Raw genomic sequence first — 230686 nt, 5'->3', positions numbered from 1 at the left:
GGTTCAACGCCCGGGTATCCTGGCGTCCTTCCACGGTGGGGAAGCGCTCTGCCAGGGCGTCGCGGATCACCCCCTGATAATTACCGTAGTTCAGTTCATCCTCGTCGCGGGGGTCGCTGACATCCAGCACCTCGGCGTCAAAGGTGATCGGCAGCTGGACTTCATACTCGAAGAACGCGCTGTGACCCTTGCCAATAATGTCGGTGAACAGCAGCACCAGGGCCATCAAGCCAATGCCGATGGAGCCGATGCCAAATGCCTTGAAGCGCTTCTCGGCCCGGTAGCGCCGGGCCAGCGTCTTGCGAACTTTTTCCGTGGTTTCGCTCATGGTCTCTCTCCGGCTCCTAGTCGTACTGCTCGCGGTATTTCTTCACGATATGCAGCGCGAAGATATTCATGACCAGGGTGGTGATGAACAACATCAGGCCCAGGGCGAAGGCCGCCAGGGTCTTGGCGCTGTCGAATTCCTGGTCGCCGGTCAGCAAAGTCACAATCTGTACGGTGATGGTGGTCACCGCTTCCAGCGGATTGGCGGTCAGATTGGCCGCCAGGCCAGCGGCCATCACCACGATCATGGTTTCGCCAATGGCCCGGGAGGCGGCCAGCAGGATGCCGCCCATGATGCCCGGCAGGGCCGCCGGGAAAATCACCTTCTTGATGGTTTCGCTCTTGGTGGCGCCCAGCCCGAGGGAGCCATCACGCATGGCCTGGGGCACGGCAGTAATCACATCGTCCGCCAGGGAAGACACGAAGGGGATAATCATGATGCCCATCACCAGGCCGGCAGCCAGAGCGGATTCCGACGCCACATCCAGGCCGATGGATTCGCCCATGCCACGAATGAAAGGCGCCACCGTCAGGGCGGCAAAGAAGCCGTACACCACAGTGGGCACCCCGGCCAGTACTTCCAGTGCCGGCTTGGCCACGGTACGAACCCGGTTGCTGGCGTATTCCGCCAGGTAGATGGCGGACATCAGTCCCACCGGCACCGCCACCAGCAATGCAATGGCGGAAATCAGCATGGTGCCCATGAACAATGGCACGGCACCGAAGGCACCGCCGGACGCTACCTGATCGGCGCGCAGGGCAGTCTGTGGGCTCCACTGCAACCCGAACAGGAAATCGGTGACCGGCACCTTGCCGAAGAAGCGGATGGATTCGAACAGGACCGACAGCACAATGCCCACGGTGGTCAGGATCGCCACCGTGGCACACAGCATGAAGAGGGTCTGCAGTACCCGCTCCACCTGCTGGCGAGCGCGCAACTGCGGTGACACTTTCAGCCAGGCCCAGGCGCCGCCGAACATGCACAGCACGATAATCACCACGGTCAGGGCCATGGCGCTGGTCTGGCGCAGGGCCTGCAGGTTCTCTGCCGCGGCAGCAATGGGCGCTTCGACGAAATTAGCAGGCAGCGCACCGCTGGCCACGTTCTGGATCTTGCTGAGCGTCAGGTTATAGCTGGACGCATCCGTCGGCTGCAGCTCCGCCGGCAAGCCGGCAAGCACCTGCTGGCGGATAATGCTGTCATCAAACGCCAGCCACAGGCCCAGCACCACCAGAGCAGGAATGGCACACCACATGGCCGAACGCATGGCAAAGTAAAACGGCAGCGAGTGCAGGTGGCGAATCCCCCCCAGGGGACGGGCCAGCGCGTAGGAGCGGCGAAGCCCCACAAAGTAGGCGCCAGCCACCATCACCACCAGCAGTAACAGCAGGTTTCCGGTTTGCATGTAGTACTCCGATCGGATTTGCTCAAACAAAATCACCGCAATGATCTTGGTGGAACAAATACAGGTTTTTCAGGGGCGAAAAAGCCCGGTGGCAAACACCACCGGGCCGAAAGCATCCATGCTTTTTGTTATTCCCTTACAACTCTTCGCCAGTCATGGACTTCAGGCTGCGGGCCTGCTTGGCCATGCTCTTGCGCAGGTCATCACCCAGCGGGATCAGGCCTTTCTCGCCCAGGTAACCCTGGTCGCCCCAGGCTTTCTCGCTGGTGAACTCTTTCACGTAGCCTTCGATACCGGGTACCACACCCACGTGGGCTTTCTTCACGTAGAAGAACAGGGAGCGGGATACCGGGTAGTCGCCGGAGCCGATGGCTTCGAAGGTCGGCTCAACACCATCCACGTTGGCAGCCTGTACCACACCGCGGTTCTGATCCAGGAAGGAGTAACCGAACACACCGTAGGCGGCCGGGTTCTTTTCCAGTTTCTGCACGATCAGGTTGTCGTTTTCACCGGCTTCCACATAAACACCGTCTTCACGAACGCTGCGGCAGATGGCCTTGTACTTGGACTTGTCTTCGCTCTTGATGGCCTTCAGCCAGGGGAAGGTCTTGCAACCACCCTCGATGGCCAGCTCGTTGAAGGCATCACGGGTACCGGAAGTCGGCGGCGGACCGAGTACTTCGATTTCGGTGTTGGGCAGCGCCGGGTTCACGTCTTTCCAGGTCTTGTAAGGGTTGGCAACCAGCTCTTCGCTGCCATCCGGGTTCGGTACATCCTTGGCCAGGGCCAGGAAGATGTCACGCAGGGACAGATCGATGTGCTCGCCCTTCACGGAGTTGGCGATAACGATGCCATCGTAGCCGACCTTCACTTCGGTGATGTCTTTCACGCCATTGCTCTGGCACAGCTCGAACTCGGACTTCTTCATGCGACGTGACGCATTGGTGATGTCCGGGTGCTGGGTACCAACGCCCTGGCAGAACAGCTTCATGCCGCCGCCGGAACCGGTGGATTCGATTTTCGGGGTGGCGTTGCCGGTACGACCGAAACGCTCGGCCACCACGGTGGCGAACGGATATACCGTGGAGGAACCCACGATGGAGATAGTGTCACGCGCCATGGCAGTACCCGGTACGCTGGCCATGGCCAGTGCAGCGGCGGCACCTGCCAGAGTTGCTTTCATCTTGAAGTTCACGGTTAAGCCTCCTAGTTACATGGCACCGGCGCTTGTCAGGTTTGACCCCACCCCGGTTTTGTTCTTGCAATCTTTGCAAACCAGTTCATGTTTCAGCACAGCGCATGCTAGAGAGGGTTTATGACAGCAACATTACAGGATCATTGCGCCCCTGTGATCTGTCAGTTTTACCGGCAATCCCGCCCGATACTCTGGTTCTAGCCGGCAGCCCCCGTATAATGCGGGTTTTCGCGGGATGCATCCGTATCACAGATGGCACCGGAGCCAGTCTCCCGGGGCACAGGTTTTTATGACACAACAACTATTACGCTGGCAGCAACGTCTGGCCGGTTTTACCACCCTGGTGGGCCGCAGCAGCGCCTGGCTGGCCCTGCTGCTGGTACTGGGCACGGTGCTGGTGGTGGTGCTGCGTTATGGCTTCGGCATCGGCAATATCGCCCTTCAGGAATCGCTCACCTATCTGCACGGCAGCCTCTTTATGCTGGCAATTGCCTATACCCTGGCCGAGGACGAGCATGTGCGCGTGGATGTGCTCTACCAGCGCTTCAGCCCCCGGGGCCGGGCCTGGGTCAATCTGCTGGGCACCCTGTTCCTGCTGTTGCCGGTGTGTGCGGCCATTTTCTGGCTGTCGCTGGACTATGTGATCAGTAGCTGGCGTGAGCAGGAAACCTCCGCCAATGGCGGCCTGCCTTTTGTCTATTTGCTGAAAACCCTGCTGCTGATCCTGCCCGCCCTGCTCACCGTGCAGGCTCTGGCGGAGCTGTTGCGCCACAGCCTGACTCTGCTGGGGGCAGTACCGCCAGCGCCCCAGGACCATCCCGGGGAGGGCCTGTGATGGAATGGGTTCCCCTGCTCATGTTTGTGGTGGTCTGCCTGGTGCTGCTCAGCGGCTACCCGGTGGCCTTTGTACTGGGCGGCACCGCCCTGTTGTTCGCCGCCGCCGGCATGGTGACCGGCACGTTCAGCCCGGCGGACCTGACCTTTGTGCCCAACCGGCTGTTCGGCATCATCGACAACACCACCCTGATGGCGGTGCCACTGTTCGTGTTCATGGGGGTGATGCTGGAGAAATCCCGGGTGGCGGAAAAGCTGCTGGCCAGCATGGGCCAGCTGTTCGGCGGCCTGCCCGGCGGCATGGGCGTGGCCATCATTCTGGTAGGGGCGCTACTGGCCGCCAGCACCGGCATCGTCGGCGCCACCGTGGTGACCATGGGGCTACTGTCGCTGCCCACCATGCTGCGTCAGGGCTACCAGCCGCAGCTGTCCACCGGGCTGATCTGTGCCACCGGCACCCTGGGGCAGATCATCCCCCCTTCCATTGCGCTGGTGCTGCTTGGCGATGTGTTGGCCAACGCCTATCAGGAAGCCCAGCTCAAGCAGGGGCTGTGGTCCCTGGACACGGTGTCCGTGGGCGATCTGTTTGTCGGGGCGCTGATTCCCGGCCTGATTCTGGTGGGCCTGTATCTCTTGTATGTGGTAGCCATCAGCCTGCTGAAACCGCAGTGGGCACCCGCGTTTCAGACCAATGATGGCGAGCCGCGCGGCTGGCGCCCCCTGCTGGGCGGCCTGATTCCGCCGCTGCTGCTGATTGCGGCGGTGCTGGGCTCCATTCTCACCGGCAAGGCCACCCCCACCGAAGCCGCCGGCGTGGGCGCGTTTGGTTCGCTGTTGCTGGCGGCCGGCAACCGGCACCTGAACGGACAGATTCTCGGCCAGGTGGTGCGCGCCACCAGCCGGGTCACCGCCATGGTGTTCATGATCCTGATCGGCGCCAGCCTGTTTTCCCTGGTGTTTCGCGGTTTCGGTGGCGAGGAAGCGGTCCATGCCCTGTTCGAGAGCCTGCCCGGTGGGGTGATCGGCGCCACCCTGCTGGTGATGCTGCTGATCTTTCTGCTCGGCTTTATCCTCGACTTTATCGAGATTACCTTTGTGGTGGTGCCCATTGTCGGCCCGGTACTGCTGGCCATGGGTCTGGACCCGATCTGGCTGGGGGTAATGATCGCCCTGAACTTGCAAACCAGTTTTCTGACCCCACCCTTCGGGTTTGCCCTGTTTTACCTGCGCGGCGTAGCGCCGCCAGAGGTAAAAACCGCGCAGATTTACCAGGGCGTGATACCTTTTATCATTATCCAGCTGCTGATGCTGGGTATACTGGCGCTGTTCCCGGAACTGGCCACCTGGCTTCCTGATCAACTGTACGGGTAAATGAATTTCGGCGCGGCTGTGTATAGACTCCAAACCGGCTCAAAATATTACGGATAACAAACATGACCGATAACACCGACGACATGCCCCAGCCCATCGGCACCCTGGCCATTCAGACCATCGCCATGCCGCAGAGCGCCAACTGGAATGGCGATATCTTTGGTGGCTGGCTGGTATCGCAGATGGACCTGGCCGGTGCTGTCACCGCCCGCAAGAAAGCCCGTGGCCGGGTGGCCACCGTGGCGATTGATTCCATGGCCTTCCTGCGCCCGGTGCCGGTGGGCGCTGTAGTCAGCTGCTACACCCAGTTGCAGGATGTGGGCCGCAGCTCCATGCAGATTCTGGTGGAAGTGTGGATCCGCGAAGACACCGGCACCCTGTCGAAAGTGACCGAAGGGCATTTCACCTTTGTCGCGATTGATGACACCGGGCGGACCCGGGCGGTGCCAAGGGATTGACCAAGGCCTGCCGCCGTAGGAGCGTCGCTGGCGGCGCGATAGCCCAAAACCTGAAAAGCGGTATTTACCACAGAGGGCACAGAGATCACTGAGGAAAAGAAAGGTTTTTCTCTGTGTGCTCTGTGCCCTCTGTGGTGAAATGGCTTTTGATCCTGGTCTTTTATCGCGCCGCCAGCGACGCTCCTACGGCTGGGGTTCGGTTTTCTCTAGAGCAGTCTCCGCTCAACCCTTGGCTAACTCACTCCGCACGTTCATATACGACTGCTCGGCCACCGCCATGTATTCCACGGATTCGTCGCGGAACCTGCGGTAGGACTCGTACACCTTGCGCGCTTCGCTGTTGTCGGCCACAAGCGCTTCGATCACCTCGTCGCTGGCCTCCTTCAGTGCCTTGAGGACATCATCGGGCAACCGGCGCAGTTTCACCCCGTGCTTGTTGACCAGCTCCTGGAGGGCCGCGTTGTTCTGGGCGGTGTACTCGTCGAGCATGTCCTGGTTTTCCGACTGGGCGGCGTAACGGATGATCGCCTGCAGGTCCGCCGGCAAGCTGTCCCATACCGTCTTGTTGATGGTCAGTTCCAGAGTCGGGCCCGGCTCCTGCCAACCCGGGTAATAGTAGTACTCGGCGACCCGGTGCAGGCCAAAGGTCAGATCGTTGTAGGGGCCGACCCAGTCCGCCGCATCAATGGCACCGGTCTGCATGGAGGTGAACACCTCGGCACCCGGCAACTGCACTGGCGTGGCACCCACCTTGCCCAGCACCTCTCCGGCGAGGCCCGGCATACGCATCTTCAGACCCTTCAGGTCCTCCACGCTGTTGATTTCCTTGTTGAACCAACCCGCCATCTGGGTGCCGGTGTTGCCACAGGCAAACGGCTTGAGATTGAACTGAGCGTAGAGATCGTCCCACAGTTTCTGACCGCCACCATGGTGCAACCAGCCATTCATTTCCTGGGCCGTAAGCCCGAAGGGGACGGCGGTAAAGAACGGCGTGGCCGGGTGCTTGCCTTTCCAGTAGTAGGCGGCCCCATGACCCATCTCGGCGCTGCCCTGGCGCACCGCATCGAACACTTCAAAGGCCGGCACCAGTTCCTTGGCGCCATAGACCTTGATCTTGATACGCCCGGCAGACATCTCTTCCACCCGCTTGGCAAAGCGGTTGGCGCCAGCCCCCAGGCCGGGATAGTTCTTCGGCCAAGTGGTGACCATTTTCCATTCGTAGGTCTGCTGTTCGGGCTTTTTCTTTTCCGGCTGCGTGCCGGCGGCAGCCTGACCGTCCACGGGCGGGCAATCTTTCTGTTCGCAGCCGGCCAGCGCCAGGCCACCCAACCCCAGACCCAGGGCGGAAACAAATTTACGACGATCCAAGGTAGTTCCTCCGATAAAGGGCGGCAGCACACTGCCGCTTTCGGGTTATTTTTCTCGCCGGATGCCTGAGGCAGGACGCTGGTGTAGCGTCCTGCCTCAGGCATTCGGCGTTATATCACTTCCAGCCGGGCGTACTGGCTGACCAGCCACTTGGTGCCGGCGCCGTCAAAATTGATCTGCAGCCGGGCGTTGGGGCCCTGGCCTTCGAAGTGCAATACGGTGCCTTCGCCGAATTTCGGGTGCAATACCCGCGCGCCCAGGTTGATGCCATTGGACTCGGTTTCCCGAATCGGCCGCGACGCGCCGCCCACCGGCCGGCTGAAGCCGGCCCGGGCGCGGATTTCTTCCAGAAACTCGGCGGGGATCTCGCGCAGGAAGCGACTGGGCGGATTGTGGTTTTCATTGCCGTACAGACGACGGCTTTCCGCATGGGTCAGGTACAACTCGCGCATGGCGCGGGTCAGGCCCACGTAGCAAAGACGCCGCTCTTCGGCCATGCGGCCCGGCTCCTGGCTGGACATCTGGTGGGGGAACAGACCTTCCTCCATGCCACAGATGAACACCGCCGGGAACTCCAGGCCCTTGGCGGAGTGCAGGGTCATCATCTGCACCGCGTCCTCGTGGGCGTCGGCCTGGCCCTCGCCGGATTCCAGAGCGGCGTGGTCCAGAAAGGCGGTGAGGCTGTCCAGTTCGGAGTCTTCATCCTCGTCACCGAATTCCCGGGTGGCAGAGACCAGTTCGCGCAGGTTTTCCAGACGCTGCTGGCCCTTTTCGCCTTTTTCCTTGCCATGGAAATCCACCAGGCCGCTGGCTTCGATCACGTGTTCGGTGGTTTCCGCCAGCGACAGGCCGTCGCACTGCTGCTCCAGCTGCACCACCAGGTTCAGGAACACCGCCAGGGCATTGGTGGCACGAGCGGTAAGTAACTGCTCACTGATCAGCGCCTGGGCCGCCGCCCACAGGGACACGCCACGCTGACGCGCCAGCTCGCGCAGGCTTTCCAGGGTCTTGTTGCCGATGCCCCGGGTGGGCGTATTCACCACCCGTTCGAAGGCCGCGTCCGCATCGCGATGGCTGAGCAGACGCAGGTAGGCCAGGGCATTCTTGATCTCGGCACGCTCGAAGAAGCGCTGACCACCGTAAATGCGGTAGGGAATGCCGGCCTGCAAAAAGGCTTCTTCCAGTACCCGGGACTGGGCGTTGGAGCGGTACAGCACCGCCATTTCCCGCCGTGCGGTGCCTTCCTGAAACAGCTTCTCCACCCGCCCGGCAATAAAGCGGGCTTCGTCCACTTCATTGAAACCGGCATAGAGGCGAATCGGGTCGCCGTCGCTGCCCTCGGTCCACAGTTCCTTGCCGAGCCGGTCGGCATTGTTACCGATCACGGCGTTGGCGGCTTTCAGGATGGTGCCGGTGGAGCGGTAGTTCTGCTCCAGGCGAATGGTGCGGGTATCCGGGAAATCGCGGCTGAACTTGTGGATGTTCTCGATCTTGGCACCGCGCCAGCCGTAGATGGACTGATCATCATCACCGACGATGGTCACGGCGTTATCGTCGTTGGCCAGCAACCGCAGCCAGGCGTACTGGATGCTGTTGGTATCCTGGAACTCGTCCACCAGAATGTGCCGGAAGCGGCGCTGATAATGGCCACGCAGGCCATCGTTATCGCGGAACAGCTCCAGCACCCGCAGCAGCATTTCGTTGAAATCCACCAGGCCACTGCGCTCGCAGGCTTCTTCGTAGCCGAAGTAGATCTTCTGCATGGTCTGCACGAACAGGTCGCCATTGGCGTCCATGTGCTTGGCACGCAGGCCTTCATCCTTCTGACCGTTGATAAACCAGGTGGCCTGACGGGCCGGCCAGCGCTGCTCGTCCAGCCCCAGTTCCTTGATCACCCGCTTGATCAGACGAATCTGGTCATCCGCATCGATGATCTGGAACCCCTGGGGCAGGCCCGCTTCCTGCCAGTGGGCGCGCAGCAGGCGATGGGCAATGCCGTGGAAGGTGCCCACCCACATGCCGTCGGCGGACATGTCCAGCAGCTGCTCGATACGCCCGCGCATTTCGGCAGCGGCCTTGTTGGTAAAGGTCACCGCCAGAATACCGAACGGCGAGGCCTGCTCGGTGGCGATCTGCCAGGCGATGCGGTGCACCAGCACCCGGGTCTTGCCCGAGCCGGCACCGGCCAGCACCAATAAATGTCGGTCATCGGCAGCCACCGCATCGCGCTGGGCCGGGTTCAGGCCATCAATAAGGGAAGTTACGTCATCCATGGCGCGGGAGTTTAGCAGAATGTCCGCTGGCGCGATGCCTGCATACTGAACCCGGCCAGAGGAATCCCTGTGACATGGCAATACGCCACTATCGATAGTGAGATGGCGGTTTCCCTTGGCATCGCCGATAGGTAAACTGACAAAGAAAAACACTCGGCTAAAAGCCAGAGGATAATAATCAAGGTGTCTTCGCAGTCTCCGCAAACCCGAACCGCTCCGCCGTTCAATGGCGTGGTCACTGAACAGTGCCAACTGTTACTCAGTGGCATTGCGGTACTGATGCTGCTGGAAATCGCCAGTGCCGTCACACTGGTATGGGCCTACTGGAGCACACCCATTCCCCGCCAGCACCTGCTGATCTGGCTGGGCCTGGTGGCTGCCGTTCAGGTCGGCAAGATGATCGCCCTGCCCCTCTGCCATCGGCGTCTGCGCGACGACCTGGCCACCCCCCATTGCCGTCGCATTCTTTCTGCCATCGCCCTGAGCACCCCGCTAATCCTGGGCGCGGCCGGTTACCTGTTCAATCCACTGGATACCCTGTTTGCCAGCGACATGCTGGCCGCCCAGCTAACCATTGCCTGCCTGGGACTGGGCCTGAGCACCATGGCCCTGGCCGCCTATAGCAGTCACTTCCCCACCGTTTTTCTATATCTGCTGATGCTGCTCGGTCCCGGCATGCTGCGGCTCTCGGAAACCCAGGCCCATGGCCAGCTGTCGCTGATGCTGCTGATGTTCCTGTTGGCGCTGTTCTTCCTGTTCGCCGCCCGACGCATCAATCAGACCGGCCACCAGGCCATGATGCTGCAGGCCAGCAACCGCTCGCTGATCGACTATCTGAACCGGGCTCGCAGCGACGCGGAAGCACTCAACGAGAAGCTGGCCCAGGAAATCTACGAACGCAAGGAAGCCCGCCAGCGCCTGCAGGAAACCAACGAGCGACTGGAATCCATGGTGCAGGAGCGCACCCGGGCCCTGGGCGAAACCAACCAGGCCCTGGCGGCCACCGGTGAACGGCTGGAACTGGCGCTGGAAGCCAGCAATATCGGCCTGTGGGACTGGATGCTGGATACCGGTCGCAACTACCACACCAACTTCGACCGCCTGCTGGGCTACGACGGCGCCTACTTCAAGAACTTCTTTGGCGATCTGGAAACCCTGGTTCACCCGGAAGACCTGACCCGCATCCGCCGCGCCATGGTGTCCCACTTCAAAGGCCAGGATGACCGTTACCATGCGGTGTATCGGCTGCGCCATGCGGATGGCAGCTGGCGCTGGATCGAGGACGAGGGCCGGGTGGTGACATGGTCTGATCAGGGCCGCGCCCTGCGCATGATCGGCACCCGCCGGGATATCACTGAAGACCGCCAGAGCCAGGAGCAGCTCAGGCTGGCCGCCACCGTCTTCGACAACGCCCCGGAAGGCATCTTCATCCTCGACCACAAGTTCCGTTTCCTGGCGGTGAATGCGCGCTTCGAACAGATTACCGGTTACAGCGAATCCATGGTGCTGGGCAAGCAGGTGCTGGATCATCAGGAAACCGCCGCCAACCGCGACACCTACAAGATGATTACCGCCGCCCTGAAAGAGAACGGTTTTTGGGAAGGGGAAATCAACGAGACCCGCCGGAATGGCGAGCCCTTCCCGGAATGGCTTCAGGTCAGTGCGGTTCGCGACGAACACAAAAAGGTGATCCGCTTTGTCGGCATGATGTCCGACCTGACAACCCGCAAGGAAACGGAACAGCAGCTACAGTTCCTTTCCAATTACGATCGCCTCACCGGCCTGGCCAACCGCACCCAGTTCCGCGAACACCTGCACAAGTCCCTGACCCTGGCACGACTGAACCGGGAAAAGGTGGCGCTGCTGATGATCGACCTGGACCGCTTCAAACCAATCAACGAATCCCTGGGCCATGAAATCGGTGACCGTCTGCTCAAGGCCGCCGCCGAGCGCATGGGCCAGCACGCCGGTGGCGAAGAAAATCTCGCCCGGGTGGGCGGTGACGAATTCACCTTGCTGCTGGAAAACCACGGCGGCGAAGGGGCCATCAGCCAGCATTGCCAGAAGCTGATCAATGCCATGAAGAAGCCCTTCATGATTGATGGCCACGAACTGCTGCTAGGCGCCAGCGTTGGCATCAGTGTGTTCCCGGACACCGCCAAGGAAGCCCAGAGCATGATCAATCAGGCAGACATGGCGGTGTACCAGGCCAAGCGCAGCGGCGGTAACAACTTCCAGTTCTACCGCAGCAACATGCGCGTGGCCTCGGTGGAACAGCTGGCCCTGGAAACCAGCCTGCGCAAGGCCATCTTCAAGAACGAATTCGTCGTCTATTACCAGCCGAAGATGGATCTGGCCAGCAACCGCATTACCTCAGTAGAAGCGCTGGTACGCTGGCAGCACCCGACTATGGGCCTGCTGCCGCCGGCGGATTTCATACCCCTGGCCGAGGAAACCGGGCTGATCTCCGCCATTGGCGAGCTGGTGCTGGAACGTTCATGCCGCCAGGCCCATCAGTGGTACAAACAGGGGCTGGGCAATATCTGTGTATCGGTGAACCTGTCGGCGCACCAGTTCCGCAAGGGCAATGTGGCCGAGATCGTCGACCGGGTACTGGAAAGCACAGAGTTGCCCGCCCACCTGCTGGAACTGGAGCTCACCGAAAGCCTGATCATGGAAGACATGGAGCAGAACATCGAACTGCTTCAGCAGCTGCGTACCCGTGGCATCGAGCTGGCCCTGGACGACTTCGGCACCGGCTATTCCTCACTGAGTTACCTGAAGCGTTTCCCGGTGGATACCCTGAAGATCGACCGTTCCTTCATCATGGATCTGGACAAGAGCCCGGACGACGCTGCCATCACCCGCGCCATCATCGACATGGCCCACAGCCTGCAGATGAACGTAGTCGCCGAAGGGGTGGAAACCGAAGCCCACCTGAGCATCCTGCGCGACATGCACTGCGACAGCATCCAGGGCTTTTTGATCAGCCGCCCGGTGCCGGAGAAAGAGCTGGTGGAGTTGCTGCATACGCAGGCGTATAGGAAGGCGTTGGATAGTTAACAGTTAATAGTGAACAGTTAACAGCGCGCGGCGATCTCGCCGTGGGGTCTGAAACACAAGAGGCCGCGCCCATATTCTGGGCGCGGCCTCTTGCGTTTCAGATACAGCCCAACGCTGATCGCGTGGCTGTTAACTATTCACTGTTAACTATTCACTGTTAACTGTTCACTAAAGAAGTTCGAGCGTCTCCGGCCGCTGAAAATACCCCTCCAGATGTCTGCGCAGCCACGCCTCAAGCAGACCTTCGGCGCGCAGTTTTTCCATAACCGGGGGCAGGAAGCGGCGGGCGTCGTCGAGCATCAGTTCGCGGGTGACGCCCAATTCGTCCAGCAGGTCCATCAGGGTGGTGTCGCCGTACTTGTCGAAGAAGGCGTTGACCCCGGACTCCAGCATGGCGATGAAGTAGTCGGTATGACGCAGATCGCGCCAGTACTCGAAACCGATCACGAACAATTCCTGGATATCCTCGCTGCTGATCAGTTCGCGCAGCTCGGCAACCGGGCGCAGTGAGAATTCCTGCCAGGCCACCAGCACCAGCTCACGCAACTCGTCCAGGTTTTCATCCCGGTACAGCCAGGGGTCACTGAGCAGTTGTTCAGTGCGCTTGATCAACCACTCCTGCAAACGCACTTCCAGGCTGCCCAGCCAGCGGGCCGGCAGGCGCTTGCGCAGCTGCTCGTGCAGCGCTGGCGGCAAACCCTGGTGCAGCAGGGTTTTCAGCCCCAGCTGGGCGCCACCGGCCAGCAACGCCAGCAGCACCGGGTTACGACCCAACCAGGCCATGCTCTGACGGGACAGGGGAATCTCCAGCACCTTGTCGAGCAGGGCCATGACCACATCCTCGTCCACCACATCACCGATGAGGCGGTCACTCTGGATACCGTGGTCGTAGAACTGCTCCACCATGTCACCGACCAGCTCGGGGATGGCCCCACTGATGTCCATTTCCGCCGCATATTTCTGGGCGGTAATGCGGATCTGCTCGGCGCTGACCCAGTCGTTCAGGGTGTAGCGGGTGGCCACATCCAACGCGTAATCCAGCTCCTGCTCGATCAGCCCGTCCAGCTGCCCCGGCGACAGTGTGGCCAGCAGGTGGTCAATCAGGCCATCCAGTAAACGATTGGCAACTTCCTGTTTATCATGAGCCATTTTTTTCATTTCCCGGTGGAAAAAACTTGCTGTGTGACACAGCAATTGTATCATCGAATGATGTAACAGTTACGGAGGTACGCACCATGGCGATCTCGATTCTTCCCATCCGCCGCAATCTGAAATTCAACCTGAACCCGGCCAAGGCCCTGACCTGGCACCGGGACGGTCTGAATGTCAGCCAGTTCATGAACACCATGAGCCTGTTTTTCCCGGTGGGGGAACGCTTTTTCATCGACAGCGTACGCAATTACCGTGACCAGATCACGGATCCCGAGCTGAAAAAGGCCGTGACTGCCTTTATCGGCCAGGAAGCCATGCACGGTCGTGAGCACGAAGAGTACAACGATTTCGTGGCCCAGGCAGGTATTCCCCTGTACGCCCAGGAAGCCTTCGTGGCCCGCCTGCTGAAAGCCGTGCAGGACTATTCCCCGCAATCCTTCCAGTTGGCCGCCACGGTGGCGCTGGAACACCTGACCGCCATCCTCGGTGGCGGCCTGCTGGATCTGCCGGAAATCCTGGAAGGGGCCGACGACGGCTACAAGGCCATCTGGAACTGGCATGCCCTGGAAGAAACGGAACACAAGGCAGTGGCCTTCGACGTGTACCAGGTAGCCATCGGCGACGACAGCAACCTGGGCGCCTATGCCCTGCGCAGCGGCACCCTGGTGGCCGCCACCGGCATCTTCTTTGCCCTGATGATTCCCTTCTACGTGCACAACGTGCGTATCAAGGGTGGCCTGACCGACCTGAAAGGCTGGCGCGCAGTGGCGAAGCATACCTGGGGCAAGAAGGGTATTTTCCGCAATATCACCAAACCCTGGTTCGACTGGTTTAAGCCCGGTTTCCACCCCTGGGATCACGACAACAGCGAACAATTGAAGAACTTTGACGCCTTGCTGGGCGACCTCCTCAAGGAGGAGGCCGCCTGACGCTTTCCATCACCGAGCTCTCCCTTTTCCGGTGACTCCAGGGTCGGCATTTATGCCGGCCCTTTTTTTTGGCCGCAAACGCCCCGCAACATTGCAAACGCCGGATTGGTGCAGTTCGCCTTAAGCTCAGTGCACCCTACGCAATCAATGGCAACGTTCCGGGATTCAAAGGCAGCATCATCAAAAAGGGCGCAGAGCACAGAGGAAAGGTTTTCCTCCGTGCTCTGCGCCCTCTGTGGTGAAAAAATGATGTTCAACAACGCCTGCCGTGGCAGGCGCCTGTCTTACCCCTCGTTGCCATCCTGAGTAGACACCACCCGCTCGTCGGCCAGGCGGATGTTGCCCGCCGGTGCCTTGCCGTCCCGGTCTTCGCCGAAGTACAGGGTGGTATGGGGGAACGGGATCTCGATGCCGGCCTTGTCGAAGTACATCTTCACCAGACGATTGAAGGCACGACCCACGGCCCACTGGTTCCCCGGCGTGGTCTTGATCACCACACGGATATTCACCGAGCTGTCTGCCAGGGCAGTAACCCCGGCAACCGTCATCGGCGCCAGGATATTGTCCTTGTGGGCCCCTTCCTTGAGTTCTTCGAATGCGGCTTCCAACTGAACGATGGCATCATCGATGCTCTCTCTGTAGGCGATGCCGTATTCGCCCACATGGTTACCAAATTCACGGGTGAAGTTGGACACCGCATCCACCGAGGAGAACGGCACGATGTGGTAGGTGCCGTACAGATCCCGCAGGGCCACCGAGCGGATCCCCACCCGGTCCACGGTACCGGAATTGCCACCCACGCTGACGAAATCGCCGGTGTTCATGGCATTCTCCAGTTGAATGAAGATCCCGGTGATCACGTCCTGAACCAGCTTCTGGGCACCAAAACCAATGGCCAGACCCAGCACACCGGCGCCGGCAATCAACGGACCGATCTCGATACCGATCTCGGACAGCACGATCATCGTCGTCATGATGATGATGGTAATGGCCATGGTGGTATGGAACAGCCCCAGCAGTGTCTCGCCGCGGGCTGCCTCGGCAGGAGTGCTGTCCTCGCGTGGGCTGAACTTGTGCTCCACCAGGCTCGCCAGCAGCACCCACACCAGGGCCGCCAGCGCCAGGATAATCAGGATATCGATCAGTGCGGAAACCGTCTGCGCACCCGCCGTAGTGGCATACCAGGCGGCCAGGTCATAGAACTCCCAGGCATCCAGCGACAGTACCACCACCAGGATCAGGATCAGTGCGCGGATCACTTTCAAGCCGGTGGGCACATAGGTGTTCACCCGGGCCTGCAGCCGCGGCATGCTGGCATTGAGACGGTCGGATAGCTGGATTTCCTTGCCGATCAGCTGTCCCAGCGCCACCGACACCAGCAGCCCGACACCCACATAAATCAGGGTCTCCAGTGTCGCCAGTGCCACATAGGGCAACGCCGTTTCCGGGTGCAGCACGGTGACCGCAAACACCAGCAGCGCATAGGCCAGAGCCAACCAGTGCCAGATGCGCGCCAGCAACAGCAGCGACAGACGCAGGGGGCCGTAACTGGCATTGGCACGCTCAGTCAGAGCCTCACGCAGCACCTGCCGCTTGCGGACAATCACGATGGCGGCATAGGCCAGCGCCACCAGCATGATCAGGGTACCAGCCCCACTGCCAACGGCCGGAGACAGGTTGAAGTTGAGCACCGGTACCAACACCAGCATGCCGTAGCCGATCAATCCCGCTTCCCGGGCCAGAAACCGGTTGCAGTAGCGCGCCTGCTCCGCCGCCACCGGCAGCATCCGCAGACCCTCGTACTGGGAGGAAAAGAACATGCGCAGACCGGCCTTGGCCAGCTCCACGATCAGGAAGGCATTCAGGAACAGGGCCAGCCGGGTGGCATCCGCCCCCAGCTGCTCGGTCAGCACCGGCGCCACGAAGGTACCGCCCAGGTAGGCCAGCGCCACCACGATGATATCCAGCAGCGCGGCGACCGCCACGGCCACCGTGGTGCGCAGAATGGCCAGCTTTTCCGAACCGCCCCGGGCCCAGTTGCTGAGCCGGCCAGAGGCGGAACCCGCCAGCATTCGTAGCACCCAGAACACGGCAAAGGTGATCACCACCAGAATGGCCAGATTCAACAACGCAGCGGTGACCGCTTTCATGTCCACCGAAGTGGTGGCAGCCGCTTCTACGGCACTGTCATCACTGACGAACCAGCCGCCAACCAGACCACTCAATGCCGTGAACTGGCGCCCCATGTCACCGGCCAGATTGCCGGTGGCCGCCGCCATGCGGCGGGCCAGGGATACCTGTTCGGCGGTTTGCCCGCTGGGAGACTGGGCAGCAATGTCGCTGACCGGAACCTCACTCTCCAGCCCCAGTGGGGCAGGGTTGGCTGCAGCCTGCAGACCGCGCAGCTGATCGATCAGCTGCTGGCGAGTGGCATCATTCTCCAGCAGCGTCGCCAGCTCTGCATAATCCTGGCCCGAAGAAGGCGCCTCCTGGGCGGGCAATGCTGTCGTCAGCATCACTAACAACAGGGAAAGCAGGGCTGTCAGGCCCCGCAACGACTGGGCTTGATGGCGCACACTCATCTCCTTAGTGCCGGCCTTTGCCGGGTCAACCGCTATGTGTGAAGCATATTCAGACGCACACCTTAACAAGGGAGGCCCGGGAAATTGTGAAGATCACGCGAACGCTCTGTACCGCAATTGTCACGCCGCATTGACCCTGGGGAGGTATTACCGGCAAGGGAATGCCAATCGCACCGGTTGACCGTGACATTGTCCACTGTAATTATCGGACTCCATTCCATAACAACATGGCGGAGGCGTTAATGAGCGCATTCTGGACCCCGGCTTCCCAGGCTCTGGCCCCTTATCTCCACAACCGGGAGCAGGCCGACAAATGCCTGCAGATTATCGCCGCATCCCTGCAACCGGGCATGAGCGAACAGGATTGTGAGCTGCTTATCCGCGACTGGCTGCGCGCCCATCAACTGTTTGATCCGGCCCGCCCGCCCAGGGTGCGTTTTGCCGGCCAGCCAACACGCCGTCGCTTTGGCCTGAACAGACCGGGAAAGCGCCGCTACCGGATCGGTATGAGCTATATACTGCGTTGCGATGCGGTGCAGAACGGCTATGTCGCCAAAGCCAGCCTCAGCGGCCCGGCCTCCGTGCTGGCACCGTTGCACGCGCGGCTGCGTGACATCCGCGAGCAACTGCCGCGCACTCTCCATCAGGGTGAAACCCCGCAGCAGTTGGCCAGCCAGTTCCCCGGCCTGCGCCAGCATTACCGGCTGGTGCCACTTACCGGCACCCTGCCAGAGGGCAACCGCATCGACGAAGCCCCGCTGATAGCGGGTCTATGGCAGTGGCAACTGACCCTGAGCGATGGCCAACACAGTGTCGCCAGCAGTGAATTTCTGCTCATGGACGACCAGGGCCCGCGCTGGCTGACCGCCACCCCGGCCCACCTGCTCGACAACAGCAATAACGACAAACAAGAGGAAGCAGCCTGATGGTGCAGTGGCGCGATACAACGGTAAGCCGTGATGGCGTGGATCTGGCCGTACGCACCTGGAGTGCGGACAAGAGCCCCACGGTGATCCTGGTGCACGGCTACCCGGACGCCAATCACGTCTGGGAAAAGGTGGCCGAGAGACTGAGCCGGGATTTCAAAGTGGTCGCCTATGACGTACGCGGCGCCGGTAATTCTTCCGTGCCGCAAGGTCGTGCCGCCTACAAGTTGCGTGAACTGCGCGACGATCTGCATGCCGTCATGGACGCCGTCAGCCCGAACGACAAGGTACACCTGGTGGGCCACGACTGGGGCTCCATCCAGACCTGGGAATCGGTGACCGACCCGGATGCCGAAAACCGTATCGCCTCCTACACCACCCTGTCCGGCCCCTGCCTGGACCACGTGGGCCAGTGGATGAAGGCCCGGCTACGTGAACAGAAAATCGGCGTTGTGCTGAACCAGCTGTCCCACTCCTGGTACATCGGCGCGTTTCAATTACCGGTACTGGCCCCGGCCCTGTGGAAAGCCGGCCTGGCCAAGGCCTGGCCGAAAGTGCTGCGCCGCACCGAAAACCTGGACAGTGAACCCAGTGCCACCCAGCTCCAGGACGGCACCCACGGCATCGAATTGTACCGGGCCAACATGCTGCCCTGCCTGCTCAAGCCCCGCGAGCGACACACCAAAGTGCCGGTACAACTGATTGTCGCCCGCCAGGACAACTATGTGCGCCCGGCCATGCTGGAAGACCTGGCGCAGTGGACCGACCGGTTGTGGCGTCGGGAGCTGGATTGCGGCCATTGGGGCCCCCTGCTGCAACACCCGGACGTAACCGCCGACTGGATTCGTGAATTTATTCAGCACATCGACGGCACCCCCGCCTCCGGCCCGCTGCAACGCAGTGAAGTCAGCGCCAACCAGATAAAAGGCCCGGACAGCGGCAAGCGGGTGGTGATTACCGGCGCCGGCTCCGGCATTGGCCGGGAAACCGCCCTGGCCTTCGCCCGTCGCGGCGCCCTGGTGGTATGCACCGATATCAACACCGAGGCCGCTGCTGCCACCGCCCGCACCATCACCGCCGAAGGCGGTGATGCGCTCAGCCGCAAGTGCGACGTGAGCAGCACCCGCTCCATGGAAGCCCTGGCGACCTGGGTGGAAAAGGAACTGGGCGCACCGGATATCGTCGTCAACAACGCCGGCATCGGCCTGTCCGGCTCGCTGCTGGATACCAGCGTGAAGGATTGGCAGCAGGTGCTGGGCGTGAACCTGTGGGGCGTCATTCATGGCTGCCGCCTGTTCGCCCGCCAGATGATCGACCAGGGCCGTGCCGGGCATATCGTCAACGTGGCCTCCGCCGCCGCCTTTATGCCCTCGCGCATGTTGCCTGCCTATGCCACCAGCAAGAGTGCGGTGCTGATGTTCAGCGAATGCCTGCGCGCCGAACTGGGCGACCACGGCATCGGCGTCAGCGCCATCTGCCCGGGCATCATCGATACCCCCATCACCCGCAATACCCGTTTTGTGGGCGTGGACAACGAGGAACAGGAACGGCGCCGCCAGCACGCGCACACCTTCTATCAACGCCGCGCCTTTACTCCGGACCGGGTGGCCCAGGCCATCGTCGAGGCGGTGGAGAAAAACCGCGCGGTGGTGCCGGTAAGCCCGGAGGCGCGGGGCATGCAATGGCTGGGACGCTTCACCCCGTCCCTGGCCCGCAATCTGGCTCTGGTGGACATTACCCCCTGAGCCCGATTGTTTTTATGGGAAGCGATGCCAGACATCGCTTCCCTTGCCCCTGCTCTTGCATTGCAGCCTCTGCGCAAGTGACCACCGTCACGTTTATGTCTTAAATCACCAACCTGCAACGACTGTGGGCTGTGGCGCCTGTGCAAAAAGCGGGCTATCATCGCGGGCATGAAAACCAGTGACCGCAATCCCGCCGCAATCCTTCGCAGCCTGAAGAAATACACCCAGCCTGTGACAGGCGCGCTTCAGGCCGAAGCCGGCAACCACAAGGAATTTACCATCGACGAACTGGCCCGCGAGGCCGGCTCCACGGTGCGTAATGTGCGTGCCTACCAGGACCGCGGCATTCTGCCGCCACCGGAAAAACGCGGCCGCACCGGTATCTATACCGATGTGCATCTGGCGCGCCTGAAAATCATCGGCGCTCTGCTGGAGCGCGGCTACACCCTGAATAATATCCGCGACCTGCTCAGCGCCTGGGAACAGGGCCGCGAGCTCAACGATATTCTCGGCCTGGAAGTGGCGGTCACCTCCTGGCAGACCCCCAGCGTACCGTCCTACCTGGACTATCAGGAACTGCTGGATGACTTCGGCGAAGACATCACACCGGAAGTGATGACCAAGGCCGTGAAGCTGGGCTACATCATTCCCGAGGGCATGCGCCTGCGCATTCCCTACCCGCGCATCTACAACGCCGGCAAGGAACTCAGCGAAGCGGGCGTGCCCCTGGACGCGGTGCTCACCCACGTGACCCTGGTCCGCGAGGAAGTGGACAAGCTGGCCGAGCGTTTCATCGGCATGATCATCCACCACCTGGTGGACGAGAAGTACGGTGACGAAGCCCTGCCGGAAGGCGAAGACGTGCCCAAGTTGGCCGACTTCATCACCCGCATCCGTCCACTGGCCGACGCAGTAGTCAGCGACGAGCTGGGCCGGGTACTGGAAAAGAGCATCAACAAGATTCTGGTCGACCGCCTGGCCAACGTGCTGGCGCACATCGAAAAGAATATCTGACCCCCCTCTCCGTAGGAGCGTCGCTCGCGGCGCGATAGCCGAACCCAAGATCAAAAGCCTTTTCACCACAGAGGGCACAGAGCACACAGAGAAAACCCTGTTTTTCCTCAGTGATCTCTGTGCCCTCTGTGGTAAATACAGATCTTCAGGTTTTGGGTTTATGCACTGCGTTCCGGTTCGCGCCGCCAGCGACACTCCTACAGCAATGCCCCTCCCTCCTTTACACACCGATACATGATTAGTCGCCGGTAGGCTTTTCTTGCTGTTTTGTTGCCGGGGCTCCTTTCATACTCGCGGGAATGCCAATCTTGGGACGTTAGTGCGAACAGTGTTCGCCGACCAAAACAATAATGTCCCGAGGAGAGCATCATGAAACCCGGCCTGTTACTCAGTGCCTTGCTGAGCACCAGCCTGCTTGCCGCCTGCGGCGGCGGAGGCTCCAGCAACCCGGCACCTGTCAGCAACACCCCCACACCCAGCAATCCGCCAACACCGGAAGTGCCGACAGGCCCGGAACCGCGCCCCTCCAATGTCACCGCTCCCTTTGCGGATTACGGCACGGTACTCAACATCCTGCCCCCGGGTCAGGATGACATCGGCGGCGTTGCCAATCTGAGCGCAGACATTCCCGGTCTCGGGGATCTGCTCAGCACCCTGTTCGACGACCTGGTGGCGGAAACCGGGCTGGTGCCGGCCCTCAGCAAGGAGCCTCACTTCGACGATCAGCTGGGTCTCTACGATGCCCTGGTGCGCAGCGAACCCGGGCTGACCGATGACCAGCTCGGCGACTATTTCAAAGCGGCCCCACTACTGGCTCCGCAAGCGGGCAACTGGGAAAGCGAACAGACACTGGATGCCGCCGGCTATCAGGTGGATATCAAACGCGACAACTTCGGGGTGCCGCACATTTTCGGTGAGTCCCGCCGCGATGCCCTGTTCGGTGTCGGTTATGTGACCGCCGCCGACCGCCTGTTCCTGCTGGATGTGTTGCGTCGCGCCGGGCGTGGCGAGCTGTCCCGTTTTCTGGGACCGGCGGACTTCTCCTTCGATGAGGATATCGCCGTCAATGCGCCCTACCGGGAAGAGGACCGCACCACCATGATCGCCAACACCATCGCCCGTTTCGGTGATGACGGCGCCCAGGTCTTCGACGACGCCACCAACTATGTGGCCGGCCTCAACCAGTACGTGGCCGACGCCCGCAGCGGGCTGCTGCAAGTGCCGGTGGAATATGTGGCCCTGGGGGTACAACTGGAACCTTTCGTGATTGAAGACGTGGTCGCCATCGCCACCCTGATCCAGGGTATCTTCGCCGGCGGCGGCGGCAACGAGCACAACAATGTGTTGCTGTTGCAGGCCCTGGAAGCCCAGACCGGCAGCAAGGAGATCGCCTGCGACCTGTGGAAGGACCTGCGCCACGGCACCGATCCGGAATCCTCCGTGACCACCACCACATCCTTCGCCACCCAGTCACCCCCCACCCTGCCGGAGATCTGCCCGCTCAGCGGCGAGCTGGCCGGCCAGTTCCCCGGCGCGGTGTTGTTCGATGCCGGCTCCTTCCAGACCTTTGACCCGCTCAGCCATGAACCCTGCGGCCGCCCCGGCCAGCCCGAGTGTCCCGAAGCGCTGGGCAATGTACCGGCCCTGCCCGGCACCGGTGTGGTCGGCGGCCTGGTGGATACCGTGGGCGATCTGCTCGGCGGCATCCTGTCCCTGTCCTTCCTGGACGATGGCGGCCAGGCCCTGTCACAGCAGTGGGCCAACCTGACCCGCCAGCTGCCCGCACTCTGGACTCGTCACGAGACGCTCTCCGAGCAACAGCAACAACAGGCCATGCAGCGCATCGCCGCCATCGAAACCGGTATCCAGGGGCTGCGCGACGGCTTCCCCAGCGTCATGTCCAATGCCCTGCTGCTGAATGCGGAGCATTCCGCCAGCGGCCAACCACTGGCCGTGTTCGGCCCGCAGACCAGCTACTTTGTACCCCAGCTGCTGCTGGAAATGGCCGTCCATGGTGGCGATATCAACACCCGCGGCATGACCTTCACCGGCCTGCCCTATGTGGTCATCGGGCGCGGCCCGGACTTCGCCTGGAGCGCCACCTCCGGCAGCTCCGACCTCACCGACGTACGGGTAGTGCAGCGCTGTGAACCGGCCGAGCCCCCGGCCCACGGTGAAGGCGGCTACCAGGTCAACGGCCAGTGTCAGCCCTTCGATGTGATCGACGAGCAATGGGTGGCCCGCTGGAACCTGGCCTCTTCCACCGACCCGCAAGCGGTGGGTCAGAACGAAGCGGTCACCCGCCGGGTAATCCGCACCGAGGAATACGGCCCGGTGATCGGCTTTGCCACCGTGTCCGGCCTGCCCGTGGCGGTGACCCGCCAGCGCAGCACCTACTTTGCCGAGCTGGATACCGCCCTGCCGTTCCTGCAGGCCAGCCGCAATGACGTGCACGACGTAGACAGCTTCTACGATGTGTTCCACAACACCACCGGCAGCTTCAACTGGTTCTATATCGATGACCGGGACATCGCCTTTTTCCACTCCGGTGATTACCCGCAACGGGCCAACGGTATCCACCCGGAACTGCCCAGCTGGGGTAACGGCCAGTACGACTGGAACGGCTTTATTCCGCAACAGGCCCACCCCCAGGAGAGCAACCCGCCGCGTGGCTACCTGGCCAGCTGGAATAACCGTCCGGCGCGGGACTGGTGGGCCGCCGACGCCCATGCCCCCTATGGCTCCGCCCACCGCAACGACATCCTCGACGTGCGCCTGCAGCAACTGGTGCAGGAAGGCAGCGTGACCCGCGCGCGCATGGTGGAAGCCATGGGCGATGCCGCCACCGTGGACCTGCGCGGCCAGGAAATCGTCCCCGCCGCCCTGGCGTTGCTGGCAAGCGCACCGGTCACCGGCGATCAGGACAGCGCCATCCGCCTGATGCAGGACTGGGTAACCAATGGTGCCCTGCGCCGGGACCGGGACGGTGACGGCAACTACGACGAGGAAGCCGCCGTGGCCCTGATGGATGCCTGGTACCCGCTGATGATCGACACCCTGCTGCCACAGATCACCGCGGTGGAAGACGTGGATGGCCGCAACCTGTCCCTGATGGGCCGGGACAACAAACCCGGTGCCGGCGGCTCCGCCTACAACAATGGCTACTACGGCTATCTGGAACGGGTGCTGGAACAGGCTGCGGGCAACAGCGCCAGCCCCTACCGGGCCCTGCGCTGCGCCGACAGCGATGCCCTGGCCACCTGCCGCAGCGCGCTGGCCGACAGCCTCAACCAGGCCATCGAGCAACTGGGCGGCATCGCCAGCATGGACAGCTGGAACGTGGACGAAAGCCAGGACCAGATCCAGCACCGCGCCATCGGCCTGGCCACGGTCCCCGCCATCCACTGGCAAAACCGCCCCACCTTCCAGCAGGTGGTGGAGTTCACCGGACATCGGTAAAGGGAGCCGCAAGCCACAAGCTTCAAGGCGCGGGACAGGGTTCAGGGTTTTGAACCTCTGTGCCCTCGCCTTACCGCCAAGCGCGGGCACAGCATTGGAAACACTCACGACTTCAACCGCGTTGTAGCTTGAGGCTTGAAGCTTGTAGCTCATTACCGCTATTTATCCTCCCCCATCCACCCCATGCATTTGTCTAATCCCCCCAACGACGTTAGCGTCTCCTACACATAAAAAACTGATTTCCGGGAGAGCACCACATGCGCGCGATTTTGTGCAAGGAACTGGGGCCGGCGAATACGCTGGTCATCGACGACATCCCTTCCCCCGAGCCGGGCAAAGGCCAGGTAAAGGTACGGGTAAAGGCCGCCGGGCTGAATTTCCCCGACACCCTGATCATTGAAGGCAAGTACCAGATCAAGCCGGAGCTGCCGTTTTCACCAGGCGGCGAAATGGCCGGTGAAGTGCTGGCTGTTGGCGAAGGCGTTCAGCGTTTCAAAGCCGGCCAGCGGGTCATGGGCCTGACCGGCTACGGCGCCTTCGCGGAGGAAATCCTGGTGCCGGAAAATCAGCTGATCCCGGTGCCGGACGGCATGAATGACCACACCGCCGCCGCCTTCTCCATGGTCTACGGCACCAGCTACCACGCCCTCAAACAGCGCGCCAACATCCAGCCCGGGGAAACCCTGCTGGTGCTGGGTGCCAGCGGCGGCGTGGGCCTGGCGGCCGTGGAGCTGGGCAAGGCCATGGGCGCCACCGTGATCGCCGCCGCCAGCAGCGCCGAGAAACTGGCAGTGGCCAAAGAGGCCGGCGCCGATGACCTGATCAACTACGCCGAAGAAGACCTGAAAGAGGCGCTCAAGCAGCGCTACCCGAAAGGCGTGGATGTGATCTACGACCCGGTGGGCGACAAGTTCACCGAAGCGGCCATCCGCAACATGGCCTGGAACGGCCGCCTGCTGATCGTCGGCTTCGCCGCTGGCGATATCCCCAAGATCCCCGCCAACCTGGCGCTGCTGAAAGGCTGCTCCATCATCGGCGTGTTCTGGGGCGCCTTCACCCAGAAGGAACCACAGACCAACATCCAGAACATCATGGAACTGATGCAGCTGTTCAATCAGGGCAAGATCAACCCGCGCATCAGCCAGGTGTTCCCGTTCGAGGAATACGAGCAGGCCCTGGCCGCGCTCACCTCACGCACCGCCAAAGGCAAAGTGGTACTGGATATTGCCGGCACCTGACCCTGTGGGAACGGAGCGAAGCGGAGTAACGCCCGGAGGGCGGCCCGAAGGGTGAGCGTAGCGAATAATCGATGCTTGCATCGCGAAGATGTTGGCAACACAGCCTTCATTCGCGATACAAGCATCGATTATTCCCCGCTCTCGCCCCTCAGCTTCACCCTGCATACACTAACGCCACCAACCCGGTGATACAGCTCCGCCTTACCTTGTATATAGTGGAAGCTCGCTATGGCAAGGAGGCAGGAATGAGCACACCGCTGGTACTGGTAATCAACTGTGGCAGCTCGTCCATCAAGTTCGCCCTGGTGGACGAAGACAGCAGCGAGTTTCCCCTGGAAGGGCTGGCAGAAAGACTGAACAGCCCAGAGGCAGTACTGCGCTGGGAGCAGGATGGCGAGCAACAGGAAGAGCCCCTGGCCGACGCGGATCACCGCCAGGCACTGGAGGCCCTGTTGCCCCGGGTGCAGGCCTACGCCGGGGATCGGCTGGCCGCCATCGGCCACCGGGTGGTCCACGGCGGCGAACAGTTCACCGCCGCCGGCCTACTGAATGACGACGCCCTGGCGGCGATCCGCGCCGCCAGCCCGCTGGCGCCCCTGCATAACCCTGCCAACCTGCTGGGCATCGACGCCGCCCGGGCCTTGTTTGCCGACCTGCCCCAGGTGGCGGTGTTCGATACCGCCTTTCACCAGAGCTTGCCCGAACACGCCTACCGCTACGCGCTACCCATCGAGCTGTATCAGCAACAGCGCATTCGCCGTTATGGCTTCCATGGCACCAGCCATTGCTATGTCACCCGTCGGGCTGCGAGCCTCACCGGGTTACCGGTGGACACCAGTGGCTGGCTGTCTGCCCACCTGGGCAACGGCTGCTCCAGTTGCGCCGTGCAGGATGGCCACAGCCGCGACACCAGCATGGGCTTCACGCCCCTGGAAGGGCTGGTGATGGGCACCCGCAGCGGCGATGTGGACCCCAGCCTGCACGCTTTTCTGGAACGGGAACGGGGCTGGTCGGCCCAACACACCGACCAGGTATTGAGCCGGGAAAGCGGCCTGCTGGGCCTGTCCGGGCTATCCAACGACATGCGCACCCTGGAACAGGCCAGCAACGAAGGCCACGAGGGCGCCACCCTGGCCATCGAGGTGTTCTGCTATCGGCTGGCCAAATCCCTGGCCGGTCAGGCCTGCGCCCTGACCCGGCTGGACGGCCTGATCTTCACCGGCGGCATTGGCGAGAACTCGCCGCTGGTACGGGCCAAGACCGTGGCCCATCTGGGGCTCATGGGGCTTGCCATCAACGACGATGCCAACCGTCGCTGCGTGGGCGGCACCAGCGGCGAAATCCAGGCCGACAACAGCCCCCGCATTCTGGTGGTGCCCACCAACGAGGAACGCCAGATCGCCCAGGAAACCCTGGCCGCCATCGGCGCCAATAAGGAGACATAATGCAGATCTACTTTATTGCCCCCACCGGCTTCGGCGTGGGCCTCACCTCCACCAGCCTGGGGCTACTGCGCGCCCTGGAACAGGGCGGCCTGAAGATCGGCTTCTGCAAGCCCATCGCCCAGCACCACCCCGGCGACACCGGCCCGGAACAATCCAGTGAACTGATCACCCGCACCTTCTCCATCGAACCGCCCGCGCCCATGCCCCTGGAGCAGACGGAAAAGTACCTTGGTGACGGGCAGCTCGACGACCTGCTGGAGCAGATCGTGCAGCGCTTTCATCAGGCCGCCGAAGGCAAGGACGTGATGGTGGTGGAAGGCATGGTGCCCACGCGCACGGTGAGCTATGCCGCTCGTCTTAACGCGGCACTGGCCAGCAGCCTGGGGGCGGACGTGATTCTGGTGGCGGCACCGGAAGACGGTAACGTGTCCACCCTGGCCGACAGCCTGGAAATCCACTGCCGCCAGTTTGGCGGCAGCCGTAATGACAAGGTGCTGGGGGTGGTGCTCAACAAGGTCCATGACGACAACCTGCCGGAGCAACTCAAGCAGCAATTTCCCGCCCTGGAAAAAGGCGACCTGCGCCTGCTCGGCTGCGTGCCCTGGCAGGAGGAACTGAACGCTCCGCGCACCCGCGACGTGGCCAAGCTGCTCGGCGCCACCGTGCTGCATGCCGGCGATGACGAGCACCGGCGCATGGAAAAGATCGTGCTTTGCGCCCGCGCCCTGCCCAATACCGTGGAGCTGTTCCAGCCACGGGTGCTGGTGGTGACCCCCGGCGACCGGGACGACATCATCGTTGCCGCCAGCCTGGCCGCCAGCAACGGCGTGCCCCTGGCCGGGCTGCTGCTGTGCACCGGCTTCCAGCCGGACCCACGGGTAATGCGCCTGTGCCAGAGCGCCCTGGATGCGGGCTTGCCGGTGATGACGGTGGACACCGGCTCCTACGAAACCGCCACCAACCTGAATCGCATGAACCGGGAAATCCCGGTGGACGACAGCGAGCGGGTGGAGAAAGTGACCAACTTTGTGGCCCGCCATCTGGACCATGAATGGCTGCGCGAACGCTGCGGCAGCCCCCGCGAGCTGACCCTGTCACCGCCGGCATTTCGCTACCGCATGGTGCAGCGTGCCCGCGAAGCCAACAAACGCATTGTCTTGCCGGAAGGCAGCGAACCGCGCACCGTACAGGCGGCGGCCATCTGCCAGGAGCGCGGCATTGCCCGCTGCGTGCTGCTGGCCAAACGGGACGCGGTGGAATCCGTGGCCCGCACCCAGGGCATCACCCTGCCGGAAGGCCTGGAAATTCTCGACCCGGACAGCATTCGCGAACAGTACGTGGAACCCATGGTAGAGCTGCGCCGCAACAAGGGCCTGAACGCCCCCATGGCCCGCGCCCAGCTGGAAGATACCGTGGTGCTGGGCACCATGATGCTGGCGCTGGACGAAGTGGATGGCCTGGTATCCGGCGCCATCAACACCACCGCCAACACCATCCGCCCAGCCCTGCAGCTGATCAAGACCGCCCCGGAATACAACCTGGTGTCGTCGATCTTCTTCATGCTGCTGCCCGAGCAGGTGCTGGTCTACGGGGACTGTGCGGTCAACCCGGACCCGGACGCCGAGCAGCTGGCGGAGATCGCCCGGCAGAGCGCCGCCTCGGCAAAAGCCTTCGGCATCACCCCGCGGGTGGCCATGCTCAGCTACTCCACCGGCGATTCCGGCACCGGCAACGATGTGGTCAAGGTCCGCGATGCCACCCGCCTGGCCCGCGAGGCCAACCCGGATCTGTTGCTGGATGGCCCGCTGCAGTACGACGCCGCCGCCATCGACAGCGTCGGCAAGGCCAAGGCCCCGGACAGCCCGGTGGCCGGCCGCGCCACCGTGTTCATCTTCCCGGACCTGAACACCGGCAACACCACCTACAAGGCGGTGCAGCGCAGCGCCAACTGCATCAGCGTGGGGCCCATGCTGCAGGGCCTGCGCAAACCGGTGAACGACCTGTCCCGCGGCGCCCTGGTGGACGACATCGTCTACACCATCGCCCTCACCGCCATTCAGGCGGCGGACCTGTAACGCAACAAAATGGCGTAGGGTGGATTAGCCTAAGGCGTAATCCACCTTTTTCAGGGTGGTGATGATTCGCAGAGGACAGCATGGTGGATTACGCCTGCGGCTAATCCACCCTACGTCACGATCACCGCGCCTACCGCTGAGGCATCATCAGCCACGGCCACTCTGATCAATCACCACACCCGGTGCCCCGACCTGAAACAATTCGCGCAGGTCGCCCGGCACCGGTGTCTTTTCAAAGGGTTCGTTGGTCATCATCACGTACACCGCTTGCGAAGACGCAATGGCGCGGTCATCGTCCGCGTGGCGGATTTCCACTTCCAGGGTGAAAGAGGTATTGCCCAGTTGCTTCACTGACACGAACGCGTTCAGCACATCGTCGAAACGCGCCGAGGATTGCCATTCCAGGGTCAGCTTCACGGCCTGATTATCCAGCCCTCGCGCCTGCAACTGACTGTATTCGCACCCCAGTGCGCGCATGAATTCCTTGATGGCGAGGTCCACGTAATCCGCGTAACGGGCATTGAAAACCACTTGCTGGCCATCACATTCTTGATAGCGAACCCGAAAGCGGAAACAAAACGGCTGGGGCATAACACTCTCCAAAACTTTTAATAAAGGGCTGCCCGAAGATCACTCTACGAAGCGATTGCTGGAACAGAACGTAGCGCAGTCGGGACCCGAAGAGTGAGCGCACCGAAGACTATGCTTGCATAACGAAGGGTAGCTTGTGGCGCACTACCAGGAGACCGGACGACAGTCACGGCCATCAGCGGCCCAGTTCAATTTTTCCTGCTCTTTATCGACCACTCTGATCAATCACCACACCCGGCGCTCCGGCCTGCAGCAACTCGCGAAAATCGTCGGGCACCGGGGTTTTTGCGAAGGGTTCCGTGGTCATCATTACGTACACCGCCTCCGCGCGGGCAATGGCTCGCCCTTCGTCCGCGTGGCGGATATCCGCTTCCAGGGTGAAGGAGGTATTACCCAGATGCTGGAGTGACACGAACACGTCCAGCACATCGTCAAAGCGCGCCGAGGATTGCCATTCGGTGGTCAGCTTCACCACCTGATTATCCAGCCCCTGCGCCAGCAACTGGTTGTAGTCACAGCCCATGGCGCGCATGAATTCGGTCATGGCCAGATCCACATAGTCCCCGTAACGGGCATTGAACACCACTTGCTGGGCATCGCATTCGTTGTAACGAACCCGAAAGCGGAAACAGAACGGCTGGGACATGACACTCTCCAAAAATTTTTAATGCAGGGCCGCCAGAAGATCCCTCTACGAAGCGACTGTAGGAGCCATGCTTGCATGGCGAATGGTGCATTGTTCGCCATGCAAGCATGGCTCCTACAGTGGCAATAAGATGGTCATTGGCGTTGCTCGAGCTTGCCGGCCTTACAGCATTCGCTCAATGGGCAATAGCGACAGTAACCATGCCAGCATGCGCCGCCACACCGTCACGTCGGGTTCGTTGTGACGCACTAGCGGACGACCGTCAGGGCCATCCCCCGCCCAGGTCAGTGTGCCCTGTTCGTTGTCGACCCGATAACTGTTTTCCGGCGCCAGCCCCTCTTCGATAAAGGCCGCTACCTGCTGGCCCAGCTCTTCAGACACCACGTAGTAGCCCATCTCGGTATTGAGATGGACCGATCGTGGATCGATATTGAATGAGCCCACGAAGACCTCGCGCCGGTCCAGCACCATGGCCTTGGTATGCAGGCTGGCCCGGGAGCGCCCCTTGAACAACCGCACCTGCCGATGCAGGGCACGGGCGTTGGGCGTCAGCTCATGCAGCTCCACCCCGGCTTTCAACAGACCATCGCGATAACGGGCATAGGCACCGTGGGCCGCAATCACATCATTGGTGGCCAGGCTATTGGTGAGCACCGCCGCGCGACCACCGCGCTGTTTCATCTCCGCCAGTTCCGCCACAAAGGCATCGCCGGGAATGAAATAGCTGGCCTCCATCAGCAGTTCCTGATGATCGTCCCGGGCCAGCAGGTGGGCGAGCTGATCCCCCATCAGGGTCTGCTTTACTCCAGCCGCCTTGTCGGGGCTATCGAACAGCAACACCGCATGGGCCTGCACACACTGGCGATCCTGCCCTGCCAGGTAATCGGTGAAGAAGGATTCGTACTGGGGAAACAGGTAGGGGTAGTTTTTCAGGGAGCGGCGCCATTGTCGCAGCCACTGCCAGACACGCTCCGCCGCCGACTCCCGGTAACGACGCAGGGTCTTCATGGGCATGGCCAGCGGGCTGTCCCAGTAGCAGTCAAACGCCGCCTGGGTATCAGCGACGATGGGGCCACAGGCGTACAGGTCCAGATCGCGAAAGTTGGTGGACGCATTCACGCCGAAATAGTGATCGGCAATATTGCGGCCACCCACCAGCGCCCGTTCGCCATCCACGATCCAGGCCTTGTTGTGCATGCGGTGATTCAGCAACGGCATGTGATGAAGCCATTGCAGGAAATGCTTGTAGCGCCCCCGGAAAGCGTTGAACAGGCGCACCTCGATATTGGGGTGCGCATCCAGCGCCGCCCACTTCACATCCCGGCCCAGCTGGTTGGCGTGGTCCAGCAACATGCGCACTTTCACCCCCCGGCGTGCCGCCTCCAGCACCCGGTAGATCAGCAGCTTGCCGGTGGTGTCGTCATCCCAGATGTAGTACTGCACATCCAGCGTCCGCCGGGCCAGGCGGGCCAGGGTGATGCGCAGGGTAAAGGCCTGATCGCTGTCAGCCACTAGCGACAGGGAGGAAAGCATCATCGGGCTGGTCACCGCACTCACGCTGTTATCTCCCTGTTCACCCGCACCTCTCTATCGACTGTCTCCATGACCCGACCATGACCGGCCCATGACGATTTTCCTGTTTTTGATCGTAGTGCCTACCCTGCCATAAAACGAACAGTGTTCACCGAAAATTCACAGGTTTTTTACCGCCGGGACTTGTCGCACCGCCACCCTCTGGGCACTCCATTTACTGCTCAGGGATGAACACTCATGAAGCGAATTCTCTTCGCCGGCCTGCTGGCCACCTCACTGGGATCGGCCCAAGCCTACCAGTGGAACTACCCCGCCCCCATCAAGACACCCGGCTCCAACGACAACGGCAAGGTGGTGCTGTTCGATGTATCCCACGGTGGCACCGAGGGCAACGCGGACTGGGTGATCGACGGCGCCTTTTCCGACTTCGCCGATGCGCTGGTGGCCGAAGGCTATACGGTGCAGGAATACCGGGGCGTGGACAAGAACAGCGACGGCGTTATCCAGTTCGTGGATGACTACACCACCCCCACCACCGCCAACAGCAATGCCAATGAAGCAGTGATCACTTATACCGCTATCAGCCACGCGGATGTGCTGGTACTGGCGGAAAGCAACCGCCCTTTTACCCAATCAGAATTGCAGGCTCTGGAAAATTTTGTGGCCGCCGGCAAGGGCATCTTCTTTGTGGCTGACCACTACAACGCCGACCGTAACCTGAACACTTGGGACAGCACCGAAGTGTTCAACGGCTATAACCGCTCCACCCTGTCCCAGTTCAATGTGGGCGGCAGCTACGGCGACCTGCGCAATCCCGGTACCGCCAGCGGTTGGCTGGCCCAGGAGTTCGGCATTCGCTTTCGCTTCAATGCCATCGACTGGCACAGCGGCGCCAGCGGCATCGAGCCGGCCAGCCAGGTAGAGGGACTGACCACCGGTGTGGGCCCGGTACTGATGGCCGGTGGCGCCACCCTGGCGATCACCGACCCGAACCGGGCCAAGGGCCTGGTGTATTTCTCCACCAGCGACAGCCCCAGCCGCTGGACCCACGCGGTGGATTCCGGGCTCTATTTCGGCGGCACCGCCGAAGGCCCCTATGTGGCCATTGCCAAATCCGGCCCCGGCAAGGCCGCCTTTATCGGTGACTCCAGCCCCATCGAAGATGCCTCGCCCAAGTACAAGCGCCAGGACAACGGCAACACCAAGAGCACCTACCCGGGTTGGACCGATGCCGGCAACGCCGCCCAGCTCAGCATTAACCTGATCGACTGGCTGGCCACCCCGGAAAGCTACACCCAGTTCAACAGCAGCGCCCACCCGGCCGGCACCGCCACACCCACCCCCATGGCCAGCGAAGAGCTGGACGACCCGGACAACGGCCAGCCCTGGAACACCCCCTCCGGTGGCTATAACCCCTGGGATGCCAGCACCTTTGACTACGGCGCCTACGGTGCTCCGGATGGCCCCGGTGGCAGCACTGGCGGCGGCGGTGAGGTGCTGTCCGTGAGCGAGGCACTGGCCGAACCCACCGGCATCACCGTCACCGTGTCAGGGGTGATCACCCAGGCCATCAACGGCGAGTACGCTCTGGAAATCGAGGACAGTGCCGGCAGCGCCACCCTTTACGTGAAACTGGACAGCCAGTACCGCAATGACTTCAGTCCCCAGAACAACCCGTCGGTGATCGGTGAAACCCTGCAGGTGAGCGGCGAGCGTGACGTCTACATGGGCGAGCCCAGCATCGAGTACGTCACCGACATGCAACTGGTAGATGGCAGCAGCGGGGGCGGCAGTTGTGGCAGCAGCGGCGCGGTGTCGGTAAGCGATGCCTACGCCAGCAGCCAGGGCACCCCCCTCACCGTGGTGGGCGAAGTGATCGGCGGGGTTAACGACCCCTACGCCCTGGAGCTGGGCGACCTGAACAGCAGCACCAGCGTCTACGTGAAGCTGGAATCCGACCAACGCGCCGAGTACAGCCCCGCCAACAACCCGGCCATGGTCGGCCAGACCCTGGAAGTGGACGGCGTGCGCGACCTCTACATGAGCTACCCCAGCCTGGAATCGGTGAGCTCACTCACCGTGATCAGCAACTGCCCCTGATTCGTTTTAAAAAATTCTCGGCGGCGTTCGCGCCGCCCTTCCTTGAACCCAAACACAGGAAACACCATGAAGGCTTCACTGCGATCCCTGCTGGCCCTGTCTCTGGCCGGCGGCGCCCTGCTCAGCGGCTGCGGCGGCGATAACGACAACACCCCCGCCCAACAGGACACCACCCCACGGGTGGATCTGCGTCTGATGGAAACCACCGACATCCACGCCAACGTGATGGATTACAACTACTACAGCGACAGCGTAGATAACGGCCATGGCCTGGTGCGTACCGCCATGCTGGTCAAGCAGGCCCGTGCCGAAATCACCCACCCGGAAAACTCTGCGTTAGTGGATAACGGCGACCTGATCCAGGGCAGCCCCATGGGCGACTGGCGCCAGGCGCAAGGGCTCACCAGCGGCGAAGTGCACCCGGTCTACAAGGTGATGAATGAAATGGCCTACGACGTGGGCAACTACGGCAACCACGAATTCAACTACGGCCTGGATTTCCTCGCCGAAAGCGTGGATGACGCCGCCTTCCCCTACATCAGCGCCAATGTGTTCAGCGCCGACGGCAGCACCCCCTACTTCGACCAATACAAGCTGATCACCAAGACGGTCTACGACCGGGACGGCAACCCCCACGATATAACCCTGGGCTTTATCGGCTTCCTGCCGCCGCAAATCATGCAGTGGGACAAGAAGAACCTGGAGGGCAAGGTCACCGCCAAAGACATCAAGGCCACCGCGGAGTTACTGGTGCCACAGATGAAGGCGGAAGGGGCGGACATCATCGTCGCCATTCCCCATTCCGGCATCAACACCACCGCCTACTCGGAAGAGGCCAAGGCAGAAAACAGCAGCTGGTACCTGGCGGACGTGGACGGCATCGACGCCATCATGTTCGGCCACAGCCACCTGACCTTCCCCTCGGACAGCTTTGCCGGCACCGCCAACGTGGACCTGGAAAAAGGCACCATCAAGGGCGTGCCCTCAGTGATGCCCGGCTACTGGGGCAGCCACCTGGGTATCATCGACCTGAGCCTGGCACTCAATGAAGACGGCGAAAGCTGGACCGTAGTGGACAGCAAAGTGGAGGCCCGGGCCCTGGACCCGGAGGGTGAGGCCGATGCGGCCCTGACTGCCCTGGTTAAACCCGACCACGACGCCACCCTGGACTACATGGGCCAGGTGATCGGCGAATCTACCGATGACATCTTCAGCTTCCTGGCGGTGGTGAAAGATGATCCTTCCATCCAGATCGTCAGCGATGCCCAGAAGGCCTATGTGGAAGACGCTATTGTCGGCACCGAGCTGGATGGTCTGCCGGTGCTATCCGCTGCGGCCCCGTTCAAGGCCTGTGACCGTGACGGGGTCTGCGCCGAGGAAAGCAGCTTCACCGTGGTGCCGGCCGGCGAACTGCAAGTGAAGAACATTGCCGACCTGTACCTCTACCCCAACACCCTGATGGCGGTAAAAGTCACCGGTGCCGAACTGGAACAGTGGCTGGAATGTTCCGCCTCCCAGTTCTTCCAGATCACCGATACCGCCGACCGCCAGGAGCTGGTGGACTTCAGTGGCTTCCCCACCTACAACTTCGATGTCATCGACGGCGTCACCTACCAGATCGATGTGACCGAACCGGCCCGTTACGATCGTGACTGCGCCAAGATCAGCGAAGGCACCCGCATCGTTGACCTGCAGTTCGACGGCGCCGCCATCGATCCGACCCAGGAATTCCTCATCGCCAGCAACAACTACCGTGCCACCGGCGGCCACTTTGCCGGCACCGGTGGCGACCATGTGGTGATCGAATCTCCGGACGAAAACCGCCAGGTGGTTGGCAACTATATCCAGGCCAACAGCCCGGTGACCCCCACCGCCGACAACAATTGGTCGTTTGCACCGATCCTGGGTTACAGCAGTGATCTGCAAATCGTCTTCCGGGTACCCAACACCGACCGCGCCAAAAACTTCGTGGCCGACGCAGTGGCCGGGGCCGGCGGCAGCTTCATGGCCAGCCTACTGGATGACAGTGGCAACGAAGCCATCTACGAACTGAACCTGCAGCCCTGATCAATCGGACTGCGACACCCGACGAGCCGGCGCCGCCGGCTCGTCGTTTCTTACCCGCAGAAAGCTGGCAAAGCGCGGCAACCCGGTAGCCGTCAGGCCGTAATATTTATAGGTCACGGTACTGCCCAGCGGCGGCGGGTCCGCCCGCTCGTGATCGCTGAGGCCGCTGCCCAGCTTGAAACGGCGACCATCCCCGGTCTTCACCACCAGCGCCCCTACCTGGCCCTGGTATTTGCCTTTCCCCTCGCTGTAATCCACCACCGTTGCTTCCGCATCCTGAAAGGTTTTCACCTTGAGCAGCGCCGCCGTGCGGCCGGCTTTGTAGAAGCTGTCACCGTGATGCAGCATCAAGCCCTCTCCGCCGACCGCCAGTACCCGATCCAGGCGTGCCAGCAGGGCACCGTGGTCCGTGGCCCGTCGCTGTTCGACCATGGTCAGGTGATAGGAGGAGGTTTTCTCCACCAGCCCACGCATCTTTTCCACCCGTTCGCTGAATGGCACGCCACTGGCCGGCAGATCGAACACCATAAAGCGGATCTGCCGCCATTCTTGCGCCTTCGGCTGTAGCCGGCGGATCGCTGCCGACACCTGGGCAAAGCGGCCGCGCCCCATCCACAGCTCGCCATCCAAAGGCTGCGCGGGAAAACCGCGCAGGAACCAGTCCGGCGCGGCGATAATATTGCCGCCCCGGGACAGCAACTGCTGCCCATCCCAGTAGGCCCGCACCCCGTCCAGCTTTTCGCTGACCCAGTAGCCCTGCAGATCCATCCCGGCCTGGTACACTTTGGCCAGCTGCAAAGGCGGCTCGCTGGCCCGGGCCACGGTCACCAGCAGGCAGATGAGCATCATCAGGCCAACCCGCAGACATCCTTGTCTTGCCGGTATTTTCACGGTCTTCTCCCTTTATTCTCGCTCGCGGCCCCAGACTGTGCCTGAAGGACAGGCCCGGCTCTGTGCGCAATCGCAGCGCCAGTGCGTAAGAGATCACCGGTTTTGCAACAAATCCGTTTGTCGGGCATCCAAGCTTCAGGAGGTAACAACCATGCGCACACTATTATTTCTTGCCGCTCTCACCTTGAGCGCCCCTGTACTGGCCGCCGAGGCCTATTTTGCCGGAGGCTGCTTCTGGTGCACCGAATCGGATTTTGAAGAGCTCGATAGCGTCAGCGAGGCCATCAGCGGCTTTGCCGGCGGCGACGAGAAGAACCCCAGCTATGAGGACGTGGCCCATGGCCGCACCGGCCATACGGAAGTCGTGAAGGTGATCTATGACCCGGCGGTGGTGAGCTACGACAACCTGCTCACCTGGTTCTGGCAGCACGTGGACCCCACTGACCCCAATGGCCAGTTCGTGGATCGCGGCCAGCAATACCGCAGCGCGATTTTCTATCAGACCGAGGCGGAGAAAACCGCTGCCCTGGCCTCGCGTAAGGCCCTGGAGGAAAGCGGTCGCTTCGACAAACCGGTGATCACCGAGATTACCGAGCTGGACGCCTTCTACCCGGCGGAGGATTACCATCAGGATTACTACAAGACCCACAGCCTGAAGTACAAGTACTACCGCTATCGCTCCGGTCGCGACCAGTTTCTGCAGGAACACTGGGACGACCCGAAGCATCGCCCCTGGCTCACCGACCAGGTCACTCAGCGCTGGCAGGGGGCGGATCAGTTCCAGCGCCCCAGCGATGAGGTACTGAAAAAATCACTGCCCAAGCTGGTCTACCAGGTGACCCGGGAAGACGCCACCGAACGGGCCTTCCAGAATGAATACTTCGACCATAAAGGCGAGGGTATCTATGTGGATGTGATCAGCGGCGAGCCGTTGTTTTCTTCCACGGATAAATACAAATCCGGCACCGGCTGGCCCAGCTTTACCAAGCCTATCGACAAGGCATTCGTGACGCTGGAGGAAGACAACAAGCTATGGGCCACCCGCACGGAAGTACGCAGCCGCTACGCGGATTCCCACCTCGGCCATGTGTTCAGCGACGGCCCCGAGCCCACTGGCCAGCGCTGGTGCATGAATTCAGCCGCGCTGCGTTTTGTGCCCAAGGCCGAGATGGAAAAACAGGGTTACGGGGAGTATTTATCCCTGTTTGAGTGAGGGAAGCTGTGGCCGGTTGATGACAATGGCGATCACCCCGGCCACCGCCAGTGCCCAGCAGTAATGGATGGCGCCGATCAGCTCCAGCGGTGACAGCCCGGCAATGGAACAGGCCAGCAACACCTGGGCGCCATAGGGAATCAGCCCCTGCACCACGCAGGAAAAGATATCCAGCACACTGGCCGAGCGACGCAGATCCACGCCATGGTCTTCGGCGATGTCTCTGGCCATCTCCCCGGTAAGTACGATGGCCACGGTGTTGTTGGCCACGAACACATTGGCCACCACCACCAGCAGGGCAATGCCCACTTCCCCGGCCCGTTGCAGCGGCAGTTTCAGCCAGCGGGTCAGGCCGTGGATACGTTCGATCAACCAGCGGGTGCCGCCCTGATCGGTCATCAGTTGTGACAGCCCGCCGATCAGCATGGACAGCAGCATGATCTCGAACATGCTTTCGAAACCGCTGTAGACCGCCCCGTTCACCTGGGCCAGCCCATAGTCCGCCCCCTGCACCATGCCGGTGACCCCGGCCACGGCGATGCCGATGATCAGCACCGCCAACACATTCAGCCCGCTCAGGGCCAGGGCAAAGACCAGCAGATACGGCAACACCAGCCAGGGCTGTAAAGGCTCCGCCTGCACCTGATGGTCACCGCCGCCCAGCAGCACCAGCACCGCCACGGTCACCAGCGCCGCCGGCAGGGCAATCCAGATATTCACCCGGAACTTGTCCTTCAACGAGACGCCCTGGCTGCGGGTGGCAGCAATGGTGGTATCGGAAATCATCGACAGGTTGTCACCGAACATGGCGCCACCCACCACGGCCCCCACCGCCAGCGGCATGGGCAGCCCGGTGGCCTGGGCAAACCCGGCGGCAATGGGCGCGGTGGCGGCGACGGTCCCCATGGAGGTGCCCATGGCCGTGGCAATAAAACCGGCAATCAGAAACAGGGCGGGCAACACCCAGTCGGAAGGAATAATGCGCAGACCAAACTGCACGGTGGCATCCACACTGCCGATGCTGTCGCTGACACTGGCAAAGGCCCCGGCCAGCAGGAACACCAAACACATGAGGATAATATTGGGATGGCCGATCCCTGCCAGCAGGCGCTCCACACTGCGGCTCAATGCCTGGCGCGCCAGCACACAGCCCAGCACGATCGCCGCCATGGCCACCACCGGCGCCTTGATCTGGTAAAAGGCGAACTCGGTGCCCTGCAGGCTGTAATAGATCCCGCTACCGAAAAACACCGCCATAAAAAACAGCAGCGGCAACAAAGGCCAGGCGCGGGCAGGGGCTTGAGTCATGGATCAGTCCGGATCAGCGGTAATTTCCGAACAGTGTAGAGATTCCCGGCCGGGGGCGGTACCTGCGCTACCTGTAGGAGCTTGCCTGCAAGCGAAAGACGGAGGATATCCCGGTGTCATCTACGAAGCCGCTGTAGGAACGGAGCGCAGCGGAGTAACGCACGTAGTTCCGTGCGGCCCGAAGGGTGAGCAAAGCGAATAACGCCTCTTGAGGCGCGAACCGCGTGCGAACGCGGAATCGGCCGCAGGGCGATCAGGGACGGCAGAGCTCGACAGGTTTCAAAATGATTGCTGCCGATCGAATCTCTGTCGCCTCGCTACGCTCGGTTCGTCCCCTGGAAGGGAACTCCTACAGCGGCTTCGTAGCCATGTTTTCGCAACTCGAAACTCGTACCTCGCTGCTGGCCTTTTCAAAACGTATCCACAAACGGCCGACCACCCTTCCCTCCCCGATGCCCGGACGCATTCAGCCCGCGCAGCAACCACTGGCGGCTCTCCACGGGATCGATCACCGCATCGATCTCCAGGAAGCTGGCCATGTTCAGGGCCTTGCCCTGCTGGTAGGCCTTGGCCACCAGCTTGTCGAACAGGCGTTGCTGTTTCTCCGCTGTGGGCTGGGCGGCCAGTTCCTTGGCGAAGCCGAGTCGCACCGCCCCTTCCAGGCCCATGGCGCCGAACTCGGCGCTGGGCCAGGCGGCGGTGAACAACGGCGAATGGAAACTGCCCGCCGCCATGGCCTGGGCGCCCAGACCGTAGCCCTTGCGCAGCACCAGGGTGAAGAACGGCACCGTCAGGCTGGCGGCGGTGACAAACATCCGTGACACATGGCGCACCGTGGCCTGCTGCTCCGCCTCCGGCCCCACCATGAAACCGGGGGTATCGCACAGGGACACCATGGGCAGGCCAAAGGCCTCGCACAGCTGCATAAAGCGCGCGGCCTTGTCGCCGCCCACCGCATCGATGGCGCCGCCCAGGTGGCCCGGGTTATTGGCGATCAGCCCAAAGGGGCGCCCTTCAATGCGTACCAGCGCGGTGATCATCCCCGGGGCGAACTCACGGCGCAGTTCCAGTACCGAGCCACGGTCCGCCAGGGTGTCGATGACCTGGCGGATGTCGTAGACCCGGGTGCGTTTTTCCGGGATACGATGACGCAGCTCGCGCTGGTCGGCGGCCTGCCAGTCGCTCACCCGGCCCTGAAAATAGGACAGGTACTGTTTGGCCACTGCCACCGCAGCCTTCTCGTCCTCCACGACCACATCCACCACCCCATTGGGGGCCTGCACCGTCACCGGCCCCACCTGCTCCGGGGTGAACCGGCCCAGGCCGCCGCCTTCGATCATGGCCGGGCCGGCCATGCCGATGCTGGCGTCTTTGGTGGCGATGATCACATCGCAGCAACCCAGCAAGGCCGCGTTGCCGGCAAAGCACCGGCCGGAGCCGATGCCCACCAGCGGCACCTGCCCGGACAAGCGGGCCATGGCGGCAAAGGTATGGCAGTCCAGCCCGGCCACACCGACAAAGTCGGTATCGCCGGGACGCCCGCCACCACCTTCGGCAAACAGCACCAGCGGCATCTTCCACTGGCCGGCCAGCTGCAGCAGGCGGTCAGTCTTCTTGTGGTTCATCATCCCCTGGGTGCCGGCGAACACGGTGTAGTCGTAGCTCATGGCCAGCACCCGGGCGGCCTCGTCGCCGAACTGGTCGGCATTGACGGTGCCGGTGCCACCGATCAGGCCATCCGCCGGGCTCATGGCCTGCAACTCTTCGGCACTGCGACGACGTCGCTGGGCCGCCAGAGCCATGGCGCCGTATTCCTGGAAGCTGTCCGCATCAAGCAGATCGTCGAGATTTTCCCGGGCGGTGCGCTTGCCTTTGCTGTGGCGTTTTTCCACCGCCTGGGGGCGGCCCGCATCGCTGATGGCCTGATGGCGATCCAGCACCTCCGCCAGATCCTGGCGGATATGATCCAGGTCCACGCTTTCTTCCGTGGCGATGGCGTCCCCTGCCACCTCACCGGGTTCCACAAACAACAACGGCGACGCCTCATTCAGGGCATCACCTTCCTGGGCGGCCAGGCTGTGCACCTGGCCGGCGATGGCGGCGCGTACCTCGAATTCCATCTTCATGGCTTCCAGCACCGCCACTACCTGGCCCACCTGCACCGTGTCGCCCTGCTGCACCAGCAGGGACACCAGTACGCCGGTGGTGGGGCTGGTCAGCGCCTCGCAACCCGCCGGGGTGGCAAGGGTGCCGGTCTGTGGTGATGGGTCGGCAGACGGCAAGTCCGGGGTCACGTCAGTGGGCAGCGCCCGCAACAGCTCTGGCAGGTGGGTTTCCACATAGCGGGTGGTCACCGCGTTGGCCTGCACCGCATCGCTGGCCAGCAAGGCCTGCAGCAGCGGCAGATTGCTTTGCACGCCCTCAATGCGGGTCTGCTTCAGGGCCCGGCGGGCCCGTTGCAGCACCGTGGGATAGTCCGCGCCGGTGACGATCAACTTGGCCAGCAGGGAATCGTAGGCCGGGCTGACCGGGTAACCGGCATAGCCGTACCCATCCACCCGAATCCCCGGCCCGCTGGCGGGCTCATAGGCGGTGAGGGTGCCCGCCGAAGGCGCGGTGCTGCCATCGGCCTTGAGGGTTTCCAGGTTGAGACGCAGCTGTACCGCCATGCCATCACAGGCCGGTGGGGTAAGCAGATTCAGGTCAGCCAGACTGGCCCCCGCCGCCAGCCGAATCTGGCTCTGCACCAAATCCACCCCGGTGACCTGCTCGGTGACCGTGTGCTCCACCTGCACCCGGGGGTTGGCTTCCATGAAATAGAAACGGTTCTGCGCCGGCTCCACCAGAAACTCGAAGGTGCCGATGCCCTGATAGTTCACCGCTCTAGCCAATGTCAGCGCGCTATCGATGATGCGGTCGCGCAGGCCAGCATCGAGACCCGGCGCCGGGGCGAACTCCACCAGCTTCTGGTGACGGCGCTGCAAGGTGCAGTCGCGCTCCCACAGATGGCTCACCGCCCCGCTGCCATCGCCCAGCACCTGCACTTCGATATGGCGGGCGGCGGGTACCAACTGCTCCACATAGACCGCCTCGTTGCCAAACGCGGCCTTCGCCTCCGACTGACAACGCTGAAAGGCCGCCTCCAGCCCTACCAAGTCAGTAACCGCTCGCATACCGCGCCCGCCCCCACCGCTCAGGGCCTTGATCATCACACCACTGCCTTCCAGCGACGCCATAAATGCTTGGGCTTCCTCCAGCGTCACCGCCTGCTCCGTGCCCTGCACCAACGGCACCCGGCAACGGGCCGCCAACGCCCGGGCGGACGCCTTGTCGCCAAACAACCGCAGAGTCTCCGCCCCCGGCCCGATCAGCGTCAGCTCGGCCCGGGCACACTGCTCGGCAAACTCCGCATTCTCGGCCAGAAAGCCGTAGCCGGGGTGAATCGCCTCACAACCCTGCTCCCTGGCAACCGCGATCAACTGCGCCCCATCCAGATAGGCCGGCACACCCCGGCCCAGCAACGCTACCGCCTCATCCACCTGGCGAGTGTGCAGAGAGTGCTGATCATCCTCCGCAAACACCCCCACGGAACGAATTCCCAGATCCGCACAGGCATTGGCAATACGAATGGCAATCTCGCCACGGTTGGCAATCAGGATGGCAGCAAACGGGACGGGCACGGCGGACTCCAGTCTTAGATTCGACGGCAAAGACCACAGTGTAGCCAGTTGGGGTTATCGATGGCATTGATCGGGGTGCATGGAGATGTATGCATTGGGTTAATGCTGATTCGCTGGCTCAAAAGGCCATCAAGTCAGCATTGAGTCCGTATACCGAAGTCTAGCGAGGCGGCAAGTCAGGGTTTAGCTTGGTTAAATTGGTGCGTGTCCCTTGTTTCTATCGCCCTTACCGAACAGCGGACTTTCACCGCTTGATTTATCGCCAGCTTTGCCCGGCGCTCGGCGTGTCCCCGATTATTCGTTATCAGAGATTCATTTCTAAGCCTTGATGTAGTGGTGTGCAAGGAGGGTTAAACAGCTAATTGTTTGGTGTTTCACTATTTGGATGATAGGGCTGGGAATAAGCGGCTCTGTTGCTGGGCACAAGAAAAGCACAAGAGGCAGGACTACTTGAACCAGAATCTACGGCTCCACGAGCCCCTAACTAGAACCATGATGGGAAATGGGAGACTTGACCCTCAAGGTTCCTCGCTCGGGAAGAGTTGAACCGAGAGCGGTCAAACGACGGCCAAAGCCTACACCACTACTGACGCGGCCCAGACATGAAGCACAAGCCGATATACGCAAGAACGGCCATCCTCCAAAGCAACGGGAATGGAACCGGTCAGCAGCATGAAAGGCTTGGACTTAAGTAAGTGCCATTCAGACCTGAACTCGAGTCGAGCACGAGCGGGGCTTATCAATCGGCAGAAATATTCGGGTGGATGGGAACGGTTAGCTATGTTTAGGTCAGAAAAGAGCGCATGAGGTAAAGCCCCCCTCATACGCTTGTGTCGTCATTGCCGCTCACCGCAGCGAAAACTTCCTTCCGCTTCGCACATCCAGAACGTTGTTCCCATACGGTTATTGCTATAGCAATTTTTAGCCTTTCCCCGAACAAGTCCACCGGCATTGAATTGTTCATCGAACAGACTAACACTACTACCAAATCCCATCGATTTGCATTGCTTGATTGCCTTGTCCTGCAACCGATTCAGAGCATCACTGCGCGCACGCTGCTCACTACTTGCTTCATAAAAGAAGGCACCGGCACTCATATCCGCCTTTTGCCAAGCCAGCAGACGCTCATCAGAAAATTTGTAACAATGATAGCGTTTGGGAATTCGCTTCATTGGAATGCGTACTCCCTGCTGGTTAATCGGCTCACAATCAGCGCCTACGGTGGCACCAGCCGCATCGCCGCCTCGTTTTGACGAGGATTGAGACATACCAGACGAAGACAAGGCAACATTATTTCCGCCACCACTCCCTCTTACTTTAACATCTGGCATTGTACGGCTACCCGTCAACTCTCCATTTGCCGTGCGCTCGATACTTTCCGACACATAAGCGTTACCGCCAACAGTACCACGCCAGCAGATACCCTCTTCTGCAAACAAGACGCCACCGTTACTTTCACAAGCCGCACGCCGCTCGGCAAGTGATCGCTGCAACAGACAGTGTCGTTTGTCTGCAACCCATTGGGCGCCTCGAGCCAGACATTTTTGTTTCGCCGTATCCACCTGCGCTGCACTGTTAGCTTGGGCCACGATAATTTTGCCATTGTTCGTCACGTTTGCCTGTTGCTGACGCTGCAATGCCGTTCGCCGTTGCAGATCCTCTAACGATTCATTACGGGCCTCGTGAACCATGGCCTGGATTTCCACAGCCTGCCGCTGGAACGTACGATCTCTCGCAGCCATATCCCGATTGGCCTGCTGCAAGCCATTATTAATTGCCCCTGCCACAGCCGGGTCTCCGATCACTTCCAGAATACTCATACCTGCATCGCCAGCGGTGCTTACGCCAACCGTAATCCCGGAAAACGCCCGCGCGATACCATCAGTAACATGGATCGGCTTGTCCATTTTTCTGTTAAGTCCAGCAAGTGACATAGATACATCCTGATCACGAAAATCCCTTAACGCGATTTCCATCCGGGCAGGAAGCAACTTGATCAATTGGTACTGGGGGTGTGCAGTACCGGTTGGTCCTCCACGTTTGATGTGGTGATAGCGGTATTCAGTCGTCAGAAGGTTCGCCCAAAGCGGAAATGAGGCTACAGCGAGTGACTCCTGGTCGGGACGAAAACGTGACATCTCCATGGTCACCCGCCATTTTGCTTTCACAAGTCCTATCGTTCCTTTTTTGGGTGATATTCCAACCAGATCGTCAGAGCGGACCTTGAAATCTATTCGGTAAACTACTTCACCTTTACCTGAAAACATCGGCTTCAATCGTTTACGTACGGCATTGCGTAGCTGCGGCTTGACCTCCTTTTTTACACCACTCATTTCGTACTTAATCGGGCCGAGCTTTCCCTCGTATAATACTTGCGCCTGTAAATGCTGAGCGGCCAACAATATTATCCCCATCGATAGCAATCTAATAAAGAACATAGTTCACCTGGATGCTCTTGATCGATTTCTCAATCAGGTTGGCATAAATTTCCTCTAACTCATCCTCCGACTCTTTACTCGGAAAAAATCCATGGGCCCATGGATTAAGACAGTTACGCGTAACATGTACGTTCTGTTCTGCATCGAGTGCATTACCCAGTTCACCGGCACGATACAGGCTGTGTTGAAGTGTGAAAGCAAAGTCGTCGCATAGAGGAGGGAGAAGGCCCAGCGTATAAGCGGTAACAAACACTGCCGCAACACCTACCCCACTACCATAGGTCGGTGTCTTGCGAAAACCCAGATCACTATAGACCAGAAAATAGTCCGCCTGATCTGGTGTTACCACTTTGTAGCCGTTTTTTCGAAGGGTTTTGCTGGCTTGCTCGACAAAAAAATCATCACCAAGATAACTATAAATATCAGGAATGCTTCCCCTGTCTTCTTCAGGTCGATTTGTTCCTTCGTAATAGCGAAAGCGACGCTTAAATCCAGGCGGCACATCACCATCAAACTGGTGTAGCGCAAACAGGTTATACTGAGCAGACGACACTACGGCAATGCCTGCATCAATACCTGCATGACCTATATCAACGGGTTCAACCTTTGGCGATATTGAGCAACCGGACATCAGCAGCAGTGTCGCGCACATGGCAATTATATTTTTTTTCATGAATATCCAACGCATCAGTAAAACATCCCTTGCTGCATGAGCTGATAAACCCGTGAAACATAACCATTAACCACCTGATTATCGAGGTAGGTATTGGCTTCAAGAAGATCCTTTTTGAAGATATAGTTGATAGGGGTATGTACCACGATAGCTAGCGGTGTGACATGTAGCGCAATATCAGTGCGAATTGGCTTTTCACCCTTTTGCGCTCCCTCCCAGGAGTCAAAAGCAATAACAACCTCATTTCTGCCTGACCGCCTGTCAATCAACTGACCTGAAGCCATGCATGCATCGCCCTTCGTTAACGGGTACAACATAAAAAGAGACAAGATCGTTGGTGCATTTTCAATAACAACATCAATGTCCTTGTGTTCTAGTTTCATGGTAAGAACAAAGTCTGCTTCAGCTTCACTATTGACAAGATCCATACCGAGAGAATCCAGCTGGCTACGAATCATGGTTTCCAGTTTGTCACCCTGAAGCCTGTAACCGATCGGGTAAGTGCGTCCGGCCAGCATTGAAAATGGAACCTCTATACCTTCCGCGTGGTGACCACTTCCAACGGCACACCACTTGGTTTTACCTTTTAGGTAAACCTTGCTCTTAGATACTGGCATTCCCTGTAAATCAGCCGTCGAATAATTATCAAGTGCTTCGCTATTCTTGAACGTCTTACTGCTAGCAGTCATTCGTGTATCCGAAAGCGCACACCCCCCGAATAAGATCAAAACAAACAAGAAAGGCATGAATTTATGCATTATATTTCCCCAATTTCCAGACACCGGCAATCAGCAGCCGTATTTTTAGCATGCGGCTGCAGTGATCTTTTAGACGAAGAAGATCCCCCAAGCGAAATTATGCTGTGACACACTATTTCACTTCATGAATTCAATTTTACAGTGCGACAGGTTGTATACGCATCCCCAATTTGGGGGATGCGTTGGGCCAGAACCCCGGTTACAGCCCGGAGTCTCTCCTCACTCTCTCCTGCGACCGCGCCGCCAGCGACGCTTCTACAGCAAGCTGATTCTTGTCAGCCTGTCCCCCACAAAAAAGCCCGGCATCGCCGGGCTTTCGTTATCAACTATCCATTCTCAATTATCAATTATTACTCCACCGTCACCGACTTCGCCAAATTCCGCGGCTGATCCACATCCGTCCCCCGCAGCACGGCCACATGGTAGCTAAGCAACTGCAACGGCACGGTATAGACGATCGGGGCAATGGTTTCCGGCACCGCCGGCATGTTCAGCACGTGGATGCCCTCGCCTTCTTTCACGTGGGCATTCTTGTCGGCGAACACGTACAGCTCACCGCCGCGGGCGCGGACTTCCTGCAGGTTGGATTTGAGTTTTTCCAGCAGTTCGTCGTTGGGCGCCACGGAGACCACTGGCATGTCGCTGTCTACCAGGGCCAGGGGGCCGTGCTTGAGCTCGCCGGCCGGGTAGGCTTCGGCGTGGATGTAGGAAATTTCCTTGAGCTTGAGGGCACCTTCCAGGGCCACCGGGAATTGCACGCCACGGCCCAGGAACAGGGTGTGGTGTTTTTCCACGAAGGCTTCGGAAAGCTTCTCGATGGGCTTGTCCAGCGCAACGGTCTGTTCGATCAGGTTGGGCAGCTGGCGCAGTTCGTCGAGGATGCCTTCGATGCGGGCATCATCCAGGCCTTTCTGGCGGCCCAGGGCCAGCACCAGCATGAGCAGGCCGGTGAGCTGGGTGGTGAATGCCTTGGTGGAGGCCACGCCGATTTCCGGGCCGGCCTTGGTGAGGAATACCAGTTCGGATTCGCGCACCAGGGAGGAGCTGTCCACGTTGCAGATGGCCAGGCGACCCACGTAGTTGGGTGACTGGGTATCACGCAGGGCCGCCAGGGTGTCGGCGGTTTCACCGCTCTGGGAGATGGTGACGAATAAGGTGCCTTCCGGTACCACGTGGTTGCGGTAGCGGAACTCGCTGGCCACTTCCACCTGGCAGGGAATGCCGGCGATGTCTTCCAGCCAGTAACGCGCCACCATGCCGGCGTGGTAGCTGGTGCCACAGGCAACAATCTGCACGGTTTTCACCCGGTCGAAGATGGCCGGGGCTTTTTCGCCGAAGGCGTCGATCAGGCTCGCCGGGCTGTCGATGCGGCCTTCCAGGGTTTTCTGGATGGCCGCCGGCTGCTCGAAGATTTCCTTCTGCATGTAGTGGCGATATTCGCCTTTTTCCGCGTCTTCGTGGGTGCCGTCGAATTCGTGGGTATCGCGATTGGCCGGGTTACCCTGTGCGTCGACGATACGAATACTGTCGGTGCTGATTTCCGCCTGGTCGCCTTCTTCCAGGAAGATGAAGCGGTTGGTCACCGGCAGCAGGGCCAGCTGGTCGGAGGCGATGTAGTTTTCGTCGATGCCCAGGCCGATCACCAGCGGGCTGCCGGAGCGCACGGCGACCAGTTTATGGGGCTCGTCCTTGTGGATCACGCCCAGGGCGTAGGCGCCATCCAGTTTCTTCACCACTTGCTGGACGGCGGTGAACAGATCCACGCCGGTGGCCAGTATCTGGTGGAGCAGGTGCACGATGACTTCGGTGTCGGTCTGGGACTGGAAGTCATAACCGGCGGCTTCCAGTTCGTCTTTCAGTTCCTGGAAGTTTTCGATGATGCCGTTGTGCACCAGGGCCAGATCGCTGCCGGACATGTGCGGGTGGGCGTTGTCTTCAGAGGGCTTGCCGTGGGTCGCCCAGCGGGTGTGCGCAATACCGGTGAAACCGGTGGTTTGCTCGTCCACGGTGGCGCTTTCCAGGCCAGCTACCTTGCCCTGGCGTCGCACCCGGGTAATGCCGGAATCATTGAGCAGCGCCACACCGGCGCTGTCGTAGCCCCGGTATTCCAGGCGCTTGAGGCCAGTGATCAGGATGTTGGTCACATTACGCTGGGCAATGGCCCCGACGATTCCACACATGTTGCGTTAGTCCTTTGTTTGAAGTCGAGCCCTCTCCCCCAGCCCCTCTCCCGCAAGCGGGAGAGGGGAGCTAAACACCCGCCGTTCTGGAGGGCTCCCTCCCAACTTGCCGGGGAGGGACAGGGAGAGGACCTGGTATTAACCTTTTTGCGGGCGTTTCCAGTCGCTGACGTTGCGCTGCTGGCCACGGGCGACGGCCAGGCCGTTGTCGTCCACATCCTTGGTGATGGTGCTGCCTGCGCCCACGGTGGCATTTTCGCCGATGGTGACCGGTGCCACCAGTGAAGAATTGGAGCCGATAAAGGCGCCGTCTTTCATCACTGTCTGGAATTTGTTGGCGCCATCGTAATTGCAGGTGATGGTGCCGGCGCCCACATTGACGCCCTTGCCGATCTGGCTGTCGCCGATGTAGGTCAGATGATTCACCTTGGAACCCTCGCCCACATAGGACTTCTTGGTTTCCACAAAGTTGCCGATCTTGGCGTTGTCGGCCAGTTCGGTGCCGGGGCGCAGGCGGGCGTAGGGGCCGATGGTGCATTGCTCGCCGACGATGGCGCCATCTACCAGGCTGTTGGCTTCGATGACGGTGCCGGCACCGATGTTGGTATCGCGGATAATGCAGTTGGGGCCGATGACCACGCCTTCCTCGATGGTGACATCGCCTTCCAGCACCACGTTCACATCGATGATCACATCCGTGGCGATCTGCACGCTGCCGCGTACATCAAGGCGGTTCGGGTCGCGCAGGGTGACGCCGTCGCGCATCAGGGATTCGGCCTGGGCCAGCTGGTAGATGCGCTCCAGACGGGACAGCTGCACCCGGTCGTTAATACCGTCCACTTCCCAAGCGAATTCCGGCTGCAGGGTTTCCACGGTCAGACCAGACTGCACCGCCATGGCGATCACGTCGGTGAGGTAGTATTCGCCCTGGGCGTTGTTGCTGGACAGTTTTGGCAGGCAGTCATCCAGGAAGCCACGGGTGCAGGCCAGGATGCCGGTATTGATTTCCGGGATACCCAGTTCCGCTTCGCTGGCGTCTTTCTGCTCGACGATGCGTTGCACATTGTTCTGGCCATCGCGAACGATGCGGCCATAGCCACTGGGGTCGTCCAGGGTCAGGGTCATCAGCGCCAGGGTCTTGTCATCCACGGAGGCGACAAAATCCCGCAGGGTTTCCGGGCGGATCAGGGGGACGTCGCCGTACAGCACCAGTACGATATCTTCCTTGACCAGGGGCATGGCCTGGGCCACGGCATGGCCGGTGCCCAGCTGCTCGGCCTGCTCGGCCCACTGCAGGTGATCGCCGTTGACGATCTCTTTCACCTGATCCCCACCGTGGCCGTAGACGATGATGGTGTTGTCGGCAGCCAGGCTGGTGGCGGCATCCACCACATGCTGGACCATGGCTTTGCCGGCCACTTCATGCAGCACCTTGGGCAACGCACTTTTCATGCGGGTGCCTTTGCCGGCGGCGAGAATGACGACTGCAATAGACCCTGAACTCATACCCTGTCCTTATGTTTTACCCTTGTCGCGATCTGCCCTGCGGCTTTATAGCATGACATCGTGACATTTCTGTCTCTTGACCTGAATCCATGGTTTCAGCGTGGATGCATGGCGTAAGAATTTGTTGTCACAGGGAATTTTCTGAAGAAGCGTCGCATCTGGGAATGCGATCGACTGAAGAAAATTTTCTGTGGCGGCAAAGGCTTACGTCAGACGCCGCGATGAAGTCATGGACTCAGGTCTATGACAGAAACAAAAAAGGGTAGCACTTGGCTACCCCCCTCTGTGTTGAAGAATTGCAAAAGGTGCTTACCGCCCTTTCTTCTTCAACTGCTGAATTGCGCGCAACTGGGCCACGGACTCGGCCAGGGTAGCGGCGGCACGGGAATAATCCATTTCGGAGTTCTTCCCTTCCAGTGCTTCCTTGGCGCGCTGTTTTGCCTGTTCGGCAGCAGCTTCATCCATGTTGTCGGCACGTTCTGCGGTATCGGCCAGCACAGTTACCAGCTTCGGCTGCACTTCCAGGAAGCCGCCGGATACATAGAACACTTCTTCTTCACCATTCTGCTTCTTCACCCGTACCGGACCCGGCTTGAGCCGGGTCAGCAGCGGGGCGTGGCCCGGCATGATACCGAGATCGCCTTCCACACCGGAGGCCACCACGATTTCAACCAGACCGGAGAACAGCTGGCGTTCTGCACTAACAATGTCGCAATGCACGGTCATCGCCATTTGCTTGTCTCCCGGTGCAGGTTACTTGCTACGTTTGTTGTAGGCTTCTACCACTTCGTCGATAGAACCCTTCATGTAGAAATCCTGCTCCGGGATGTGATCGTAATCACCGTCAAGGATGCCCCGGAAACCGGTAAGGGTGTCCTTCAGGGAAACATACTTGCCCGGAGAGCCAGTAAATACTTCGGCCACGAAGAACGGCTGTGACAGGTAACGTTCGATCTTACGAGCACGGGCAACGATGGTCTTGTCTTCTTCAGACAGTTCGTCCATGCCCAGGATCGCGATGATGTCCTTCAGTTCCTTGAAGCGCTGCAGTACAGACTGCACGCCACGGGCCACGTCGTAGTGTTCCTGACCAATCACCAGCGGATCCAGCTGACGAGAGGTGGAATCCAGCGGATCGATCGCCGGGTAGATACCCTTGGAGGCGATGTCACGGCTCAGTACCACGGTCGCATCAAGGTGAGCAAAGGTGGTTGCCGGAGACGGGTCAGTCAAGTCATCCGCAGGTACGTATACGGCCTGAACGGAGGTAATGGAACCGGTCTTGGTGGAAGTAATACGTTCCTGCAGAACGCCCATCTCTTCCGCCAGGGTCGGCTGGTAACCTACCGCTGAAGGCATACGGCCCAGCAGTGCAGATACTTCGGTACCGGCCAGGGTGTAACGGTAGATGTTATCCACGAAGAACAGTACGTCACGGCCTTCGTCACGGAACTTCTCGGCCATGGTCAGACCGGTCAGCGCTACACGCAGACGGTTACCTGGCGGCTCGTTCATCTGACCGTAAACCAGCGATACTTTATCGAGTACGTTGGAGTCCTTCATTTCGTGGTAGAAGTCGTTACCCTCACGAGTACGCTCACCCACACCGGCAAACACGGAGAAACCGGAGTGCTCGATCGCGATGTTCCGGATCAGCTCCATCATGTTTACGGTTTTACCTACACCCGCACCACCGAACAGGCCAACCTTACCGCCTTTGGCGAAAGGACAAACCAGGTCGATTACCTTGATGCCGGTTTCCAGCAGTTCGTTGGTGGCTGCCTGGTCCGCATAGGTAGGAGCAGCACGGTGAATCGGCATGCGCTCTTCTTCACCGATCGGGCCGGCTTCGTCGATGGGTCGACCCAGCACGTCCATGATACGGCCCAGGGTCTTGGTGCCTACCGGAACCTGAATCGGCTCACCGGAGTCGATCACGTCAAGACCACGCTTCAGACCTTCGGTGGAGCCCATGGCAATGGTACGGACAACGCCGTCGCCCAGCTGTTGCTGAACTTCCAGCGTGGTTTCAGTACCGTCCACGGTGAGGGCGTCATATACCTTCGGTACGCCGTCGCGCGGGAATTCCACGTCGATCACAGCACCGATGATCTGAACAATACGACCGCTACTCATGCTTGCATCCTCTTAACTTGCGTTTTTGCCGCGTTCTTTCTACCAGTCTGCTGACAAATCAGACCGCAGCAGCACCACCAACGATTTCGGAGATTTCCTGCGTAATAGCAGCCTGGCGTGCTTTGTTGTACACCAGCTGCAGATCACGAATGATGTCGCCGGCGTTATCACTGGCCGCTTTCATCGCTACCATTCGCGCTGCCTGCTCACAGGCATTGTTTTCTACCACACCCTGATACACCTGGGACTCGATGAACCGCACCAGCAACTCGTCGAGCAGTGCTTTCGGGGCCGGCTCGTAAATATAGTCCCAGTGGCGCTTGAACTCTTCATCATCTGCTGCTTCCAGCGGCAGCATCTGAATGTTCTTGGGCGCCTGGGTCATGGTGTTCACGAACTCGTTGTACACGATGTACAAGCGGTCGATCTCACCATTATCGTAGGCATCCAGCATCGCTTTGATGGAACCGATCAGGTCGTTCAGGTGAGGGGCATCCCCCAAACCGGAAACTGTCGCTTCCACATTGCCGCCAACACTTTTGAAGAAAGAAACACCCTTGGAGCCCACTACGCAGTACTGGGCCTTGGCGCCTTTTTCTTCCCACTCTCGCGAGCTTTTGACGACATTCTTGAGCAGGTTTACGTTGAGGCCACCGCAGAGACCCCGATCGGAGGTCACTACGATGTAGCCAACGTTCTTCACTTCCCGCTCTTGCAGGTAGCTGTGCCGGTATTCCAGATCGGCATTGGCCAGATGTGCAACCACCTGACGCATACGAGTCGCGTAGGGCTTGCTTGCCGCCATACGCTCCTGCGCTTTACGCATCTTGGAGGCTGCCACCATTTCCATTGCACGAGTAATTTTCTTCGTGCTCTGGACGCTGGCAATTTTGCCTTTGATCTCTTTACCGCTGGCCATAGGAAGTACCCTTTTTCAGCGAATTACCAGGTCTGGGTGGCTTTGAACTGATCGAGAGATTCTTTGATCTCGGCTTCGATCTCGCCGTTGTAGTCACCCTTCTCGTTGATTTTGTCCATCAACGCTTTCTTTTCGCTGTTCATGTAGTCCAGCAGAGCCGCTTCGAAGGCGCCGATTTTCTCGACTTCCATCCCTTTCAGGTAGCCTTCGTTCGCTGCGTACAGAACAACACCCATTTCGGCAACGCTCATGGGGCTGTACTGCTTCTGTTTCATCAGCTCGGTAACCGCCTGACCATGCTCCAGCTGTTCGCGGGTGGAGTCATCCAGGTCGGATGCGAACTGGGCGAATGCCGCCAGTTCACGGTACTGAGCCAGAGCCAGACGAATACCACCGCCGAGCTTCTTGACGATCTTGGTCTGCGCGGAACCACCTACACGGGATACGGATACACCCGCGTTCATCGCCGGACGAATACCGGAGTTGAACAGGTCGGTTTCCAGGAAGATCTGACCATCGGTAATGGAAATTACGTTGGTCGGTACGAAAGCGGAAACGTCACCACCCTGGGTTTCGATGATCGGCAGTGCGGTCAGAGAACCGGTTTTGCCTTTCACTTCACCGTTGGTGAACTGCTCTACGTAATCTTCGTTTACCTTGGCGGCGCGTTCCAGCAGACGGGAGTGCAGGTAGAACACGTCACCAGGATAAGCTTCACGACCCGGAGGACGACGCAGCAGCAGGGAAATCTGACGATAGGCCCACGCTTGCTTGGTCAGATCATCATAAACGATCAGTGCATCTTCACCGCGATCACGGAAGTACTCGCCCATGGTGCAGCCGGCAAACGGTGCCAGGAACTGCATGGAAGCGGGATCGGAAGCGGAGGCCGCAACGATGATGGTGTTGTCCATCGCGCCGTGCTCTTCCAGCTTGCGCACCACGTTGGCAATGGTGGACTGCTTCTGACCGATGGCGACGTAGACACACTTAATGCCGGAGTCTTTCTGGTTGATGATCGCATCAACCGCTACCGCGGTCTTACCAATCTGACGGTCACCAATGATCAGCTCACGCTGACCACGGCCGATCGGCACCATGGCATCAATGGACTTGTAACCGGTCTGGACAGGCTCGTTAACCTCACGACGCCAGATAACGCCAGGCGCTACCTTTTCCACTGCGTCGGTCTGCTTGGCATCGATCGGGCCTTTGCCGTCGATCGGGTTACCCAGGGAGTCCACCACACGGCCCAGCAGTTCGGGGCCAGTCGGGACTTCCAGGATGCGGCCGGTACAACGTACCTTCTGACCTTCGGCCAGACCCAGGTAATCACCCAGGACCACGGCACCCACAGAGTCTTGCTCCAGGTTAAGGGCCATGCCGAAGATGCCGCCCTCAAACTCGATCATCTCGCCGAACATCACGTCGGCCAGACCATGAATACGCACGATACCATCGGATACGGATACAACCGTACCCTCGTTGCGTGCTTCGGTGGAGGTATCAAGTTTCGCAATGCGCGATTTGATAATCTCGCTGATTTCGGACGGGTTGAGTTGCTGCATCTCTAATCCCTCAAACTCAAGAGTTCAGTTGCTCTGCCAGACGATTCAGTCGGCCGCGCACACTGCCATCAATTACGGTATCGCCGGCTCGCACCAGCACGCCTCCAATCAGGGATTGGTCCACGGACGTGGTGACATTCACGTCCGTGCCAAGGCGTTTCTTCAGCGCTGTTACCAGCTTCTCGGTTGCAGCGTCGTCCAGATCGAATGCGGAGATAAGCTCCACATCGGTGAACCGCTGCTCCTGGGCCAGAAGCTCGTGGAACAGTTGCAGGATGATCGGCAAAAGCGGCAGACGCTTGTTTTGCGCCAGCTGGGCAACAAAGTTGCTGCCACTTTCGTCGAGTTCATCGCCACAGACTTCTGCAAAAGCAGAAACCTTGGCAGCGTCATCCAGTTCCGGCTGGTCAAGGTAGGCACGCATGGTGGCATCACCTGCCACTGCCGCTGCCAAGCCCAGCATCTTTTCCCACTTGCCCAGGTCGCCTTGTTCCTTTGCAAAAACAAAGGCGGCCTTGGCGTAGGGGCGTGCGATGGTGGTCAGTTCAGCCATGGGTTACCCGTAGTCTCAGAGTTCAGCCGCCAGCTGCTCAAGCATCTGCTTGTGCGCGTCCTGGTTTACTTCGCCAGCCAGTACCTTCTCGGCACCGCTCAGCGCCAGGGCCGCCACTTCTTTACGCAGCTGCTCACGAGCCTGATTAACCTCTTGGTCAATCTCAGAGTGGGCTTTGGCTACCAGACGCTCACCTTCGGTGCGCGCTGCATCTTTAGCCTCTTCCACAATCTGATTAGCCCGACGATTGGCCTGATCAATAATTTCGGCCGCCTTCTCTTTCGCTTCTTTGAGATTGGCGGTCGCCTTTTCCTGCGCCAGTTCCAGATCACGCTCTGCCCGATCCGCGGCACTCAGGCCCTCGGCAATCTTCTGCTTACGTTCCTCGAGCGCCCGAGAAATCGGAGGCCAAACGAACTTCATGCAGAAGAACACAAACAGGGCAAACCAAATGGCCTGGCCAATTAGTGTCGCATTAATATTCATGCCAACACCTCAATCCGCGTTGCTTAGATTTCCCAAAATCGGGGCTTAAAAAGTAAAGCGCGATTTACTGGAAAATCAGCAGGAACGCGATGGCGATACAGATAATCGGCACAGCATCCAGCAGACCGGCGATGATGAACATGCGAGTTTGCAGCATCGGAGCCAGTTCAGGCTGACGAGCCACAGACTCCAGGAAACGACCACCCATCATGCCGAAGCCCAGACCTGCGCCGATGGCCGCCAGGCCAGCTACGATAGCAGCAGCAAGAAATTGAATGCCTTCCATCTTTACACTCCCGTTAAGTGCTTGGTTGGTTTAATTAAAAACCGGTTTAAAAAAACTTAGTGCTCTTCGACCGCCATGCTCAGATACACGATGGTCAGAACCATGAAGATAAATGCCTGCAGGGTGATTACCAGAATATGGAATACCGCCCAGGGCCAGGCACCTACGAACTGCCAGGTGCCCATCATGGCTGCCAGCAGAATAAACACAAACTCACCCGCGTACATGTTACCGAACAGTCGCAGGCCCAGAGATACCGGCTTGGCCAGCAGAGCAATGGTTTCCAGCAGCAGGTTCACCGGGATCAGAAGTGCTTTGACCACCGGGTTGCCGGATTCAAAAGGATGCAGTGCCAGAGTTCCGACAAATCCGCCCACACCTTTGGTTTTGATGGTGAGGAAGATGATCAGGAACATTACGCTAAATGACATGCCAAGAGTAATGTTCGGATCCGTGGTCGGAACAATCTTGAAGTAGGCTTCGTGAGCGCTCCAGCCGAAGAAGCTCACCATTACCCACTCAAATGTCTTCGGGATAAAGTCCACAGGGACCAGATCCATCAGGTTCATCAGGAAGACCCAGCAGAAGATCACCAGTGACAGCGGGGCGATCAGCTTGCTCTTGCCATGGAAAGAGTCGCGAACCTGGGTATCAATAAACTCGATAATGATTTCCACGAAATTAAGGAAACCGGAAGGAATGCCGGCGGTCGCCTTGCGAGCGCCCAGCCAGAACAACAGGCACATGATAATGCCGAGGCCGCCAGACCACACCAGAGAGTCCACGTGAAAGGCGGCGAAGCCCATGTCTTTGGCTTCGTTACCGTTACAGGCGAAGGTCCAGGTAGTCTCGGTCAGCGTCTCCGCGTGACCATGGCATTCACGGACATACCCTTCGGGCAGTTTGCCATAGGTCAGATTACCCAGATGGTGCTTGATATACTCGCCGGCGGAGTTCGCTGCCATGTCAAACCTCTGTTAGAGAGCCGATGCCTACAGTCTCAGTCGTCTTGACTGTCTTGTTCTGCCGCTGTTTGCCCGTCCAGGCGTGCCACCTGAACCCAGCCCACGATCTGGGTCAGCATGAAGCCCAGCAGCAGAACCATTGCAATCTTCATTTCCCGCGCTTCAGGGACCTTGGAGAAAGTGAGCCAGAACAGCAACAACATAATTGCGATCTTGCCCATCTCTGCCCGAATCGCCGCTGTCGCCATGCGTTTCGGTGCGCGGTTACCGGGGTGCATCCATAATTGAAAGCCGCCCCAGGCGTATGCGATCAGGCTGATAGTGCCTCCCCAGGCCGCTACCAGACCGGCCAGCGTACCGGCCAGGGAAGTTACCAGCAGCGCGAATATCACCAGCGTTGCAAGCTGGGCGCGCATTAAGCCCCAGAACAAGGTTCTGTTGGGCTGAAATTCGTTGCTGGTCACCGTAAAGCCTCTGGGCCGATGCAAGTCGATGCCGCACCAGGCGCAAGGTCATGGCACCCCTGATCTTTAGCGCGGCGAAGTATATGGAGTTGGCAGGCCACTGGCAACCGTGCAGGGCGGATTGTTAGTCAATGTCAGAGCAATTGCGGAAGGGAAAAGTGGTGAGAACGGGGCCACGCCCAATATGAACCTGATTCACGCATTTTGGTAAACATTAAAATTCTTTTGTTTACCGGTCCGCAAAAGCCATCCGCTATGGCCTGGCAGGCAAAATCGACGCCAGGGCGGCAAGCTGATCCCGGTCGCCATGGACCGCCAGCACCGGCCAGATGGCTTCTACCATGGCCGTCGCTTCATCGGTCTGCCGCAGCCGCAGCAGGACACGCGCCGCATCTCCGGCGACCATGGCCAGGGTGCACCACACCGCTGGGTTGCCGGCCAGCGCTTCCAGCCGGTCAAGGGCCTCGCGCAGGTGTGAAGCCGCTGGCTCATAGCGCCCCTGGCGCAATGCCACAATCCCTTCCACCCAGGGCACAAAGGCATCGCCATATTCCGGCAGTAACGCCGGGTCTACCTCGAGCAGCAGGCAGTGGGCGCGGGCTGCGGAGCCGTAGCGGGCTTCCATCAGGGCATAGTCCAGGGTCTGGCTGGGATCCTGCTGCGAGGCCGCCACGGCCTCGCGATGGCAGCATAGCTGCGCCTCATGCTCACCCGCCGCCAGGTAGACCCGCGCCTGCTGGGCGGCATACATGCCCGGCATCAACATATCCATGACCGGCTGCCAGGGGGCGAGGGTACCGAGTGCCTCGTCGGTATCACCGACCCTCGCCTGCACACAGGCGCGCTGCACGGTCAATTCCATGGCCACGGACTCATCGCGGATACGGCGACTCAGGCGGTCACCCAGAGAGGTAGCTTTCTGCCAGTGGCCCAGGGCGATGGCGGACAGCATGGCATCAAAATCCCGGGCGTCGCGGTATTTCCACAGGGAGATGGCCGCCGCTGTCAGGGGCAGAAGCAACAACAGACCGGCCCAGAATCGATAGTCGGCCAGCCACAGGAGCACCGCTCCGGGCACGGCCAACAGCCAGAGCAGCCAGGTTTGCTTGAGCAGCATCAACAGGAAGGGGAGCAGCCCGTGACGGGCCTGGAAATAGTGGCGTAGTTCGGCGTAGTTCCGATCCCCCAGTCCGCGGGTATCCAGGGGCATGGCGGCGCTCATGGCATCGTTCTGCAGACGCACGGACTGCAGACCCTGCTCCTTGAGCAAGGTCAGCGCCTCAGCGGCGCTAGCCGCATCCTGAATACCGGAAACCGGTTTGCCGTCGGCCTCGGCCCGGTAAAGAAACCGCCCCACTATACCCTCCCTGGATTATACGCCGGACGTGTTACTTGATATGGGCCAGGATGCCGTCCAGTTCATCCAGGTTGTTATAACTGATCACCAGCTTGCCCTTGTTGCCCTGGCCCTGCTGGATCTGCACCGGCGCTCCCAGACGATCGGACAAGTCGCCGATCAGTGCTTTCACGTTGGGATCTTCCTTGGGCGGTGCCGGTTTGGCGGGTTTGGCTTTTTCGAAATCACGGACCAGCTCTTCGGTCTGACGCACGGACAACCCTTTGGCCACCACGGTGCGCGCCGCTTCCACCTGTTTGTTGCCGGTCAGCGCCAGCAGCGCTCGGGCATGGCCCATTTCCAGGTCGCCGTGCTCGAGCAGCTTCTTGACGTCGGATTCCAGGCTCATCAGGCGCAGCAGGTTGGTGACCATGGCGCGGGATTTGCCCACCGCGTCGGCCACCTGCTGGTGGGTCAGCCCGAATTCCTCCTTCAGGCGCCCCAGGGCGATGGCCTCTTCCATGGGATTGAGGTTTTCCCGCTGGATGTTCTCGATCAGCGCCATGGCGATGGCGGCTTCGTCGGGCACCTCGCGGATTACCGCGGGAATGGTGTCCAGCTCGGCCATCTTGGCGGCACGCCAGCGGCGTTCACCGGCAATGATCTCGTAGCGCTTTTCGCCGAGAGGACGCACCACAATGGGCTGCATGACCCCCTGGGCGCGAATGGACTCGGCCAGCTCTTCCAGGGCATCCGGGGACATGTCACGGCGCGGCTGGTAACGACCGCGCTCCATGCAATCTACCGGCAGGTGCCGCAGCTCGCCGTCACGGGGGGGATATTCCACACCGCTGACTCGGTCTTCCTCCTCCTGCTTGATGCGCACTTCGTCCTGGTGCTGCTGGTAGGATTCGCTGCTGCTGAGCAGGGCATCCAGGCCCTTGCTGAGACCGCGTTTACGCTTTGCCGCCATGATGTTTCGTTCCTTATGAAGCTGCTGCAGGCTGGGCCTTGAGGGCCTGCTCACGACGCAGGATCTCACCGGCCAATGCCAGATAGCTGACCGCACCGCGGGATTTCGGATCGTAGGTGATCACCGGCGCACCGTGGCTGGGCGCTTCCGCCAGCCGCACGTTGCGCGGAATGATGGTGCGATACACCTTGTCGCCGAAGTGGCTGATCAACTGGTTGGACACATCGTTGGACAGGCTGTTGCGCGGGTCGTACATGGTGCGCAGCAGGCCGCCGATGTGCAGCTTGGGATTGAGGACCGAGCGGATCTTTTCGATGGTGTTCATCAGCGCGGTCAGACCTTCCAGGGCGTAGTACTCGCACTGGATCGGCACGATCACCGAATCCGCCGCCGTCAACGCATTGACGGTGAGCATGTTCAGGGACGGCGGGCAATCGATGAGGATGTAATCGTAGTCGTCACGGATCCGCGCCAGCGCATTACGCAGGCGGAATTCCTTGGACTTCAGGTCCAGCATCTGGACTTCGGCGGCAGTCAGGTCGCCGTTGGCGGCGATCAGGGCAAAGCCGGACTCTTCCGGCGTACCGGTAACCGCCTGCTCGATGGGCACGTCATCGCAGAGCACATCGTAGATAGTGTAATCCGTCTCGAACTTGTCTACCCCGGAGCCGGTGGTGGCATTGCCCTGCGGGTCGATATCCACCAGCAACACTTTCTTGCGGGTGGCTGCCAGCGACGCCGCCAGGTTCACACTGCTGGTGGTCTTCCCCACGCCGCCTTTCTGGTTCGCTACGGCAAATACGGTGGTCACTGCTGTCTCCTTATGGAGGCCACCCCGGTGGCCTTCAATCGCTGCGCTGTTGTACCACCACCAGTGTCCTGGGCTCATCGAGCCCGGGAATGTTCAGACTATGGTGGTTGCCTTGCCAGTGCGGCGGCATGGTCGCCAATTCCCGCTCTGTGCTGGCCGCTTTCATGGCCAGTACCCGGGTATTATCGGTAATTATCGGCGCCATGAGTGCCAGCATGTCCGACAAGGAGGCAAAGGCACGGCAAATTATCTGTGATGGGCTCTTACCGTACTGTTCCACGCGGGCGTGCACAACCTCCACGTTGTCCAGCCCCAGCTCGCGACGGGCCTGGCGCACGAAGCGGGTTTTCTTGCCGTTGGAATCCAGCAGGGTAAAGGCCTGATCCGGCCGCGATACGGCGAGAATAATCCCTGGAATGCCGGCACCGGTGCCCACGTCCAGGGTGTCGGTGTCGGCCACGTAAGGCAGCACCGCCAGGGAATCGAGCAGATGACGGGTGACCATCTCCGCCGGATCGCGAATGGCGGTGAGGTTGTAGGCCTGGTTCCACTTCACCAACAGGTCCACATACGCCAGCAGCAGGCGCTGCTGGTCATCACTGAGGGACAGGCCCAGGGCGTCAACGCCCCGAGCCAGAGTATCGGATAAGGTTGTGGAAAGGCTCATGCCTGCTGGGCCGCCTTCTGCTGGTGCTGGTGTTTTTTCAGATAGATCATCAGCAGGGAAATCGCCGCCGGGGTCACCCCGGGAATCCGGCCCGCCTGACCCAGGGTCTCGGGGCGGATATCGCCGAGCTTCTGCTTCACCTCGTTGGACAAGCCTTTCACCTGACCATAATCGAAGTCGTCCGGCAGCCGGGTGGTTTCCGCCGCCCGCAGCTTCTCGATTTCGTCGCTCTGACGGTCGATATAGCCGGCATACTTGGCGAGGATTTCCATCTGCTCGATCACTGCCGCGTCCGGGCGGTCGTCCAGCGCCACCGCGTCCGCCAGGGTGGCATAGCTCAACTCCGGGCGCTTGAGCAGATCCAGCAGGCTGTATTCGTGGGTCAGCGGCTTCTCGATCAGGGTATTCACCGCCTCGGCCTGGGGCGTTTTCGGCTGCACCCAGGTGCTTTTCAGGCGCTGCTCCTCTTTCACCATGCCCTCGCGCTTGGCGTTGAAGGCGGCCCAGCGCTCGTCGTCCACCAGGCCCAGCTCACGGCCTTTTTCGGTGAGGCGCAGGTCGGCATTGTCCTCACGCAGCAGCAAGCGGTATTCCGCCCGGCTGGTGAACATGCGGTAGGGCTCCTGGGTGCCCATGGTGATCAGGTCATCCACCAGCACGCCGATGTAGGCCTCATCGCGACGGGGCGTCCAGGCATCTTTCTCCTGACTTAACCGCGCCGCGTTCAGGCCCGCCAGCAACCCCTGGGCACCGGCTTCTTCGTAGCCGGTGGTGCCATTGATCTGACCGGCAAAGAACAGGCCCGGCATGTGCTTGGTCTCAAGGCTGTGCTTGAGATCCTGGGGATTGAAGTAGTCGTATTCGATGGCGTAGCCCGGCCGGGTGATATGGGCGTTCTCGAAACCACGGATGGAACGCACCGCCTGCAGCTGCACATCGAAGGGCAGGCTGGTGGAGATGCCGTTGGGATACAGCTCGTGGGTATCCAGCCCTTCCGGCTCCACAAAGATCTGGTGGCTGTCCTTGTCCGGGTAGCGGTTCACCTTGTCCTCGATGGACGGGCAATAGCGTGGCCCGACCCCGTCGATCACACCGGTGAACATGGGGCTGCGATCAAAGCCGCTGCGGATGATATCGTGGGTCTGGGCATTGGTGTGGGTGATGTAGCAGCACACCTGCTGCGGGTGCTCTTCCACCTTGCCCAGGTAGCTCATCACCGGCAGCGGGCTGTCGCCCCACTGCTCCTGCATCACGGAAAAATCCACCGTCTTGCCGTCGATGCGCGGCGGCGTGCCGGTTTTCAGGCGGTCGACCCGGAACGGCAGTTCGCGCAGGCGACGGGCCAGGGCATTGGAGGGCTGATCGCCGGCGCGGCCGCCCTGGTGGTTATCCAGGCCGATATGAATGACGCCGCCCAGGAAGGTGCCGGCGGTGAGCACTACCGCATCGGCCACAAAGCGCAGGCCCATATTGGTGACCACGCCGACGCAGCGGCCGTTTTCCACAATCAGGTCGTCCACCGCCTGCTGGAACAGGGTCAGGTTGGGCTGGTTTTCCAGGGTGGCGCGGATGGCGGCCTTGTAACGGACCCGATCCGCCTGGGCGCGGGTGGCCCGCACCGCCGGGCCCTTGCGAGCGTTGAGCACGCGGAACTGGATGCCCCCTTTATCGGTGGCACGGGCCATGGCGCCGCCCAGGGCGTCGATTTCCCGCACCAGGTGGCTCTTGCCGATGCCGCCGATGGCCGGGTTGCAGCTCATCTGACCCAGGGTTTCGATATTGTGAGTCAGCAGCAGGGTGGAGACGCCCATGCGCGCGGACGCCAACGCCGCCTCGGTGCCGGCATGGCCGCCGCCGATCACAATCACACCAAATCGCTGGGAAAAATCCATCTCAACACTCGCCTTGCAGGGGTCTGCTGTTCAAAATATAGCCAGAAGGGCGCGCTAGTATAATGGCAATGCTTCACGCTGCAAGCATCGCGCAACCCACCTTGCCGTAGGCGCGGTCGCTGGCGGCGCGATTGAAGAAGTCGCGAGTAACGAGGTACGAGTTACGAAAGGCATAAACCCGGTATTCGGGAAGGTCCGGTTTTCGCTTCTCGCAACTCGTACCTCGCAACTGAGGTGATCGCGCCGCCAGCAGCGTTATTCGCTCTGCGCCTACCGAAACATACCCGGCGCGACTCAACCTCTGCCATGTAGCGTGCAGCGCGTTGCGTGTAAGCTATTCTACTATAGAACCCTGATTCTCTTGGCATGGATTCCGCTTGGACTCTCTGAACCTGTTTCTTCTTATCGGCACCGGCCTGATGTTTACCGGCCTGCTGCTGGGCTCGCTGAGTGCCCGGTTCGGGGTGCCGTCGCTGCTGATTTTCCTGGTGGTGGGCATGCTCGCCGGCGAGGACGGCATCGGCGGTATCCAGTTCGATGATTTCTCCACCGCCTATGTGATCGGCAATATTGCCTTGGCAGTCATCCTGCTCGACGGCGGCCTGCGCACCCGGCTCAGCACTTTCAGGCTGGGCCTGAAGCCGGCTCTCAGCCTGGCCACCTTTGGCGTCGCCATTTCCGCCGCCCTGGTGGGGGCCTTTGCCACCTGGATGATGGGCGTGGACTGGCGGGTGGGGCTGCTGCTGGGCGGCATTATTGGCTCCACCGATGCGGCGGCGGTGTTCAGCGTGATCAAGGGCGCCGGGGTGACGCTGAATGAACGGGTGGCCAGCACCCTGGAAATCGAATCCGGGCTTAACGACCCCATGGCCATCTTTATCACCCTGATGCTGGTGGGGCTGCTGGTGGACCCCGCGGCCGACTGGGGTGTGGGCATGCTGTGGACCCTGCTGCAACAGTTCGGCCTGGGCGCCCTGCTCGGCTTGTTGCTGGGTGCGGTGATCAGTGAGCTGCTGCTCAGGGTACGCAGCAATGAAGGCCTGCATGCCCTGCTGCTGTGCAGTGGCGGCGCCATGGTGTTCGCGCTCACCAACCTGGTGGGCGGCTCCGGCTTTCTGGCCATCTATCTCACCGGCCTGGTGGCGGGAAACCGCCGCGGTGGCACCGGCGACAATGTGCTCAAGGCCATGGATTCCATGGCATGGCTGGCCCAGTCGGGCATGTTCCTGATTCTCGGTCTGCTGGTGACGCCGTCCCGGCTGACCGAAAACCTGCCCTGGGCCCTGGCGGTAGCGGCCTTCCTGATGCTGCTGGCGCGCCCCATCGCCGTGTGGGTAAGCCTGCTGCCGTTCCGCTTCACCTGGCGGGAGGAAACCTTTATCGCCTGGACCGGCCTGCGCGGGGCGGTGCCCATTGTCCTGGCGGTGTTCCCGTTGCTGGCCGGGGTGGAACAGACCTACCTGCTGTTCGATATCACCCTGGTGGTGGTGCTGATTTCCCTGCTCGGCCAGGGCGCCAGCCTGCGCTATGTGGCGCGCAAACTGAAAGTGTCGGTGCCGCCCACCACCGAACCGAAACAGATGGTGCCACTGGCCGCGCCGCGGGATCGCTATCTGATGCAATTCGAGGTGGAAGCCGGTGCCCGGGCCGTGGGCAAACCCCTGGCGGAACTCAGCGAAGACAAACGCACCCCGCTGATCCTCTACCGCAATCAACACGTGCTCAGCCTTAGCGACAACCCGGATATCGAAGCCGGCGACCTGATCGCCTGGCTGGCGCCCCTGTCCCATAAGTCCGGCCTGTCCGACCTGTGCCACAAGATGAGCAACGACGAGAAACGCTATTACGGCGATTTCACCGTGCTCGGCAAGACACCGGTGGCCCAGTTGATCGCCATCTACGGCGTAGACCCCCCGCCGCCGCTCTGGCAAGGGCTCACCGTGGCGGAGCTGTTTACCAAACAGGTAGGCAAGCAGACCGTGGTCGGTGATACGGTTCGTGTCAGCGGCCTGCGCTTGCGGGCCCGCTCGGTGGAAGATGGCAAGGTGGTGCTGGTCGGCTTGAAGCTGCCGGGATAAAGAGTTGCAAGTTACAAGTTGAAAGTTTCAAAGCGCGAGCCGGGATATTCTTGGCTCGTAGCATCGTGCCCGCGCACCTGCATTTCATCGCGGGCACAGCACAACAGAACACTTCAACCGGTATCGCGTTGCAACTTTAGACTTGAAACTTGTAACTCAAAACAAGGATGACCCATGGCCCGTTTCGAAAAGCATCGCATTCTGATCACTGGCGCCGGTGCCGGCATTGGCGCCTTGATGGCCGAGGAATTTGCCAAACAGGGCGCAGAAGTCATCGTTACCGCCCGGCGCATCAGCGCGGCTCGTGAAGTCACCGATCGCATCCAGGCCGCCGGCGGCAAGGCGCATCCCTATGTACTGGATGTGAGCAAGATTGCCTCCATCGCCAAATTCCGCGACAAGCTGCACCATGAAGTGGGCCCCATCACCAGCCTGATCAATAACGCCGGGGTGGTGTTCGGTGGCGAGTTCGAGACCGTCGAACTGGAACAGCACCTGAACACCTTCCGGGTGAACAGCGAAGGCCTGATGGCCACTACCCATGCGTTCCTGGAAGACCTGATTCAGGCCAGCGAGGCTTTCCTGGTCAACATCGCCAGTGCCTCTGCCTTTATCGGCCTGCCCTACGGCAGCACCTATGCGGCCAGCAAATGGGCGGTGGTGGGCTTCTCGGAATCCCTTCGGCTGGAACTGGCGGTACGCAAGATCAAGCATGTGCACGTCACCAGCGTTTGCCCCAGCTATATCTCCACCGGCATGTTCGACGGCGTGAAGACGCCGCTGTTCTCTCCCATGCTGACCCCGAAAAAGGTGGTGAAAAGCATCATGCGGGGCATGCAGAAGAAAGACGCCTTTGTCATCGAACCGCCCATGGCCAAGTCCGTGGAACTGATGAAAGCCCTGCTCCCCCAGGGCATCTGGGACGAAGTGGCGCGACGGACCGGGGTGTCCACGTCTATGTATAGCTGGAAAGGAAAGAAATAACGTCCAACTATAAAAACCCCCTGACTACGTAGCCGCTGTAGGAGCTATGCTTGCATGGCGAACCGCACGCAGTGCGGAATCGGCCGAAGGGCGATCTTGGTGTTGGCGTTGCGGGAACGGTTTTCTGAGAGCAAGGCGAGGAACGGCAACGATTTCCTCGCTGTGGCTCGGTTCGCACCTCAAGCGGTGCTCCTACAGCGGCTTCGTAGAAAGGGTTGTGGTTACTTGAAGCTCAACATCCCGTGAACGCCCATTCACCCTAACGCCCGCCCGCGCCCGCCTTGACAGTCAATGTGTTTGCGCTTGAATTGCCGAACAATGCCCGCCCTGTTGCGCTGTCCGTTACTGACAGTTGAATCGATTTCTGCCTGACGAGGGTAACTGTTATGCCGACTTACAAGGCTCCCGTGCGCGATATGCGCTTTTTGATGAACGAAGTGCTCGATTTCGAAGGCCACTACAAGACTTTCCCGGAAGGCGAAGAAGCCACCCCGGATATGGTCGAAGCCATTATTGGCGAAATGGCCAAGCTGTGTGAAAACACCCTCGCGCCCCTGTACCAGAGCGGCGACGAAGAAGGCTGCAAGTTTGAAGATGGCGTGGTTACCACCCCGAAAGGCTACAAGGAAGCCTACGACGAGTTCGTGGCCGGCGGCTGGCAGGGTCTCAGCCACCCGGTGGAATTCGGCGGCCAGGGCCTGCCCGCGTCCCTGGGTCTGATCAAATCCGAAATGATGGCCACCGCCAACTGGTCCTTCACCATGTACCCGGGCCTGTCCATGGGTGCCATGAACACCATCCAGATGCACGGTTCCGAGCAGCAGCTCCAGGACTACATGGTCCCCATGACCGAAGGTATCTGGGGCGGCACCATGTGTCTGACCGAGCCGCAGTGCGGTACCGACCTGGGCCAGGTGAAAACCAAGGCCGAGCCGCAGAAAGATGGCTCCTACAAAATTTCCGGTACCAAGATCTTCATCTCTTCCGGTGAGCACGATCTGACCGAGAACATTGTCCACATCGTTCTCGCCCGCCTGCCCGATGCGCCGAAAGGCACCCGCGGCATCTCCCTGTTCATCGTGCCCAAGTACCTGCCGGGCAAGATCGGTGAAGATAACGGTGTGCACTGTGGTTCCCTGGAAAAGAAAATGGGCATCAAGGCATCCGCCACCTGCGTGATGAACTTCGACGAAGCCACCGGCTTTTTGATCGGCCCGGAAAACAAGGGCCTTGAGTGCATGTTCACCTTCATGAACACCGCGCGTATCGGTACCTCCATCCAGGGTCTGGCCCACGCCGAGCTGTCCTACCAGGGCGCCCTGACCTACGCCAAGGAGCGTAAGTCCATGCGCGCTCTGTCTGGCAAGAAAGAGCCGGATGCCATCGCCGACAGCCTGATCCACCACGGTGACGTGCGCCGCATGCTGCTCAAGCAGAAGGCCATCGCCGAGGGCGGTCGCGCCATGATCTACTTCGCCGCCCAGTACGCGGACAAGATGATCAGCGCAGCCCAGGCTGACAACGACGAAGAGTACCAGAAGTGGGATGACGAGCTGGGCTTCCTGACGCCGATCCTGAAAGGCTTCCTCACCGAGAAAGGTCTGGAAGTGGCCAACGACGGCATGCAGGTTTTCGGCGGCCACGGCTATATCAAAGAGCACGGCATGGAACAGATCGTCCGTGACGCGCGCATCTCCACCCTGTACGAAGGCACCACCGGCATCCAGGCACTGGATCTGCTGGGTCGTAAGGTCCTGCTGCTGACCAAGGGCAAGTGTGTTCGTGACTTCAGCAAGAAGCTGGTGGATTTCGGCACCAAGAACCTGCGTGATCCCAAGCTGCGTCCGTTCGCCTGGAAGCTGCTGAAGATCGCCGCCGAGTGGAACTACCTGACTACCCGCATCATGCTGGTGGCCTCCAAGGACCGCGATATCGTTTCCACCGCCAGCTACGACTTCCTGATGTACAGCGGCTACGCCATGATGGCCTACTTCTGGGCCCTGCAAGCCGGTGTTGCCCAGGACAAGCTGGAAAATGGCGGCGCAGAGCCGGCGGAGTTCTACCAGGCCAAGCTGGCCACCGCCGAGTTCTACTTCGATCGCATGCTGCCCTCTGCCAAGGCCCACGCGGATGCCGCGCTGAAGCCGACCAAGAGCACCATGCAGCTGAAGCCGGAACACTTCTCCTTCGATTACGAGTAAGGAGACGGTCGGACGTCGCTATACGCACGTCAGACACAGAAAAGGGCGGCCTTCGGGCCGCCCTTTTTTGTGGCCAACGCTGATACGCGAACACCTCCAGGTCATGGGAAAGCCCTCGTAGGAGCGCCGCTTGAGGCGCGAACCGAGCGCAGCGAGGCGACAAACCCTTCCCAACGCGGACGAGCATTTCTGGAGAAGAGCTGGCGTGCCTGATCCCCTATCCCCTGTGGGGATTTCCTTGCTTCGCGCCTCAAGCGGCGCTCCTGCGGCGGGTTTGGAAAGGAGACGGGTTTTTCAGGCACAAAAAAACGGCCCCCTTTCGGGGGCCGCCTTTTAAGACTTACCAGAATCTATCGAGACTTAGGTGTTCTCGAACTGACCCATGGTGTTGTCTTTACCGCCAGCTTTCAGTGCTGCTTCGCCGGAGAAGTACTCTTTGTGGTCATCACCGATGTTGGAACCGGCCATGTCCTGGTGCTTCACGGTAGCGATGCCCTGACGGATTTCCTTACGCTGAACGCCTGCAACGTAGGCCAGCATGCCTTCGTCACCGAAGTAGCCTTTAGCCAGGTTGTCAGTGGACAGAGCAACAGTGTGGTAGGTCGGCAGAGTGATCAGGTGGTGGAAGATACCTGCTTCACGGGACGCATCACGCTGGAAGTTCTTGGTCCACTCGTCAGCCAGCTCGGCCAGCTCAGTGCTGTCGTAGTCGGCGCTCATCAGACGATCGCGATCGTAGGCGGATACGTCTTTGCCTTCCTTCTCCCAGGCATCGAATACCTGCTGACGGAAGTTCAGGGTCCAGTTGAAGGACGGGCTGTTGTTGTAAACCAGCTTGGCGTCCGGCACCACTTCGCGGATACGGTTAACCATCTCTGCGATCTGGCCAACGTGCGGCTTCTCGGTTTCGATCCACAGCAGGTCAGCGCCGTTCTGCAGGCTGGTGATACAGTCCAGAACCACACGGTCAACACCGGTGCCGGCTTTGAACTGGAACAGGCCGGAAGCCAGACGCTTCGGCTTGAGCAGCTTGCCGTTGGACTTGATTACAACGTCACCGTTGTTGATGTCGCTAGCAGATTCAACCACGTCACCATCGAGGAACGCGTTGTACTGGTCGCCCAGGTCGCCCGGCTCGTTGGTTACAGCGATCTGCTTGGTCAGGCCAGCACCCAGGGAGTCGGTACGGGCAACGATTACGCCGTCGTCGATACCCAGCTCCAGGAACGCGTAACGCACAGCATTGATCTTGGACAGGAAGTCGGCGTGAGGAACGGTTACTTTACCGTCCTGGTGACCACACTGCTTCTCGTCGGAAACCTGGTTTTCGATCTGGATACAGCACGCGCCAGCTTCGATCAGCTGCTTGGCCATCAGGTAGGTGGCTTCCGGGTTACCGAAACCAGCATCGATGTCAGCGATGATCGGAACAACGTGAGTTTCGAAGTTGTCGATTTTGCTGATGATGTCTTTCTGCTTGGCTTCGTCGCCAGCTTCTTTGGCATCGTCCAGAGCGCGGAACAGGTGGTTCAGTTCCCAGGCGTCAGCCTGCTTCAGGAAGGTGTACAGCTCACGGATCAGGTCAGCAACAACGGTCTTCTCGTGCATGGACTGGTCAGGCAGCGGACCGAACTCGGAGCGCAGCGCAGCAACCATCCAGCCGGACAGGTACAGGTAACGGCCTTTGGTGGTACCGAAGTGCTTCTTGATGGAGATCAGCTTCTGCTGACCTACGAAGCCGTGCCAGCAACCCAGGGACTGGGTGTACTTGCTGGTGTCCTTGTCATAGGCCGCCATGTCTTCACGCATGATCTTGGCGTTGTACTTGGCGATGTCCAGATGCGTGTTGAAACGGTTTTGCAGACGCATGCGAACAGCAGATTCCGGGTTGATATCTTTCCAGGTGCTGTTGGCACCAACCACAGAACTCAGTGCTTCGATGTCTTTGGTGTATGACATGGTGAACCTCTGATTAACAAATTGGTTTATCGATACCGGGAGGGGCAACCCTGCTCATGCCAGACGGACACATGCCGGTCTACCGATGCGGCGCATTCTAGAGGCAGTAGACCCATAAACATAATCAATATGATCTATGTTCGGTATTTTCCTGGTGAATGTAAGGCGTATTTCGTAGCCTGCGCCGGTCATTTTGCTTGCCGCAACGACCTTGCCGACGGCGCCATCGCCCACCCGGCTTGCCAATCGACAACCCGGTCTTCAGGGTGGAGGTGTCTGTCCATTTTCCCGGACACACTGCCATTGATCAATGTTCCATCCGGCGGCATTTACCGCATCGCCCGCCGATTTACACCTTGCACACAGTGACCCGAATGCGGCTTTGCTACTATGATCTTCCCTTGGCATAGAGAGTGCATTGCCGTTATCAGGTAATTGTTGTGGTTGTGTTCAGGGATATAAAAATGACGAAGGGGACTCTATGAAAGCGCTTAGCCCGGTGGATCAACTTTTCCTGTGGCTGGAAAAACGCCAGCAGCCCATGCATGTAGCCGGTCTGCAGCTGTTTTCCTTCCCGGAAGATGCAGGCCCGAAATATGTCAGCGAGCTCGCCCGGCACATGCGCGACTACTGCTCCCCGGTGGCGCCGTTTAATCAGCGACTGACCCGGCGCCTGGGCCAGTATTACTGGACCGAGGACAAGCACTTCGACATCGACCATCACTTCCGCCACGAGGCCCTCCCCAAGCCGGGACGCATCCGTGAGCTGCTGTCGCTGGTTTCCGCCGAGCATTCCAACCTGCTGGACCGTGAGCGGCCGTTGTGGGAAGCCCATCTGATCGAAGGTATCCGCGGTCGTCAGTTCGCCCTCTATACCAAGATTCACCATTCCGTGGTGGATGGCATCTCTGCCATGCGCATGGGCATGCGCGCCCTGTCCACCGATCCGGATGAACGGGAACTGCCGCCGGTGTGGGCCTATGAGCCGAAAAAACGCAGCCGCTCACTGCCCAGCAACCCGGTGGATGTGGCCTCCAGCCTGGCGCGCCTCGGCGCAGGCCTGAGCAAACAGGCGGCCACCGTGCCGGGCCTCGCCCGCGAGATCTACAAGGTGAGCCAAAAAGCCAAAAAGGATGAGAACTATGTGTCCATCTTTCAGGCCCCGGACACCGTGTTCAACCAGACCGTTACCGGGTCACGCCGTTTTGCCGCGCAGAGCTATTCCCTGTCACGGCTGAAAGTCATCGCCAAGGCGTTCGGCTGTACCGTCAATACGGTGGTGCTGGCCATGTGCGGCCATGCCCTGCGTGAGTACATGATCAGCCAGAACGCCCTGCCCGACGAGCCGCTGATTGCCATGGTGCCCATGAGCCTGCGTCAGGATGACAGCGCTGGGGGCAACCAGATCGGCATGATCCTGGCCAACCTGGGCACCCACATCTGCGACCCGGCCAACCGGTTGCGGGTGGTACACGACTCGGTACAGGAAGCGAAAGAGCGCTTCTCGCAGATGAGCCCGGAGGAAATCCTCAACTTCACCGCCCTGACCATGGCCCCCACCGGTCTCAACCTGCTCACCGGGCTGGCACCGAAATGGCGAGCCTTTAATGTGGTGATCTCCAACGTGCCCGGACCGAAGGAGCCGCTGTACTGGAATGGGGCCAAGCTGAAAGGCATGTATCCGGTGTCCATCGTGCTGGATCGCATCGCCCTCAACATCACCCTGACCAGCTATCAGGATCAGCTGGAATTCGGCCTGATTGCCTGCCGTCGCACCCTGCCTTCCATGCAGCGACTGCTGGACTATCTGGAGCAGTCCATCCGTGAGCTGGAGATTGCGGCGGGGATTAAATAACCCCGCCCCCAGAGCCACGTGGTTGGTGGCGCAGACAGAGCAACACTCCTGCATTTTCCCGGAGAAGGCATGACCGCATCCGTTACACAGATTATCCGCGGCGACCTGCCCTGCTGGGAAATTCGCCACCGTCACCAGACCCTGGTGATTGCCGAACAGGGCGCCCAGGTGCTGTCGTATCAACGGGACGGTGAGCATCCGCTGATCTGGCTCAGTGAGAAGGCCGCCTATCAGCGGGGTCAGGGTGTTCGCGGTGGGGTGCCGGTGTGCTGGCCCTGGTTCGGTGGCCTGGATTTCAACCCGGAAGAGATCCGCCAGCAATATGCACTGGCAGAGCCTCCCGCCCACGGCTTGGTCCGTCAGCAGCCCTGGACTCTGCAACACACCCGGGAAGATAGCGACGGCATCACTCTGCACTTCGGCCTGTCGAATCAGGCCGACCGGCAATCCCTGCCCGCCGTGGAGCCCACTCTGACCGTACGCCTGGACGATGGCCTGAGCCTGGCACTGAATAACCATAACCATGGCAACACGCCGGTATGGATCAGCCAGGCTCTGCACAGTTACTTTGCGGTATCAGACTCGCGGCAGGTGACGGTACATGGCCTGGAGACTTGCCCCTACGTGGACGCTCTGGATGACTGGCAATCCCATCGACAGGAAAGCCCGCTGACTTTTGTCGCCGAGACCGACCGACTGTATCTACAACTGCCCGACACTGTGCATATTGATGATCCCGGCTGGCAGCGTCGGCTGACCCTGTCGGCCTCCGGCAGTCGGTCGGCGGTGGTATGGAATCCCTGGATCGACAAAAGTCGGCGCCTGACGCAGTTTGCTGATGATGCCTGGCAGAGAATGCTCTGTATTGAAACCGCCCGTGTCCTCGACAACGCCCTGTTGCTGGGCCCTGACGAGCAACACAGCATGGTGGTTCGCTTTGTGACAACGGCGTTATAACTACCCGTTTAACCGGCCATAAAAAGGGGTGGTGCTCGCCAAAAAAGGAGGGTAAAGTCGGAAATGGCTGCGAATTATGGCCGTGGATTAGTTTGGTAATTGTCTTCCCTGCGTGAAGCTGAAGTTGTCTCCGAACACCGCCCAACATGGTTTGCAAGCAACACTCAAAGTAATAGTTTCGAGGTATAGATTCACATGGCTACAGGTACTGTGAAGTGGTTTAACGAGTCCAAGGGTTTTGGTTTCATTTCTCAGGACGATGGTGGTGCGGACGTATTCGTTCATTTCAGCGCAATTACCGGCTCAGGCTTCAAAACCCTGGCTGAGGGTCAGAAGGTTTCCTTCGAGATCCAGCAGGGCCCAAAAGGTCCGCAGGCTGCTAACGTAGTTGCTGAATAAGCGATTGCATTAGCAAGAAAAAGCCCGCTTCGGCGGGCTTTTTTTATGTCTGGCCCCCCTGCCGTCTTATTGCCGTAGGAGCGGCGGTTGAGCCGCGAACCTGCTTGGGAAAGCCGTCCCTCGCTACGCTCGGTTCGCGGCTCAAGCGCCGCTCCTACAAAAACTTCAGCCATGGCTGATTGCTGGGGGTAACGGCGACGCCCAATCTTTTGCCATGAACTATAAATGTCATGGGCAGAACCTGAGAAAAGGTCGGCACTCCCAGGTCAATAACATCTACCACATCACTACCGTGACCCACGGTCGGCATGACTGGTTTTCAGATCATCTCCATGCCCGTGAGCTTTGCCGCAGCATTCACCGCTCGGATCAACTCCTCGCCAGTTCAACCCTTTGCTTTGTTGTGATGCCAGATCATCTGCATTGGTTATTTATGCTTGGGGAGCGCTACTCGCTATCTCATACCATCAACATGCTCAAATCCTCTTCGGCACGGCGTTGCGGAATGCCCATCTGGCAGAAGGGATATCATGACCACGCGCTCCGTCAGGAAGAGTCCATCAAGGATGTTGCGCGCTATATTGTGGCTAACCCCCTACGGGCGAAACTTGTTAGCCGATTGGCCGATTACCCCTACTGGAATGCAACCTGGCTGTAGGCGCGCCGCTTGAGCCGCGAACCGTACTTGGGAAAGCCTTCGCAAGCAGGTTCGCGGCTCAAGCGCCGCTCCTACGGCGGCATCCATCATCAGGGTTGGAAAAACGGCTGGTCGAGGAGTTGTTTATGCTGGCGCCAGTCGGGCATGCGGGCGTCCATGAGGGCGTGGAAACCGGGGCCGTGATCCATGTGTTGCAGGTGACACAACTCATGCATGACCACGTAATCCAGCGCCGCTGGCGGATACTGCAGCAGCGCCATGTTCAGGTTGATGTAGCCCTTGGCCGACAATGATCCCCAGCGAGTACGCATTTTCTTCACTCGCAATGCCGGCCGTGAATAGCCCTGGCTGGCGAACCAGGGAAACTGGCGGGTGATGCTGTCTTCAAACAGGGAGCGGGCCTGTTTGCGCAACCAGCCTTCCAGCGTCTGTTGCACCGCCGCCTCGCTGTCCGGGTCAGCTACCCGAATCTGCAGGTAGCCACCGGATACGGCCACCGCGCTCCGCCCGGCAGAGACATCCATGGTCAGCGGCTGGCCCCGGAACGGGAAGGACGCGCCATCCTGCCAACGCTGACGAGGCCGGCTGGCCTGGCGCTGCTGCTGACTGCGAATCCACTGGCGGCGACTGTCCACAAACGCCTGCACCATGCGCAACGGCGCCCGCTGCGGCGCCCGCACCTGCACCCGGCCATCTTCCAGCACGCGCAGCTCCAGGCTGCGGCGTTTGCTGCGGATCAGTTCGTAGTCGGTCATGAATAAAGCTGCAAGCTACAAGCTTCGAGCTGCAACGCGAAACGGTCGCGTAGCCAGCCTGAAGAGAATGGATTCCGCGCTTCAAGCTGTGCGGTCGCGGGCACGGCGTGTAATGCCGCTACCCCCTTTCTCGCGCCTTGTAGCTTGAAGCTTGTAGCTTGCAACTCCGTCCCCCTCTAGTAGCACGCCATCTGGATCACGCCGCCAACGACGCTCCTACTCCTGCGGTTGGCCCATCTCTTTATCCAGCTGCTGTTTCACCGCATCCGCCGGAGAGGCGAACGGGGCCAGCCACTGGTACAACACCGGGATAATAAAGAGTGTCAGCACGGTGGCAAAGAGCAGCCCGCCGAGAATCACCACGCCGATGGTGAAGCGGCTTTCCGCGCCAGCGCCGGTGGCCAGCACCAGCGGAATGGCACCGAATATGGTGGAGATGCCGGTCATCAGTACCGGGCGGAAGCGCACGATGGCGCCCTGGTAAACCGCCTCTTTCACCGCCAGCCCCTGGTCGCGCAACTGGTTGGCGAATTCCACGATGAGGATGCCGTTCTTGGCCATCAGCCCCAGCAACATGATCATGCCGATCTGGCTGTAGATGTTGAGACTGTCGCCGGTGACCCAGATCGCCAGCACCGCCCCGGCCAGGGCCAGGGGGACGGTGAGCATGATGATCAGCGGGTGTATCCAGCTTTCAAACTGGGCGGCCAGCACCAGGAATACAATCACCAACGCCAGCGCAAAGGTGACCAGGATGGCGGCGGCGGATTCCTGCAGTTCTTCGGCCATGCCCTTGTAACCGATACGTGCATCCAGGGGCAGGCGCTCTCGAGCCTGATCTTCCACATAGGTCATCGCCGTGGCCAGGTCGTAGCCGTCCGCGAGGTTGGCGGACAGGGTGATGGCCGGTAGCCGATCCACCCGGCGCAATTCCGGCGCATCCCCGGTGGTGGTCAGTTCTACCACGCTGGAGAACGGCACCAGCTCACCGTTGGCGGCGCGCAGATAAATCGGCAACACATCGTCGGGACCCTGGCTGTTGCGTTTTTCTGCTTCCAGCAGCACATCGTATTCACGGCCCCGGTCCACGTAGGTGGACGCGGTAAGGGTAGCGAACATGGCTTGCAGGGTCTGACCCACATCGGTCGCGGTGATGCCCAGATCCGCGGCCCGCTCCCGATCCAGCGTTACGTCCAGCTGTGGCTGGGTCTGTTCAAAATCCGTATCAATACTGGTCAGCCCCGGGTTTTCCGCCATGGCCTCCATCAGTGTTTCGCTCCAGGCCAACACCTGGTCATAGTCCGGCCCGGCCACCACCACTTCCAGGGCCTGGTTAAACGCACTCTGACCCAGCCCCGGCGGGTTCACCGCAAAGGCACGCAGACCTGCCACCTGGGACAGCTTGCCTCGCACTTCGTTGACGATCTCCTGCTGGGAGCGGTCACGCTCGCCCCAGTCCTTGAGCCGCACAATACTGAAGGCTCGCTCGGTAACGCCCCGGAAACCGACGATGGACAAGGCCCGTTCCGCCTCGCCGCTTTCTACCAGCGGCGCCATGATGTTTTCCACTTCCTTCACATGATGCAGGCTGTATTCGGCGGTGGCCCCCTGTGGCGCCGAGGCCGGGATAATAAAGACGCCCCGGTCTTCGGTGGGAGCCAGCTCCTGGGGCAACCCACGGAACACCAGCAGCGCCACCACGCACAGGGCGACACAGCCCACTACCAGCGGCCAGGGTTTGCCCAGGGCCGCCGCCAGACTGCGGGCATAACCGCTGTTGAGTTTTTGCAGGGCACGCTCAAACGCATTGCCCTCGCCTTGCAGCTCCTTGACGCTGTGCCGGTGCAACCAGCGGGAACAGAGCATGGGCGCGAGACTCAAGGCGACGATGCTGGAGATGATAACCGCGGAGGCCAGGGTAAAGCCGAACTCGCCAAACAGCCGGCCCACATCGCCGCCCATGAAGGAGATCGGCACGAACACCGCCACCAGAGTCAGGGTGGTAGCCACCACCGCAAAGGCCACCTGGCGGGCACCGAGATAGGCGGCAACCAGACGACTCTCGCCTTCGTCGATACGCCGCTGGATGTTTTCCAGCATGACGATGGCATCGTCCACCACCAGGCCGATGGCCAGGATCAGCGCCAGCAAGGTGAGCACGTTGATGGAGAAATCCATGATGCCCAGGCCGATAAAGGCGCCGATGATCGATACCGGAATGGTCACCGCCGGAATCAGGGTAGCGCGCAGATTGCCCAGAAAGGCGAAGATCACCGCGATCACCAGCACCACGGAAATGCCAAGGGTGACCAGCACCTCCTTGATGGAGGCGCGGATAAACAGGGATTCGTCGTAGTTCACATCCAGGCTGATATCCGCCGGCAAGCTGCTGCTCACCGCCTCGATTTCCGCCCGCACGTTATCGGACACCGCCACGGTATTGGCCTTGGACTGGCGGATGATACCCAGGCCGATGGCGGTTTCCCCATTGGCGCGCAACACGGTGTCATCGCTTTCCACACCCAGCTCCACCCGGGCCACATCGCCCACCCGCAGCAGGTAATTGCCCTGGCGGCGCACTACCAGATCCTCAAACTCGTTCACCGAGGACAGGCGATTGTCCGCCCGCACCGTAAAGGCGCGGGACTGGGATTCCAGCTTCCCGGCGGGCAGCTCCACATTGTTGCTGCGCAGGGCCTGTTCAATATCGGTGACGGTGACCTGGTTGGCAGCCATGCTCTGGCGGTCCAGCCAGACGCGCATGGCGTAGCGGCGTTCGCCGCCGATGAAGACTTCCGACACACCATCCAGCACCGCGAAACGATCCACCAAGGAACGCTCGGCAAAGTCGGTGAGCTCCTGGGGGGCCAGGGTGCTGCTGGTCAGGGTTACCCAGATGATGGGCCGGGCATCCGCGTCGGATTTGGCGATCACCGGGGTGTCCGCTTCTTCCGGCAGCCGGTTTAACACCCGCGACACCGCATCACGCAGGTCGTTGGCGGCCACGTCCACATCCCGGTCCAGATTGAATTCCACACTGGTACGGGCGGAGCCGAGCCGGCTGCGCGATTCGATCTTGCGCACCCCTTCCACCCCGGCCACGGCCCCTTCGATCACCTGGATAATCTGGGTATCGATGACTTCCGGCGCAGCGCCGGCATAGTCCACCGAGATGGAGACTTCCGGCGGATCAATGTCCGGGTACTCGCGCACCGACAGTTTCATCAGTGCGCTGATGCCGAACACCACAATCAACAAACTGATGACGGTGGCGAAGACCGGTCGCTTGATGGAGATATCGGAAAGAATCATGCAGCGGCCTCGCTGTCCGCCTTATCGGCGTCCGGCGAGGCGGGTTCCAGCAGGGCCCGCTGCCCCGGCAGCAAGGCCTCAGGGTTATCCAGCACCTGCACCGCCTGACCGCTACCCAGCCGTGAGTGGCCATTGACCACCACATCCGGCTTGCCGGTCAGGCCACTGGTGATTTCCACCCAGCCATCACGACGACCACCCAGGGTCACCGGGTGACGCTCGGCGGTGTTATCGGCGGTGACAGTGAACACATAGCTCTGCGCCCCCTGGGTGATGATCGACTGCTCGGGCACCAGCAGGGCATCGCGCTCGGCCAGCTGTACGGACACGCGCAGGAACTGCCCCGGACGAATCCTGTCCTGGGGATTTTCCAGTCGGGCGCGGGCCGTCAGGCTGCGGCTCGCCGTGCTCACTCGGGAATCCAGATCGGTGATGTTGCCTTCGAACACCTGATCCGCAAAGGCCTCGTTGCGAGCCTGTACCGGCAGGCCGGAAACCAGCCGGGCCAGGTAGCGTTCCGGCACCTGAAAATCCACTTCGATATACCCCAGGTTATCCAGGGTGGTAATGGCATCGCCGGTTTGCAGGTACCCCCCCGCATCCACCTGCCGCAACCCCACCACGCCGGCAAAGGGGGCGCGAATGGTGTGATCGTTGAAATTGGCCCGGGCGGCATCGCGGCTGGCCTTGGCGCCATCCAGGGTGGTGCGGAAGCTATCCACTTCCGACTGGGAAATAGCGCGGCTCTTGACCAGTTTCTGACCGCGCTGGAAATCATTCAACGCACGCTGGTATTCCGCTTCGCTGCGCGCCAGCTCAGCGCTGGCATTGCGATCATCCAGAGTGACCAGCACCTTACCCTCTTCCACCTTCTGGCCCTGGCGGAAATGGATCTTCGCCACCCGGCCAGGCACTTCGGTAAGGATGGTCACTGCCTGGGCGGCCCGCGCCGTACCCACCGCTTCCACCCGATCAAACAGGGAACGCTCAATACTCGGCGCCAGGTTAACCACCGTGGGCGGACGCTGCCCCATGGGTGCCGGCGCGGGTGCCAGGGCCCACCAGAGGCCAGCACCTACCAGCACCACCAATATCAGGGCGGCGATAATCCGCTTCATGAACGTCTCCAAAGTGTTAGTCGCAACAAGCCGAAAGGGAAGTCTAACGGCCAATTATGCAAGCAATTTGTAGAGGGAGCGTAAAACCTGGATCCGTGACTTAATCGCGGCGCCTGACGGAAGCCTTTGCCGCCACAGAACATTTTCTTCAGTCGATCGTATTCCCTGATACGACGCTTCTTCAGAAAACTCCCTGTGACAACAAAATCTTACGCCATTCATCCACGCTGAAATCACGGGTCCAGGTTAAAGTGACAGGCAATTATGAAGTAAATTCAGTTTACGCGCAGATTCTTGCCGTAGGGGCAGAAAACCAACGGCGCTTTCACCACAGAGGCCACAGAGGCCACAGAGCACACCGAGAAAACCCAGTTCTTTTGCTTATCGCAAATTTGCTCGCCTGGCGGATGACAGCAGCTGCAATCTGAATCCCTGCCCACCACCACAGATTGCTTAGGGTGCACTGAGCTCAAGGCGAACTGCACCACAACCACCATCGCCAGCAAGTTGGCACAGCAGCCATTTTTCACTCTACTCCACGATAAACCTTCTTTGCCTCGGTGTGCTCTGTGCCCTCTGTGGTGAAAAGGCTTTTGATTCAGCGTCTGCTTGGTTCACCAATAAAAAGCCCGCCGGGTGGCGGGCTTCTCGGTAATGTGACGCCGTGGAGGCATTACACCATTTCGGCGCGCATCTTCTTCTTGTCCAGCTTGCCCACGGAGGTGCGCGGCAGCTCATCCACGAAGATAACGCGATCGGGGATGCCGTAGCGGCTAATGATGCCCTTGTCGGCATAGTCGGCCATCAGGGCCTTGATGCCCTCTTCGTCCGCCTCGCCATTCTTGACCACCAGGGCCACCGGGCGCTCGCCCCACTTTTCGTCGGGCACACCGACCACGGCACACTCACCCACACCCGCGTGCTGCAGGATCATGCCTTCCAGGTCGATGGAAGACACCCATTCGCCGCCGGTCTTGATCACGTCCTTGATGCGGTCGACGATCTTCAGCCAACCGTCTTCGCTCATCACCGCCACGTCACCGGTGTGCAGCCAGCCGCCTGCCCACAGCTCTTCGGATTTTTCCTTGTCGTGGAGATAGCCCTGAGTTAGCCAGGGGGCACGGACTACCACTTCGCCCTGGCTCTTGCCGTCGTGGGGCACGTCGTTCATTTCCGCATCGACGATACGCAGCTGCACCATGGCCACCGGGCGACCGGTGCGGGTGCGGTAGTCCGCCTGGGTTTCCAGGTCGGCCTTTTCCAGCTCCGGGGTCAGTTGCGCCAGGGTCAGCAGCGGGCAGGTTTCGCTCATGCCGTAGCCGGTGTAGATGTCGATGCCGCGCTCCAGGGCGCCCATGGCCAGGGCCTTGGGCAAAGCGGAACCACCAATGATCACTTTCCAGCCGCTCAGGTCGATGCTCTTGGCCGCTTCCGCCTGCAACAACATCTGGATGATGGTGGGCACGCAGTGAGAGAAGGTGACCTTCTTGGTGACCAGCAATTTGAGCAGGGAGGCCGGCTCGTAGCGACCCGGGTACACCTGCTGCACGCCCATCAGGGTGGCCATGTAGGGAATACCCCAGGCATGCACGTGGAACATGGGGGTGATCGGCATGTAGACGTCGTCTTCGTTGAAACGTCCCTGACCCACACCAGCCATGGAGGACCGGCCGGCAAAGGTGTGCAGCACCAGCTGACGGTGAGAGAAGTACACGCCCTTGGGCAGGCCGGTGGTGCCGGTGGTGTAGAAGGTGGTGGCACGGGTGTTTTCGTCCAGCTCCGGGAACTCGAAGCGGGCCGGCGCCTTGGCCAGCAGCTCTTCGTATTCACCAGCCAGCGGCAGCGCATCGCTGCTTTTTACGCCGTCGTCGTCAAGCAGGATGTAGGTCTTCACCGGCTCGATGCGATCCTTGATGGCTTCCAGGATCGGCAGGAATTCGCTGTTCACCAGGATGGCATCATCCTCGGCGTGGTTGATGGTGTAGAGCACCTGTTCCGGGCTCAGGCGCACGTTCACGGTGTGCAACACCGCGCCCATCATGGGGATGGCGAAGAAGGCTTCCAGGTAACGGTTGGTGTCCCAGTCCATCACTGCCACGGTGTCGCCGGGCTTGATGCCCTGGGCGGCCAGAGCACCGGCCAGACGGTGTACCCGCTCTTCAAATTCCCGGTAGGTAAAATCCCGGTCACCGTAGGTGATGGTCTGTGCCGGCGCCTTTTGCACGCCCGCTTCGAGAATACGGTTGATCACCAGCGGCGGCTCCACGGCGGAAGGGCTGCGCTGGATGGTGAGGTTACTGCTCATAGTGGCTCCGTTACCTTGTTATTCTGGCGATATGGGCGGGGCAAGGCGCCCATACCTGTGAGTATGTAAGGCGTTCAAGACTGACACAGTCCCCCGCACGGGTCATCCGTTCAGCTGCGCCTGAGGTAACAAAATACTACCCGGTGTAGACGCTGTGTCTAGCGCGAGTTGCGAGAAGCGAGTCACGAGGAGCGAAAAGCTGTGCGTAGGGTGCACTAAGCCTAAGGCGAACTGCACCAGCAGTGGTCAAGGTGCAGTTCGCCTTAGGCTCAGTGCACCCTACGGATTCAGGGGTGCGTCAGGGTTTTCGGGTCCAATAGTTTTTCCAGCTCGGCCCGGGACAGGTCTGATTGCTCTTCGGCCACGTCGATCACCGGCCGGCCGCTGGCGAAGGCCTCCTTCGCAATCTTCGCCGCCTTCTCATAGCCGATCACCGGATTCAGAGCGGTGACCAGAATCGGGTTCTTGCCCACGCCCTCGGCCAGACGGTCTTCATTGAAGGTCATGTCGGTAATCGCCCGGTCGGCCAGATTACGGCAGCTGTTGGCCAGCCAGGCGGTCATGTCCAGCAAGTTGCTGGCCACCAGCGGCAGCATCACATTGAGCTGGAAGTTGCCGCTCTGGGCCGCCACCGCATTGGCCTGGTCCAGCCCCATCACCTGGGCCGCCACCATGGTCACCGATTCGCAGATCACCGGGTTCACCTTGCCGGGCATGATCGAGGAACCGGGCTGGGTGGCCGGCAGCTGCAATTCACCCAGGCCATGAATGGGACCGGAGTTCATCCAGCGCAGGTCGTTGCTGATCTTCATCAGCACCACCGCCAGCCCGCGCAGGGCCGCGGACAGATTGAGCGGTGCATCCAGCGCACTCTGGGCCACAAAGGGGTGCGGCATGGGCCTGAAGGCCAGCCCGGTTTCGTCCGCCAGTTGCTCGGCAAAGGCGGCCGCAAAATCCGGGTGGGCATTGATACCACTGCCCACCGCCGTACCGCCCTGGGGAATGGCCAGCAGTTCGTCCCGGGCTCGGGCCAGCCGGCTGCTGGCATCCTGTAATTGCAGCACCCAGGTCTGCAGTTCCTGCTCTAAGGTCACCGGCATGGCATCCATCAGATGGGTGCGGCCGGTTTTCACCAGCTCGCGACCTTCACGGGCACGCAGCCCCAGAGTCGCGATCAGGTGCTCCAGACCGGGGAGCAATTGCTCCGTGACAGCCAGCACGGACGACACATGAATGGCGGTGGGAATGGTGTCGTTACTGCTCTGCCCCAGATTCACATCATCATTGGGATGAATCTGGGAACCGGCGTCGGCGCACAGGTGGGCAATCACCTCGTTCACGTTCATGTTGGTGCTGGTACCGGAACCGGTCTGGAAAATATCCACCGGAAACTGGTCCAGATGGTGGCCGGCCAGCAGATCATTGCAGGCTCCGACGATGGCGGCCTGCTTGTCCGCCGGCAATTGTTCCAGCTTGAGATTGGCTTCCGCTGCGCAGCGCTTGATGCGAACCACCGCCAGAATGAAACGCTCCGGTAACGGGCGGCCGCTGATGGGGAAATTATCCACTGCTCGCTGGGTCTGGGCGCCCCAGCGAGCGGCTTTGGGTACCTGCACCTCGCCCAGGGAATCGGTTTCGATACGGGTGTCGGTGTCGTGGCCGCTCATGGTTGCCTCCTGACAATGCATTTTCTTCATCATGGCACGGGAAAAATATCAGATCATCCATCTCGCCTTCACCACATCATGGCGTTTCGCCATGGACACTACCGGTATGGTCCCAGATTCCCAGCGCTCCCCGATCGATCCAACCCTGTTTGCTGACCTGCCCGCCCTCCCCGGTATTTACCGGTTTTTCGGCGAGCAGGACGAGCTGCTCTATGTGGGCAAAAGCATCAACCTGCGGCAACGGGTAAAAAGCCATTTTTCTGCCCGTCATCGGGATAAGAAGGAAGGCCGGCTGTGCTACCTGACCCGCCGTATCGAGCATCAAGTCACCGCCGGCGAACTGGGCGCCCTGCTGCTGGAAAACCGGGAGATCAAGCAACGCCAACCGATCTTCAACCGCCGCCAGCGCCGGTATCGCCAGCTGCATACCTGGCGACTGGAAACCGATGCTCGTGGTTTTCTGGTTCCGGTGTTATATCGGCCGCTGGCAAACAACGACGGCTGGCACCAGGACAGCTATGGCCTGTTTCGCAGCCCACGACAGGCAAAAGCCATGCTCGACAGCAAGGTGTGCGATGCCGGACTTTGCCCGCGGATCTGTGGCCTGGAAGGCAGCGGCAAGGGCGCCTGTTTTGCGCACCAGCTGGGCCGGTGCCGGGGAGCCTGTTGCGGCAAGGAAACAGTGGAAAGTCATGATCAGCGGTTACGGGCGACTCTGGAAGATCAGCATATCCAGGCCTGGCCCTATACAGGGGTGCTGGTGATCCGTGAGGAGAACGGGCAACAAACGGACTACCATCTGATTGATCAGTGGTGTCATCTCACCACCGTGCAGCGTCAGCCGGAAACGGCGGCGGTGATGCCGGATACGGATGCCAGTTTCGATCTGGACAGTTACCGCATGCTGATCCGGTTTCTGGATCAGGGAATCGAGCATTTTGTGTTGGCGCCAGACAACTAAGGCGGCGGTACCTTGGCAATTATTTCACTGTGCCAGGTGCCGCCGGGCAAGGCGATGCGACCATACTGCTGATCACCGAATCCCACCTGCCCGACCAGCGGGTTGCCACCGCCGCTTTGACCAAAGTCGGCACTCTGCCCCAGCAACAGTTCATTTTCGATAGTCAGGCTGGGCAAGCCGTCACTGTTCTGATCACCGGATTTCAACACCACGTTGCCGTTTCGCCAGCCGATGCTACCGCTGACATTGGATAGCCGGAACGCTGACTGGGGGCTGGATACCTCTGCCAGTGACAGATACGCATTGCCGTCCAGGTTCATATAACCATCAAACCCCAGAGTTGCCAGACCATCGGCAGTGGCCGGATAGAGTACGAAACGAAACTGGTCCGCGGACAAATTGAAATCCCACAGCGCCACCTTGGCGGTGGACCCGCCCAAGTCACTGAGATTGCCCGCCCCGAGCAGACCCCGCACCTGATAGTGCGACAGGGTATCGGTGCGCAACATGATTCCTGACGCAAGGTCCGGAAAGGCGGTATCTGTTTCTCCCAGCGTTAAATAAAGATCCCGGGCTTTCCAGAGTAGATCGTTATTCATCAAACCCACGGCCACCTCGCTGCTGGTATTGGCGAACAGGAAATGGGAGTGGGTCTGCCAGTTATTCGCCGCCGCCGCACGCACCAACGGGTCTGCGCTATTGGCCGCGTCCCAGAATCCTGGCGACTGCACCATCACGGTAGCGTCTGCCCGCAGCCCCACATTGCCGCTGGGCCCTTGCGGGTAAGCCAGGATATCGGCATCGAGCTTGCCCAGGGTGAGGACAACGCCCCACTCATAGCTATCTGACCAGCCGCTGGTGGGATTGGTGACAGTCAACTGTTCACTGTAGGCATGCAGGTGGCCATTGCGCAGCAGGACGGCAAACGCCGATTCACCGGGGGCGACCCGGGTGGGATGAAACCCGCCCCCCGCACTGGTACACAAACCACTATCCGGCTGGCCGCTGGTAAAGCCCCCCCCAAAGCACAGGCCTGCCGGGCCGGTGTTGTTCTGCACCACATCCAGAATCGCATCCACGGCGAACATGGGGCCGGGGCTATTCCCCAGTCGGCGCCAATTCACCAGCTCCATGCGGGTACGATCCCCGTCCGCATGGCCCAGGCGAAGCTGGAAATCCGTGTCGTAGTCCCACTGGCTCTGAATCATCAGGCCCTCTGAGCGTGGCGTATTGCTTCCGGCATAATCCCAGTTGCCATTCGGCGCTGTACCGTCATAGCCATAGCCGACCCCACCGGCAGACACCCGCACACGGGCGTCTTTCAGGCCACCTAGCCAGGCACCGTAAAGCAGGGGCTGACGACCCGTTCGATCAAAATTTGTCGGCGCTGCCTTGTACATCAGGTCGAATTCCAGCGCGGTATAGGTGTGATCCGCTTCCAGCAGCAAGCCATTGCTGTCGATACCGATGATGCCAGTGGCGGGCGCATGCCCCCCGGCCGGGCCGTTGGTAAAACGGTTCTGTATCATCAGATTGCCAATGCTCATCTCGGCACTGCCTGCCTCGCCCTGGCGGTATATCCAGTCACCGGTCATGGAAAAATCCAGATTGGCGTGCTGGCTATTCGCGCTGAAAAGCCCCCGGTTCACCAGCGCCAGGTTACCTTGCGAATACAAGCCGACCTGGCCCAGTGAGTGCCCCGCATAAGCGGGGTTGGTCCCGGTTTGCAATGTCATCCCGTCCAGGGTGAACAAGGAAGGCTGCCAGCCATACTGCAATGCCACTAGAGGAACAGTGCCATCACTGCCTACATCCAGCTGCAGCTTTGCACTCAGAGGATTGCCGTCGCCCTGCAGGGTAAGGCCATTCAGTTGCGTGCAGGCATGTTGGTCCGTCACACCGCCACTGCAAGATCCGACTGGGGCGTTACCACTATCGGTTATCCAGTTCAGCTGTTGGGCCTGGATGACGCCACTGTTTTCCAGGTTGACGGTGAGACCGTCCTGGCCACGGATATTGGCCAGGCCAGTGTCATCGATAGGCGTCATGGCAGTGAGCGCAGCAGAAAGAAGTAATAGTGTCAGGACCAACAGAAGACGGTTATCAGAAACCATACAAAAACGCCCTCCCGTCAAAACGCATCTGCATGTCGCCGTTGGCGCTCGCCGAATCACTCATTCTAAACGCCAGTGCACTACCAGGATTGTTGTCCAGCATGAAACCGGGCGTAGCCCCATCGTCCACTTCCACAGCCATGCGTCCGATATTCAGAAAGGTATGCATGTCCTGGTATTCGCCCGGCCCTTTCGCAAACGGATAATCCATCTGAATTGCCGGAAGGCCATCCGGGTTACAGGGGGAAAGCAGGCAGTTACCGTCAGCATCTTCAAAACGACTCAGGTCCCGGTAGCTGGAACCGCTATTACTCAGATAGGCCCCTTCCAGCCGGACATCTTCAATGGCTAGGCTGCCATAGAATTCCTTCAGCACCAGCCAGTTCCCTTCCCTGGCCACAAACTCCAACCCCAGACGACAGGGGTCCGGGGTACCGTTACAACCGATATCGGGCGTATTGTTCTCCCCAACGTTGTTTCGCAATCGCAGAGTTATCTGAATCGCATCACCCCCAGTGACAAGTTGCAGTTCATTATCGTCCAAGGGAACCATGGAATCGGTTTTCCCGATTTGCGGATAGAAAACGCTTAGCAGAAACCACAACGGTACGAACAGAACAGGAATGTATTTCGAAGGCATACCGTATCCAGACATATTTCCCTCTCTCAGCAGAACAGGGTGCTGCCGTAGCAGTTTTGTTTCGGCGCCAGATCAAACTCCGGGTGTTCCAACAACAACCCCGGCGCACCGAGCAATGCAATAGCCTCATCAATGCCGCGGTTGCCTAGATCTGCATTGGGGTTGTACACATCCAGCAGTTTCACGGAAGGGGCATTGAGCCACCAACCGGTATTGGCCGGAACCGCATAGCCGCTTGAGCAACGGGGAGTGGCATTACTGGTGGCACAGTTATCAAAGGCGCCAGGAGGTAACTCTGCCGTCGGCGTCAGTTTGCTGTAACGCGGGTAGGCAATAGGCTCTCTCTGGAAGGAAAGAAAGAAATCCGAGGTATCTTCAAAGGTCAGTTTATGAACGTTACGAAGGTCGGTATTGAGGCTTGCAAAAACCGTATCCATTACTGCTTCCGCGGCACAGGCAAGGGGGTTAAAAAAACCACAACTTCCCCCCAGGAACTCGAGATTGTTGGTTTTCAGTTCCGCAGCTTGCAAGCCAAGCGTCTGCATTCTGGTGCCGGCTATATCGACAAAAAGTGCATCAGCAAGATTATTACCGCAGTCATCATGTCCAATGCTGGTCCTTCCCGTACAACCGGTTGCTCTTATAGTAAAGATACTCAGCAATCTGGCTTCGATATCCATGGTCAGTGACAGTTCGGAGCCCAGAAAACCGCTGACGCTGTTTATCCCGGAATGGCATCCCACAACGCCAGAGCCTGTCACCGCACCGGTATTACAGGTAGTGGCAAACGCTGTGTTTTCCTGATTCACAGCATTATTCGTGTAATACCGCCGCCCTGCACTGATTGCCCCATCTGCGGATTGCGCGCCAATTTTTATCCCGGCAATCTCGCGTAATGTCGTTGAGTCATCATTCTTAACCGCGAACTCGATATAAGGCCTGTCCAGTGTAAAAGGGCTTCCTGGATCGCCGATATCGGTGCCGTTTCTTCCCATCAGGCTCAGGTAATCAATATCGATATCACAACCTGCATGACCAGAAAGGTGGTCGTTAATCCCACCACAGCCAAGCTGTAACTTTGAAACGTTAAGATTCAACTGAATCTCACCGTCCAGACCAATCCGATAGAACTCAAAGGGTGTTGAGTAGGCATTGGGATTGGATAATGCGCTGCCCGATATTTTGTCGGAAACGATTAGCCCCTGACCCGTAACAGCTCTCATCTGATCCTCATCAAGTGGACTCATCCCTCCAGCATTGAACGCGTAGCAAGATGAAAAACAGAATAATATGAGCGCAGATGATATTTTTACTGACGGAATTTTTTTTGTTTTATTTTCCATAAAAATTCCCTAGTTCCCCGCACCATAGCTGGTAAATTTCATGTAATTCACCTGTAAACCTTCCGCTCTGGCATCCCCAAGGTTTGCAGCTCCAGTACGAATAACGGGAAGAGTGTTGGTGCCGGGAACTCCCAATAGCGTTGATGGGTTCATCTTGTTCACCGTGGTGTAATCAGACCCGGCACTGATGTTGTAGCTGCCGCCGTAGCCACATTGGTAATCACTCCCGTTATTGGCGGTACAATTAACCGCCTGACGATAGTAACGATCCGCAACACTTCCGGTGCCTCCACGCGGGGCATAATCACCACAATTGCTTCCCCCCGGGCAGGAGTACTGATCCTGTCCGGGCCGAACATCCACCGCCGTGATCATGTAAGCGAACGCATCGAAGTCATCGCAGCTTTCACACTTGCGAAAGAAGATGCCGTCATCGGTATCGTTATAGGCATTGCGATTGGGAGTAACCGTTGTCGATATCGGTGGGCATCCAACCCCACGGCAGGGATACCAATCTCCCCAACGTGAATAGCCATGGGTGACGAAATACGAATCATCCACCGCATGAGAAGGCGTTGCGCCAGGCGTATTGCTCAATAACGCTGCCCGGGCAGTGATATAGCCAGCATCGGCACTGTCCGGTACTGCCAGAGAATAGAAATGATCATGAACCGCTGTATGGGTAGGAACATCGGGAAGACGGGGAATTTCCAGAATGAAATTCCCATCCTGGGACGGCACCGTATCCAGGGTCAGCGCCTGATAGTAAAGCTGTCCCAGCGGAACATAGGCATCCACATTTTTGAAATGCAGACCTTCAAGGGCATCAAACCTGACCGGTTGCCCCACCACATCGCTGGCGCCCGGACCATCATGCTGTGCCGCGGAAAACCGGAAGTCTCCCTGCAGGCGACTGTGGTAAAGGATGGCGAAGGTTTCGTTACCCGGTTGGGTAAACTGGAAAAGACGGAAGGCTGAATTAGCCGCATTACCACGAATGATGGTCTGGGTTTTCAGCAAATCCCCGGTACCCACGGCCAGGTTGTCATTATTGCCGGAGCGACCTACTTCCAGTTCTCCCCAGAAGGAAAAGGTGTAATCCGGCTGGGCACTGGGCGCCAGATATTCATAGATGGTGCTGTCCGGGTTATTGGGATCACTGTTGAGGACGTTGCCATCGTAGCTGACTCCCCTGGGTGAAAATGCGCGTAACAGGTAAGGGTTATCATGGGGTGCAAAGTCACTGATTAACCCTCCTCTGGGGCAGCCGAGGCTTGAGGCATCACAGGACGTGCCGAAATTGCCGCCAGTTTCATCCCAGTGAAATCCACCGGTACCCGCACCGGAAATGTTCACGCCATACCAGCGCAGATCCCCCCGTTGCAGCGTGGTGCTGCCTACCGGATCTGACCCCACCTGCTCGAAATAACTGGTGGGCTTGATCAGCCAGCGGAAATCCTCAAAGCCGATAGCCAGCCCGGTGCCGGTTACCTGAGACAGGCTTTCTTCATCCAGGGATTGCAGTGCAGACATCCCTGGCATCGGGGCAGCCGCGAGCACAACCAGCAAAACACGGGATAACCTGATGCAGGTTCTGTCATTGAGTCTGGTGAGCATGCTCACCTCATTGCGTTGTTATTGTTTTATGTGCAGCCATTCATTTTTGTGACTGATCGGTCATACGAAACTAACGCAACTAATATGCAACTCAATGCTTAAAATAAAACAATGTGTTTACCGTACGGGTAGGCTTTTGATTTGAAAGGGCTTCGCCGCTTTTTTATGCGATGAGCGGTTTGGTCAGAAATGGGGGATATTGGGTCAACCAGAAAGGCTGTGGGTAACTATTGTAGGCGGAGAGCACTGCGCCTGACTCCATGGCAGAGATAGCGCTCTTTTATTTACCAATACAGAAGGAGGAAAAAATACGCCCCAGCAGATCATCGGCAGTAAAGGCACCGGTGATTTCTTCCAGGGCTTTCTGGGCGGCGCGCAGGTCTTCTGCCAGCAATTCGCCAGCAGCGTGACCGTGCAATTGCTGCTCGCCCTTGTCCAGGGCGGCCAGGGCCTGCTCCAGGGCAGTGATGTGGCGGCGGCGGGCGGAGAAGCGGCTCTGCCCTTCGCCTTGGCCCATCCCTTTAAACCCCGCAGCGTCTTTCAGGTGATCGCGCAGATCAGAGAGCCCTTCAGCGGTGGTGGCAGAGATCACGAAGCTGCCGTCATCACGGGGGCCGGTGGCCATGCCGGACAAATCGGCCTTGTTGAGCACCACGGTAACCGGCAGATCCAGATTCTCCAGTTGTTGCTGACTCTGCGGCAGCAAGCTGTGGATATCTTGTGGATTAACTTCACCCTCGCGGGAATCCACCATGACCAGCAAACGGTCCGCTTTTCTCATTTCCGCGTAGGCGCGGCGAATCCCTTCCTGCTCCACCACGTCAGCGCTGTCACGCAGGCCGGCGGTGTCGATCAGGTTAAGCGGCATGCCATCGAGCTGGATAGATTCGCGCAGCACATCCCGGGTGGTGCCGGCGATATCCGTGACGATGGCAGCATCGAAACCGGCCAGGGCATTCATCAGGGAAGACTTGCCGGCGTTGGGTTTGCCGGCGATCACCAGGGTCATGCCTTCCCGGACCAGGCGGCCCTGGTTGGCCTCCTCCAGCACCCGCAGGCACTGCTCGCGCACGTCATGCAGATCGCCAGCCACCTTGCCATCGGAAAGAAAGTCGATCTCCTCCTCCGGGAAGTCGATTGCTGCTTCTACATAGATGCGCAATCCGATCAATGCCTCCACCAGACGATTCACCTGGTCAGAGAATACCCCTTGAAGGGAATGCAGAGCAGCCCGCGCAGAGGCGCTGGTGCCCGCGTCAATCAGGTCCGCAATGGCCTCGGCCTGGGTCAGATCCATCTTGTCGTTAAGGAATGCCCGCTGGGAAAACTCCCCGGCCCGGGCCTGGCGGGCGCCGGCGGCAATGCAGGCAGCCACCAGCATATCCAGGATCACCGGGCCGCCGTGGCCCTGTAGCTCCACCACATCTTCGCCGGTAAAGGAATGAGGGGCGGGAAAGGCAATCACCAGTCCTTCATCAATAACGTCGCCCTTGCCATCCCTGAATTTGGCGAAATGCGCCATTCGCGGCGTCAGTGTGCGACCACCAACAATGTTGCCTGCGATGTTTTCGGCGTTAGGCCCTGACAGACGCACCACGCCAACCCCACCCCGGCCGGGCGCAGTGGCAATCGCAACAATGGTGTCCTGGGCAGTATTCGACATGGAGTGATTCTGGAAGGCCGTAACGGGAGCATCAGCATAAAACAAAACCGGCCGGGAAATCCCGGCCGGTTTGCAAAGAACAGCGGGGCGAGCCCGTTATCCCTCGTTTTCGATCTTGCGGGTGATCACCCACTGCTGGGCAATGGAGAGAATGTTGTTGGTCAGCCAGTACAGCACCAGACCCGCCGGGAACCACAGCATGAATACGGAGAACACCACCGGCATCCACTTCATCACCTGGGCCTGCATGGGGTCGGCCGGGGTGGGATTGAGGCGGGTCTGCAGGAACATGGAGGCGCCCATCAGGATTGGCAGGACGAAGTACGGATCCATTACTGACAGATCGTTGATCCACAGGAAGAACGGTGCCTGACGCAGCTCCACGGATTCCAGCAACACATAGTAAAGAGCGATAAACACTGGCATCTGAACCAGCATGGGCAGACAACCACCCAGCGGGTTGATCTTTTCGCGCTGGAACAACTTCATGGTTTCCATTTGCGCTTTCTGCTTGTCGTTCTTGTTCTGCTCCTTGATGCGCTGCATTTCCGGCGCCACCTTGCGCATTTTCGCCATGGAGCGATAGCTGGTGGCACTGAGCTTGAAGAAGATCGCCTTGATAATGAGCGTGAGGAGGATAATGGCAACACCCCAGTTACCGACGCCCATGCCAATGTCGATATCCATGCCGAACACGGACACTTCACCACTTTGCAGGAATACCAGCAGGGCGAAGATCGGCTGGGAGATAAACCACAACCAACCGTAATCCACAGTCATATTCAGACCGGGGCTAATCGCCTCCAGCTTGTCCTGCTGCTTGGGCCCGGCATAGAACTCGGCGTAGAGCACCTTCTCTTCGCCCGGCGCCACCTTGATGGTGGGGGACACAAAGCGAAGCAGGTACTGACCGCGTTTTTCCAGGTGAACGCTGGAGTAATGGTTCTTTTGCTGGGCATCAGGCACCCAGGCTGACACGAAATAGTGCTGCGCCATGGCCAGCCAGCCGCCTTGGACGGTCAGGTCCAGCGGGTTTTCTGACATGTCTTCAAAATCGAGTTTGTTGTAAGGCTTTTCGCTGTCCCAGTAGGCGCCACCCAGATAGGTGGGCATGGGGATAAAGCCACTGTTGGACAGACCAGGATCTTCGCTGCCATCACGCTTGATCTGGCCATACAAGGCACCGGACCACTCGCTGCTGCCCTGGTTACGAATAATATGGCTGACACGTACCAGGTAGCTGCCGCGTTCGAAGGTGAAACGCTTGACCAGCTCGGCGCCATTGTCCTGACGCAAGGTCAGATCCACGTTCAGTTCCTGGGTGCCGTCATCCAGTTGGTAGCTCTGCTGGGCAGCACTCCATAGTGGACGGCCAGCGCTGGAATCTGTGCCGTTCTTGCCAATCAGGCCACTCTGAGCCACATAGGTGCGGCTGGCATCCTGCTCGAGCAGCACGAAGGGCTGGTCCGGGGTATCCACATGATGGGGGAACTCAGGCAGCGCCAGACGAACGATATCGCCGCCCTGAGGATCGATCTCCACGCGCAACACATCGGTATTGACCCGAATGCGTTCCTGGCGGGCTGTAGTTTCAGTGGATTCGGCAGAAGGGGCATCAACCCGCTCTGACTGTGCAGAGGGAATACCGTTATCCACATCATCTGCCTGGGGGGAAGGCAGGTTGAGTCCGTCGCCATTGCCTTGCGCGCTCTGCGCAACCTCCTCAACGGGGGCTGGCTGGGTCGGGTTGGCATAATCCTGTTGCCAGGCCTGAATCATCAGGTAGGAAACGATGGCAATGCCGGTGATTACAAGGGCGCGCTGGATTTCCATAACAGACTATTCTGTGGCGAGAAAAACGGGCCGCAGTTTCTCAAGCTTGCCCGCACTTAGCAAGCAGCTTGTCGAATAGCTTGCCAAGCTGGTCGGTGACTTCTGCCGGGTCAGGATGATCCACACGTCCTCGAACCAGCAAAATAATGTCCAGACCTGCCAGCTGATCCTGCCGCAATCGGAACTGTTCCCGCGCTCTGCGTTTGACGCACCCACGGTCGACGGCACGTTTGGCACGCTTGCGACCAATCACCAATCCCAACCGGGGCAGAGCCTGCTGGTTGGGACAAGCCAACAACAGAAACGCCGCATTGCCCACTTTCCATTTGGAGTGGTCGAATACGGTCTGATATTGGGGTCCGGTGAGAAGTCTGTGCTGGCGGGTAAAAGCCTGGGTTGTTGGCACTGTTACCTCAGCCAGGAGGGCAGAGTAAGACGGTTGGCTCAGGCAGCCAACCGCTTACGACCCTTGGCACGACGAGCGGCCAGGATTTTGCGACCGTTTTTGGTCGCCATGCGAGCACGGAAACCGTGGGCACGTTTGCGCTTGAGTACGCTGGGCTGAAATGTGCGTTTCATGGTGTCTTCCCCATGGAATGAGACAGCAATTGGAAGGCCGGCAAGTCTAGGGAAAGCGAAATCCCCTGTCAATCGGCTTTTCAGACAAGTTCAAGACCTGCTGGAGAGAACTGTTAATAGAACTTAAATATTTAAATGTTTTTTAGTAGTAGTAGTTATTATAGGGGAAGGCACTTTTTGTGGATAAGCGCGAAAAGGCTATTTATATCATTAGTTTGCGTCGTTGATAACTTGCGTACCATTGTGTGTAAGTACTGGGGACGAGCGGGGGACGACCTGTCATTAAATGTGGGTATAAGTTGTCCCTCCAATTGTCCACCGGGTTGTACCTGCATTCCCGCACAGGGTTATGGCCCTAGTTATCCACAGAAATAAAGCCGGAAAAATCCTGGCTGCCCTGTGGATAGTTATCGCTCGGAGGGGGTAGAATGACGGGCTCGATTCCGGTTCATTGACCGAATTTTCATTCAGTTCATAAAAGACGATTCAGGGCTCAAGAGTGCCGCTGGACTGTGATTTCTGTCGCGGTCGGGCCCTGTGTTCTTCCTCTTCCCGTCTCAGTGGAAGAGGAAAGGACGGTATCGTTCCAGGATAATAAGGCGTGTGCGTGTCTGAAGAGCTCTGGCAACGCTGCCTGACTCGACTCGAGGATGAGTTGCCGTCACAGCAGTACAATATGTGGATACGGCCATTACAGGTGGCTGCATCTGCGGATGGCGCCGAGCTGACGCTGTTTGCACCCAATCGGTTTGTGGTTGACTGGGTTCGTGACAAGTACATGGACCGTATCGGCGAGGTGCTGGGCGAGCTGCAAAGTGGCGCCCTCCCCCAGTTACGGTTGGAGGTGGGGTCCAGCCGGATGCCCACTCCGTCTGCCCAGTCGTCATCCCCTGTCCCTGCCAGCCCCGCTACGCCATCTTCTGGTCATATGCGCACACCGGAGCTGGCAGAGAGCAAACCGCAGCCTACGGAGCTGGGAGGCGCCCGCAAACATCGCAGCAACCTCAACACCGGGTTCACCTTTGCTACCTTTGTCGAAGGCAAGTCCAATCGCATGGCGGCGGCAGCGGCCCAACAGGTGGCGGAGAACCCGGCCAGTCATGGCTACAACCCCCTGCTGTTGTACGGGGGCGTGGGCCTGGGTAAGACCCACTTGATGCACGCAGTGGGCAACGAGTTGCTGCGACGCAACCCCAATGCCAAGGTGGTCTATCTGCACAGTGAGCGTTTTGTGGCGGACATGATCTCCGCCCTGCGCAACAAGACCATCAACGAGTTCAAGCGCTTCTATCGTTCGGTAGATGCGCTACTGATTGATGATATTCAATTTTTTGCAGGTAAAGAGCAGTCCCAGGAAGAGTTCTTTCATACCTTCAATGCCCTTCTGGAAAATGGTCAGCAGATCATCCTTACCTGCGACAAGTTTCCCAAGGAAGTGGATGGTCTCGAAGAGCGGCTCAAGAGTCGGTTCGGCTGGGGGTTGTCCCAGCCCATGGAACCGCCGGAGCTGGAAACCCGGGTCGCGATCCTGAAAAAGAAGGCGGAAGAAGCCAAGGTGGATCTGCCCAATGACGCGGCCTTCTTTATTGCGCAACGAATCCGTTCTAATGTACGTGAACTGGAGGGGGCGCTGCGCCGGGTGATCGCTCATGTGCGTTTCACCGGTGCCCAGATCGATATCGGCCTGATCAAGGAAGCGCTGAAGGATCTGATTGCCCTGCAGGCGCGGCAAATCAGCATCGACAATATTCAGCGTGTGGTGGCCGAGTACTACAAGATCAAGATCAATGACCTGCTCTCTCCACGTCGGACCCGTTCGGTGGCGAGACCGCGGCAGGTGGCCATGGCGTTGTCCAAGGAACTGACCAGCCACAGCCTGCCGGAGATCGGTGAAAATTTTGGTGGCCGTGATCACACCACCGTGTTGCATGCCTGTCGTAAGGTATTGCAGCTGCGGGAATCCAATCCGGAAATCGAGGAAGATTACCAGAGCCTGTTACGGACGTTGACGTCCTGACGGGGAAGCCCGGCCTGGTGGCCGGTTCTGAGCATCCATATGTAAAGGAAGGGCCCGGGAGCCTCTGGCCCAAATAACCAGAACGGGAAAGCGCGATGAAATTCTCAATCAATAGAGAACAACTGCTCAAGCCCCTGCAACAGGTGGCTGCAGTGGTGGAAAAACGGCAAACCTTGCCGGTGCTGTCCAATGTCCTGCTGGAAGTGGGAGATGGTCAGCTTTCCATGACAGGCACCGATCTGGAGCTGGAGCTGGTGGCTCGCCTGCCCCTGGAGGGGGAGCATCAGGCCGGGGAAACCACGGTGCCGGCCCGCAAGCTGGTGGACATTGCCAAGAGCCTGCCGGCGGAAGCCGACATCCGTTTCGAGGTGGATGGCGAGCGCATGCTGGTTCGTTCCGGTCGCAGCCGTTTCACCCTCTCCACCCTGCCCGCGTCCGAGTTTCCCAATCTGGAAGAAGATGCTGCCGGCTCCAGTCTGGATATCCAGCCAGGCGTGTTGCGCAGCCTGATCGATCGTACTGCGTTTTCCATGGCCCAGCAGGACGTGCGCTATTACCTCAACGGCATGTTGTTCGAGCTCAAGCCAGGCCGTCTGCGCGCCGTGGCTACCGATGGTCACCGCCTTGCCCTGTGCGATGCGGAGCTGGATGTGCCGGTGGAAGAAGCGTCGGTGATCCTGCCGCGTAAAGGGGTGATGGAGCTGTCCCGCATCCTGGGTGATGCTGGCGAAAATGCCCGCCTGACCGTGGGCCGCAATCATGTCCGTATTGTGGTGGGGGCGATTACGTTCACCTCCAAGTTGGTCGATGGCAAGTTCCCCGAGTATGACCGGGTGATTCCCAAGGAAGGCTCGCGCACCATCATCGCCGACCGGGAAACCCTGCGCCAGGCTCTGGCTCGGGTGGCGATCCTGTCCAATGAAAAATACCGGGGTGTGCGGGTGCAGCTGTCTGAAGGCAGCCTGCGTATCGTAGCCAACAACCCGGAGCAGGAGGAAGCGGAAGAAGAAGTATCCGTGGATTTCAATGGTCAGCCCCTGGAGATCGGCTTCAACGTGAGCTACCTGCTGGATGTGCTCAACACCATGGCCGGCACTCAGGCGGAGCTGGAAATGGGCGACAGCAACAGCAGTGCCCTGGTGCTGGACCCGGAGAGCAAAGCGGCTCTGTATGTGGTCATGCCCATGCGGCTGTGATCCACAGCCCTTGCTCCTCCCCCAATACCCGGCCACCGCGCCGGGTATTTTTTTGCCCGGCCTCATCTGCTGCTGTAAAAGCGTCTTACCATGGAGGGCACAGAGCACACAGAGGTGAAGATCTTTCGCCACCCTCTTGGTCGAAAATGGGTTTTTCTCAGTGAACTCTGTGCCCTCTGTGGTGGAAACAGGTTTTAGCATCATCGCCCCTGCCCTCTCCCTGAGCTACAATCGGTGCAGTCATTTCTTGCCGCTGTGGCGGCTTCCCTGGTTGGTGTGGGTGGATTCCTTTCTATGTTGAGTCGTCTCCAGCTCGGAGATTTTCGCAATTACCGTCAGCTGGATATTGCCCTCTCCCCTTCCCTTAATGTGATTCTTGGTGACAACGGCAGCGGCAAGACCAGCCTGCTGGAGGCCATCTATTTCATTGGCAGCGGGGGGCGCTCGTTTCGTGGTGGCAGACTGTCGCGGCTGGTTCGCGACGGTGCCTCCGCGGCAACCCTGTATGCCGAAGTAGAGGTGGGTGAAAAGAGCCACCGGCTGGGGGTGCGCCGTACCCCGGGGGGGATTGATGCCATCAAGCTAAATGGGGAAACCCCCAGGGCCTTGAGCGAGGTGGCTGGTCTTCTCCCTGTTCTGGCCCTGCACCCCACGTCGGTGGAGCTGGTGTTCGGGGCCTCAGCCCTGCGCCGGCGGTTTATGGACTGGGGAATGTTCCACGTGGAACATGAATTTATGCCGGTATGGCGCACCGCGTCCGCGGCCCTGAAGCAACGTAACGCCCTGCTCCGCACCGGGCGTCCGAACCCCCGTGAACTGGGGTTTTGGGACCAGCAACTGGCGCAGACTTCTGATAGAATCGAAGGGTTGCGTCGTAGCTATCTGCAAGCCCTGCAGTCAGGGCTGGATACGGTGTTGTCTCATCTGGCACCGGAGCTGAAAATCCGGGTGCAACTACAGACGGGACTACAAAAAGACGAGAGTTATGCGGATGCCCTGGCTCGCCTCCGTCCTGACGATATCCGACGTGGGTTCAGTCAGGCAGGGTATCATCGCAGCGATATTCGTATCGAAACCCGGGGAGTGGTGGCGCGAGATCGCCTTTCCCGGGGCCAGGCCAAGCTGGTTGCCTATGGTCTGGTGCTGGCTCAGTTGCCGTTGATCAGCCAGGCAGGGAAAGTCTGTACCCTGCTGGTGGATGATCTGGCTGCTGAGCTGGACGAAGAACACCGTAATCAGATGCTGGGATATCTGGCTTCCACCGGTCACCAGACCCTGATTACCGCACTGGATCAGCCCCAATGGGAGGCTGTGGTGCAGCAGAACAAAGCGTTACGGGCGATCGAGAGCAAAATGTTCCACGTGGAACATGGCCAACTTCGGCCCCTCACCGGGAGTGAATAAGGAAATACCATGGCGGAGAAAAATTACGATTCATCCAGCATCAAGGTGCTGAAAGGGTTGGACGCCGTTCGCAAGCGCCCTGGCATGTACATCGGGGACACGGATGATGGCACTGGCCTGCACCATATGGTCTTCGAGGTGGTGGATAACTCCATCGACGAGGCGTTGGCTGGCCACTGTTCCGAGATCAAGGTGGTTATCCACCCGGATGAATCCGTGTCCGTCCAGGACGATGGTCGGGGTATTCCCGTGGACATGCACGAAGAAGAAGGCATGTCCGCCGCCGAAGTGATCATGACTGTGCTCCATGCCGGGGGTAAATTCGACGACAACAGCTACAAGGTGTCCGGCGGCCTCCATGGTGTGGGGGTGTCTGTTGTGAATGCCCTTTCCGAAGAGCTGAAGCTGACGATTCGTCGTAACGGCCAGGTCCACGAGCAGGTCTACCGCCACGGTGTACCGGCTATGCCTCTGGAAGTGGTCGGTAATACCGACAGCAGCGGCACAGCCATTCATTTCCGCCCTTCTCCGGAAACGTTTACCAATATCAAGTTTCACTACGACATTCTGGCCAAGCGCTTGCGGGAACTGAGCTTCCTGAACTCTGGGGTGCGTATCCACCTGCTGGATGAGCGTAATGGTGAAGAGGATGTGTTCGAGTATGACGGCGGCCTGAGCGCCTTCGTCAGCTATCTGAACGAAAACAAGACGCCCCTGAACCAGGTATTCCACTTCCAGTTTGACCGCGAAGAAGACGGCATTGCTGTGGAAGTAGCCATGCAGTGGAATGATTCCTACCAGGAAAATCTGTTCTGCTTTACCAATAATATTCCCCAGCGGGATGGTGGTACCCACTTGGCTGGCTTCCGGGCTGCCCTCACCCGCACCCTGAACAGCTATATGGAAAAGGAAGGTCTGCTCAAGAAAGAGAAGGCTAACCCCACCGGCGATGATGCCCGTGAAGGTCTGACCGCGGTGATTTCCGTGAAGGTGCCGGATCCCAAGTTCTCCAGCCAGACCAAAGACAAGCTGGTGTCTTCCGAAGTGAAAAGTGCGGTCGAGCAGACCATGGGTGAGTTGTTCCAGGACTACCTGCTGGAAAACCCCCAGGAAGCCAAGGCCATTTCCTCGAAGATCATCGATGCGGCCCGTGCCCGGGATGCGGCGCGCAAGGCCCGGGAAATGACCCGTCGTAAAGGCGCGCTGGATATTGCCGGCCTGCCCGGCAAGCTGGCGGACTGCCAGCAGAAAGACCCTGCCCTCTCCGAACTGTATATTGTGGAGGGTGATTCTGCGGGGGGCTCTGCCAAACAGGGGCGCGACCGCAAGAATCAGGCGATCCTGCCGCTGAAGGGCAAGATCCTCAACGTGGAAAAGGCCCGCTTCGACAAGATGCTTTCTTCCCAGGAAGTAGGCACGTTGATTACCGCCCTTGGCTGTGGGATCGGCCGCGACGAATACAATATTGAAAAGCTCCGCTATCACCGCATCATCATCATGACCGATGCGGACGTGGATGGCTCTCACATCCGCACCCTGCTGCTGACGTTCTTCTTCCGCCAGATGCCCGAGCTGATTGAGCGGGGCTATATCTACATTGCCCAGCCGCCGCTCTACAAGGTGAAGAAAGGCAAGCAGGAGACCTATCTGAAGGATGATCCGGCCATGGAGGAGTACCTGACCACCCTGGCTCTGGAAAAAACCGCCCTGTATCCGGGTGATGATGCGCCGCCAATCAGTGGAGAGCCCCTGGCCAACCTGATTGCGGAATACCGCAACGTCATGAAGATTGTCGACCGTCAGTCGCGGGTTTTCCCCAAGGAAGTGCTGGAGCAGATGATTTACATGCCTTCGGTCAGCGAAGAAGGCTTGAAGGATCAGGCGGGCATGGAAGACTGGTGCCAGGTGCTTGGCAAACGGGTAGATGCGATCACCGATGCCACCCAGACCTTTACCATCACCGCCGCTCGAGACGAGGAGCGTGGCCTGTACCTGCCGCGTGTGCAAGTACTCGCTCACGGTGTACCTCGCGAATACCGCGTGACTCTGGATTTCCTGCAGTCGCCGGATTATCAGAAGATCAAGGCACTGGGGGAAACCCTGGAAGGCCTGCTGGCCGCGGATGCCTATATCCAGCGTGGCGAAACGCAGCGCCCCATCCGGCACTTCGCCGACGCCCTGGAGTGGTTGATGATTCAGGCTCGCCGTGGCACCAGCTTCCAGCGCTACAAAGGGTTGGGGGAAATGAATGCAGAGCAGCTGTGGGAAACCACCATGGACCCGGAAAGCCGGCGTATGCTGCAGGTCACCATCGAGGACGCCATCGCAGCAGACCAGATCTTTACCTGCCTGATGGGTGATGATGTGGATCCGCGTCGCAAGTTTATCGAGTCCAATGCACTTCAGGTCTCCAATCTGGACGTCTGATACAGCGTCGTTTTGCCGTAACGAAAACGAAAAAGGGGCTGTCTGGCCCCTTTTTTGTTTTTGCCCTCCTCGCTTCCCCTTCTTCCTGTCTCTCCTGCATTAGTGCTGATCGTCGTCTGCAATCGTAAAAGCTGATCTGAACAGTATTCAATTTGTAACTGTGTGAGTGTAGTTTGTAAGCATAACAAGCGCGGCATCAGCGGATGCTGGCGCTCATGAGGGTCAGTGCCCCTGGAGGCCGTAAAGAGGTCGTGACTTTTCCGGACCCTCTATGCCCGGACTGTCCGCTGTCATAGGGCGACAATGTGAGGGTCGGGAAAACTGCTCTGCAGATCAGGGATGAAAGGAGCCGCATGGTGAAAAAGGAAAAGGATTACCGTAGCGATAAGCGTCGCAGGGCAAAGCTGTTAAGCCATTTACCGCTGACGGGTCTCACTGGCCTTTTGCTATTGGCAATAGTGACGGTTTTGATTCCGGCCTGTCAGGGACTCACGGCATCGGTTGGCCAGGAAGGCACACTGCCGAATAACCGGTTACCGGCGGGGTTAAGGGGCTAGCCTGAAATAAGCAGATAAAAAAAGCGAACCCTTACGGTTCGCTTTTTTTGTCGCGTATCGGGTAAACGTTGTTGTTTACTCGACCGCGAAATCTTCCAGCTTGGCGCCCTTCTCCAGTGCGCCCTGCAGCCACAACGGACGTTTGCCGCGGCCGGTCCAGGTGTTGCTGCTATCGTTCGGATCGCGGTATTTCACCTTGGCCGGACGACGCACACCGGTTTTCTTCTTGGCGGCTTTTTTGCGGGTGGTTTTCTTTTTGCCGGCGGTATCCTTCAGCAATGCTTCCGGAGAGACGCCCAGATCCTTGGCCATTTTCTCAAGTACCGCCTGAGCATTTTTCAGCTCTGCCTTGCGCTTCTTGTCCAGTGCGGTTTCCGCTTGCTTGATCAGTTTTTCCAGTTCATCAACGGAAAGTTCATCAAGATTAATGCTCATTGAGTAGCCCTTGTTATCGATGATTAACAGCGGCACAAACTCTAGTTATTTTAGCGGGGAAAGGCAATTAAACTCGTGATAGATGGACAATAAAAAAACGATTTTAAAACTATTGAGGGTAATGCTGGTGAATCCAGTTTTCTGCTTCTTCGGTAACCTGTTTAGCCTTTTTACCGTCACTGTTAATCGGCGGGCTGATGCGTAAGGTAATCGTCCCAGGCAGGCGCATCCAGGAACGGGCGGGCCAGCAATTGCCGCTGTTATGGGTAATGGCCACAACCGGGACGCCAGCCTGACACGCCAGCATGGAACCACCATGATTGAATTTACCCAGGGTGCCCGGTGCCTGGCGTGTACCCTCCGGGTAAATCACCACGGGAATGCCAGCTTGCAGGCGTTGCTTGCCTTGCTGCAGTACAGATTTTAGTGCCGCACTGCCATTGCTGCGATTGATGGTAATCGGTTTTAGCAAGGCCAGACCCCAGCCGAAAAAAGGCAGCCACAGTAACTCGCGCTTGAGTACGGTGGCCTGTGGTCTGATCAGCAATTGCATATAAAAGGTTTCGAAACTGCTCTGGTGATTCGCCAAGACTACGAAAGCCCCTGGAGGCAGATTCTCACGCCCTTCCACCTGAATGCGCACGCCGTTAAGCCGCTGCAGCAGCCACATGGCAAAGCCGGTCCACAGATTGACGAAATTATAGCGACGGCGGTAGGGAAGGAAGGGGCCAACCAGTACGCAGAAAACACTGTGGATAATGCCGGCCAGGTTATACAGCACAAAAAACAGAATGCTGCGTATCTTGATGGGCAGCGAATAATGCGTGTGCTGGGTCATGCCTAATCCTTCAAAATATGATCTGTAAAATCCGCCAGGGAGTCGTAGATATCGACATGGCCCAGCGTAGTCGGCAAGCCCTTGTTCTGTGTCTTGGCGCCCTTTCCGGTTAATACCAGTACAGGTTGGCAACCACGGGCTACCCCGGCTTCCAGGTCCCGTAGGCTATCACCAATCAGGGGCGTGCCGGTGACATCGCCATACTCGGTAACAATCTGGTCGATCAGGCCGGGAGCGGGCTTGCGGCAGTCGCAACCATCGTCCGGGCCGTGGGGGCAATAAAACACCTTGCCGATCTCGCCGCCCGCTGCACGAACCAGATCTGCCAGCCGTTCATGCATGGCATCCAGTGTCGCCACATCAAAGTAGCCACGGGCAATACCGGACTGGTTGGTGGCCACCACCACGGTATAGCCTGCCCGGCTGAGACGGGCGATGGCGTCAATGCTGCCCGGTAATGGAATCCACTCGTTCAAGGTTTTGATATAGGCGTCGGAGTCTTCGTTAATGACACCGTCTCGGTCGAGGATGATGAGTTTGTTCATGCCTTTCTTGCCCAATACCAATCATGTTCGTAGGAGCCATGCTTGCATGGCGAGAGGGTTACAGATTACCAAGAAGCAACCGGTATCGTGCCGCCAGCGACGCGCCTACGGGATAAACAAAGGCCGCTTGGAAGCGGCCTCGTTTTTTCTCGTGTTGCGTCTAGCTGTTCGTCATTCCTGCAGCAGACTGATATCCGCCACATTCAGGAACAGGTCGCGCAGGAAGGCCAGCAGGGCCAGGCGGTTGTTGCGCACGGCCTCGTCGTCCGCCATTACCATGACGGTGTCGAAGAAGGCATCCACCGGCTTGCGCAGCTCAGCCAGCATTTCCAGCACGCCTTGATAGTCCCCTTTCTCAAGCAGCGGTTCGGACTGCTCGTAGCTGGCCACCACCAGATCGGTGAGGGTCTGCTCGGCCTCGTCTTCCAGCAGAGCCCCATCGATTTCCTCCGGCGGTGCCTGATCCAGCTTGGCGAGGATATTGGACACCCGCTTGTTGGCGGCGGCCAGGGCCTGGGCTTCTTCCCGAGGCTGGAAGGCGGCCACGGCTTTCACCCGGCGGTCGAAATCCAGCGGCTTGCGACAGGCATCGTCGATGGCCAGTACCGACAGGATCACCGGTGTAGCAATGCCCTGCTCCTGGTAGATGGCCCGGTAGCGACCCTTGATGAACTCGAAGGCTTCAGCAGCCTCGGCGCGGTTGATACGCAGCTCCAGCTGATCACCGGCTTTTTCCAGCAGATGGTGAAGGTCCACATCAAGCTGGTTTTCGATGATGATACGCAGCACACCCAGGGTAGCCCGACGCAGGGCGTAGGGGTCCTTGGTACCGCTGGGCTTCTGGCCGATGCCGAAGATGCCCACCAGGGTATCGATCTTGTCGGCCAGAGACACGGCCATACCGGTCTTGCTCTGCGGCAGCTTGTCGCCGGCGAAACGCGGCAGGTACTGCTCGTACAGGGCCTGGGCCACTTCCTCCGGCTGGCCTTCCAGGCGCGCCAGATAGAAACCCATGATGCCCTGCATGGTGTCGAACTCACCGACCATTTCGCTGTTCAGGTCCGCCTTGCTCAGCTCACCAGCCAGCTTGGCCTGTTCGGCATCGCCTCCGATTTGCTCGGCGATAATGGCGGCCAGTGCGCCAATACGTGCGCACTTGTCAGCCACGGTGCCCAGCTGTTGCTGGAATACCACATTGGCCAGCCCCTTGCCGTGCTGGGCCAGGGTCTTCTTGCAGTCGTTGTCGTAGAAGAAGGCCGCATCCGCCAGGCGCGGGCGAATCACCTTCTCGTTGCCGTGGATCACCTGCTGGGGATCCTTGGACTGGATATTGCTGATGGTGATGAAGCGCGGCATCAGCTTGCCGTTGGCATCGAGCACCGAGAAATATTTCTGGTGCTCTTCCATGGCGCTGATCAGCGCTTCCTGGGGCACACGCAGGAAGTCGTCGTCGAAGCTACCCATCAGCGCCAGTGGCCATTCCACCAGGGCGGTGACTTCATTGAGCAGATCCGGGTCGATCTGCGCGGTACCACCGGCTTCCTTGCCGGCGGCGATGGCCTGTTCTTCAATCATCGCCTTGCGGCGAGCGAAGTCGGCGATCACATGACCGTCTTTTTCCATGCGCTCGGCGTAGTCGCTGGCGGTAGCCAGCTCGATGGCGCCGGGGGCATGGAAACGGTGGCCGTAACTGGTGCGCCCGGCGTGCAGATCCAGCAGCTCGAAGGGCACCACCTCATCACCGAACAGGGCCACCAGCCAGTGCGCCGGGCGCACGAACTGGACCTTGCGTTTGCCCCAGCGCATGCGCTTGGGGATCGGCAGCTTCTGTACCGCCTGGGCAAAGAAGTCGGGAATCAATTCAGCGGCGGGTTTGCCTTTCTCGGTGATCTGCGCCACCAGGCGCTCCCCTTTGCCGGTGTCCTGACGACCCAGCTGGTCCACGGTCAGCCCCAGGGAAGACGCAAACCCTTGCGCGGCCTTGGTGGGGTTACCGTCCTTGTCGAAGGCGGCCTGCACGGCCGGACCCTGGCGTTCGATATCCCGATCGGCCTGCTTGTCATCCAGGCCACGCACCAGCACAGCCAGACGGCGCGGGGCGGCAAAGCTTTCTACCTCACCGTGGTTGAGACCGGCTTCATCCAGTTGGCGGACAAATTCTTCCGTCAGCGCCGCACTCAGAGTGGGCAGCGCCTTGGGGGGCAGTTCTTCGGTGCCCAGTTCAATCAGCAAATCCCGGGACATTATTGCTTCCCCTTCTTTTTGGCGGCCTGCTTTGCGGCCTTTTCATCCTGCTTTTTCAATTCCGCCTCCACTTCCTCGCGGATGCTGGCATCCGCCATGGGGAAGCCCAGCGAACGCCGCTTGTCGAAGTAGGCCTGGGCCACGGCCCGGGCCAGGGTGCGCACACGCAGAATAAAGCGCTGACGTTCGGTGACGGAGATGGCCTTGCGGGCATCCAGCAGGTTGAAGGTATGGGAGGCTTTCAGCACATACTCATAGGCGGGCAACGGCAGGCCGGCCTCGATCAGTTTGGTGGATTCGCCCTCGAACAGGTCGAACTGCTTGAACAGTTCATCCACGTTGGCGTGTTCGAAGTTGAACGTGGACATCTCGATTTCGTTCTGCAGGAACACGTCACCGTAGGTGACCTTGCCGAACGGGCCGTCGGACCAGACCAGGTCGTAGACCGAATCCACGCCCTGGATATACATGGCCAGACGTTCCAGACCATAAGTGATCTCGCCGGTGACCGGGTAGCAGTCGATGCCGCCAACCTGCTGGAAGTAGGTGAACTGGGTGACTTCCATACCGTTGAGCCACACTTCCCAACCCAGACCCCAGGCACCCAGAGTGGGTGATTCCCAGTTGTCTTCCACGAAGCGGATATCGTGGACCAGCGGATCAAAACCCAGCATCCGCAGGGAACCCAGATACAGCTCCTGAATATTGTCCGGGGACGGTTTCAGTACCACCTGGAACTGGTAATAGTGCTGCAGCCGATTTGGGTTTTCCCCGTAGCGGCCATCGGTGGGCCGGCGGGAAGGCTGCACATAGGCACTGTTCCAGTTTTCCGGGCCGATGGCGCGCAGGAAGGTGGAGGGGTGAAAGGTACCCGCGCCCACTTCCATATCCAGGGGTTGTACGACCACGCACCCCTGTTCGGCCCAGTACTGTTGCAGGGCCAGAATCAGGCCCTGGAAGGTCAAAATATCCGTCTGCGGTTGTTCCGCCATGCTGAATCCTGTTGTTCGAGTTCGATTGCCGCGAAAGGCGCCAAGTATACCGGGCCGACCGGGCCGGTGATACCGCTGGCCGGACGACTACTGACAGCAGGGTGTCAGGAGTGAACCGGTAGAATGACGCACCAGGCCGGCTCGGGTAATGTCGATGGCCAGAGTGGCATAACCAGTGCGATAACAGGGAAAGAGCATGCGACGCGCGGAACGCTTGTTTCAGATCGTGCAGATTATCGGTGCCAGCCAGTGGACCACCGCCCAGACATTGGCGCAGCGATTGGCGGTATCGGAACGGACTATCTATCGGGATATCGATCACCTTTCTGCCAGTAGCGTGCCCATCTATTCCCAGGCGGGTAAAGGCTATGCGTTGCTGGAGGGCTATCAGCTGCCGCCGTTAATGTTCAGCGTGGAGGAATGGCAGGCCCTGCTCACCGGTCTGGCCATGGCCCAGGGCTGGGCCGGCCGGCGCCAGGCGCAAGCCCTGGCGGCGGTACAGGAAAAGCTGGCCATGGCGGTGCCGGCCCAGTTGCGCGCCATGACGCCACCGGTGAGCGCCCCGCCGCTACCGGAGCGGCGCATGCTGGGCGCCATGCTCGATCCGTTGCAGCAGGCCATCGCCGAACGGGCGAAGGTACGCCTGCATTACCGGGATCTGCAGGATCAACATAGCCGGCGAGTGATTTGGCCTCTGGGACTATACTTCTGGGGCCACTGCTGGACCCTGGCGGGCTGGTGTGAACTGCGCGGCGGCTTCCGCCATTTTCGGGTGGATCGCATCGTTATCCTGCAGACCCTGGAAGACAGCTACCCGGTACGTGCGGGCCAGACCCTGGCCGATTACCAAGCGTCTTTTGACTGTGCAACAACGGAAGAGAAAAGAGATGAACGACCGCTGTCCCTGGTGCGGGGATGACCCGCTCTACCAGCACTACCACGACCATGAATGGGGGGTTCCCGAATACGATGATCGGGCCCTGTTCGAATGCCTGAACCTGGAAGGTGCCCAGGCCGGCCTGAGCTGGATTACCGTGCTGCGCAAGCGTGAGCACTATCGCAAGGTATTCGACGGTTTCGACGCGGAAAAGATCGTTCGCTATGACGACCGCAAGGTAGCCGCCCTGCTCCAGGATGCGGGGATTATCCGCAACCGTCTGAAAGTGGCTGCCACCATCGGCAACGCCCGGTCCTATCTGGCCCTGCGTGACGAGGGCCTGACCTTGAGCGATTTCCTCTGGGACTTTGTCGATGGTAGCCCGCAGATCAATCATTTCCACACCCTCAAGGAGGTACCCGCCGTTACCCCGGTGGCTGAAGCCATGAGCAAGGCGCTGAAAAAACGTGGCTTCAAATTTGTCGGCCCTACTATCGTCTATGCCTTCATGCAGGCCACCGGCATGGTCAACGATCACCTCACCACCTGCCCGCGGCATCGGGAGTTGAGTTGAAAGTTCAAAGTTTAAAGTTGAAAGGCGCGATAGAGGCATCCGCTAACCATTAGGCACTTTCGCCGCGCCGCAACGCGAAAAAACGACAGAACCGGGTCCTGAAAAAGGTGGCTTTTTCTATCCCTTACGGCGCGGCTCCAGTGATAATCGGCTGGCACCAGAACAGGCCCGCGCTTTGCAACTTTGAACTTTCAACTTGTTCCTCAAAAGTTGGTACAGCCCTTGCTCTGTATAAAGGAAACCAGACAAGGACAGTACGGTGGACAGGCCATGAATCAGAGCAAACCCATTGCCATCATCAAGACCGGCAGCACCTTCCCGCAGATCAGCGCCCATTACGGTGACTTCGAGGCCTGGATACACCAGGGACTGGGGTCGGTCACCGATGTCATGGTCATTGATGCGGAACAGGGGGGGCCGTTTCCTGCCCTGAGCGAGCTGGCGGGCGTGGTCATTGCCGGTTCCCACGCCATGGTCACCGATCAGGCGCCATGGATGCGGACGTTGATGCGCTGGTTATACACCCTGGTTCACGAGGCGGTGCAAGTGCCGGTCCTGGGGCTGTGTTTTGGCCACCAGCTGTTGGCTCACGCCCTGGGTGGCGAAGTGGCGGATAACCCCATGGGTCTGGAAGTGGGCACTATTGCCCTGCGGTTGACCGGTGCCGGACGACAGGATGCCCTGTTAGGCGCCATCGCCGGACATCCGTGGGCACAAGTGGTGCATCGTCAGTCAGTACTGACTCCGCCCCCCGGCGCCATGGTCCTGGCCAGCAACGGCCACGATGCCTGTCAGGCCTTCCGCTATGGAGAGCGGGTCTGGGGGGTGCAGTTTCATCCGGAATTCAGCGCCGATGTGATGCGCGCCTACCTGCAGGCCTTGCGTGGTGAGGGACTCACCCAGCAACAAGTGGATAGTCATCTGCCGGAAGTGCGCGAATGCGATGATGCCCGCACCATCCTGAATCGCTTTGCCCTGCTCACGGCAGCGCAGGTGGCGTAACCAACCTATGGCGTAGGAGCGTAGCGACGTTCCTACGGCCGCCCCCCGCTTTTTTACCCGCCCTGGCCTGAACCAAACACCGCACCGATCAGGGCACTGCCCTGCTGCATGGGGTTCTGGCGGATCAGGGATTCCTGTTCGCCGATGCGGGTGTAGAGTTCGTCCATGCTGTTGTCGATGACGTAGCTTTCCAGGTTCATACTGGGCTTGTTAGTGAGTGGTAACTTATCGTACACCGCAAGCAGGCTTTTATACTGGTCGTAGAAGCCGGTCTTTTTCAGGTTGTCTTCCACAATCGGCTGGTAGCGCTGGCGCAGGCTGCTTTCGGTCTCACCCCGAAAATAGGCGGTGGCCGCGGTATCACCGCCACGGATAATTCCCAGGGCATCATTGACGCTCATGCTGGTGATGGCCTGCTTGAACACCGGTGCCGCTTCCGCCACCGCCTGCTCCGCGCCACGGTTCATGGCCGTTTCCACCTTATCCACATAGCTGCCGAAACCGAACTGGCGCAGGGTATCGGCAACTGGCTGGGCGGCCGCGGGCAGCTTCAGATTGAATGCCCCGGTCTGGGAGAGCTGGGTGCTGGCCCGGTCGGTGCCGGTGATCAGGGCTTCCTTGATGCCGGCGGCCAGTTTCGAGTCGGTGTCGTAGCCGGCGTTCTTGGCCATCTGGTTGCCCATGTCCACCCAGGGCATGGCGGCTTCCATGGTCTTGCAGCCGCTCACCATGCTTACTATCAGTAACCCCGCCAGAACCCCAAGCTGTTTCATACCGTGTTCTCCTTATGATGTGCGGCCAATGCTACTGCATTCCGGGCTGGCTGCTAAACTCATATTGTTAATTGTAGGAGCGGCGCTTGAGCCGCGAATCTGCTTGCGAGAAGGCCTTCCCAAGTACGATTCGCGGCTCAAGCGCTGCTCCTACGCAGGGAGTGACGAGGGAATGACCGAAGACGACTACCGCGAACAACATAAAAAACGCCTGGCCTACATGCCCTGGCTGTACGGTCGCCTGAAAGCGAAGCACCGTGCCTGGGCAGAGCCCTGGCAGCGGGATATCCAGCAAAGCCTGATGGCGCTGGAAACCGTTCGTTTCGGGCAGGACTGTTTTGTGGCGCCCCAGGCGGTACTGTTGGCTGAGCCTGGTCGCGACATTATCGTGGCTGATGGCTGCCAGATCGCTGCAGATTGCGTCATTCATGGCCCGATCCGCCTGGGCGAACGGGTCAGCCTCAACCATCATGTGACCCTGGATGGCGGTGCCGCGGGCATCCAGATCGGCGACGACAGCCGCATTGCCGCTTACTGCACCCTCTATGCGTTTAACCACGGACTGGACGCGAACCGACTGGTCCGCGAGCAGCCGGTGACCTCGAAGGGGATCCGCATCGGTCGGGATGTGTGGATCGGGGCCAGGGCCGGCATCGTCGATGGGGTCACCATTGGCGATCATGCGGTGGTCGGCATGGGGGCCGTGGTGACCCGGGACGTGGAACCCTGGACCATTGTCGCCGGCAACCCGGCTCGCCCGGTAGGCCGCCGCCCGGGTGGTACCTGATTTATCGCGCTTCCCCCTATTGAACACCCCGCCACATAATCGGTAACACCCTCTTTGTTGAACGATGTTTAGCAATGTTGTTTATTAAACATCGTTAAACAAACAACAACACAAACCGAGAGGGAAACCCCATGGACGAGAGCGCGATTCAACGTCATTCCGGCGGCTGGTTGTTCTACGTGAAAGCGGCCTTCGGCATCAGCCTGGGCCTGATGGTTCTGGGTATCGTCTGGTTGCCCACGGACCTGTGGATCAAGGGCTACCTGGTGATGGGCATCATGTTCGTGGTGGGCTCCACCATCACCCTGGCCAAGACCCTGCGCGACGACCACGAAGCCCGGCGACTGATCAACCGCATCAGTGAGGCGAAGACCGAGCGCCTGCTCAAGGAATACACGGAGTGAAGAACGCCTGACGCCGGCCTGGGAAAACCCCCAAGGTTTTGTCAGGCCCCTGGATAACGACCAAACTCTGGAGAATCATCATGGCGACCGCCTGGAACAAACTGAAAACCCTGATGCGCGGCCAGGCCCGTGTCAGCATGGAACAGATCGTCAATGCCAACGACATGCTGTTGCTCGATCAGCAGCTCTATGAAACGGAACAGTCCCTGCGTGATGCCCGCCGACAGCTGGCGCGGTTGATGGCTGAGCAAAAACTTAACCGCCGCCGCAGCGACGAGTTGCTTGGTCAGATAGGCTACTACGAAGATGGTGCCCGCCAGGCTCTGGCCGCCAGCGAGGATGCGCTGGCTCTGGATATCGGCAAACGGCTGGCGGACCTGGAACAGCAGCAGGCGCGCCTGGAACAACAGGGCATTGCCCTCAACCAGCAGGAAGCGGAATACCAACGTTTCATCCAGCAAGCGGCAGACCAGTTGAAAACCCTGCGCCACGAACAGTCCCTGGCCAGAACCCAGGAAGCGCTTTTCGGGCAGAGTCAGAATCGGGATGCTCAGGGGCGCGGTCTTGCCGAACGGCTCAGCGACAGCAAGCAGACGCTGCAGCAAATCCAACAACGGCAGGAAGAATGCCGTCTGTTGTGGCACAGTGAGATTCACTGTGACTGGCAGACAGGCGATGGTCAGATCGACAGTCTGGACAGGCGCATGGCCGATGCCGGCATCGGTGACAGTCAGGCCGAGCGGGCGCGGGTGATTCTGGCCAGGTTGCAACCGTCCTGAATCAGATCATCTGTGGGATGGGTCGAGCGATCGCTCCCACAAGGTCCATGCGGAAAATGGCATCAGCAATAAGGAATACCGGTGGCACGTCGTAACCAACACAGCCGCGAGGAACTGCAGGCGCTGGCCGTTCATGCGGTGCGCGAACTGGTGGCGGAACAGGGGCTGGCGAAACTCAGTGTGCGCAAGGTGGCAGAGCGCATCCGTTATACCCCGGGTATGCTGTATCACGTTTTCGCCAATCTTGATGACCTGATTCTGCATGCCAACGCGGCCACGTTGGATGCCCTGCTGGCGGATATGGAAACCGGCAAAACCGTCTCCCCGCAGCAGGCCCTGCACCACATGGCCAGCGCTTACCTGGATCTTGCCCGGGAGCAGACCGCCCTGTGGCAGATGGTCTTCATGCATCGCATGCAGAAGGCGGCGCCGGTACCGGACTGGTATCTGCAGCGCACCGCCCGGTTGTTTGCCCAGGTGGAGCAACAAGTGGCCCGACTGGCCGACGGCCAATCCGGCCCGGCGATTCACCTGGCTGCGCGGACGCTGTGGAGCAGCGTCCACGGTATTGCCGTACTGGCGGCGGAAAACAAACTGGATGTGGCCGGGGATGTGGATGAACAGGCCATGCTGGATTCATTGCTGGAGCATTATCTGAATAGCTGGCCGGGAAAGTAACAAGCGACAATGCGAATCACAGCTACTGGTAATTGTTAACACAACAGCCGCGCCCGGATTTTCAGCGCGCAACGATCAGTCTTCAGGCGGCTTGCCGTTTCTCCTGAAATAAGAATGAAAAGGCGACAAAATGAAAAAAGGGTTGTTCTCTCTGCTGGCGTCACGCCGCTTCGGGCCTTTCTTCTTTACCCAGTTTCTCGGAGCGTTCAACGACAACGTGTTTCGCCAGGCACTGATACTGTTGATTGCCTCCGGGGCGGTCACGGCCGTCAGCGTCAACACCCTTAATAACGTCGCTCTGGCCCTGTTTATCCTGCCCTTCTTCCTGTTCTCCGCGCTAGCGGGTCAGGTGGCGGATAAATACGACAAGGCGTCGCTGGTCCGCAAGATCAAGTTCGTGGAAGTCTGCATCATGTCCGCCGCCGCGGTGGGCTTCTTTTTCGACGCGGTGTATTTCCTGCTTGGCGTCCTGTTTTGTATGGGCCTGCAGTCCACCTTCTTCGGGCCCATCAAATACTCCATCATTCCCCAGCAGCTGGATGACAAGGAACTGGTATCCGGTAATGCGCTGGTGGAAATGGGCACCTTCCTGGCCATTCTGCTGGGTTCGATTTCCGGGGTGTTGTTGAAGATGGATGGCGTGGGTGATGGTGTGGTGGCGATCACGGTGGTGGGGCTGGCCCTGCTTGGCTACCTGGCCGCACGTGGCATTCCCTCGGCACCGGCGGCGGACTATGGCCTGAAAATAAACTGGAACCTGTGGAAGGAAACCTGGCATATCGTTGGCTATGCCCGGGAAGTGAAATCTGTCTGGATGTGCGTGCTGGGGATCTCCTGGTTCTGGTTTCTCGGCGCCGCCTATACCACCCAGCTCAAGGTCTACGTGGACGACTACCTGCTGGGTACCGACGGTCTCTACGCCGTGCTGCTTGGCACCTTTTCCATCGGCATCGGGCTGGGCTCTTTTCTCTGTGAAAAGCTGTCCGGCAAACGGGTAGAGCTGGGGCTGGTGCCGCTGGGTTCCATCGGCCTGAGCGTGTTCGGGGTGGATCTGTTCTTTTCCTATGCCGGGCTGCAAGGCAATGGCCAGGTAGATATCGCCGGCTTTCTGCAACAGGCCGGTGGCTACCGGGTACTGATGGACTTGCTTGGCATCGGTGTGTTTGGCGGCTTTTATATTGTGCCGCTGTTCGCCTTTATCCAGCACCGCAGCAATCCCAAGCACCTGTCGCGAATCATCGCCGCCAACAACATTCTCAATGCCCTGTTGATGGTGGGGTCGGCAGTGGCCGGCATCGTGCTGGTGGGTGTGCTGGAACTGACCGTGCCGCAGTTCTTCCTGGCGCTGGCGTTGGCCAATGTGCTGGTGGCCAGCTACATCTATACGGTGGTGCCGGAATTTCTCATTCGCCTGCTGGTGTGGATGCTGACCCACACCATGTACCGGGTGAAACACCATGGCATGGAGCATATTCCCGACGAAGGGCCCTGCATGCTGGTGTGCAACCATGTGAGCTATGTGGATGCCCTGCTTTTGGCCGGGGCCATCCGTCGTCCGGTGCGCTTTGTCATGTTCAAGCCCATCTATGACATGCCACTGCTCAACTATATTTTCCGTACCGGCAAGACCATCCCCATCGATTCCAAAATCCGCAATCCGGCGATTTATGAGCGTGCGTTCGTGCGCATCCGTGAGGAGCTGGAGGCAGGCGAAGTGGTGTGCATCTTCCCGGAAGGCAAGCTCACCGACGACGGCGAGGTGGCCGAATTTCGCGCCGGGATTGAAAAGATTGTCGCCGATTATCCAGTGCCGGTGATTCCCATGGCCCTGTCCGGTCTGTGGGGCAGTTTTTTCAGCCACAAGGGGGGCAAGGCCCTCACCCGGCTGCCGCGCCGCTTCTGGTCGCGGATCAAACTGGCGGTGGGGGACGCGGTGGCACCGGAACAGGTACGTGCGGATGACCTGCGCGAACGCGTCATGACTTTACGCGAACGGCCGTGAATCCATGGCGTTGCGTAAAACATACGGACAGTAACTTGCACTAAAATGAAAACCGAGCACACTCAATAATAAAGCGGTCTTTGTTTATTTCCGGCGATATCGGGAAACATCGGTAAGCCAGCAAGACCCGAAACCACAATAAGAACAGGAAACAACCGTGTCTGATTCCCCACTCTCGCCCGCCGCCCTGCGGGCGCGAATACAGCATTTGTTGTATCAGTTACCACCGGTGCAGCGTGCCGATGAACGCCTCCATCAGGTGGAACAGGATGTCCTGCAGGGGCTGAAACATCGCCTGGAAGGGTTGGAACCGCCCGGCAGTCTGGGGGGCGCGGCCGACAGTTTTCAGCAGTTGCTGGAAGTGTCCATGGAACAGAGCCAGGAGCAGGCTCGCGCCATGCTGATCAGCCAGGTTCTGGCCGGCACCACGGCCGACGAAGCCCGCTTGCTGGCCGCCCTGTCCGATGGCAGTGGGTTTCCCATGTTGACGCTGTTCACCGGTGGTCGCCTGTCCCGCGGGGAAGTGTTGCACCGACATTCCAACATTGGGCGGGCTGCCGGTATCCAATGTACGGATTTCATCGCCTTTTACCTTAGCCGTCTGTTTGCCCGTGGCCTGGTGGTGGCATCCGGGTTCAGTGAGGAGCGGCGCACGGATTACGAACTGCTGGAAGGCGACAGTGATTATCGCAAGGCGGAAGCGGCGCTGAAGGCGCACTCCCCGAAATTGAAAGTACGCCGTGAAACTCTCCACATCAGCCCGGTGGGCAGCAAGGTGTGGGCGTTGTTGAGCGAAGCCGCAGTGAGTGAGGAGTAGCCTGTGATTACCGATCCCAATCTGATTCTGGCGGACCTTCAGGCCAACTGGCTGCTCTATCTGGCCATGCCGTTTGTGGCCGCTGCCATTGGTTATTACACCAAGGTGGTGGCCATCAAAATGATGTTCAAACCACTGAAGTTTGTGGGCTGGCGACCCTTTCTGGGCTGGCAGGGTATCGTACCGCGCAAGGCCGCCACCATGGCGAGCGTGGCCTGCGATCTGATGATGGAGCGCTTACTCAAACCTGAAGATGTGTTCGATAAGTTGGACCCCCAGCGGGTGGCTGCCGAGATTCGCGATCCGCTGATTCGCGCGGTGGAAGACATTACCCGCGAGGTCGCTGCCGAGTACCAGCCAGGGCTATGGGAGTCCGCCCCGGAATCCGTGAAGAACCTGCTGATCCAGCGTATCCAGAATGAAGCGCCGCACATGGTCGAGCAGATCATGACGGATATCAAAAGCAACATTACCCGGGTGTTCGATCTCAAGGATCTGGTCACCAGCGCGCTGGTGCGCGACAAGGAACTGCTTAACCGGGTGTTTCTGGAAGCCGGTCATGTGGAATTCAAGTTCATTCGTAACTCCGGCATCTATTTCGGTTTTGCCATCGGTATTGTTCAGGCCATCGTCTGGGCGTTTACCCATAACATCTGGGTGATTCCGTTGTTTGGTCTGTTCACCGGCTGGTTTACCGACTGGCTGGCGTTGAAGATGATCTTCAACCCGAAACAGCCGGTGCGTTATCTGGGGCTGTTCGAATGGCAGGGCCTGTTCCTGCGCCGCCGCAAACAGGTGGCAGCGCGTTATGGGGAACTGGTGGCCACGGAGATCGTTACTCCGGCGGCGGTGATCGGCGCCATCCTGACTGGCCCCATGTCCGACCGGTTGTTCGGCCTGGTCCAGAAACAGGTGCAGCGCACCATGGATGAACAGGCCGGCCTGGCCAAGCCGCTGGTGGTGTTCGCCGTGGGCAGCACCCGGTATCAGGAAATGAAGCGCTCCGTGTCCGAGAAGGTGATGCAGCACCTGCCGGAAACGCTCACCCACATGGAAGCCTATGCCGAAGAAGCCATGGACCTGAAGAACCTCATGGTAGAAAAAATGCAGGAGCTTACCGAAGAGGAATTCGAGGGATTACTCAGGCCGGCCTTCCAGCAGGATGAATGGATTTTGATTACCGTGGGGGCGTTACTCGGCTTCCTTGTTGGTGAGCTGCAGGTGCATGCGATGATTCACTTTGCGGTGCCGGTGGGGTGAATCGCGAGTAACGAGGTACCAGTTGCGACAAGCCGGCACGTCAGGGTTTTCGCAACTGATCCCTCGCTCATCAGACTCTTGTTCCGCGCCCTGTCACGCTTTCCCCTTCTATCCGCAAGATCGCAAATGTAAGACATTGCCCACTATTCTTTCCCGGAATGCTCACTAAAATATTCCCCTTTCACATTGACTCTCTGGGGGAAAATCATGCTCAAGGACAAGCTCAAGGGTGTATTACCCTTGCCGGGATTGGTTGGCACGGTCATCGCTGTGCTGGTACTGGTGTTTGTGGCGAACAAATCCATCTTCTATGCCGAGCCTGGCTATGTGTATCACGTGCGCACCATCACCGGTCAGGAACAGGTGGTGTCCGATGTGGGTTACCAGTTCTTTTTCTTCGGTCGCTGGAATTCCTGGAAGCGCGCGCTGACCGTTCAGGCGGTAAAGGGCGGCACGGAAGATCTTGCCTATGTGGAAGTAGAAAGTTCTGAAACGTCAGCCGCACTGCCACCCCAGAACATCATGTTCCTTGATCAGGTTGACGCTGATGCACAGGCTACCGTGCGTTTTACCATCCCCACCGACAAGGACAGCTTCCTGCAACTGGCTCATGAATACCGCAACCCGGAAAACTTGCTGCGTACGGCACTGATTCCGGCTTTCAAGGAAACCTTGCAGGCCAATGCGTCGTTGATGAGCGCTGAAGAGTATTACTCCGGTGGTCGTACCGAGTTCAACACCGAGTTCGAAAACCAGATGATCAATGGCATCTATATTGTTCGTCGCGAAGAGATCAGCGAAAAACGGGTCAACGAAGTCAAAGGCAGCGCCAATGTCGCCTTGGGCACCCAACAGAAAGATTACGGCGACGACTCCAAAGTGGTGTTTGTGGTGCGAAAGATGCTCGATGATACCGGTATTCCGCGGCGCAAATCCCAGAGGTTTATCGATTACGGGGTTTCAGTAGTGGAAGCCCGTATCACCCAGATGGACCCGAACCAGCGTTTTGTAGAGCGTATGCAACTCAAGCAGAAAGCCTCAGCCGACCGTGCTATTGCCCGCGAGCAACGGGTGCAGGAAGAAGAGCAGCGGTTGCTGGCCATCGCCCGCGGTGAGCGGGAAGTGGCGGAGCGTCAGGCCAAGGCCAAGGTGGACCAGATCCAGCGCACCACGGAAGCGGAGACCGAGAAACAGCTGGCCATTACCGAAGCGCAGAAAAAACAGGAACAGGCGGAAATCGACAAACAGACCGCCCAGGTCAACCTGGAAAAAGCGCGCATCGAAGCGGAAACCCGTCGTACCCTGGCCGATGCAGAAGCCTACCAGAAGAAAGCGGTGCTGCAGGCGGATAACGCCCTGGCGCAGAAGCTGGATGCGGAAATCGAAATCCAGAAAATCTGGGCTGAAGCCTTCGCCCAGCGCAAGGTGCCGCAGTATGTCTTTGGCGGTGGTGACGGTAATACGCCTACCGGCTCGGATTCCGAAACCAAGGCCTTCATGCAGTTGCTGACCCTGGATGCGGCCAAGCGGCTCAACTATGACCGGGATGTGAAGAATTAAAGCAAACGCCTGCAGCAGTATCGAATACGCTGCAGGCGTTCCTCATCGGCACTCGGGTTCACACCTTGAGAGGTCGTTCATGCAGCGGCGTCACTTGCTCCTCTTTCCCCGAAGCCGCTACAGTACCCCTCATGCTGCAAATCACTCCCAACCTGTCCCTGGCGGAACAGGAAATCGACCTTCAGGCAATCCGCGCCCAGGGCAGCGGCGGCCAGAATGTGAACAAGGTCGCCTCCGCAATTCATCTGCGCTTCGATATTCGCGCCTCCTCCCTGCCGGAACGCTACAAGGAACGCCTGCTAGCCCTCAGTGATCAGCGCATCACCAGCGATGGCGTGGTGGTGATAAAAGCACAGCAGTTTCGCACTCAGGAAATGAACAAGGAAAATGCCCTGGCCCGCTTGGCCCAGTTGATCAAGAGCGTGACGGTGGAACAGAAAAGCCGTAAGGCCACCCGCCCCACCCTGGGCAGCAAGCGACGGCGCATGGACAGCAAAACCAAACGCGGCAGAACCAAATCCCTGCGCGGCAAGGTGGATCCGGGCTGAAAGCTGCGTCGCGGCTCAGCCCATTCTCATACCTGAAGTAGTTACCGGCATTGCAGCGTATGCTTGGCTTGCCGTTGTATTGACACAAACCGCCGCTCCCTTGGCGCTATCTGACCGCTCCCTTCACGCCCTCCTTTGTTAAGCTTGAATTCGCTGATTTCACCACGGAGCCGTATCCATGAAAGCGATCACCACATCAGGCTGGGGCCTGTCTGCCGAATTGGTCCTGAACACCATCTCTGCGCCCACCCGCCTGGGAGCCAATGATGTGCTGGTGCAGGTTCATGGGGCATCCGTGAACCCCAAGGACTGGAAGTTGAACTACCATGCGGCCGTGGCGTTTACCCCCCTGCTGGTTAACAAGCTGCCGCCCTTCTTCGGTGACGATCTGGCCGGCGTGATTATCGACAAGGGCAGCAAGGTGCGGGACTTCGAGATCGGCGATGCGGTTTACGGCATGGATATGCGCCCGCGCACCGCGTCTCTGGCGGAACTGACGCGCATCGACCAGAAGCGCATTGCCAAAAAGCCGCCGTCGCTAACGTTCCAGCAGGCAGCCTCCATGCCGTTGGCGGCACAGACGGCGTTACAGGGACTGCGTAAGGGCAAGGCGGAAGCCGGCAAAAGCGTATTGATCATCGGCGCTTCCGGGGGGGTCGGTACCTTTGCCGTTCAGATTGCCAAGGCAATGGGCTTGCACGTTACCGGGGTCTGTAGTGGCCGCAATGCTGACTTCGCTCGCGAACTGGGTGCCGACGAGATCATCGATTACACCCAGGGTGACTACCGGAACACCGCTGGTTCCTTCGATCTGGTCTTCGACGTGACCTCCTACGAATCCCCGCGCACCTGTGATGCCCTGATCGCTGAAGATGGCTGGTTCATCTCCACCGGCGGTGACACCCGCTCCATGCTGATCACACCGTTCTACCGGGTGTTCGGAAAGCACTGCGGCACCGTGGTGGTGGAATCCTGGACACGGGATCTGGACACCCTCTCGGAGCTGGTGGAAAGCGGCAAACTGCGCCCCATCATCGACAGCGTTTTTCCTCTGGCGCAGAGCCAGCAAGCCTATGATCGCAGCCGCACGGGTCGCTGTCGGGGCAAGGTGGTGATCGAAGTAATAGCTTGAGGATGCATCTACCGTAGGAGCTATGCTTGCATGGCGAACCCTTCCGCAAGCTTGTTCGCCATGCAAGCATAGCTCCTACAGTAATAGGTATTGGGGGCTGGTTACGCTAGCCCCGCCTTGGCCGCCCTCGCAGCGTGCAGTTTCTTGTAGCTTTCAATAAGACGCTGGTGCTTCTCCAGTCCTTCAAGCTGCATGTTGGTGGGGGTAAGGCCGTGGAAACGCACCGTGCCATTCACTGAGCCCACCACCGCTTCCATGGTGTCCTTACCAAACATACGCTGGAAGTTAACCAGATAATCATCCAGCTCCAGCTCGTCATCCAGAGTGATCTCCAGCACCGCGCGCAGGGCCTGGTAGAACAGCCCGCGCACTACCGTGTTGTCGTTGAACTGCAGGAACATATCCACCAGTTCCAGGGCTTCTTCATGGCGCTGTAGCGCCAGGTTGATCAGCAGCTTCAGCTCCAGCACGGTGAGCTGGCCCCACACGGTGTTCTCGTCGAACTCGATACCGATCAGGGTAATGATGTCGGTGTAATTGTCGATCTGGCTTTCTTCCAGGCGCTCAGTCAGCTGGCTGAGCTGGTCGTCGCTGAGGCGGTGCAGGTTGAGAATGTCTTCCCGGTAATCCAGGGCCATATTGGTGTTGTCCCAGATCAGGTCTTCCACCGGGTAGACCTCGGAAAAGTCCGGCACCAGAATCCGACAGGCCGGCGCACCCAGTTGATCGTACACCGCCACATAGGCCTCTTTTTCCAGATCGTCGAGAATGGCAAACAGTCGCGCAGCCTCTTCGTCATTGGTTCCGGAAAAATCCCACTCGCAGAAATCTTCATCCGCCGTGGCGCTGAAGAAGCGCCAGCTCACCACCCCGGTGGAATCAATAAAGTGCTCCACGAAGTTGTTGGGTTCGGTGACTTCCTGGCTGTTGAAGGTGGGCGGCGGCACATCGTTGAGGCCCTCGAAACTGCGGCCCTGCAGCAGCTCGGTGAGGCTGCGCTCCAGTGCCACTTCAAAACTCGGGTGGGCGCCGAAGGAGGCAAACACCCCGCCAGTGCGCGGGTTCATCAGCGTCACGCACATCACCGGGAACTGGCCGCCCAGGGAGGCATCCTTCACCAGCACCGGGAAGCCCTGTTCTTCCAGTGCCTGGATGCCTTCCACAATCGCCGGGTACTTGGCGAGCACGGCATCAGGAACATCAGGCAGGGTGATTTCTTCCTCGATGATGTGCTTCTTCACCGCCCGCTCGAAGATTTCCGACAGGCACTGCACCTGGGCTTCGGCCAGGGTGTTGCCCGCGCTCATGCCGTTACTGAGGAACAGGTTTTCGATCAGGTTGGAGGGGAAGTACACCGTCTCACCATCGGAGTGGCGCACAAAGGGCAGCGAGCAGATGCCCCGGTCCACCCGACCGGAGTTGGTATCAATCAGGTTGGAGCCACCCAGCTCCCCCTCCGGGTTGTAGATACCCAGGCAGTAGTCGTCCAGGATCTCTGTCGGCAGCGCATCGTTGGGGCCGGGCTTGAACCACTTCTCGTCGGGATAGTGGACGAAGTCGCTGTTGGCGATCTCCTCGCCGAAGAACTGGTCGTTGTAGAAGAAGTTGCAGTTGAGCCGCTCGATAAACTCGCCCAGCGCCGAGCACAGCGCCGCTTCCTTGGTGGCGCCCTTGCCGTTGGTAAAGCACATGGGCGAGGCCGCATCGCGGATATGCAGGGACCACACATGGGGGACGATATTGCGCCAGGAGGCGATCTCGATCTTCATCCCCAGTTCTTCGAGGATGGCGCTCATGTTGGCGATGGTCTGCTCCAGCGGCAGGTCCTTGCCCTCGATAAAGGTGCGATGCGCTTCATCCGGCGTCACCATCAGCAGCGCCTGGGCGTCCTCGTCCAGGTTGTCCACTTCCTCGATCTGGAATTCCGGCCCGGTCTGGATCACCTTCTTCACCGTGCAGCGGTCGATGGAGCGCAGAATCCCCTGGCGGTCCTTGTCGGAAATATCTTCCGGCAGTTCCACCTGAATGCGGAAAATCTGGTTATAGCGGTTCTCCGGGTCGACGATGTTGTTCTGCGACAGGCGGATATTGTCCGTAGGGATATCCCGCGCCTTGCAGTACACCTTCACGAAATAGGCCGCGCACATGGCCGACGACGCCAGGAAATAGTCAAACGGGCTGGGCGCCGAGCCATCACCCTTGTAGCGGATGGGCTGGTCGGTGATGACGGTGAAGTCGTCGAACTTGGCTTCCAGTCGAAGGTTATCGAGGAAGTTGACGTTGATTTCCATGGCGGGGCTACCGGAGTTAAGAAATGGTGAGCTAGGGGCGCCATTATCCAGCTTTTACCCCCTACCGTCTGTAGGGGCGACCTTCCAGGGTTGGAATCCGGGCCTCCCCCTACGGTGTTCAAACATTGATCTATGTCTACATCGCCTGATCTACCCCTTGCTAGCGTAACTATCCATCACAAACCGGAGACAGATCATGCGCATCGTATGGAGCCCCGACTACGAACTGGGAATATTGCTGATCGACCAGCAGCACCGTCGTATCGTCGACTACATCAATGATCTGGACCGGCTGGCCGGCCAGCCCGACGCCCAGATGGGCGTGGCCCGGGTCCTCTATGATCTGGTGGACTACACCGAATCCCATTTCAGCTTCGAGGAAGCACTCATGGAGCGGGCCGGTTATGAAGGCCTGGATGACCACCATCACCTGCATCGAAAGTTCACCTTCCACATCGAATCCCTGATGCGTCGCCATGAAGAAGGCGTCGACGTGGCAGAGCCGCTATTGCAGGTGCTGGAGAAGTGGCTGCTGCACCATATTCTTGAAGAGGATCGTGACTATACGGAACAGGTGCGGGACTTTATCGACAGTATTGGCCGTGAGCGATTGGGTGGCTGGGTGAATGATAATTTGCGCAAGCATTTCCGGGTGTCATAGTCGTCATGGCGCCTAGCGCGCTATTGGCGTGCTGATATCAGCGGCCATTGAGGCTGTGTTGTTGCGTTAAGCGGGGGGTTGCGCGGAGAATCAACCGAGGACACACACCAAGTGAGGGAGTCACGAGTGGCAGCGTCGCGCAGCGTAACCGTGTTTTATGACGAGGTAATGCTCGGCCATGATCCGCAAGTGGATTTGCCCTTTCTGCCCAGCCGGGTGGAAAAGCGGGTAAGGAATATTCTCGGTGGGCTGAATTTCAAATGGAACTACCCGGAACACCCCGGCCGGCTCTCCGCCATCATGGACCTGCTCAAGCAGGAGCCCATCCCCGGTGTACAGTTCCAGTCCGGTCCGCGCGCCACCTACGAACAACTGGGCCGTGTCCACACCACCACCTATCTGGACCACATCTTCTCCCTGGAAGGGCAGCGCGCCTGGCTGGACAGCGATACCACCGCCGTCTCGCCGGAGAGCATTCCGGCAGCCACCTCTGCGGCGGGCAATGCCATTGCTGCCGTGGAGAGCGTGGTGAGGGGCGAAACGAAAAGCGCCTTCGCCCTGGTGCGGCCCCCCGGCCATCATGCGGAACCGGTGCGGGCGCGGGGCTTCTGTCTGTTCAATAACGTGGCCGTGGCCGCCGCTCATGCCCAGGCGAAACTGGGTTGCCAGCGTATCCTGATCGTTGACTGGGACGTGCACCACGGTAACGGCACCCAGGACATCTTCTGGGCCGACCCGGATGTGCTGTTTTTCGACACCCACTGCGCCGCGCCGTTTTACCCGGGGTCCGGTAATTTGAATGAGGTGGGTGCCGGCCTGGGTGAAGGCTATACGGTCAACGTTCCTCTACCGGAATCTGCTGGCGACATCGCCATGGAAAAGGCCTTCCGCGATATTCTGATCCCCGCCGCTGACCGCTTTGAGCCCGACCTGGTGCTGGTCTCCGCCGGCACCGACCCCCACCACAACGACATGGCCTTCAATCTGAGCTACGACGGCTTCGCAGTACTCACCAGCATCGTCCAGGGCATTGCCGACAAACACTGCGATGGCCGCCTGGTACTGGTGCTGGAAGGCGGCTACAACCTGACCTCTCTCGCCCGGGGGGTGCATACCATGTTGACGGTGATGGCCGGCGGCGACGTGCCGGAACTGATGGAGTGCGGATTACGTGAGGTGCTGGAAGCGGCGGGGTTTCATCGGGATGCGTTTGAGGAGGAATAGGTGGTGTCTTCCATGCCCAAATAGAACCCGCCTCAAAGTGCGTTCAAGCAGCGACGCCACTTCAATACCCAATGGCTAAATATCATCAATGTTGACCGTATTCGCTGCGTTCCAACAGTGACATTTGTTCAGTGGGAGCGGTGGCTGCGTATCAGGCGACGGAGCCGAACACCTGAATGATATTGCCCAAACGCGCGGTAAACTTGTCGCCGCTGTTGAGCGGACCGACGCCAGCGGGGGTGCCGGTGAAGACCAGGTCGCCGGGTTCCAGGGTGAAGGTCTGGCTGATTTCGCTAAGCAGCTCGAAGGTGGGGAACAGCATCTGGCCGGTGTGACCGTGCTGGCGTACCTCGTCGTTGATTTCCAGGGTAACGTTGAGCTTCTGCTTCACGGAGATGCCGCGGGCATCGATGAAGCCGGAGACCGGGGCGGCGCCGTCGAAGGCTTTGGCTCGTTCCCAGGGGTGGCCTTTTCCCTTCAGGGTGTTCTGTACCTCACGCAGGGTCAGGTCCAGGCCGACAGCGTAACCGGCGATGCTGAAGCGGACGTTGTCCAGGTCCGCTTCTTTGTGAATGCGCTTGCCGATCAGCACCACCATTTCCACTTCGTGGTGTACCTCGCCCTGCCCTTTTGGCAGCTCGAGAGGTTCATGCAGGCTCACTAAAGCGGTGGCCGGCTTCATGAACAGGATGGGGGCGTCCGGCACGTCATTGCCCAGTTCCCTGGCATGGTCGGCGTAGTTGCGGCCCACACACACCACCTTGCCCACCGGGATGTCGATGGGAGCACCGTCGATCCAGCGATGTTGGTAGCCGTCCTGATCCACCGGGGTGTTCACTTCATCAAACATCGAACAGTTTCCCCGGGTTCATGATGTTGTTGGGATCGAAGACGTGCTTCACCGCTTTCATGCAGGCGATTTCTTCCGGGCTGCGGGAATATTCCAGGTAGGGTTTCTTGGTCATGCCCACGCCGTGTTCGGCAGAGATGGAGCCGTTGTACTTCTCGACGATCTCGAACACCCACTTGGAGACGTTGTTGCACTGGGCGAAGAAGTCTTCCTTGGCCAGGTCGGCGGGCTTGAGGATGTTCAGGTGCATGTTGCCGTCACCGATGTGGCCGAACCAGACGATCTCGAAATCCGGGTAGGCCTCCTGCACCACAGTGTCGATATCTTCCACGAAGTCAGGCACCTTGGAGACAGTGACCGAGATGTCGTTCTTGTAAGGGGTGTGCGGGGCGATGGATTCGGAGATGCGCTCACGCAGCTGCCACAGCTGATCCAGCTGCTGCAGGGACTGGCTCATGACGCCGTCCAGTACCCAGCCTTCTTCTACACACTTTTCAAAGATGGCCATGGCCTGATCGCCGGTGGCCTCTGACAGCTGTTCGAATTCCAGCAGGCAGTAGAACGGGCACTCGGTGTCGAAGGGTTTGGCAACGCCGTGTTCGAGTACATGGGCCATGGCCTTGTCGGAGAAGAACTCGAAGGCGGTCAGGTCGATGTCCTGCTGGAAGGCGTGCAGGATCTTCATCACTTCCCGGAAGCCGGGGGCGCCCAGTACCAGGGCGGTCAGGTCTTTCGGTTCGCGGGCCAGTTTTACCGTGGCTTCTACCACAAAGCCCAGGGTGCCCTCGGCGCCGATGAACAGATGACGGAAGTCGTAGCCGGTGGCGTTCTTGATCAGGCCCTTGTTCAGGTCCAGCAGTTCGCCCTTGCCGGTGACCACTTTCAGGCCGGTGATCCAGTCGCGGGTCATGCCATAGCGGATCACCTTGATGCCACCGGCATTGGTGCCGATGTTGCCGCCGATCTGGCTGGAGCCGGCAGAGGCGAAGTCCACCGGGTAGAACAGGCCCTTCTGTTCGGCGAATTCCTGCAACTGCTGGGTGATGACGCCGGGCTGCACGGTGACAGCGCGGTCGAATTCGTTGAATTCCAGGATCTTGTTCATGCGATCGAAGGCCACCACCAGCTCGCCGTTGGCGGCCACCGCCCCGGCGGACAGGCCGGTGCGGCCCCCGGAGGGCACCAGGTGCAGGCCATGGTCGTTGGCGATTTCCACGATCTGTTGCACCTCGTCGATGGTCTCCGGCAGCGCTACCGCGCTGGGGGCCGGGGCCCATACCTTGGTCCAGTCGACCCCGTAGCGCTGGGCGCTTTCCGGGTCGGTAAGGAGGCGATTGCCAAGCAAATCAGTCAGTTGCTCCAGCGCAGCATGGGCATGGGCGGTCATCAACAGGTCTCCTGCAGGGGTAAAACGCACGATGTTGAGGCGTTCTCACGGCAACTTGAGCAATCCGACGGCGCGGCTGCTCTCAATTTGAGCGGGCTATGTTAACATACGCGCCCATTTCACAGGCTACCGAGACTTCAATCATGGCCGATACTTCTCTTGAGAAGGACAAGATCCGCGTTCTCCTGCTCGAGGGCATCCACGAAAACGCCGTGGAGAACCTGAAAGCGCACGGCTATAGCAATGTGGAGCTGCTGCCCACCGCGCTGACCGGCAACGATCTGGCAGACAAGATCAAGGATGCCCATTTCGTCGGCATTCGCTCGCGCACCCAGCTCACCGAAGAGGTGTTCCAGGCGGCGGAGAAACTGATCGGTGTGGGTTGTTTCTGTATCGGTACCAACCAGGTGGATCTCAACGCCGCCCTGAAGCGTGGTATCCCGGTATTCAATGCCCCCTATTCCAACACCCGCTCGGTGGCCGAGCTGGTGATTGCCCACACCATCAACCTGATGCGTGGCATTCCCGAGAAGAACGCCTCTGCCCATCGCGGTGGCTGGCTGAAGTCTGCCAAGGACAGCTACGAGATCCGTGGCAAGACCCTGGGGATTGTGGGTTACGGCAACATTGGCGCCCAGGTGTCCGTGCTGGCCGAATCCATGGGCATGAAAGTGAAGTTCTACGACGTGATTCCCAAGTTGCCGCTGGGTAATGCCGAGCAGGTGAACAGCCTCACCGAGCTGCTGGGTCAGTCCGACGTGGTCAGCCTGCACGTGCCGGATACCGCCGCCACCCGCTGGATGATCAAGGAAGAACAGATTCGCGCCATCAAGCCCAAGGGTTACCTGATCAACTATGCCCGCGGCAAAGTGGTGGACATTGATGCCCTGGCCGGTGCCCTGCGTGATGGCCACCTGCTGGGTGCTGCCATCGACGTGTTCCCGGAAGAGCCCAAGGGTAACGACGACGAGTTCATCAGCCCGCTGCGTGAATTCGACAACGTGATCCTGACCCCGCATATCGGGGGCTCTACCCAGGAAGCCCAGGTGAACATTGGTACCGAAGTGTCCGAGAAGCTGATCCGCTACTCCGACAACGGCGCCACCCTGGGTGCGGTGAACTTCCCGGAAGTGGCCCTGCCGGCTCACCCGGACATGCACCGCCTGCTGCACATTCACAAGAACGTGCCCGGCGTGCTCACCCAGATCAACACCGTGTTCTCCGAGAACGGCATCAACATCTGCGGTCAGTACCTGCAGACCAACGAAGAGATCGGTTACGTGGTCATCGATGTGGACAAGGGCTACAGCCAGCTGGCGCTGGAGAAGCTGCGCACCATCGACGGCACCATCCGCACCCGGGTGTTGTTCTAGTCGACTCGCTGTTTCCGCAGGAGCGTTCGTTCGGGCGCTCCTGCGGAACTGTGAAACACTCGACAAAAAGCCGGTGGCGGGCTACCTTGCCTGCTCCGGCTTTTTTCGTATCTAACGTATGATAAGACGACTCAGGAAAGGATGCCTGTTGGTTGCAGGGCTGCTGGCATTGTCCGGCTGTGCCACAAACTCCCTGTTTGTGCCCTACCCCAATCAGGCCCAGCAATGGAAGGCCTCGCTGGCCACCGCTCCGGTGACCCCGGTGGCCACCCAGAAGCTGGAAAAGGCTGCCTCCGGCGGTGATGGCGTCCTGTATCTGCAGGAACTGGGTCGGGTCAGTCAGCTTACCGGCCAGCGTGAACAGAGCCGTGAGGCCTTTGCCGGTGCCATTCAGAAATACGACGAGGAAGACGCCAGCGCCCGTATCCAGGTATCGTCCCTGGCCTCCTCCACCACGTCCCTGGTCACCAACGACAATGCCCGCGGTTATGTGGCGCCGGACTACGAGCGCATCTTCACCCATGCCTATCAGGCCCTGAATTACTGGGACGCTAACGACCCCACTGGCACCGCCGTGGAATTGCGTGGCGCGGCCCTGGAGCAGCGGGTGGCCGCCGACAAGCGCGACAAGGAAATTGCCAAGGCCGAGGAAGCGGCAGAAGAAAACAACGTGGACCTGAGCCAGTTCGATGGCTATTTCCAGGGCATCAATGCGGTGGCCGGGGAGGTCAAAGCCAGCTTCCAGAATGCCTGGACCTTCTACCTGTCCGCCCTGTTCTGGGAAGCCCACGGCGAATACAACGATGCCCTGGTGGACTACAAGAAGGCCCTGGAGATCCACCCGGAGCTGGACATGCTCAAGGAAGATGTTGAGCGAGTGTCCAATGCCATGAAAGGCCGTCCTGCCGACGAGGGCATGGTGGCGGTGCTTTACGAGCAGGGCTTTGTGCAGGCCCGGGAAGAATTCAGCCTGCCCATTCCCACCGTCCACGGTATCTTTTCGGTGGCCTTCCCCACCTATTCCCTGACCAGCAAGCCGCGCCCCAACAGCCTGCGGGTGCTGGACAGTGCCAGCCAGCCACTGGGGGAAACCGTGGTGCTGGCGGATGTGGGGGCCCTGGCCGCCAAGGATCTGAAAGAGCGTTTGCCCGGCATGCTGGTTCGCCAGACCCTGCGCGCCACCGCCAAGTACAACCTGCAGAAAAAGGCCAATGACGATTTTGGCCCGCTGGGGGCCTTCGCCACCCAGCTGTACAACCTGGTCAGTGAGCAGGCGGACCGGCGCAGCTGGTTGACCCTGCCTGCCTACGCCCAGGCAACACGATTTTCACTGCCCCAGGGGGAACATACCCTTGTATTGAGCACCCCCGGGGGCAATGCTACGTTGACGGTACCGGTGGTAAACCGTGGCCTCACCGTGATTCATGTGGCGGCCGTTCCCGGCCAGCTGATTACCCGCGTGTTACCCGTTCAGGAGGGACCCTTATGACACTGTTACGCCCGATGCTGGCGCTGCTGCTGGCCGCGATGCTGGCGGCCTGTTCGGCCACCAATATGGGTCGCATGGAAGTGGATGAAGACGGCCAGACCATCACCAAGGTCTATTCCAGCAACAGCCTGCTGGCCAGCCGTATTTCCGTGCAGGATCTGAAGCAAAAGACCGTGGGCGACCTGCTCTACATACAGGCCACCCTGGAAAATGACTGGAAATTTGAACTGGATTTCCAATACAAGTTCAAATGGTTCGATAAGGATGGTTTCGAGCAGGCGCCGGAAGGCCAGCCCTGGCGGCAGGTGGTGATGGCGGGTCGTAGCCAGAACAGCGTCCAGGCCGTTGCCCCCAACCCGTCCGCGGTACGCTTTGAAATCTGGGTGCGCGAATAACGGTGCGCCTTTCTAAAGGGAACAAGGAGAAAATCATAATGCTACGCGTACTTTCCATGCTGCTGCTGGGCAGCGCCCTGGCCCTGTCCGGCTGTGCCTCCAAGGTGGATTATGGTGATGCCCAGGCCCGCGAAACCGTCAACACGGATTTCGGCTCCACCGACCTGCAGATGATCGCCGCCAAGATGGTGGATGACATGATGGTGTTTCCGCCCATCGTGCAGATGACCCAGAACCGTCGTCCGGTGGTATTCGTGGATCGCATCAAGAACAAGACCACCGAGCATGTGGACACCGAGTCCATTACCGACACTATTCAGTCCAAGCTGATCAACTCCGGCAAGTTCCGTTTTGTGGACATGTCCGTGGTCGATCGTGTGCGTCAGCAGCTGGACTACCAGAGCGATTCCGGCCTGGTGGATCCGTCCACTGCCGCCGCCATGGGCCGCCAGATCGGCGCCGAAATGATGATGTACGGTAACTTTTCCTCCATCGTCAAACGCGATGGCAGCACCAAGGACGTGTACTACAAGTTCACCCTCAAGCTGCTCAATATCCAGACCGGCATCATCGAGTGGACCAACGAAAAAGAAATCCGCAAGACTCGCAGCAAGAGCCTGTTCGGGTTGTAAGGACGCTGCACGCCACCGGTGTTCCCGGTGGCGTGCATGCTAACCAGACATGGAGGCCGTTATGACCAAGCACCTGTTCGCTCCGTTGTTTTTCATCCTGTTGCTGTGTGCGTCACTGGCCCAGGCAGCCACGGAAACCATTTCCGTGTCGGCCCGGGGTTACGGCGACAACCCGGAACAGGCCATGACCAATGCCCTGGTGGCGGCGGTGCGACAGGCTGGCGGGGTCAGCGTGGCGGTGGACCCGAACTTCCGCACCAATGTGCTGCAGTGGGTGGTTCGCCAGCAGGGTGATGTCAGCACCTGGATCGGTACCGAGACCTCGGTGCCGGAGCCGCAGCTGCCTACCCTGGGCAATATCAAGAGTTACCAGGTGCAGTCGGTGAAGCAGGTGGAAGACGGCCTGTGGCAGGCCAACGTGCAGGCGGAGGTGCTTCGTCCCAAGACCCTGGGTGCGGACCGCTCGCACCTGCCCGGTATTGCCATTACCACCTTCGACAGCCGCCAGCCCCGCTATGATCTGGGCGATCTGCAGGTGCCGGCCAGCCAGGTGCAGCGTCAGTTGCGCGATGATCTGGTTACCGCCTTTACCCAGTCCGGTCGCTTCCGGGTGCTGGACCGGGCCAACCTGGATGCCATTGATCAGGAGCAGGCGGTGGTGCAGGAAGGCAGTGTGGCGCCGGAAGAGCTGGTCCGTCTGGGACAGCGCAAGGGTGCTGATCTACTGCTGGTAGGCACCATCGAGGACTTCAGCATCGGCGACAGCCAGCGGGAATTCTACGGTGCCAAATTCTCCGGCTACGAACCGCGTATTCGCGTTCGTTATCGGCTGATCGACACCACCACCAGTGAAATTCTGTGGGCAGATCTGTTCGACTGGAACAAGTCGGAAGCCTCCATCCGTGAAGTGGCCCGTCAGCTCAATATCGACGACCGCAACCACCCGGAACGGCTGGCGGATGAGCTTTACCCGGCCATTGCCCGTGCCATGGCCGGTGCCGCCACCGACGTGCTCTACCCGGTGCAGATCATCAAGGTGCAGGGTGACACGGTCTTCCTCAGTCAGGGCCAGGGCCGGCTGGAGCAGGATGCCAGCATGCAGGTCTACCGCCCCGCCGGGGAAATGAAAGACCCGGACACCGGCCTGACCATCAAGCTGGAGGGCAACGCCCTGGCCACCCTGACGGTTACCGACGTGCGCCCGGATTATGGCGTGGCCCGTCTGGAAGGCCCGGCCAGTAGTGCTCTACAGGCGGGAGACCGGGTGCGAACCTCGCACCAGTCCAGCGCCTCGACGGCTCAACCTGCCGGGCAACCGCCCAGCCCGGGCTCGTCGGAAGCGCCGATTCAGTGGTAACGACAAGCCCCCTTCCCGGGGGCTTTTTATTGGCTCAGCCGGAGATAACGTGTCCCGCCCCGACATCTTGCTGGTCTACGACAAGGAATGCCCGGCCTGCCATGCCTACTGCCAGGTGGTGCGGATTCGCGAAAGCGTGGGCGAGCTGCGCATCGTGGATGCCCGGGAAGACAGTGAGGTGATGCGCGAGATTACCGGTGCCGGCATGGATATCGATCAGGGCATGGTGCTGAAGATGGGCGACCAGCTCTATTACGGCGCCGATGCCATCCATGCCCTGGCCCTGATCGGCAGCCGCTCTGGCGTGTTTAACCGCTTCAACTACTGGATGTTCCGTTCCCGGCGCGTGTCGACAGTGCTCTATCCGCTACTGCGTTTCTTTCGCAACCTGCTGCTGAAACTGCTGGGCAAAACGCGAATCAACAACCTCAACCAGCCCGGCCGCGATCGCTTCTGATTGGGGTGTTAGGCTCGCTCTATGATCATGGCTCCGGTTTTTACCACTGTTGGAGCTATGCTTGCATGGCGAACCGTCTTTGACCGGGTTAATCGCTATCTGGCAGGGCGCCTAAATGCTAGCCAGCATTTACGGCAGTCGCCATTTCCTGTTTACGCTTTTTGCTGGCCACCCGCGCCTTGCGCTTCTTCCACCAGATCACCACGCCGGTGATGGACAGCATGGCCACGGCAATACCCATGATCGACACGATGATGCGCCCCGGCATACCGGCGATGCGCCCGGAGTGAAGCGGGAACTGCAGCTGGTTGAAGACGTCGGCGGCGGTGCCCTGCCAGGGGACTTCATCGCCGATCAGTTTGCCGTTCTTGCCGTCGTAGTAGAGGCTTTTCACTTTCATGCCGCCGCTGTCGTGGTCTTCACCCGGATAGTAGAAGCGCACCCCGAAGACGGCGAAATTGTCGCTGTAGAAGGTGTCGCCGATGGGCTCTTGCCAATTGCGGTTGTCCGCTTCGGTGCGGGCCTTGTCAAACAGGGCCGGCCAGCTGACCCGGGGCTCCACCGGGTCATGCAGGGCGGTGGGGGTGCGGGTTTCGAAAGGCCCGGGTGTGGTCTCGGACACCATGGACATGACCGGGTAGAAGACCTCCCGGTACAGGTTCAGGGAGAAAGAGGTAAAGGCCAGAATCAGTAGCAGGCCGAACACCCACAGCCCTACTGCCGTATGCAGGTCAAAATTCAGTTTGTAGGCACCGGCGCCGCGACGAATCATCCAGGCAGGCTTCCAGCGTTGCAGCCAGCTCTTGCCGCCCGCTTTGTGCGTACGACGCTTGCGCGGCAGGGTCAGCGCCATGGCGATAAAGGTATCGAACAGCCAGACCATGGCGGCGGCGCCCATCAGCCAGATACCCCAGCGGTTGATGCCGTTCCACTCCGGCAGATGCAGGGTGAAGTGCAGCTTGTAGAGGAAGGACATCAGGTGTTCCGGGTGCAGGGAAATCTTGCCCCACTGGCGCTTGCCGACGATATCGCCGGTCACCGGGTCCACGAAGGCGTGGTCGTAATCCAGTTCATAACGGCGCCCGGTCTCCGGGTTCACCTTGGCATCTACCCAGATCTCAGCGTTGTGGCCGGGTTCGGCGCCCAGGCTGAAGAAGCTGGCGCGCACCCGGGGGTCGGCTTCTTCCACCCGACGCACCAGTTCCAGCATGGGCAGGGGTTCCCCCTGGCTCTGGCTTTCAAACAGGTGCGGGTTGAGCCACTCGTCCAGTTCGTGGTCCCAGGAAATCAATGCCCCGGTGAGGCCGGCAATAATCAGAAAGCCGGCGATAAAAAGGCCGAACCAGCGATGAAGAACCACCAGAATTGCGCGCATGATGCACCTGTCACGATCAGACTGAGCGCAGCAGTCTAACAGTAATAAAAGTAATTCTCATTACGAAAGTGACTCAGTCCTGTTGCTTGCGACTGCGCCACAGAGGATAGGGAATCCCGGCTACCCGGTTGATGATGAAGGCCTGGGCGACCAACAGGGCCACGGCGCTGATCAGTACCGGCAGTTGCTGCAGTTCGTGCATCAGGCCCAGGGAAACAATCAGTGATGTGGCTCCGGCCGGCGGATGGGCGACCCGGAACAGGATCATCAGCGCGCTGGTAAAGCCCAGTGACAGGCCGGCGGCCACCACCCGTGGCCATTCCACCCCGGTCAGGAAGGCGGCGGGGGCATCGTGCAGCCCGCATACCCACAGGGCGGCCCAACCACAGAGGGCGCCAATCACGTGGCCGCTGAGTACATTGCGCGGTGAGGCCGCTTCCGCCAGGGGCAGGTGGAATAACAAAAAAGCAGTGGCGCCCAGGGACGGAAAGATAAACGACTGCTGGGTGATCAGCGCGACGATGGCGATCAGGGCAATACTCAGCCCGCCGTTGACCAGATTGAACAGCGCCAGCACCAGGCGGGGGTTGAACCGCTGGCTCATCACATCCAGATGCAGTTGCCGCAGCAGGCCGCCGACCAGCTGCTGGCGCAGCCGGTCATTCTGTTCACTCATCTCGTGCACTAATCCGGGGCGAATAAAGAGCGCGCATGGTAAGGCTTTGGTAATGGTTGAGCAATTTTGGTGCACGGCAGGCCGATAGCGCTTTTTAACAACGGCTAATGGGCAAATCCGCTAGCATGAGCGGATCAGAAAAAGGAGATCACCGTGGAAGGCTTTTTCTCTCAGGCGCTGGTTCTGCTGGCGGCTACGCTGTTGTTATTGCCGCTGTTCCAGCGATTGGGTCTGGGCAGCATTCTTGGCTATCTCGCCGCCGGGATTGTAGTGGGGCCTCTTGGGCTGGCGCTGGTCAGCGGCGGCACCGATGTGCTGCACTTCGCCGAGCTGGGGGTGGTGCTGATGCTGTTTCTGGTGGGGCTGGAACTGGCGCCGCAACAGCTGTGGGCGCAACGCCAACGGCTGGTGGGGCTGGGTGCCAGCCAGGTTATTCTCAGTGCCCTGCTGCTGGCCGGTGCCTTCCTGCTGCTGGGTTTCGAGACCAACGTTAGCCTGGCCATCGGCTTTACCCTGGCGCTGTCATCCACGGCTTTTGTGGTGCAGATGCTGGTGGAGAACAACCAGCTGGGCACGCCCCAGGGCCGCTCGGCGTTTTCCATTCTGTTGTTCCAGGACCTGGCGGTGATCCCGATCCTGCTGCTGTTGCCCCTGCTGGCCGGAGCGCAGGCGGGGGATGACAGCCCGCAGTTGCTGGCGGGGCTGGCGGCGCTGGCGGGCATGGTGCTGGCGGGTAAATACGCGCTGAATCCGTGGCTGGGGTGGCTGGCCAAACTGCGCAACCGGGAACTGATGATCGCCAGTGCGTTGATGCTGGTGCTGGGTGCCGCAGCACTGATGGAGCACCTGGGCCTGTCCATGGGCCTGGGGGCCTTTGTGGCCGGGGTGCTGCTGGCCAACTCGCCCTACCGGGAGCAACTGGAAACCGATATCCAGCCCTTCAAGAGCTTGCTGCTGGGCCTGTTCTTCCTGGCCATCGGCATGACCATGGATCTGCGTTTGCTGGTCGACAACCCTGGCGACATTGCGCTCTATCTACTGGTACTGCTGGGCGTGAAGGCGCTGGTGCTGGCGGTGATCAGCCGGGTACGCGGGGTGGAATGGCGCAATACCGCCCTGTTCGGCATCCTGCTCTGCCAGGGTGGTGAATTTGCCTTTGTGCTGTTTACCCAGGCCCAGGCGCTGAATCTGCTCGACAGCACCCTGGTGGGTCAGCTCAATCTGGTGGTGGCCCTGTCCATGGCAGCCACCCCGCTGCTGTTAAAACTGGTGACCCTGCTGTGGCCGGAGCGCCGCACCAGCAGCTCCCGGCCGGATCTGGAAGCGGAAGATATGCCCGACCACCACCCGCGGGTGGTGATTGCCGGGCTGGGCCGTTTCGGCCAGATCACCGCGCGTATTCTGGTGGCACGCAAGATTCCCTTCACCGCGCTGGATTCCGACCCGGACGAAATTGACATGCTGCGCCGCTACGGCAACGAAGTGTACTTCGGCGATGTGACTCGCCTGGACCTGTTGCGCAACGCTGGCCTGGAACACGCCAAAGTCATGGTGCTGGCTGTGGACGACGTGGATGCGTCGCTGAAAGCGGCGGAGCTGGTACGCCACCATTTCCCTGACGTGACTATCGTGGCGCGGGCCCGGGACCGGTTCCACGCCTACAAACTTCATGCGCTGGGGGTGGAGCAGGTGATCCGCGAAACCTTCGAGTCCGCCCTGCTCAGTACCCGGCTGACGTTGATGCAACTGGGCGTGCCGGAATCCACTGCCATCGATCTGGTGCGCAGTTTCCGCGACCTGGACGAAAACCTGCTGCGTGAGCAGGTGGAACACCAGGACGATGGTGAAAAGTTGGTTGAGGCCAACCAGCGTGGGCGTGCGGAACTGCAGTCTCTACTTTCCCAGGATGACGGCAATAGTCGATAACGCTATTGAGAACGGTTATCAAAATCATTATGATCCTTCGTCAGTTTCGGCTCACGGTGTTGTGGGGGCAGCGACCTTTCTGCCTGCGGGGCCGATATGTGTTTGAACTGACTGGGGTCTTCAATGGGAAAGCGAATTCTGATCGGGGCTGTCAATGCTTCGCTGTTAATCCTCTCGCCCAGCCTTCTGGCTGATGAGGCGAATACGTCAGCCCATGAACTGGGTGAAATTTCTGTTGGTGCCTCCGCACCGGGAACGGTGTCCGATGATACCGAGAGCTATGCTCCCAAAAGAGCCGTCTCCAGTGCGACAGGGCTGTCGATGAGCCTGCGGGAAACCCCGCAGTCCGTGTCGGTCACCACGCGTACGGAGATGGATGATTTTGGTCAAAACACCATTAATGATGTGTTGGCCAACACCACCGGTATTACCGTGCAGAAATATGAAACCGACCGGGCTGAATACAATGCCCGCGGTTTTGATATTGATACGTTCAAATATGATGGTGTGGGTTCACCATCGGGCCGGCCCGGCGTGCGAGGTGAGCTGGATACCGCGCTGTTTGAACGCGTGGAAGTGATTCGTGGTGCCAATGGTCTGATGACCGGAGCGGGCGAGCCTTCCGCGGTGGTGAACTTTGTCCGCAAGCGCCCCACCCGTGATAGTCAGGCCTCTGTGGGTTTGACCGGAGGGTCCTGGGATACCTATCGCGCCGATGGCGATGTGTCTGGCAGCCTGACTGATAATGTCCGGGCTCGTGTGGTGACCGCGTACCGGGATGGCAATTCCTATCTGGACCGTTATGAAAAAGAGCGTGGCGTCCTCTATGGTGTTGTCGAAGCGGATTTGACCGAGAACACCTTGTTCACCGTTGGCTATTCTCGTCAGGAAGACAAAGCGGACCAGAATATGTGGGGCTCCTTGCCGCTGTTCTACGCAGATGGCACCCCCACTGACTTTAGCACCTCTACCAGTACCGGGGCGGATTGGGCCTTCTGGGATACGGTCAAGGAAGATGCCTTTGTCGAGCTGGCCCAGCAATTTGATAATGGCTGGGAAGGGAAAGCGGTCTACCAATACCGTAAATGGGAAGGTGACTCGAAGTTGCTTTATCTCTTCGGTAATCCCACCCGTGATCTGGATGGCATGTTTGCCTACCCCAGCAAGTTCCAGAGTTATGAACGCCAGGAAACCGTTGATCTGTCTGCCCGGGGCCCCTATGAGGTCGGTGGCCGTGTGCATGAAATGGTCATCGGCTTTAACCGTGGCAAAGTCCGGCCGAAAGAAATGTCCTTCTTTGCTGATTTCGGCGGTTCGCGCTTTACACCGATTGACTCGGAGCAAGTATTCACCGGGGACTTCCCTGAGCCAGCCTTTGACGGGGAGCAAGAAGGCAGTGACTGGGTCGATCGGTACCTGGGGGGTTATCTGGCCACCCGCCTGAATCTGGCTGATCCGCTGACAGCGGTGCTTGGTGCCCGTTATCAGGACGTGGAAAGCGAGGGCGAAGCCTACGGCGCTTCACGCACCAGCAGTGCATCCGAACTGGTTCCCTATGCCGGTGTGATCCTGGATCTTACTGAACAGCACTCTCTGTATACCAGCTATACCACTATCTTCAATCCGCAAACGGAACTGACGCCGAATGGTGACCGTCTGGATCCGGTTGAGGGTGTGAATATTGAATATGGGCTGAAGAGCGAATGGTTCCAGGGTCGACTGAACACCTCTTTGGTAGCATTTGAAACGGAACAAAAAAATGTGGCTGAGCAAATCCCCAGCAACCAACCACAAGCGGAATTCCGTGGAGAGGACTTCGACAGCGGCGGCTATGAAGCGGAAGTGTCCGGCGAGATTCTGAATGACTGGAATATCACTGCCGGCTATTCCTACCTGGATATCGAGGACGATGATAAAGGGAATGCGCTGAGAACCTACATTCCTGAAGAAACCTTTACAGTGGCTACTACGTATCGCCCGGTCGGACTGAAGAAGCTGAAAGTGGGAATGACCGTTAACTGGCAGAGCCGTGTGACCAACACTAGCGGTGGCAACGAAACGAAACAGGAGAGTTATGCATTGGTTAACCTGATGGCCGGGTATGACTTTACTGACCACTTCAATGCCAAATTGCGGGTTAACAATGTGACCGACGAAAAATATCTGAGCAGTCTGCGTTACTTTGGTCAGAGCTATTACGGCCCACCGACCAACGCAAACCTGAGCCTGAACTATACGTTCTAGCTACTTAATCACTGTAGCAACCGTTTAACGCCGACATCTGTGCAAGCAAGGGTGTCGGCGTTTTTTTATGTCTGAAAGCCCGTGTAGGAGCCATGCTAAGAGGGTTCGCCATGCGAGCATGGCTCCTACAGAGAGCTGCCTTACAGCTTCAGCTTGTTCAGGCCGCGGCTGATGGCCTGACCCAGACCGGCTTTTACCACCGGGCCAAGCAGTGGCAGTTTGCCTTCGAACTCAATTACGTAATGAAGCTGGCTGCCGCCATTGCCGTTTTCGGAAAAGCGCATGGTGCCCTTGTGGTTCTTCAGCGGGCTGCCCTTGCTGATCTTGTATTCGATCAGCTCGTTGGGGACCACCTTGGTGACCGTTTCTTCGAACGGCGGCGCGATCAGGATGCGCATACGGCGGGTGGAGCCCACGCCGTTGGGGCTGTCGATGCCGGGCTTAACCCGCTTGATCTTGGCCGGGGCGAAAATCACTTCCAGGTTCTCGTGGTCACTGAGAAAGTCGAACAGCTTGTCCACGGAAAACGGGAAGGTCTTGGTAATCTCGATACGCTGCATGAAAAGCACTCCGCTAGGGCCCGGCAACGGGCCGGGCAAATCTCACACCGGCCTGGCCGGTAAACAGGATGTCGATTCTGACCGCTGCCCCACAACCTGCAAGGTTAAATCGGGCCATAGGAGAAGCGGCCCTGCCGGGTTTTCTGTAGGAGCGATGCTTGCATGGCGAACAGGTTCTGAATTCTTCGCCATGCAAGCATAGCTCCTACGTAAAAACTAACTCCAGCCTTCGGCCAGCCACCGGGTCACTTCTACTGCCGATACATCCCGGCAAGCACTGGCAAACTGCCCTGCCCACAACGGTGAGCAGTCACCGCTGCCCTGGGCTTCCGCAGCGGCTCGCAACGGGCCAATGGCGTTGCCCGCCAGCGGGAAGGCCGGGGCTGTCTCCGGCATCGTGCCTACTGTTGCCATCAACCGGTTGATTATTCCCCGGGCCGGGCGCCCGGAAAATACCGTGGTCAGAGCCGTATGACGGGCACGGTCACTCTGCAGCCACTGCCGATGCACCCCTTTGGTGGTGGCCTGCGGGCACAGCAGATAGGCCGTGCCTACTTGAACAGCTGAGGCGCCCAACGCGCGGGCGGCCTTGACCCCTGCCGGTGTGGCAATGCCGCCGGCGGCGATCACCGGCAGGGAAATGGCATCGCGAATCTGCGGCAGCAAGCTGACGGTTCCCTGCTGCAGGCTGAGGTCGTCATTGAGGAAATGGCCACGATGGCCGCCGGCTTCCAGCCCCTGGGCAATCACCCCATCGGCGCCGTTGTCTGCCAGCCAGAGGGCTTCTTCCACCGTGGTGGCGCTGGACAACACTTTGGCACCGGTGGCCTTGACCCGGTCCAGCAAGGCGGCCTCCGGCAAGCCGTAATGGAAGCTCACCACCGCCGGGCGAAATCGCTCCAGCACTGTGGCGCAATCCTGGTCGAAGGGCTGGCGGGAAGGGCCATGGGGAATGGCGGCGGCATCCGCTGCGAACTCTTCATAGAACGGCTGCAGGGTTTCCACCCAGCGTTGCTCGCCGAGCGGATCCGGCGTGGGTGGCCTGTGGCAGAAAAAATTCACATTCCAGGGTTTGGCGGTGGCCGCGGACAGTTGCGTCAGTTGTTCTTCCAGCCCCTGGATATTGAGCATCCCCGCCGGCACTGATCCAAGACCGCCGGCCTCACACACCGCCGCAGCCAGGCGCCAGTCCTGGACGCCGGCCATGGGCGCCTGGATCAGCGGTAACGCGGTATCAAAGAGGGGCGTCATAGGGGCTCCGGTTGCCGTCACGAAAAGCACAACGCTAACCGGAAAACGGGTGCGCTGCTACCGCTGTCCGAGGGGTGGAAGTGTGCGAGGTGTTATTGCTGAGCAATACGGGATAAATACTGGCGAACGATCGGAGTGCTATGACTCGTCCACTTCTCGGCGCTCCCTTTCATAGTCTTCGTAGGATTTGCTGGCCCGCTCCATACAGGCATCGTATTCCGACAGCGGCACCTTGTCGCACTGGATGCGATTGTTGAGCTGGATATTGTCATAAACCGCCTTCTGGCTGCAGGCGGTCAGAAATATCGTGGTGATAAAGAGCAGTGTTTTTTTCACGATCGCCTTTCCAGTGATTCCTTGAAAATTCGGTTAATCTTTTCAATATCACGTTTCTGATGGTTCTTGGGGGGAGAGGTCGCTTCCAGGCGAGCAAGTTCAGACTCAATGAATTCATTGATTACCTTCACCTGCGGTCCCATGTCTTTTTCTTCGCTTTTTGCTTTTATATCCAGCAGCTTTGACACTTCATTATCAAGGTGTTGATGTTCCTTGATCATCTCCCTGAGAATATCGAACTCGATTGGGGCAGGTTCTCCTTTTCGCTCCAGCCACATAATGGAAAGCAGGGCTCTCAATACATAGAAGTACTTTTTTAAGGGAACGATATCGGCTTTAAGGTATCCCCTGTAGTTTTTCTTCGCCATGCTCTTGTAGTGATGGATGCCGTTTTCAATAGAGTAAACTTCGGTGAGAATATCTCTGGAAGCCTCGGCAAAAAAACCATCGTCAACGTAGGTGATTGGAGATTTAAGCCATTCAACAAAAGCTGGATTGGATTTCCAGAAAAGTTTCAGGGCTTTACGAATGTCCCATCCGTTTATGTCGATCTCATCGACGATTTTGTACTCAATGACATCTCTCCGGTCTTCGAGATCTACCGAGAGATACCACTCTTTAGGTCTGATATAGATAAACCTGACATCGAAGTCGCTATTGGGAGAGGCAAATCCCCAGGCGCGACTGCCGGATTCGATGGCATAAAGAACACGTACTTGATGCTCTTCTTCTGCTGCCTTGATTCTTCTTAGAACTTCTTTTCTCGTGCTTTCAGGAATCATGGTTACCCTGTGGCTTTTGGCTATCCAAACAGCAGCGTATTTAGTCCGACCCGGTTTTCTTCAATGAAGCCTGCCCACTCACCTCGGCACTGCCAATCCCGCGGGGATCGCTGGCGGCGGTGACCTCATTGCTGTCCTTGCGCCACAGGATCGCCTGCATGTTGCCATAGTCGCGGCCGGTGGAGACCACATGGTGGCCGCGCAGCATCAATTCCTTGGCCGCTTCGCTGCCGACAAACTCCGGCTCCGCCTGCACTTCATCGGGCAGGTACTGGTGGTGGAAGCGCACCCGGTTAACCCAGGCGTCCACCGGCTGGTTGTTGGCCGCTTCCAGCACGCCGAGCATGACCATGGTGATGATACGGCTGCCGCCGGGGGTGCCGAGGATGGCCACGCGGTCGTCGAATTCCACGAAGGTAGGTGTCATGGACGACAGAGGGCGCTTGCCGGGGGCAATGGCGTTGGCCTCGCTACCCACCAGACCATAGGCGTTGGGGACGCCGGGTTTGGCGGAGAAGTCGTCCATTTCGTTGTTAAGCAACACACCGGTGCCCGGGGCCACGAAGCCGCTGCCGAAGGGCAGGTTGATGCTCAGGGTAGCGGCGACCCGGTTACCGGCCTTGTCCAGTACCGACAGGTGGGTGGTGTGGAAGCCCTCTTCCACGGTTAGCGGTTCGCCCAGGGTGTGGCTGGGAGTGGCCTCGTCCGGGTTGATGGTGCTGGCGCGTTGCTCGGCATAATCGCTGCTCAACAGCTTATCCACAGGGATATCCACAAAGTCCGGATCGCCCAGGTAGCGGGCCCGATCCTGGTAGGCCCGGCGCATGGCTTCCACGATCAGGTGGGTATCCGGTTCGCCATCGAACTGACTGAGGATATTGAGGGCCTGGCCCATCACGATGCCGCCGGCGGAGGGCGGTGGTGCAGACACGATACGGGCATTTTTGAAGGTGCTCACGGTAGGTGAGCGCTCAATCACGTCGTAGTTGGCCAGGTCGTCCAGGGTCCAGATACCCCCGGCCTGCTCCACGCCCTCCACCAGTTGTTGGGCCACCTCGCCCTGATAGAAGCCGGCCTTGCCCTTCTCGGCCAGCAGGGTCAGTACCCGCGCCAGATCCGGTTGCTTGATCACATGGCCCGCGGGGGGCACCTTGCCGTTGTGCAGGAAGATGGCGGCGGCTTCGGGGAAGCGGTTGAGCACATCCTCCCGGTAACCGGCCAGTTTGCGGTAATGCGCTTCCACCTCGAAGCCGTCTTTGGCCAGCCGGACTGCAGGGGCCAGGGAGGTCTTCAGGGGCAGCTTGCCGTAGTTGTCCGCCAGGTGCACAAAGGCGGCAGCCTGGCCGGGGATGCCGGCGGCGCTGGGGCCGTTCAGTGCCCAGTCACGCACTACCTTGCCATCGCGATCCTGGTACATGGTGGGGATGGCGGCGTCCGGGGCGGTTTCCCGGGCATCCACGAAGGTCTGCAGACCGTCACTTTCCCGGTGCAGCAACCAGAAACCGCCGCCGCCCATGCCCGCCGAGTAAGGTTCCACCACGGCTAGAGCCGCCGCCACGGCGATGGCCGCATCGTAGGCATTGCCGCCTTTCTCGAGGATCTCCATGCCGGCTTCGGTGGCCAGTGGGTGAGCACTCGCTACCGCGTTCTTGCCCGGCCCGGCGGCCTGGGCGCTGACGGTGATCAGCAGTAGCAAGGAGAGCAAAATGCGCATGGGGTTCCTCCGTGGATGCGGATATTTTCTGTAGGAGCGCCGCTTGAGGCGCGAATCTGTTCGCGGAAGGTTTCCCGGGTACGCTTCGCGCCTCAAGCGGCGCTCCTACAGGGGCTGTCAGCGTTATTGTTATTGAGTGGCTATCCTGACAACGCGATCCAAGGCTACCGCTTCTGAAAAGTCGCTACCCGCGACTGGTTCCGGTTCGCGGGCTTGGCCTGGCTGTCACGCAGGGGCTGACTGGCGTTGTCGGCTGCCTTTAACCTTTCTTCCGTTCCTGGCGTTTCTGCTCCAGCGCTTTCGCGACCAGCGGCGGCACGAAGTTGCTCACATTCCCGTCCAGCAGGGCGATTTCGCGGATCAGGGAGCTGGAGATAAAGGACAGGTGCTCCGCCGGGGTCAGGAACACGGTCTCCAGCTCCGGTGCCAGTTGCCGGTTCATATTGGCGAGCTGGAATTCGTATTCGAAATCACTCACCGCCCGCAGGCCCCGCAGCAGGATGTTGCCTTCCTCTTCCTTGCAGAAGTGGGCCAGCAGTTTGGAGAAGCCGGTGACCCGGACATTGGGCAGATGGGCCAGCACCTGATTGGTCAGCTCGACCCGTTCTTCCAGGGTGAACAGGGGCCCTTTCTTTTCACTGGCGGCAATGCCGACGACCACTTCATCAAACATCTTGGCGGCCCGCTCGACCAGATCCAGATGGCCGTTGGTGATCGGATCGAAGGTGCCTGGGTAGATTACGCGGTTGGTCATGCTTGGCTCGCTTTGTCGCTGAATACCGTACCCGGCGCCGGACCGGGTACCCACAATGCCCGCAAGCATACCCCAAGCGCCAGCAAAGATGCAGGGTCAGGCCGGTTGTGGGGCCGCTGGATTGCGACGGTATTGCTGGTACCAGCGGGCGCTATGGGCAATAACCGCCTCCATGGCAGGGCGTGCCAGGCCCTGCTGGTCCAGAAAACGGTCGGTGTCGGTGGTGTCAAAACGGGTGGGCTGGATAAAGTGCAACGCCTCCGGCCAGGTGTTCATCAGCCTTGGCATCCCCGGCAGACGCAGTAATGCCGCCAGTACCGGTATCGGCAAGTGTCGCTGCGGTGCCCGCCGGCCCAGTATCTTGGCGGCGATGGCCAGCAGGCCCTGCAGATTGGGCGTGGTCGGGTCCAGGGCCAGTAGCCGCGGTGGGGCGCTGTCAGCGGTGGCGGCCACGGCAATCAGTGCCGCCAGATGATCCACGGCCACCAGCGGTAGCCAGTGATCCGGGCTGCCCGGGACCATGGCCATTCGCCCCCGAGCCAGGTTGTCGAGCAGCGCAAATAGCGGCTGGGTACTATCCAGGGCGCCGCTATGGCTGTGGCCGGCGACGGTAGCGGGTTGCACTTCGACCAGATCCAGCGCATCGGTTGCCGCCAGCGCCCGTACCCGGATTGCCGCTTCCAGTTTGCTGGCTTCATAACCGCCGGCCCGGCGGTAGACGTGCTGCCAGTCCACCTGATCCGGGGCGTCGCTGGTGATACCCAGTCGTTGCAGATGCTCCCGGTTCTCCAGCATGAAGCCACTGATAAACACCAGGCGGCTGCCATGGCGGCGGGCCAGCTCGGCCACCGCCAGGCTGCCGGCCACATTGGTGCGCTGGGCGGTCTCGCGATCCAGTTGCCAGGCGAAGCGTGCGCCCAGATGAATGATGGCCTGAGGGGCAGCGAGATCCTCCGGCAGGCCCAGGCCGGGTAAATCCAGGTCTCCTTGCACCGCCTGCAGGCGCTCGCCCTGCCCGCCCAGGGCATTGACCTGTTGGCGCAGGACGGGAAGCTGGCTGTCAGGCTGGCGCAATACCGCCAGGATATCGTGGTGTTGGGTTAACTGAGCGCAGACATGGCGGCCGATAAAGCCGGTGGCGCCGGTGATGAGCAGGGTCATGGCAGGTCTCCGTGATGAGGTATGCCACCACCCTAAAGGGTAGAGTATGCTCTAAGGTCAACAGTGAATTGAGGCGGCCATGCAGATTGCAGAACTGGAACAGCGTACCGGGGTAAACCGTCACACCCTGCGCTATTACGAAAAGGCCGGCCTGCTTCAGGAAGTGGAGCGGCGCGGTAACAATTATCGGGACTACCCGGAAAAGGCGGTGGAGCGGGTGGATATGGTGCGCCAGCTCAAGGCGCTGGGGTTTTCCCTGCGTGAGATTCGAGAGGTGCTCGATGCCTTGCGGAGCGACAGCATTGATTGCGAACAGGGCGCAGTGCTGATGGCGGAAAAGAAGGCGGCGGTGGACGACAAGATTCGCGAGCTGAAACAGGTCAGTGCCCTGCTGGGCCGGGAGCAGCAACGGCTGGAAGAGAGCGCGGCGGCATTGCGCGAAGAAGGACGTTGCAAGGGATGATTTTTACCACAGAGGGCACAGAGTTCACTGAGGAAAAGCAGGCTGAAGATGTGGATGCTGCGGGGTGTGCAGTAAACAATGTCGCGTGATTTTTCTCTTTCTGCTCTCCGTTTTTTATCAAAAGAACGTTTTGGTCAATGAATGGTGTTTTTGGCGAACACCCTTGCCTGACAATGGCGTACAAACGCTGGCGATTTCGCCGGGCTCTGCTTAGCGTATGGGTCCATTCTTCGTGCGGCTTCAGGGAGTAGATCATGGGTGCGTCACAGGCAGAACAGAACGGCGTGAAAGAAATCAGTTTTGCGACAGCACAGCAGGTCGGGAAGGTCTCCTGTGAAGATGCGCTGGCCATTTATGATGCGCTGGAGCCGATTGAGACGGATTTCATGATCGGTGCCTGGAAAGGCGAAGGCTTCGAAACCGGTCATCCGCTGGATGGGGTGCTGGAGCGTTGTCACTGGCATGGCAAGCGTTTTGACAGCGCTGAGCATGTGCACCCGCTGGTGTTTCGCAAGGCGTCCGGCGAGCTCACTACGGTGAAACCGTTGCTGGTGATGCCGGGGCTGGGCCTGCTCGACCGGTTGCCGTTCCTGAAGTCAGAACGGGTCGGCAAGTTGTTCCAGTGGATGCTGCCACTGCTGTCCGGGCGCCAGTCCGCCGCCCGCCTGCGGATGGTTAACTACCGGGGAAAAACCTCGGCCACCATGTCCTACGACAACCTGCCCATCAATGATGTGTTCCGCAAGGTGGATGACAACACCGTGCTCGGCATCATGGATCTGAAAGGCATGAAGCAGCCGTTTTTCTTTGTGCTGCGTCGCGACGATCGCTGAGTCTTTCTGCCAGAATATCCCCTGAATAATTCGTAATGCCTGTGGGAGCGGAGTCTTCCACAATGAAGATCGATTCGGGGGAGTCATCATGGCCGAGTGGGCACCGCAATACAGCAAGGCTGAACGTATCCGCCTGCTTTTGTTTCATGCCGCCTGGGCTGTGCCGCTTTTCCTACTGACCGAGTTTTTCTTTTTCCCCTGGTTCGAGCGCTACGTGGAAACGGCCCACTGTCACAACTATGGGTCTCTTAATGGCCTGGAGTGGGTGATCTATAGCCTCTTTATCGGCTTGCCGCTTGGGTTGGCATTGGTGGTGCTGGCCATTGAGGGGCGGCACAGTGTTCGTGTGTTACGACTGGGCCAGTCGCCCCTGCCCGGCGAAAAAGTGTTTCGCCCCACCCGCTATGCGTACGGCCACCGGGCGCGTATCAAGCCGCTGATCTTTTTCCTGCTGGTAGTGTTCTTGTGTGGGGTATCGGTGCAGGGATTCTTCTGGGCGGATGCCATGATCGATACGCTGTCGCCGGACGTTAGCCGGTGTCTGGGCCAGGCGCTTCAAGATGCGTAGGGTGCACTGAGCCCAAGGCGAACTGCACCATCCAAACGCTGAATTGGTGCAGTTCGCTTAGGCTCAGTGCACCCTACGTGATGGGGTCAATAACCGCTGTCCTCGGCGTCGCCGCTTAGGCGTTCGCGGCGTTCCTGTTCTTCCTCGAACGCTGCCTTGATTTCTGCCAGCACGTCTTCCACGTCGGCGATGTGGCCGTCGTCTTCCACCTGGCCGGTGAGTTCGCTGTCCGGGGTCAGCTCGCCGCTTTCATACAGGGCCCAGATTTCCTGACCATAGCGGCTACCGCGCAGTGACGGGGCATACTGGCCGTAATAGCGGGTCATGTTGTCCACGTCCCGGTAGAGCATGGCTTCGGCGCTGTTGTTGGCGGCGGCATCCACGGCCTGGGGCAGGTCGATGATCACCGGGCCGTAGTCATCCACCAGCACATTGAACTCGGACAGGTCGCCGTGGATGATCCCGGCACACAGCATGCGCACCACGTACTGCATCATCAGCGCGTGGTCTTCTTCCGCCTGCTCGGCGGACATCACCACCTCGCTGAGGCGCGGGGCCACGTCGCCTTCATCGTCGGTGACCAGTTCCATCAGCAGCACCCCTTCGAGCATGTCGTAGGGCTTGGGCACGCGCACGCCGGCCTCGGCCAGCAGACGCAGGGCGTCCACTTCGGCGCTCTGCCAGATCTTTTCCTGCTGCTCACGACCGAACTTGGAGCCTTTTTCCATGGCCCGGCTGCGGCGGCTGTTGCGGACCTTGCGGCCTTCCCGGTACTGGGCGGCTTTCTTGAAGTTTCGCTTGGCGGCTTCCTTGTAGACTTTCGCGCAGCGGATCTCCTCGCCACAGCGGACCACGAAGATATCGGCTTCCTTGCCGCTCATAAGACGGCTGATGACCTCGTCGATGAGGCCGTCATCTACCAGGGGTTGTAATCGTTGCGGGGTTTTCATGCCGCACTTATACCTTATTTGGCGTCCGGCTTCGCCTGCTTCCTGTGGTTTTCCTGTCGGAATCGGCGCTGGGGGCGATGAGGTGGGGCGGTAAAAGTAACGCCCTGCGCCGTACAGGTAACCGTCGCAGGGCGTTATTCAGAGGCGGGTCAGGCTTGCAGCTTGTCCGCCAGGGCGGTGGCGTTGCGGGCGCTCATGCCATAGATGGTGAGCTGCGGGTTCACCCCCAGGCTGGTGGGGAATACCGAACCGTCGATGATATAAAGGCCGTTCAGATACTTGTAGCTGCCGTCGCTGTTGACCACACACTGGGACTCATCCTGGCCCATGGCGCAGCCACCCATCACGTGGGCACTGCCAAGGCCGGTGATCACCGGGTCGTAGGCCAGGTTGTTGATGGCATCCCTGGCCTTTTTCCAGCTTTTGTAATAACCGGCATGGCCGTGGCTGGGGCGGATCTCTTTGGCCCCGGCGGCGAAGTGCATTTCCGCCATGGTCAGGTGGGTGCGCTTGGCGCCTTCCAGCAGATAGGGGTCAACGGGATAGTCGATGACCGGCTCGCCATTATCGCGCAGTTCCACATTGCCGCCGGGGTTGTCGGCGTGGAAGCCATCACGGATCAGGGCGATGGAGGCTGCCAGGTTGGGTAGGCGTTCGATTTCGCTGCGGGCATCGCCGCCGTAACCGCCCATCAGGGCACCAGTGAGGCCCGGGTGCATGGGCATCATTTCCAGCTTGTAGCCCGCCGGGCCGTCCACGCCATGCTTGAACACGAACTCGTCGGAATACAGGGATTGCGGCGCGCCGTAGTACGGGGCCACTTCCTGGTCGTAGATGCCAAAAGTGAAGGTAGTGGGGTGTAGAAAGGTGCGCTTGCCTACCCTGCCCTGGGGGTCCGGTGCCTCGGAACGCATCAGCAAGGCGGGAGTCTGGATGCCGCCGCCGGAAGCAATCACGGTTTTCGCCTTGACCGTGACAGTAGCGCCGGTAGGCACCTTGTCGTTGTTGAGCGGACGCACTTCCACCCCGGTGACGGTGTCGCCGTCGATCATCAGGCGATGGGCCTGGGCGCTGTGAATCAGGGTGGCGCCGTTGTTCATGGCCGTGGGCAGTGTGGTTACCAGCATGGATTGCTTGGCATTGGTCGGGCAGCCCATGCCGCAGTAACCGATATTCCAGCAGCCTTCCACGTTGCGCGGGATCACGGCCCATTCCCAGCCCAGGGCGTCGCAGCCTTTTTTCAGCACGTCGTTGTTGGCGTTGGGGGGCATGATCCACTGGCTGATCTTGAGCCGCTCTTCCATCTTCTGGAACCAGGGGTCCAGATCATCACGCAGCAGATTTTCCGCGCCGAAGGTGTCCTGCCAGTACTGCAGGGTTTCACTGGGGGTGCGGAAGGAGCTGGTCCAGTTGACCACGGTGGTGCCGCCCACAGTGCGGCCCTGCAGGATGGTGATGCCGGCATCCTTGGTGGCGCGCATGGCGCCCTCCTGATACAGATCCCGATAGGCCTGGCCTTCGTTCAGGGTAAAGTCGTCAGAGCTCATCAGCTTGCCGGCTTCGATAAGAATCACCTTGAGCCCGCGCTGGGTGAGAATTTCTGCGCTGACGCCGCCGCCGGCACCGGTGCCGATGATCACCACATCCGCTTCCAGAGTGCGGTCAGCGGAAACGGTACGGCCGTCAATGACATCCCAGCCGTTCTTGATACCGGTTTTCCACGGGTCATTGATGCCCTTGATGGGCAGGGAAGACAGGTCCTGCATGGCGTTGTCCTTTTATTTTTTGACTGGCTGGTGCAGAAGAAAGGCCGCTGTTCAGGCGACGATTTTTTGCGGCGGGCCCGGGTAACCGGTACTACGCGCCGCCTCGGGCTTCACGTACCAGGCCATGAACATGGGCTGGGTGAGGCCTTTGAATGCCATCTGCGACAGGCCGCGATCACTGGAAGACCAGTGCGCCAGGGTTTGTTGCAGCTCGTCTTCGCTCTGCTCGGCAAAGCTGGCCCAGGTGCCGGTGATAAACCAGCGGGCAGCGCCCAGCTGCATCAGATCAAGAATCTGAAACAGGGTGGCCCGGGTGCCGGGCATGGCCCCATCCAGAAGATCGTCGTAAGCCTTCATGCCGTCTTCGGCACTGGCGCCCACATCCGTGAGGGCCTTACCCAGCACGGCGCCGACCAGCGGGGTGAGCAGGTCCACGTCCTGTTGGCGAAAATGGCGATAACCTGCCGCCGGGCCGTCATTGCTGGAACAGCCGGTAAGCAGGGTGAGGCTGGAGCCGGTGGCCAGCAAGGCACTCCCGGCGGCGCCCAGCTTGAGAAAGCTGCGGCGATTGAGTCCCTGATCCATAGCGCACTCTATATTCTTGTTAGTGGTTATTTGTAGGAGCGGCGCTTGAGCCGCGAACCAATAAAATACGAGTTGCGAGAAGCGAGTTTCGAAAACCTCAAACCCGCTCTTCGTCTTTCGTAACTCGCTTCTCGTGCCTCGTTGCTGCGTGAGGCTGTTCGCGGCTCGAGCGCCGCTCCTACAGCAAGGCAACGGTGAATCTATAACCGCTGTTCCTATTTCAAAAAGTACTTGTCGATGATCTTGTGCATGCCACGGCCGTAAGGGGGCAGGATAAACTTGGTGGCGTTGAACTTGCCCTTCTTGTAGATGCCCTTGGCCTGGGAGAAGGTCAGGAAACCTTCCGGGCCGTGGTAGGCGCCCATGCCGGACTCGCCTGACCCACCGAACGGAATGTCGTCGACACCCACATGGGAGATGGTGTCGTTCAGGCAGACGCCACCGGAGTGGGTGTTCTTCAGTACCCGGTCGCAGTTGCCCTGGTTCCAGTCGAAGTAGTACAGCGCCAGCGGACGAGGGCGCTCGTTCACGTACTCGATGGCGTCATCCAGATTCTTGTAGGGCACCACGATCATCAGCGGGCCGAAGATTTCATCCTGGGCGATCTGCATGTCGTCGGTCACGTTCAGCACCAGGGTATGAGGGATCTTCTGGCTGCCGGTGAAATCTTCGTTGGCCGGGTTGATCTCGATGACATCGGCGCCCTTCTCGCTGGCATCCTTCAGGTAGCCCTGCAGCCGGCTGTGCTGGCGCGGGTTAATGATGGCAGTGAAGTCCGGGTTGTTGACCATGGTGGGGTAGGACTGGGCCACCTGGGCTTTCCAGGCGTCCACGAATTCCTGCACCCGGTTTTCCGGGCAGAGGATGTAGTCCGGGGCCACACAGGTCTGGCCGGAGTTCAGGCACTTGCCGAAGGCGATACGCTCGGCGGCATCCTTCATGGGGAAGTCCTGACCGATGATGCAGGGGCTTTTGCCTCCCAGCTCCAGGGTCACCGGGGTCAGGTTGGCAGCGGCGGCGCGCATGATGTGGCGGCCCACGGTGGTAGAGCCGGTGAACAGCAGGTGGTCAAACGGCAGGCTGGAGAACGCCTGGGCCACATCCACCTCGCCATTGATTACTGCCACCTGTTCTTCCGGGAAGGTGTCGGCAATCAGTTTCTCCAGCAAGGCACCGGTGCGCGGGGTCGCTTCACTCATCTTGACCATCACCCGGTTGCCGGCGGCCAGGGCAGTAATCAGCGGTACCACGGCCAACTGAATCGGGTAGTTCCAGGGCACGATGATGCCCACCACGCCCACTGGCTGGTATTCCACCCAGGTCTTGCCCGGCCAGCTCAGCGCGCTGACGCTACGCTTCTGGGGCTTCATCCACTTGCGCAGCTTCTTGGTGGTGTACTTGAGCCCTTCCAGGGTGAGCAGCATCTCGGCCAGCTTGGTTTCGTCGGCGGCGCGAGTGGTGAAATCGTTGTTGAGGGCCTCGATCCAGGCATCCAGGTTGTCCAGCAGCATCGGTTTGATGCGGTTGATAAGCTCAATGCGTTGTTCCGCGCTGGGGTAAGGGTGCTGGCGGTAAGCGGCTTTCTGGGCAGCGAAAATCTGCTGCATGCGTTCGATGTCGGCATTGTTGCTGTGGAGATCTTTCACTTCGGCGACCATGGTCACTTGCCTCCCGAGGCTTTTTTTATCCTGAGTCCGCGACTTCATCGCGGCGTCTGACGCAAGCCTTTGCCGCCACAGAAAATTTTCTTCAGTCGATCGCATTCCCTGATGCGACGCTTCTTCAGAAAATCCCCTGTGACAGCAAATTCTTACGCCATCCATCCACGCTGAAATCGCGGCTTCAGGATTATGTATGATGACAAGACCGGCAGTGCTGATTGCCGATCAAAAATTAACCTTGAGTCTGATTTTTAGAGTAATTACTCTAGGAGTCAACCTGCGGTAATGAAATCACAACATTTGGCCTACAATGACCAGCACCAAGGAACGCATCCTCAACACCAGCCTTACCCTCTTCAACCGCGAAGGGGAACGCAATGTGACCACCAATCACATCGCCGAGGCTCTAGGCATCAGCCCGGGGAATCTCTACTACCACTTCCGTAACAAGGGCACCATCGTGGCGGCGCTGTTCGAGCGCTACAGCCAGCACCTGCTGACCCTTCTGGAAGCCCCCCAAGGGCCGCTGACCTGGACCATCAAGACCCACTATTTCGAGGGCTTGCTGGCATCCATGTGGCAGTACCGGTTCTTCCATCGCGATCTGACCCACTTCCTGCACGCCGACGCGGAGCTGGCCGCCCGCTATCAGGCCTTTGTGGAAATCGTGCTGGAACGGGGGCGGGTGATTTACGGCGAGCTGCGCAGCAGCGGCATTCTCGACCTGGATGATGAACAGCTACAGGGGCTGATGGTGAACACCTGGGTGCTGATGTCCTCCTGGGCATCGCTGGTCCATGGCCTGCGCCCGGACGCGGCGGCGGATGAAGCCCTGGACGAATCCCTGATGCGCCATGGCATCTACCAGATCATCTGCCTGGAAGAGCCCTTCCTGCGCGGCGAGACCCGCGAGCACCTGGAAGAAATGAAGGCCCGCTACCGGGCTGCGGATGATACCTCTACCCTGCTGCTCGGCCATGTGCCCGGGCTGGACAGAACCGGCAGCGAATAGCTGCCCTTCCCTCGCAACCACTGCAAAAAATGGTTTACCACAGAGGGCACAGAGAACACTGAGGAGAATCCTCTTTTCCCAATGTGCTCTGTGCCCTCTTGGTGAAGACGCAGGGGCATTGCCCTTTTCCGGATACACCCCCACCACTCACCTTCAAACATAGGCGGTTGATAACCGATGGTTGTTTGCCTCTATGGGGCGGCCTGTACGCTCCTTGTGCATGGGCTGGATCCTATTCTCAATCACTCTGTCTTTATGATCAGTGTTATTGGGTCAGGGAAAAGAAGAGGTCAACATATTGAATCATGCGTAAACCGACCGGTTTGTAACTGACTGACTTTTCTGCTTTTATCTTTCGATATGCAAATTTGTAGTCTGTGATATGAAGCCGGCACGTTCATTGGATATTCGAGCCGGCTTCCTAATACCTGTTAGGCATACACAATGAGCCGTAGATATCTCAATCTTCAGGAAGCCGAATCGGCGCTTAAACGAGGAAAAGCAGTTGAGTGCTTCCTTGGCGGATGCGAACGGGATGGCGGTGCCGGCATAAAGTGGCTAAGCATTCGGGGGGGCGGCCCCCAAATAGATGTCTCGGTTTACGAAACAGCCGACTTGGGTGATGAGTCATTCCTTGATATTTATGAGTTTGGTCCGCTTGATCCAGACCTGGAGCTTGAAGAAGCAAATGAAGTCATATCGTTCGCTTCATTTGGACAAGCGATAGAATTTATTGAGCAGCGATTCACTGGATCATCTGAAAAGTTACTGAATGAGCTAATGATTCAAGACGAATATGCTGACTATATCTCGAGGGGCAGGGAGTAGAAATGCCTAACAATCGCAGGCACAGCGACGGCTTTTTCGTTGCGGCTTCGCCTCCACTACAAAGCCGCGCGTGCTGCGGGCGTTATGCATAGAGATTGAATGGAACGACTCAGGGATATCAGCAGGTTTCTAGGAAAGCAGTTTGATGTGATTGTCAAAGTGGCTTTTCTCGTTTGGGCGTTTGGGATCGCAGGCTGGTGTCTAGCAAGAGTCGTCGATAGATCCGAGTGGATTGTTTCAAATCAGCATCTCGTAGGCGAGAGCGTTCACCATTATGTGCTAGTGGTGTTTTGGGGCATTCCGATAGCCTGTGCCATAGCTGGAGGTATGGTTTTTTGTAAAACCAAGCCTTCTGTTGTAGCAGCATTGTTCATCTCCTCTGTCGGATTGTACTTATGGGTTGGGTAAGCATATCAAGCAGCGGAATGCCGACCTTCGGTGGCTATTCCGGGTGTTATGTGAAAACCATGATATGAAAATAGTCAATTTATTAAAGTGGATATTATGGCTTCCCGTTCTAGTAATAGGTGCTGGCATCGCGTTCTTTTCTCAGTTACTTGAAAAGAGAATAGAAAGAACTCGCGAGGAAGTTGAAGCTGTATTACGTAAGATGGAATCTGGGGTCGTAAGTGCAGATCTTTGGGATGATTTTTTAAGTGTTCCAATTTCCGATAAGCAGCTAGATAAAGTAAGGGAGCGCGTAGAAGTTCTTTGGGAATACGATGATTTTCAAACCAAGAACGCGGATGGTTTCTACGTATTAAACGAAAAGGGCCTGTCAGAAATTAGGAAGATACTTGGTGAACTTAGCAGTACATAAAAAATCTCAATCCGACCTGCACTGCGTTGCTCGTTTTGTGCTTGCCAGCTACGTTGGCACAAAAATCAACTCCGTTCCGGCGGCTTAGCTGGGCGTTGGTGCTAAATGAATCGAATACCTGAAGATTTTGATTTGAGCACGCTTACTGGAGAAGATTTATCCCAGATTCGCATCGATCAGCATCAAATTCAGCTTCACTTCGATAGTTTGTCTATCCAAGGCGGGGGGCAGGTTTTACTAGAGAAGAGCGGGGACCCCAAGAAGCTTTTCTCTGGTTCGTGGATAACCACATGTGGATTAGATACGTTGATCGGAAGCAAGGTTGTTGGCTGGCAGAGGAGAGATGATTTCCATTTCTGCTTATTGTTTTCCTGCGGGGCAACCCTGGTTTTTGTTACTCAAGAGGGGCCATATGAAGACTTCACCATTCTCATGGGAGAAGGTGAATTCTATGTTCTCTGAATCGCGCAGATCGTGCAAAGACCTCCCTCCTTCTCCCTAAAGCCATACTAGCCTCGCTGTCGCTCGGTTCGCCATGCAAGCATGGGCTCCTACAGGGATGGTTTCGCTCATGCTGTGAGGCGAACCCACCCCTGTCAACGAAACCCAAACCCCTGCACAAATGCCATCAACCGCTGCTCCAGCCAGTAGCGCTGGGGCGCGTGGTTGATGAAGCCCACGTGGCCCCCGTACTCGCTCACCTCCAGGGTCACCGCCGGGCCAAGCTCTTCCTGGCGCGGTAGTGTGTCCGGGGTCATGAAGGGGTCGTCCCGGTTCTGCAGCATCAGCGTGGGGGTGCGGATCTGCAGCAGCTTGGGGCCGGCGGAGCATTGGGCGTAGTAATGGTAGGCCCCTCGAAAACCGTACAGAGGGGCAATGATCTGGTCGTCGTAACGCCAGAAGGAGCGGATGCCGCTCATGTTCAGCCGGTGCAGACGCTTGGCTTCTGGCGGGTTTACCTTGTCCAGGTGGCGCTTCTTGTCGTCGAGCTGGCCGAGCAGCACTTTCAGTAGATGCTGGCGGTACATCTTCGACAGGCCCCGATCCAGCCGGTTGGCGCACAGGTCCAGCCGCAGGGGCGCACACACCGACGCCACCGCCGTCAGCTTGCCGTTGTCCCGATGAGCCAGCCAGTTCAGCAACCGGCTGCCACCTAGCGACACACCGATGGCAATACGATTGCCGGTGGGGTCCTGGTCAAACACATGCTCGATCACCGCATCCACATCGTCGGTTTCCCCGGCGTGGTAGCACAGCGCGGTGTCATTGGGCTGTTTCGCCCCGCGACTGTTGATCGCCACCGAGCGCACTCCCGCATCCGCCAGTGCCCGCTGGATGCCACGGATATAGTGGGAATCGCTACAGCCGGACAGGCCGTGCAGCAGGATCACGGTCAACTGCCCGGGGTGGCTTGCCGGCCCCGCCCAGTCCAGCAACAGCTGGTCACCATCCGCCAGCGGCAGCCATTCGCTGTGCCGCTCCACCTCAGGCAAGGCGCGACCGAGTGGGCCCCACAGGGTTTGCAGGTGGGGGTTGCGTAGCCACACGGGGGGCCGGAACGGGGAGGCAACGATTTCGCCCATGGAATCTCTCACTTGATAGCAGTCTCTTCGACCGGCGCTATGGTAGCCTTTTGCTTTTCCCACTGGCACCCATTGATGACGGAGATCCCTCATGGCCCGCCGCTTTTTTGACGATCAGGAATTTCAGGCAGGTGTTGCCACCCAGCTGGGCGCCAATGCCAGTCATCATATTGGCAAGGTGCTGCGCATGGCGGCGGGTGACGAGCTGGTGGTATTCAATGGTCACGGCGGCGAATGGTCCGCGCGGATCCTTGCCGTGGGCAAGAAGGCGGTGACCGTGGAGCCACTGGCGTTTGTGGCGGAAGACCGCACAGCGCCGTTGGCGGTCACGGTGGCGCTGCCCATGATCAAGGGTGAGCGCATGGATTATGCGATCCAGAAAGCCTCCGAGCTGGGCGCGGCGCAGATCGTGGTGCTGGATACCGAACGCTGCGAAGTGCGCCTCAAGGGCGAACGCCAGGAAAAGAAGCTGGGCCAGTGGCAGCAGGTGGCCATCAGCGCCTGCGAGCAATGCGGCCTTAACCGGCCGCCGCAGGTGACAGGCGTGATGTCACTCAAGGACTGGCTGACCTCAGCACTGCCAGACTTGCGCTTGATCGCCCACCCGGGGAAAAACCCGTTCTCCCCCGCTGCCCTGAATGGCATCACGGAACTGGCCCTGCTCACCGGGCCGGAGGGCGGCTTTTCCGATGACGAATTGCGCGTGGCAGAGGAAAACGGTTTTGTGGCGTTTGCCCTGGGCAATCGGGTGTTGCGCGCCGAGACGGCGCCGGTGGCGTTGCTGGCGGCGTTGTGGGCGTGGAAAGAATAAAAGATAGCTATAAGCTTCAAGCAGCAAGCTACAAGGCGCGGCCTGGTTTATCGCGGCAGCAAGTCTGTGCCCGCGCATGAGCGCGGATAAGACCCTGGCGGATACTACGGGACTATAACCGCGTTGCAGCTTGAAGCTTGTGGCTTGCAGCTAACAACAAGGACAAAACATGCTGACCACCCTGGCCATCAGTAATTACCGCTCCGCGCTGGAGCTGGTGTTGCCGCTCGGGCCGTTGAATGTGATCACCGGGGCCAACGGTAGTGGCAAGTCCAATCTGTATCGGGCCCTGCGGCTGCTGGCGGCCACCGCCCAGGATGATGTGATTGCGGCGCTGGCCGGTGAGGGTGGGTTGGAGTCTACCTTCTGGGCCGGGCCGGAGACGCTCAGTACTGCCATGCGCAAGGGATTGGTGCCGGTGGAAGGTGGGCCGCGTCAGCATAGTCGGCGGCTCAGGCTGGGTTTTGCCGACGAGGATTTTGGTTACCTGATCGAGTTGGGGCTGCCCCGGCCGGACAGCACCACCGCCTTCAACCTGGACCCGGAAATCAAGCGGGAAATCATCTGGGCCGGCGGCGCCTACCGTCCGGCGGCAGCGTTGGTGGATCGGCGCGGGCCGCTGGTGAAAGCCCGTGTCGATAACGGTTGGCTATCCCTGGCTGATCACCTCAATACCTTCGACAGTCTTTTCAGCCAGGTGGCCGATGCGCGTTCGGCGCCGGAGGTGCTGGCCCTACGCGAGCGGATTCGTGGCTGGCGTTTCTATGACCACTTCCGCACCGACCGGGAGGCCCCGGCCCGCCAAGTGCAGATCGGCACTCGTACACCGGTGCTGCACCACGATGGCCGCGATCTGGCGGCGGCCCTGCAGACCATCCGCGAAGTGGGCGACAGCCTGGCGTTGGATGCGGCCATTGAGGACGCCTTCCCCGGTGCCAGGCTGAATATCGAACCGTTGCCGGATGGTCGCCTGAAGCTGGAGTTTCATCAGTACGGCCTGCTGCGCCCGCTGTCAGCGGCGGAGCTGTCCGACGGCACCCTGCGCTACCTGTTACTGATCGCCGCCCTGCTCACCCCGCGCCCTCCTTCACTGATGGTGCTTAACGAACCGGAAAACAGCCTGCACCCGGATCTGCTGCCGGCACTGGCCCGCCTGATCGAGCAGGCCAGTCAGCACAGCCAGTTATGGGTGGTCAGCCATGCCAGCAGGCTGGTGGCGGCGTTGAACGAACATCCGGATTGCCATGGGGTGGAGCTCACCAAGGAGCTGGGTGAAACACAGATCGTCGGGCAGGGGTTGTTGAGTACGCCTAACTGGCATTGGTCGGAACACCACTGACGCAGGAAAATATGAAAAAACAATCGGGTGTACTGCAACGTTGGGATGATGAGCGTGGTTTCGGCTTTATCACCGACAAGAAAGGCCGGGACATTTTTGTTCATGTCAGTGCCTTTGGCCGTATTCGTTCGCGCCCGAAAGCCGGCGAAAAGGTGCTGTTTCGGGTGGAGCCGGATGCGGCCAAGGGCGTACGCGCCGTGGAGGTGGAACGGTGCTGGCGGCCCGCGCATCTGCTGTTGCCGGAGTTCCTTTTGCCGCTGCTTGTGGTGGCCGTTTTCTATGGCGCGTTCTGGTTATTCTTCTCGAAAAATGCGTTCTGGTTTTTCCTGATTATTTTCTTGCTGTTAATCGCCGGCCTGACGTTCCTGATGTTCGGTCTGGATAAGCGAGCAGCGCTGAACGAACGCCAGAGGGTGCCAGAAAATACCCTGCATCTTTTGTCCCTCGCCGGTGGCTGGCCCGGTGGTCTTCTGGCGCGTCCGCTGTTTCGCCACAAAACCCGCAAGCAGCCTTTTCGCACTGTTTTCTGGCTGATGGTCGTGGTAAATCTTGTGGCGGTAGGTGTCTTTCTGTTCAGTCCTCAGGCCGCGCCCTTGCGGGACTGGCTGGATGTTCAGGCGTTGAGTTGGTTGATCACACTCAAGCAATGGGGATGGATAAGCAGTCCAGTTTGAGACTGAAACGCTTATAAAAAAAGCGAATGGAATAAAACAATAACCAGGGAAGAAAAATAATATGCGGTTACCGGAAGAGGTGGAAAGCTCGCTGAAACTGTACGGAAAAAAAGCAGCGATCAGACAGTTATGCCGACAATATAAGATGAGTCGCGGGGCGGCAGCGGGATGGGTGTCAGCCTGCTGTGACAAACATCTGCAAGCAGCTGACACGTCGCTGAGCAACCGAAAAATAGCCGCCATTCTGATGGCGGCTTTTCTTGTTGGCATGCTGCTGGCGGCTCTGGAAAAACTGGTCTGAGCGCTTCAATTGATGTGGAGCACGAGGAAAAGACATGCAAGTGACAAGCCCTATTATTACCCCGGTCGTGGTACTGATGGCCTGGACCATGGTCATGTGGCTCTGGATGTATATAACGCGGTTGCCAGCCATGAAAGCCGCCAACATGAAGCCAGACCCGGTAGCGCCCCGTGGCGAGCAGATGAACACCCTGCCCGCCAGTGTGCGCTGGAAGGCGGATAACTATAACCACCTGATGGAACAGCCTACGGTGTTCTATGCCGTGGCCCTGTCGCTGGCACTGCTTGGCCAGGGTGATGGCATCAACCTGACGTTGGCCTGGGCCTATGTGGGTATCCGCGTGGTGCATTCGTTATTGCAGGCGTTGATCAACAAGATCGAGCTACGTTTTGTGTTGTTTGCCCTGTCGTCTCTGGTACTGATCGGGCTCACCGTCAATGCGTTACGCGCCGTGTTCTGATGGCCTTTGATACTGATCTGGCGTTGCGGGTGCGCGAAGGGCTGCTCACTGTCAGTGGTGCTCTGCCCGATGAAAAGCGCATGTTCGGTGGCCTCTGTTTCATGATCGCCGGCAACATGTGCTGCGGTATTCTCGGTGACCGCTTGATGGCACGAGTGGGGCCGGATGCCTATGCAGCGTTGCTCGGCGAACCTGGGGCCGGCGAGATGGATTTTACCGGCCGGCCCATGAAGGGCATGCTGATGATCGACGCCGATACCGTCGCCGATGATGCGGCCCTGCAGGACTGGTTATCTCACTGCTTTGCTTTTGTGCGTACCCTGCCACCCAAATAAATCATCAGGAATGACCATGCTGCAAATCGGGATTGTGATCTACGATGATGCCGAAGTGCTGGATTTCGCCGGCCCTTTTGAAGTGTTCTCTACTGCCGCCCGGCTCTGTGATAGTGCGCCCTGGCAGGTGTCCCTGATCAGTGAAAACCGTGAGGTGATGGCGAGAGGTGGCTTCCCGGTGAAAAGTCACTTCACCCTCGCCGACTACCCGTCTGTGGATGTATTGCTGGTCAGCGGTGGTGTGCATTGCGCTGGCATGGAAAACCCGGCCCTGCTTGAAGCCATTCGCGAGGCCGGTGATGCCGCCAGCTGGGTCACGTCTGTCTGTACTGGCGCCTTTCTGCTGGCCGAGGCCGGTTTGCTGACGGATCAACGGGTCACAACTCATTGGGAAGATAGTGCTGATTTACGACAGCGTTTCCCTGCGCTGGATGTGCAGGAAAATGTCCGCTGGGTAGAAGATGGCAATCTCCTCACGTCGGCGGGCATTTCCGCGGGCATCGACATGAGTCTGCATCTGGTGGAAAAGCTGCACAGCCGGAAACTGGCGGAAGACACTGCCCGGCAGATGGACTATGCCTGGCAAGAGTAGGTTTACCGATGCCGGCGGCTATAACGCCAGTACACCACTGCCAGTGATGCCGCCAAGATGGCAGGAAGCATCAGCGCGGTGAAATGCAGCAACCGGAACAGCCAGGTGCCGACCACGCCGCCACAGACGAAGCCACCAATCAACAACACGAACAGCAACAGTCGGCGGCCGTTGATGGGAATGCCGCGCAGCCTGTTGCCGAGCATGATGCCCAGGTCGGTGAAAATCCCGGACAGGTGAGTGGTGCGAATGATGGAGCCGCTGTAGGTGGTGACCATGGCGTTCTGCAGGCCGCAGGCCATGGAGGCCAGATAGATACCGAGATCACTGCCCTGTTGCAGTGTCAGCATGGCCATGATCAGCAACGCGGCTTCGATCAGCAGGGAGAAACCGTAATGGCGGCCCAGTTTCAGGGCGGTGCTGGTGATCAGCATGCCGCTGAGGGCGGCACCGGCGAGAAAGCTAAGCAGGGTAAACAGCAGGTGCAGGGCATTGCCCAGAGCCAGGTCCGCCAATGCCAGGCCCAGTAGCGACGAGGTGCCGGTCAGGTGAGAGACAGACTGGTGGCTAAAGCCCAGCAGCCCCACCGCATTGACACTGCCCGCCAGAAAGGCGAGCAGAAAGGCTCCAACTTCTACCCAGGGTGGAAGACGCGTCAGCAAGAAAGCCCCCATGCATAGCCGTGGTGATAGGCAAGTGTAACATGCGCGTCAGCGGGGGATTTTCGACTATTTCTTTTTCTTCTTCTTACTGCCTTTTGAGGCTTTTTTGTCGTCGCCCTTTTTACCGGACTTTTTCTTGTTGTCTTTCTTGTCACTCTTTTTGGGCTTTTTGCTGGTGCCCTTGGTGCTTTTCTTGTCCGTTTTTTTCTCGGACTTTTCATTTTTGGCTTTGACGGGTTTCAGTGCTTTGACTTTTTTGCCGCTTTTCTTTTTTTCTTTGTCGGCTTTTTGCGTCTTGCTGTCTGCCTGCGCAGAAGAAGTGGGAGCCGGGCTGTCGGTGTCGAAGATTTCCAGGCTCACGGTCCGGAACCGTCGTAAACAGTAGCGTACCTGGCCGAGGCTGAGCCCACTTTGTTCAGCGGCCTGTTGCTGGGTATTGCCCTGGTCCAACGCCAGCAATGCCTTGGCACGGGGGCCGTTCGGGGCCGGTTGGTCGGATCGAGCCTGGCAAAAGGTACGCTGTGCGCTGGTAAGAAGAGAAGACTGACTCATTATAGGTGATCCCCTGAGGTGGGCCCGGAGAGGGTGCCGGGCCTTGGACAAAAAACACGAGCCTTACACAATACGAGACAGCCAGAGAGGAAAGCAAAAAAACAAATTGCCTGTCAGAAAAGTGACATCTTTCAGCCGCTCTTCTGCTGCGTTTCCATCATGTCAGCCTGCAGGATTTCAATCCAGTATCCATCCGGATCCTTGATGAAAGCGAGACCTTTCATCTTGCCATCATCCGGTTTCTTGACGAAATCCACTCCCAGCTTTTCGAACCGTTCGGCGGCGGCGTAAACATCGGGAACGGTGATGCCGATATGACCAAACCCCTGGGGTTGGTCGTTGCCATTGTGATAGGCAAAGTCCGCATCGTCTTCGCTGCCCCAGTTGTGGGTCAGCTCCAGCATGGCTTCACGACCAAAGGTGTAGGTGAGTCGTTTGGCATCGTCCTCGGGCACCTGGCGCGCCTCCTCTTCCCCCAGATAGGCCAGGAAATAGAGGCTGAACTTCATTGCCGGAAAATCGAGTTTGCGCACCAGGCGCATGCCCAGCACCCGGGTATAGAAATCCAGGCTGACCGTGGGGTCCTTGATACGGAGCATGGTCTGGTTGAACAGGAAATCGCGAGTGGCGTCGTCCGGGGTTTCACAGAGGCCGTCGGCCTGTTCGAAATGGCGGGACATGGGGGCTCCTGAATCTTTGAGGCTTGGGGATCTTCAGGATATTGGGATGGGGCGAAAGGAATGCAAGCCTTGTTGCAGGTGCGTCGCTGGCGGCGCGATCCCCCAAATACCTGAAAAGACGGATCTACCACAGAGGGCACAGAGCACACAGAGAAAAACCCGTCTTTTCCTCAGTGATCTCTGTGCCCTCTGTGGTGGAAGTGCTTTTGATCCTGGTCTTGGGGGCGCCCTGGCAGCGTTACCTCAACGGTCGCTCCGGTTCGCACCTCAAGCGGTGCTCCTACAGAGAGGGCGGAGCTTGCGGTTGGCAAGCTCCTGGAGATGGATGGATCAGGCCGGGGTTTTTTCCACGGTCTTGAGGACTTTCTGCAGGCCGGCCACGGCGCCACCGATGTCGCTGAGGCCCTGGGGCAACAGCAGAGTGGTGGATTCCTTGGCGACTTTTTCGAAGGCGGATACGTACTGCTCGGCGATGCGCAGGCTGACGGCTTCTTCGCCGCCATCCTCTTTCACGGCACCGGCCACCTGGCGCAGACCTTCAGCGGTAGCGGTGGCGATCAGCTCGATCTGACGGGCGCGACCTTCCGCCTCGTTGATCTGCTTCATCTTCTCCCCTTCGGAGATATTGATCATCTCCTGCTTCTCACCTTCGGAGCGGTTGATGGCGGCCTGGCGATCACCCTCTGAACGGTTGATGGCGGCCTGACGCTCACCCTCGGACTCGGCAACCACGGCGCGACGTTCACGCTCGGCACGAACCTGTTTCTCCATGGCGTCCTTGATGGACACGGGCAGGTTGATGTCGGCCACTTCGTAGCGCAGTACCTTCACGCCCCAGGGCTGTGCGGCTTCATCCACCGCCTTGACCACTTCCATATTGATTTCGCCGCGTTCCTCGAAGGTCTTGTCCAGATCGATTTTACCGATCACGGAACGCAGGGTGGTCTGGGCCAATTGCTGGGCGGCCATCACGTAGTCGTCCACACCGTAACTGGCGGACTTGGGATCGATTACCTGCAGGTACATGACGCCGTCGATGGAGACTTCGATGTTGTCCTTGGTGATACAGCTCTGGCGCGGCACGTCACGGACGATTTCCTTCTGGGAGTGCTTGTAGGCAACCCGGTCGATAAAGGGCATCAGGAAGTGGAGGCCCGCCTCCAGGGATGTCTGGTACTTGCCCAGTCGCTCCACCACATACACCTGCCGCTGCGGCACGATGCGGATCACCATGAAGAGCAGAATGACAACGCCGAGGGCGATGAGAGCGGAAATAATTAAACCTGCCATGGATAGGGTTCCTTGTTATTGCTAGCGAGTTGAGATGAAAACGGGTTGGCGATAGGGGTCATTCAGCCGGTGTCTGCGGCCCTGGCGTCCAGGGTTCGACGGTGAGCCAGAGGCCGTCGTGCTGGGTAATGCGAACCATATCGCCGGGATGCAGGGGTTGGGCGCACTGTGCCTGCCAGCGGGCGCCCCGGTAGGAAACGGTGCCCACGCCGTTGCTGAAGGCGTCTGCCACGGTGGCGCGACCACCGACCAGGCCGGCACTGTCTGCCTCGCCCTCACCGCGGGGCCGCTCACTGCCCATCAGCTTGTCGTTGATCACGCGACGGACAAATACCAGCAATAACAGGCTGGTAAGAGCGAACAGGGTCAGTTCCCAGGCGGTGTCATCCAGCAGTCCGAGAAACTTGAGGCTGCCTACCAGCAAAGCAGCGATCCCGAAGAAGATCACCACCAGTCCGGAGACGGCAAATTCGGCGATCACAAAGGCAAGCCCGGCGATAATCCAGTAGCTGTATTCTGGCAGATCCATTCCTGTGCCCCTGTAGCGTGTGCATTATTTTGATCAACTAAGATAGCACGTTGGTGACAGGTTAGTCGGTAGGAAAAGGCTGAAAGTTAGAGAGCTGCAAGCCACAAGCTTCAAGCTACAACGCGGTTGCAGCTCCATGGTTTTGCAAGGCCTTGCCCGCGATTAACGGTAAAGGCTCGGGCGTAAGCGTATCAAACCGGGAAAGCTGATCCCGCGTTGTAGCTTGAAGCTTGCGGCTTGCAGCTGAATCAGTGCTGATGCCCGCCAACGCCGTGGGCGTGCTTGTGCGCTTTTTCTTCTTCGCTGGCATCACGAATATCCGTAATTTCCACTACAAAACGCAGGGATTTTCCAGCCAGGGGGTGGTTGGCGTCCACGTCCACGGTTTTCAGGCCTACCTTGAGCACGGTGAGCATGCGCGGGCCTTCGTCAGTGGAGACGGTGACGACCTTGCCAGGGGCCAGCTTGCCGGCGTGTTTCAGGTACTTGCGGGAGATGCGCTGGAACAGGGTGTTGTCGTATTCGCCATAGGCGTCTGCCGGGCTCACGGTCACGTCCACCTCGTCACCGACGGCCTTGCCGGTAAGGGCGGCTTCCAGGCCCTTGATGATGTTGTTGTAGCCGTGCAGGTACGCCATGGGCTCGCCGGTTTCCCGGGAGTTTTCAATTTCGCTGCCGTCGTCGGCGTTGAACAGGCTGTAATGCAGGGTAACGACCTTGTCGTTTTCGATGGTCATGCAGGCTCCGGTTGTCAGGCGATCGGGATGGTGGGCAATTGTGGCGCCTTCATCGCCGCCGGGCAATTATCTCAGTGGTTGTGTTTGCCGGGGAGCATGCGTTTCAGGGTGGCGTCCCTGTCGATGAAATGGTGCCACAGGGCGCCTGCCACATGGATGGCTATCAGGGTCAGCAGCGTGGTCCACAGCACCTCCTTGTGAATGAAGGCGATTTGCTTGGCCAGGTCGGTATTGATCGCCGCCAGTTGGGGCACGCTGACAATGCCAAAGATCTCTATGGTCTTGCCGGCAAACTGGCGCATGGCAAAGCCGCTGAGGGGCATGGCGAGAAGCACCCCATACAGCAGTCCATGAACAAGACGGGATAACTGATGCTGCCAGGCGGCGCCAATGGGTGTCGGGCGCGGGTAAAGGGCGCGGCCATAAAGCCGGATCAGGATGATAACCAGCGTGGTGAGCCCCAGTGAAAAATGCAGCATTTTCCACCATTCGCGCATGGGGTCACTTTTTTCGTAGAACTCATGGAGTTCCACGGCGCCCCAGACCATCACCAGCAACAAGACCACCAGCCAGTGAAGCCCTTTGTGTAATGCGTGCCAGCTTGCCGGTCTTGTAGTCATGGTGCGCTCCCGTTTATTAACCGAAGTATGCTGGATAAAGATTAACCGGGGCTTAACGGGTATTCACTGATCCTGGTCAGTGTCCGGGTGCAGGCCCAGGGTTTTACGGTCTTCGCCCTGGGCGATCCGCGCCAGCAGGTCGCGGGATTGGCGATACCAGCGCCGCCGCCCTTTGGGGCCCCATTTGAAACGTTTGTAGGTCCACTGGTACTGGGCCAGGTTGCGGTCGATGTAGCGTTGCAGGCCGGCATTCATGGCGGTGAGAATCTCGGTACAGTCGCTGGCCTGTTCGATCTCCGGGGCGGCTTCGAAGTGGAGATGGATGTCTTTCACGCCGCCCGGGCCCCGGATGCAGGACACGATGAACACATGGGGGCGGTAGCGCTGCACCAGCTTGTCGATCAGTGCCGGGGTGGGCACGTCGTAGCCAAAGAAGGGCACGCAGGGGTTGCTGCGGTTACCGGGATTGTGGTCGGAGAGAATGCCCAGGGTGCCGCCGGCTTTCATGGCCGCCAGCGCCTTTTTGACCCCCTGGCTGTTGGTGGGAATCAGTACCGAGCCAGTGCGCTCCCGAGCTGCCTTGACCATGGCATCCATCAGGGTGGCCGGATGGGGCTGGTACATGATCAGGGTCTTGTCGCGGTCGCCCTTGTCGCCCACGTAGAGGTTACTGATTTCCCAGCTACCCTGGTGCAAGGACAGCATGAGTACCGGTCGCTCGCAGGCGCAGGCATCCAGAAAGGCTTGCTCGCCGTGGATATGGGTGATCCGGGCCAGGGTTTGTTCCACCGGGCGATGCCAGACATGGCTGAATTCGGTGAGTGTGCGGCCCAGTTCGGCCATGCTCTGGCGGCCGATACGTTTGGCGTCCGCCAGGCTCATGGCCGGGTGGGTGGCCAGCAGATTGATCAGCACCACCCGGTAGGCACTGGCATAGCGCAGCGGCACCAGCGTGATCAGGGTGGCAAAAAACGCCCCGAAGGCGGTGACCAGTGGCAGTGGAAGCCAGGCAAGCAGACGGACCACCAGCCACAGGCGGCGGCCTTGATATGGTTTACTCATGATGGCAATTCAATTGTCAGGGTCTCGCCATGCTGCGGGACCCGAAATGTCTCGGAATCGATCTGTTGTTCTTGCAGCGCCTGGGCCAGAGCCCGTGGTGGCGCGTCCATGGGCTCGTCGGTGAGCACAAAGGTGCCCCAGTGCATGGCGACCGACTGGCGGGCGCCAATGTCCTGGTGAATTGTAACCGCTTCTGCCGGGTTTATGTGGACCGGGGACATAAACCAGCGGGGTTCATAGGCGCCGATGGGTAACAAGGCCAGGTCCACGGGGCCGAAAATGTCGCCAATTTCAGTAAAAAGCGGGGCATAACCGGTATCGCCGGCGAAATAGAGACTGAAATCCGGGAAGTTCAGTCGCCAGCTACACCACAGCGTCTGGTTATGGTCGCCGGGGCCACGGCCACTGAAATGCTGGGTGGGCAGGCAGAAGGCTTCCACCTGGCCGTGGTATTCGCTTTGCCACCAGCCCAGTTCAATAATGCGCTCCACGCCCAGATTACGTAGCCAGGAAGCCACGCCCGTGGGCACGAACCAGAGTATTTCACGACCAAAACGGGCCTGGAGCTGTTTTACCGACGCTCGATCCAGATGGTCGTAGTGGTTGTGGGAGACCAGCACGGCATTGATCGGCGGCAGGTCATCGACGGTAAGGGCGGGCGGTACCGCCCGTTTCGGGCCGGCAAAGGACAGTGGTGAGCAGCGCTCGGAAAATACCGGATCGGTAATCATATTCCAGCCGCGGTGCTGAAACAGGAAGGTGGCGTGGCCGATCCAGGTCAATTGCGGTTGCGGTCCCGGGTTAGCCAGGCGCTTCGGGTCCGGCTGCTGCAGCGGGAAAGGCTGATGGCGCGGAAACTGGCCACGGGTGTCCCATTGCCAGCGCAGGAAGGCACCCAGGCCATGGCGGGGGGTAGGGAAACGATTGCGATACACCCCGGCGCGGGCAGGGTGTTCTGCTGCCAGAGCGGCCAGCCGTTCCCGGTCGATCATGCGCCGTCCCGTAGTCCTGCCACGGCGCCTTCAATGGCATCCAGATCGGGAATTACCGCCAGGTCGCCACCCACCTGGATGTACATGGTTTCCGCCGGGCCGGTGTCCACCGGTTCTTCCACCGGATCGTTCTTGGCCACTTTCATCATCCGCGGGATCCCCTGCACGATCACGGCATAGAAAGTGCTTTTTCCAGCCACGGTATTGAGTACCGCGATGCGGGCATCCTGGCCAATGGTGATCTGCCCGGACTCGTTGAGCTTCTCAAAGGACAGCAGCGGGATATTCTGGTCCCGCCAGCTCAGCCAGCCCAGCAGCCATTCAGGGCCATGACCGGGTCGATCCGGTTGGCGCAGGGGGATGATTTCGGCGACCACGATGTTGGGGATCAGCCAGGGGCGCCCCTGCATGGGGATCAGCAGGCTGGAGATGTCGGATGGCAAGCTGCTCATAGTAAACCTCAAAGTGTAAGCCGGAGTATGCAGTAACCCGTGTCAGGCACCCGGCTTCTTTACTTCTGCTTTTAATTCTCTTCTTAACCGTTCCACCAGCTGTCGTGCAAGCTGTTCCGGAGAGCCGCTGTAACTGACGCAGCCCGTCTCACGGGTAGAATCGGGCTGGCTGCTGACGGCGCAGGTATCGGCGCTCTGTGCCCACACGGGGCAGCCACTGGCCGCCAGCCGGGGGGCGGCGATGGCGCCGTCATTGCCCATGCCGGAAAACAGGATAGCGCCGCAGGCGTTGCCGAAGCCCTCGCCCACATGTTGTATCACCTGATCAATGGACGGTGCATAGGGCCCTTCCCAGGGCTGGCCGGTGGACTGGATGCGACCGTCGTGGCGAAATTTCACCGCGTATTCCACCGGCGCGATGGCCAGTTCACCATGACGCAGGGCGCTGCCGTCCACACCCACCCTGCAATGAATGTTGTTGTCACGGCCCAGCACGCCGCACAGGGTGTCCAGGAAACTGTCGTCGATATGCTGTGCCAGCACAAAGGCCACCGGCAGATTGGCCGGCAGGCAGTCGAGAAACAGTTTTACCGCTGCCGGACCGCCCAGGCTGGCCCCCAGTACCCAGACCCGTTCGGGGCGGTCGCCGGGGCGAATGGTTTCGAATTCCCGCGGGGTGGGGATTTTTACCTGTGGCGGGCGCTGGGGAATCACGTCCAGCCGCTCTTCTACGGCCGGCTTGCCGATGTAATCCACCAGCTTGGTCACCAGCCGCCGTTCCCATTTCGGGTAACGGGCATCGGTACGCGCCGGGGCCTGACCATCACAGAACAAAATGGGGGCGGCGGCGTCTTCCAGCAGGTTATCCAGAAAAGCCTGCCAGCGATCCTCGCTGGACAGGTCTACCACCCACAGATCCAGAGCGCCCTCTTCCAGCCAGCGTTTTTCCAGGGCTTCCGGATCTGTGTTGACGACCACCTGGTAGCCCTGACTCTTCACTGCGCTGGACAGCAGGTGGCCCTGCAATGTGCTGTCGGCGATCACGCCGACCCGGCCCGGTGCGGTCATTCGTTACCCGTTTCCTGCAACTCGCCCAGCAGTTCACGAATGGTGGAGAGCAGTTCGTTCTCCTGGAACGGCTTGCCCATATAGCAATTCACGCCAATATCGAAGGCCCGTTCGCGGTGTTTTTCGCCGGTGCGCGAGGTAATCATGATGATCGGCACGTCTTGCAGGCGGCTGTCGTGGCGCACGTGGGTGGCGACTTCGAAGCCGTCCATACGTGGCATCTCGATATCCAGCAGCATCACATCCGGGCGGATATCCTCCAGCTTGGCGATGGCATCCATGCCGTCCTTGGCAGTGACCACTTCGTAGCCATTGCGCTCCAGCAGGCGAGTTGTCACCTTGCGCACAGTCACCGAGTCATCGGTGACCATGACCAGCGGCGTATCGCGCTTGGACTCGGCTTCTTCGTCTTCCTGCACCGGTTCCTGGGGCAGTACCGGAATGTCTGCGACACCCAGGGTCGGCACCTGCACGTGGGCAGCACGGATCAGCGAGTGGATATCGAGAATGATCACCACGGAGCCATCCCCGAGGATGGTGGCACCGCTGATGCCGGCCACCGAGGCCAGCTGCGGACCTACCGATTTCACCACTACTTCCCGGGAGCCCACCAGGTTGTCCACCACAATGGCCACGGTGTGTTCGGTGCTGCGGATCAGCAGTACCGGCATGGGAGTGGTGTGGCTTTCCAGGTGCGGGCTGCGGGTGCCATGGACGAAATTGCCCAGGTATTGCAGTTCGTAGTCCTGGCCCACATAGGTGTAGACCGGGTTGTCTTCCTCGAAATAGTGCTGCAGCTCGAAGGGGCTGATACGCACGATACCTTCGATCTGGTTGAGCGGGATGGCGTAGGTATCTTCCGCCGCCTTCACCATCAGGGCCCGGTTCATGGCCAGGGTGAACGGCAGACGGATGATGAAACGGGTGCCCTGCCCCTTGTGCGAATCGATGGTCACCGAGCCGCCCATCTGCTTGATCTCGCTGGCCACCACGTCCATGCCCACGCCACGGCCGGAAATCTGGGTGACAGCGGCGGCGGTGGAGAAGCCGGCGTGGAAGATGAACTGCTGGATTTCCTGCTCGGAGAGTTGCGCGTCCGGGGCGATCAGGCCACGTTCCACGGCTTTCGTGCGCACGGCGTCGGTGTCGATGCCCTTGCCATCGTCGGACAGGGTAATCACTACCTCGCCGCCCTCGCGGCCCAGTTCCAGGTTGATGCGGCCGGAGTCGTTCTTGCCGGCGCTCTGGCGACCTTCGCGGGTTTCGATGCCGTGATCCACGGCGTTACGCAGCATGTGCTCCAGCGGGGCGACCACCCGTTCCATCAGGGAGCGGTCCAGTTCGCCTTCCGGGTTGAGCACATCGAATTCCACCCGTTTGTCCACTTCACCGGAAATCTGCCGGACGATACGGCGCAGACGCGGTACCAGGCGGCTGAAGGGCACCATGCGGGTGCGCATCAGTTTTTCCTGTAGCTCGGTGTTGATCCGCGATTGCTGCAGCAGCAGGGTTTCCGTGTCCTTGGTGCGGTCCAGCAGGGTGTTCTTCAGATCCAGCAAATCCGAGGCGGATTCCGACAGCTGCTTGGTGATCTGATGCAGCTCGGAGTATTGATCCATTTCCAGGGGGTCGAAGTCTTCGTCGATTTCACCCCGTTCCACGCCCTGCTGATAATTGGACATGATCTGCGCTTCGGTTTCCGAATCCAGACGGCGCAGCTGTTCGTAGAGGCGCTGTACCGTGTTGCCCATTTCCTCCACGTTGAAGGTGAACTCGGAAATCCCCTGCTCTACCCGGCCGCGGTTGATGGAGGTTTCCCCGGCCAGGTTCACCAGCGCTTCCAGAACGTCGGCCCCGACCCGCACCATTTCCTGGGGTTGCGCCTGATTTTGGCGCTGGCGGCGGTCATCCTGTTTTGGCTGTTGCGGTTGTGGCTTCTCGGCCGCCGGTGCCATGGCCGTGCCGCTCTCTTGCGGGGCGGTGACGGGCTGGCGGCGGGCGCTACGGGCCACTGATTCCATGCCCCGGACAATCTGGTCGTACCAGTTGATCATGGGCTGGAAATCTTCCTGGGTGGGCGCCTCGCGGCGCCTTTCCAGCTGTAGCAGATAGGTTTCGAAGTCGTGACTGATGTCGCCCAGCGGCTTCAGGCCGGCCAGTCGTGCGCCGCCCTTGAGGGTATGCAGGGCGCGTTTGAGGTCATCGGTGAAATCGGTGCTTTCCGGGTGGTCTTTCCAGGAAGTCAGGCAGGCATCGATGATTTCCGCCAGCTCATCGGACTCTTCCAGGAAGATTTCCAGAATTTCCGGGTCGCTGTCCGATTCCCAGTCGCTGTAATCCTCGTCCGGCTGTTCGCTGGTGGCCGTCGGTTCTTCCCGGTTGGTCGGCGTCGTTGGCGAAGCTTCTGCGGGTGCTGGCGCAGCAGACGCAACAGCGGGCAGGCTGAATCCTGCCGGGTCGGCCACATAGCCGTGGATCGCCTGGATCAGGGTGTCGCCCTGGGGCAGCGGCCGGCCGGCCTTGAGTGCCTCTACCATTTCCGCCAGTTGGTCGTGGCAACGATGCAACAGATCGAACAGGGTCGGTTCAATGGCCAGACGGCTTTGCGCCAGGCCTTCATAAAGCGTTTCCAGCTCGTGGCCCAGATCGCCCAGTTCGCTGACTTCCGCCATGCGCGCGCCACCCTTGAGGGTGTGCAGGTCACGCTGCAGGGATTGCAGTTCGATCAGGTTGTCCTGCTCGCCGATCCACTGCTCCAGGCTACTGCCGGCAGATTCCAGAATCTCGTCAGCTTCTTCCAGAAAGATTTCTACCAGCTCCGGGTCACGCTCCGGTTGAGGGGGCGCCGGAGTGGCGGGCGCGTCCTCAACCGCAACGGGCGCGGGGCTGCCGGTGTCTTCGGCAAAGTCGGAAGCGGCTTCGTGAGCCTGGGGTTCACTGTCGAGGGAGGCACTGGTGTCCGGCGTGCGGTCGCCGCGCAGGAAAGCCTGGATGGCGCTGACCAGTTCCGGGGCGTCGTCCGGGGTTCTGCCGCCGCGCAGGGCGTCAATCATGTCGGCGAGCCGGTCATGACAACGGTGCAGCAGCACAAACAGGGCCGGCTCGGTTTGTTGCTGGCCGGCATTATAGGCTTCGTAGAGATTTTCCAGTTCGTGGGCCAGGTCGCCTACCGGTGCAACGGCGGCCATACGGGCGCCACCCTTGAGGGTATGAAGATCCCGCTGTAGACCATCCACGTTGCCGGCATCACCCTGTTCCCACTGGTCCAGGGTATGGCTGGCGGATTCCAGAATCTCTTCGGCCTCTTCCAGGAACAGGCTGACCAGTTCCGGATCCATGTGGGCCTGATATTCACCATTGCTGGCCCAGCTATTGGTGTCCGGGGCGCTATCCGCATCCGGGGAATCTGTGCTGCTGTCAGAGAAGGCATCGTCCCAGTGAGGTGAACTGCCGCCGGGGCCATCATCGTCTGGACCGCTGTTTTCTGCCAGTTCGTGGAGGGAATCCACCAGACCCAGTTCCGGGCGCACGGTCTGGCCGGCGGCCAGGCAGTCCATCATGTTGACCAGGGCATCCTGGCCTTCGCCGGCCAGCGACAGCATCTGCTCGCTGCAGGCCAGGCGGCCGGATTCCACCGCGCTGTAGCAGGCGGCCAGAGCCGCGGCCAGGGCGTGAATTTCGTTGAGACCGGCGGTGGTAGCGCTGCTGGAAAGCAGTTGCAGCTCGTCGCGCAGTTTCACCAACTCTTCGGTCTGTTCTGGATGCTGGGCCCACTGGTCCAGCAGTTGCTCCGCGTCCACGATCAGGTCCATGCCTTCGGAAAGGAACACGGAAAGGATGTGTGGATCCGGGCCGGCGTCATTTTGTTCGGCCAGCCCGTCGCGGTGTTGCTGTAGCGCGGCGATCAGGGCATCGGCGCCGGGCAGGTGGGGTTGAGCGAGCTGATCCAGGTTGTTGAGCACCAGGCGATGAGCCTGCCGCAGCAGCCCGGCCTGCTGTGTGGTTATCCGGCGGTTGCTGCTGATCAGGTCGCGGACCAGTTTTTCAGCCGGTTCCGCCACTTCCGCCACCGCTTCGATTTCCGCCATGCGGGCACTGCCCTTGAGGGTGTGCAGGGCGCGGTGGACGCTATCGTCCAGGGTATGTTCGGAGAGATCCGGGTCGACGGTGTCCAGCCACTCATCAATCAGTGCCAGGTTGCGACGGGCTTCGCTGGCGAAGATCTCCAGCAGCACCGGGTCGGGTCCCTCGTCGCTGTCGGCATCCGCTGTCGCGTCGTCGCCGTCGCTCATGTCGGGGATGTCAGCGAGGCTGTCGATACCGTTGTCGGCGCTCTCGTTCTCGCTGTCTGCTGACGCGGTTTCACTGGCCGGCTCGGGAGCTTCTTCATCAGGCAGACTGAATTCGATGACGCCATCATCGACATCGTCGCTGTCTTCCCAGGCAAGGTGGGCGTCGCTGTCGTCGGAGGCGTCGTTGAAGGCAGCCAGGTCTTCCACGGACAGGCTGTCGTCATTGTCAGTGCGGCTTTCCGCGAACGCGTCGCTGTCGGCGGGCAGGGTGATTTCCAGCGTGTCGTCGCTTTGTGTGTCATCGCCCGGTGCAGCAACGTCGCTGTGGTTGTCAGCGCTGCTGCTCTCGGTGCCAGTGATGGTCGGCACCTGATCAATCTGGCCGCCCGCGGCCAGGGTGTCAGCGGCGTCGGCCAGCGGTTGCACATCGAATGGATCCGGCTGTCGCAGGGTAAAGGCATCCACCAGGGCGGGAACCCGATTGCGGACTTCCTGTACCAGTGCAATCAGCACCGCGGTCGGTTCAATGCTGCGGTCAATGACCCGGTTGAGCATGTTTTCCACGGACCAGCCCAGCTCGCCCACGGTGCTGGCACCGACCATTCGACCGGAGCCTTTCAGTGTGTGGAAGGCGCGGCGGAATTCCACCAGGGATTCTTCATCGCTGGTGTTGGCGGCCCAGCGCGGGAAGTATTGATCCAGCGCGTCCAGGACTTCGCCGATTTCTTCCTGGAAGATCTCGATGATTTCGTCATCAATCAGATCGTCATCATCGTCAGAGGGACTCTCGGCGACCGGTTGTGGCTCGGCGTCGGGTTCCTGCGAAGCGGACTGTGCTTCCTGTTCAGTGGGGGCCAGGCCGGTAATTTCGAGGGTGCGATCGTCTTCGTCTGCGTTGTCCTGTGGGGCATCGGTGCTGTCGTCGAAGGCCTCTTCCAGAGAGAAATCTTCGTGCAGATCGTCGCCGTCGGTGCTGTCATCGGCATCGGGCTGGGCATGCAAAGAGTCGGGCTCGTCGACCGTGTGGCTGTCGGTCCGGGCCTCTGCGTCCAGCTCTATGCGTTCCACGTCGAACTGGTCATCGCCGAAATCACTGCCCTGATCCAGCGGGTAGCCGAGAGCGTCCACACTGGCACGGGCCAGTTGCAGGATATCGTCGGTGGTTTCCGGATCGTCGCTGAGACGTTCCAGATAATATTCCACCGAGGTGATGGCATCGGCCAGGGTATCCATGCTGCGCCAGTCCGGTTTCGGCTGGTCGGCGTCAAGCAGCTTTTCCTGAATGAAGAGCACGCACTGACGCAGAATGACGGCAGGCTTGCTGAGCTGGATGACCTCCAGGCCGCCGCGCACGGCATTGAGCCGTTCCGGGACCGGCTCCAGGTGCTCCGGGTTCCATTGCGAGGCAATGAACTCGACGATGCCGTCCTTGGCCTCTTCCAGGCCGGCACGGCATTCGCGCAGCACCGCATCCATGGCCTGGCCCACGTGGCCAGGCATGTCGCTCTGGTCGCCGGCGTAGGACTTGCTGCGGCGGTCACCGCCGCTGATACCCGCCAGGGTGGCTTCCACATAGAGCAGGGCGCCGGCGATATCCATCAGGGTATCGCGTTCGGCGGGGCGTTTGCCGGCGACAATATCTTCCACCGCGTGGAGCTGCTCTTCCACCAGGGTGCGCGGCTGCCCGAGCCCCAGTACCGCCACGGTGTCGGCCACCTGTTTCAGGGTGACCGTCTGCGGCTGCAGTTTGCTGGCGTCGTTTTCGCCATTGTGCACGAAGGCTTCCAGGGCATCCTTGACGGTAGTAATTTCCTCGGACAGGGCCTTGACCACCGAGTTCATGGCTTCGGCATCCGGGCCGCTCATGCGGGCCCGTTCTGCGTTGACCAGGTCATCGGAGGGCAGCGCATCGTCCAGGCGGAAACGGGCTTTGACATCGCGAATGCGCGGGCTGTCCACCTCGGCCTTGGCCACGTAATAAAGCAGGTTCTTGATCAGTTCGGTGGGGGCCGGCCGGTTCAGGCTGTCGGCGCCGTCGATGACCAGTTCACGCAGGTTTCGGTCAACATGACCGAGCATCAGTTTTACCGAGGTGCCCAGGGCAATGGCGTCTTCCGACAGCCCTTCCACCAGAGCGTTGCTGATGGTCCACAGCGGGGCCCGCGGGGCGTCGCCGGTGATCTGTTCCAGTTTGGTGAAGACCTTGGCCATGTAGCCCAGGTTCTCCCCCATGTTGTCGTTGCGGAGCACGCCGAGCAGGGCGATCTGGAACATCTGGCGGATCTTCTTGGCCAGCTGAATAAAGCGTGGATCGTTGAGCAGGTCGGCCGGAATTTGGCCACTGCCGGTGGCATCGGTCAGATCCGGTTTGAACAGGGCGGTTTCCGACAGCAGCGGTTCGCCACGGGCGGCGCGCAGGTCGTTGAGCAGCGGCAGCAGCACCACCGGCAGGTCGCGGCGGTTGCTGGCCACCCGGTCCAGATAGGGGGGCAGCTGCAGGATGGCCCGCATCAGGGTTTCCTGGCCGTCGGCCACATTGCCTACCCGGCCTTCCAGCAGGGCCTGGGCCAGCTTTTCCATTTCCTCGGCGAGCAGAGCAGCACCGTAGAACTCCACCATTTGCAGGGTGCCATACACCTGGTGCAGATGGGCCTGGCAAAAGCGCATGCGGGTGGCGTCGTCCGGGGTATCCACGAACGCTTCCAGTGCCTGCTGCGCCTGGTTCAGGGTTTCCTGGATCTCCCCGCGAACCCAGTCCAGAGCCAGATAGTCGTGACGGTCACTCATGACGTCTCCTGTCATACTTAAACCTGCCGTCACTGCGGGCAGGTTTTTTATTATCTACAGCGCTTATCGACAGCGCCGGAAGGCCAGCGTATCGGCGAAATGTATGCGTTCCAGATCCGGATGTTGCCAGTCGGTCACTTCCCCGGGGCCGAGCACCAGAATGCCACCGGGCGCGAGCCGTTCCGCCAGCCGGTTGACGATCTGGCGTTTCCGCCAGCGGCGGAAGTAGATCAGCATGTTCTGGCAGAAAATCAGATCCATGTCGTTCATTGGCGCGGTGCTCAGATCCAGCACGTTGAGCCGGGCAAAGCAGATGCGCTCGCGCAATACCGGCGCTACGGCCAGGGTCTGCTCATTGCCGCTGGGCTGAAAATATTTTTCCCGCAGTAGCGGGTCCACCTGCAATACCCGGCGTGCCGGGTATTCGCCTTTGCGGGCCTTGGCCAGGGTGGGCAGGCTGATGTCGGTGGCGGTGATGCCGTAGAACAGTTTGCGGTCGCCGCCGTTGAGCTGCTCATTGATCATCATGGCGAGGGAATAGGCTTCCTCGCCGGTGGAGCACCCCACGCTCCACACATCCAGGCTGGCGCCGTCGGGCTGCTCGGCCTTGAAGCGCTGTACGAATTCCTCCACCAGGGCATAGGAGCTCGGGTGGCGGAAGAAACTGGTTTCCTGCACGGTGAGCCGGTCTACCAGTACCGACCATTCCATGGCCCGGGATTCGGTGGAGCCCACCATCAGGTGTTCGTAATAGGTGTCGTAATCCTCGATGCCCAGCTCGCGCATGCGAATGCTCAAGCTGGTTTCGAGGAAGGTCTTGCGCTCGTTGGACAGGGTCATGCCGGTGCGTTCTTCCAGCAACGCCTGCCATAGCTGGAACTGCTCCGCATCCATGGCGGGCGTGCTTTTGATGGACCAGCGGTCTGTCACTGCAGCACCCATAGCATCACTCCTTTAGCCGGCGCGAGCCGGATCAGGAGTGCTCCGGCAGGCGGAAGCCGGCAACAGAGTTACGCATCTCCTGCGCCATCTCGGCCAGGTTACCAATGGACCGCGCAGTGGCGGTGGTACCGGCGGAGGTCTGCGAGGTAATTTCCTGGATCACGTTCATGGTGTTGGAGATGTGACCCGCAGACGCTGCCTGCTGGCGCGCCGCGTTGGAAATGTTCTGGATCAGGTCCGCCAGGGTTTTCGATACGTTCTCAATTTCTTCCAGTGCCACACCAGCGTCCTGCGCCAGGCGGGCCCCTTTTACCACCTCGGCGGTGGTGGCTTCCATGGAGATTACCGCTTCGTTGGTATCGGTCTGAATGGTCTTAACCAGGGTTTCAATCTGCTTGGTCGCGGCGGCGGAACGTTCCGCCAGGCGCTGTACTTCATCCGCTACCACCGCGAAGCCGCGGCCCGCTTCACCGGCCATGGACGCCTGAATGGCGGCGTTCAAGGCGAGGATGTTGGTCTGGTCGGCAATGTCGTTAATCAGGGATACGATGTCGCCAATTTCCTGGGAGGATTCACCCAGACGCTTGATCCGCTTGGAGGTTTCCTGGATCTGTTCGCGAATGGTGTCCATGCCGTGGATGGTGGCCTGTACCACTTCGGCGCCCTTGTTGGCGATGGCTACCGCCCGTTCCGCTACCGCTGCCGATTCGGCGGCGTTGGCGGATACCTGGTCAATGGACACCGCCATTTCGTTCACAGCGGCGGAAGCGCCGGCAATTTCCTGGGCCTGGTGCTCGGAGGCTTCGGCCAGATGCATCGCCGTGGACTGGGTTTCCTGGGCGGCCGAGGCCACTTGTACCGCCGAGTTGTTGATCGTCTGTACCAGGCTGCGCAGCTGGTCAATGGAGTAGTTGATGGAGTCAGCGATGGCACCGGTGAAGTCCTCGGTTACCGTCGCCTGTACGGTCAGGTCACCATCAGCCAGGTCGCCCAGTTCGTCGAGCAGACGCAGAATCGCCGCCTGGTTACGCTGGTTTTCGCTTTCCAGTTCGTCCTTCAGCGTTGCTGCCTGACGGTTACGCTGGGCCATGATCAGGAAGAACAGCAGCACCGCGATGGCAGCAGACAGGCCACCCAGGGTCACTGACGGGAAGAAGGTGTTGGTGGAGCCTTCAAACTGGTTGTTCAGGCTGCTGGATTCCTGCAGCAGATCCTGGGAACGACGGAAGATGGTGTCGGCCGCGTTACGTACCTGGAACAGTTCGGGAGCGGTTTCCAGGATTTCATCCACGGACTGGTTAACGAATTCGTCGAACAGGTCGGCAATCTCGGCCAGGTAATCGAGGGCATCCGGGTCGTTGACCTGGTCAATGCCCATGGCTTCGTCGCCTTCAATCATGCCGTTCATGACCCGGCCGAACAGGCTGGCATCACGACCAAAGGCATCCGCCGCGATCACCGCGCCGTCACCACCTTCCAGCACTTTGGAAATGGAGCTGAGGATCCGTTCGGCCAGCAGGGACTGGCGTTGGGCAAAGGCGATCTGATCCGGCTCGGCGCCGGTGGCCACCAGAATGTCCACCACGCCTTCATATTCAGCCTGCAGGGAAGGAATGGTCTGGGCCAGGGTGTCTGCCACTTCGTGCAGATCCAGAACCGTGTCTTCCCCGCGCAGGATGATGCCCGCATTGCTGTTCACTTCGGACCACAGACTATCCAGGCGTTCTTTCACCTCGGCGTTGTCGACCGGTTCATCCTTTACCTGATCCCAGGCGGACTGAAAGCCCTGCTGGGATTTGGCCAGCAATTCGAAGGCGTCGGCGTTACCGGCGGCGGCTTCCAGGGAGTTTTTGGCGATCTGCTGGGAGATAACCCGCATCTCAGAGGCCAGGGTAATATTCTCCTGGGCCTGGTTCGCCGTGGTCGCGGAGAGCAGGAAGTTCACCACCGCCAGGACGATAAAGACGGCAAGGCCGATGTACAGCGCGATATTCAGCGTGCTGCCTTCCGCGCCCCCCCGCAATTTGTCAAAGATTGCTCCCGAATTGAACTTCATAGTCTGGCTCCTGGCCTGGCGTTCGCTCTTCTTATGTACCCCAAATGCTTATATGCAGCTCAGCCGGTGCGGGCGACCTGCATAAAGCGCGGATCCTCTGCCAGCCGGGTCAGGCTGAACACGGACCAGTACTCCCCGTCCCGCCGGTAGGCGCCGCGCACAAAGGGTGTGACGCTGGCATCGCTGACCGGCAGTGATTCCACAAATTCATCAATGGGGAAATGTTGCATCCCCAGTACCTCGTCCACCGTCATGCCGGTGTAGAGGTCGTCCTGGTCCAGTACCAGCAACCGTCGGCGCTTTTCCTGGACCGGCGAACTCTTTTCCAGAAAGCCACTGAGATCCATCACGGTCATCAGCCGGCCCCGGACATTGGCCACGCCCTTCATCCAGCTGCGTGCGCCGGGAATGCGGGTGTAGGCCGGCACCGAGAGGATTTCGGAAACCTCATCCAGCGGTGCCACGTATTTCTTGCCATCCATCACAAAGCCCACACCGCTCCAGTAGCTGACCGCATCCTGCTGCATGGGCAGGTCTTTGGCCTGCTCGCGGCAGCGACGGTTGTAGTCGGCCAGTTGAATATAGGCGGCGGAAGCAGTTGCGCTCATCAGGGGCTCCGAATATCAGCCGTCGGCCAGCATGCGCTCGACGGTTTGCAGGAGCACATCCTCGTCCACCGGTTTGGTCAGGTAGTCCTTGGCGCCCTGGCGTTTGCCCCAGACACGGTCGGTTTCCTGATCCTTGGTGGTTACGATGACAATGGGAATGTGCGCGGTATCGGCGCCCTTGGTGAGCTGGCGGGTGGCCTGGAAGCCGTTAAGGCCAGGCATTACCACATCCATCAGTACCAGTTCGGGCAGCTCGGAGCGGGCCATGGCGACGCCATCGGCCCCGTTGGCGGCCTCGAGTACCTCGTGGCCGTGCTTTTCGAGAATCTCCCGCAACTTGTAGGTTTCGGTGGGAGAGTCATCCACAATCAGAATACGTGCCATCTTATCCTCTTCTGGCTCAGCGACGCTGTCGCTTAACCGTTGATATGCTGTCGAATCGCGCCGAGAAGCTCGTCCTTGGAAAACGGCTTGGTCAGATACTCGTCGGACCCCACTATCCGCCCCTTGGCCTTGTCGAAAAGGCCGTCCTTGGACGACAGCATGATCACCGGGGTGGCCTTGAAGGCACTGTTGTTCTTGATCAGGGCGCAGGTCTGATACCCGTCAAGTCGCGGCATCATGATGTCGACGAAGATGATATTGGGTTTGCTGTCGGCGATTTTGGCCAAGGCATCGAAGCCATCGGTGGCGGTGATCACTTCACAACCTGCTTTCTTCAACAAGGTTTCAGCGGTGCGACGGATGGTTTTGGAATCGTCGATCACCATTACCTTGAGGTCTTGGAAATTGTCAGTCATGGAAACTGCCTTTAACCGTGAACCGTTGTTGGCCGCAACTTATTGTAATTTTTGGCCTTTCTAGTAATTCGATGGGCGGGGTGTGTAGCGATACAAGCCCAAGCGAAGTTTTTAACACAGATTCTACAATCAATCTATAAGACCCTATGAAACTTGAGAAAATGCCCCGCGTATCCCTGCATAGCGGTGGGCTGTCAGCGCTGCTAACATTGCCCGGCCTGTTGCCGATGTCTGTGGAGACTCCATGAGCTTGCGTATTGGTGTGGTGATGGACCCCATCGCCAAAATCAAACCCTGGAAAGACAGCACCTTCGCCATGCTGCTGGAAGCGCAACGACGTGGCTGGTCATTGCTCTACATGGAGCCGGCAGATCTGTACGTGCGAGATGGTCGCACCTTTGCGGCCACCCGGACACTGTCCGTCACCGACAATAACGACGATTGGTACCGTCTGGCCGACGCCGTGAATTACGATCTGGCCGATCTGGATATTATCCTGATGCGCCAGGACCCGCCGTTCAATGCGGAGTACATCTACGCCACCTACCTGCTGGAAAAGGTGGAGCGCGAAGGCGTGTTGGTGGTGAACCGGCCCGGCAGTGTTCGCGACAGTAACGAAAAGCTGTTCGCCACCGACTTCCCGCACTGCTGTGCGCCGACCCTGGTGTCCAGCCAGTCCGGGCTGTTGCGCGATTTTGTACAGGAGTTCGGTGACACTGTGATGAAGCCGCTGGATGGCATGGGCGGCAGCAATATCTTCCGGGTGCGCAAGGACAGCCCCAATATTTCGGTGGTGATCGAGGTGCTGACCCAGCATGGCAAGACGCCGATCATGGCCCAGCGCTTCGTGCCGGAGATCACCGAGGGTGACAAGCGCATCCTGATGATCAACGGCGAGCCGGTGCCCTATGCGCTGGCACGGATCCCCAAGGAAGGCGAGCTGCGCGGCAATCTGGCCGCCGGCGGCACCGGACAGGGCCGTGAGCTGAGCGACCGCGACCGCTGGATCTGTGAGCAGGTGGGTCCCACGCTCAAGCGCAAGGGGCTGTATTTTGTGGGCCTGGACGTGATCGGTGATTATCTCACCGAGATCAACGTGACCAGCCCCACCTGCATCCGTGAGCTGGACGCGATCTTCGACATCAACATCGCCGGCCAGCTGTTCGATATGTTGCTGGAGTTGCGGCAGCCGTCATAGACGATGAGTACGGTCCGGGGCACACTCTCCGGCCGTTTTAAGGCAGTAACAAAAAGAAGAAACCATGGCAGCCAATTCACCCGTCAGCGCTTCAGATCGCCTCACCTTTACGGTCTTTCTGGCGTTGGCGTTCCACGGCATTCTTATCTTCGGGGTCAGCTTTGCCCCCGAGAAGCAGCGTGCCGCCCCGCATACTCTGGAAGTCACCCTGTCCCAGCATCGCAGCGATGATGAGCCGGATGAGGCGGATTTTATCGCCCAGAGCAACCAGCAGGGTTCCGGTGACCTGGCCGAAAAGCAGGAACTGACCACCACCGAGCAGGTGGATTTCGCCGACAACAAGCTGGACAAGGTGCAGCTCAAGGAAAAGACCACCCGTAAGCGCCGTGACCGCCAGTCCCAGTTGCTGGTTATCACCACCGCCCGTACCAGCGATCACCAAATCAAGGCGGACGAGCAGGAAAAAACCGATCCCAAGCCGCTCAAGGTCGCCAAGCAGGAGAATCTGCAGGATCTGAGCCGCGAGATCGCCAGCCTGCAGGCCCGTCTGGATGCCCAGAAACAGGCCTACGCCAAGCGCCCGCGTATCCGTCGCCTGACTTCCGTGTCCGCCAAGGCCCATTACGAAGCCCAGTACATCGACAATTTCCGTCGCGAGGTGGAGGCCATGGGTACCCGCAACTTCCCGTCCCGGGCGCTGAACAGCAATACCTTCGGTGCGGTGCGACTGGTGGTGGCGATCCAGAAGAATGGCCAGCTCAAGGAAGTACGCCTGCTGAAATCCTCCGGCCACAAGTTCCTGGACCAGGCCGCCATCCAGAGCGTGCGCCTCGCGGCGCCCTTCGATGCCTTCTCCGCTGAGATGCGCAAGAACATGGATGTGCTGGAAATCATCCGCACCTGGAAGTTCGACAAGAACCAGCGGGTGTCTTCGAAGTAATAGCTGCAAGCCTCAAGCTACAAGCGGCAAGGCGCGGATTGGGGTGTTGCCAGCTTTAAACCAGTGCCCGCGCACCATTTCCGGTGAACGCGGGCATGGCATCAACGGCAGCCATCGGCATATCTCGCGTTGCAGCTTGTAGCTTGAAGCTTGCAGCTCTCCCCCCCGCCCCGGATACTGTCCCCATGGACAACACAAGCCTCAAACACCAGTTGCTGGTGGCCATGCCGCAGATGGCTGACCCCAACTTTGAACATTCCGTCACCTATATCGTCGAGTACAGCAGCGAGGGGGCCATGGGCCTGACCCTCAATCGCCCGGTGCAGATCAGCCTGGGCGATATTCTCAGCGACATGGACATCGAGATTGAAGTCCCTCCGTCAGAGCGCCATCGGGTGGTGGCAGGTGGACCGATTCAGCAAGAGGCGGGGTTTGTCCTGCATGCGGCGTCGACTCATTGGCAATCCAGCGTGCCGCTCAGCGATGGCCTGATGCTGACCACCAGCCGCGATATCCTGGAAGCCATTGCCATCGGCGAAGGGCCGGAGCAATCGTTGATCTGCCTGGGCTATGCCGGCTGGGATGCCGGTCAACTGGAGCAGGAGCTGGTGGAAAACACCTGGCTCAGCACCCCGGCCAGCCGTGAGCTGGTTCTCGATACCCCCTTCGAACAAACCTGGCAAGCCGCCGCCGCCCGCATCGGCGTGGACATGAGTCTGATTGCGACGCAGGCGGGACACAGTTGAAACCAGTTAATAGTGAATAGTTAACAGTGAACAGTTACGCGGGTTGGGTTTTGGGTTGCTTTAATGATGTTCGCCGCGGCCATGGCTTGTGCGCGGCGGTCAGCCTTGCAGGAACAGGGGCGCAAGATCGCGTAACTGTTAACTATTCACTATTAACTGTTCACTGCCCCTCATGATTCTCGCCTTCGACTACGGCACACAGAAAATCGGCGTGGCCAGCGGCAACAGTCTGCTGGGCACTGCCACGCCCCTGAAAGCCCTGCCCTGCAAGAATACCCAGCCCAACTGGGATGATATCGCGGCCCTGCTCAAGGAATGGGAACCGGAAGCGCTGGTGGTGGGGTTGCCGTTGAACATGGATGGTAGTGAAAGCGAGTCCACGGCACGGGCGAAGAAGTTTGCGGGCCGACTGAAAGGCCGGTTTGGCATGAAGGTGTGGCTGGTGGATGAACGCTTGAGTACTCGTGAAGCGCGCGAGCGTACCGGGATTCAGAAAGCCGACTCGCGAGTGGATTCCATGGCAGCGGTGATTATTGCCGAAGGCTTTTTCGCGGGCGACGCCCAGATTTTTTAATACTAATTTCGTGGGGGAAAACGGTTTTGAGAGAAAAAACGGAAGTTGAGTCGTTGGCCCTTGTGGTTGTTCTTTCAATTCTGATTGCAAGCTGCGGTGGCGGCGGAAGCGGTGATGGTCAATCTGCTACCGGGTCCTATGCGCCGGTTCCCGATACCGTGACCTACCGGGAGGGCGGCGATGTTGTAGGTATGCAGGTTTTCGACTACAGCGTAAGCAATGTTATTCGATCCCGGTTTGTTGTGGATTCGGGTAATGATGGCCGATGGGGGACAGGCGATGATGTGCGTGCGGGAGGCCTGACCTGCCGATATCAGAAATCTGAAAACCCACTCCCTCCTGCGCTTCTGTCCGTAGTGCAAAACATGGGAACAAATGGTGATGGGAATTTCGCCCTTCAACAGCTTGATATTGAAAGTGACGGTCGACTTTCAGTGTGTCCGAGCAGGGAGGGCAAGCAGCTGGTAAAAGAGGAAGTGCTCTGCAAGGGGGATTTTTGCCCAGCCAGGTACCAACTTGGTTACAGGATGACGATAAGCCAGCAGGCGCTGGGGGACGGTGGCTGGAAGCAATCCCAGCACGTGGTTTTCTATGGAGAGAATGATCAGATAACAGTTGCACCTCCTTTTCTTTCTCACATTCAAACCACGAAGTTGTCGGGGAACTCCCAGGCCGGTTTCGAATTTGTTGTTACGGTGGATCAATCTCCCGAATATTCGGATTCTGTCAGTCTGCCGAATATTGCCGTCTATGCCGGCCATGGCTACCAGAAAAAAGTGGCAAAGTGGTTGCCCGGAGATCTGGAAAGCCGGGTAATCATTGATCGCTATGGTGACAATGACAGCTTTGTTGATACCCGTTACAGGACATTTACCTGGCTTCCCGAAATAGGTGAGTTGCATGAGAGTGATGCAAGCCGGAATCCGCCTGCTCCAAACGAATACATGAAGCTCTATGGATTTGATGAAAACGGCAAGCCCGACGGAGACGTTTTCCTGGGTGCCGGTGATGACGAAATTTGGTTTAGCATTGATGACGTGGTCGAAGGGTTTCCCGAATTTGTTTACGACGAAAACGGCCAGCTTCTGTCGATGCTTGATACACAGGGAAATCCGGAACGCGAGTTCACCTATGATGGAGGTAAAGTAAAATCCATTCATGTCCGGGATCGGAAAAGAAGGGAATACCAATATTCAAATGGAAAGCTTGCCAAGATCAGTCTTTTTTCTCGTAATGTTGAAAGGGTGGAGACTGAACAGCGAGTCTTCTTTCGTAATGATATTCCGGGTGTGACCACATTTATTCCCGATAGGCGCTTTCCGAGAGATAAGAGAGGGGACTTTCTGGACCCGCTTGTTCCTCAAGATAGAGACCAGATTATACGTCTTGGACGTCCTTTCTGAATATGCAGGAGCTCATGTAAGCATGGCTCCTGCAATTGCAGTTCTCGGCGTTTTTTCTTCAGAACCTTACTGCCTTACCCCTTCCACGGAAATAATAATGTCCACGGTTTCCGATGCCGGGCCCAGGTCATAGGTGATGCCGAAGTCCGCCAGTTTCAGGGTGGTGGAGGCTTCCAGGCCCATGCGGTAGCCGCCCCAGGGATCATCGCCGTAGCCGAGCAGTTTGGCGTCCAGGGTGACCGGCTTGGTGACGCCGTGCAGGGTAAAATCGCCGGTGATTTTTGCGGTTTTTTCGCCGGTCTTTTCAATCTTGGTGCTCTTGAAGGTGGCGGTGGGATACTCGTCTACTTCAAGGAAGTCATCACCGCGCAGGTGCTTGTCGCGCTCGGCGTGATTGCTGTCCAGGCTGGCGACCTGGATGGTGGCCTGCACGCTGCTGTTTTCCGGGTTGTCCGCGTCCACGGTGAAGCTGCCGTCGAAGTCGTTGAAGCGGCCGTACAACCAGCTGTAGCCCAGGTGGGAAATCTTGAACATGACAAACTGGTGGGCGCCCTTTTTATCAAACGCATAGGTGCCGCCGGGTTTGTCGGCAAAGGCCATACTGCTGAGCAGCAATGCCAGGGCGGGAATGGTGATCTTCTTTGCTAGCGTTAACATAAGCATCGAACTCCGTTTGGGTTAAAGGTTGTCAGGAAAGGTTGTCAGGGTCACGGGGCGCCATGCCCAGCATGCGGCGCAGGGTGTCGTCCCGATCAAGCAGGTGGTGTTTGAGCGCGGCCAGGGCATGCACGCCGGCGAGGATGATGATCGCCCAGGTGGCGATCTCGTGGATGTCCCCGGCGGTATCTTCCAGGCCCTTTTGGTCGCCGGTTATAGAGGGCACGGCAAACCAGTTGAATACATCGATGGCGGAGCCGTCGGCGCTGGTAATCAAATAGCCGCTGATCATGGCGGTGAACAGCAGCAGGTACAGGGCCCAGTGGGTCAGGTGGGCGCTGACTCTTTCCCAGGGCTGGTGAGTGGGCAGGGCTTGCGGGGGTGGAGAAACAAGCCGCCACAGCAGCCGGAAGGTCATCACCAGAAACAGCAGGATACCCACGCTGCGATGCAGGTGCGGCGCGCTGCGGTACCAGTCGTGGTAGTAGGTCAGGTCGACCATGTAAAGACCCAGCGCAAACATGCCCACCACCGTCATGGCCACCAGCCAATGCAGGGCGATGGTGATGATGCCGAACCGTTGTGAGTCGTTGCGCAGTTGCATCCTTGTACCCTATCCGATCTTCCTGATGATTGGAGTGTTCGCCACTAGCCGGGTTCCGCCCTTTACAAAACTTACCGTCGCTGGCGATGATTTTGCCATCCTCTCTTTGGCGGGATGTTACTGCCACCCCAAAAAACTGAACGGTTTGATCACCTGGCCTGAAGGTTTGTCGGGCCCTGGCCTTTATTCTTTCCCCGGCAGGCGCCATGCTTGCAGGGCGAACGTCGGATATCGCCATACACAAAGCAGGAGAGCCCCTTGAGCTGGGACGAGCAACAACTACAAACACATCTGGAAACCATGGCCAGAGCCATCACCGAACAATACGGTGAGTCGGCGCCGTTGCTGGTGGGAATCGAGTCCGGCGGCGCCTGGGTGGCCCAGGCATTGAACGAGAAGCTGGCCAGGCCGTTACCGATGGGCACCCTGAACCCGGCGTTCTACCGGGATGACTTCGATACCCGGGGGCTGAAAAGTACCGTGTCTCCCTCAAAGCTTCCCCTGGAGGTGGACGGTCAGCATATTCTGCTGGTGGACGATGTGCTGATGACCGGCCGCACCATCCGTGCCGCCATGAACGAACTATTCGATTTCGGTCGTCCGGCGTCGATTGCCCTGGTGGTGTTATTCGATATTGGCCACCGGCAATTGCCAATTCGTGCCGATATCTGTGGTGAAACTTTGGCATTGCCCCCCCATCAGCGGGTAGAATTACGCGGGCCCTCTCCGTTGGTTGCCGAGATTCGCAATCTGGTGGTTGAGGATGAAACAGAGACAAGGTCTTAAGAATGACGCCGACGCTTGCGCCATCCTCCCGCGTACAACTTACCGAAGACGGTAAGCTTCGCCATTTTCTGACTACCGAGCACCTGCCCCGCTCTCTACTGGAAGACATTCTGGATACCGCCGCCAGCTTCGTGGACGTGGGTGGCCGGTCGATCAAGAAGGTACCGCTGCTGCGTGGCAAGACAGTGGTCAATCTGTTCTTCGAATCCAGCACCCGTACCCGCAGTACCTTCGAGCTGGCTGCCCAGCGACTGAGCGCCGACGTGCTCAACCTGGATATCGCCAAATCCGCTACCAGCAAGGGTGAAACCCTGCTCGATACCCTGCGTAACCTGGAAGCCATGGCGGCGGACATGTTCGTGGTGCGTCATCAGGATTCCGGCGCCCCCTTCTTTATCGCCAACGAAGTGACCCCCAATGTGGCGGTGATCAATGCCGGTGACGGGCGCCATGCCCACCCCACCCAGGCCATGCTCGACATGTACACCATCCGCCACTACAAGGGCGGCTTCGAGGGCCTGAAAGTGGCCATCGTCGGTGACATCCTGCACTCGCGGGTGGCGCGCTCCCAGATCCATGCCCTGAATATCCTCGGTGCTGACGAAGTGCGCCTGATCGGTCCGAAGACCCTGTTGCCGGTCGATGCAGAGTCGCTGGGTGCGACGGTGTTCACCGACATGGCCCTGGGCCTGAAAGACGTGGATGTGGTGATCATGCTGCGCCTGCAGAAGGAGCGCATGGATTCCGCCCTGCTGCCCAGTGAGGGAGAGTTCTTCCGCCTCTACGGGCTCAACAACGACAAGCTGCAACTGGCCAAACCGGATGCCATTGTCATGCATCCCGGGCCCATCAACCGGGGCGTGGAAATCGCCTCGGAAGTGGCCGACGGCCCCCGTTCGGTGATTCTCAACCAGGTGACCTTCGGTATTGCGGTGCGCATGGCGGTCATGTCCATGGCCATCAGCGGCCAGGAAAGCAGCGCCCATGGCCGCACGGGAGGTGAGCGTGGCCAGTAAGAAAGCCAATATCCTGATTCGCAAGGGCCGGGTTATCGATCCGGCCAGTGGCCGTGACGAAATTGCCGACCTGTTGATCGAAAACGGTCGTCTGGTGCGCATCGGCGCCAGCCTGGATGCGCCCGGCGCAGATATCATGGAAGCAGAAGGCCACTGGGTGCTGCCCGGGCTGGTGGATGCCTGTGTGCACCTGTCTTTGCCGGGCAGCGGCCGCAGCGGCGATATCGCCAGTGAAACCCGCGCCGCCGCCGCCGGTGGCATTACCCATCTGGTGGCCCAGCCGGATTGCGGCCCGGTGGATTCCACCGCGGTGGTGCGGCTGATTCGCGAGCAGGCCGGCCAGGCCGGGTTTGCCCGCATCATGCCCATTGCCGCCATGACCCAGGGGCTGGCCGGCGATCAGCTGGCGGAAATGGCGACCCTGGCCAGGGCGGGCTGTATTGCGGTGGGTAATGCGGGCCGCAAGGTGGCCAGTGCCCTGGTGCTCAAGCGGTCCCTGGAGTATGCCTCCACCTTTGATTTACCGGTGATGTTCCGCCCCCAGGATTCGGCCCTGAGTGCGGGCGGCTGCGCCCACGAAGGCGCAGTGGCCACCCGCCTGGGGCTGCCGGGCATTCCGGCGGTGGCGGAAAGCGTGGATCTGTCCCGGGACCTGCTGCTGGTGGAAGCCACCGGCGTGCGGGCCCATTTTCAGCAGATTTCCAGCGCCGACTCCCTGCGCCTGCTGCGTGCGGCCAAGCGTCGCGGTCTGCCGGTGACGGCGGACGTGAGTATCCAGCACCTGCTGTTGGATGAGTCAGCCCTGGAAGGCTTCAACAGCCACTGTCATGTGATTCCGCCCCTGCGCAGTGCGGCGGATCGCGAGGCTCTGCTGGAGGCGGTGGCTGACGGCACCATTGATGCCATCTGCTCCCAGCACACCCCCATCGGTTCCTCCAGCAAGGCGGCGCCCTTCCCGGCCACCAGGCCGGGCATGGCCGGGGTGGATACCCTGCTCGGCCTGGTGCTGCAACTGGTGGACGACGGCAAGCTGGAACTGCCCCGCGCCCTGGATGCCATCACCGCGGCCCCGGCCCGCTGCCTGGGGCTTCAGGCCGGCCAGCTGGAAACCGGGCGTCCGGCCAGCCTCTGTGTGCTGGATGCCGACGCCGATAAAGACTACGCCGAACACTGGCTGTCCGCCGGCAACAACTCCCCCTGGCGACGTGCAGTGCTCAAGGGCAATGTGAAGTTAACCGTGTGTCAGGGCAAGGTGAGTTGGCTGACAGACTGATTCAGTTAACAGTTAACAGTGAATAGTGAACAGTTCGCGGGATGGGTTCTGTGTTCCTTAACGCAAGAGGCCGCGCCTGAACTCCGGGCGCGGCCTCTTGCGTTTCAATGCCCTGATGCCAGTGGGTGCGGGCTGTTCACTGTTAACTCTTCACTGTTCACTGTTCACTGATTTGAAACACCTCAACCCGCAACGCCTCCTCCCCAACGACCCCCGGTGCCACCCGCCAGCGTCCCTGCGTATCTTCAAACACCAGTGCCGGGGTGCCCTGCAGGCCCAGGCCGATCATCAGGGCGGTGTTGTTGTGGATCTGGCTGCGGATGGCGTCGGGGACCCGCTCCAGCGGGCGGATGCCGCCGTCGTCAAAGTGGCCTTCGTGCTCGGCCAGGGCCGCTGCCGGGTCCGCGGCGGCGAGGATGGCGCCGCCTTGGGTGAAGCTGCGCTTGGGGTGGATCATACCGACGATGATATGGCGCACCTGCAGGGTGTTATCCGGGTGATTGACCAGCGGCTGCATGTTTTCCCACAGCACGGCGCAGTAGGGGCAGGCCATGTCGGTGAACACATAGGCCACCCGTTGCGGGTCTTCTGCCCCTTCGGCCACCCAACGGCTGCTTTCCAGGCGGGCCAGCAGGCTGTCCATGTCGGCTTGTTCGCCTACGGCGGACAGCGGTAGCAGCATGGTGACCAGCAGAGTGAGCATTCTCATGGGCGAGGATCATCCAGGTGAGAGGTAAGGAAGTGATGCAGGCTGGCCCGGGACAGGGGGCCGAAGTGACGGGCCAGTTCGTTGCCCTTGCCATCAAATAGCAGGGTCAGCGGCAGCCCACCGTTGCCGGCATGGTGACCCAGTGCCATCGGTGGGTCCAGCAGCGGCAGGTCAAAATGCAGGTCGGCCTGCATCAGGTAATCCCGCACGGCCTGAGCGGTTTCCCCCTGATTAGCCAGCACGAAGCGAACGTTGGGATAGCGTGACTGGGCGTCGGCCAGCACCGGCATTTCCCGCCGGCAAGGTGGGCACCAGGTGGCCCACAGATTGATCAGAGTCGGTCCCTGTGCCACTTGCGCGAGGGGTATGGGCGTGCCCTGCAGGTTTTCCAGAGTGATGTCCGGCATGGGGACAGGCTCGGGGGTCATGGCATGCAGGGTGGCCAGGGAAATGGCTAGCGCCATGAAGGCCGCCGCGGTGCTGGAGAGCAATGCCAGGCGCAGGGCCGGTCGACGCCACAGACACAGGATTGCCACTGGCAGAGCTGCCAGGGCCCCGGGCCACCACCAGCCCCCATCGCGAATATCCAGCATGGCCAGCAGGCCGGAATACTGCTCGGGATAACGCAATACGAAGGCCGCACGGGCGCCAGCCAGGGCAGCCAGGGTGATCAGCCACAGCCACTTTTCAACGGGTTTGCCACGCCACTGCCACCAGAGACTGGCCAGTACGGCGGCGGAAAAGGTAATCAGGGCAACAACAGTGCCCGCTGGCAGCGCCAGCGGGCCGATCAGAATGGCGTCCAAAGGGGGTGGTCCTTTTACCTGCGGTATGCGTCGTCCGGTCAGCCGGGGTAGCGCTGGAACATTTCATCCACCGCCTTCTGGATGTGTTCGCTGCGCCGTTCGCTGCGCATGTCGTCGTAGAGGCGGTCGCGACTGGTGGCCTGCCAGACCACATTATTGGTGGCCGGATCGATCATCTGTACCACCAATTTGTATTCTTCAGTGATGTCGCCTTCCACCGGGGTGGTGGTGCCTATGCCCACATTGTTGCGGCTGAAGCCGAAACCGAACTGCACCACGGAGCCGTCGTAGCGTTGTTCACGCTTGAAGAAATGTTTGACGTGCACGTCGGCTTGCCCGGAGGTGCTGGCGGACAATCCCTTCTCGGATAGGGCGGTTTTCAGGGCTGTGCGGGCCCGTTGGTCGTCCAGCTCTCTGGGCTGGTCTTCGTTTTGTTCCACGAAGGCGTAACTGCGGTATTGGTCCAGTTTGGCGTCTTCCTGGCTATCGATGACCACCGGGCTGACGCAGGCGCCAAGGAAAAGACAGAGTGAAAGGAAAAACCAGCGCATGGCTCTTCTCCCGGTTGCGGTGAATGTCCCCCAGTATCACAGGGGAACGGCACGATACCGTGAAAGATCAGCCCCGGCAGAGATTTGCCGGGGCATGAGGTATGACCGTTTCGCGGGCGAAGGGTTCAGTGGTCAGGCCGGCAGGGCCTGCTCCAGTCGTGACCAGAGGCCGGTTTCGTTGGCGGCCTCGCGGAAGGCCTGCTGGTCCTGGGGGTTCTGCCGCTGATAGATGCGACCGATGTCGCGGAGCATGTCCGGTGCGTCCACCACGCTGACGGCGGTGGCGATGGTGTGCCAGCCGTCGCGGGTATCACGGGCGGCATCAAGGAACGCTTGCAGCAGGTCGCCGCCGTCGCGCAGGCTGATTTCCACCACGGTCTGCAGACCTTCACGGTGAAAGCGGCGGGCAAAGTCGAGCAGCAGGTCGGTTTTGCCAAGCTTGGCCGCGTTACGCATCAGGGCTTCTATCACAGACGTATTATGGGTGCTTGGCAGTCTTGCCAGCATGTTGCGTTCCTCGTCACCCAGGAATTGGGCCAGGTCCAGAATCAGATCCCATTGTCCGCTTTGATGGGCTGCCTGCACCACGGCTTCCGCTACCTCTTCGCCCTGGCGCAGGGCGGTATGGGCAACCACTTCCCGATAGTCCCGTTGCATGGCCTTGACCAGGGGCAGGGTCTCTTCCAGCAGATTCTTGCTGACTGCGGCATTCACCAGTTCGGTGATCACGGTGCTGTTACGCAGGGAAGGCAGGTTGACGATTTTGCGATGGTAGCGTGGGTTGATCACGGACAGCGCGCGCAGTACCGGACCCCACAATTGCTGGCGGTGGGCCACATCAACCAGGGAGTCCAGCGTGCGTTCGTCTTGCTCGGCCATGATGTTGCCCAACCGGCTTTTCAGCTCCCCTTCCACATGGTCTATCACCCAGATGGCCTTGGGCCAAAGATCCACATTTTCGGTACCGGACCGCACGATGCTGGCCAGTCGGCTGTTATCAATCATGCGGATCACATTGCTGAGCTGGGTGGTATTTTCCATGTAGAAGGCAATAGTCAGCAGCGCGCCATCATCCTTTACCGCGTTGACCACTTCGCGAATGGAGGGGGCGGAAAGCGCATCGGCAAAACGACCCAGCAGCAGGAACTGTTTTTCCTGAATCTGTTTCAGTGCCACTTCGCGGATTACTTCCGCAGGCAGGCGCCGAATGATTTCACGAATCTTGCGCGGGTCTGCCTGGGCGGCGATTTCGCCGAGAAAATCCGGGGTCAGCCGTCGGGCAACTTTTACGGCGAAGTAGGGATCCATTTCGCCGACCAGGCGGGCGGCCATTTTGGCGCCGATGGCATAAGCCAGTTTCGCCAGTTGTTTGATGGAGAGCCAGCGGGTCCAGCTTGCCAGGTGCTGGAACCCTTTGCGGTGTTGGTTGTACATCTCCTCTTCGATGTGTTCGCGCAACTCGCGCAGGTTGCCAGCACCGGCATCGACCAGGGCTTGCCAGGTGGTGTCGTCGAGGGTCAGGTACTGGGCGAGCTTTTCCAGCTCAATCTGGATTTCCAGGTTTGGTGTCAGGTCGTTCATGGCGGCGTCCTTGGTGCGGGGATTAAACGCTAGCGAAGCGCGCTGCGGGCAATACTGCGCAGCCACAGAGGCAGGGCCTGAATGCCGCTATCGATGGCTTTCTCCAGGCGACTCTTTTCGCTTTCCAGATAGTCATCCACCGCCTGATCGAGATCCCGGGTAACCGGTTCCGGTAGGTAGGAGAGAAACCCTACACGCTGATGAATACGTTCAATGGCGTCCTTGTTATTCATGATCGATCCTGTTTTGGGTGTGCCGTTATGGGGTGTACCGAAATCGTAAAATCGCAGCGGAAAAATCGAATCGGGAAAACACCGTCATTGCACTGTATCAAACGAGAGCAAACAGAAAGTACACATAACATTAAGCGACTGTGGGATTTTTGTATCGACATTCTTGCCAACATTGTTGACCCCCTCAAACAGTGATACTTAATGATCCTGTAAAAGACGGAATCGATAGCTTCGCAACGTCGAGGCTGCCACGGAGGCGATGTTGGCTGAACAAAAAATACAGAAAAGAAAGCCCGCCACAACACCCTGGGCCGGGCGTCTTGTCCGGCAAATGCGGCAGGCTGTGGCGCGTGCGCCAGGCGGTCACTATGTGCTGGATCAGGCGCGGGCTGTCGAGGATGTGCTGTTCGAGGATCTGCAGTTACGCCTGGGCGGCATGGGCAACCATCACTACCTGCCAGGGCCGGTGGAGACATCATCCGGTGAGGATGAAGGGCACGATAAATCCTTGCAGTCACGGTTTACCGCGCTGGCTGACCAGTCCCTGGAGCAGACACCGGCCAGTGCCAGGGCCAGAGTTTATGGACGTATCGTCAACCAGCTTCTCCCCGACGAAGTCAGGATCCTCACTGCCCTGTCGGACGGCTCTGATATTGCCATCAGTCATTTAGTGGCGCGCGGTGGTCGTTTCAAAAACAGCGAGCATCGGGTGATGGCGTTTCTGAGCCGGGTGGGTAATGAAAGTGGTGTGATGCTGGCGGATGCGGTACCCCATTACCTTGCGCATTTATTTTCTCTTGGGTTGCTCGATGGCGGCCCGGAAGACAATTCCCAGACAGCAAAATACGAAGCCATCGAGAATGGTTCGGAGGTGCGTTCCGCCTGTGAACAGATGCGTAAAGAATCCCGGCTTCGGCCAGTCTTTATTCGCGAAACCGCACACCTTTCAGCGTTCGGCAAGGCATTCTGGGCGGCCTGCTCCGGATAACAATCTGTACTGAAAGGTATTAAAAAGAACGAAAAGCGAGGCCACATGGAAGCGTATATCAACGAGTTTGCCGATAACATCTGGCTGTATTTATCCATGCCATTGATCAGTGCAGTGGTGGGTTACGCCACCAATGTGATTGCGATCAAGATGATGTTTTATCCGGTAGAATTTTTTGGCAAACCCCCTTTTCTGGGCTGGCAAGGCATCATTCCGCGCCGGGCTGCGAAGATGGCTGCCATCTCTGTAGACACCATCACCACCTACCTGATTACCCAGGAAGAAATTTTTGACCGTCTTGATCCGGAACGGATTGCCAGTGAGCTGGAGCCGCCCCTTAACGGCATGATCGAAGACGTGGTGGATTCCATCATGGGTCAGCATGAGCCCGGTTTGTGGGAATCCATGCCGGAAATGGTAAAGAAGCAGGTCTATAAACGGGTAAAGAAAGAAGCGCCCGGACTGATTTCCGACATCATGAAACAGATCAAGATCAACATTGCACAGATGTATGATCTCAAGGACATGGTGATCACCAACCTGACCAAGGACAAGGATCTGCTTAACCGTATTTTCCAGGAAGTAGGTGCGGCGGAATTCAAGTTTATCGGTCGCTCCGGTCTCTACTTTGGCGGCATTTTCGGTACCTTCCAGATGATCACCTGGATCTTCTACAAGGGCTCCTGGTTGCTGCCGGTTTTCGGTCTGGCGGTGGGCTATGCCACCAACTGGATTGCCCTGCAAATGATCTTCAATCCCAAGGAGCTGATGCGTCTGGGTCCGTTCAATGTGCAGGGCCTGTTCATGAAGCGGCAGGATGAAGTGGCACGCGATTATGGTCGCCTCGTCTCTTCCTATGTACTGACGCCGGCCAACATTATTGAAGGGATCCTCAAGGGGCCTTACTCCGATAAGGTGTTTGCCATGATTGGCAAGCATGTGCAGAAAGCGGTGGATGAACAGACCAGCTTTGCCAAGCCGTTTGTGACCTTTGCGGTTGGCACCCAGAACTATCGAGACATGAAGGAATCCGCCGTTTCAGAACTGGTCAGCCGATTGCCGGATACGCTCAAGCATATTGAAAACTATGCCAACGATGCGCTGGATCTGGAAAACACACTTTCCACCCGTTTGCAGAGTTTAAAACCGGAAGAGTTTGAAGGCATGTTACGCCCGGCATTCGAACAGGATGAATGGATATTGATTGCCGTAGGCGCATTCCTTGGCTTCCTGGTCGGTGTGTTCCAGTTGCTGGTGATGTTCTCTTGATGCTGTCCGGGAGTGATGCATGTCTACGCTAATGGTGGTCTGGATCCTGTTGTGTGCGCTTTGCTTCGGCGCTGGCCTGGCGTGGTCATGGCGGCGGGCGCGTCGACGTTTGCGCGTGCGTATGGAACAGGCGGTGGATGAGGAAATCCGTCAGCAAATCAAACAGGAAGTGTTGCGCCATTTGCAGGATGGTCCGATCACGGATAATAGCCAGGCGGAGCGCTGATTCATGCAGATTACCATTCGCAAATCGTTTGTGATCGGTGCTGGTGTACTGTTGATCATTGCCCTTGCTATAGGTGCCTACCTGGCCTGGTGGGTATGGAAAAATCTGGGCGCGGAATTGTTGCTGCGCGATCAGCAAGCCAGTGTCGTGGTGCCCGAACCCATGTCTGTGGGCATCGATATTCTTGATGATCTGGACATCTTGATCGACACGGTCATCGACACCACGGTGCCGATCGACCAGACCCTGACTCTACCCGTCAAGGAGACCCTGGACGTGCAGGTGGGCTTCGATAATGCGGTACCGATCAAGATGAATGTGCCGCTCAAAGACACTATCAAGCTGGACCAGATTATTCCGGTGGACGGTGAAGTCCGTGCCCGAGTGCTGGGTAAGTGGATCACTGTGCCGATCAAGGGCGAGTTACCCGTGAAAGCGGATGTGCCCATCGATGTGAATGTGCCGGTGGATCAGCTGGTCAAACTGCAATTCAACGCTCCGGCGAAAGTAGACATTCTCGAAGACCTGTCGGTACCGCTGAAGGCGAATATCAAGACATCGATTCCCCTGAAGAGCGCCATGCAGGTGCCGGTACGCTCCAGGCTCCGTGCCAGTGCCACCATTCTGGAACCGGCGGATGCGCTGATCGCGGAAATGGATTTGAAGTTGCCGCTGCGAGAAGTGGGACTGTCTTTCAGCGACAGTGATGACGCCAAGGTGAGCGACGAGGCTGAGATAACGGCAGCGGATGAGGAGCAGCCCTGATGGGGCGCTGGATTCTGTGGGGCTGGGTGGCCCTGGCTGTGATCGTGGTGGGGCTGGTGTTGGGGTTTGTGCTCTACACCCGCATTGTTATCGGTATCGGTCTGCAGGACCAGCATGCGCTGCTGCATCTGCCGGAAACCCTGATCGTGCAAACGCGCGCCGAGGAAGAGGCGGCCATCACTCTGCGAGGTCGTGTGGAGGTGGATGTCCCCTTCAAGCACGATGCCCTGCCGCTACCATTGAAAGGCACTTACAAGGCCAACCTGGCCCTGGATACCATGGTGCCCCTGCGCATGACTATTGAGTATGAGGATGTGATTCCCATCGAGACCACGGTGGCGATCCAAGGCGACACCAAACTGATTTCCAAATGGCTGCCGCGCATGCCCATAGAGGGGGAGCTGCCCCTGAAGCTGGAGGTGCCGGTGTCATTGAAAGTGCCGGTGGATACCCAGATCCGTTTTGTTTATGACGGCCCGGTGCAGGTGGGTTTCAACCAGACCATCCACCCGCCGGTGGATACCGTTCTGCGTACGGCCATCAATCTTGATAAGGAAGTCAGTGCACCGATCACCAATGTATTCGAGGCCCGGGTGGTGCCCGATAACCGGGCGCTGCCCATTATTCTTACCGACACCCGCCTGACCCTGCCATTGCAGGATTTGATGCTCAGGCCCATGGAGTCGCGGGTGCAGGAAGAATAACAACATTGCTTTACCACAGAGAACACAGAGTTCACTGAGAAAACCCCTTGTTTAAAAATCAGTGAGCTCGGTGTTCTCTGTGGTGAAAACCATCAAGACACCGTCACCCCCGGGCACGGAATTGCGGCGGCTTCGCGGATTCGCTCGCCCAAGTAGCGGGCGGCCTGGCCGGCATACTGGCCGTCCGCATAGATCAGATGCAGGTCCACCAACCGTTCAACGCCCTCCTCCAGTGGTAGCACCTTTAGCGCGCCGCTTTCCAGACCATCGCCGATCTCTGATTCCGGCACCCAGGCAAATCCCAGTCCGCGGCGAATGGCGGCAATACGTGTGGAAGGATGCGACACGGTCCAGCGTTGCTCGGCCCCCAGCCAGCCGGAATCGATGCGCCGGCTGCCGGAATCGCGAATGACAATTTGCCGATGCTGGCGCAGATCCTCATGGGTGAGGCTGTCCGCCTGATTGAGCGGATGGTCCGCCGCTGCCACGGCCACAAAACGCACCCGCATCAGCTGATCACCGAAGAACCCCGGCGGTACCCGTCCGCCGATTACCACATCCGCCTCCTTGCGCAGCAGGGCCTCATCGGAGCCGGACAGCACGGTCTCGCTGTACTCGACCCGGGTCAGCGGGCTGTGCTGGGCAAACGCATCCAGGGCCGACAGCATGCAATGCTGGGGGAACAGAGCGTCAGCGGCCACGCGTACCAGAGGTTCCCAGCCCTGGCTGAGTTGAATGGCGGCGCTCTCGATGCGGTTGGCCTCTTCCACCAGCACCTTGGCCTGACGGTAGAGCATCTGCCCGGTCTCGGTGAGCCTGGCCCGCCGGCCTTCCAAGGCAAAGGCACGTACGCCCAGTTCGGTCTCGATCTTCTGCACCGCGTAACTGATGGCGGACTGGCTCTTGTCCAGCGCCTCCGCGGCGCTGGCGTAACCGCCCTCGTCCACTACGGCAATCAGGGCTTGCCACTGGTCCAGGCTGATTTTGGCTGACATATCGAAATTCCTGAGCTAAATGTACAAGTTTGTCCCGTTTTATATCGTATTTGCTGAATCCACAATAGCCCCATCGTTAACAAATCATCGGCTCACCCAGCCGGCACGGACACAATATGGAGTTGGGGTCATGAATATTCTGGTTATCAAGAGCAGTGTTTTCGGCGACAACGGCAATTCCTCCACCCTGGTCAACGAGCAGGTGGAGCGCCTGAAAGCGCAACACCCTGGAGCTACCGTGGTTGTTCGGGATCTCTCAGCCGATCCCATTCCACATCTGGACGGCGAACGTGTCGGTGCCTTCTTTACGCCGGCAGACCAGCGCACGGATGATCAGCAGGCGGTAGAAGACTTTTCCCAGGCGTTGATCACAGAGCTGAAAGATGCGGATCAGGTGGTGCTGGGCCTGCCCATGTACAACTTCGGCATTCCCAGCCAGCTGAAGAGTTGGATCGACCACGTGGCCCGGGCCGGTATCACCTTCCGCTACACCGAGAACGGTCCCGAGGGGTTGCTGAACGACAAGCCAGTGACCGTAGTGGCCGCCCGTGGTGGACTGTATGCCGGTACCGAAAACGATACGGTAACCCCGTACATCAGGCTGTTCTTCGGTTTTGTCGGCATCACCGATGTGTCTTTCGTGTATGCGGAAGGGCTTAACATGGGTGATGAGAGCAAAGAAAAGGCCATGAGCGAAGCGCGGGCAGCGCTGCAGTGATCCAGCTTGTAGGAGCTATGCTTGCATGGCGAACCATGCCCAGGCCTGGCTCCTGCGATCAAACGCTAATTCTGCAACAGGGAGAACATCATGGGACTGCTGGTCGATGGCAAATGGCAGGACAAGTGGTACGACACCAAGAGCACCGGTGGACGTTTCAAGCGTTCCGAGAGCCAGTTCCGCAACTGGGTGACTGCCGACGGCAGCGCCGGACCCAGTGGCGACAGTGGCTTTCAGGCAGAAAGCGGTCGTTACCACCTGTATGTGTCCTACGCCTGTCCCTGGGCCCACCGCACCTTGATCGTGCGGGCATTGAAAGGTCTCCAGGACCACATTGGCGTGTCTGTGGTGCATCCGCACATGCTGGAAAACGGCTGGGAACTGCGCGATGACTTTGACGGCGCCAGCGGCGATGCGCTCTATGGTTTCAGCAAGCTCTATGAGTTGTACCTGAAGGCGGATGACAACTACACCGGCCGCGTCACCGTGCCAGTGTTGTGGGACAAGCAGCGCGAGACCATTGTCAGTAACGAGTCCGCAGAAATTATCCGCATGCTCAACACCAGCTTTGATGCGCTGGGTGCGGCGCCGGGCAATTTTTATCCGGAGGTGTTGCAGGCGGAGATTGATGCCATCAACGAGCGTGTCTACAACGACGTAAACAATGGCGTCTACAAGGCCGGTTTTGCCACCAGCCAGGACGCCTACGATGAAGCGGTGGTGACCTTGTTTGAGCAGCTGGATGCCCTCGAGCAACGTCTTGGCGAGCAGCGCTATCTGGTGGGTAACACGCTCACCGAAGCGGATCTGCGGCTGTGGACTACCCTGGTGCGCTTTGATCCGGTGTACGTCACCCACTTCAAGTGTGACCGCAAGCGGATCGTGGACTACCCGAACCTGAACGGGTTTCTGAAAGAAATTTACCAGCTGCCCGGCGTAGCGGAGACAGTGAATATGGCGCATATCCGCCACCACTATTTTCGCAGCCACCCGACGATCAATCCCCACGGGATTATTTCCATCGGGCCAGAGCTGGATTGGGATTCACCCCACGGTCGAGAACGGCTGGGGGAAAGAGAGATTACTGATTAACTCTGCAGGAGCGGCGCTTGAGCCGCGAATCGATACCGTGCTTCGCGTCTCAAGCGCCGCTCCTGCAGCACAGGGCCGCAAGGCAGGAGGTTCCCATGGAACGCACAATTCTCAACACCATTCGCGCACTGGATACATCCGACGGTGCCGGCGTTCGCCTGAAGCGCGCGCTGGGTTACAACCCCATGGTGCGCCTGGATCCTTTCCTGATGCTGGACGCGTTCTCCTCCGATAACCCGGATGATTACATCGCCGGCTTCCCGCCGCACCCACACCGGGGCTTTGAAACGGTGACCTACCTGATGGAAGGCCACATGAAGCATCGCGATCATCTGGGTAACGAAGGGGACCTGCAGCAGGGCGGTGTGCAGTGGATGACAGCCGGTCGCGGCATCATTCATGAGGAAATGCCGCAGCAACAGGATGGTTTACTGCGCGGTTTCCAGCTGTGGATCAACCTGCCGGCGGCGGAAAAAATGAAAGCCGCTGGATGCCGGGACATTACCGATACCGAGATTCCGCGCCTGGATTTGCCCACGGGAGGCCAGATCAAGGCCATTGCCGGGGAAGTCACCATCGGCAATCAGGTGATCAAGGCACCGGTAAACGGCGGCAGTACCGATCCGCTTTACCTGGACGTGAAATTGCGCGCTGGCGAAACAGTGACAGTGCCACTGACACAGGGCTATAACGCCTTCCTGTACCTGTTCGAAGGTCAGGTCAGCGTGGCCGGCGAGGGGGTAAAGAGCGACCACCTGGCCACCTTCACTGACGGTGACAAGGTCTCTCTGGTGGCCGGTGATCACGGTGCCAGGCTGTTGCTGCTGGCAGGCAAGCCCATTGGCGAGCCCATTGCCCAGTACGGCCCCTTCGTGATGAACACCCAGGACGAGATCAACCAGGCCCTGAGTGACTATCGCGACGGCACCCTGACCGCCGAGCCGTCATCCCTGTAGCGGCTCCACCCAACCCCACCCTGCCCCGGCACTTGCCGGGGCTTTTTTTTGCGAAGATGTTGGCCGCTAGCGTGACGCGATCACCCAGACCGCATGCACGATGCCGGGAATGTAACCGAGAATGGTCAGCACGATATTGATCCAGAAATGCTTGCCAATCCCTTCCTGGAGAAATACCCCCAGTGGTGGAAGCAGGATGGCGATGAGAATACGTAACAGATCCATGCGGTTCTCCTTGAGTCCGAAAATCTCACTGTAATTTTTTTATGCCATAGCGTCTGTTAAAAAAACACAAATTGCGGCACAGATTGCATTGCTGACACCGTGATTTTCCGGGAAGCTGGGCGTTGCGAGATATCAGGGAAAGGAGAGACAGCATGAAGGTTTTGGCTATAGCAGGCAGTTTGCGAGAGAAATCCTACAACCGCGGCCTGGTTCGCGCCGCCCGGGCGTTGGTGCCGTCGGGAATGGAAATCATTGAAGCGGACATCAGTGATATCCCGCTCTATAACGGTGATGACGATGGCGACGACCGCCCTGCTCCGGTGACTGCCCTGGCAGAACAGGTAAAAGCAGCGGATGCCTTCTTGTTTGCCACCCCGGAATACAACTATTCCATCCCCGGTGTACTGAAAAATGCCATCGACTGGTTATCTCGGGTCCCGGGTGGCATCTTCGCCGGCAAGGCCGCCGCCATCATGGGCGCCTCCATGGGGGGCATGGGCACCAGCCGCAGCCAGTATCACCTGCGTCAGGTGCTGGTCTTCCTGGATGTGCACCCGCTCAACAAACCGGAAGTGTTCGTCTCTGCAGCCCATGAAAAATGTGATGAGAATGGCGACCTGCAGGACCAGGCAACGAAGGACATGATCGCCAAGCAGCTGACGGCCTTGCAGGCCTGGGCCGACACCCTGAAGTAAATGATGCAGTTCGCCTTGGGCGTAGGGTGCCACTGAGCCTAGGGCGAACTGCACCTAACCCCATACCCATAATGTCTTGTCACAAGGATGTGAAAAGATGCCAATGTACCGCCGTGTCTGGAAGCCAGGCGGCTGCTATTTCTTTACCGTCAATCTGCAACAGCGAGGCGGCCACGATTTGCTTGTCCGGCATGTGGATGTACTGCGAGAGTCTGTTCGCAAAGTGAAAAGCGACCACCCTTTCCGTATTCATGGCTGGGTGGTACTGCCGGATCATCTCCACTGCGTCTTGCAGCTCCCTGACGCCGACGATGATTACATTCGGCGCTGGCGACTGATCAAGTCCGCCTTCTCCCGAAAAATACCTCGCGTGGAACGCCGGAATCCATCTCGCATAAGGCGTGATGAAAGAGCTATCTGGCAGCGCCGCTTTTGGGAACACTGCATTCGCGATGAACAGGATTATCGGGCGCATATGGACTATGTGCATATCAATCCGGTGAAGCATGGCCTGGTTTCACGGGTGCAGGATTGGCCCTATTCCACGTTTCATCATTGGGTTCGGCGTGGTGTTTATGCCGTGGATTGGGCCGGGGGATTGGAGGGGCTGGTCGGGAAGGTGCCTGACTGATGGTGTGGTTTATGGTGCAGTTCGCCCGAGGCTCAGTGGCACCCTACACAAGATTCGGACGTAGGGTGTCACTGAGCCTAAGGCGAACTGCACCATTGCAGGCCTTGCAGGAAAACTCAAAGCTGCGCTTCGCGACGAATCCATTTGGTGACATCCGGCGCCTGATAATCCGCGAAGCTGTCCAGCAGCGCGGCGGGGGTGTCGTGAACCTGCAACAGGCCTCTGTGTTCTTGTCGCAGAAAGCCCTGGCTGACGGCATGGTCGAGGAAAGTGATCAGGTGGTCGTAATAGCCGTTGATGTTCAGCAGGGCGCAGGGTTTGTGGTGAAAACCCAGTTGCGCCCAGGTCAGAATTTCAAAAATTTCTTCCAGCGTACCCATGCCGCCGGGCAAGGCGATAAAGCCGTCAGAACAATCGGCCATGGCGGCCTTGCGTTCGTGCATGGAGCGCACCACACGCAATTCGGTGAGGTGGTCGTTGCCAATTTCCTTGCGCATTAACGCATCGGGAATAATGCCAATCACCTCGCCGCCCCGCTGCATGACCGCATTGGCGATGGCGCCCATGACGCCTACGCTGGCGCCGCCATAGACCAATCCCAGGTTACGGCTGACGAGTTCCTGAGCGAGCCCTTCGGCGGCTTGAATGTAGTCGTTTCCCTCACCGGGGCTGGAGCCGCAATAGACGCAGATTCTTTTCATGGGCATCGCCGTTTGTTCGTTGTGGCTAGAGGCAGCTGTAGAAGCGCCGCTTGAGGCGCGAACCGAGCCTCGGCGAGGATATCGCCTTTGAGTTGCTGCCTCGCTACGCTCGGTTCGCGCCTCAAGCGGCGCTCCTACAGTGGTTTTTTACCCTGCCACCGCCGTGGGTTTACTCACCAACCGATCCGCCGGGAAGTGACAGGTAAAGACGCTGCCCTTGCCCAGTTCGCTTTTGATTTCCAGTTTGCCGTTGTGGCGGATCATCACGTGCTTGACGATGGCCAGGCCCAGGCCGGTGCCGCCGGTTTCGGTGACGCGGCTGTTGTCCGGGCGGTAGAAGCGTTCGGTGAGGCGCGGGATGTGGGCCGGGTCGATACCGACACCATTGTCGCTCACTGCCAGATGCGCGCCTCGCTGATCCTGCCACCAGCGAATGCGGATCTGTCCACCGGCGGGGGTGTATTTCACCGCATTGGTGATCAGGTTGCCGAAGGCGCTTTCCAGTTCTGCCGGGTTGGCGATCAGGCGGGCTTCTTCGGGCACATCCAGCTCGATGCTGTGGCCCTTGTCGGCGCTGATCGCCATGGCATTCTCGCGCATGCGCTTGAGCATGCCATGGACCGGCACCGCCTGGCTCAGGTTGTCCGCGTCGGTGCCTTCCAGCCGGGCCAGCAACAGCAGATCCGAGACCAGAGCCTCCATGCGGTTGGACTGGTTGTCCATCTGGGCGAGGGCACGGCGCAGTCGGGACTGTTCCTCCGGTACCGTGTCCAGCAGGGTTTCCAGGTAACCCTTGAGTACGGTCAGCGGGGTTTTCAGTTCGTGGCTCACGTTGGCCACGAAATCCTTGCGCATCTGCTCCAGGTGATGGAGCCGGGTCACGTCACGGGCCATCATCAGCTGTTCGCCCACACCAAACTCGGTCACGCGAAATTGCAGGATGCGGTTGTCGTCCACCGGTGAGGGAATCTCCAGGGCGTCGCGGAAATCCCCCTGGCTGAGGTATTCGGTAAATTTCGGATGGCGGACCAGGTTGGTCAGCGGCTGGCCCAGATCCTGGCGGGCGTTGAACCCCATGTAGCGTTCCGCGGCCTGGTTCCAGTATTCCAGGTAGCCGTGCTGGTCGATCAGGATGACCACGTCTTCCAGGGCATTCACCGATTGCTGGGCACGGTGAATGATGCCCTGCAGATTTTCCTGGGCGCGGCGTTCTTTCTGAAAAAGGTGTTCCAGGCGGGTGTAGAACTCCCCCCACAGGCCGATGCTGTCCGGGGGCTCGGTATGGTCATCGCGGACCAGCCAGCTGTACAGGCCAAACAGTTGCCGGGTGCTCCAGATGATATAGCCCAGCAGACCCACTATCAGCGGCCAGATGTGGCCCACCGCCAGCGCTGCCACCACGGACAGCAGGATCAGGCCGACTATGCGGTTTACTTCCTTGGCCAGACTGGCTTTCATGATCTCGCTTCCGCCGCTCCGTTGCGGCTACGTAGGTGCATTAACCGTAACCGACCCGCATTGCACCACCTCTCCGGATTGCGCGCAATGCGCTATGCAGAACGGGACGCTTCAGCCTGCTTTGGCGGATTTTACCGAAAACCGGTAGCCGGTGCCGCGTACCGTCTGGATAAAGCGGTCGTAGCCGAAGGGGGCCAGTGCCTTGCGCAGGCGGCGGATATGCACATCGATGGTGCGATCTTCCACATACACGTTGGCGCCCCACACCTGATCCAGCAACTGGGTCCGTGAGTAGGCCCGTTCCTGGTGGCTCATGAAGAACTCCAGCAGGCGATATTCCGTGGGCCCCATGTCCACCGGCTCATCGTCTGCGCTGATGCGGTGGCTCACCGGATCCAGGCACAGACCCTCCACTTCGATGGCCTTGTCCGCCGCCGTGCTGGAAGCCCGGCGTAGTACTGCCTTGATGCGGGAAATCAGCTCACGGGTGGAAAACGGCTTGGTGATGTAGTCGTCGGCGCCCACATCCAGCCCCTGGATCTTGTTGTCCTCTTCGCTCTTGGCGGTGAGCATGATGATGGGGATTTCGTTGGTGGTCTCATCACGCTTGAGGCGGCGGGCCAGCTCGATACCGGTGACAGACGGCAGCATCCAGTCCAGCAGCACCAGATCCGGGCGTTCATCGACAATAATTTCGTGGCCACGCTGGGCGTTTTCCGCCTCCAGCACATCAAAATCGGCCAGCTCCAGAGCAACGGCCACCATTTCCCGAATGGCGGGCTCGTCGTCAACAATCAAAATACGGTTACGGGACATGGCTTTCCTTCCTTGCCTGTCTGTTGTGATGCCCTATTAGATTGCTTTTTTGTGACATGTGTATGACAAGTTGGTCGGATTTTGCAGGAAAAGCAAGAAGGGGGCGAGCTACAAGCTTTAAGCGACAAGCAGCAACACGAATCCAGGGCATGTGCCGGTGGCTAGATATGGAGCTTCGCGTTGTAGCTAGCAGCTAGAAGCTCGCCGCTCAGAAGTACTGGAAATACAACCCGACAAACACACACGCCCCGGCCCAGTGGTTGTTAAGGAACGCATGGAAGCTGGGCCAGCGTTCCCGGTAGCGGATCAGGCTGTGCTGGAACAGGAAGCTCAAGGTCATGCCGCCCAGGCCCAGGTACCAGGGCCAGGAAAAGTCCAGTCGCTGCCCCACCATGATCAGAGCCAGCAGAGTCAGGCCCTGGAGGATGGCGATCATCAACCGGTCCGCATCACCGAACAGGATGGCGGTGCTCTTGATGCCCAGTTTCAGGTCGTCTTCCCGGTCGCACATGGCGTATTCGGTGTCGTAGGCCACGGTCCACACCAGGTTGGCCACATACAGCAGCCAGGCAATTTCCGGCACGGCCCCGGTTTCCGCGGCAAAGGCCATGGGGATGGCCCAGCTGAAGGCGGCGCCCAGGAACAGTTGCGGCATGAAGGTGAAGCGTTTGGTGAAGGGATAGAGAACAGCAAGCCCCAGGCCACCGAAGGACAACCAGAAGGTCAGCTCGTTGAGGAACAGCACCAGCACAAAGGCCAGCAGCCCGAGCCCGCAGAACAGCGCCAGGGCTTTCTTGGCGCTGATGGCACCGGTGGCCAGCGGACGACCTTTGGTGCGTTCCACGTCACCATCGAAATCCCGGTCGGCAAAGTCGTTAATCACGCAGCCGGCGGCACGCATGATGATCACCCCGAGAATGAAGATCACCACGGTTTTCAGGCTCGGCGTGCCATTTCCGGCAATCCACACCGCCCACAGGGTGGGCCACAGCAGCAGCAGCGTGCCGATGGGGCGATCCAGCCGCATCAGCTGAATATAGGGCCAGGCTTGGGGGTAGCGTTGTTCAACGAAGGCAAACATGGGACATCCGGTTGTCAGGGGCGGAGATGAGTTTCAAGCTACAAGCTGCAAGTTTCAAGGCGCGAATCAGGCGTGTAGCCAACCGAAATCGCCGGAGCCGCGCCGCCGCTTCCAACGCTCCAAAAATGGAAGCGCGGCGATAACCTTGTCGTTTAACCAAGGCTCTTGCCCGCGCCTTGTAGCTTGCAGCTTGAAGCTTGCACCTTCTCCCACAGCGCCGGCAGGAAGTATTCCGCCACCAGCAGGGGTTCGCCGCGTTTGATGAAACGGGACTGGCGACCCCAGCACACTGGCATGGCTTCTGCAGGGCTTCCAAGACGGGCCCAGACCTGATCGCGCAGGCAGGTGGGGCGTTTATAAAGTTCCAGGCCCAGAGAGCGGCTGCCCATATGGCCCAGGGAGCGATTGGCGCCGGTGAGGCTGGCCAGGGGCAGAACGCTGCGGGCGGCGACCACCGGGGTGTCGTCCAGCAGCAGGGTGACCTCGCGGATCAGCGCGGCCCGGCGGGGCGCCAGGTTAAGCAGTTGCCGTTCGTCGGCTCGGGGAAAGCTGATGGCGTGATAGCCGGGCTCTACCCGGAACTGGCCGTGGCGCTTCAGGCGCAGGGTCAGGGACGCCGGATCCGCCATCCAGTCGCGGATACGGGGCGGCAGCACCAGCTGTTCCAGCGGGCGCCAAAGGCTGTCAGGATGCAGGGCGGCAGGCAGCATGGGTCTCTCAACATCGCAGGCCGCAGGACTATGGCGCAAGCGGTGACTCAGGGCAAGTCAGCGGCGCGCCGGTCTGCGAGCGCGTGCCGGCAAGCAAGAATGGCCTTGGGCCAGGCCAATGGACCCCGGCGCCAATGCGTGCCAGTGCCCAATGTCATTGATTTTTCGGGCGTGCGCCGATAGGTTATCGCCCCCCGAGATACACCCTGTATGTAGCAGAGTAAGCGAGTACTTACTCCAATTCGACGAGGTTCACGATGAAGAAGTGGGAATGCGTAGTGTGCGGTTTCATCTATGACGAAGCCGAAGGTCTGCCCGATGAGGGTATTGCCCCCGGTACGGCCTGGGATGATGTGCCGGAAGACTGGGTCTGCCCGGATTGCGGCGTGGGCAAGGACGACTTCGAGATGGTGGAAATCTGAGCCGTTACGCTCTGATCCACACAGTCATTCCGCCCGTTCACTGATTAATTAAGGACTGTTCATGCAACCTATCGTCATCATCGGTTCCGGCCTTGCCGGCTTTAATACCGTCAAGGAATTCCGCAAGCTGGACAAGGAAACGCCCATCGTTGTGCTCACCAGCGACGACGGCCGTAACTATTCCAAGCCCATGCTGTCTGCCGGTTTCACCAAGGAAAAGACCGCTGATGACCTGTGCATGGCCACCCCGGAAAAGGTTGCCGAGCAGTTCAATGTGGAAGTGCGCACCGATGTGCACGTGGCGGAAATCGACCCCTCCGGCAAGCGTGTGCTGCTGCCGGACGACCACCTGGACTACAGCAAGCTGGTGCTGGCGCTGGGTGCCGATACCTGGACTCCACCGCTGGAAGGCGATGCCGTGGGTGATGTGTTCTCCGTCAACGATCTGATGGACTACGGCAAATTCCGCACCGCCCTGAAGGGGGCCAAGAAAGTCACCATTCTGGGCGGTGGTCTGATCGGCTGTGAATTCGCCAACGACCTGTCCAACGGTGGTTATGAGGTGGCCCTGGTGGAACCCCAGGGCCGCTGCCTGCCGCTGCTGCTGCCGGAGCCGGCGTCTGCGGCGGTCGGCCGTGGTCTGGCGGATCTGGGCGTGACCTTCCACTTTGGTCCTCTGGCCCAGGCGGTGAACCACGGTGATAACAACCAGCTGGTCACCGAGCTGTCCGACGGTACCCGTATCGAATCCGACGTGGTGCTATCCGCCATCGGTTTGCGTCCGCGTATTGCCCTGGCCAAGGAAGCCGGCCTGGCCATCAACCGTGGCATTATCACCGACAAGACCCTGCAGACCAGCGCTGACGACATCTATGCCCTGGGCGACTGCGCCGAAGTGCAGGGCCACGTACTGCCCTACGTGCTGCCGCTGATGGCCTCCGCCCGTGCCCTGGCCAAGACCCTGGCCGGTGAAACCACTGCGGTGAGCTACGGTGTCATGCCGGTCACCATCAAGACCCCGGCCTGCCCGGTGGTGGTATGTCCGCCGGCGGACCACGACAACGGCGAATGGGAGATCCAGGAAGACGGCAACAACGTCCAGGCCCTGTTCCGTGGCAAGGATGGCAGCCTGCAGGGCTACGCGCTCACCGGTGATGCGGTGAAAGAGAAAATGAAGCTCAACAAGGAACTGCCGCCACTGATGCCCTAACGGCGGCCCGCCGTAGGAGCTATGCCTGCATGGCGAACCGCCCGGGTGGCGCTCCTACAATCGGCAACCAAACAAAGGAACGCCCATGAAATTTGCACTGGTTTTGCTGGTCCTCGGCTGGCGTCTGCGCTGGCTGGCCTGGCGTGATGCGGGATTTCGCAAACAGCTGGAAAACCGCGATGTGGTGATGCAGTGGCGTACCTTTAACGGCAAGCCGGCGCGCAGCTTTCACTTCACGCCGGGCAAGGTGGTGTCCAAGGGTGGTCTGCATGGTCAGCCCACCGTCACCCTGAATTTCAAGGACGCCAACTACGCGTTCCGTACCCTGCAGGTGGCCGGCAAGAACCAGATGGCCTTCATGGAAGGCATGCAGGCCGGCGATATCAAGATCGAAGGCGACCCGGGCCAGCTGATGTGGTTCATGACCTTGATGAAGTTCATCATGCCGGGCAAGACCAAAAAATAAGCGGCCCTGCCTCCATCGCACAACGCCCCGCCAATCGGGGCGTTGTTGTGTCTGTTCCCCTCAAACACGGCGAATTTGCCAATTCTTGCCTACCGCTTGTGCCCAACTTTTACCATATATCCGTGTAATGCCCATTTTGCTGGGGGAGTCCTGCGCAGGAGCGTAATATCCATTAGTGAGGGGAGAAGTCCAAAGCGGACGTTGTTCAACGTCTCTGAATGCTAACGGGGCCTGGTTTTGTCCGCTTTCCCTACGCCAAGGATAGGGGGAAGTGAGTCATGCAGACTGCAATGAAAACGCTGCTTGAGCAGATGCGTATCACCGAGCTGGAAGTGGACGACCGCAAGCGACTGCTGGATTTCACCAGCAGGGATACGGCGGTTCTGGTGGATTGCAGGCCGCTGATCTGCGCCCACATTGACCGCATCGTGGATGATTTTTACCGGATTCAGACCAGCAACCCGGATATCGCCAATCTGATCGGCGACGCCGATACCCTGGATCGGCTCCAGTGTGCCCAGCGGCGTTACATCCTGGATCTCTTTTCCGGGGTGTATGGCATGGAGTACATCAACAATCGTTTACGAATCGGCCTGGTCCACAAGCGCATCGGCGTGGAGCCCAAGCTGTATCTGTCCGCAGTACACTTGCTGCGCTCTCTGCTGCTGGAATGTATCGATCGCGAGGGCAAGGAAGAGGGGGCCACGCCGGAAGTGATCCGGGCGCTGGACAAGCTGATCTATTTCGATGTCACCCTGGTGTTCGAGACCTACATCCAGAGCATGTTGTCGGAAATCGAGACAGCCAGAAATCGCACAGAAGAATACGCCAGAAGCCTGGAGGATACCGTGGCCAGGCGCACCGGTGAATTACGCACGGATTCACTGACCGGGCTGACCTCCCGGCGCTATCTTCATGAAGATCTGTACAGAACCTTGCAGTCAGCCCAGCGTCGTAACGAACCGGTATCGATGGTGTTCGTGGATGTGGACAACTTCAAGGAGATCAACGACAGGAAAGGCCATGCCCACGGCGACAAGGTGCTGCAGGAGCTGGGCCGAATCCTGCTGGAAACAGCCCGGGGGGAGGATTCCTGTGTGCGTTTCGGTGGTGACGAGTTCTGTGTTGTACTAGCCAACGCAACGAAAGACGAGACGATAGGGACCTACTGCATGCGGGTGAAGACCTTGCTGGCGGAGTGCTGCCCTGACGTGACCATCAGTATGGGGGTAACGCAGACAGGGCCCAATGAGTACGAAGACGCTGATAGTCTGTTAAGGCATGCAGATAGCTGTATGTATTCTCAAAAAAACAGCAACAAAAATGGCGACCCTGACGAGGTCCCCGACAAGACGGATGTGTGCAGCTGATGAAAAAACTGAAAAACGAAAAAGAACTGGTCAAGAAAGCCATTACGCTAGGCATGGACTACGCCGAAAAGCGGGGCGTGGTGGAGTTCGAGGCCACCGATTCAGCGTCGGAAAAGCTGGAGTACATCTACCGGTTGCTGGTGCACGACAAGGTGATTCAGCCGTTGCCGGAGGATCAGGTGTCCCAGCCGTCCATTCAGCACAAACTGGCCATCTGGGCGTCAAAACAAAAATAGCCTGGTATCGCTTGTTGGTTTTTGGTCTGTTATAAAAATCCTTGAACCTGATCCTGTGGGCGTGGACTCGTGCGCCCGATGGAAATGCCTCTCTTCAAAAGGACCTGACATGCGACGCAATCCCCTGTTGGCTATCGCCACTATGCTCCTGCTGCTGACCGCCTGCGCCACCACCACCGAAACCCATTCCACCTGGCAGACCAAAACCGGTGAATCTCATCCCACCTTCCGGCACCTTTATGTGCTGGTGCTGGCGGATGACCCTGCGGTTGCCGCCACGGCCGAAAATCAGATGCGCAAAAGCCTGAATCATCGCGCTGTGGAAGCCACCCTGGCCAGCGATACCCTGGGTGAGCGAGAGGCCGAACGAGAGGCGTACCGTGCCCAGGTCGAGGCTGCGGTCAAGGCCAGCGGTGCCGACGGCGTCATGGTGGTGTCGTTGCTGAAAGTGGAAGAGCGCTCCGAATATGTGCTGCCCCAGGTGGACTATGTGCCCGTGCCCTCTGCCCCCATGTATCTGGGCTACGGCCCCTATGTGGGCCACAGCTACGGCGCGATCTATCAGCCCGGTTACTATCACAACGCCAAGGATTATTACCTGCAGACCCAGGTCTACAGCGTGGAGCGCAAGCGCCCGGTGTGGCAGGCCCAGTCGCGCAGCATGAACCCGGACAGCCTGAAGCATGGCGCCCAGGGCTTCGCCAAGAGCATCGTCTCGCAGCTGGACAAGGATGGGGCGCTGAAGCGTTAGTCAAACGCAGCTGACGTCCTGCAATTCAACTCTGTCGATGGCAGGACCCGGCACTCCAAGCTCGTAAAGCCGCTCCGCCAGTCGGGGCGGTTTTGCGTTTATCGATGCCGCTGGCAGCCATTGCCTGAGTTCGGTACGGTTTATGCCTTAAAAAAATAGATGGAATACAGATGAAAAAAGGAATTTCGGGGGCACTGGCTGCAGCACTGGTGACGGGATTGGCGGCGTTTTTTCAGCCTGTACTGGCGGAGCAGGATGAGAAAGTATACTTGGTAGCACGGTTCGATCTGGATGGTACTACCTACAATCAGGTGGTGTTCTTTCAGGATGACGTCATCACTGATCTGAAAAGCTGCAAGCGGGAAATGATGTACGGCCGCAATGGCAACTGGCAGGTCTATTCCCACATCACCAATGCAGTGCGTGGTTTTACTTACAGCCTCAGTTATACCTGTGCTCTGGGTCGCCAAGACTTCAGCGGCTGGGATAAAAGTGGTCAGATCAACCCCATACACACCTATGAAGTGGTGATTCGGGATCAGTCTTTGCAGGTTATTCCACGCAATAGCTACAGCGCTTGTTTGAAAAAGGTTCGTAGTGCCGGGGGCGAAACGGCTAAACGCTACTGTGCACGCTCTACCCAGACTATCCAGTAGCGAGATTTCGAGTGCCTGTCACGACTGCCGCTGATAGCCAGGTGCTGCCAGCCGCTGTTTCAGCACCCAGCCCATCAAGATTCCCCGCCCAGCCATAAAGCCGTTCATGGCCAGCCACAGGCCGTGGTTGTCCCATCCTCGTGTCAGCGCCCAGAGCGCAAAGAAGATTCCCACCGACACCAGCATGGTGTTACGCATGGCGGCTCCCCAGGTGGCGCCCACGAAGATGCCGTCCAGCCAGAAGCCGGCACTGGCGGTGAGCGGTAACAGCAGCATCCACGGCAGATAGGTAATGGCCGTGTCGCGGATATCAGGCAGGTCGGTGAGCAGATGAATCAGCGGCACACCGCCGAGACTGAAGGCTAGTAGACCGAGTGCCGCACAGGCCACAGTCCAGCGCCCGGTGGCGCCAATGGCCTGGCCCAGGGCCTGGCGATCGTTCCTGCCGTGCGCCTCGCCCACCAGGGCTTCCGCCGCGTTGGCAAAGCCGTCCAGCAGGTTGCTGAGCAGCAACAGGAAGGTGATCAGCACTGCATTGGCGGCCAGCACGGCGTCACCCAGCCGGGCGCCCTGGGCGGCGAAGAAAAAGAAGCAGCTTAGCAGGGCCAGGCTGCGTAGAAAGATATCCCGGTTCACCGCCATCAATGCCAGGATGGCGTGCGGCTGCCACAGCCGTTCCTGCCGTGCCGGTGGACGCAGGGCGGCGCGCAGCCAGAACAGGCCGCCGGCCAGCCCCACGTATTCTGCCGTGGCACTGGCAATGGCCACGCCGCGTACATCCAGATGCCAGACTTGTACCAGCAGCACGTCCAGCAGGGCATTGGTGCTGTGCATCAGCACCGTCATCTTCAGCGGCACCCGGGTATTGTGGGTGCCGATGGCGAAACCGATCAGGGCAAAATTGGCCAGCGCCGCCGGGGCACCGAGAATGCGGATGTTGATGTAATCCCCGGCCAGACCTTGCACATCGTCACTACCACCCAGCAGCCACAGGCCGGTTTCCCGCAGCAGTGGTGAAAGGGCAATCAGCGCCAGCCCCAGCCCGGTGGATAGCAACAGGCCGCGCAGTAATACCACCCGGGTGTCCTTCTCGCCGCCCCGCGCCTGGGAGGCAAAGCCGGTGGTGCCCATGCGCAGGAAATTGAACGAGAAATACAGGAACATGAAAAAGTTGCCACCCAGCGCCACCGCCGCCAGATAACGCGGGTGGTCCAGATGCCCCACCACGGCGGTGTCCACCAGCCCCAGCAACGGCGCGGTCAGGTTGGACAGCAGCAACGGCCAGGCCAGCATCCAGATGCGTTGGTTGAGGGATAGACTCATTCAAACTCCGAAAAACCTTTCTACGAAGCCGCTGTAGGAGCGCCTCTTGAGGCGCGAACCGCGTACAAACGCGGAAATTGCCCGCAGGGCAATCAGGAATCCCAGGGCTCGACAGGTTTCTGAAAAGTGGCAAATGGCCTAACGGTACGGTCCTTTCGTGCCGGCCGGTTCGCACCTCAAGAGGTGCTCCTACAGAGAGAAGCCGTCAGGCGGGTTTCCGCAGCAACGTCAGCACAAACAAACTACTGGCGGCGACCACGATGGACGGCCCCACCGGGGTATTGGCAAACCAGCTAACCGCCAGACCGGCCAGTACCGCCAGAGTACCCAGCACGCTGGCCACCGCCGCCATCTGCGCCGGGGTATGGGTCAGGCGGCGGGCACTGGCAGCGGGGATCACCAGCAGGGAGGTGATCAGCAGCACCCCCACGGTGCGGATGGCCCCGGCGATCAGCAGTGCCAGCAACAGCATCAGCAGCAGCCGGGTGCGCTGCACCGCCACCCCTTCCACCTGGGCCAGCTCCTCGCTGACGGTGATGCTCAGCAGTGATCGCCATTGCCACAACATCAGCAGCAGAATCAGGATGGCACCGGCCCACAGAGCCAGGGCATCCTGCCAGCCCACCGCCAGCAGGTCACCGAACAGATAGGCAAACAGGTCCACCTGAATGCCCTCTTGCAGGCTGATGGCGATCACCCCGAGCGCCAGGGTGGTATGGGCGACGATGCCGAGCAGGGTGTCGCTGGCCAGTTGCTGCTGGTGTTGCAGCGCGGTGAGGGCGCCAGCCAGGCCCAGGCACACAGCCACCACCGCCAGATACAGGCTGATATCCAGTGCCAGGCCAAGCGCCGCACCCAGCAAGGCGCCGTGGGCCAGGGTGTCACCGAAAAAGGCCATGCGCCGCCAGACCACAAAGGCACCCATGGGCCCGGACACCAGGGCCACGGCCAGGCCGGCGAACAGCGGCGGCAACAACAGCTCAATCATGGTGGCAATTCCCGTCGTGTTGATGGCCCGGCTGGGCGTCGCCATGCAGATCATGGTCGTGATCATGATCGTGGGTATAGAGCGCCAGGTTGGGGGTGCCGGCACCGGGGCCGAACAGCTCGTGGTAGGCCGGGTCCCGGCTCACCGATTCCGGGCTGCCGGAACAGCACACATGACGCTGCAGGCAGATCACCTCGTCGGTGGCCGCCATCACCAGATGCAGGTCGTGGGAAATCAGCAGGATGGCGCAGCCCAGATCATCGCGGACCGACTTGAGCAACCCGTACAGGGCGTTCTGCCCGGCCACGTCCACCCCCTGGGCCGGTTCGTCCAGCACCAGCAGGTCCGGCTTGCGCAGCAGCGCGCGCGCCAGCAGCACCCGTTGCATCTCGCCGCCGGACAGCTGCTGCACCGCGCGGCGGCGCAGGTGGGCCACGCCGGCCTGCTCCAGCGCTCCCCGCCGGGCGGAGGTGGGGCCGGGCGCGGCAAGCCACAGAAACCGGTCCACGGTGAGCGGCAGGCTGTCGTCGATCTTGATGTGCTGGGGCATGTAGCCCACGCGCAGCCCCTTGCGGCGGTCCACCGAGCCGCAGGATGGCGTGACCAGACCCAGCACCACCCGCGCCAGGGTGCTTTTGCCGGCGCCATTGGGGCCGATCAGCGTGGTGATGCGCCCGGGGGCCAGATTCAGGCTGACCTCGGACAATACGCTGTTGCCACCCAGGGTGACTGACACCGCCTGCACATTGATCAGAGGTTCCGACATAGCAAAAGGGCCCGAAGAACAAAGGCGCAATGATATACTGCCGGCCTTTCGCCTGCACTGAGGGTTAGCTACAAGCTTCAAGCTGCAAGCTACAAGGCGCGAGGAAGACTGTGCCGGCTACCTGGTTATCGCCGCGCTTCAGGCCCAAGGTGTTGCGGCGCGGCAGAAGAGTTGGACGGTTGGTCCGGATTAATCCCGCGCCTTGCAGCTTGAAGCTTGTAGCTTGCTTCCCCCCCAACGTAATTCGAGTTTGAGGAATTCCATGCGCCGTCTCTGGCTGACAATTCTGCTCCTTCTCTCCTCCCCTGCCTGGAGCCAGACCCTGGTCGCCAGTGTGGAGCCCTTGGCCAAGGTGCTACGCGGGCTTTATGGCGGCCAGGTGCAGGTGGAGACCCTGTTGCAGGCCAACCAGAATCCTCATCAGCTGGCGCTGTCGCCGCGGCAGGCCATGCTGGTGCAGCAGGCGGATCTCCTGGTATGGCTGGGCGAGACGGTGGAGGCGCCGCTGGCACCGCTGGTAGCGCGTCGGCAGGGCCCCACCCTCGCCCTGCTGGAGCTGGAAGGTGTCCATCGTCGGGAAGGGGGGCATGATCATGACCACGCCCACCATGATGCGGACCACGGCGACGTCACCCTGGACCCGCACCTGTGGCTGTCGCTGGACAACATGCTGCTGCTGGCCGGGGCGCTGGCACAGCGTTACCCGCAGGGGCTGAATCAGGGTGAGCCGGCCCGCTGGCAGCAGGCCGCCACCGCCCGTCAGGGTGATCATCGCCAGGCACTGGCGGGGTTGAGCGACATTCCCTGGCTCAGCTATCACCACCCCTGGGGTTATCTCACCGAGACACTGGGGCTGGCGGAGCCGCTGGTGGTGTCCCGGCAACTGGACGCGGGGCCGGGCAGTCGTCGGTTTGTGCAGTTGGCCAGCCAGATCCGCGACCAGCAGGTGCGTTGCGCCATCCGCGAACCGGAAGCCCGCGCCACCCTGATCACTCGCCTGTGCCCGGATTGCCAGATACAGCTCCTGGACCCGCTGGGCCGGGACTATCCGGAACTGGATTATCTGACCTGGCGAGACCGGCTGGTGGAAGGGTTCAAGGCGTGTCTGCAAAAGGCGGGTGCGGGCTGAAGCTACGAGCTACGAGCGTAGGATAGGGGAAGGGTGCAACGTTCCCCGTAGTCCGCAATTTCTACGAAGCTGCTGTAGGAGCTATGCTTGCATGGCGAACCCGAGCGTAGCGAGGCGGCAAAGATCAAACTAGCCGCCATTCTTTTCTGAAACCTGTCGAACCCTGAGATTCCTGAGCGCCCTGCGGTCGATTTCCGCGCAAGCGCGATTCGCCATGCAAGCATAGCTCCTACATAAAGACCCCTCCCTCGCCAAGGCTCGGTTCGCGCCGCTCGTCACTCGCAGCTCCTAAAGCTCCCGGATCGGAATCAACGTGGGTGGTGGTGGCGGTGGGGTATTGTCGCGTAGCTCCGGTGGGCGCACGTTTTCCGCCTGCCGTTGGCGCAACTCCTGCTGTTCGTCTTCCAGATAACGACTCTCAGGGCTGACCGCATTCATGCCCCGGCTTTCATCACTGGTATCCAACTCACGTGGTGATTCCAGATACATGGCCTCCAGCTCGCTGCCGTTCAGTGGCTGCGCGGGGATCTGCTCCCGGGTTTGTGGGGCATCATCATCCGGTGGCGCAGAGTCAGGCAATTGTTCTGCCGCCACGGCCAGGCCCGGGGCCATTAACAGGGCAATCATTATTTTTTTCATAACCCGATCATAGCGCTCCCTTACCCGGGGGGAAACCGGCTTGTGAGCGCCATCAAGTGTCAAGGCGGGTCAAAAATTACCGGGCGGGCACAGGGCCATTGAGGCCGTCCGGGAAAACGGTATGCTGGAGCGCTTAATCTGAAACGGGTGCAGGGCCTGGATGGCACAGCAAAATAGCGCACAACCCTTGGCGATGGCCTGCTGGGATCTATCCTGGCTGCTCGACCGTGACACTCGTCACGGCGCCTTTGCGTCGCTGGAAAAAGTGCTCGATGAAACCCAGCAGCGTGGTTTCAATGCCCTGCGCCTGGACCCTTGCCCCCACCTGATTGCCTGCCCGGAAAACGGCGTCCACCTGGACCGTTGCGAACTGCAGGCACCGGGCCATGACCCGGTGGAAGTGAAGATTCGCCATAGCCTGCAGCAACTGCTGCAATCCGCCCACGAGCGTGGCCTGAAGGTGTGGTTCAGCAGCCGCTTTGTGGACGACAGCCGTGCCCGTCGTTCCTTTGTGCGGCGCCCGGAAGATTTTATCGCGGTGTGGAGCGATACCCTGGCGCTGGTGCAGGAATGGGGGTATCTGGATGACGTGGCCGGGGTGGATTTCTGCCACCAGTTCCCCGCCCTGCCCTATGCCCACGGCGTTACCCGCCGGGTATTCAACCGCTCCCCGGACCGGCCTCTGCCGCAGCGCTGGTCCGCCAGCGCCGCCGAGCGCATCGAAGCGTATCTGCTGGAGATTCCCCGCGCCCTGCACGCCCTGTTTCCCGGCGTGCCCATCGGTCTGAGCACCACCACCCGGATCAGCGAGCAGTTGCGGCAACTGGATACCAGTGAGCTGGATTTTCTCGATTTCAGCCTGTGGCTGGATGATGATCCGCGCTATCGGCTGGCCAGTGGCGAGGCGGTCCCCATGACCGGGCTGGCCCGGCGTCTGGCCAGCCCGGTGAAGCAGTTATTACTGGATGCCGGTGGCATGCACTGGCAGCGGCGCATGGAAGACCAGTTACAGCGTCGCATGGCCTTTACCCGCCTGCGGCGGCTGCAGCCGGTGATCGGTGAAGGCTTCGTGCGCCAGCCCCGCGATCTGCGTCGCCTGCCCACGGGCTGGGCGGACCTGCACGAAATGATGGTGGTCAGCGCCCTCACCCAGGGCGTGGAAGCCATGACCCCCACCTCGTTGGCCTGCCCGGCCTACGACTGGCTGTGGCGGGAAGAAGAATACCTGGCGCACCTGAATCACCTGATCCTGTCCGGGTCGGAATAATCCCTCGCCCTCTATTTCCACCACAGAGCTCACAGAGAACACAGAGCGAATGTAGGGGCGCCGCTGGCGGTGCGATTCACCTGGGTTTGAGTTACGAGTTGCGAGAAGCGAGTTTCGAAAATCAAAATCGCCGCGATTTTTCGCACCGCCAACAACAAAGCAATGTTTCCCTCAGTGAACTCTGTGCCCTCTGTGGTAAAAGCTTTTCGCTCCTCGCAACTCGTAACTCGCTCCTGGTCCTCTACCCCGCCAACGCCTCAATCCGCCACTGAAAAATCCGCGCAAACTCCTCCGGGTCCTTGCTGCCCTGCCCCTCACTGTGTGCCGACACCGGCCCGGCCAGTCGCGACAGCCAGAAGCGCAGCGCCGCCACCGCCAGCGCTTCCAGTAACAGGCTGTCATCCAGCTGGCCGCCATGGCCGCGATAGCCTTCCAGCAATGCCTGCTCCCGCTCTGCCACCGGCTTGCCGTGACTGTCCACACACCAGTCGTTAAGGGTCACCGCCAGATCGTATTCCGGGTAATCCAGGCAGGCGTTGTAGAAGTCCAGCAGGGCGCTGATGCGGCCCTGTTGCCACAGCAGATTGTCGCGGAACAGGTCGCCGTGGATCAGGGTGGTGCCGGCGGGGCGTGCCTGCCAGTCGCTCAATAATGCCGCGGCTCCCTCGCGGTGGTCGCCCGGCAGCTGGCTCAGCTGAGCGGCCAGCATCGTCAGCCGCTGACGTTCATCGGGCAGGGTCTGCAGGGGGCCGGTATCACATTGATGCAGCTGTGCCAGGAGCGCGCCCACCTGCCGGCAGCGGTCCAGATCCACGGCAAAATCATGCTTGCCGGGCAGGCGTGGCATCAGCACCGCCGGTTTGCCGGCGACCGTGATCTGGTGCTGGCCGTCATGATTCGTCAGCGGTGCGGGCACCGGCAGGTCCTGTTCGGCCAGGTGAGCCAGCAGCACCAGATAGGGGGCGAGGGCGTCGTGGTCCAGGGTTTCGAAGACCGTCAGCACCAGTGGCGCGGGCTGCTGGTGGCGATCCTCTGCTTCGATCAGGAAGGTGCTGTTCTCGATGCCGTGGCTGGCCGCCCGGAAATCCAGCAGCCGGTAGCCGTAACTATCCAGAACGGTGGCAAGCTGACTGTGACTGAGCGGCGTATAAACAGACATGGGTTTCCTTGTCGGCAAAAAGGCCGCAGATGACCGGACTCTGCGGGCGAGCAATGGTATAAGAGCCTATCCAGGAACTCTATACAGTCGCGTTGCCGCTAAAAATGGCTCCAGGCAAGGCATGAACCGCAGGGCCTGACGGGTCAAGTTCAAGGTTCATAACACAGCATGGGGCCATTTTTAGCGGCAACCCGAAAGGCCGGGCCCCTTTTGCCGCCAGCCCGCGATTGCTCTTGTTTATGTAGAATAACGACATGGCACAATCGCAATCACGACCTGACGACCCTCTTTACCGTGTAAGGAAGGACTCCGGCGCGACTGTGTAGAGTTCCTGGATAGGCTCTAACACGCCATGAAAATGACGACGCATCTCCAACAATAACAAAAGGACGACTTGCCATGCGTTACGGGATTCTGTTTTTCGGTCTGCTGTTTGCTGCCACCAGCCAGGCGGACGGTGTGGCGCACTATCAGGACCAGCGTTTCGGCTATGTGGCCGGCAACCTGATGAATATCACCCTGGATTACGACAGCCGTGAGCTGACCCCCACCGGGGTGGGCGTGCGCCTGGGTGGCATGATCGACCCGCACTGGGGGGTAGAGTTGCGCGCCGCCGTGGCGCCCTCTGGCGATACCTGGCGGGCAGAGAACAGCCGCAACAAGGTGGATTACACGGTAGATCACATCGGCGCCCTGCTGGCCACCGGCCGGCTGCCGTTCCAGTCGCCGATCACCTTGCCCGTCGTGGATGCCTATGTGGATGAATTCTTCGTGCAGGGTTTTGCGGGGATTGCCGATGTGAAGGTGAAAACCAACCGGCGCCGTTGCAATGCAACACGCTGCCGCGATGATGTCTCGCGCAACGACGACACCAGCCTGGCCTTTGGCGCCGGTGTCGGCGTGCGCACCAGTTTCAATCTGGGGCTGACGCTCCAGTACATGCAGTACGTGGACAAGGATTACATCACCGTGACCGGCATCGAAGGCGGTCTGGAGTGGTATTTTTAGTGACGCTTCATGCTGCCTGCTTCACACAACACGGTGAAAGGCGGCAGTGACAGAGAGGAAAATCGATGAATCCTGCAGTATTCGAGCGTGGCGCGGTGCGCGCCCTGATGAGCCTGCCCGGTGCCGTGCTGGACAAGCTGTCCGCCGGCCTGGAAACCCACAGCCGCTCCCATCTGGATTCCCGCCTGCGCTTCCTGCTGGCGCTCAGCGCCGCCAAGCCGACGCTGGACAGTGGCACCGTGGAACAGGCTCGCCGCCTGTACCGTGATGTCATCAATCTGCTGGATGTGGCGCCGGTGTCATTGCCCGTGGTGGTGGATCACCAGGTGTCGCTGGACGATGGCAGCCAGATGCGGGTGCGGCGTTATCGCCCGGCCCTGGCACCGCGGGTAGCGCCGGCCATCATGTTCATGCACGGCGGCGGTTTCACCGTGGGTGGCGTGGACGAGTATGACCGTCTGTGCCGCTACATTGCCGACCGCACCAATGCGGTGGTGTTGAGTGTGGATTACCGCTTGTCCCCGGAACATCCGTCCCCGGTGGCGGCCGATGACTGCCTGGCTGCCTGGCGCTGGCTGCTCGATAACACTGCTGCCATGGGGCTGGACCCGCAGCGGCTGGCGGTAATGGGCGATAGTGCTGGCGGCAATCTCAGCACCGTGGTCTGCCAGCAGGCCAAACAGGCCGGCCTGGCCCTGCCCGCCCTGCAAGTGCTGATCTACCCCACCACCGACGGCGCCCTCAAGCACCCGTCGGTGCAGACCCTGGGGCAGGGTTTCGGGCTGGATCTGGCCTTGCTGACCTGGTTCCGTGCCCAGTTCATTCAGGACCCGGCACTGGTCGAAGACTATCGCGTCTCGCCCTTGCGTAACCCGGACCTGAGCGGCTTGCCGTCGACGCTCCTGATCACCGCCACTGACCCGTTGCGCGATGAAGGGCTGGAATACGGCGAAAAGCTGCGGGCGTCAGGGGTGGATGTCACCTCACTGGATTACCCGCAACTGGTCCACGGTTTCCTCACCATGGGCGGCGTTATCCCCGCCGCCCGCAAGGCCGTCAACGCCATCTGCGACGCTACTGTCCAGCGGTTGTGATTCAGCTACAAGCTTCAAGCCGCAAGCTACAACGCGATAAGGAACAGTGCATTCACGAACCATAGAGGCCGCGACCACACATTGGGCGCGGCCTCTATCCTTGAAGATACAGAAAGAGGTGATCCGCGTTGCAGCTTGCGGCTTGCGGCTTGTAGCTTGCAGCTCGCTCTTAAAACTCCCCCACAAACTGATTATAAAACTGCCGCGCCGTGCGCCCGGAGCGCACGCCTTTCTCCATGGAAAACCGCCGGGCGCGCACGTGTAATTGATCCCGGTCCGCCACTTCACCAAACAAATGATCGACGATCTCGAAATACTGCGGCTCGCTGATCGGATAAAAACTCAACGCCAGCCCGAAACGATCGGACAGGGAGATCTTTTCCTCCACCACATCACCGTGATGAATCTCCCGGCCCACCACCTGACTCTGCTCGTTGTCCTTCATGTATTCCGGCACCAGATGGCGGCGGTTACTGGTGGCGTACAGGCGCACATTTTCCGGCGGCAGTTCCAGGGAGCCCTCCAGCACGCTTTTCAGGTGCTTGTACTGGTTTTCCCCGTCTTCAAACGACAGGTCATCGCAGTAGACGATAAAGCGCTGACTGCGCTCGCGGATATCATCGACGATGTCCGGCAGATCCTGCAGGTCATCCTTGTCCACCTCGATCACTCGCAGCCCGCGCGGCGTGAACTCGTTTAGCAGCGCCTTGACGATGGACGATTTGCCGGTGCCCCGGCTGCCCCACAGCAGCACATGGTTACAGGGTTCACCGCGCAGAAAGCGCTCCGTGTTCTGCAGGATTTTCGCTTTCTGGGTATCGATGCCGAGCAGATCGTCCAGCCGCACCGGGTCCGGCCGGCTCACCGGTCGCAGGGTGCCGGAACGGCCACGCCAGATAGCGGCGGGAATGTTTCGCCAGTCGATAGTGGACGCCATGGAAACCTCATAAAGAGTAAAAAGAGCGGGAAAGCAGTTTACGGTCTGGCGGGTGCGGTTGCGAGAGACGCAATTACTGGGTGAAGCCCGGGTAGAAAACCCATTTTTACCACAGAGGGCACAGAGTCACAGAGGGGTTCAGGTTTTGCTTTTTTTTGCCGCAGCAAAACGAGAAAGGTTGACGTTTTCTGCATGCCATAAAGAAAGCATGAAATGGTTTTTCTCAGTGCCTCTGTGTCCTCTGTGGTAAAAGGTTTTTTGCAGATGCTGTAGCCTCAATAGATACGAAGCATGCGCCGGACGCGAACTTTATCTATCCTTGGGGTTCACAAGGTGTGCCGTCACCTGCCGGTGACGGAAAATTTCAGGAGATCGTCAATGAAAGCTGTTGCCCTGGTTGTGCCCGCTTTTGCCTTGCTGGTTACCGCCTGCGCCACCCAGTACGACACTGACTACCCCGCCGGGTTGCCGGAAGGCACCACGACTTGCCCGGATGATCCGCCCCAAGCCTGCACCATGGATTACCGCCCTGCCTTCGGCTATGACGAGCAAGGTGGCATCCTCGGCGAATACGGTAATGCCTGTGGTGCCTGCGCCACCGACGGGGTGAAATACACCTCGCCCAAACAGCTTCCGAAACCGGCCGCTGCCCCGGACGACAACTAACCTCGAGGTCGCCCCTTGCCCAAGGCCCTGACCCTGCTGCTGGATTTTGACGACCAGTACCGTCGCGATGTGCAACAGAGCCACGCCTTTCTGCACCGCCGCGACCGTCGCTTTGCCCAGCAGCAGGAAGAACACAAACAGCCGCTCACCGTGCCCGCCTGGCTGGCGGCCCTGCATGCCCTGAACGGCCAGCGCCGTGAATCCGGCGCCGACCCGCGCCTGCGCCACTGGCGCCAGGCCCGCTGGGTGTTTGCCGGCCTGGGCGCGCTGCTGGGGGTGGGCTTCATGCTGGGCCTGCTCTGGTATGACGGCAGCCGGCAGATCAACCTGACCCTGCTGATCGGCCTGGTGGCCCTGCAACTGCTGCTGGCCCTGTTTACCAGCCTGCAGGCCTGGCTGGGCTGGCAGCCCTGGGGCAGCCTGCTGGGGCCGCGCCAGGGCGACGATCCGCTGGCGCCCTTACGCCCGGCCCTGTGTGCCCGCATCGCTCACACCGGCGGCCTGTTATTTGCCATCAGCGGCCTGCTTACCCTGCTGGCCCTGGTGGTAGTGCAGGATCTGGCCTTCGGCTGGAGCACCACCCTGCAGACCTCCGCCGACGGCTATCACCAGATGGTGGCGGCCCTGGCTCAGCCCTGGCAGACCCTGTGGCCGGCAGCGGTACCCTCGGCGGAGCTGGTGAATGCATCGCAGTTCTACCGGCTTGCGGATACCCCTGCTGACAATCCAGCCCTGCTGGGCACCTGGTGGCCCTTTGTGCTGATGCTGTGGCTGGTCTATGTGCTGCTACCCAGATTGCTCCTGCTGATGCTGGCGGCCCTGCAATTGCGCTGGCAGGCAGGCCGGGCCCTGCGCGCCCACCCGGGCTGGCAGGGGCTGTTCTACCGCTTCGAGACCCCCTGGGTGGAAACCCGTGGCCAGGAAGAAACCCAGCCCGCCCCGGCGGCGGCGCAAACGGTACTGTCACCCCTGCCGGACAGCGCCACCCTGATCCACTGGGCCGGCGCGGCCATGGAGGCCGCTTCGCTGTTGCCTCGACTCAGTCGCGACCCGGCGCCGCTTCAGCGCCGTGCCGGAGGTAACAATTCCCTGGATGAGGATGCCCAGGTGCTGGAACAGACCGGCGCCCGCAATCAACCGGTGCTACTGATCACCCGGGGCTGGGAGCCGCCCACCGGTGAACTCAGCGATTTCATTGTCGATGCCCGCGACCACTGGCCCGCCGCCACCCTGCTGGCCCTGGTGCCGCTGGCGGACGAACAGGGCGCCGCGCTCACCGATGCCGGGCTGCTGGCCCAGTGGCAGCGCTTTGTGGACCGCCAGGGTGACAGCCAACTGCTGCTGTGCGCCCCCCGGGAACAGGAACAACCATGAACGAAACGGCCCAACAACAGCCCCGCTTTGCCGTGGTCGGCCACCCCAACAAGGGCAAGTCCAGCGTGGTGGCTACCCTGGCCCAGAACGACTCCATTGCCATCGCCATGGAGCCGGGCACCACCCGCGACAGCCACCGTTACCCCATGAAAGTGGACGACGTCACCCTCTACGAGCTTATCGACACCCCCGGCTTCCAGCGCCCGCGCAAGGTGCTGGCCTGGCTGCAGGGCCACAGCCTGTCCGCCTCCGACCGCCCGGACACCGTGGCGGCCTTCGTCACCCAGCATGGGGATGATCCGCGCTATCACGACGAATGCGAGTTGCTGCGGCCCATCGTGGAAGGCGCCGGCATTATCTATGTGGTAGATGGCTCGGTGCCCTACAACCGCGAACACGAAGCGGAAATGAACATCCTGCGCTGGACCGGCCGGGCCAGCCTGGCGCTGATCAACCAGATCGGCAGCGACGATCACAGTGCCGATTGGGAAGCGGCCCTGGGCCAGTACTTCCAGATCGTGCGTCGCTTCGACGCGGTCCACGCCCCTTTCGAAAAGCACCTGGACCTGCTGCGCAGCTTCGGGCAACTGGCCCCGGACTGGCGCGAACCCCTGGATGCGGCGCTGGAATACCTGCAGGCCCTCAAATTCGGTCGCGACAGTCAGGCCCTGGAGCGCATCGCCGATGCCCTGATCGACATGCTCGGCCATCAGGAAAGCACCCGTCTGGGCGAACACGAGCCCGCCAAGCCGCTGTTGCCCAAGCTGCGCCAACGCTGGCAGAACTGGCAGCGCGAGCGTGAGCAGCGGCTGCGTCGAGGGGTGGAAGACCTCTACCAGCATCGCCGCCTGCAACGGCAGGAAAGTGACCTGCTCACCCCGGACGATGGCGACCTGTTCAGCGAACGCACCCGCCAGCTCTGGGGCATCAGCAAGACCCAGCTGGCCGCCGCCGGTTTCGGCGCCGGTGCGGTGGGCGGCGCCGGCCTGGATGCGGTGACCCTGGGACATTCCCTGGGCACTGGCGCCCTTATCGGCGGCCTGCTCGGCGCTGCCGGCAGCTACTACTACGGCGACAAACTCACCCGCCTGAAACTGGGCCCGCTCAGTGGTGGCTTCCGCGAAGCGGTCTATGGCCCTCTGAAAGACCCCCAGTTCGCCTATGTGGTACTGGGCCGTGCCCTGGTGCACAGCTACGAGGTGAGCCAGCGCAACCACGCCGGCCGCGATGTGCTGGCGGTCAACGACGCCGGCGAACACTGGCTGGAGCACATGGACCGCAAGGACCGCCAACGCCTGCACAAGACCCTGCAATCCCTGGCCAACCGCAAGTTCGAACCCGGCAAACGCCAACGGCTGATCGAGCAGCTGGAACAGGCGCAGCAGGCGTTCGCGCGCTGGCAGATGGAGCAGTTTGAGGGCGGTTAACAGTTAACAGTTAACAGCGACGCGGTTTGGCGTGGGTTCCGGTTTTCAAGGCCAGGGGCCGCGCACCCAGCTTTGCGCGCGGGCAGGGGCGTTATAGACAAGACAGCGGTGATTCGCGAACTGTTCACTGTTAACTATTCACTATTAAATGCCTTTTTTTGCATTCCGCTCAGTCAGCAAAACCGCCCTGGTGGCAGATTTGCGAAGGGTGTTCATTGCTCTGACACGAGAGTCTGGGCAAGCTGAAACGACCCAACGAGGACGTTTCATGCTGCCCGAAGAAATCAAACTCAAGCTTGCTCCCTTGTCCCGGTCCGCCTGGCGGCCCCGGGTGGGGCCTGCTGTGCCCGGTGCGCGCTCCAAGTTTGGTGGCCTGCCTTTGCTCAGGCCGGACGAATCCTGGCCCTGTTGCGGGCATTGTCATCAGCCCATGCAGCTGTTCGTGCAACTGGATTCCGGCGATCTGCCGGCGGACGCAGGGCAGCCTTTCGGAGATGGTGTTCTGCAGGTGTTTTACTGCACCAACATGGAAGAGGAATGCGAAGTACTCGGTCAGGCCCATTTGCCTTTCTCCGAGGCTTCAATGACACGGGTGATTCCCCGCGACCAGACCCACGGTTTCGATGCCCTGCCGGTGACCATTCCTGATGCCTTCCCCGAGCAATCCCTGACTGGCTGGAGCCGACACAACGATTTCCCCGATCAGCAGGAAACCGTGGCGATCAACGATGACCTGCCCGATGGCACCCTCGCCCTGCTCCATGCCCACCGCCCTGCCCCACGGGCCGGCGACAAACTGCTGGGCTGGCCACACTGGGTTCAACATGCGGACTATCCGGAGTGTCCCTGTTGCCAGAAAAAAATGCATTTTGTTATGCAGCTGGATTCCACGGACACCCTGCCCTTCTGGTTTGGAGATTACGGTTGCGCCTATGTTTTCCAGTGTGAAAACCATGCCGACGTGATGACCATGACCTGGTCAAGCCGCACATAAATTTGAAAAAATGTAATTTAAAAAACAAAAAACCATGCCCGATAATTGTGGGAAGCGATGCTTGCATCGCGAATTTTTCAGCGTCCACGATACAACGCCGTAAGCTTCTGAAATAACACCCCGCCGAATCATTGAGCTACAGCCCTCGCATTACCGTAGGGTGCACTGAGCCTAAGCGAACTGCACCATCAAACGCCAGACCGGTGCAGTTCGCTTAGGCTCAGTGCACCCTACATATCCGTTGGCGTGTTAAAGAATGAAAAAGCGCCGTGGGCCCTGCGCTGAAAGTGCTTTTGATTCAAATCCACCATCGTCCTAATGCCCCCGCTCCCGACGATACCCCTGCGGCGAAATGCCCATCACTTTTTTAAACAATCGCGAAAAATAATAGGGGTCGTCATAGCCGAGCCAGGAGGCTATCTGCGCCACGGTATCGTCACTGATATCCAGCAGATAACAGGCATGGCTGACCTTGATGCGCTGGAACGCCTGCATGGGTGTTTGCCCGGTCTGGCGTTTGTATTCGCGAATAAAGTGGTAGCGCGATAACGCACTGGTGGCGGCCACCAGTTCGTCAAGATTGAGCCGGCGGGTGAGGGCGGTTTGCAGGTAGCTGTTGACCCGGTTGATATCCAGAGACGCGTGGCGGGTGGTGTGCTGGCGGCGCATCAGCGCGGCGAAGGCCAGCAGGCTGCGCAACAGGTTGGCCGCATAGACCAGGTGCTCCGGCTGCACCCGGGTGACGGCGGCGAGCAGGGCCTGAAATTCCTCCGCCAACCGCGAATGCACCCCCACCGTTACCCGGTAACGCTCAGGGCTGTCCCCGGCAATTTCGTCAAAATAACGCGGCGCTTCATCGCCACCCAGGTGCACCCAGTAAATGCTCCAGGGGTCGCTGTCATCCGCCTGGTAGTGATGCGCAAGGCCCGCCGGCAGCAGCAACAGATCGCCGGCGGTGACCGGTAATGTCTGGCCATTGACCTGTAATTGGCCTTGACCTGCGACGCAGTAAATCAACAGATCATCTGCCGGCTGCGCCCGCAGCATGCGGTGTCCACCGGCATGGGGGTAGTAGCCGACGCCATGGGGCAGGCAGCCGCGACAGAGGGGGTGTGCGGTCATGGTGGCCAGCACCGCCGGCGGAATCACGGTGCGCTGACCGGTGTCGGGCAGGGGCCAGCGGGAGGTTTCCGCCGGGTGGTGACCGGTTGTCGTCGAAAGGCTCATAAACCGCAATATAGTCCATTCAAGTCAAAAGTGGCTATCTCTATCGCTCAATCCCTGTGCTACAAAGGGACCCATACCGACAATACTTGCGTGGAGAGCTGTCATGACCCGTCGTCTGCCCCTGCTGATTAATGGCGAATTCGTCGCCAGCCAGACCGACCAATGGATTCCTGTGACCAACCCGGCCACCCAGGACATTCTGTGTGAAGCCCCGGCGGCCACTGGCGAGGAAATGGAGCAGGCCATTGCGGCGGGTAAGGCGGCGTTCCAGACCTGGAAAGAAGTACCGGTCTCCGAGCGTGCCCGGTTGATGCTGCGTTATCAGGCGCTGCTGAAAGAGCATCACGACGAGATTGCTGAAATTCTTAGCCAGGAAACCGGCAAAACCTTCGAGGATGCCAAAGGGGACGTGTGGCGCGGCATCGAAGTGGCCGAGCAGGCCGCCAACATCGCTTCGCTGATGATGGGCGAAACTGTTGAGAACGTGGCGCGCAGCATCGACACCCATTCCTGGACCCAGCCGCTGGGTGTGTGCGCGGGGATTACCCCGTTCAACTTCCCGGCCATGATTCCCCTGTGGATGTTTCCGCTGGCCATCGCCGCGGGTAACACCTTTGTGCTCAAGCCCTCCGAGCAGGATCCGATGACCCCGACCCGTCTGGCGGAACTGTTCCAGGAAGCCGGCGCGGCGCCGGGCCTGTTGCAGGTGGTGCACGGCGGCAAGGAACAGGTAGATACCCTGCTCACACATCCCGACATCAAGGCCGTCTCGTTTGTGGGTTCGGTGCCGGTGGGTCAGCACGTGTACCGCACCGCCACCGACAACATGAAGCGCGCGCAGTGTTTTGCCGGTGCCAAGAACCACATGGTGATCATGCCCGATGCCAACAAGGATCAGGTGGTCAGCAGCCTGGTGGGGTCGTCCTGCGGAGCGGCAGGCCAGCGCTGCATGGCCATCAGCGTGGCGGTGTTCGTGGGCGATTCAAAAGAATGGATTGATGAGTTGGCCAGCCAGTTTGGGCAGATTCGTCCCGGTGCCTGGAACGATCCGGATGCGGCCTATGGCCCGCAGATCAGTCCGGCGGCAAAACAGCGGGTGCTGAAAATGATCGAGCAGGGCAAGCAGGAGGGTGCCACCTGTCTGCTGGATGGCTCCGATTGCACCGTGGAAGGCCTACCGGACGGCAACTGGGTCGGGCCGACCCTGTTTACCGACGTGACCGCCAACATGGCGATTTACCAGGAAGAAATTTTCGGCCCGGTATTGTGCTGTGTGTGCGTGGATTCGCTGGATGAGGCGCTGGAACTGGTCAACAACAGCCCCTATGGCAACGGCACCTCCATCTTTACCGCCAGCGGTGCCGCCGCGCGGAAATATCAGCACGAAGTGGAAGTGGGGCAGGTGGGTATCAATGTGCCGATTCCGGTGCCGCTGCCGTTCTTCAGTTTCACCGGCTGGAAAGGTTCGTTCTACGGTGACCAGCACGCGTACGGCAAACAGGGCGTGCGTTTCTATACG

The 230686-nt window shown here is 59.7% G+C and carries 205 protein-coding genes (2 of these 205 only partly in view); 98 read left to right on the top strand and 107 right to left on the bottom strand.

Annotated elements, in window-relative coordinates; translation table 11 throughout:
• The 3 genes from pstA to ACMG4N_RS03120 form a co-directional block, all read right to left on the bottom strand.
• Positions 1 to 328, bottom strand: the 5' portion of a protein-coding gene (pstA, locus tag ACMG4N_RS03130) for a phosphate ABC transporter permease PstA (RefSeq protein WP_035249713.1). Its footprint begins 941 nt before the window's first position; the window shows 328 of its 1269 coding nt (coding positions 1-328); its start codon is at positions 326 to 328; its stop codon lies off the left edge, out of view.
• A 16-nt stretch (positions 329 to 344) separates the two neighbouring features.
• Entirely contained in the window at positions 345 to 1733 is a 1389-nt protein-coding gene (gene pstC, locus ACMG4N_RS03125) for a phosphate ABC transporter permease subunit PstC (RefSeq protein ID WP_035249711.1), read from the bottom strand.
• Positions 1734 to 1869: 136 nt separating this feature from the next.
• Positions 1870 to 2916 (bottom strand): substrate-binding domain-containing protein, encoded by a 1047-nt coding sequence (locus ACMG4N_RS03120; protein ID WP_035249897.1) that lies wholly within the window; start codon positions 2914 to 2916, stop codon positions 1870 to 1872.
• Between the two features lie 301 nt (positions 2917 to 3217).
• Here ACMG4N_RS03120 and ACMG4N_RS03115 point away from each other — a divergent pair, with 301 nt between their 5' ends.
• The 3 genes from ACMG4N_RS03115 to ACMG4N_RS03105 all read left to right on the top strand — a co-directional run bounded on the left by ACMG4N_RS03115 (position 3218) and on the right by ACMG4N_RS03105 (position 5591).
• Positions 3218 to 3763, top strand: coding sequence for a TRAP transporter small permease subunit (locus ACMG4N_RS03115; RefSeq protein WP_297767847.1), 546 nt, complete (start codon positions 3218 to 3220; stop codon positions 3761 to 3763).
• Positions 3763 to 5133 (top strand): TRAP transporter large permease, encoded by a 1371-nt coding sequence (locus tag ACMG4N_RS03110; RefSeq protein WP_297767844.1) that lies wholly within the window; start codon positions 3763 to 3765, stop codon positions 5131 to 5133. Before ACMG4N_RS03115 ends, ACMG4N_RS03110 begins: the two co-directional genes overlap by 1 nt.
• Positions 5134 to 5195: 62 nt before the next feature.
• The gene (locus ACMG4N_RS03105; protein ID WP_035249705.1) at positions 5196 to 5591 is read left to right on the top strand and encodes an acyl-CoA thioesterase; all 396 of its coding nucleotides are present in this window, start codon (positions 5196 to 5198) and stop codon (positions 5589 to 5591) included.
• 222 nt (positions 5592 to 5813) lie between these two features.
• On the opposite strand, the gene ACMG4N_RS03100 is transcribed toward ACMG4N_RS03105, so the two are convergent.
• Positions 5814 to 6959, bottom strand: a complete 1146-nt coding sequence (locus tag ACMG4N_RS03100; RefSeq protein ID WP_273009165.1) for a TRAP transporter substrate-binding protein — start codon at positions 6957 to 6959, stop codon at positions 5814 to 5816.
• 110 nt (positions 6960 to 7069) lie between these two features.
• Positions 7070 to 9232, bottom strand: coding sequence for a DNA helicase II (gene uvrD / locus ACMG4N_RS03095; RefSeq protein WP_273009167.1), 2163 nt, complete (start codon positions 9230 to 9232; stop codon positions 7070 to 7072).
• Between the two features lie 183 nt (positions 9233 to 9415).
• Between uvrD and ACMG4N_RS03090 the strand changes: the two genes are divergently transcribed.
• On the top strand, positions 9416 to 12295 hold the full coding sequence (locus tag ACMG4N_RS03090; RefSeq protein ID WP_297767835.1) for a GGDEF domain-containing phosphodiesterase: 2880 nt from the start codon (positions 9416 to 9418) through the stop codon (positions 12293 to 12295).
• A gap of 168 nt (positions 12296 to 12463) precedes the next feature.
• On the opposite strand, the gene ACMG4N_RS03085 is transcribed toward ACMG4N_RS03090, so the two are convergent.
• Positions 12464 to 13444, bottom strand: coding sequence for a hypothetical protein (locus ACMG4N_RS03085; protein ID WP_035245589.1), 981 nt, complete (start codon positions 13442 to 13444; stop codon positions 12464 to 12466).
• A gap of 86 nt (positions 13445 to 13530) precedes the next feature.
• On the opposite strand from ACMG4N_RS03085, the gene ACMG4N_RS03080 reads away from it, so the two are divergent.
• Positions 13531 to 14376 (top strand): metal-dependent hydrolase, encoded by an 846-nt coding sequence (locus ACMG4N_RS03080; protein WP_297767831.1) that lies wholly within the window; start codon positions 13531 to 13533, stop codon positions 14374 to 14376.
• A 284-nt stretch (positions 14377 to 14660) separates the two neighbouring features.
• Here the strand turns inward: ACMG4N_RS03080 and ACMG4N_RS03075 are convergent, their stop codons facing one another.
• Positions 14661 to 16958, bottom strand: a complete 2298-nt coding sequence (locus ACMG4N_RS03075; protein WP_297767828.1) for a mechanosensitive ion channel domain-containing protein — start codon at positions 16956 to 16958, stop codon at positions 14661 to 14663.
• 242 nt (positions 16959 to 17200) lie between these two features.
• On the opposite strand from ACMG4N_RS03075, the gene ACMG4N_RS03070 reads away from it, so the two are divergent.
• The 7 genes from ACMG4N_RS03070 to pta all read left to right on the top strand — a co-directional run bounded on the left by ACMG4N_RS03070 (position 17201) and on the right by pta (position 28860).
• Positions 17201 to 17884 carry a hypothetical protein gene (locus tag ACMG4N_RS03070; RefSeq protein WP_297767826.1) on the top strand — a complete coding sequence of 228 codons (684 nt, stop codon included), beginning with the start codon at positions 17201 to 17203 and terminating at the stop codon, positions 17882 to 17884.
• The gene (locus ACMG4N_RS03065; protein WP_297767822.1) at positions 17884 to 19629 is read left to right on the top strand and encodes an SDR family oxidoreductase; all 1746 of its coding nucleotides are present in this window, start codon (positions 17884 to 17886) and stop codon (positions 19627 to 19629) included. Before ACMG4N_RS03070 ends, ACMG4N_RS03065 begins: the two co-directional genes overlap by 1 nt.
• A 168-nt stretch (positions 19630 to 19797) precedes the next feature.
• The gene (locus tag ACMG4N_RS03060) at positions 19798 to 20643 is read left to right on the top strand and encodes a MerR family transcriptional regulator (protein WP_414432889.1); all 846 of its coding nucleotides are present in this window, start codon (positions 19798 to 19800) and stop codon (positions 20641 to 20643) included.
• Between the two features lie 369 nt (positions 20644 to 21012).
• A complete protein-coding gene (locus ACMG4N_RS03055) occupies positions 21013 to 24102 on the top strand; it encodes a penicillin acylase family protein (protein ID WP_297767816.1) in 3090 nt (1029 codons plus the stop codon).
• Between the two features lie 257 nt (positions 24103 to 24359).
• Positions 24360 to 25340, top strand: coding sequence for an NADPH:quinone oxidoreductase family protein (locus tag ACMG4N_RS03050; RefSeq protein ID WP_297767813.1), 981 nt, complete (start codon positions 24360 to 24362; stop codon positions 25338 to 25340).
• A 245-nt stretch (positions 25341 to 25585) separates the two neighbouring features.
• Positions 25586 to 26785 (top strand): acetate kinase, encoded by a 1200-nt coding sequence (locus tag ACMG4N_RS03045; RefSeq protein WP_297767809.1) that lies wholly within the window; start codon positions 25586 to 25588, stop codon positions 26783 to 26785.
• Positions 26785 to 28860: a phosphate acetyltransferase gene (pta, locus tag ACMG4N_RS03040; protein ID WP_297767806.1), complete on the top strand. Its 2076-nt coding sequence runs from the start codon at positions 26785 to 26787 to the stop codon at positions 28858 to 28860. Before ACMG4N_RS03045 ends, pta begins: the two co-directional genes overlap by 1 nt.
• 147 nt (positions 28861 to 29007) lie before the next feature.
• Here pta and ACMG4N_RS03035 read toward each other — a convergent pair whose 3' ends face one another.
• The 3 genes from ACMG4N_RS03035 to ACMG4N_RS03025 all read right to left on the bottom strand — a co-directional run bounded on the left by ACMG4N_RS03035 (position 29008) and on the right by ACMG4N_RS03025 (position 31654).
• Positions 29008 to 29451, bottom strand: a complete 444-nt coding sequence (locus ACMG4N_RS03035; RefSeq protein WP_297767803.1) for an acyl-CoA thioesterase — start codon at positions 29449 to 29451, stop codon at positions 29008 to 29010.
• A gap of 205 nt (positions 29452 to 29656) precedes the next feature.
• Complete coding sequence (locus ACMG4N_RS03030) at positions 29657 to 30097, bottom strand: acyl-CoA thioesterase (protein WP_297767800.1); 441 nt, start codon at positions 30095 to 30097, stop codon at positions 29657 to 29659.
• Positions 30098 to 30259: 162 nt separating this feature from the next.
• On the bottom strand, positions 30260 to 31654 hold the full coding sequence (locus ACMG4N_RS03025) for a phospholipase D family protein (protein WP_297767797.1): 1395 nt from the start codon (positions 31652 to 31654) through the stop codon (positions 30260 to 30262).
• Between the two features lie 213 nt (positions 31655 to 31867).
• Between ACMG4N_RS03025 and ACMG4N_RS03020 the strand changes: the two genes are divergently transcribed.
• Positions 31868 to 33730: a hypothetical protein gene (locus ACMG4N_RS03020; protein WP_297767795.1), complete on the top strand. Its 1863-nt coding sequence runs from the start codon at positions 31868 to 31870 to the stop codon at positions 33728 to 33730.
• A 66-nt stretch (positions 33731 to 33796) separates the two neighbouring features.
• On the top strand, positions 33797 to 35797 hold the full coding sequence (locus tag ACMG4N_RS03015; protein WP_414432888.1) for a bifunctional 2',3'-cyclic-nucleotide 2'-phosphodiesterase/3'-nucleotidase: 2001 nt from the start codon (positions 33797 to 33799) through the stop codon (positions 35795 to 35797).
• On the opposite strand, the gene ACMG4N_RS03010 is transcribed toward ACMG4N_RS03015, so the two are convergent.
• Complete coding sequence (locus ACMG4N_RS03010; protein WP_414432887.1) at positions 35798 to 36688, bottom strand: DNA ligase; 891 nt, start codon at positions 36686 to 36688, stop codon at positions 35798 to 35800.
• A gap of 151 nt (positions 36689 to 36839) precedes the next feature.
• Between ACMG4N_RS03010 and msrB the strand changes: the two genes are divergently transcribed.
• Complete coding sequence (msrB, locus tag ACMG4N_RS03005) at positions 36840 to 37901, top strand: peptide-methionine (R)-S-oxide reductase MsrB (RefSeq protein WP_414432886.1); 1062 nt, start codon at positions 36840 to 36842, stop codon at positions 37899 to 37901.
• On the opposite strand, the gene ACMG4N_RS03000 is transcribed toward msrB, so the two are convergent.
• From ACMG4N_RS03000 to mnmG, 21 genes are all read right to left on the bottom strand, one after another.
• Entirely contained in the window at positions 37884 to 39209 is a 1326-nt protein-coding gene (locus tag ACMG4N_RS03000; RefSeq protein WP_414432885.1) for a Na+/H+ antiporter NhaC family protein, read from the bottom strand. The genes msrB and ACMG4N_RS03000 overlap by 18 nt on opposite strands.
• A gap of 410 nt (positions 39210 to 39619) precedes the next feature.
• Entirely contained in the window at positions 39620 to 42889 is a 3270-nt protein-coding gene (locus ACMG4N_RS02995) for a carboxyl transferase domain-containing protein (protein WP_297767781.1), read from the bottom strand.
• A gap of 836 nt (positions 42890 to 43725) precedes the next feature.
• Entirely contained in the window at positions 43726 to 45327 is a 1602-nt protein-coding gene (locus ACMG4N_RS02990; protein ID WP_297767778.1) for a hypothetical protein, read from the bottom strand.
• On the bottom strand, positions 45314 to 46000 hold the full coding sequence (locus ACMG4N_RS02985) for a hypothetical protein (RefSeq protein ID WP_297767774.1): 687 nt from the start codon (positions 45998 to 46000) through the stop codon (positions 45314 to 45316). Before ACMG4N_RS02985 ends, ACMG4N_RS02990 begins: the two co-directional genes overlap by 14 nt.
• A gap of 14 nt (positions 46001 to 46014) precedes the next feature.
• On the bottom strand, positions 46015 to 46758 hold the full coding sequence (locus ACMG4N_RS02980; protein WP_297767771.1) for a hypothetical protein: 744 nt from the start codon (positions 46756 to 46758) through the stop codon (positions 46015 to 46017).
• Between the two features lie 350 nt (positions 46759 to 47108).
• A complete protein-coding gene (glmS, locus tag ACMG4N_RS02975) occupies positions 47109 to 48938 on the bottom strand; it encodes a glutamine--fructose-6-phosphate transaminase (isomerizing) (protein ID WP_297767768.1) in 1830 nt (609 codons plus the stop codon).
• A 138-nt stretch (positions 48939 to 49076) separates the two neighbouring features.
• Positions 49077 to 50444 (bottom strand): bifunctional UDP-N-acetylglucosamine diphosphorylase/glucosamine-1-phosphate N-acetyltransferase GlmU, encoded by a 1368-nt coding sequence (gene glmU / locus ACMG4N_RS02970; RefSeq protein ID WP_414432884.1) that lies wholly within the window; start codon positions 50442 to 50444, stop codon positions 49077 to 49079.
• Positions 50445 to 50753: 309 nt separating this feature from the next.
• The gene (locus ACMG4N_RS02965) at positions 50754 to 51176 is read right to left on the bottom strand and encodes a F0F1 ATP synthase subunit epsilon (protein ID WP_035245630.1); all 423 of its coding nucleotides are present in this window, start codon (positions 51174 to 51176) and stop codon (positions 50754 to 50756) included.
• Positions 51177 to 51197: 21 nt separating this feature from the next.
• Positions 51198 to 52580: a F0F1 ATP synthase subunit beta gene (atpD, locus tag ACMG4N_RS02960; protein WP_297767763.1), complete on the bottom strand. Its 1383-nt coding sequence runs from the start codon at positions 52578 to 52580 to the stop codon at positions 51198 to 51200.
• 58 nt (positions 52581 to 52638) lie between these two features.
• Positions 52639 to 53499: a F0F1 ATP synthase subunit gamma gene (gene atpG / locus ACMG4N_RS02955; protein WP_297767760.1), complete on the bottom strand. Its 861-nt coding sequence runs from the start codon at positions 53497 to 53499 to the stop codon at positions 52639 to 52641.
• Positions 53500 to 53522: 23 nt separating this feature from the next.
• On the bottom strand, positions 53523 to 55067 hold the full coding sequence (gene atpA / locus ACMG4N_RS02950) for a F0F1 ATP synthase subunit alpha (RefSeq protein WP_035245636.1): 1545 nt from the start codon (positions 55065 to 55067) through the stop codon (positions 53523 to 53525).
• 16 nt (positions 55068 to 55083) lie between these two features.
• Entirely contained in the window at positions 55084 to 55620 is a 537-nt protein-coding gene (locus ACMG4N_RS02945) for a F0F1 ATP synthase subunit delta (RefSeq protein ID WP_035245637.1), read from the bottom strand.
• Between the two features lie 15 nt (positions 55621 to 55635).
• A complete protein-coding gene (locus tag ACMG4N_RS02940) occupies positions 55636 to 56106 on the bottom strand; it encodes a F0F1 ATP synthase subunit B (protein WP_035245638.1) in 471 nt (156 codons plus the stop codon).
• A gap of 64 nt (positions 56107 to 56170) precedes the next feature.
• Positions 56171 to 56392, bottom strand: coding sequence for a F0F1 ATP synthase subunit C (gene atpE, locus ACMG4N_RS02935; RefSeq protein ID WP_007151035.1), 222 nt, complete (start codon positions 56390 to 56392; stop codon positions 56171 to 56173).
• Between the two features lie 56 nt (positions 56393 to 56448).
• Positions 56449 to 57357, bottom strand: coding sequence for a F0F1 ATP synthase subunit A (gene atpB, locus ACMG4N_RS02930; protein ID WP_035245639.1), 909 nt, complete (start codon positions 57355 to 57357; stop codon positions 56449 to 56451).
• A 35-nt stretch (positions 57358 to 57392) separates the two neighbouring features.
• Positions 57393 to 57821: an ATP synthase subunit I gene (locus tag ACMG4N_RS02925; protein WP_297767750.1), complete on the bottom strand. Its 429-nt coding sequence runs from the start codon at positions 57819 to 57821 to the stop codon at positions 57393 to 57395.
• A 253-nt stretch (positions 57822 to 58074) separates the two neighbouring features.
• Positions 58075 to 59178 carry a hypothetical protein gene (locus tag ACMG4N_RS02920; RefSeq protein ID WP_297767745.1) on the bottom strand — a complete coding sequence of 368 codons (1104 nt, stop codon included), beginning with the start codon at positions 59176 to 59178 and terminating at the stop codon, positions 58075 to 58077.
• A 31-nt stretch (positions 59179 to 59209) separates the two neighbouring features.
• Positions 59210 to 60130: a ParB/RepB/Spo0J family partition protein gene (locus ACMG4N_RS02915; protein WP_297767742.1), complete on the bottom strand. Its 921-nt coding sequence runs from the start codon at positions 60128 to 60130 to the stop codon at positions 59210 to 59212.
• Positions 60131 to 60143: 13 nt separating this feature from the next.
• Positions 60144 to 60941: a ParA family protein gene (locus tag ACMG4N_RS02910; protein ID WP_297767740.1), complete on the bottom strand. Its 798-nt coding sequence runs from the start codon at positions 60939 to 60941 to the stop codon at positions 60144 to 60146.
• Positions 60942 to 60975: 34 nt separating this feature from the next.
• Positions 60976 to 61608: a 16S rRNA (guanine(527)-N(7))-methyltransferase RsmG gene (gene rsmG, locus ACMG4N_RS02905; protein ID WP_035245652.1), complete on the bottom strand. Its 633-nt coding sequence runs from the start codon at positions 61606 to 61608 to the stop codon at positions 60976 to 60978.
• Complete coding sequence (gene mnmG, locus ACMG4N_RS02900) at positions 61605 to 63500, bottom strand: tRNA uridine-5-carboxymethylaminomethyl(34) synthesis enzyme MnmG (RefSeq protein ID WP_414432883.1); 1896 nt, start codon at positions 63498 to 63500, stop codon at positions 61605 to 61607. Before mnmG ends, rsmG begins: the two co-directional genes overlap by 4 nt.
• A 377-nt stretch (positions 63501 to 63877) precedes the next feature.
• Between mnmG and ACMG4N_RS02895 the strand changes: the two genes are divergently transcribed.
• From ACMG4N_RS02895 to ACMG4N_RS02885, 3 genes are all read left to right on the top strand, one after another.
• The gene (locus ACMG4N_RS02895) at positions 63878 to 65578 is read left to right on the top strand and encodes a potassium/proton antiporter (RefSeq protein WP_297767732.1); all 1701 of its coding nucleotides are present in this window, start codon (positions 63878 to 63880) and stop codon (positions 65576 to 65578) included.
• Positions 65579 to 65752: 174 nt separating this feature from the next.
• Positions 65753 to 66562 (top strand): SDR family NAD(P)-dependent oxidoreductase, encoded by an 810-nt coding sequence (locus tag ACMG4N_RS02890; RefSeq protein ID WP_414432882.1) that lies wholly within the window; start codon positions 65753 to 65755, stop codon positions 66560 to 66562.
• A gap of 386 nt (positions 66563 to 66948) precedes the next feature.
• Positions 66949 to 68763: an acyl-CoA dehydrogenase C-terminal domain-containing protein gene (locus ACMG4N_RS02885; protein ID WP_297767725.1), complete on the top strand. Its 1815-nt coding sequence runs from the start codon at positions 66949 to 66951 to the stop codon at positions 68761 to 68763.
• Between the two features lie 360 nt (positions 68764 to 69123).
• On the opposite strand, the gene ACMG4N_RS02880 is transcribed toward ACMG4N_RS02885, so the two are convergent.
• Complete coding sequence (locus ACMG4N_RS02880; RefSeq protein ID WP_297767723.1) at positions 69124 to 70722, bottom strand: isocitrate lyase; 1599 nt, start codon at positions 70720 to 70722, stop codon at positions 69124 to 69126.
• A gap of 481 nt (positions 70723 to 71203) precedes the next feature.
• Between ACMG4N_RS02880 and ACMG4N_RS02875 the strand changes: the two genes are divergently transcribed.
• The 4 genes from ACMG4N_RS02875 (at position 71204) to ACMG4N_RS02860 (ending at position 74591) form a co-directional block, all read left to right on the top strand.
• On the top strand, positions 71204 to 72577 hold the full coding sequence (locus ACMG4N_RS02875; RefSeq protein WP_297767720.1) for a WS/DGAT/MGAT family O-acyltransferase: 1374 nt from the start codon (positions 71204 to 71206) through the stop codon (positions 72575 to 72577).
• Positions 72578 to 72646: 69 nt separating this feature from the next.
• Positions 72647 to 73534 (top strand): D-hexose-6-phosphate mutarotase, encoded by an 888-nt coding sequence (locus tag ACMG4N_RS02870; protein ID WP_414432881.1) that lies wholly within the window; start codon positions 72647 to 72649, stop codon positions 73532 to 73534.
• A 195-nt stretch (positions 73535 to 73729) separates the two neighbouring features.
• Positions 73730 to 73933, top strand: coding sequence for a cold-shock protein (locus ACMG4N_RS02865; protein WP_011590014.1), 204 nt, complete (start codon positions 73730 to 73732; stop codon positions 73931 to 73933).
• Between the two features lie 214 nt (positions 73934 to 74147).
• Positions 74148 to 74591: an REP-associated tyrosine transposase gene (locus ACMG4N_RS02860; RefSeq protein ID WP_414432880.1), complete on the top strand. Its 444-nt coding sequence runs from the start codon at positions 74148 to 74150 to the stop codon at positions 74589 to 74591.
• An 89-nt stretch (positions 74592 to 74680) separates the two neighbouring features.
• Here ACMG4N_RS02860 and ACMG4N_RS02855 read toward each other — a convergent pair whose 3' ends face one another.
• The 5 genes from ACMG4N_RS02855 to ACMG4N_RS02835 all read right to left on the bottom strand — a co-directional run bounded on the left by ACMG4N_RS02855 (position 74681) and on the right by ACMG4N_RS02835 (position 83748).
• The gene (locus tag ACMG4N_RS02855; RefSeq protein ID WP_414432879.1) at positions 74681 to 75346 is read right to left on the bottom strand and encodes a M48 family metallopeptidase; all 666 of its coding nucleotides are present in this window, start codon (positions 75344 to 75346) and stop codon (positions 74681 to 74683) included.
• Positions 75347 to 75562: 216 nt separating this feature from the next.
• Entirely contained in the window at positions 75563 to 78658 is a 3096-nt protein-coding gene (locus ACMG4N_RS02850; RefSeq protein ID WP_414432878.1) for an efflux RND transporter permease subunit, read from the bottom strand.
• Positions 78655 to 79776 carry an efflux RND transporter periplasmic adaptor subunit gene (locus tag ACMG4N_RS02845; RefSeq protein ID WP_414432877.1) on the bottom strand — a complete coding sequence of 374 codons (1122 nt, stop codon included), beginning with the start codon at positions 79774 to 79776 and terminating at the stop codon, positions 78655 to 78657. Before ACMG4N_RS02845 ends, ACMG4N_RS02850 begins: the two co-directional genes overlap by 4 nt.
• 673 nt (positions 79777 to 80449) lie before the next feature.
• Complete coding sequence (locus ACMG4N_RS02840; RefSeq protein ID WP_414432876.1) at positions 80450 to 82081, bottom strand: fatty acid--CoA ligase; 1632 nt, start codon at positions 82079 to 82081, stop codon at positions 80450 to 80452.
• A gap of 287 nt (positions 82082 to 82368) precedes the next feature.
• Positions 82369 to 83748, bottom strand: a complete 1380-nt coding sequence (locus ACMG4N_RS02835) for a class II fumarate hydratase (RefSeq protein ID WP_414432875.1) — start codon at positions 83746 to 83748, stop codon at positions 82369 to 82371.
• Between the two features lie 31 nt (positions 83749 to 83779).
• Between ACMG4N_RS02835 and ACMG4N_RS02830 the strand changes: the two genes are divergently transcribed.
• Complete coding sequence (locus tag ACMG4N_RS02830; RefSeq protein WP_414432874.1) at positions 83780 to 84709, top strand: GIY-YIG nuclease family protein; 930 nt, start codon at positions 83780 to 83782, stop codon at positions 84707 to 84709.
• Here ACMG4N_RS02830 and ACMG4N_RS02825 read toward each other — a convergent pair.
• From ACMG4N_RS02825 to rpmH, 8 genes are all read right to left on the bottom strand, one after another.
• Complete coding sequence (locus ACMG4N_RS02825; RefSeq protein ID WP_414432873.1) at positions 84706 to 86823, bottom strand: DUF6160 family protein; 2118 nt, start codon at positions 86821 to 86823, stop codon at positions 84706 to 84708. The two genes, ACMG4N_RS02830 and ACMG4N_RS02825, sit on opposite strands and share 4 nt — an antisense overlap.
• The gene (locus ACMG4N_RS02820) at positions 86813 to 87478 is read right to left on the bottom strand and encodes a hypothetical protein (protein ID WP_414432872.1); all 666 of its coding nucleotides are present in this window, start codon (positions 87476 to 87478) and stop codon (positions 86813 to 86815) included. Before ACMG4N_RS02820 ends, ACMG4N_RS02825 begins: the two co-directional genes overlap by 11 nt.
• Before the next feature lie 11 nt (positions 87479 to 87489).
• Positions 87490 to 88806, bottom strand: coding sequence for a hypothetical protein (locus tag ACMG4N_RS02815; RefSeq protein WP_414432871.1), 1317 nt, complete (start codon positions 88804 to 88806; stop codon positions 87490 to 87492).
• Between the two features lie 9 nt (positions 88807 to 88815).
• The gene (locus tag ACMG4N_RS02810; RefSeq protein WP_414432870.1) at positions 88816 to 90339 is read right to left on the bottom strand and encodes a hypothetical protein; all 1524 of its coding nucleotides are present in this window, start codon (positions 90337 to 90339) and stop codon (positions 88816 to 88818) included.
• Between the two features lie 364 nt (positions 90340 to 90703).
• Entirely contained in the window at positions 90704 to 92086 is a 1383-nt protein-coding gene (mnmE, locus tag ACMG4N_RS02805; RefSeq protein ID WP_297767685.1) for a tRNA uridine-5-carboxymethylaminomethyl(34) synthesis GTPase MnmE, read from the bottom strand.
• A gap of 96 nt (positions 92087 to 92182) precedes the next feature.
• Positions 92183 to 93919 (bottom strand): membrane protein insertase YidC, encoded by a 1737-nt coding sequence (gene yidC / locus ACMG4N_RS02800; RefSeq protein WP_414432869.1) that lies wholly within the window; start codon positions 93917 to 93919, stop codon positions 92183 to 92185.
• 40 nt (positions 93920 to 93959) lie between these two features.
• Complete coding sequence (gene rnpA, locus ACMG4N_RS02795) at positions 93960 to 94325, bottom strand: ribonuclease P protein component (protein ID WP_297767679.1); 366 nt, start codon at positions 94323 to 94325, stop codon at positions 93960 to 93962.
• 38 nt (positions 94326 to 94363) lie between these two features.
• On the bottom strand, positions 94364 to 94498 hold the full coding sequence (gene rpmH, locus ACMG4N_RS02790; RefSeq protein WP_011590025.1) for a 50S ribosomal protein L34: 135 nt from the start codon (positions 94496 to 94498) through the stop codon (positions 94364 to 94366).
• A gap of 607 nt (positions 94499 to 95105) precedes the next feature.
• Here rpmH and dnaA point away from each other — a divergent pair.
• From dnaA to gyrB, 4 genes are all read left to right on the top strand, one after another.
• Complete coding sequence (gene dnaA, locus ACMG4N_RS02785) at positions 95106 to 96515, top strand: chromosomal replication initiator protein DnaA (protein ID WP_414432868.1); 1410 nt, start codon at positions 95106 to 95108, stop codon at positions 96513 to 96515.
• A gap of 95 nt (positions 96516 to 96610) precedes the next feature.
• Positions 96611 to 97711 carry a DNA polymerase III subunit beta gene (gene dnaN / locus ACMG4N_RS02780; RefSeq protein WP_035245693.1) on the top strand — a complete coding sequence of 367 codons (1101 nt, stop codon included), beginning with the start codon at positions 96611 to 96613 and terminating at the stop codon, positions 97709 to 97711.
• 294 nt (positions 97712 to 98005) lie between these two features.
• Entirely contained in the window at positions 98006 to 99115 is a 1110-nt protein-coding gene (recF, locus tag ACMG4N_RS02775) for a DNA replication/repair protein RecF (RefSeq protein WP_414432867.1), read from the top strand.
• Positions 99116 to 99124: 9 nt separating this feature from the next.
• The gene (gyrB, locus tag ACMG4N_RS02770) at positions 99125 to 101542 is read left to right on the top strand and encodes a DNA topoisomerase (ATP-hydrolyzing) subunit B (protein ID WP_297767670.1); all 2418 of its coding nucleotides are present in this window, start codon (positions 99125 to 99127) and stop codon (positions 101540 to 101542) included.
• A gap of 632 nt (positions 101543 to 102174) precedes the next feature.
• Here the strand turns inward: gyrB and ACMG4N_RS02765 are convergent.
• The 5 genes from ACMG4N_RS02765 to glyQ all read right to left on the bottom strand — a co-directional run bounded on the left by ACMG4N_RS02765 (position 102175) and on the right by glyQ (position 107153).
• Positions 102175 to 102534, bottom strand: coding sequence for an H-NS histone family protein (locus ACMG4N_RS02765; RefSeq protein WP_290536932.1), 360 nt, complete (start codon positions 102532 to 102534; stop codon positions 102175 to 102177).
• Positions 102535 to 102643: 109 nt separating this feature from the next.
• Positions 102644 to 103372, bottom strand: coding sequence for a lysophospholipid acyltransferase family protein (locus ACMG4N_RS02760; protein ID WP_414432866.1), 729 nt, complete (start codon positions 103370 to 103372; stop codon positions 102644 to 102646).
• Positions 103373 to 103374: 2 nt separating this feature from the next.
• Positions 103375 to 103917: a D-glycero-beta-D-manno-heptose 1,7-bisphosphate 7-phosphatase gene (gene gmhB / locus ACMG4N_RS02755; protein ID WP_414432865.1), complete on the bottom strand. Its 543-nt coding sequence runs from the start codon at positions 103915 to 103917 to the stop codon at positions 103375 to 103377.
• Between the two features lie 171 nt (positions 103918 to 104088).
• On the bottom strand, positions 104089 to 106161 hold the full coding sequence (gene glyS / locus ACMG4N_RS02750) for a glycine--tRNA ligase subunit beta (protein WP_414432864.1): 2073 nt from the start codon (positions 106159 to 106161) through the stop codon (positions 104089 to 104091).
• Positions 106161 to 107153, bottom strand: coding sequence for a glycine--tRNA ligase subunit alpha (gene glyQ, locus ACMG4N_RS02745; protein ID WP_414432863.1), 993 nt, complete (start codon positions 107151 to 107153; stop codon positions 106161 to 106163). The genes glyS and glyQ overlap by 1 nt, the downstream gene beginning before the upstream one ends.
• 196 nt (positions 107154 to 107349) lie before the next feature.
• On the opposite strand from glyQ, the gene ACMG4N_RS02740 reads away from it, so the two are divergent.
• The 3 genes from ACMG4N_RS02740 to ACMG4N_RS02730 all read left to right on the top strand — a co-directional run bounded on the left by ACMG4N_RS02740 (position 107350) and on the right by ACMG4N_RS02730 (position 109606).
• Positions 107350 to 108072 carry a helix-turn-helix transcriptional regulator gene (locus ACMG4N_RS02740; RefSeq protein ID WP_414432862.1) on the top strand — a complete coding sequence of 241 codons (723 nt, stop codon included), beginning with the start codon at positions 107350 to 107352 and terminating at the stop codon, positions 108070 to 108072.
• Entirely contained in the window at positions 108041 to 108604 is a 564-nt protein-coding gene (locus ACMG4N_RS02735; protein WP_414432861.1) for a DNA-3-methyladenine glycosylase I, read from the top strand. Before ACMG4N_RS02740 ends, ACMG4N_RS02735 begins: the two co-directional genes overlap by 32 nt.
• Positions 108605 to 108874: 270 nt before the next feature.
• Complete coding sequence (locus tag ACMG4N_RS02730) at positions 108875 to 109606, top strand: glutamine amidotransferase (RefSeq protein WP_414432860.1); 732 nt, start codon at positions 108875 to 108877, stop codon at positions 109604 to 109606.
• Between the two features lie 53 nt (positions 109607 to 109659).
• Here ACMG4N_RS02730 and ACMG4N_RS02725 read toward each other — a convergent pair whose 3' ends face one another.
• A complete protein-coding gene (locus ACMG4N_RS02725) occupies positions 109660 to 110379 on the bottom strand; it encodes a DUF4197 domain-containing protein (protein ID WP_297767645.1) in 720 nt (239 codons plus the stop codon).
• 172 nt (positions 110380 to 110551) lie between these two features.
• On the opposite strand from ACMG4N_RS02725, the gene ACMG4N_RS02720 reads away from it, so the two are divergent.
• The 10 genes from ACMG4N_RS02720 to ACMG4N_RS02675 all read left to right on the top strand — a co-directional run bounded on the left by ACMG4N_RS02720 (position 110552) and on the right by ACMG4N_RS02675 (position 120346).
• Entirely contained in the window at positions 110552 to 111166 is a 615-nt protein-coding gene (locus tag ACMG4N_RS02720; RefSeq protein ID WP_414432859.1) for an acyltransferase, read from the top strand.
• 131 nt (positions 111167 to 111297) lie between these two features.
• A complete protein-coding gene (locus ACMG4N_RS02715) occupies positions 111298 to 111570 on the top strand; it encodes a YiaA/YiaB family inner membrane protein (protein ID WP_272963034.1) in 273 nt (90 codons plus the stop codon).
• An 80-nt stretch (positions 111571 to 111650) separates the two neighbouring features.
• Positions 111651 to 112349: a PspA/IM30 family protein gene (locus ACMG4N_RS02710; protein WP_414432858.1), complete on the top strand. Its 699-nt coding sequence runs from the start codon at positions 111651 to 111653 to the stop codon at positions 112347 to 112349.
• Between the two features lie 81 nt (positions 112350 to 112430).
• The gene (locus ACMG4N_RS02705; protein ID WP_297767636.1) at positions 112431 to 113027 is read left to right on the top strand and encodes a TetR/AcrR family transcriptional regulator; all 597 of its coding nucleotides are present in this window, start codon (positions 112431 to 112433) and stop codon (positions 113025 to 113027) included.
• A gap of 130 nt (positions 113028 to 113157) precedes the next feature.
• Positions 113158 to 115029 carry an MFS transporter gene (locus ACMG4N_RS02700; RefSeq protein ID WP_414432857.1) on the top strand — a complete coding sequence of 624 codons (1872 nt, stop codon included), beginning with the start codon at positions 113158 to 113160 and terminating at the stop codon, positions 115027 to 115029.
• A gap of 157 nt (positions 115030 to 115186) precedes the next feature.
• Complete coding sequence (locus ACMG4N_RS02695) at positions 115187 to 115846, top strand: hypothetical protein (RefSeq protein WP_297767632.1); 660 nt, start codon at positions 115187 to 115189, stop codon at positions 115844 to 115846.
• A gap of 66 nt (positions 115847 to 115912) precedes the next feature.
• Positions 115913 to 117106, top strand: a complete 1194-nt coding sequence (locus ACMG4N_RS02690) for a DUF445 domain-containing protein (protein WP_289622860.1) — start codon at positions 115913 to 115915, stop codon at positions 117104 to 117106.
• Between the two features lie 207 nt (positions 117107 to 117313).
• Positions 117314 to 118666, top strand: coding sequence for an SPFH domain-containing protein (locus tag ACMG4N_RS02685; RefSeq protein ID WP_052042499.1), 1353 nt, complete (start codon positions 117314 to 117316; stop codon positions 118664 to 118666).
• 131 nt (positions 118667 to 118797) lie between these two features.
• Positions 118798 to 119214 (top strand): alternative ribosome rescue aminoacyl-tRNA hydrolase ArfB, encoded by a 417-nt coding sequence (arfB, locus tag ACMG4N_RS02680; protein WP_035245718.1) that lies wholly within the window; start codon positions 118798 to 118800, stop codon positions 119212 to 119214.
• Between the two features lie 178 nt (positions 119215 to 119392).
• Positions 119393 to 120346 carry an NAD(P)-dependent alcohol dehydrogenase gene (locus tag ACMG4N_RS02675; protein ID WP_414432856.1) on the top strand — a complete coding sequence of 318 codons (954 nt, stop codon included), beginning with the start codon at positions 119393 to 119395 and terminating at the stop codon, positions 120344 to 120346.
• 101 nt (positions 120347 to 120447) lie between these two features.
• Here the strand turns inward: ACMG4N_RS02675 and ACMG4N_RS02670 are convergent, their stop codons facing one another.
• Complete coding sequence (locus ACMG4N_RS02670; RefSeq protein ID WP_414432855.1) at positions 120448 to 122637, bottom strand: OsmC domain/YcaO domain-containing protein; 2190 nt, start codon at positions 122635 to 122637, stop codon at positions 120448 to 120450.
• Positions 122638 to 122833: 196 nt separating this feature from the next.
• On the opposite strand from ACMG4N_RS02670, the gene ACMG4N_RS02665 reads away from it, so the two are divergent.
• Positions 122834 to 123298: a bacteriohemerythrin gene (locus ACMG4N_RS02665; protein ID WP_035245722.1), complete on the top strand. Its 465-nt coding sequence runs from the start codon at positions 122834 to 122836 to the stop codon at positions 123296 to 123298.
• Between the two features lie 126 nt (positions 123299 to 123424).
• The gene (locus ACMG4N_RS02660) at positions 123425 to 124522 is read left to right on the top strand and encodes a histone deacetylase (RefSeq protein WP_414432854.1); all 1098 of its coding nucleotides are present in this window, start codon (positions 123425 to 123427) and stop codon (positions 124520 to 124522) included.
• A 151-nt stretch (positions 124523 to 124673) separates the two neighbouring features.
• Here ACMG4N_RS02660 and ACMG4N_RS02655 read toward each other — a convergent pair whose 3' ends face one another.
• A complete protein-coding gene (locus ACMG4N_RS02655) occupies positions 124674 to 125372 on the bottom strand; it encodes a fumarylacetoacetate hydrolase family protein (protein WP_414432853.1) in 699 nt (232 codons plus the stop codon).
• Positions 125365 to 126759, bottom strand: coding sequence for an FAD-binding oxidoreductase (locus tag ACMG4N_RS02650; protein WP_035245726.1), 1395 nt, complete (start codon positions 126757 to 126759; stop codon positions 125365 to 125367). Before ACMG4N_RS02650 ends, ACMG4N_RS02655 begins: the two co-directional genes overlap by 8 nt.
• A 143-nt stretch (positions 126760 to 126902) precedes the next feature.
• Here ACMG4N_RS02650 and serA point away from each other — a divergent pair, with 143 nt between their 5' ends.
• The 6 genes from serA (at position 126903) to ACMG4N_RS02620 (ending at position 132462) form a co-directional block, all read left to right on the top strand.
• A complete protein-coding gene (gene serA, locus ACMG4N_RS02645; protein WP_414432852.1) occupies positions 126903 to 128132 on the top strand; it encodes a phosphoglycerate dehydrogenase in 1230 nt (409 codons plus the stop codon).
• 148 nt (positions 128133 to 128280) lie between these two features.
• Entirely contained in the window at positions 128281 to 129621 is a 1341-nt protein-coding gene (locus tag ACMG4N_RS02640) for a COG3014 family protein (protein ID WP_414432851.1), read from the top strand.
• The gene (locus ACMG4N_RS02635; RefSeq protein WP_035245734.1) at positions 129618 to 130016 is read left to right on the top strand and encodes a YcfL family protein; all 399 of its coding nucleotides are present in this window, start codon (positions 129618 to 129620) and stop codon (positions 130014 to 130016) included. Before ACMG4N_RS02640 ends, ACMG4N_RS02635 begins: the two co-directional genes overlap by 4 nt.
• A gap of 38 nt (positions 130017 to 130054) precedes the next feature.
• Complete coding sequence (gene lpoB, locus ACMG4N_RS02630) at positions 130055 to 130648, top strand: penicillin-binding protein activator LpoB (RefSeq protein WP_035245737.1); 594 nt, start codon at positions 130055 to 130057, stop codon at positions 130646 to 130648.
• Positions 130649 to 130709: 61 nt separating this feature from the next.
• The gene (locus ACMG4N_RS02625) at positions 130710 to 132005 is read left to right on the top strand and encodes a CsgG/HfaB family protein (RefSeq protein ID WP_414432850.1); all 1296 of its coding nucleotides are present in this window, start codon (positions 130710 to 130712) and stop codon (positions 132003 to 132005) included.
• Positions 132006 to 132054: 49 nt separating this feature from the next.
• Positions 132055 to 132462: a DCC1-like thiol-disulfide oxidoreductase family protein gene (locus ACMG4N_RS02620; RefSeq protein ID WP_414432849.1), complete on the top strand. Its 408-nt coding sequence runs from the start codon at positions 132055 to 132057 to the stop codon at positions 132460 to 132462.
• A 118-nt stretch (positions 132463 to 132580) separates the two neighbouring features.
• Here ACMG4N_RS02620 and ACMG4N_RS02615 read toward each other — a convergent pair whose 3' ends face one another.
• Together ACMG4N_RS02615 and ACMG4N_RS02610 are read right to left on the bottom strand one after the other, a co-directional pair.
• Complete coding sequence (locus tag ACMG4N_RS02615; RefSeq protein WP_414432848.1) at positions 132581 to 133837, bottom strand: PepSY-associated TM helix domain-containing protein; 1257 nt, start codon at positions 133835 to 133837, stop codon at positions 132581 to 132583.
• Between the two features lie 73 nt (positions 133838 to 133910).
• On the bottom strand, positions 133911 to 134513 hold the full coding sequence (locus ACMG4N_RS02610) for an HPP family protein (protein WP_035245749.1): 603 nt from the start codon (positions 134511 to 134513) through the stop codon (positions 133911 to 133913).
• Positions 134514 to 134666: 153 nt separating this feature from the next.
• Here ACMG4N_RS02610 and ACMG4N_RS02605 point away from each other — a divergent pair, with 153 nt between their 5' ends.
• Both ACMG4N_RS02605 and ACMG4N_RS02600 read left to right on the top strand, forming a co-directional pair.
• Positions 134667 to 136439, top strand: coding sequence for a monovalent cation:proton antiporter-2 (CPA2) family protein (locus ACMG4N_RS02605; protein ID WP_414432847.1), 1773 nt, complete (start codon positions 134667 to 134669; stop codon positions 136437 to 136439).
• A 123-nt stretch (positions 136440 to 136562) separates the two neighbouring features.
• The gene (locus tag ACMG4N_RS02600) at positions 136563 to 138683 is read left to right on the top strand and encodes a TonB-dependent siderophore receptor (protein ID WP_414432846.1); all 2121 of its coding nucleotides are present in this window, start codon (positions 136563 to 136565) and stop codon (positions 138681 to 138683) included.
• A 140-nt stretch (positions 138684 to 138823) separates the two neighbouring features.
• Here ACMG4N_RS02600 and ACMG4N_RS02595 read toward each other — a convergent pair whose 3' ends face one another.
• The 7 genes from ACMG4N_RS02595 to ACMG4N_RS02565 all read right to left on the bottom strand — a co-directional run bounded on the left by ACMG4N_RS02595 (position 138824) and on the right by ACMG4N_RS02565 (position 145241).
• Complete coding sequence (locus tag ACMG4N_RS02595; protein ID WP_052042504.1) at positions 138824 to 139243, bottom strand: SRPBCC family protein; 420 nt, start codon at positions 139241 to 139243, stop codon at positions 138824 to 138826.
• 216 nt (positions 139244 to 139459) lie between these two features.
• Positions 139460 to 140494 carry an NAD(P)H-dependent flavin oxidoreductase gene (locus ACMG4N_RS02590; protein ID WP_414432845.1) on the bottom strand — a complete coding sequence of 345 codons (1035 nt, stop codon included), beginning with the start codon at positions 140492 to 140494 and terminating at the stop codon, positions 139460 to 139462.
• Between the two features lie 138 nt (positions 140495 to 140632).
• Positions 140633 to 140830, bottom strand: a complete 198-nt coding sequence (locus ACMG4N_RS02585) for a hypothetical protein (RefSeq protein ID WP_303759499.1) — start codon at positions 140828 to 140830, stop codon at positions 140633 to 140635.
• Positions 140827 to 141612: a DNA polymerase beta superfamily protein gene (locus ACMG4N_RS02580; protein ID WP_414432844.1), complete on the bottom strand. Its 786-nt coding sequence runs from the start codon at positions 141610 to 141612 to the stop codon at positions 140827 to 140829. Before ACMG4N_RS02580 ends, ACMG4N_RS02585 begins: the two co-directional genes overlap by 4 nt.
• 40 nt (positions 141613 to 141652) lie before the next feature.
• The gene (gene ggt, locus ACMG4N_RS02575; protein ID WP_414432843.1) at positions 141653 to 143326 is read right to left on the bottom strand and encodes a gamma-glutamyltransferase; all 1674 of its coding nucleotides are present in this window, start codon (positions 143324 to 143326) and stop codon (positions 141653 to 141655) included.
• Positions 143327 to 143585: 259 nt separating this feature from the next.
• Entirely contained in the window at positions 143586 to 144080 is a 495-nt protein-coding gene (gene coaD, locus ACMG4N_RS02570) for a pantetheine-phosphate adenylyltransferase (RefSeq protein WP_297767557.1), read from the bottom strand.
• Between the two features lie 96 nt (positions 144081 to 144176).
• The gene (locus ACMG4N_RS02565; protein ID WP_414432842.1) at positions 144177 to 145241 is read right to left on the bottom strand and encodes an SDR family oxidoreductase; all 1065 of its coding nucleotides are present in this window, start codon (positions 145239 to 145241) and stop codon (positions 144177 to 144179) included.
• 79 nt (positions 145242 to 145320) lie between these two features.
• Here ACMG4N_RS02565 and ACMG4N_RS02560 point away from each other — a divergent pair, with 79 nt between their 5' ends.
• From ACMG4N_RS02560 to ACMG4N_RS02550, 3 genes are all read left to right on the top strand, one after another.
• Positions 145321 to 145704, top strand: a complete 384-nt coding sequence (locus ACMG4N_RS02560) for a MerR family transcriptional regulator (protein ID WP_297767551.1) — start codon at positions 145321 to 145323, stop codon at positions 145702 to 145704.
• Positions 145705 to 145958: 254 nt separating this feature from the next.
• Positions 145959 to 146537, top strand: coding sequence for a DUF4334 domain-containing protein (locus tag ACMG4N_RS02555; RefSeq protein WP_297767548.1), 579 nt, complete (start codon positions 145959 to 145961; stop codon positions 146535 to 146537).
• An 88-nt stretch (positions 146538 to 146625) separates the two neighbouring features.
• Positions 146626 to 147105 carry a hypothetical protein gene (locus ACMG4N_RS02550; RefSeq protein ID WP_414432841.1) on the top strand — a complete coding sequence of 160 codons (480 nt, stop codon included), beginning with the start codon at positions 146626 to 146628 and terminating at the stop codon, positions 147103 to 147105.
• A gap of 86 nt (positions 147106 to 147191) precedes the next feature.
• Here the strand turns inward: ACMG4N_RS02550 and ACMG4N_RS02545 are convergent, their stop codons facing one another.
• The 4 genes from ACMG4N_RS02545 to ACMG4N_RS02530 form a co-directional block, all read right to left on the bottom strand.
• Complete coding sequence (locus ACMG4N_RS02545; RefSeq protein WP_297767543.1) at positions 147192 to 148055, bottom strand: PA4780 family RIO1-like protein kinase; 864 nt, start codon at positions 148053 to 148055, stop codon at positions 147192 to 147194.
• A 149-nt stretch (positions 148056 to 148204) separates the two neighbouring features.
• On the bottom strand, positions 148205 to 149821 hold the full coding sequence (locus ACMG4N_RS02540) for a GMC family oxidoreductase N-terminal domain-containing protein (RefSeq protein WP_414432840.1): 1617 nt from the start codon (positions 149819 to 149821) through the stop codon (positions 148205 to 148207).
• A 51-nt stretch (positions 149822 to 149872) separates the two neighbouring features.
• Positions 149873 to 150406, bottom strand: coding sequence for a twin-arginine translocation signal domain-containing protein (locus ACMG4N_RS02535; protein WP_297767536.1), 534 nt, complete (start codon positions 150404 to 150406; stop codon positions 149873 to 149875).
• A gap of 215 nt (positions 150407 to 150621) precedes the next feature.
• On the bottom strand, positions 150622 to 152064 hold the full coding sequence (locus tag ACMG4N_RS02530) for a coniferyl aldehyde dehydrogenase (RefSeq protein ID WP_414433297.1): 1443 nt from the start codon (positions 152062 to 152064) through the stop codon (positions 150622 to 150624).
• Positions 152065 to 152377: 313 nt separating this feature from the next.
• Here ACMG4N_RS02530 and ACMG4N_RS02525 point away from each other — a divergent pair, with 313 nt between their 5' ends.
• The 4 genes from ACMG4N_RS02525 (at position 152378) to ACMG4N_RS02510 (ending at position 155189) form a co-directional block, all read left to right on the top strand.
• Positions 152378 to 153079 carry a TetR/AcrR family transcriptional regulator gene (locus ACMG4N_RS02525; RefSeq protein ID WP_335626024.1) on the top strand — a complete coding sequence of 234 codons (702 nt, stop codon included), beginning with the start codon at positions 152378 to 152380 and terminating at the stop codon, positions 153077 to 153079.
• A gap of 444 nt (positions 153080 to 153523) precedes the next feature.
• The gene (locus tag ACMG4N_RS02520; RefSeq protein ID WP_414432839.1) at positions 153524 to 153907 is read left to right on the top strand and encodes a hypothetical protein; all 384 of its coding nucleotides are present in this window, start codon (positions 153524 to 153526) and stop codon (positions 153905 to 153907) included.
• Between the two features lie 472 nt (positions 153908 to 154379).
• The gene (locus ACMG4N_RS02515; protein WP_414432838.1) at positions 154380 to 154727 is read left to right on the top strand and encodes a hypothetical protein; all 348 of its coding nucleotides are present in this window, start codon (positions 154380 to 154382) and stop codon (positions 154725 to 154727) included.
• Between the two features lie 105 nt (positions 154728 to 154832).
• Positions 154833 to 155189: a hypothetical protein gene (locus ACMG4N_RS02510; RefSeq protein ID WP_414432837.1), complete on the top strand. Its 357-nt coding sequence runs from the start codon at positions 154833 to 154835 to the stop codon at positions 155187 to 155189.
• Between the two features lie 134 nt (positions 155190 to 155323).
• Here ACMG4N_RS02510 and ACMG4N_RS02505 read toward each other — a convergent pair whose 3' ends face one another.
• Positions 155324 to 156310 carry a YheT family hydrolase gene (locus ACMG4N_RS02505; RefSeq protein WP_414432836.1) on the bottom strand — a complete coding sequence of 329 codons (987 nt, stop codon included), beginning with the start codon at positions 156308 to 156310 and terminating at the stop codon, positions 155324 to 155326.
• Between the two features lie 91 nt (positions 156311 to 156401).
• On the opposite strand from ACMG4N_RS02505, the gene ACMG4N_RS02500 reads away from it, so the two are divergent.
• From ACMG4N_RS02500 to ACMG4N_RS02470, 7 genes are all read left to right on the top strand, one after another.
• Positions 156402 to 157121: a 16S rRNA (uracil(1498)-N(3))-methyltransferase gene (locus ACMG4N_RS02500; protein WP_414432835.1), complete on the top strand. Its 720-nt coding sequence runs from the start codon at positions 156402 to 156404 to the stop codon at positions 157119 to 157121.
• A 169-nt stretch (positions 157122 to 157290) separates the two neighbouring features.
• Positions 157291 to 158460, top strand: coding sequence for an AAA family ATPase (locus ACMG4N_RS02495; RefSeq protein WP_414432834.1), 1170 nt, complete (start codon positions 157291 to 157293; stop codon positions 158458 to 158460).
• Positions 158442 to 159134: a DUF1294 domain-containing protein gene (locus ACMG4N_RS02490; RefSeq protein WP_414432833.1), complete on the top strand. Its 693-nt coding sequence runs from the start codon at positions 158442 to 158444 to the stop codon at positions 159132 to 159134. Before ACMG4N_RS02495 ends, ACMG4N_RS02490 begins: the two co-directional genes overlap by 19 nt.
• Before the next feature lie 61 nt (positions 159135 to 159195).
• A complete protein-coding gene (locus ACMG4N_RS02485; protein ID WP_414432832.1) occupies positions 159196 to 159435 on the top strand; it encodes a hypothetical protein in 240 nt (79 codons plus the stop codon).
• 34 nt (positions 159436 to 159469) lie between these two features.
• Positions 159470 to 159895, top strand: a complete 426-nt coding sequence (locus ACMG4N_RS02480) for an MAPEG family protein (RefSeq protein WP_414432831.1) — start codon at positions 159470 to 159472, stop codon at positions 159893 to 159895.
• Entirely contained in the window at positions 159895 to 160230 is a 336-nt protein-coding gene (locus tag ACMG4N_RS02475; protein ID WP_414432830.1) for a TfoX/Sxy family protein, read from the top strand. The genes ACMG4N_RS02480 and ACMG4N_RS02475 overlap by 1 nt, the downstream gene beginning before the upstream one ends.
• 16 nt (positions 160231 to 160246) lie before the next feature.
• Positions 160247 to 160822, top strand: coding sequence for a DJ-1/PfpI family protein (locus ACMG4N_RS02470; protein WP_414432829.1), 576 nt, complete (start codon positions 160247 to 160249; stop codon positions 160820 to 160822).
• A gap of 2 nt (positions 160823 to 160824) precedes the next feature.
• On the opposite strand, the gene ACMG4N_RS02465 is transcribed toward ACMG4N_RS02470, so the two are convergent.
• From ACMG4N_RS02465 to pilG, 17 genes are all read right to left on the bottom strand, one after another.
• Entirely contained in the window at positions 160825 to 161484 is a 660-nt protein-coding gene (locus ACMG4N_RS02465; protein ID WP_414430577.1) for a YoaK family protein, read from the bottom strand.
• Between the two features lie 66 nt (positions 161485 to 161550).
• Positions 161551 to 162036: a helix-turn-helix domain-containing protein gene (locus ACMG4N_RS02460; protein ID WP_414433296.1), complete on the bottom strand. Its 486-nt coding sequence runs from the start codon at positions 162034 to 162036 to the stop codon at positions 161551 to 161553.
• A gap of 131 nt (positions 162037 to 162167) precedes the next feature.
• Positions 162168 to 162716: a lactoylglutathione lyase gene (gene gloA / locus ACMG4N_RS02455; RefSeq protein WP_414432827.1), complete on the bottom strand. Its 549-nt coding sequence runs from the start codon at positions 162714 to 162716 to the stop codon at positions 162168 to 162170.
• A gap of 330 nt (positions 162717 to 163046) precedes the next feature.
• On the bottom strand, positions 163047 to 164006 hold the full coding sequence (locus ACMG4N_RS02450; protein WP_035245793.1) for an SPFH domain-containing protein: 960 nt from the start codon (positions 164004 to 164006) through the stop codon (positions 163047 to 163049).
• A gap of 58 nt (positions 164007 to 164064) precedes the next feature.
• Entirely contained in the window at positions 164065 to 164535 is a 471-nt protein-coding gene (locus ACMG4N_RS02445) for an NfeD family protein (RefSeq protein ID WP_414430579.1), read from the bottom strand.
• 248 nt (positions 164536 to 164783) lie between these two features.
• Entirely contained in the window at positions 164784 to 165272 is a 489-nt protein-coding gene (locus ACMG4N_RS02440) for an FKBP-type peptidyl-prolyl cis-trans isomerase (protein ID WP_297767490.1), read from the bottom strand.
• 71 nt (positions 165273 to 165343) lie between these two features.
• A complete protein-coding gene (locus ACMG4N_RS02435) occupies positions 165344 to 165892 on the bottom strand; it encodes a cytochrome b (protein WP_414430580.1) in 549 nt (182 codons plus the stop codon).
• 63 nt (positions 165893 to 165955) lie between these two features.
• A complete protein-coding gene (locus ACMG4N_RS02430; RefSeq protein WP_414432825.1) occupies positions 165956 to 166954 on the bottom strand; it encodes a lysophospholipid acyltransferase family protein in 999 nt (332 codons plus the stop codon).
• A complete protein-coding gene (locus ACMG4N_RS02425) occupies positions 166951 to 167946 on the bottom strand; it encodes an MBL fold metallo-hydrolase (protein WP_414432823.1) in 996 nt (331 codons plus the stop codon). Before ACMG4N_RS02425 ends, ACMG4N_RS02430 begins: the two co-directional genes overlap by 4 nt.
• Entirely contained in the window at positions 167943 to 168398 is a 456-nt protein-coding gene (locus ACMG4N_RS02420; protein ID WP_297767479.1) for a chemotaxis protein CheW, read from the bottom strand. Before ACMG4N_RS02420 ends, ACMG4N_RS02425 begins: the two co-directional genes overlap by 4 nt.
• 42 nt (positions 168399 to 168440) lie before the next feature.
• Positions 168441 to 169466, bottom strand: coding sequence for a chemotaxis protein CheB (locus ACMG4N_RS02415; RefSeq protein WP_414432822.1), 1026 nt, complete (start codon positions 169464 to 169466; stop codon positions 168441 to 168443).
• The gene (locus tag ACMG4N_RS02410; protein WP_414432821.1) at positions 169463 to 176545 is read right to left on the bottom strand and encodes an Hpt domain-containing protein; all 7083 of its coding nucleotides are present in this window, start codon (positions 176543 to 176545) and stop codon (positions 169463 to 169465) included. Before ACMG4N_RS02410 ends, ACMG4N_RS02415 begins: the two co-directional genes overlap by 4 nt.
• 63 nt (positions 176546 to 176608) lie before the next feature.
• Positions 176609 to 177487 carry a CheR family methyltransferase gene (locus tag ACMG4N_RS02405; protein ID WP_297767471.1) on the bottom strand — a complete coding sequence of 293 codons (879 nt, stop codon included), beginning with the start codon at positions 177485 to 177487 and terminating at the stop codon, positions 176609 to 176611.
• A 31-nt stretch (positions 177488 to 177518) separates the two neighbouring features.
• Positions 177519 to 179543 (bottom strand): methyl-accepting chemotaxis protein, encoded by a 2025-nt coding sequence (locus ACMG4N_RS02400; RefSeq protein WP_297767468.1) that lies wholly within the window; start codon positions 179541 to 179543, stop codon positions 177519 to 177521.
• A 59-nt stretch (positions 179544 to 179602) separates the two neighbouring features.
• The gene (locus tag ACMG4N_RS02395) at positions 179603 to 180151 is read right to left on the bottom strand and encodes a chemotaxis protein CheW (RefSeq protein WP_290511741.1); all 549 of its coding nucleotides are present in this window, start codon (positions 180149 to 180151) and stop codon (positions 179603 to 179605) included.
• Between the two features lie 15 nt (positions 180152 to 180166).
• Positions 180167 to 180535 carry a twitching motility response regulator PilH gene (gene pilH / locus ACMG4N_RS02390; protein WP_035245814.1) on the bottom strand — a complete coding sequence of 123 codons (369 nt, stop codon included), beginning with the start codon at positions 180533 to 180535 and terminating at the stop codon, positions 180167 to 180169.
• A gap of 32 nt (positions 180536 to 180567) precedes the next feature.
• Positions 180568 to 180951, bottom strand: coding sequence for a twitching motility response regulator PilG (pilG, locus tag ACMG4N_RS02385; RefSeq protein ID WP_007148837.1), 384 nt, complete (start codon positions 180949 to 180951; stop codon positions 180568 to 180570).
• 244 nt (positions 180952 to 181195) lie between these two features.
• Here pilG and gshB point away from each other — a divergent pair, with 244 nt between their 5' ends.
• From gshB to ACMG4N_RS02360, 5 genes are all read left to right on the top strand, one after another.
• Positions 181196 to 182149 carry a glutathione synthase gene (gene gshB, locus ACMG4N_RS02380; RefSeq protein ID WP_297767461.1) on the top strand — a complete coding sequence of 318 codons (954 nt, stop codon included), beginning with the start codon at positions 181196 to 181198 and terminating at the stop codon, positions 182147 to 182149.
• Positions 182150 to 182213: 64 nt separating this feature from the next.
• Complete coding sequence (locus tag ACMG4N_RS02375; protein WP_414432820.1) at positions 182214 to 183089, top strand: energy transducer TonB; 876 nt, start codon at positions 182214 to 182216, stop codon at positions 183087 to 183089.
• A 185-nt stretch (positions 183090 to 183274) separates the two neighbouring features.
• Positions 183275 to 183835, top strand: coding sequence for a YqgE/AlgH family protein (locus ACMG4N_RS02370; RefSeq protein WP_297767455.1), 561 nt, complete (start codon positions 183275 to 183277; stop codon positions 183833 to 183835).
• A 172-nt stretch (positions 183836 to 184007) separates the two neighbouring features.
• Positions 184008 to 184409 carry a Holliday junction resolvase RuvX gene (gene ruvX, locus ACMG4N_RS02365; RefSeq protein WP_414432817.1) on the top strand — a complete coding sequence of 134 codons (402 nt, stop codon included), beginning with the start codon at positions 184008 to 184010 and terminating at the stop codon, positions 184407 to 184409.
• Between the two features lie 26 nt (positions 184410 to 184435).
• Positions 184436 to 185812, top strand: coding sequence for an RHS repeat domain-containing protein (locus ACMG4N_RS02360; RefSeq protein WP_414432815.1), 1377 nt, complete (start codon positions 184436 to 184438; stop codon positions 185810 to 185812).
• A 66-nt stretch (positions 185813 to 185878) separates the two neighbouring features.
• On the opposite strand, the gene ACMG4N_RS02355 is transcribed toward ACMG4N_RS02360, so the two are convergent.
• Both ACMG4N_RS02355 and ACMG4N_RS02350 read right to left on the bottom strand, forming a co-directional pair.
• A complete protein-coding gene (locus ACMG4N_RS02355) occupies positions 185879 to 186469 on the bottom strand; it encodes a YceI family protein (protein ID WP_297767452.1) in 591 nt (196 codons plus the stop codon).
• Positions 186470 to 186500: 31 nt separating this feature from the next.
• Complete coding sequence (locus ACMG4N_RS02350) at positions 186501 to 187073, bottom strand: cytochrome b (protein WP_414432813.1); 573 nt, start codon at positions 187071 to 187073, stop codon at positions 186501 to 186503.
• Positions 187074 to 187331: 258 nt separating this feature from the next.
• Between ACMG4N_RS02350 and pyrR the strand changes: the two genes are divergently transcribed.
• From pyrR to ACMG4N_RS02335, 3 genes are read left to right on the top strand one after another with little or no spacing between them, the layout of a single operon-like run.
• A complete protein-coding gene (pyrR, locus tag ACMG4N_RS02345; RefSeq protein WP_297767446.1) occupies positions 187332 to 187859 on the top strand; it encodes a bifunctional pyr operon transcriptional regulator/uracil phosphoribosyltransferase PyrR in 528 nt (175 codons plus the stop codon).
• A gap of 2 nt (positions 187860 to 187861) precedes the next feature.
• On the top strand, positions 187862 to 188875 hold the full coding sequence (locus tag ACMG4N_RS02340; protein WP_297767442.1) for an aspartate carbamoyltransferase catalytic subunit: 1014 nt from the start codon (positions 187862 to 187864) through the stop codon (positions 188873 to 188875).
• Positions 188844 to 190148 carry a dihydroorotase gene (locus ACMG4N_RS02335; RefSeq protein ID WP_414432810.1) on the top strand — a complete coding sequence of 435 codons (1305 nt, stop codon included), beginning with the start codon at positions 188844 to 188846 and terminating at the stop codon, positions 190146 to 190148. Before ACMG4N_RS02340 ends, ACMG4N_RS02335 begins: the two co-directional genes overlap by 32 nt.
• A 157-nt stretch (positions 190149 to 190305) precedes the next feature.
• Here ACMG4N_RS02335 and dsbG read toward each other — a convergent pair whose 3' ends face one another.
• The 5 genes from dsbG to ACMG4N_RS02310 all read right to left on the bottom strand — a co-directional run bounded on the left by dsbG (position 190306) and on the right by ACMG4N_RS02310 (position 194028).
• Positions 190306 to 190857, bottom strand: coding sequence for a thiol:disulfide interchange protein DsbG (dsbG, locus tag ACMG4N_RS02330; protein ID WP_414432808.1), 552 nt, complete (start codon positions 190855 to 190857; stop codon positions 190306 to 190308).
• Positions 190854 to 191663, bottom strand: a complete 810-nt coding sequence (locus tag ACMG4N_RS02325) for a TlpA family protein disulfide reductase (protein ID WP_414432807.1) — start codon at positions 191661 to 191663, stop codon at positions 190854 to 190856. The genes dsbG and ACMG4N_RS02325 overlap by 4 nt, the downstream gene beginning before the upstream one ends.
• 38 nt (positions 191664 to 191701) lie before the next feature.
• Positions 191702 to 192214, bottom strand: coding sequence for a DUF4136 domain-containing protein (locus ACMG4N_RS02320; protein ID WP_414432806.1), 513 nt, complete (start codon positions 192212 to 192214; stop codon positions 191702 to 191704).
• Positions 192215 to 192346: 132 nt separating this feature from the next.
• Positions 192347 to 193795: a hypothetical protein gene (locus ACMG4N_RS02315; protein ID WP_414432805.1), complete on the bottom strand. Its 1449-nt coding sequence runs from the start codon at positions 193793 to 193795 to the stop codon at positions 192347 to 192349.
• 29 nt (positions 193796 to 193824) lie between these two features.
• Positions 193825 to 194028: a hypothetical protein gene (locus tag ACMG4N_RS02310; RefSeq protein WP_414432803.1), complete on the bottom strand. Its 204-nt coding sequence runs from the start codon at positions 194026 to 194028 to the stop codon at positions 193825 to 193827.
• A 343-nt stretch (positions 194029 to 194371) separates the two neighbouring features.
• Here ACMG4N_RS02310 and ACMG4N_RS02305 point away from each other — a divergent pair, with 343 nt between their 5' ends.
• Genes ACMG4N_RS02305 through ACMG4N_RS02285 form a run of 5 tightly spaced genes read left to right on the top strand, consistent with a single transcriptional unit; the run spans position 194372 to position 197980 of the window.
• Positions 194372 to 195016 carry an Abi-alpha family protein gene (locus ACMG4N_RS02305; protein ID WP_414432802.1) on the top strand — a complete coding sequence of 215 codons (645 nt, stop codon included), beginning with the start codon at positions 194372 to 194374 and terminating at the stop codon, positions 195014 to 195016.
• A 45-nt stretch (positions 195017 to 195061) separates the two neighbouring features.
• Positions 195062 to 196285 (top strand): DUF445 family protein, encoded by a 1224-nt coding sequence (locus ACMG4N_RS02300; protein WP_414432801.1) that lies wholly within the window; start codon positions 195062 to 195064, stop codon positions 196283 to 196285.
• A gap of 19 nt (positions 196286 to 196304) precedes the next feature.
• Entirely contained in the window at positions 196305 to 196511 is a 207-nt protein-coding gene (locus tag ACMG4N_RS02295; RefSeq protein ID WP_414432799.1) for a hypothetical protein, read from the top strand.
• 3 nt (positions 196512 to 196514) lie between these two features.
• Positions 196515 to 197276 (top strand): hypothetical protein, encoded by a 762-nt coding sequence (locus ACMG4N_RS02290; RefSeq protein WP_414432797.1) that lies wholly within the window; start codon positions 196515 to 196517, stop codon positions 197274 to 197276.
• The gene (locus tag ACMG4N_RS02285) at positions 197276 to 197980 is read left to right on the top strand and encodes a hypothetical protein (RefSeq protein WP_414432796.1); all 705 of its coding nucleotides are present in this window, start codon (positions 197276 to 197278) and stop codon (positions 197978 to 197980) included. Before ACMG4N_RS02290 ends, ACMG4N_RS02285 begins: the two co-directional genes overlap by 1 nt.
• Positions 197981 to 198072: 92 nt before the next feature.
• On the opposite strand, the gene ACMG4N_RS02280 is transcribed toward ACMG4N_RS02285, so the two are convergent.
• Positions 198073 to 198975 (bottom strand): LysR family transcriptional regulator, encoded by a 903-nt coding sequence (locus ACMG4N_RS02280; protein WP_414432795.1) that lies wholly within the window; start codon positions 198973 to 198975, stop codon positions 198073 to 198075.
• A gap of 130 nt (positions 198976 to 199105) precedes the next feature.
• On the opposite strand from ACMG4N_RS02280, the gene ACMG4N_RS02275 reads away from it, so the two are divergent.
• The 3 genes from ACMG4N_RS02275 to ACMG4N_RS02265 all read left to right on the top strand — a co-directional run bounded on the left by ACMG4N_RS02275 (position 199106) and on the right by ACMG4N_RS02265 (position 201741).
• Positions 199106 to 199693, top strand: coding sequence for an FMN-dependent NADH-azoreductase (locus tag ACMG4N_RS02275; protein WP_414432794.1), 588 nt, complete (start codon positions 199106 to 199108; stop codon positions 199691 to 199693).
• 90 nt (positions 199694 to 199783) lie between these two features.
• Positions 199784 to 200785: a glutathione S-transferase family protein gene (locus tag ACMG4N_RS02270; protein ID WP_414432792.1), complete on the top strand. Its 1002-nt coding sequence runs from the start codon at positions 199784 to 199786 to the stop codon at positions 200783 to 200785.
• A gap of 95 nt (positions 200786 to 200880) precedes the next feature.
• Positions 200881 to 201741, top strand: a complete 861-nt coding sequence (locus ACMG4N_RS02265; protein ID WP_414432790.1) for a pirin family protein — start codon at positions 200881 to 200883, stop codon at positions 201739 to 201741.
• Positions 201742 to 201807: 66 nt separating this feature from the next.
• On the opposite strand, the gene ACMG4N_RS02260 is transcribed toward ACMG4N_RS02265, so the two are convergent.
• Positions 201808 to 201966 (bottom strand): YqaE/Pmp3 family membrane protein, encoded by a 159-nt coding sequence (locus ACMG4N_RS02260; protein ID WP_035245841.1) that lies wholly within the window; start codon positions 201964 to 201966, stop codon positions 201808 to 201810.
• Positions 201967 to 202118: 152 nt separating this feature from the next.
• Between ACMG4N_RS02260 and ACMG4N_RS02255 the strand changes: the two genes are divergently transcribed.
• On the top strand, positions 202119 to 202661 hold the full coding sequence (locus tag ACMG4N_RS02255; RefSeq protein WP_414432788.1) for an NADPH-dependent FMN reductase: 543 nt from the start codon (positions 202119 to 202121) through the stop codon (positions 202659 to 202661).
• A gap of 97 nt (positions 202662 to 202758) precedes the next feature.
• The gene (locus ACMG4N_RS02250) at positions 202759 to 203292 is read left to right on the top strand and encodes an REP-associated tyrosine transposase (RefSeq protein ID WP_297767392.1); all 534 of its coding nucleotides are present in this window, start codon (positions 202759 to 202761) and stop codon (positions 203290 to 203292) included.
• Between the two features lie 116 nt (positions 203293 to 203408).
• Here the strand turns inward: ACMG4N_RS02250 and ACMG4N_RS02245 are convergent, their stop codons facing one another.
• From ACMG4N_RS02245 to ACMG4N_RS02225, 5 genes are all read right to left on the bottom strand, one after another.
• Positions 203409 to 203993, bottom strand: a complete 585-nt coding sequence (locus ACMG4N_RS02245) for a TIGR00730 family Rossman fold protein (protein WP_297767390.1) — start codon at positions 203991 to 203993, stop codon at positions 203409 to 203411.
• A 147-nt stretch (positions 203994 to 204140) separates the two neighbouring features.
• Positions 204141 to 205451, bottom strand: a complete 1311-nt coding sequence (phoR, locus tag ACMG4N_RS02240; protein WP_414432787.1) for a phosphate regulon sensor histidine kinase PhoR — start codon at positions 205449 to 205451, stop codon at positions 204141 to 204143.
• A gap of 111 nt (positions 205452 to 205562) precedes the next feature.
• Complete coding sequence (gene phoB / locus ACMG4N_RS02235) at positions 205563 to 206267, bottom strand: phosphate regulon transcriptional regulator PhoB (RefSeq protein WP_290511767.1); 705 nt, start codon at positions 206265 to 206267, stop codon at positions 205563 to 205565.
• A 208-nt stretch (positions 206268 to 206475) separates the two neighbouring features.
• Complete coding sequence (gene ubiA / locus ACMG4N_RS02230; RefSeq protein WP_297767380.1) at positions 206476 to 207348, bottom strand: 4-hydroxybenzoate octaprenyltransferase; 873 nt, start codon at positions 207346 to 207348, stop codon at positions 206476 to 206478.
• Between the two features lie 152 nt (positions 207349 to 207500).
• Positions 207501 to 208058 carry a chorismate--pyruvate lyase family protein gene (locus ACMG4N_RS02225; RefSeq protein WP_297767377.1) on the bottom strand — a complete coding sequence of 186 codons (558 nt, stop codon included), beginning with the start codon at positions 208056 to 208058 and terminating at the stop codon, positions 207501 to 207503.
• Positions 208059 to 208315: 257 nt separating this feature from the next.
• Between ACMG4N_RS02225 and rd the strand changes: the two genes are divergently transcribed.
• The 7 genes from rd to ACMG4N_RS02190 all read left to right on the top strand — a co-directional run bounded on the left by rd (position 208316) and on the right by ACMG4N_RS02190 (position 213169).
• Complete coding sequence (gene rd / locus ACMG4N_RS02220) at positions 208316 to 208480, top strand: rubredoxin (RefSeq protein WP_035245853.1); 165 nt, start codon at positions 208316 to 208318, stop codon at positions 208478 to 208480.
• Positions 208481 to 208541: 61 nt separating this feature from the next.
• Positions 208542 to 209690: an NAD(P)/FAD-dependent oxidoreductase gene (locus ACMG4N_RS02215; RefSeq protein ID WP_297767372.1), complete on the top strand. Its 1149-nt coding sequence runs from the start codon at positions 208542 to 208544 to the stop codon at positions 209688 to 209690.
• An 85-nt stretch (positions 209691 to 209775) separates the two neighbouring features.
• Positions 209776 to 210156, top strand: a complete 381-nt coding sequence (locus tag ACMG4N_RS02210; protein WP_297767369.1) for a hypothetical protein — start codon at positions 209776 to 209778, stop codon at positions 210154 to 210156.
• 290 nt (positions 210157 to 210446) lie between these two features.
• Positions 210447 to 211526: a GGDEF domain-containing protein gene (locus ACMG4N_RS02205; RefSeq protein WP_297767366.1), complete on the top strand. Its 1080-nt coding sequence runs from the start codon at positions 210447 to 210449 to the stop codon at positions 211524 to 211526.
• On the top strand, positions 211526 to 211762 hold the full coding sequence (locus tag ACMG4N_RS02200) for a DUF5062 family protein (protein ID WP_297767363.1): 237 nt from the start codon (positions 211526 to 211528) through the stop codon (positions 211760 to 211762). The genes ACMG4N_RS02205 and ACMG4N_RS02200 overlap by 1 nt, the downstream gene beginning before the upstream one ends.
• A gap of 109 nt (positions 211763 to 211871) precedes the next feature.
• Positions 211872 to 212513, top strand: coding sequence for a hypothetical protein (locus ACMG4N_RS02195; RefSeq protein ID WP_414432784.1), 642 nt, complete (start codon positions 211872 to 211874; stop codon positions 212511 to 212513).
• A 170-nt stretch (positions 212514 to 212683) separates the two neighbouring features.
• On the top strand, positions 212684 to 213169 hold the full coding sequence (locus tag ACMG4N_RS02190; RefSeq protein WP_414432783.1) for a hypothetical protein: 486 nt from the start codon (positions 212684 to 212686) through the stop codon (positions 213167 to 213169).
• Positions 213170 to 213187: 18 nt separating this feature from the next.
• Here ACMG4N_RS02190 and ACMG4N_RS02185 read toward each other — a convergent pair whose 3' ends face one another.
• From ACMG4N_RS02185 to znuC, 3 genes are all read right to left on the bottom strand, one after another.
• Entirely contained in the window at positions 213188 to 214492 is a 1305-nt protein-coding gene (locus ACMG4N_RS02185) for an MATE family efflux transporter (protein ID WP_414432781.1), read from the bottom strand.
• Between the two features lie 205 nt (positions 214493 to 214697).
• The gene (gene znuB / locus ACMG4N_RS02180; RefSeq protein WP_297768082.1) at positions 214698 to 215480 is read right to left on the bottom strand and encodes a zinc ABC transporter permease subunit ZnuB; all 783 of its coding nucleotides are present in this window, start codon (positions 215478 to 215480) and stop codon (positions 214698 to 214700) included.
• A complete protein-coding gene (znuC, locus tag ACMG4N_RS02175) occupies positions 215473 to 216246 on the bottom strand; it encodes a zinc ABC transporter ATP-binding protein ZnuC (protein ID WP_414432780.1) in 774 nt (257 codons plus the stop codon). Before znuC ends, znuB begins: the two co-directional genes overlap by 8 nt.
• Before the next feature lie 262 nt (positions 216247 to 216508).
• Between znuC and ACMG4N_RS02170 the strand changes: the two genes are divergently transcribed.
• The gene (locus tag ACMG4N_RS02170; RefSeq protein ID WP_414432779.1) at positions 216509 to 217375 is read left to right on the top strand and encodes a metal ABC transporter solute-binding protein, Zn/Mn family; all 867 of its coding nucleotides are present in this window, start codon (positions 216509 to 216511) and stop codon (positions 217373 to 217375) included.
• A gap of 288 nt (positions 217376 to 217663) precedes the next feature.
• Here ACMG4N_RS02170 and ACMG4N_RS02165 read toward each other — a convergent pair whose 3' ends face one another.
• Positions 217664 to 218014 carry a hypothetical protein gene (locus ACMG4N_RS02165; RefSeq protein ID WP_297765247.1) on the bottom strand — a complete coding sequence of 117 codons (351 nt, stop codon included), beginning with the start codon at positions 218012 to 218014 and terminating at the stop codon, positions 217664 to 217666.
• A gap of 160 nt (positions 218015 to 218174) precedes the next feature.
• On the opposite strand from ACMG4N_RS02165, the gene ACMG4N_RS02160 reads away from it, so the two are divergent.
• Positions 218175 to 219281: a cellulase-like family protein gene (locus ACMG4N_RS02160; RefSeq protein ID WP_414432777.1), complete on the top strand. Its 1107-nt coding sequence runs from the start codon at positions 218175 to 218177 to the stop codon at positions 219279 to 219281.
• Positions 219282 to 219522: 241 nt separating this feature from the next.
• On the opposite strand, the gene ACMG4N_RS02155 is transcribed toward ACMG4N_RS02160, so the two are convergent.
• Entirely contained in the window at positions 219523 to 220440 is a 918-nt protein-coding gene (locus ACMG4N_RS02155) for a homoserine kinase (RefSeq protein WP_414432776.1), read from the bottom strand.
• A 399-nt stretch (positions 220441 to 220839) separates the two neighbouring features.
• On the opposite strand from ACMG4N_RS02155, the gene ACMG4N_RS02150 reads away from it, so the two are divergent.
• Together ACMG4N_RS02150 and ACMG4N_RS02145 are read left to right on the top strand one after the other, a co-directional pair.
• Positions 220840 to 221448 (top strand): outer membrane beta-barrel protein, encoded by a 609-nt coding sequence (locus ACMG4N_RS02150; protein ID WP_297765255.1) that lies wholly within the window; start codon positions 220840 to 220842, stop codon positions 221446 to 221448.
• Between the two features lie 65 nt (positions 221449 to 221513).
• Positions 221514 to 222542, top strand: a complete 1029-nt coding sequence (locus ACMG4N_RS02145) for an alpha/beta hydrolase (protein ID WP_349380107.1) — start codon at positions 221514 to 221516, stop codon at positions 222540 to 222542.
• A 169-nt stretch (positions 222543 to 222711) separates the two neighbouring features.
• Here ACMG4N_RS02145 and ACMG4N_RS02140 read toward each other — a convergent pair whose 3' ends face one another.
• On the bottom strand, positions 222712 to 223479 hold the full coding sequence (locus ACMG4N_RS02140; RefSeq protein ID WP_297765262.1) for an ATP-binding protein: 768 nt from the start codon (positions 223477 to 223479) through the stop codon (positions 222712 to 222714).
• Positions 223480 to 223857: 378 nt separating this feature from the next.
• On the opposite strand from ACMG4N_RS02140, the gene ACMG4N_RS02135 reads away from it, so the two are divergent.
• The 4 genes from ACMG4N_RS02135 to ACMG4N_RS02120 all read left to right on the top strand — a co-directional run bounded on the left by ACMG4N_RS02135 (position 223858) and on the right by ACMG4N_RS02120 (position 227940).
• On the top strand, positions 223858 to 224145 hold the full coding sequence (locus ACMG4N_RS02135; protein ID WP_297765265.1) for a hypothetical protein: 288 nt from the start codon (positions 223858 to 223860) through the stop codon (positions 224143 to 224145).
• A 15-nt stretch (positions 224146 to 224160) separates the two neighbouring features.
• On the top strand, positions 224161 to 225519 hold the full coding sequence (locus ACMG4N_RS02130; protein WP_297765268.1) for a DUF2868 domain-containing protein: 1359 nt from the start codon (positions 224161 to 224163) through the stop codon (positions 225517 to 225519).
• A complete protein-coding gene (locus ACMG4N_RS02125; protein WP_414432773.1) occupies positions 225516 to 226946 on the top strand; it encodes a GTPase/DUF3482 domain-containing protein in 1431 nt (476 codons plus the stop codon). Before ACMG4N_RS02130 ends, ACMG4N_RS02125 begins: the two co-directional genes overlap by 4 nt.
• A gap of 268 nt (positions 226947 to 227214) precedes the next feature.
• Positions 227215 to 227940 carry a DUF1963 domain-containing protein gene (locus ACMG4N_RS02120; protein ID WP_297765274.1) on the top strand — a complete coding sequence of 242 codons (726 nt, stop codon included), beginning with the start codon at positions 227215 to 227217 and terminating at the stop codon, positions 227938 to 227940.
• Between the two features lie 315 nt (positions 227941 to 228255).
• Here ACMG4N_RS02120 and ACMG4N_RS02115 read toward each other — a convergent pair whose 3' ends face one another.
• The gene (locus ACMG4N_RS02115; RefSeq protein WP_414432772.1) at positions 228256 to 229167 is read right to left on the bottom strand and encodes a helix-turn-helix domain-containing protein; all 912 of its coding nucleotides are present in this window, start codon (positions 229165 to 229167) and stop codon (positions 228256 to 228258) included.
• A gap of 103 nt (positions 229168 to 229270) precedes the next feature.
• Between ACMG4N_RS02115 and ACMG4N_RS02110 the strand changes: the two genes are divergently transcribed.
• A protein-coding gene (locus ACMG4N_RS02110) for a CoA-acylating methylmalonate-semialdehyde dehydrogenase (protein ID WP_349380101.1) crosses the window boundary here: on the top strand, positions 229271 to 230686 show its 5' portion. 84 nt of this gene lie beyond the right edge of the window; only the first 1416 of its 1500 coding nucleotides appear in the window; its start codon is at positions 229271 to 229273; its stop codon lies off the right edge, out of view.

This window comes from Alcanivorax sp. IL2, from assembly GCF_047495475.1.
GTDB lineage: Bacteria > Pseudomonadota > Gammaproteobacteria > Pseudomonadales > Alcanivoracaceae > Alcanivorax.
Note: the sequence above shows the minus strand (reverse complement) of the source record. Positions and strands in the feature narration are given on the sequence as shown.

Coding starts and splice junctions, on each gene's coding strand:
- pstC (WP_035249711.1), bottom strand. CDS start 1,733: ATGCAAACCGGAAACCTGCTGTTACTGCTGGTGGTGATGGTGGCTGGC.
- ACMG4N_RS03120 (WP_035249897.1), bottom strand. CDS start 2,916: ATGAAAGCAACTCTGGCAGGTGCCGCCGCTGCACTGGCCATGGCCAGC.
- ACMG4N_RS03115 (WP_297767847.1), top strand. CDS start 3,218: ATGACACAACAACTATTACGCTGGCAGCAACGTCTGGCCGGTTTTACC.
- ACMG4N_RS03110 (WP_297767844.1), top strand. CDS start 3,763: ATGGAATGGGTTCCCCTGCTCATGTTTGTGGTGGTCTGCCTGGTGCTG.
- ACMG4N_RS03105 (WP_035249705.1), top strand. CDS start 5,196: ATGACCGATAACACCGACGACATGCCCCAGCCCATCGGCACCCTGGCC.
- uvrD (WP_273009167.1), bottom strand. CDS start 9,232: ATGGATGACGTAACTTCCCTTATTGATGGCCTGAACCCGGCCCAGCGC.
- ACMG4N_RS03085 (WP_035245589.1), bottom strand. CDS start 13,444: ATGGCTCATGATAAACAGGAAGTTGCCAATCGTTTACTGGATGGCCTG.
- ACMG4N_RS03080 (WP_297767831.1), top strand. CDS start 13,531: ATGGCGATCTCGATTCTTCCCATCCGCCGCAATCTGAAATTCAACCTG.
- ACMG4N_RS03075 (WP_297767828.1), bottom strand. CDS start 16,958: ATGAGTGTGCGCCATCAAGCCCAGTCGTTGCGGGGCCTGACAGCCCTG.
- ACMG4N_RS03070 (WP_297767826.1), top strand. CDS start 17,201: ATGAGCGCATTCTGGACCCCGGCTTCCCAGGCTCTGGCCCCTTATCTC.
- ACMG4N_RS03065 (WP_297767822.1), top strand. CDS start 17,884: ATGGTGCAGTGGCGCGATACAACGGTAAGCCGTGATGGCGTGGATCTG.
- ACMG4N_RS03060 (WP_414432889.1), top strand. CDS start 19,798: ATGAAAACCAGTGACCGCAATCCCGCCGCAATCCTTCGCAGCCTGAAG.
- ACMG4N_RS03055 (WP_297767816.1), top strand. CDS start 21,013: ATGAAACCCGGCCTGTTACTCAGTGCCTTGCTGAGCACCAGCCTGCTT.
- ACMG4N_RS03050 (WP_297767813.1), top strand. CDS start 24,360: ATGCGCGCGATTTTGTGCAAGGAACTGGGGCCGGCGAATACGCTGGTC.
- ACMG4N_RS03045 (WP_297767809.1), top strand. CDS start 25,586: ATGAGCACACCGCTGGTACTGGTAATCAACTGTGGCAGCTCGTCCATC.
- pta (WP_297767806.1), top strand. CDS start 26,785: ATGCAGATCTACTTTATTGCCCCCACCGGCTTCGGCGTGGGCCTCACC.
- ACMG4N_RS03035 (WP_297767803.1), bottom strand. CDS start 29,451: ATGCCCCAGCCGTTTTGTTTCCGCTTTCGGGTTCGCTATCAAGAATGT.
- ACMG4N_RS03030 (WP_297767800.1), bottom strand. CDS start 30,097: ATGTCCCAGCCGTTCTGTTTCCGCTTTCGGGTTCGTTACAACGAATGC.
- ACMG4N_RS03020 (WP_297767795.1), top strand. CDS start 31,868: ATGAAGCGAATTCTCTTCGCCGGCCTGCTGGCCACCTCACTGGGATCG.
- ACMG4N_RS03015 (WP_414432888.1), top strand. CDS start 33,797: ATGAAGGCTTCACTGCGATCCCTGCTGGCCCTGTCTCTGGCCGGCGGC.
- msrB (WP_414432886.1), top strand. CDS start 36,840: ATGCGCACACTATTATTTCTTGCCGCTCTCACCTTGAGCGCCCCTGTA.
- ACMG4N_RS03000 (WP_414432885.1), bottom strand. CDS start 39,209: ATGACTCAAGCCCCTGCCCGCGCCTGGCCTTTGTTGCCGCTGCTGTTT.
- ACMG4N_RS02990 (WP_297767778.1), bottom strand. CDS start 45,327: ATGTTCTTTATTAGATTGCTATCGATGGGGATAATATTGTTGGCCGCT.
- ACMG4N_RS02985 (WP_297767774.1), bottom strand. CDS start 46,000: ATGAAAAAAAATATAATTGCCATGTGCGCGACACTGCTGCTGATGTCC.
- ACMG4N_RS02980 (WP_297767771.1), bottom strand. CDS start 46,758: ATGCATAAATTCATGCCTTTCTTGTTTGTTTTGATCTTATTCGGGGGG.
- glmS (WP_297767768.1), bottom strand. CDS start 48,938: ATGTGTGGAATCGTCGGGGCCATTGCCCAGCGTAATGTGACCAACATC.
- glmU (WP_414432884.1), bottom strand. CDS start 50,444: ATGAGTTCAGGGTCTATTGCAGTCGTCATTCTCGCCGCCGGCAAAGGC.
- ACMG4N_RS02965 (WP_035245630.1), bottom strand. CDS start 51,176: ATGGCGATGACCGTGCATTGCGACATTGTTAGTGCAGAACGCCAGCTG.
- atpD (WP_297767763.1), bottom strand. CDS start 52,580: ATGAGTAGCGGTCGTATTGTTCAGATCATCGGTGCTGTGATCGACGTG.
- atpG (WP_297767760.1), bottom strand. CDS start 53,499: ATGGCCAGCGGTAAAGAGATCAAAGGCAAAATTGCCAGCGTCCAGAGC.
- atpA (WP_035245636.1), bottom strand. CDS start 55,067: ATGCAGCAACTCAACCCGTCCGAAATCAGCGAGATTATCAAATCGCGC.
- ACMG4N_RS02945 (WP_035245637.1), bottom strand. CDS start 55,620: ATGGCTGAACTGACCACCATCGCACGCCCCTACGCCAAGGCCGCCTTT.
- ACMG4N_RS02940 (WP_035245638.1), bottom strand. CDS start 56,106: ATGAATATTAATGCGACACTAATTGGCCAGGCCATTTGGTTTGCCCTG.
- atpE (WP_007151035.1), bottom strand. CDS start 56,392: ATGGAAGGCATTCAATTTCTTGCTGCTGCTATCGTAGCTGGCCTGGCG.
- atpB (WP_035245639.1), bottom strand. CDS start 57,357: ATGGCAGCGAACTCCGCCGGCGAGTATATCAAGCACCATCTGGGTAAT.
- ACMG4N_RS02915 (WP_297767742.1), bottom strand. CDS start 60,130: ATGGCGGCAAAGCGTAAACGCGGTCTCAGCAAGGGCCTGGATGCCCTG.
- rsmG (WP_035245652.1), bottom strand. CDS start 61,608: ATGAGCCTTTCCACAACCTTATCCGATACTCTGGCTCGGGGCGTTGAC.
- mnmG (WP_414432883.1), bottom strand. CDS start 63,500: ATGGATTTTTCCCAGCGATTTGGTGTGATTGTGATCGGCGGCGGCCAT.
- ACMG4N_RS02890 (WP_414432882.1), top strand. CDS start 65,753: ATGGCCCGTTTCGAAAAGCATCGCATTCTGATCACTGGCGCCGGTGCC.
- ACMG4N_RS02885 (WP_297767725.1), top strand. CDS start 66,949: ATGCCGACTTACAAGGCTCCCGTGCGCGATATGCGCTTTTTGATGAAC.
- ACMG4N_RS02880 (WP_297767723.1), bottom strand. CDS start 70,722: ATGTCATACACCAAAGACATCGAAGCACTGAGTTCTGTGGTTGGTGCC.
- ACMG4N_RS02875 (WP_297767720.1), top strand. CDS start 71,204: ATGAAAGCGCTTAGCCCGGTGGATCAACTTTTCCTGTGGCTGGAAAAA.
- ACMG4N_RS02870 (WP_414432881.1), top strand. CDS start 72,647: ATGACCGCATCCGTTACACAGATTATCCGCGGCGACCTGCCCTGCTGG.
- ACMG4N_RS02865 (WP_011590014.1), top strand. CDS start 73,730: ATGGCTACAGGTACTGTGAAGTGGTTTAACGAGTCCAAGGGTTTTGGT.
- ACMG4N_RS02860 (WP_414432880.1), top strand. CDS start 74,148: ATGAACTATAAATGTCATGGGCAGAACCTGAGAAAAGGTCGGCACTCC.
- ACMG4N_RS02855 (WP_414432879.1), bottom strand. CDS start 75,346: ATGACCGACTACGAACTGATCCGCAGCAAACGCCGCAGCCTGGAGCTG.
- ACMG4N_RS02850 (WP_414432878.1), bottom strand. CDS start 78,658: ATGATTCTTTCCGATATCTCCATCAAGCGACCGGTCTTCGCCACCGTC.
- ACMG4N_RS02845 (WP_414432877.1), bottom strand. CDS start 79,776: ATGAAGCGGATTATCGCCGCCCTGATATTGGTGGTGCTGGTAGGTGCT.
- ACMG4N_RS02840 (WP_414432876.1), bottom strand. CDS start 82,081: ATGAGCAGTAACCTCACCATCCAGCGCAGCCCTTCCGCCGTGGAGCCG.
- ACMG4N_RS02835 (WP_414432875.1), bottom strand. CDS start 83,748: ATGAGCGGCCACGACACCGACACCCGTATCGAAACCGATTCCCTGGGC.
- ACMG4N_RS02830 (WP_414432874.1), top strand. CDS start 83,780: ATGGCACGGGAAAAATATCAGATCATCCATCTCGCCTTCACCACATCA.
- ACMG4N_RS02825 (WP_414432873.1), bottom strand. CDS start 86,823: ATGGTTTCTGATAACCGTCTTCTGTTGGTCCTGACACTATTACTTCTT.
- ACMG4N_RS02820 (WP_414432872.1), bottom strand. CDS start 87,478: ATGTCTGGATACGGTATGCCTTCGAAATACATTCCTGTTCTGTTCGTA.
- ACMG4N_RS02815 (WP_414432871.1), bottom strand. CDS start 88,806: ATGGAAAATAAAACAAAAAAAATTCCGTCAGTAAAAATATCATCTGCG.
- ACMG4N_RS02810 (WP_414432870.1), bottom strand. CDS start 90,339: ATGTCTGCACTGCAATCCCTGGATGAAGAAAGCCTGTCTCAGGTAACC.
- mnmE (WP_297767685.1), bottom strand. CDS start 92,086: ATGTCGAATACTGCCCAGGACACCATTGTTGCGATTGCCACTGCGCCC.
- yidC (WP_414432869.1), bottom strand. CDS start 93,919: ATGGAAATCCAGCGCGCCCTTGTAATCACCGGCATTGCCATCGTTTCC.
- rpmH (WP_011590025.1), bottom strand. CDS start 94,498: ATGAAACGCACATTTCAGCCCAGCGTACTCAAGCGCAAACGTGCCCAC.
- dnaN (WP_035245693.1), top strand. CDS start 96,611: ATGAAATTCTCAATCAATAGAGAACAACTGCTCAAGCCCCTGCAACAG.
- recF (WP_414432867.1), top strand. CDS start 98,006: ATGTTGAGTCGTCTCCAGCTCGGAGATTTTCGCAATTACCGTCAGCTG.
- gyrB (WP_297767670.1), top strand. CDS start 99,125: ATGGCGGAGAAAAATTACGATTCATCCAGCATCAAGGTGCTGAAAGGG.
- ACMG4N_RS02765 (WP_290536932.1), bottom strand. CDS start 102,534: ATGAGCATTAATCTTGATGAACTTTCCGTTGATGAACTGGAAAAACTG.
- ACMG4N_RS02760 (WP_414432866.1), bottom strand. CDS start 103,372: ATGACCCAGCACACGCATTATTCGCTGCCCATCAAGATACGCAGCATT.
- gmhB (WP_414432865.1), bottom strand. CDS start 103,917: ATGAACAAACTCATCATCCTCGACCGAGACGGTGTCATTAACGAAGAC.
- glyS (WP_414432864.1), bottom strand. CDS start 106,161: ATGTCCCGGGATTTGCTGATTGAACTGGGCACCGAAGAACTGCCCCCC.
- glyQ (WP_414432863.1), bottom strand. CDS start 107,153: ATGGCGGAACAACCGCAGACGGATATTTTGACCTTCCAGGGCCTGATT.
- ACMG4N_RS02740 (WP_414432862.1), top strand. CDS start 107,350: ATGCGACGCGCGGAACGCTTGTTTCAGATCGTGCAGATTATCGGTGCC.
- ACMG4N_RS02735 (WP_414432861.1), top strand. CDS start 108,041: ATGAACGACCGCTGTCCCTGGTGCGGGGATGACCCGCTCTACCAGCAC.
- ACMG4N_RS02730 (WP_414432860.1), top strand. CDS start 108,875: ATGAATCAGAGCAAACCCATTGCCATCATCAAGACCGGCAGCACCTTC.
- ACMG4N_RS02725 (WP_297767645.1), bottom strand. CDS start 110,379: ATGAAACAGCTTGGGGTTCTGGCGGGGTTACTGATAGTAAGCATGGTG.
- ACMG4N_RS02720 (WP_414432859.1), top strand. CDS start 110,552: ATGACCGAAGACGACTACCGCGAACAACATAAAAAACGCCTGGCCTAC.
- ACMG4N_RS02715 (WP_272963034.1), top strand. CDS start 111,298: ATGGACGAGAGCGCGATTCAACGTCATTCCGGCGGCTGGTTGTTCTAC.
- ACMG4N_RS02710 (WP_414432858.1), top strand. CDS start 111,651: ATGGCGACCGCCTGGAACAAACTGAAAACCCTGATGCGCGGCCAGGCC.
- ACMG4N_RS02700 (WP_414432857.1), top strand. CDS start 113,158: ATGAAAAAAGGGTTGTTCTCTCTGCTGGCGTCACGCCGCTTCGGGCCT.
- ACMG4N_RS02690 (WP_289622860.1), top strand. CDS start 115,913: ATGCCGTTTGTGGCCGCTGCCATTGGTTATTACACCAAGGTGGTGGCC.
- ACMG4N_RS02685 (WP_052042499.1), top strand. CDS start 117,314: ATGCTCAAGGACAAGCTCAAGGGTGTATTACCCTTGCCGGGATTGGTT.
- arfB (WP_035245718.1), top strand. CDS start 118,798: ATGCTGCAAATCACTCCCAACCTGTCCCTGGCGGAACAGGAAATCGAC.
- ACMG4N_RS02675 (WP_414432856.1), top strand. CDS start 119,393: ATGAAAGCGATCACCACATCAGGCTGGGGCCTGTCTGCCGAATTGGTC.
- ACMG4N_RS02670 (WP_414432855.1), bottom strand. CDS start 122,637: ATGGAAATCAACGTCAACTTCCTCGATAACCTTCGACTGGAAGCCAAG.
- ACMG4N_RS02665 (WP_035245722.1), top strand. CDS start 122,834: ATGCGCATCGTATGGAGCCCCGACTACGAACTGGGAATATTGCTGATC.
- ACMG4N_RS02655 (WP_414432853.1), bottom strand. CDS start 125,372: ATGTTTGATGAAGTGAACACCCCGGTGGATCAGGACGGCTACCAACAT.
- ACMG4N_RS02650 (WP_035245726.1), bottom strand. CDS start 126,759: ATGACCGCCCATGCCCATGCTGCGCTGGAGCAACTGACTGATTTGCTT.
- serA (WP_414432852.1), top strand. CDS start 126,903: ATGGCCGATACTTCTCTTGAGAAGGACAAGATCCGCGTTCTCCTGCTC.
- ACMG4N_RS02635 (WP_035245734.1), top strand. CDS start 129,618: ATGACACTGTTACGCCCGATGCTGGCGCTGCTGCTGGCCGCGATGCTG.
- lpoB (WP_035245737.1), top strand. CDS start 130,055: ATGCTACGCGTACTTTCCATGCTGCTGCTGGGCAGCGCCCTGGCCCTG.
- ACMG4N_RS02625 (WP_414432850.1), top strand. CDS start 130,710: ATGACCAAGCACCTGTTCGCTCCGTTGTTTTTCATCCTGTTGCTGTGT.
- ACMG4N_RS02615 (WP_414432848.1), bottom strand. CDS start 133,837: ATGCGCGCAATTCTGGTGGTTCTTCATCGCTGGTTCGGCCTTTTTATC.
- ACMG4N_RS02610 (WP_035245749.1), bottom strand. CDS start 134,513: ATGAGTGAACAGAATGACCGGCTGCGCCAGCAGCTGGTCGGCGGCCTG.
- ACMG4N_RS02600 (WP_414432846.1), top strand. CDS start 136,563: ATGGGAAAGCGAATTCTGATCGGGGCTGTCAATGCTTCGCTGTTAATC.
- ACMG4N_RS02595 (WP_052042504.1), bottom strand. CDS start 139,243: ATGCAGCGTATCGAGATTACCAAGACCTTCCCGTTTTCCGTGGACAAG.
- ACMG4N_RS02590 (WP_414432845.1), bottom strand. CDS start 140,494: ATGACGCCCCTCTTTGATACCGCGTTACCGCTGATCCAGGCGCCCATG.
- ACMG4N_RS02580 (WP_414432844.1), bottom strand. CDS start 141,612: ATGATTCCTGAAAGCACGAGAAAAGAAGTTCTAAGAAGAATCAAGGCA.
- ggt (WP_414432843.1), bottom strand. CDS start 143,326: ATGCGCATTTTGCTCTCCTTGCTACTGCTGATCACCGTCAGCGCCCAG.
- coaD (WP_297767557.1), bottom strand. CDS start 144,080: ATGACCAACCGCGTAATCTACCCAGGCACCTTCGATCCGATCACCAAC.
- ACMG4N_RS02565 (WP_414432842.1), bottom strand. CDS start 145,241: ATGACCCTGCTCATCACCGGCGCCACCGGCTTTATCGGCCGCCATGTC.
- ACMG4N_RS02560 (WP_297767551.1), top strand. CDS start 145,321: ATGCAGATTGCAGAACTGGAACAGCGTACCGGGGTAAACCGTCACACC.
- ACMG4N_RS02555 (WP_297767548.1), top strand. CDS start 145,959: ATGGGTGCGTCACAGGCAGAACAGAACGGCGTGAAAGAAATCAGTTTT.
- ACMG4N_RS02550 (WP_414432841.1), top strand. CDS start 146,626: ATGGCCGAGTGGGCACCGCAATACAGCAAGGCTGAACGTATCCGCCTG.
- ACMG4N_RS02545 (WP_297767543.1), bottom strand. CDS start 148,055: ATGAAAACCCCGCAACGATTACAACCCCTGGTAGATGACGGCCTCATC.
- ACMG4N_RS02540 (WP_414432840.1), bottom strand. CDS start 149,821: ATGCAGGACCTGTCTTCCCTGCCCATCAAGGGCATCAATGACCCGTGG.
- ACMG4N_RS02535 (WP_297767536.1), bottom strand. CDS start 150,406: ATGGATCAGGGACTCAATCGCCGCAGCTTTCTCAAGCTGGGCGCCGCC.
- ACMG4N_RS02530 (WP_414433297.1), bottom strand. CDS start 152,064: ATGGTCGCCGAAGTGAAAGATCTCCACAGCAACAATGCCGACATCGAA.
- ACMG4N_RS02525 (WP_335626024.1), top strand. CDS start 152,378: ATGACCAGCACCAAGGAACGCATCCTCAACACCAGCCTTACCCTCTTC.
- ACMG4N_RS02520 (WP_414432839.1), top strand. CDS start 153,524: ATGAGCCGTAGATATCTCAATCTTCAGGAAGCCGAATCGGCGCTTAAA.
- ACMG4N_RS02515 (WP_414432838.1), top strand. CDS start 154,380: ATGAAAATAGTCAATTTATTAAAGTGGATATTATGGCTTCCCGTTCTA.
- ACMG4N_RS02510 (WP_414432837.1), top strand. CDS start 154,833: ATGAATCGAATACCTGAAGATTTTGATTTGAGCACGCTTACTGGAGAA.
- ACMG4N_RS02505 (WP_414432836.1), bottom strand. CDS start 156,310: ATGGGCGAAATCGTTGCCTCCCCGTTCCGGCCCCCCGTGTGGCTACGC.
- ACMG4N_RS02500 (WP_414432835.1), top strand. CDS start 156,402: ATGGCCCGCCGCTTTTTTGACGATCAGGAATTTCAGGCAGGTGTTGCC.
- ACMG4N_RS02495 (WP_414432834.1), top strand. CDS start 157,291: ATGCTGACCACCCTGGCCATCAGTAATTACCGCTCCGCGCTGGAGCTG.
- ACMG4N_RS02485 (WP_414432832.1), top strand. CDS start 159,196: ATGCGGTTACCGGAAGAGGTGGAAAGCTCGCTGAAACTGTACGGAAAA.
- ACMG4N_RS02480 (WP_414432831.1), top strand. CDS start 159,470: ATGCAAGTGACAAGCCCTATTATTACCCCGGTCGTGGTACTGATGGCC.
- ACMG4N_RS02475 (WP_414432830.1), top strand. CDS start 159,895: ATGGCCTTTGATACTGATCTGGCGTTGCGGGTGCGCGAAGGGCTGCTC.
- ACMG4N_RS02470 (WP_414432829.1), top strand. CDS start 160,247: ATGCTGCAAATCGGGATTGTGATCTACGATGATGCCGAAGTGCTGGAT.
- ACMG4N_RS02460 (WP_414433296.1), bottom strand. CDS start 162,036: ATGAGTCAGTCTTCTCTTCTTACCAGCGCACAGCGTACCTTTTGCCAG.
- gloA (WP_414432827.1), bottom strand. CDS start 162,716: ATGTCCCGCCATTTCGAACAGGCCGACGGCCTCTGTGAAACCCCGGAC.
- ACMG4N_RS02450 (WP_035245793.1), bottom strand. CDS start 164,006: ATGGCAGGTTTAATTATTTCCGCTCTCATCGCCCTCGGCGTTGTCATT.
- ACMG4N_RS02445 (WP_414430579.1), bottom strand. CDS start 164,535: ATGGATCTGCCAGAATACAGCTACTGGATTATCGCCGGGCTTGCCTTT.
- ACMG4N_RS02440 (WP_297767490.1), bottom strand. CDS start 165,272: ATGACCATCGAAAACGACAAGGTCGTTACCCTGCATTACAGCCTGTTC.
- ACMG4N_RS02435 (WP_414430580.1), bottom strand. CDS start 165,892: ATGACTACAAGACCGGCAAGCTGGCACGCATTACACAAAGGGCTTCAC.
- ACMG4N_RS02430 (WP_414432825.1), bottom strand. CDS start 166,954: ATGAGTAAACCATATCAAGGCCGCCGCCTGTGGCTGGTGGTCCGTCTG.
- ACMG4N_RS02425 (WP_414432823.1), bottom strand. CDS start 167,946: ATGATCGACCGGGAACGGCTGGCCGCTCTGGCAGCAGAACACCCTGCC.
- ACMG4N_RS02420 (WP_297767479.1), bottom strand. CDS start 168,398: ATGAGCAGCTTGCCATCCGACATCTCCAGCCTGCTGATCCCCATGCAG.
- ACMG4N_RS02415 (WP_414432822.1), bottom strand. CDS start 169,466: ATGACCGCACCGGGCCGGGTCGGCGTGATCGCCGACAGCACATTGCAG.
- ACMG4N_RS02410 (WP_414432821.1), bottom strand. CDS start 176,545: ATGAGTGACCGTCACGACTATCTGGCTCTGGACTGGGTTCGCGGGGAG.
- ACMG4N_RS02405 (WP_297767471.1), bottom strand. CDS start 177,487: ATGGGTGCTGCAGTGACAGACCGCTGGTCCATCAAAAGCACGCCCGCC.
- ACMG4N_RS02400 (WP_297767468.1), bottom strand. CDS start 179,543: ATGAAGTTCAATTCGGGAGCAATCTTTGACAAATTGCGGGGGGGCGCG.
- ACMG4N_RS02395 (WP_290511741.1), bottom strand. CDS start 180,151: ATGAGCGCAACTGCTTCCGCCGCCTATATTCAACTGGCCGACTACAAC.
- pilH (WP_035245814.1), bottom strand. CDS start 180,535: ATGGCACGTATTCTGATTGTGGATGACTCTCCCACCGAAACCTACAAG.
- pilG (WP_007148837.1), bottom strand. CDS start 180,951: ATGACTGACAATTTCCAAGACCTCAAGGTAATGGTGATCGACGATTCC.
- gshB (WP_297767461.1), top strand. CDS start 181,196: ATGAGCTTGCGTATTGGTGTGGTGATGGACCCCATCGCCAAAATCAAA.
- ACMG4N_RS02375 (WP_414432820.1), top strand. CDS start 182,214: ATGGCAGCCAATTCACCCGTCAGCGCTTCAGATCGCCTCACCTTTACG.
- ACMG4N_RS02370 (WP_297767455.1), top strand. CDS start 183,275: ATGGACAACACAAGCCTCAAACACCAGTTGCTGGTGGCCATGCCGCAG.
- ruvX (WP_414432817.1), top strand. CDS start 184,008: ATGATTCTCGCCTTCGACTACGGCACACAGAAAATCGGCGTGGCCAGC.
- ACMG4N_RS02355 (WP_297767452.1), bottom strand. CDS start 186,469: ATGTTAACGCTAGCAAAGAAGATCACCATTCCCGCCCTGGCATTGCTG.
- ACMG4N_RS02350 (WP_414432813.1), bottom strand. CDS start 187,073: ATGCAACTGCGCAACGACTCACAACGGTTCGGCATCATCACCATCGCC.
- ACMG4N_RS02340 (WP_297767442.1), top strand. CDS start 187,862: ATGACGCCGACGCTTGCGCCATCCTCCCGCGTACAACTTACCGAAGAC.
- ACMG4N_RS02335 (WP_414432810.1), top strand. CDS start 188,844: ATGGCCGCACGGGAGGTGAGCGTGGCCAGTAAGAAAGCCAATATCCTG.
- dsbG (WP_414432808.1), bottom strand. CDS start 190,857: ATGAGAATGCTCACTCTGCTGGTCACCATGCTGCTACCGCTGTCCGCC.
- ACMG4N_RS02320 (WP_414432806.1), bottom strand. CDS start 192,214: ATGCGCTGGTTTTTCCTTTCACTCTGTCTTTTCCTTGGCGCCTGCGTC.
- ACMG4N_RS02315 (WP_414432805.1), bottom strand. CDS start 193,795: ATGAACGACCTGACACCAAACCTGGAAATCCAGATTGAGCTGGAAAAG.
- ACMG4N_RS02310 (WP_414432803.1), bottom strand. CDS start 194,028: ATGAATAACAAGGACGCCATTGAACGTATTCATCAGCGTGTAGGGTTT.
- ACMG4N_RS02300 (WP_414432801.1), top strand. CDS start 195,062: ATGGAAGCGTATATCAACGAGTTTGCCGATAACATCTGGCTGTATTTA.
- ACMG4N_RS02295 (WP_414432799.1), top strand. CDS start 196,305: ATGTCTACGCTAATGGTGGTCTGGATCCTGTTGTGTGCGCTTTGCTTC.
- ACMG4N_RS02290 (WP_414432797.1), top strand. CDS start 196,515: ATGCAGATTACCATTCGCAAATCGTTTGTGATCGGTGCTGGTGTACTG.
- ACMG4N_RS02285 (WP_414432796.1), top strand. CDS start 197,276: ATGGGGCGCTGGATTCTGTGGGGCTGGGTGGCCCTGGCTGTGATCGTG.
- ACMG4N_RS02280 (WP_414432795.1), bottom strand. CDS start 198,975: ATGTCAGCCAAAATCAGCCTGGACCAGTGGCAAGCCCTGATTGCCGTA.
- ACMG4N_RS02275 (WP_414432794.1), top strand. CDS start 199,106: ATGAATATTCTGGTTATCAAGAGCAGTGTTTTCGGCGACAACGGCAAT.
- ACMG4N_RS02270 (WP_414432792.1), top strand. CDS start 199,784: ATGGGACTGCTGGTCGATGGCAAATGGCAGGACAAGTGGTACGACACC.
- ACMG4N_RS02265 (WP_414432790.1), top strand. CDS start 200,881: ATGGAACGCACAATTCTCAACACCATTCGCGCACTGGATACATCCGAC.
- ACMG4N_RS02260 (WP_035245841.1), bottom strand. CDS start 201,966: ATGGATCTGTTACGTATTCTCATCGCCATCCTGCTTCCACCACTGGGG.
- ACMG4N_RS02255 (WP_414432788.1), top strand. CDS start 202,119: ATGAAGGTTTTGGCTATAGCAGGCAGTTTGCGAGAGAAATCCTACAAC.
- ACMG4N_RS02250 (WP_297767392.1), top strand. CDS start 202,759: ATGCCAATGTACCGCCGTGTCTGGAAGCCAGGCGGCTGCTATTTCTTT.
- ACMG4N_RS02245 (WP_297767390.1), bottom strand. CDS start 203,993: ATGAAAAGAATCTGCGTCTATTGCGGCTCCAGCCCCGGTGAGGGAAAC.
- phoR (WP_414432787.1), bottom strand. CDS start 205,451: ATGAAAGCCAGTCTGGCCAAGGAAGTAAACCGCATAGTCGGCCTGATC.
- phoB (WP_290511767.1), bottom strand. CDS start 206,267: ATGTCCCGTAACCGTATTTTGATTGTTGACGACGAGCCCGCCATTCGG.
- ubiA (WP_297767380.1), bottom strand. CDS start 207,348: ATGTTTGCCTTCGTTGAACAACGCTACCCCCAAGCCTGGCCCTATATT.
- ACMG4N_RS02225 (WP_297767377.1), bottom strand. CDS start 208,058: ATGCTGCCTGCCGCCCTGCATCCTGACAGCCTTTGGCGCCCGCTGGAA.
- rd (WP_035245853.1), top strand. CDS start 208,316: ATGAAGAAGTGGGAATGCGTAGTGTGCGGTTTCATCTATGACGAAGCC.
- ACMG4N_RS02215 (WP_297767372.1), top strand. CDS start 208,542: ATGCAACCTATCGTCATCATCGGTTCCGGCCTTGCCGGCTTTAATACC.
- ACMG4N_RS02210 (WP_297767369.1), top strand. CDS start 209,776: ATGAAATTTGCACTGGTTTTGCTGGTCCTCGGCTGGCGTCTGCGCTGG.
- ACMG4N_RS02205 (WP_297767366.1), top strand. CDS start 210,447: ATGAAAACGCTGCTTGAGCAGATGCGTATCACCGAGCTGGAAGTGGAC.
- ACMG4N_RS02200 (WP_297767363.1), top strand. CDS start 211,526: ATGAAAAAACTGAAAAACGAAAAAGAACTGGTCAAGAAAGCCATTACG.
- ACMG4N_RS02195 (WP_414432784.1), top strand. CDS start 211,872: ATGCGACGCAATCCCCTGTTGGCTATCGCCACTATGCTCCTGCTGCTG.
- ACMG4N_RS02190 (WP_414432783.1), top strand. CDS start 212,684: ATGAAAAAAGGAATTTCGGGGGCACTGGCTGCAGCACTGGTGACGGGA.
- ACMG4N_RS02185 (WP_414432781.1), bottom strand. CDS start 214,492: ATGAGTCTATCCCTCAACCAACGCATCTGGATGCTGGCCTGGCCGTTG.
- znuB (WP_297768082.1), bottom strand. CDS start 215,480: ATGATTGAGCTGTTGTTGCCGCCGCTGTTCGCCGGCCTGGCCGTGGCC.
- znuC (WP_414432780.1), bottom strand. CDS start 216,246: ATGTCGGAACCTCTGATCAATGTGCAGGCGGTGTCAGTCACCCTGGGT.
- ACMG4N_RS02170 (WP_414432779.1), top strand. CDS start 216,509: ATGCGCCGTCTCTGGCTGACAATTCTGCTCCTTCTCTCCTCCCCTGCC.
- ACMG4N_RS02165 (WP_297765247.1), bottom strand. CDS start 218,014: ATGAAAAAAATAATGATTGCCCTGTTAATGGCCCCGGGCCTGGCCGTG.
- ACMG4N_RS02160 (WP_414432777.1), top strand. CDS start 218,175: ATGGCACAGCAAAATAGCGCACAACCCTTGGCGATGGCCTGCTGGGAT.
- ACMG4N_RS02155 (WP_414432776.1), bottom strand. CDS start 220,440: ATGTCTGTTTATACGCCGCTCAGTCACAGTCAGCTTGCCACCGTTCTG.
- ACMG4N_RS02150 (WP_297765255.1), top strand. CDS start 220,840: ATGCGTTACGGGATTCTGTTTTTCGGTCTGCTGTTTGCTGCCACCAGC.
- ACMG4N_RS02145 (WP_349380107.1), top strand. CDS start 221,514: ATGAATCCTGCAGTATTCGAGCGTGGCGCGGTGCGCGCCCTGATGAGC.
- ACMG4N_RS02140 (WP_297765262.1), bottom strand. CDS start 223,479: ATGGCGTCCACTATCGACTGGCGAAACATTCCCGCCGCTATCTGGCGT.
- ACMG4N_RS02135 (WP_297765265.1), top strand. CDS start 223,858: ATGAAAGCTGTTGCCCTGGTTGTGCCCGCTTTTGCCTTGCTGGTTACC.
- ACMG4N_RS02125 (WP_414432773.1), top strand. CDS start 225,516: ATGAACGAAACGGCCCAACAACAGCCCCGCTTTGCCGTGGTCGGCCAC.
- ACMG4N_RS02120 (WP_297765274.1), top strand. CDS start 227,215: ATGCTGCCCGAAGAAATCAAACTCAAGCTTGCTCCCTTGTCCCGGTCC.
- ACMG4N_RS02115 (WP_414432772.1), bottom strand. CDS start 229,167: ATGAGCCTTTCGACGACAACCGGTCACCACCCGGCGGAAACCTCCCGC.